Source organism: Sphingomonas limnosediminicola, assembly GCF_039537965.1.
GTDB lineage: Bacteria > Pseudomonadota > Alphaproteobacteria > Sphingomonadales > Sphingomonadaceae > Sphingomicrobium > Sphingomicrobium limnosediminicola.
Genome location: NZ_BAABBM010000001.1, coordinates 2,060,377 through 2,282,800, shown reverse-complemented (window position 1 = coordinate 2,282,800; position 222,424 = coordinate 2,060,377). Strand labels below are relative to the sequence as shown.

Genomic DNA, 222,424 nt, shown 5'->3' with positions numbered 1-222,424 from the left:
GAGCGCTCCCTGAGGTCAAGCATCCAACTACGAGCGAGGTTGCGCACGGCGGCTTTGGTCGCGCTGTAAATGCTGAATGCAGGCGTGCCCTTAATCGAGGTGGTCGAGCCGGTGAGTATCACCGACGCCCCGTCCTTCAGCAGCGGCAGAGCCTTCTGCACGGTGAAGATCGTGCCCTTTACGTTCGTGCCGAATGTACTCTCATACTGATCCTCGGTGATGGACCCGAGAGGCGCGAACGCGCCGCCTCCAGCATTCGCCATCAGCACGTCGATTTGCGCGTGCTTCTGTTGGACCGCATCGTAGAGTGTGTCTATGTCGGCGAGCACCGACATATCGGCGCGGACGCCAACTGCCCCGTGGCCGATAGACCGCACGGCTGCATTGAGCTCCGCCTGCCGCCGGCCGGTGATGAACACGGATGCTCCCTCGGCCGCGAAACGCTGAGCGACTGCAAGTCCGATTCCGGTGGTGCCGCCCGTGATTACGGCAACCTTGTTCACGAGCCGTCCCGTCATTTGTCTGTCTCCTCATATTGACGGGCCATTGCCCGTTCCGCGATGATCTATTGATAGGACGATGAACCAGTAGTCGGTGTCTGTGTGACTGTGCGTTCCGTAAATAGGACGATGCTCATGATGGAACTCGATGACTACGTTCTGTTTGCCGGGGTGGTGGAACACGGCGGCTTTGCTCCGGCGGGCCGAGCAATGCGGATGCAGAAGTCGAAGCTCAGCCGGCGCATCGCGGCACTGGAGGAGCGCCTCGGCGTCAGGTTGATTGAGCGTTCGACCCGCCGCTTCCGCGTGACGGATATTGGCGAGACGCTCTACGAACATTGTCGCACGATTGTGCTCGACCTTGAACGTGCGCGGGCCGTTACGTCGGAGGCGCTTGCGGAGCCGCAGGGGCAGGTTCGGTTCAGCTGCCCAACCGGTCTGGTCGAGCCGCTTGCACCAAGCCTCGCGCCCTTTTTGAAGCGCTATCCCAAGGTGAACCTGCAGATCGTCGCGACGGATCGGGGCGTAGACCTTATCCGCGAGCGCATCGACGTTGCGCTCCGCGTGAGAACGGCTCTTGAGACCGATGCATCGCTGACAATGCGAACACTCGCACGGTCGCGTCGCATTCTTGTCGCCAGCCCAAAGCTGGCGAACACCATCGGGCCGCGCATTCTTGATCTCCAGGAAATCCCAACCCTCAGCTCCACCGAACTTGCCGGACCGATCACCTGGAGTTTGGTTGGGGCCGACGGTGCGGCATTCGATTTCGAACACGACCCGCGCCTACGATGCGAGGAATTCGGCGCGCTTCGCGCCGCCGCCGCCGCAGGCCTTGGAGTTGCGCTGCTTCCGGATCATGTCTGCTGGGGCGACATGGATGCGGGCCGGCTGGTTCGCGTGCTCCCGGAGTGGCACGCGCAAGAAGGCATCGTGCATCTGGTTTTCACGAACCGGCGAGGGCTGCCGCCAGCAGTGCGCGCTTTCATCGATCATCTCGCTGTCACGTTTCAAAGTGGCGTGCTCGCCCCACGAAAATAATCCGACTCGACTCCGCTGCGGCTGCTCCCCTCAGGTTCAAGCTTGGCGGGCCACGTTGATCGGCCTGCACATCGGGATTGCGCGCGCTGCCTCTCCGCCCTTGGCGGCGGCCAAGTCGAAGGCACGTTTATCGAGCAGGCCGGTGCTCTTGATTCGAGCCAACGTCGTGTCCGCAATGATGCGCATTAGCGCGTCCTGATGGACTGCTCGAGCGAGTGTGAGCCGGTCCTCAGCTTCCTCGGCTTCGCTGAACCGCCGCGGACCACCGCTGAGGCTTGCTAGCGCTCCCCACTCTGCCCATTCGATCATCGCATCCTGGTACAAGTCTGCTGCGGACATGGAGATACGCGAGTAGAGGATCGCCCGGTCGTGTGAGACGTGCGTGATGGCTTGGGACGCGACCATCGCACCGTAGGTATCAGTCTGCCAAGGATGAGGAGCCAATTGTGGAATGGGGCCGACGCGGGGTAGCCGTCGAGCGGCGGCGGCTTGATCGATAATCTGGCGCACCTCGGTCGCCCGCGCAGCAACGCATGGAGCGTAAGCGTCGAGCTCGGCTGCGAACATGACGAACCGGGCGAAGTTGTCCCGGAGTGAGTCTTCGCCGCGCACGACCTGCTCACGGTTGGCGATAACCTTGACGATCTCCTGTGCGACAAGGGCGATGAGCACGCCGAGGACGATGATCCCAACCTCGCCGAAGAACTCGCGCCAGCCATGTAACGGTTTTGGCGCGTGGATCTGCATAGGCCTAGGCTGGGATCTCCACCGTGATTGCCAGTTCGCCAGCGTTTCCCGTAGCTGGATGCGCGTTTGCTGCCGCGAGCATCGCGTGAATGGCCGGGGTTACGTTGGCTGCGTCTCCAGCTGCTGCGGCCACACGCTTCGCAGAGCCTGCCCGCGCATCGCCTATCGCGAAAACACCCGGCTGGCTCGTTTGGAGTAGGAAGTGACCTGCCGAACTCTCGGTTTCGGTGATGATGTAGCCACGTCGGTCAAGCATCACACCGGAGCCTTTGAGCCAATCGGTGTTCGGGTCGGCGCCGATGAACAGGAACAGATGCTGGGCAGCGACAGTTCGCGGATGTTCTGCCTTTCTCTGCTGGTAGCCGACCGTTGCGAGCTCGCCGTTATCGCCTTCAAGGCAGAGGAGACGTGCATCTTCGACCACCGTGACGTTTCCAAGCATCGAGATCCGCTCGATCAAATAGTCCGACATGGTCTTGGAGAGGCTTCGGCGAGCGATAAGCGTCACGTGCCGGCAGTGCGCTGCGAGGAATACAGCCGCCTGTCCGGCGGAATTGCCACCACCGACGAGAACTACGTCCTTGCCGTTGCATAGTCGGCCTTCGAGCGGCGACGCCCAGTAATGAACCGACGTGTCCTCGAACTTGTCGATGCCGGGGACGTCGAGGCGCCGATAGCTTGCGCCGGATGCAATGACCACGGCGCGAGCTTCGATAGTCTTGTTGTCTGCGAGCTTCACGAGGTGCTTATCGGCGCGAATGGTCGACAGCCCGATCGCCTCAGAAGGTACTCGTGTCTGAACGCCGAACTTCTGGGCTTGGACCATGGCCCTGCCCATGAGAGCATTACCGGAAATGCCCGTAGGAAAGCCAAGGAAATTCTCGATCCGAGAGGAAGCCCCGGCCTGGCCTCCGATGTTTCGGCAATCCAGCAGGATGACCGATAGCCCCTCGGATGCAGCGTAGACGGAGCAGGCGAGCCCAGCCGGGCCCGCGCCCACCACGACCAAGTCGACCGCCGCCCCGTCTTCGAGAGGTTGAAGCAAGCCGATGCATCGAGCGAGTTCTTCATCGCTGGGCCTGCTCAGCACGAGCTCGCCTGGGCAGATCAGTACGGGCAGGGCAAGGTCCTTCGCCTTTCGCTGGACCAGAATTGCGTCCGCGATGGGGGTCCCGGGTTCAATCTGAGCGAACGGGTGCGCGTTCCGCGTTAGGAAGTTCGAAAGGCGTATGACGTCCGGGTTTGCAGCGCCTCCGATGATGACCGGCCCTCCGACGCCCTTCTCTAGGAGCAGCATCCGGCGGAGAATCAACGCTCGCATGATACGCTCGCCGAGCTCGGCCTCACCTAGGAGCAGACGGTGGAGGTCCGCACCAGAAAGCCTGGTGGCCTCGACATCCTCGACGGCCCTGACCGTCACCAGCGATGGCCGGCCCGAGAGTTGTGCGAGCTCGCCTTGAATCTCACCGGAACCATGCTGATTGACCTCGACTCGTTGGCCAACTTCGTCCGCCTGCGTGACTGCTACTGACCCGCTCAGGATCACTATGACCCCATCGCTCGTCACCCCGGACGCAGCAACAATCTCTCCAGCGGCAAATCGACTTCGGGAACCGAACCGACCGATCCGAGCAAGTTCTTCGGTATCGAAGACGGGGTTGAGCTGAGCTCGGCGCGTCTCCAGCAACGAAGGGGATCGCCCGGTCATCAAACCATCGCCTTCGGACGTCATTGTCCTGGTTGAGCGGCACGCTCGATCATCGCGGCCACCAGATCAGGATGCGAGATCATCACGACGTGCGAGCCACCGGGAACCTCCACCGCCTCGCGTGCATGCGCGCGCTTGGCCATAAAGGCGTGCAGCGCCGGTGGGATGTTGAGGTCACGGGACCCCCACACGAACCAAGACGGGACACTCCGCCACGACAAGGCGGCAGCCGGCTCCTCGAGTGCCGATTTCACGATGGGTCGCTGCGTGGCAGCCATGAGCGCCGCCTCGGCGGTGGGAACGTCGGCGGCGAACTGATCATGATACTTCGCCGGTGAAATGTAGATATCGGCGCTTCCATCGGGCAGCACCACGGGCGGCGCTAGGGCTTGCGCAAGCGTGGCAGTTGGGAAGCGCGCGCCGAGGCTCGCGGCACTTTCACCGACCTCCGGCGCCAGTCCGTCGACGAACACGAGTGCCTTCACGTTGGGATGGCCAGCCCCAGCAACCGAGATGACCTCGCCACCGTACGAGTGACCGACGAGAACCACAGGTCCCGGCTCCGCAGAGACCAGCGCGCCCACGTACGCCGCATCTCCTTTGAGGCTACGAAGCGGGACCGCTGCGGCAATCACGGGATACCCCTTCGCCCGCAGCCTGCTGATCACGCCGTTCCAGCCAGCGGACTCTGCGAAAGCGCCGTGCACCAGGATGACAGTCGGCTTGGCTGGTGCAGGTTGCTGCGCCCAAGCCGGTGCGGCAATCAACATAAGCGCGGCGAGCGCCGTAGCGAGTCTGAGCATGGTCTTGTCCTTGTTCCTGCGGATGGCTGATCGAAGAGACGCCCCTCTCAGGCGACCAATTCAGGCCGGGCCGCCCGCTGTTCGGCGGCCAACTGCTCGTGAACGAAGGCGAGGATGTCGGTATTAATGACATCAGCATGCGTTGTCGGCATCCCGTGCGGCAGGCCCCGATAAGTTTTCAGCGTGCCCCGCTTCAGGAGCTTCACAGCGAGCGGTGCAGAGTCCTCATAAGGTACGATCTGGTCGTCGTCGCTGTGGAGGACCAGCACCGGCACATCGATAGCCTTTAAGTCCTCGGTGAGGTCCGTCTCGGAGAACACCTTGATGCAATCATAATGGGCTTTGATGCCGCCCATCATGCCTTGCCGCCACCAGTTGCGGATCGCACCCTCGATCGGCTTGGCGCCCGGGCGGTTGAAGCCGTAAAAGGGGCCGCTGGCGATCTCGAGATAAGTCTGAGCGCGATTACTCGCGACGGCCGAGCGATATCCGTCGAACACTTCGATCGGCAACCCGCCAGGATTACTCTCCGTGCGGATCATGACCGGCGGAATAGCGCTGATAATGATGGCCATCGAAACCCGTCCGCGTTCTGCGCGCGCCACGTAGCGGGTAACCTCGCCGCCGCCGGTCGAGTGGCCGACATGGATCGCGTTTTTGAGGTCGAGGGCTGAAGTAAGTTCTGCGACGTCCGCGGCATAGGTGTTCATGTCGTTTCCGGTGTCGGTCTGGTCGGAGCGGCCATGCCCTCGACGGTCGTGGGCGATCACTCGAAAACCTTGCCCCAGGAAGAACATCAGCTGGTTGTCCCAGTCGTCTGCGCTCAGCGGCCATCCGTGATGAAACACAACGGCTTGGGCGTCTTTGGGGCCCCAATCCTTATAGAAAATGCGGGTACCGTCAGATGTCTTCAGCATGGACATGTGTTCTTCCTTCAGTCTGCAGTCTTGCGGATCAGCTCAGCGGCCACCCGGCGGAGGTGTTTGATGTTTCGATTGTACGGGGACGACGAAGTGCAGCGCCTGTGCCGCGATCACCCGATGCGTGGGATCAGCGAGCTCAATCAGCACGTTATGCGGTCCTTCACCCAAGCCGACGAGCACGATTGTTCCGCCGCTTGCATCGACGAAATGCCAAGGGGCGTCGTCCACGGTCACATGGAGGTGACCTATCCTAGGGGATACGCCCAGCGCGCCTGCTCCGAAGACCGGCAGCACCCGAAGGTTCTCGGTCCTGTATTGGATGAAGACCCGCCCCTCGGAGAGGGGTTGGGGGAGGGGCGGGTCGACGACGAGCCGGGGAGCAGGCTCGTGGTCAAGAGCGACTAGAGGTGTCGCGCCAATGACGCCACGCGCGCTCTGAGCGGACACATCGCTTGCGATCGCTGTTGCAGCCATGAGTGTGGCCTCCAAGAGATGGTGAGGCGGCACTTACAGGGAGCGTTGGCTATCGGGGCGGAGAGTGCGACCGAGGAAGTCGCGGATGAGCGGGACCATCTCGTCGAGCTTGTCCTCAAGCGCGAAATGGCCGGTGTCGAGCAAGTGTAGCTCGGCGTCCGGAACGTCTCGAAGATACGGTGTCGCGCCAGCAGCCGGGAAAATGTAGTCGTTTTTGCCCCAGACAATGAGCGTCGGGGGTTCGTATTCGCGTAGCCACGACTGCACCCGTGGATAGAGCTCCAGGTTCGTCCGATAATCGTAGAACATGTCGAGCTGGATCTCGTCGTTTCCGGGGCGGTCGAGCAGAGCTTGGTCATGGACCCAATTGTCCGGGGAGATCCGGCTCACGTCCGACATGCCGTCAGTGTATTGGAATTTGGTGGTCTCCAGCGTCAGCAGCTTACGAAGCGCGTTCCGCGCTTCGATCGATCCCTCGGCCCAATATGCTTTGATTGGATCCCAGAACTCCTTGAGGCCCTCGTCGTAAGCGTTGCCGTTTTGGACGATCAACCCAGTGACGCGGCCGGGATCCTTGAGCGCGAGGCGCCAACCGACGGGCGCGCCGTAGTCCATTACATACATGGCAAAGCGGTCGACCCCGATCTGGTCGAGAAGCTGGTCGACGAGCTCAGCAAAACGATCAAAGGAATAGCTGAAGCTGGCCCGATCCGGCGCGTCGCTCTGTCCATAACCCGGATAATCAGGAGCAATGACGCGGTATCGATCAGCAAGCAGCGGGATCAACTGGCGGAACATGTGCGAGGAGGTGGGGAAGCCGTGCAGCAATAAGAGGTTTGGTCCGTCCGCTGGCCCCGCCTCGCGATAGAATATGTTCAGTCCGTCAACTGTCGCGGTTCGATAGCGGGTGACTGGAATACTGGATGCCACGTGGCGCGTCTCGCTGGTCGTGCGTTCTAGGACGTTCGTGCTCATCACCCTCTCCCTCTTCAAGGCGAGCGGCGGTGCCCGGCGTTTGGACCGATCGGCTTCGACAGATCGGCCGGGACGACGCTCCAAACCTGTGTTACGGCTATCGTTGGGACCGCGTGTTACGGTTATCGTCGGGACTCGGACCGACGTGGATTGTTGCATCCGACAAAAATCGAGCCGGAATTGACAAATCCACTACTGACCGCTGGTGTCCCTGGAAGGACGTCTGATGGGGCAAGCGGCGCAGGTGGGGCCACCCGAGGTAGGGCTCGTCCTCTACCCTGGTTGCCAAATGGCGATGGTCCACGGGATGACGGACCTGCTTGGCGTAGCGAGTGACTTCTCGACTAAGAGGGGTGGACGACGCCTGCGAGTTTCTCACTGGAGCATGAATCCGACGGGCCGCATCGATCGCTCTTTTGACACCGATCCCGCGCTCGAGGGTGCCCCTCACGTGATCGTCACGCCGGGTCGACTCACTGGACCGATCCTAGGTGAAGAAGCAGCGCCATTTGCCGAATGGCTGCGGGAGCGCCACGACGCTGGCGCTACCCTCGCCGCCAACTGCGGGGGTGTGTTCCTCCTTGGCGCCACTGGACTACTCGCAGGGCGCCCGGCCACGACGCACTGGCTCTTCGCTGACTTGTTCAGAGAGCATTTTCCGGATGTAGCGATGGAGCCCGGAAAGATCGTCATCGAGGATGGGGACATCATCACGGCCGGCGGGCTGATGGCTTGGACGGATCTTGCGCTGCGGCTTGTCGACCGCCTGCTCGGCCCAACCGTGATGGTCGAGACGGGGCAATTTTTCCTCATCGATCCGGCCGGGCGCGAGCAACGGCACTATAGCAGCTTCTCTCCTCGACTTGAGCACGGCGACGACGCGATCCTTAAGGTGCAGCATTGGCTCCAAACACGTGCGGTGAAGCGGATTCAGGTATCCGAGATGGCGCGCGAAGCCGGTCTTGAGGAACGGACGTTCCTCCGACGGTTCAAGGGGGCGACTGGGCTGAAGCCCACTGAATATGTTCAACAGCTCAGGATCGGAAAGGCGCGCGAATTGCTCCAGTTTACAAGGCGGCCTGTCGACCAAATCGCATGGAGCGTCGGCTATGAAGACCCGGCAGCCTTCCGACGACTGTTTCGCCGGCTGATAGGTATCACACCCGGCGAATATAGGAGGCGCTTTGGAGCCGGCGCCGATCTCGAGGTTGCGGCCTAAAGACCTACAGGAAGGATCGACAGATGTTCAGTCGTTGCCGGATGGGATTGCTGGCGCTCTTGATCTTGGTTGCTTCGGTCTCTCCCCTCGGCAGGGCGGGTGTTGCGTCTGTGCTAGGCCCCTCTGCCTTCCTGCTGGCTTTCGTTGGCGATACCGATGAGGCTGACCAGGATTTCCTCGCAACGCTAGACTTGCGGCGTGGGAGCACCACGCTTGGCAAGGTGATCGCAACGACACCGATCGGCACGAAGGGATCAATGCCGCACCACATGGAATATTGGCTACCGCCGTCCGGCCGCCTGTTGTTTGCGAACTCGCATCATCACGAAGACATTCTACTGCTCGACATTCACGATCCGCTGCACGTCGCCATCGAAAAGCGGATCCGACCGCCCGCACCGCTACGTTTCCCACATGATTTCTATAGATTGCCGAACGGCAATGTACTCGTTGGCTTCCTGAGAAGCGAAGGCCCAAGCCCACGCGCAGGCGATAAAACGTTTCCAGGCGGACCAGGTGGTATCGCGGAGTATGACGCGTCTGGGCGTCTCTTGAGGCGGGCGAGCGCGGCCGCAGACACCAGAGAGCCCGTCCGCGTCTATGCGCTCACGATGCTACCCAAAATCGACCGTATCGTCACGACCAGCGCGGCCATGATGGAGGAAAGTGCCGCCGACGTCGTGCAGGTCTGGCGCTATTCTGACTTCAAGCTGCTGCACACTATTCCCGTGCCGCCGGGCGTAAACCGCGATGGCTCGGTTGCCTTAACCGCCGCGCACGCGCCCTTTGCTCTCAGAGCTCTTGCGAACGGCAACGTGCTCGTTAGCACTTACGGTTGCGGTCTGAATCTTCTCACTGGCGTCACCTCGTCGACACCGCAGATCCGCAATGTCTACACCTTCGATGCCGACGAACCGAAGGGGCCAGGCGAATACCGGGGTGCTTGCGCAGTGCCGCTCATTCTCCGGGACAAACTGTGGCTTATGCCAGTGGGAGGCAGATCCACGCTGGTGACACTTGATATCAGTGACCTGAGCCATCCGCGCGAGCGCTCGCGCTTACTTCTTCCGCATGGCTTCGCACCACATTGGCTGGCACGGGACCCAGCATCGGATCGCCTCGTGCTTTGTGCGCACAACGGCGGCCAACAAGGCTTCTTCATTTTAAAGATCGACGAGCGGACGGGGCACACCTCGTTCGACGACTCGGTGCATGTTGCCGGATCATCCGCTGGTTACATTGATCTGACGTCGCAACGCTGGCCCCATGGACGCACTGGCCCAGGGTGGGCTCATTCGGCACTTTTTCTTCCGGCAGAATACAAACCTGAGACTGCCTCCCTACGGTAACCTGTTGCTATGTCTTCAATGGCCGCGTGGGGCGGTTTCGGCCGACAGAGCGATTTTGATTCAACGGCCAGATTTGCGCAATCCCGCGCCGAAACCGGACGTTCCGCCTTCGGCCAGCACCTGACGGTCGCTGAGCGATATCCGCACCATCAGCGGGGCTAAAACGTTACCAAAGTAATGACGACTGATGCGCCAATTTTCACGGTCGGACATTCGACCCGGTCGATCCCTCAGTTCGTGGAACTGCTGCGAGCCGGGCAAGTATCGCTCGTAGTCGATGTTCGAACGGTTCCACGATCGCGACGCAACCCGCAATATAATGAAGATGTTCTCGGCGCCGAGCTAAGCCAATATCAGCTTGGCTATGCGCGTATCGCGGCCCTCGGAGGACTTCGCGGACGATCTCCGGAAGTCCCTGCGTCGACCAATGCATTCTGGGAAAACAAGAGCTTCCACAATTATGCCGATTACGCTCTATCCGATCAGTTCGCGGCAGGCCTCGCGGAGTTACTCGAACTCGCCCGTGAACGTCGCTGCGCGATCATGTGTGCGGAAGCCGTCTGGTGGCGCTGTCACCGCCGGATCATCGCCGACTATCTGCTCGCTCGCGGAAGAACGGTGCTTCACCTGATGGGTGACGATCGCGTCCAACCGGCCCGACTTACACCAGGAGCGGAGCCGAGGGATGGCAAGGTGCTTTACCCCGCGAGAGGGTGATCGGTCGGCGCCTTCGAGCACCAGGCCTGCGCATCGCCGGATTGAATCCTAAGCTGCCACAAGCGGATGGTCTACAAACGGCCAAAGTTGGACGTAGGGCAGGGGATATCCGCGACGCGCCCTTGTCGGTCATTGCCGGGCAGTGCGGTCCGGCCCGCAAGCGGACGTTTGTTCAGCCCGTAGCTAGCGACAGCTTTCCCAAGCTGACATCGCACTATTGGGCTTCTGAAAAACCGTCGTCGGTGCCGGTTCGCCGTCGAGAAGCTAGTGCAGGTTGAATAGCTTGCATCATCGTCGAATGTGAATGACTCCATCGACCGCATGCCATTCAGCTGGCTTCAACAAGCCCTGGTGCGAAATGCTGATCGAGTGAAGCGCTCCTTCCAGCTCCCGCTGCCAATGCTCGAGGAATTGAAACAGGAGCGGAAAATCCGGTGGAAGATCATAGTCCTGCCAGACGAATTGCTGGAGCAGAGACCGGGCGTCCGGCCTGTAGTAATAGATTTCCGCCGTAGTCAGCCTCGATCCGCCAATCTGCGCGACAAAGGCGCGATCCTTCATGCCGAGCCCGTCCCTCTATGCCGAGCAGTCCCGCGCCCCTTTTGGGACCAGATCAAATTCGGAGCGCCCGAAGTTACCTGACGAACGTCGCGCCACGCTGGACGTTAGGCGAGAAAGAATCGCACGCCGGACCTCGGGCTCGAAGTTGGGCCGCACCTGTGCCTTGAACGGGTGATCGAGAGGGAAGAACCATCGCGACACTGTCATCCTCCTTCCTGACTGCCGCTTTGAGACTTTAGGGCCTCGTGGCCGAAGAAATTTTTGTCTGTCTGGCGCTTCCGTCAAGATGGCAAAGGAATCGTTCGGCGCAGGAAATTGGCACTCTGTGCCAACGAGTGCCAAAAATTTTCGTTCCGGACCTTGAACAGGGGAATTTCAATTCCAAAATCCGGCCCCGCCTGGCGTCCCCGGCGGGACTCCGGCGATGACATTCACGTTTTGCAATTGGAGGGTATGCATGCATTTCCGCCCCTTGCACGACCGAGTGGTCGTACGCCGCCTCGAAGCTGAAGAGAAAACTTCAGGCGGGATCATTATTCCCGACACAGCGAAGGAAAAGCCGCAGGAAGGCGAGGTTGTAGCCGTCGGTCCAGGCGCGCGGGACGAGAACGGCAAGCTCGTCGAGCTGTCGGTTGCACCGGGCGACCGAATCCTTTTCGGCAAATGGTCGGGGACCGAGGTCAAGATCAGCGGCGAAGACCTGCTGATCATGAAGGAAAGCGACATTCTGGGGGTGATCGAGGTTGAGGCTGCGCTGAAGCGCGCAGCGTAGCCGCCGCATCCTCAAAACAAGCCAAATAGAAAGGAGTTTTGGCCAATGGCTGCCAAGGAAGTGAAATTTGCGTCGGACGCGCGCGATCGTATGCTGCGCGGCGTCGATACCCTTGCGAACGCGGTGAAAGTGACGCTCGGGCCGAAGGGCCGCAACGTGGTGATCGACAAGAGCTTCGGTGCACCACGCATTACCAAGGATGGCGTGACTGTCGCGAAGGAGATCGAACTCGCCGACAAGTTCGAGAACATGGGCGCGCAAATGCTGCGTGAGGTCGCCAACAAGCAGAACGACCGAGCGGGTGATGGCACCACCACGGCGACGGTGCTTGCTCAGGCGATCGTCCGCGAGGGCGCGAAAGCGGTCGCCGCGGGGATGAACCCGATGGACGTCAAGCGCGGCATCGACCTTGCCGTTGGCACGGTCGTCAAGGACCTGGAGACCCACGCGCGAACAGTCAGCGCGAACCATGAAATCGCGCAGGTGGCGACGATTTCCGCCAATGGCGACGAAGAGGTCGGCCGAATCCTCGCCGAAGCCATGGAAAAAGTCGGAAACGAGGGCGTGATTACCGTCGAGGAAGCGAAAAGCCTGGAAACGGAGCTGGAGACGGTCGAGGGCATGCAGTTCGACCGCGGCTACCTGTCGCCCTACTTCATCACGAATTCCGAGAAACTCAAGGTGGAGCTGGACGATCCCTACGTCCTGATTCACGAGAAGAAGCTATCCAATCTCCAGGCCCTGATCCCGCTCCTCGAGCAGGTCGTGCAGTCCGGCCGTCCGTTGCTAATCATCGCCGAGGACGTAGAGGGAGAGGCGCTCGCAACGCTTGTGGTCAACAAGCTGCGCGGTGGTCTCAAGGTCGCGGCGGTCAAGGCACCCGGCTTCGGCGATCGGCGCAAGGCCATGCTGGAAGACATCGCCGTCCTGACCGGCGGCAATGTCGTCAGCGAAGAACTCGGTACCAAGCTCGAGAACGTCACGATCGAGATGCTGGGCCGCGCGAAAAAGGTCGCGATCGACAAGGACAATACTACAATCATCGACGGCGCGGGCGCGAAGACGGACATCGAATCCCGAATTGCGCAGATCCGACAGCAGATCGAGACGACGACCAGCGACTATGACCGCGAGAAGCTCCAAGAGCGCCTCGCGAAGCTCGCCGGCGGGGTTGCGGTCATTCGTGTCGGCGGTGCGACCGAAGTCGAGGTCAAGGAGAAGAAGGACCGTGTCGATGATGCGCTTCACGCGACGAGGGCGGCCGTGGAGGAAGGCATCCTTCCCGGCGGCGGCATCCCGCTCCTGAGGGCGATCAAGGCGTTGGATGGTCTGGAAACGGCTAACGACGACCAGCAATCCGGCGTCGACATCGTCCGCCGCGCGTTGCGCGCTCCGGCCCGCCAGATCGCCGAGAATGCTGGCGAAGATGGCGCCTATGTCGTCGGCAAGCTGTTGGAGACCCACGAGTATAACTGGGGCTTCAACGCCGCAACTGGAACCTATGAGGATCTCGTCAAGGCGGGCGTCATCGATCCGGCAAAGGTCGTTCGCACGGCGCTGCAGGACGCATCGTCCGTCGCTTCCCTCCTGATTACGACCGAAGCGCTCGTCGCCGAGGTCCCCAAGGAAGAGAAGTCGCCCGCTGTCCCCGCCATGGACTACTGAGTGAAGAAGGACGAGGGGCGCGGCACCTGCTGCGCTCCTCCGTCCTTCTTGGTGCACAGGGAACCAGCAAAGACGCTGACATCCTTTCGACCGGTTGTTCGTTGCTGCCATGACAGCTTTCCACCGGAAGCTGCCATTAGCTAGTGGCCGGATTGGGTGGAAAGCTGACGGCCCGTCGAACCGCCGGGAACTTCTCAGTAAAACTTCCATCTAATCCTTCGTCGCACCGCATCCGGTGCTGCGTCACGAGGGATTTGTCATGTTGAAAACCACTTTGATTGGCCTTGGGTTATTTGCGTTTTCAGTTCCGGCGGCCGCCGCCGGCGGGCCAACCGATCCGCAGATCGCACACATCGCCTACACGGCTGGAACCATCGACATCGCGGCCGCCCAGCAGGCGCTTGCCCGTTCGCACAACAAAGCGGTGCGTGCCTTCGCACAGGAAATGGTGCGCGACCATAAGGCGGTGAACGACAAGGCGCTCGCGCTCGTGAAGAAGCTGCACGTGACGCCTGAAGCAAACCCAACCAGCGCCGGGCTCAGCAAGAGCGCCGCCGCAACGTTGAAGAGGCTTAGCCATCTCCACGGTCGCGCGTTGGATCGCGCTTATGCGGAGAATGAGGTCGCCTACCACCGCACTGTGAACGGCGCGCTTTCGACCACCTTGATCCCCTCCGCGAACAATGCCGAGCTGAAATCGCTGTTGAGCACCGGGCTGGCGCTGTTCCAGGAGCATCAGGCGCACGCCGAGCATCTCGTGAAGGGCTTGAGATAAGATGCGCTCGAGGCGGCACCCCCTGTACGCCCTGAGCGTCGGGGCGCTGCTGCTGGCGTCCCCAGCGGCAGCGGCCCCACGTACCTGGACGGTGGTGATCGACAAGATGAAGTTCGGGCCCTTGCCTGGCCGGCTGCACAGGGGCGACGCGATCATCTGGGTGAACCGCGACTTCCTCCGGCATACCGCAACTGCAGAAGACCATAGTTTCGACGTAGACCTGCCCGCCGGAACGAAGGCGAAAACTGTCCTCAAATCCGCAGGAGCGATCGCCTTCGCTTGTCGTTATCATCCGGGCATGCGCGGCATGCTGCAAGTTAGATGAGGCAAATGGTGCGATCGGCTCAGACAGCTCTCGACCGCGACCACAGCGAAGATACCGAACTCGCACGGCGCTGCGCAGCGCGGGACCGCGACGCCATCCGGCATGTCATGGCCGCCAACAATCAACGCCTATACCGCGCCGCGTGGAGCGTGCTGAAGAACAAACCCGATGCCGAGGAAGCCGTGCAGGCGGCCTATCTATCCGCGTTCGCGAACATGGGTTCGTACGAGGGCCGCTCGTCGCTAACGACTTGGCTCACCCGGATAGTCTTGAACGAGGCGCTCGGCCGGCACCGCGCGGAGCAGGTGCGGCGCAAGTCTCTCGAGCAAAGAGGGGTGTCCATGCTGGACGACTATCGTGGCGCATTGATGCGTGGATCGGACAGTGACGCGCCCGACGTCGCCGTCGCGCGCGAACAAATTCGGAAGATGATCGAGCAAGCGGTGAGCAGCCTGCCGGAAGGCTTTCGCACCGTGTTCGTGCTTCGAGACATCGAGGGGCTAAGCGGTGAAGAGACGGCTCAGATCCTCGACTTGCCCCTAGCCACCGTGAAGACGCGCCTGTTCCGCGGTCGCAAGCGGCTTCAGGAGTTGCTCGCCCCTGAAGTGAAGGCCGTACTCACCGGCACCTTCCCGTTTGCGGGAGTGCAATGCGCGGAGATGACCGAGCGGGTCCTCAAGGCGCTTTAGCTTCTCAGCCGAGGAAGCTTGGATCCAGTAGGACATCGGTGCCGATCGCGATTAGGCCAAGCCCTCCGTTCCACTCCACCACCTGCCGCAACCTCGCGTCGAGCGCTCGCCCAAGCAGACGCGGCGGGCTTCTGGTCGCGCCTGATCAAGGCAACAGCGTCTAGCGTGTGTCCGCCCAGCATTTCGCGCGAGTCATTAGGACGACCTCGTGCGCGTGTTCATTGGAATACCCCTCGGCGCTGTGGCATGGGCGCTCCGCTCACAGGAGGTGTGTCATGCGCTCCATCGGCATCGTGCGTTCCTTCAATCTGGCGGTTGTGCCGACGTTACTGTTCATGGCTTCGCCCGCAGCCCCAGAGCCCCAAAAGACGAATTGGGACGCCATCGACCAGGCGCTGGGCCGGGCGGGGACGCCACAGGCTGACGGCGTTCGGCGTTACAGTTTCCCGCGAACGGATCTCCATGTCGCGCTTGACGGAGTGACGGTCAAACCGGCGCTTGCCCTTGGCGGCTGGCTTGCGTTCCAGCCGATGGGCGCGAACGCAATCGTGATGGGAGATCTCGTTCTCACTCCCGAAGAAGTTAACCCTGTCATGAGCGAGCTGCTGAAGGGCGGCATCCACGTCACCGCGATCCACAATCACCTACTGCGCGCAGCGCCGCCGACCGTTTACATGCACGTCGAAGGCCGAGGCGACCCAGCACGCCTTGCCGCCGGTCTGCACGCTGGGCTGGCGATATCGCACACGCCGCCGGCGTCTCCGTCCGCTGCGCCGCCGCCACCTCTCGATCTCGATACGGCGGCCGTCGACCGGATTATGGGCAAGGCCGGAAAGGCCAATGGCGGTGTCTACCAGTTCACTTTCCCGCGCGCAGAGACGATCATGGACGAGGGAATGGCGGAGCCCGCTTCGATGGGCACGGGCACCGTGATCAACTTCCAACCGCTCGGCGGAGGTAGAGTTGCAACCACGGGAGATTTCGTCCTGCTTGGCAGCGAAGTCGATCCGGTCATGCGCGAACTACGTGCCCACGAGATCGAAGTGACGGCACTCCACAGCCACATGATCGGCGAGCAACCGACAATCTATTTCATGCACTTCTGGGCCGTCGGTCCCGCGACGCAGCTGGCGGTTGGGCTCAAGGCCGCGGTAGATCGGACGAACGCCCAACGCTGAGACACTAATGGCAGAATGGGTCGAAAGCTACCACAAGAGGACCGTCCGCAAACGGACAGCGCAGCTGGCTTCTGGCTGGCGCTCGGTAGCGAGCTCCCCGGCTTTAGCTTTTCGATTTCGGCTCGCCGACCGGTTGCCGCGCTCGCGCGTCAGCGGTTTGGAAGAGTGAATAAACCACCCCGCCTGCAATCAGGCCGAAAGTAATGCCGAGGCTGAGCACCGGCGGAAACTTTCCGCCGTCTAGCACGAAGTCGGAAACAAAGATCTTGGCGCCGATGAAAATGAGCACCGCTGCGAGCGCATATTTCAGATAGTGGAAGCGGTGAACCATGGCGGCGAGCGCGAAGTAAAGAGCGCGCAGCCCAAGGATCGCCATGATGTTCGATGTGTAAACAATGAACGTGTCGGTGGTGATCGCAAAAATTGCCGGCACGCTGTCTACGGCGAACACCAGGTCAGCAAGGTTTATGACCACCAGAGCGAGGAACAGAGGCGTCGCAGCCGTCACTAGCCGGCCCGTCTTCTCGTCTGGAATACGCACGAAGAAATGCTGAGCGTGCAGCTCCTTCGTGACCCGCATGTGCCGGGAAATGAACTGGACGACTGGATTACCCGCAACATCCACCGGCTTGTTGCCAGCAAAGAACATCTTAATGCCCGTGGCGAATAGGAATGCCGCGAAGACGTACAGCATCCAGTATGCCTCGGCGACTAGCGCGGCTCCGCCCGCGATCATCACCCCGCGAAGCAGGATGACGGCGACAATGCCCCAAAGGAGCGCGCGATACTGATATTTCGGCGGGATCGCGAAGTAGGTAAAAATGACGCTGATAACGAAGACATTGTCGATTGAGAGCGCCTTCTCGATGAAGAAACCCGTGTAATACTGGATGCCTGGTTCAGGACCCTTGGCGAGCCACACCCAAGCCCCAAACAGCAACGCTACGGCGATGTAGAAGGCTGATAGGCCCAGACTCTCGCCGATCCCCATCTCGCGGTTTTTGCGATGCAAGGCTCCGAGATCCAAAGCGGTCAGCAAGGCGACGATCCCGAGGAACGCGAGCCAAAACCAGGCGGGCGTGCCGAGCCAGTCGTGAAAAAGGAAGTCCATCCAAAGCCCCGTAGCAACAGGCGTAGCTGGGACGCAGACGCGCAGCTGAGGCGTACAGGTGACTGCGTTCCAAGGCCGAAAACGGGGCGGCGCGCGGAAGGCGCGCACCGCCCTCAAAAGTTTAGTCGAACAACTCCTCCAAGAACGACTTGCGGCGCTTTTGGCGGAAGTCGTTCCGATCGAAACTCCGGTCCGGCCAGGGCGCTGAAGGCCTTTCCGGACCCGTTTCCCGGGAAGAACGATTGACAATCTTGTCGAGTTCGCCGCGATCTAGCCAGACGCCTCGGCAGGACGGGCAATAGTCGATCTCGATGCCCTGCCGCTCGGACATGACCAGTCCTGCGCCGTCGATCGGACAAATCATTCCATCATTTCTCTCGCGCATCGTCAGTCCCTCCGCTGACCGAGGAAGGTCAGCATAAGCTGAATGAGGTTGATCAGGTTCAGGTAGAGCGATAGCGCGCTCCAGATGGCGAGCTTCTCGGCCTGCGGCGTCCCTGCGAACTGGACATAGTCGCTTTTCGCGCGCTGCGTATCCCAGGCCGTGAGGCCGGTGAACACGAGCACGCCGACAATTGCGACGACGAGCTGCAGGATCGTCGATGCCAGGAATAGGTTCGCGATGCTGGCAAGAACGACGCCAATCAAGCCCATCATCAGGAACGATGAAAAGCGCGTGAGGTCCGCCGAGGTGGTATAGCCCCACAGGCTCATCCCGAGGAACATGGCCCCGGCTGCAAAGAAAGCCATTGCGATGCTTTGGCCGGTGAAAGTCAGGAAGAGGGCGGCGAGCGATACACCCATGACAGCGGCGAAGCCGTAGAATGCGGTGCGCAAGCTTACTGCCGACATCCGCTCCATTCTGACGCTCAAGAAGAACACGAAGCCCAGAGGCGCAAAGATCGCCACCCACTTCAGCGGCGTTCCGAAGATTGCCTCCGCAAGCGCTGGCGTGCTCGCAACGGCGAATGCGACCGCACCGCTAATCGTGAGCCCGGCCGCCATATAATTGTAGATGCGGAGCATGTAGCGGCGAAGTCCCGCATCATAGGTTGCGGCGCCTGCGCCAGCGCCGTGTCGACCAGGATAATAACGGTCCATGGCTAGGCTCTCCCAAGGTTAGGGGTGAGCCGGTAAAGTCTATCCTTAAGGCGCAGTTTCAGCTTCTTGAGCCGACTCACCTCAAAGGTGTCCGGCAGTCGGCGCTTCAGTTCTGTCCGCAGCGCTTGGTCGATCCGCTGGTGCGCTTCGAGCAAGCGGAAAATGCGCGGGTGCATTTGGTCATACTCCTCTTGTCAAACTTCATGTGTTTGATCGGAGGATCCGCGTGTTCTGGTGTGGCGCGAAGCCGGGCCAAGATCGTCGGATCATCCGATGCGATCCGACATCACGCACCTTCGCCGAAGGCTCAGGCGCGCCAGAGGGGCCCGGTTCGCACCTCCAAAACTAGGAACGGCAGCAAAGGTTTCAAGTGCAACGTGTCAGACGGTGCCCTTCGCGAACCGGGCTCCGTCGCCCATCGCGATATGCGCCAGCTTCCAAGCAACCGGCGTTCCTAGAGTCAGTTTTGGGTCGAAACCTGCCACAAGCAGACGATCCGCTAGCGGCCAAAGCTGGACACAGGGCAGCGGGATGTCCGCCAAGCGCCCAAACTTGGCGTGGCAGGTTTCGACACATTGTTGATAGCGCGCCGGTGCTATCCGGCTGCAAGCCAAGCATCGCTGCAAACCAAAATTAGTTCGCGTCTCAGCTGGCTTCCTCAGGTGTTCCTCGACAGCCATTCGATCGTCCTCTGACAAGAGCCGGATGATGGCTGCAACACTGCGGCACTGTCCCGATCGCGCGAGGGTAAACGCACGTTCAACGGCAGAGACCTGGTCATCAATGATGCATAGCCCGCACGAAGGCCGAGGCGAATGTTCTTTTCCACCCAAGCCTGCCGCGGCAACTTTCGACCCATTCCGGACTCTACCGTCGGCTCCCGGCAGCTACCTGAACCAGCAGAGTTGCTCAGTCGTCGCGAGAAGGTTGCCCTGCCTGCTCCAGAGGCGTGATCGAGAACCGACCAGAGAGTGCTCGATGCGGGTGCCCTCCGCTTCGCTGAGGACGTAGTCGTCGCCGACTGCTGCGAGTTCTTCGGGTGCGGCAAGGAAATAGGTCGACATTGTGAGCGTTGACGAAGGACGAGGCCCTTCGCTGACGTGAAACACACGGGGCGCGTAGACGTCTGACAGATAGGCGAGCTGGACTGCGTCGATGTGCCTCCCGGAACTTTCGCGCACCCAAGCAAGTGACCGCAGGTCCGGACGGCTAAAAGGCGGCAGCCCGTATACAACCCGCGTTTCGGTCCGGTGGCCGAAGGCTCCGGGCGGATTGGATGCCGGCAGTTCGTCGGGTTGGCGGGCGACAGGAGCGCGATAATCCATTGCGCTTTGCGAAGGCCGACGCACCGCCAATATGGCCGAGGCGGTTGCAAGGAGATCGTCCCCTTGGCGGCGATGAAGATTTACCCGCCAGTGCGATAGCGAATTGCTCTCACCAAGCTTGGAGGGTCTGACGAGCAGATCTTCTCCGGGAATCACGCGAGCAACGAAATTCACTGTGAGCGCGGAAGCGCTGCCTGTGCTTTCGGGATGATCCAGGACGGCCCTGAGCAACAGTGCCGCAGTCCATCCGCCGAACATCCCGGTGTTCGCCTCATATTTGGGGTCGGCAACAGCAACTCGCGCATCGCCCAACGTTTCCATGGTTAGGGATTGCTCGAGCTGCGACATGACATCCTCAGAACAAATGACGGCGCCGTTGTGAGAGCGACCTGTATCACAGTCGGCGGCTGATCCACTTATGACAGCTTTCGATCCAAGGTGCCCCGCGACAACCACTTGCGCGGGGTAGCGACCTCGCATTTAACGTGCGAAATAGACCAACATAGATTGAGTATGCGGTCGCGGAGAGTAGGTATCGAGCCGCGTACCTGGGCTGCGAGCGTTCTCTCCTGAGGGCGGGGATGCCGAATGGAACGGTTCATCGCAGAAGAGAACATCAGACGGTTCAGGCAGAAGCTGGAAAGCTGCACTGACGATGCCGAGCCGGCTACTTTTCGGAGACTGCTGGCAGATGAGGAAGCACGTCTAAGGGCAATGACAAATCGCGTCTATTCGTGACGGGGATCAGGACGCTCTCTTCATGTGGAGAAAGCGCTCGTCAAAGTCCGCGATCTCCCTAAGACACTCCCAGTCAGGAACCGTGATCATACGGCCAGAGCGGCGAATGGCCCCGTCGGTGGTCAGCTGTCTCAAGACGCGATTGATGTGGATAGGCGTGAGTCCAGTGGCATCGGCCAATTGCTCTTGCGTAAATGGCAACTCAAATACACTCGTCTCTATGTGTTGAGCCTTCGCTCGAACCAATAGCTCGCAGAGGAGATGCGCGACCCGACGCCGGGCATCCCGTCGACCGACATTGACAACCCATTCGCGGGCAACCGACGCATCCGCGAGCAGCGTTCGCTCGATCGCCTGGCCCAGTTCGCGCCGATCATGCAGCAATGACTTGATCGCCTCGGTACGGACGCACGCGATCATGCCAGTTACCGCCATCTGCACACTGAAGTCGGCTTCGTCGAGAAATAGGCATTCGAAATCGAGCGGGTCCCCCGGAAGGCTGAACGCCATGATCTGGCGCGTTCCCTCGCTCGTATGCTTTTGTCGCTGAGCAAACCCTGCGAGCAACACCGAAACTTCGTCTGGCCTGTCGCCTTCGCGCACGACATAGGAGAGCTTCGGGCGCTCAGCCACACGCCAAGGAAGTGCCTGGACAGCCTCAGCGTTTTCGTGGCTCAGACCGCCATGAAAGCGTAGCCGGCGAACGAATGACGATAGTCTTCTGTCTGTCATCGGGTCGGTCACAAAGGCGAAATTCCGGCAAGTTGCACGCAGCTTTCTTACCACGGAAGGCTACGACGAATTGATACGAGGTTATACTTATTGTAGCTGACTGACGTTAAGATCAGGACTCCTCGAAGGCGACCGACGGGCCGGAGTTCATGCCGCTGTACTTTTTCCATCTGAGGGACGGCGAGGACACGCTGATCGACGGCGAGGGGCTGGAGCTTGACGACATCGAAGCTGCGAAGGCCACAGCACTGCTACAAGCACGCGGCATCGTCAGCCACGACGCATTAGAGGGGTTCATCAACCTGGCTCAGCGGGTTGACGTACTCGACGAAACGGGCGCCACGGTTTGTTCGGTCGCCTTTGAAGACGCTGTGCGGGTCAGCCGGTAGCTCCGTGGGGCCGACCCCGCACAATCAACTCGCAGGAACCAGTTTGCCACGCACGCCAATGGCAGCTTTCAACCCAAAGCTGACTCTATGAGAGCGCCGATATTCAAGTCGTCGCACGCGCCTGCCCGCATAATGGTCTGAGGGTTGGTGTGTATTGCTAAGATATAGCACTGCAAACCCTGGCGTTATCTGCATATGAATAGGAAGACACTGACTCTACGACATTTTTCAGTCTGGCACGCTTCTTGAAGTTACTCCCGCGCAGCACTGCCGCTGTCGAAAAGGGAGATTGCACATGATGATGACAACCATTGTAGCCGTCGCGCTGGGATTCGCCCCCGTGACGCAGGACGGATCGGTCCAGCCTGCAAGCGACAACTATTCCAATATCGTCGGCCGCTATTCGCAGACAATCGAACGCGACGGGAAGACGCTCCTGCGCGGGTCCAATCGCGTGACTGGCGCGCACTATGAACTCACTGTCGATCCGGCAGGCCGCGTCGAAGGTACCGTCGGCGACTGGTATGTTACATTCCAAGCGAAGGACGCAGCGTGAGATGAGCCCGGCTTAGCGCCGGGCTCACATCTCCTTTCCGGTTTGAAGCGGACATCAGCGTCCCGCCAGCCGCCGATCCAATCGCTGCTGAACGTTCTCAAGGTCAGCACGGAGTAGTGCCCGCTTCCCATCCGTTCCCGCCGCGGCAGCTTTCGACCCATTCCTGCCATTAGCGCACCAGAGCGCGCAGCCATCGCGTCGAACGTTCAAGAGCTAGCCGACCGGCCGCCGTGTCGAGATCGAATTGATATTCGTGCCCGAGCGGTGGCTTGTAGTCGGCAGGGTAAAAAAGCGTGTCCACGCTAACGCCCTTTGCCTTCAGTGCATCGGCCATTGCCAGAGACTGGGAGGCTAGTGGGTCGGCATTACCGGCGCTGATGAAGCTCGGCGGGAAATTCCGCGAAACATTCGAAGCCACGGAGATTGTCTCGAACCCTGGCGCATCGCGCCAATTTCGTTTTCCGCTGTATGCCCAGGTTGTCGTCTTCATGAACCAGCCGCTGCCCGTCCGAGTAACGTCAAAGACACCGCAGAAGAGCAATGCCCCTATGATTTGCGACGGTCGTGCCCCCGCTGACACCCCGACGCGACGAGCGTAATCGGCATCCGTAACGACGGCAGCGCTTTGCGCGGCAATTTGAGCCCCGGCGCTATCGCCAGCCAGCACCAGCCGATTTGAATCGACGCCAAGCTTCCCACCATTGCGGGTGAGAAATGCGAGTGCCTGGTTCACCTGTCGGATCGGGGTCGGATAGTGTGCTTCGGGAGCGATCGTGTAATCGATGTTGACGACGTTGAACCCCTGTCCGGCGAGGATCTTCGCGTAATTCGTCAGGTCGCTACGCCGGCCGGACACGAAGCCACCGCCGTGAATCCAGACGACAGTGGGGGCACCCGCGATGGATTTGGCCGGGCGGTAAACGTCCAGGAGTGCATCGCTGCTGGACGGGTCATATTGATAAGTCGACGCGGTCACCGATGCGGGGACGTGCTTCTCAAGCTTTGCCGAGGCGTTCGCAGCGCCTTTGTCAAAAATCAGGCGGATGGCGTAAACGCTGGGCCATGGCGAAAGCGTAAATGCCGCGAAAATGAGCGATGCAACAGATGCCAGTCCCAGAAGCACCTTGCGCATGAAGGCCGATCCCCCGCCTTAGTTCATACACCTTAGTTCATGACGGATCGAATGTCCGCTTTCCACCCAATCCTGCCGCTAGGCCGTTGATCAAAGCTCCTAGCTAGGAGCGACCCATGAACCATCCTGCTCAAGTGATCGTGGGAGCGAAGCTGCCACTACGCCCGATGCATGTCTGGGCGATCCGCGTGCGCCTACAAATCGAGGGACGGCTGCGCGATCTGGCGCTGTTCGACATTGCCCTGGATAGCAAGCTGAGGGGCTGCGACGTGGTGGCCTTGCGCCTCGCCGACATCTCAGCGGCCGGCTCGCTGCGGCGGCGCGCTGTGGTCATCCAGCAGAAGACGGGCCGACCCGTGCAGTTCGAGATAACCGAGCAGACTCGCCGATCGCTATCGGAGTGGCTGAAGGTCAGACGTGATAGTGCTGACGGCTGGATCTTCCCGAGCCGAATGCACCAGGACGATCACCTTTCGACGCGCCAGTACTTCCGGCTGGTGAAGAGCTGGGTAGCGCTGATTGGACTGGAAACGGCTGAGTACGGCACGCACAGCCTCAGGCGGACCAAGGTCTCGCTCCTCTATCGAAAGACCGGCAACCTCCGGGCCTGCCAGCTGCTGCTTGGTCACACGAAGCTGGAGAGCACGGTAAGATACCTTGGCGTGGAGCTGGACGATGCGCTCGCACTTTCCGAGGCACTTGAGCTCTAGATGATCCCCGGCCGGATGTGGAAATCGGGGACAGTCCGAAAGATGATGTTCCTGAAATGTTCTTGCGGGCGTATCTCGCGCCAATGCCGCGCCGATTCACGATCGAAGGACAGCAGCTCGCCATCGTGATCGCAGGCTGGCTGCGCATGCTTCCCAAATGGGCGTGGGGTGAAGAACCGGGTCATGCGAAGCCAAAGAAGGAGGGTCGCCGGCGCTCGGGCCTAGATGCGCCAGATCCCAAACGCATGGCCGCAGACCTGATCGCCGAGAAGCTTCGCGAGCTAGGCTGGGAAGTGTCCTACGAGGAACGCGACAACTTCTTTTCCGATCGCACCGGGCCACCTCCGCCTCGGCCTGGTGACGGTGAAGCGTGAACGGGCACCTAGCGGCAGGAATGGGTGGAAAGCTGCCATTAGGGCGGCTCAGTAGTGAGGGCGGTTACTCAGCCCTTGGCGCACATAGGACGTGACGGCCCAAATATCCCGCTGTGATAGGATGCCCTTGAAAGCGGGCATGGCCGAGCCGACCGGCTTGCCACCTTCCGAAACAGTCCAATCGATATATTGGTCGCCTACCATGTGAGAGTGGGCAAGCCACGCTAGGTCGGCTGGTCGTGGCGAGAGCTGCTGCCCCGCAGGACCATCCCCGTAACCCTTAGGTCCATGGCAAGCGGCGCAGTTCTGCGCATACACCTGAGCGCCGCGTTGAAGGGTCGCTGCGGAGGTCGGGAGCGGATTCTGGGCCGAACGGTATGGCTCTGGGATGCCATTCATCATTGCCTGATGGTGCCGCATCATGGAGCCAGTCATCATGCCATGGCCCATCATGCCAGGCTGCCCCATCATTCCGCCCATCGACTGGCACCAAGCGCCACCCGTCGCGGCAAGAGCAAGAGCCAACGCAGTCCAAGGCGCGAGTTTCATGTCGGACCCTCCTCAGGAAGGGCGATGCCTGCATCTACAATATTTGGAGCGGAATGTCTGTTTTGGGTCGAAAGCGGACAATGTGCGCGGGTCGCCCGCAGCGTCGCAGCGGCGCTCGATTAGAATGGTCCGGGCACCGTGATCGATTCAGTGTGGCCCAGCCCCTGACTGTAGTCGAGAAAGGACACATGTTTGCATCTGGCAACCATCGTCGCGACTTCACTCTCCAGTGGAGGCGCCAAGTCAGTCAGGTTTGGGTGTCTTTGAGCCAGCAATTCCCACGCATGAGCCTTTTCGGCCAGATTGGTGATCTCGAAGACCTCGCAACCAGCAAAAACCGCTTTTATCTTCTTCAGCTCAGATGGCTCGTTACCCACCGTGATCGCAACTCGGTTGTCCCGCTGGATGTTCTCGAACTTCTGGCTGTCCCGATAGATGAGAAAGTACAGCGACCAACCCTCGCTGGCATAGCCGACGATCGTCGCCTGGGGCCATCCATCCGGCCGGATAGTGGCGACAGTCATGATCCTGTGACTGGATAGAATCTCAATCGCGGGCTGTTCCATAAGATCGTCCTCGCACGACTTTAGAAGCGCATCGCACGACAAAGGTTTCGCGAGCAACAACCAGCCCCTTCTCCGCCTTCATGCGGTCGCACCGGAATGTCCGCAATCGATGGAAAGCCAACATAGCGCCTTGCCGGCAGGTAAGTCGTTCCTCGCTACTTTCGTGCCTTCCTCGCAGCATATCGCGCATCTCGCGCTGCCTTCATCTCTTCCGGGCTTGCAGGCTTCAATCGAGCTGCCTTCTTAGCAGCGGCGGCCTCCGTTGCCGCTATTTCAGCCGCTTTTAGAGATGCTTTCTCGGCTTTCGCCGCAGCATTGGCTTGGGATCTGGCAGTCCTCTCGACCGACAGAGCTTGCTGTCGCACTTCATGTTCTTGTCGTCGTCGCGCCATCAAGACCTCGTCGACCGGAGGCTTCGCCCTCAATTGGTCCAGAGCCTTTTGCTTGGCTATCGCGGCCGACGCGACGCGATCCTGAAAGGAGGGGTCTTTGAACGAGGCCATGTCGTATTCCTTGAAGGTGTGGGGCGTCGCGATATCCAGCCCATAAGAACTCTTGTGCGAAATGGCTTCGCGATCGCTCACGACAAGCCGAGAAGCCCCCGCGTCTCAGGCACCAGTTTGCTAAGCAGCGCACTGCCGCCGACCGAGGCCAGCATGGCGACATCAACCGGGGTCGTGCCGCTGCGGATTAACTCACCAGAGCGGAGTGGTCGGGCGATGCTTTTCTCTCACCCCTTCAACCCGCATGATTTTGGACCTGGCCTTCTTCCGGACGATCTCTGCGCCAGTCGAACTATTGCAGACCAGTCGAACGCCTCCCCCGGGCAGTGCTTCGATCGTGGAGATACCGACCTTTTGTTTGGCACACAGGTCAGATGCTTCGATTTCGCTCATTGCGAGTTGCATTGCCCTCGTCATTAGGCGCGCCGCCCTTCAGCTGCTTTGCGCGCCGCATCTTCGACCCGATAGGTCTGCGTCCTGCGCACTCGCTCGGCCATGCTGTCCCACGCCGAGGCAGCGGATAGGCACCGATCGCGCACGTTGAGGAGCGGACTGCCATGCGCTTGGGCCCGGCACTCCGCGGCGCGCGCGTTGTAAAACTCTAATGTAGACATCTGAGGATCCTTCTCTTGGAGTAGCCCGCCTCGCAAGAACGCGAGGCGGGATGTCCCTCAATTAGGCGGCCTGCAGGTTCACGGCGCTCGCACGGCCGCGCTTGTCATTCTCAAGCTCGTAGCTGATGCGCTGATCGGGATCCAAGGTGCCCATTCCGGCGGCTTCCACCGCGCTGATGTGGACGAACGCATCGGTGCTTCCGTCCTCCGGCTGAATGAAACCATAGCCCTTATTGCTGTCGAAGAATTTGACGATTCCAGTGATCATTTGATGTTTCCTTCTGCGGTGGACCGCTCATCGGCCCTCCAGTGGCTAGGAGAGGCGAGAAGAAGGAAAAGGAGCCGCAAAGCATCGAGAACCGTCTGATTGCGACTAGTAGCGAATTAGCACCTAGTGCACCTAGCTCCGGATCACAAGGTGACGGCATTTCGTGGAAAGCGGACAGTTGCAAGCGAGCCCACCATTTATCTGCTAAGCGGCCCTCACAATGAGGAGGGCCAGTATGCCGACATTTCAGAACCTCATTCCGAAATCGGTCGAGGGAGCTCCGCCAATTGGTCGCATCGTAAACATTGAGTTTCCGAGTTTTGAAGCGGCGGAGACATTCGAGACGTCGCCCGAGGCGCTTGCCGCCGGAGAGATTCGGCACCGGACTGCGACGAGTAGAATTTTCGTCGTGGAAGGTTGGAAGCCGCACCGCCGAGACCCGTAATGACTTGAGACTGTCGCCTTCAATGGCCGGAATGGGTCGGAACCCGCCGCGGCAAGTTTGGGTGGAAGGCCGCCATTGGCGGAAGTTATCTTTGCGGCCAGTCGAACCCTTGGTGGATAAGCGCGAGCGGCTCGCTCGCGGGGAGGTGATACATCTCCGTGGCTACGCTCTTGGCGAATTTGGCCGCATCCGGACACTCGACGCGGAGATAAGAAACTCCGTTCTCTGACTTCGTCGCGGCAACGAGCCCTTGAGAGCGGGCGAAGGCTTTGAATTTCTCTTGGTCCTCAATGTTTCTGGGAGCCAGGAGAACCCAGTCAAATCCCACCTTTCCACTCTCTGAAGAGACCTGAAGAGCCAACGTATCGTCATCAGACGGACGGTCAGGTGTATTGAACATCAATGCTGCCCATCTCACTGGCGCAGTCCCGCGAGAGAGCGCACCAACCAGGGCGGGAAGATCGCTTGTTGCAATCCCTGTCTCGTTCAGCACTCTGGGCATGCCCGTTTTGCCTCGATCCCACGCGAGGTAAGTGGACTTAAGTGGTCCCATGGCGAGAGCTGCAACGACGCCAAGGTCGACGCTGACAATCGCTGCAAGTAACTGCATCCACCTTTTCCGTTTCGCATTGGCCATGTGAGCGAAGCTATTATGCTTAGCAGCCTCGTCAATGCATCCCGCCTGCGATCTACGAGGATCCTTCAAACGTAAGGCATGGGTCAAAAGCTAGTGGCAGGAATGGGTCGAAAGTTGCCACTGGCATCGTGGGTGAACCTGCGCCTTGACGATGTCCCGAGACGAGCAGGCTAGCTACTCGGGTGCACTTCCCACCAATCCGGCCAATCCACTTTATGCGGAGTTCGCGTTGCTTCGACGACCGTATTCTGCTCGGCGATCGACAGTCGCCGGTCGCCCAGCCTTGATAGGGCGAGCTGCACAATCCACGGCTGTAACTGGTACTTCGCATTCTCAGAATGCCTGTTCAGCTTATGCGCCATGCCAAGCGCATCAAGCGCGCAACCGACGCTGCCGGGACTCACTGACCTCCAGACGATGGTAATATCCGGGAGATCGCATGCATGTCGCCTTGAGCGAGCGTCCTCGATCGCACTAAGCGACGCACGAGCGCTGGCGCTGTCGCCTTCCATTCCGCGCTTCGTGATGTGGAGCAAAAATGCTTCCGCTGCCGTCACACGGCGCTCTCGCCCATCCTCGCGAACGACAACGATTTGCCCGAGCAGATGATCGTATGGGATGTCCTTGCGCGTCCTCATCGGGCGTCCCTTTGGATTACCGCTCTGCCCCTTCTTGAAGCGTGTTTTAGTCGGCGGCTTGCGATAGCCGACTTCCTCCACCGTACTCGACTGCTCAGTCATGACGACGATTCCTCGGCCACTTCAATCGATCAGGATCGAGCGTGCAGCGATTGACTTCGTCGATCTGCGCCTTCTCCAGATGCCGGCGTCCCGGTCGACTGAGGGCCGTCTGGGTAGCCCAAGTTGCGAGCTTAATGCGGGCGGTGTCCCTGGGCTCCTCAATCCACTTGGGATCCGGTACCGCGATGCCAAGGAGCAGCATGGCTTCATCCGCGTTGCGGGGGTCCTCCTCCCAGCGAAAGCTGTAGGGCTTGTGGGCTGGCGGCGGCGCACGTTCGGCGAGAGCAAGCTCTCGCTTCTCGATCATTTTCAGGATGGCCCGTACGGCCATTTTGCTGCCCTTGAGCGCCGCCTGGTACGTCTTCAGCTCAAGGACCTCAGCGACGGTCAACTCGCGCTCCACGCCATTCTGTGTGAAAGTGAGGCTCTTGTCGAAGATGATGTCGAAGGCCGAGACATGCGGGCGACGTTTCTTCGGCCGTCCAGCAGGATTGCCAGTCTGGCCTTTGGCCCACCGGCCCGTCATGCGCGCTCCAGTTTGGGGCTGCCGCCGGTGAGCTGGACCCAGCGATCCACGGCGACATCCACATAGGCGGGATCGATATCGCAACCCCGAAAACTGCGGCCGGTGCGCTCGGCTGCGATGAGCGTTGTTCCCGACCCACTGAACATATCGAAGACGAGATCGCCGCGCCTGGTCACGTCCTGCAACGCATCCGCTACCAGTCCTACCGGTTTCACCGTCGGATGAAGCGCCAGGTCTTCTCGCCGGCTCCCCGCCATCGAATTGACCGAAGCATAGTCCCAGACGTTGGTGCGGTTTCGTCCATGCTTGCCGAGTTCAACGGCATTGAAGTGCGGCGCCGGGCCCACGCGATAGACGAAGACTAGCTCGTGCTTCGATCGATAAAGCGAACCCATGCCGGCATTGCTCTTGTTCCACACGCAAACATTCAGGAGTTCGCCGTAAATCTCTGCAGCAGCCGTGCTGAGCTCATCCATGTGCCGCCAGTCCATGCACACGAAATGGACAGCGCCATCGCGTGAGACTTTGGCCGCGGCGCCGAGCGTGTCGAAAAGGAAGTTTCGAAATTCCGACGTGCTCATCTCGCCCGACGCCATCGCGAACTCGCGGTGTCTGCCCGCAGCATTAGCGTGGCCGTTGATTTTCACGTTGTATGGCGGGTCCATGAATGCAGCGTCGATTGCAGCTCCCTCGCCCACCACATTTCGCAGGAATTCGACGTCGCGCCCGTCACCGCAGCCTAAACGATGCTCACCAAGGACCCAGATGTCACCCAGCTGCGTGCGGGGTTCGGAAGGTACTGCCGGAATTATCTCGTCGTCCGGATCGTTTGCGGCTTTCAGCACAACATCAATTTCACCGGACGAAAAGCCTGTCAGCGCCAAGTCGAAATCAACGTCCAGGCTGCTGAGGTCGCCGAGCTCCAGTTTGAGGATCTCGAGATCCCAGCCGGCATTGAGCGCGATCTTGTTGTCCGCAAGCCGCAGCGCCTTCTTCTGAGCATCACTGAGGTCATCGAGAAGGATCACCGGTACTGTCTCCAGCCCCAGCTCTTTTGCAGCTCGAAGGCGACCATGACCCGCGATCAACGTCCCTGCTTCATCAACAAGGACTGGGTTGGTGAAACCGAACTGCCTGATCGACTCAACGAGCTGCTGGATCTGGCGTTTGGGATGGGTCCGCGCGTTCCGCAGATCCGGCTTAAGCGCGCTGGTCGGCCGATACTCGACCGCCAGCTGGCGCACATAGGGGTTGTCCCTCGCGATGCTCTGGCTCATGTGCGGCGGAACATACTGGCAACCTTCCGCTAAGTCTATGACCCGAGGCTGCAAAGCTGTGGATTGTGGGGACGATTTGGGGCTGTCTGTTCTACCCCTGTTCTGCTGCATCGAGGGCCCTGATGCGCTTATCAAACCGCCTGTTTTGGCGAATTAGAACCCTGTTTTGGCAAGTAACAGGGAACGTGGCCTCGGCGCACTACCAACGGCGGAAAACAGCGGATCTTGCGATCGTCGCGATCCGGCGAGGGCTGCTAGGTCCTGTTTTGAAGGCCGATTTGCGAAAAATTCCCTGTTTCTCGGAAGAGACCGGTTATCGAGTGACTGGGTCGCGCACCACTCTGCTTATTGCAGGCCGGGCGACAGCAGTTCGCTCAGCTTCCGCGCCAGCTTTTCCGCCTTCTTTTCCGACCGGCATGCGATGAAGATCGTGTCGTCGCCGCAAATCGTGCCGACTACTTCCGGCTCTTCGCCGCGGTCGAGGACCACGCCGACCAGATGAGCCGATCCCGGCGGCGTCTTGATCACCACCATGGTCGCGGCAGGTTGGACCGAGCGGACCCAGTCGCGGAACACGGACGCTAGTTGCGGCCCTGCGTCGCTCCGCATTTCGCTCGGAAGCGAATAGCCGAGCTGGCCGCCGCGCCTGACCTTGACCGCGCCGAGTTGGTCGAGGTCGCGTGAGATGGTTGCCTGGGTGACGGCAAAACCCTGCGCGGCGAGCCGGTCGGCCAATTCCTCCTGGCTCGCAAGCGCGTCGGAACGGATCAGCGCCGCGATCGCTCTTTGTCGTCGTTCCTTCAAATCTGCCATCGCATGAATATGCATTAACTTGCATATTTATGCAAATGCGACGATAGGGCCGCCCCTCATGATTCGAACGGCCATCCTTGGAGCCTCAGGCTATGTCGGCGGCGAGCTGCTGCGGCTCATCGCTGCGCACCCCGAGTTGCGCGCGACGCGGCTGTTCGGCGACAGCAAGGCAGGCCAGCCGGTTGGCAAGGTCCACCCGCATCTTGCTGGAGCTCTTCCTGGCGCCGCGATCGAACGGTTCGAAGAAGCCGCGCTCGAGGACGTCGATCTCGTCTTCGCCGCGCTTCCGCACGGCCACAGCCAGCGCCTCGCCGCGACAATCTTGAAGAAGGACATTCCCTTCGTCGATCTCGGCGCGGATTTCCGCCTCGACGACTCCGCCACCTACGAGCGCTGGTACGGTCACGCGCACGAGGCCCCCGCCCTTCTCGGCAGCTTCGTCTACGGCATCCCCGAACTGAACCGGGATGCGATCCGGAGCGCGAAGGCTGTCGCGGCCGCTGGCTGCTACGCCACCGCCGCGATCCTCCCGATGAAACCGCTCCTGGATGCCGACCTGGTCGATCCGACAAGCATCATCGTCAATGCCGCTTCGGGCGTCAGCGGCGCCGGCCGCGAGGCCAAGGAAGCGACCGGGTTCAGCACGGTCGACGGCAGCTTCTCAGCCTACGGATTGCTCAACCATCGTCACACCGCTGAAATGGAAATGGCGTTGGGCGCGACGGTGCTCTTCACTCCGCACCTGGTGCCGATGACGCGGGGCATTCTCGCGACCTGCTACGCAACGGCGGTTGGTCCCTGTGACCCGCTGCAGGCGTTGTCCAATGCCTATGCGGATGAGCCCTTCGTGCATGTCACCGACGCACCGCCCGCAACCAAGTGGGTCAGCGGATCGAACGGCGTGCAGCTTACCGCGCGTTACGACGAGCGGACGGGCCGCCTGCTCGTTATCTCGGCGATCGACAATCTCGGCAAGGGCGCAGCCGGGCAGATGATCCAGTGCGCCAATCTCATGCTCGGCATCGACGAGAGCGCCGGGCTGACCACCATCGGAGTTTATCCATGAGCGTTACCGCGGCCGAAGGCTTCGTCGCGTCGGGCTGTCATGCCGGCATCAAGAAGCGCCGCTTCGACATGGCGATGATCGCGACCGAGGACCACGAGCCGGTTCCCTGCGCGGCCGTCTTCACGCAGAACAAGTTCGCTGCGCCGCCGGTCGAGCTCGATCGCGCGACGCTGCGAGCGAATGGCGGCAAGGCCGCGGCGATCATCATCAACTCCGGCAATGCGAACGCCGGCACCGGCAAGCCCGGCTACAAGGACGCGCAACTGATGGCGGCGGCAACGGGCGAAGCGCTGCAGGTCGCCAACTCGCACGTGCTGGTTTGCTCGACCGGCATCATCGGCACGCCATTGCCGATGGAGCCGATCCTGCACGCGACGCCGCGTCTTGCGAAGAAGCTCTCGGTCGATGGCGCGGACGATGCGGCGCGCGGCATCCTGACTACCGATCACACGCCCAAGACGGTGGTGATCAAGGGTTCGACCTTCACGCTTGGCGGCATGGCCAAGGGCTGCGGAATGATCGCACCGAACATGGCGACGATGCTCGCTTTCCTGACCACCGACGCCGAGGTCCCGCTCGAGCTGATGCAGAAGGCGCTGAAGGCCGCGTCCGATGCGACGTTCAACACGCTCAACGTCGACGGCGCGACATCGACCAACGACACCGCGATGCTATTGGCGTCGGGAAAGCGCGGGAAAGCCAACGCGGACGAGTTCGTGAACGCCGTCCTTGCCGCATGCAGCGACCTCACGATGCAGATGGCGCGCGACGCCGAAGGCATGACGCGGATCGCGCGGCTAACCGTCACCGGCGCTGCGAACGACAATGAGGCCCGGATTGCGGCCAAGAACATCGTCGAGAACAATCTCGTCAAATGCAGCTGGTACGGCGGCGACCCTTATTGGGGCCGCCTCATGGCCGCTGCCGGCTCGGCGGGTGTCGACATGGATGTTGCCAAATCGCGTGTTGCCTACGGCGGCATCACCGTCGCGAGGGGCGGTGCCGGCATTGAGCATGACGGCATTGCGCTTGCCCAGCACATGATGGGTGACGAGGTCGACATCGAAGTCCACCTCGGCGCCGGCAAGGCATCGGCGCGGATGATCGGGATCGACCTCGGCCCCGGATACATCAAAGAAAACAGCAAGACGTCATGAAGATCGTCCTGCTTCCTTCCGAAATCGCGACCGTCCTCGTCGAGGCTTTGCCATACATCCGCGAGTTCGCCGGCAAGTCCGTTGTGGTGAAATTAGGCGGCGCGGCGATCGATCGCGAATCCGACCTCGCGCTTGCGCAGGACGTGCTGTTGCTACGCAGCGTCGGCGTACGCTGCGTACTCGTCCACGGCGGCGGGCCGCAGGTAGACGCGATGCTTCGGCGCGTCGGCAAGGAGCCGGAGTTCCGCGATGGCCTCCGCGTCACCGATGCGGAGACGCTCGAGATCGTCCGCATGGTTCTGGTCGGAAAGATCAACCGCGACCTAGTCGCGACGATCAACAGCCAGGCGGGGAGCGAACCGGTCGCCGTCGGGGTGTCCGGCGAGGACGCAGGGCTGCTGACCGTCACGCCGGCTGACTCCGCATTCGGCTTCGTTGGCAACGTCACCGACGTGCGCGCGGAGCTAATTCATCGCCTGCTGGACGACGGCCTGACCCCGGTGATCTCCACGGTCGGCGCGGACGCGAGCGGGCAGCCGTACAACGTCAATGCAGACGAGGCGGCACGCGCGATCGCCGTCGCGATGCATGCCGAAAAGATCGTCTATCTGACCGCGGTTCCGGGCCTGCTCGAAGAGGCCAATGATGAGCGCACGCTCATTCCGCGCCTGACCTCCGCCGAGCTTCGCGAACGATTGAAATCCGCTTCGGTAGGCAAAGGGATGATCCCGAAGCTCAAGGCCTGCGCCGATGCGGTCGACCAGGGTGTCAATTTCGCGCACATCATCGACGGGCGCGTGCATCATTCGCTGCTTATCGAGCTGCTCACCGATCATGGTGTCGGAACGATGGTCCGCAAGGAGAAGAGCTGGTGAGGCATCTCCTCTCGATCCGCGACCTGACGGCAGCCGATTTGCAAGCGATCCTTGGGCTGTCGGAAAAACCGGCGCCACAGCCGCTCACCGGCAAGGGTGTGGCGCTCTATTTCGAAAAGCCGAGCGCGCGCACGCGCAATTCGATGGAACTGGCGGCTGCGCAGCTTGGCGGCCATCCCGTCTACCTGCAGCCGAACGAGCTGGGGATCGGAATGCGTGAAAGCGTCGCAGACGTGACGCGGACGCTCGCCTGCTATCATTCGATCATCGCGGCGCGGGTATTCGACCATTCGCTGCTGGAGCAGATGGCGGCGGTGAACGCGGCGCCGGTGCTCAACATGCTTTCGGCCACCGACCACCCGCTTCAGGCGCTTGCCGATCTGCTGACCATCAAGCAGCTTCTCGGCCGTATCGAAGGCGCTCGCGTCGCCTTCATTGGCGAAGGCAATAATGTGTCGCGCTCGCTTGCCGAGGCCTGCGTACTTGCCGGCGCTGAGTTCGTCATCGCCAGTCCGCCCGGACATGGCCTCGAAGGCGCGGTCCTCGATCCGGCTGAAGCCGTCGAAGGCGCGGATATCATCTACACCGACGTATGGGTCTCGATGGGCGACGAAGACAGCGACGAGCGCCGGGCTGCGTTCGAACCCTATCAGGTCGACGAGGCGCTGATGGCGCGTGCAAAGGACGCCTGGTTCCTGCACTGCCTCCCGGCGCGCCGCGGCGAGGAAGTGACGGCGCCAGTGATCGACGGGCCGCGATCAGGCGTGTGGAAGCAGGCAGAGAACCGCATGCACACGGCGCGCGGCGCGATGCTCTGGCTTCTGGATAAATAGGAGTTCGCCTGCCACGCTGACAGCGGCTCTTTGACGTGTCGAACAGGGCGGCCTTCCCGTGAGCCTAAAGTGACGGGTTTTGCGCCGCTCTCCGTGACAATAGTGACTTTAAGAACGGAACGATGACAGAGAACAAGAAACTGAAGGTGGTGCTCGCTTATTCCGGCGGGCTCGACACGTCGATTATCCTGAAGTGGCTGCAGACCGAATATGACGCGGAGGTCGTCACGTTCACGGCCGATCTCGGCCAGGGCGAGGAGGTCGAGCCGGCGCGGCGCAAGGCGGAGATGCTCGGCGTGAAGCCCGCGAACATCTTCATCGAGGATTTGCGCGAGGAATTCGTCCGCGACTTCGTCTTTCCGATGTTCCGCGCCAACACGCAATACGAGGGCGATTACCTGCTCGGCACCTCGATTGCGCGCCCGCTGATCGCCAAGCGCCAGATCGAGATTGCACGGCGGGTCGGCGCCGACGCCGTCTGCCACGGCGCCACCGGCAAGGGCAACGACCAGGTCCGCTTCGAGCTCGGCTATTATGCGCTGGAGCCGGACATCAAGGTGATCGCGCCGTGGCGTGAATGGGACTTCGCAAGCCGCGAGGCCTTGCTCGACTTCGCCGAGAAATATCAGATACCGATCGCCAAGGATAAGCGCGGCGAAGCGCCCTTTTCGATCGACGCGAACCTGCTTCACTCGTCGTCCGAGGGCAAGGTGCTCGAAGACCCGAGCGCGGAAGCGCCGGAATATGTGCACCAGCGCACGATCTCGCCCGAGGACGCGCCGGACAAGCCGACCCTCATCACCATCGATTTCGAGAAGGGCGATCCGGTCGCGATCGACGGCGAGAAGCTGTCGCCAGCCTTGCTCCTCGCGACGCTGAACCAGCTCGGTCACGACAATGGCATCGGCCGTCTCGACCTGGTCGAGAACCGCTTCGTCGGTATGAAGTCGCGCGGCGTTTACGAGACGCCCGGCGGCACGATCCTGCTGGCGGCGCACCGCGGCATCGAGAGCATCACGCTCGACGGCGGCGCGATGCACCTCAAGGACGAGCTGATGCCGCGCTACGCAAGCCTCATCTATAACGGCTTCTGGTTCGCGCCGGAGCGGGAGATGCTGCAGGCAGCGATCGACAAGAGCCAGGAGCATGTCAGCGGCCGCGTCACACTGAAGCTCTACAAGGGCAACGCGACGGTGATCGGGCGGACAAGCGATCATTCGCTCTACGACCAGGATCTGGTGACGTTCGAGGAAGGCAGCGGAAGCTACGACCAGCGCGACGCGGCGGGCTTCATCAAGCTCAACGCGCTGCGCCTGCGCACCATCGCGCAGCGGCGCCGGAAGCTAGAGCCCTAGCTCTTCCTTCGCCGCGGCAATCTGCTCGCGGACGCGAACGGGCGCTGTGCCGCCATAGCTCGTGCGGCTGCGCACCGAGGCGTCGACGCTGAGCACGTCGAACACGCGCTGGTCGATGCGGCCGTCGATCTGCTGAAGGATATCGAGCGACAAGTCGGCGAGATCGCAGCCGCGTTCCTCCGCGGACTTCACCGCGCTTCCGGTGATGTGATGCGCTTCGCGGAACGGCACGTCGGCTTCGCGCACTAGCCAGTCGGCGAGGTCGGTCGCGGTGGAGAAGCCTTGCGCCGCAGCCGCCCGTATCCGCTCCGGCACGAACTCGACGGTTTCGACCATTCCCGCGAGCGCCTGCAACGACAGCATCAGCAGGTCGCAGGCCTCGAACACCGGCTCTTTGTCGTCCTGCATGTCCTTCGAGTAAGCGAGCGGCAGGCCCTTCATCGTCACCATCAGCGAGGTGAACGCGCCGATGATCCGCCCGCTATGCCCGCGCACCAGCTCCGCCGCATCTGGGTTGCGCTTTTGCGGCATGATCGACGAACCGGTAGAAAATTGATCGGAGAGCTTCACGAAGCCGAACGGCGCGCTTGCCCAGATGATCAACTCCTCTGCGAGCCGCGACAGATGCAGCGAGCATTGCGCAGCGGCCGATAGGTAATCGAGCGCGAAGTCGCGGTCGGAAACGCTGTCGAGGCTATTCGCCGTCGGCCGCTCGAAGCCGAGCGCGTCAGCGGTGGCATGGCGATCGATCGGAAATCCCGTTCCCGCCAGCGCCGCTGCGCCAAGCGGGCTCTCGTTCATCCGTGCTCGCGCGTCGGCGAGGCGCGACACGTCCCGTCGCAGCATCTCGAAATAGGCCATCAGGTGGTGGCCCAGCGTTACCGGCTGCGCGACCTGCAGATGGGTGAAGCCCGGCATCGCCGCTTCGGCATGTTCCTCGGCCCGTTCGACCAGCGCCCGCTGCAGCCCGCGGATTGCGTCGACCGCTTCGTCGCACGCATTGCGCACCCACAAGCGGAAGTCCGTCGCCACCTGGTCGTTGCGCGACCGCGCCGTGTGCAGCCGACCAGCCGCAGGGCCAATCAGTTCGCCGAGGCGGTTCTCGACGGTCATGTGGATATCTTCAAGTTCCACTCGCTCGGGTACGCCGTCGCGCTCATATTCGGATGCGACCTGGTCAAGGCCCTCAAGGATGGCTGCCGCGTCGGCCTCGCTTAGGACGCCCTGGTCGCGGAGCATCGCCGCATGCGCCTTGGATGCCGCGATGTCCTCGCGCCACAGGCGTTTGTCGAAGCCGATCGACGCGTTGATGCGAGTCATCAGTTCGTCCGGCTTCGTGCCGAAACGGCCACCCCAGGTCCGTTGCGTATCAGGCTTGTCCGACATGGGTCCGCGTTGCCATGCAGGCCAAGGCGGGTCAAACCGCGAGCAAGGAGGACAAGATGGAGAGCGACGAAGACAAGCAGGCAATCGGCGCTGTCGTCGATGAGATGTACGCGATGATCTCCGGCCCGGCGGGTCCGCGGGACTGGTCGCGGCAGGAGAAGTGCTTCCTTCCGGAGGCGCGGCAGGTCCGCACCTGGGTCGACGAGCGGGGCCGGCCGCAGATGAAAAGCATGAGCCTCGACGATTATTCGCGCGACACGACGCCATTCTTCGCCGCCAACCCATTCTACGAGGTCGAGACCAGCCGCCGCATCGATCAGTTCGGCAACATGGCTCACGTGTGGAGCGGCTATGAAGCGCGGCGGGCACCCAACGATGCAGTGCCGGAACGGCGGGGCATAAACTCGATCCAGCTGTTCAATCATCCTGAGCTCGGATGGCGGATCATTCACATGATCTGGGACAACGAGCGCTAGAGCGCGGGAGCAGGCACTACCCGGCCGACGCATTCGCCAAGGCCGATGCGCGGCGCGCCATCGGCCTCGCACCAGGCGCGCAATGTCACCTCGTCGCCGTCCTCGAGGAAGGCGCGCATCTCGCCGTTCGCGAGCTGTATCGGCTGCTTCCCGCCCTGGCTGATCTCCAGCAGCGAACCGAGCCCACTGACGCTGTCGGTCGACAGCGTCCCGGTGCCGATCAGGTCGCCGGCCTGAAGGTTGCAGCCGTTGCTGCTGTGGTGCGCGACGATCTGCGCCGCGCTCCAGTACATCGCCGCGTCCGCAGAACCACGTGAGAGAATGTGCGGGGCAACGCCGCTGCGGCGCATCTGCTCGGTGGTCAGCGTCGCTTCAAGCTGGATGCCGAGCCCGCCCCGCTCGCGATCAGCGGCGTCGTCGAGGTAAGGCAGTGGCTGCGGATCGCCTGAAGGCCGCGGTGGCATCGGTTCGCGATATGGCGCCAGAGCCTCGGCGCTGACGATCCATGGGCTAACAGTAGTCAGGAAATTCTTGGCGAGAAACGGCCCCAGCGGCTGATATTCCCACGCCTGCAGGTCTCGCGCGGACCAGTCGTTGAGCAGGCAATAGCCGGCGATATGCTCGCCCGCTTCGCCGATCGGGATCGGTGAGCCCAACTCATTGCCGCGCCCGATCCAGATGCCGAGTTCCAGCTCATAGTCCAGGCGTCGGCTTGGGCCATATTCAGGCGCGTCAGCGTCAGGCGCCTTGCGCTGGCCGTTCGGCCTGACGACCTCCTCGCCGGAGGCCCGCACCGAGCTTGCCCGGCCGTGGTAGCCGATCGGCACATATTTGTAGTTCGGCAGCAGCGGATTGTCGGGCCGGAACTGCTTTCCGACGTTGGTCGCGTGATGAATGCCGACGTAAAAGTCCGTGTAATCGCCAATCAGGCAAGGCACGTGCATCCGGACCTCGCTCTGGCCGATCAACTGCGCTTCGACATCGTCGCGATAGCGCTCGTCGGTGAGAATTTCGATCAGCCGTTCGCGAAGCTCGCTCGTCGCCCCTTGCCCGCGCGCCAGCCAGCCATTGAGCACCGGCTGCTCCAGGTCCTCGCGCCAGCTTTCGTCGAGCAGATCAGTGATTGCGCAAAGGTCGAGAATATAGTCGCCAATCGCGACACCGGGACGTCGCCGCCCCTTCGCTTCGGAGAAGATGCCGAGCGGCAAATTCTCGATTGGAAAATCGCTGCCTCTGGCGCTGTCGACCCAGCTCATGGCAGCTTCGCTTTCGGAAAGCCGGTCCAGGCATTGTCGTAGTCGGGTTGCGCGCGATCGAGCGCGAATTGCGTCGGAAGGTACGGCCAGCAGGTCTCGACCATGAACGCCATCGTCCCCTCGATCTTCGCAGGCTTCAGCTCAGCCTCGCTCGCCTTGCGCCAGCTTTCGACGTCGGGGCCATGACCGCTCATCAAATTGTGTAGACTGAGGCCGCCCGGCTGGAAGCCCTCCGCCTTCGCATCGTAGGCGCCGTAGATCAGGCCCATCGCCTCGCTCATGACGTTGCGGTGGAACCAGGGCGGGCGGAACGTGTCCTCCGCCACCATCCAGCGCGGCGGGAAAATGACGAAGTCGGCATTGGCGCGGCCCGGCACGTCGCTCGGGCTGGTCAGCAGGGTGAAGATCGAGGGGTCTGGATGGTCGAAGCTGATGCTACCGATCGTGTTGAAGCGAGAGAGGTCGTAGCGATAGGGCGCGAAGTTGCCGTGCCATGCGACAACGTCGAGTGGCGAGTGATCGAGCGTCGTCGTCCACAGGCTGCCGAGCGATTTCTGGATGACCTCGGTCGAATCATCGATGTCCTCAAACCACGCCACCGGCGTTTCGAAGTCGCGCGGGTTGGCAAGGCCGTTGGAGCCGATGGGGCCGAGGTCAGGCAAACGCAGCGGTAGACCGTGGTTCTCCGCGACATAGCCGCGGCTTTCGCCCTCGACCTCCACGCGGAATTTCACGCCGCGGGGAATGAGGGCGACCGATCCGGGCGCGACGTCCAGCCGCCCGAACTCGGTCGCGATCATCAGCATCCCGGACTGCGGCAGGATGAGCAGCTCACCGTCTGCGTCGACAAACACGCGGCGATCCATCGATATGCTTGCGCGGTAGAGATGGACCGCAACCCCTTCGAGATCCTCCGGACGCCGGTTCGCCAGCATCGTCACCATGCCGTCGACGAAGTCGGCATTCGCCGGCAGGTCGCACGGCGGATCCCAGCGCAGGCGGTTCGGCGCCAGCGATTCCTTCGCCGTCCCCGGCGCAAACAGCTTTGCGCCGTCATAGCGCGTGAAGGGCCGATGGTCGGCGGTCGGCCGCATTCGATAGAGCCAGCTGCGCCGGTTCTCGTGTCGCGGCACGGTGAACGGGCTTCCCGATAGTTGCTCGGCGTAGAGGCCGTATGCCGGCCGTTGCGGGGAATTGCGGCCCTTGGGCAGCGCGCCCTCGACCGCCTCGGTTTCGAAGTGCCCGCCGAAGCCGCTCATGTAGCGAAGCGCGTCCGTCATGGGGCGGGCGTTACTGGTTCAGGGCCGGAAACTCAAACGGGCGCGGCCCAAGGACCGCGCCCGTGCACACGGGTAGGGACTCGCAACCCGCCCGTGCTCCTGACCCTCTCCGGTCAGTGTTGGTTGACGTTGACGTCGATCTTGTCGGGGACGTTGACCGTCGTGCTCTTGCCGAGGCCTAACTGGCCGCGGAAAAGGAACAGAAGGACAAGAACAACGATTATCAGCAGGACCACGGCAAGCACACCGCCGCCACCCCCGCCGCCGGTTTCGACTATCGTGGTGCGTTCGCGTTCCACATCGTCGTCGGCCATAACGAAACTCCCTGTTGCCGTTTTGATTGCGAAACGAACGAAGTTTGTCCCGGGCGGTTCCGCAGCGTTCTAGGAGAGCACATGAAGAAGATCGCCACCATCGTCGCATTGCTGTTGCCGTCCTGGGCGTGCACGCCGAGCAACAACCAGCAGCAGAATGAAGCGCCGCCGGCCGCGCCCGCTGCGCCAGTGGCTCCTGCTCCTCCTTCGCCACCGCCCGCGCGGACGGCACCCTCAGCGCCTGCTCCCAAGGAAAGCCTGCCCGAGCCCAAGGGCCCCATCGATCCCAAGAGCACCGAAGCCGCGGGGCAGGTAGTGCAGAGCTATGGTGCGCTCATCGAGCAGAAGCGCTGGAAGGAAGCCAACGCCCTGTGGGGGCATAATGAGATAGCGGCCAGCTTCCAGAAATCGCTCAGTTCATATCGCGAAGTGCATCTGGAGATCGGCAATCTCGGCCAGGCCGAGGGCGCCGCCGGGTCGATCTTCGTCACGATGCCAGTGGTCTTCTACGGCGTTGGCAGGGACGAAAAGCCGTTCCGCCGTCCTGCCGAGGTCGTGTTGCGACGGGTTAACGACGTTGACGGGTCGACCGAGGCTCAGCGCCGCTGGCACATCGATCAGATCAACTGGGGCGCCTAAAAGCTGTTCAGCGCCTGTGACAGGCGCTTGGCGTCGTCACCCGTGATAGGCTGGCCAGTAGCATCCGTTGCCGCTTCCGCATTGGTCGCATTCTCGTCGCCCTGCGGCGCGGAGCCGGCGACGTCATAGGCGAACCAGATGAAACCCGCCGCCCACAGCAGAGCCATCCAGCGGCTCTTGAACACCGTGCTGGTCTTCATCGGGATCATGAAGCCAATGTCGCAGTCCGCTTTTAAGAATTCGTTGCGTCCTCCCGCGTGACCTCCCGGTACGGGAAGCAGTCGCGGATGCGCGTATTGAAATAGATCCCTTTGGAGAAGGCGGCGCGGAACGTCTCGGCGACTTCCTCCGGCACGCCCGAATAGACATATTTCCTGCCGGTGGTGAACTCGACCCACAGATTGCCTTCGGTCTCGTCGTAGAAAAAGCGACGGATGACGGTCGAGGGCATGGAGCCCACAACGCATCAAGCGGCGTCTGGAGCCGGAACCGTCGATCGACTTTTGCTGAGCGCGGCAACCATGCCGCCGAGGGAGAGGATCGCGCCGGCGATCGTCAGCGGCGTCCAGCGATAATTTTCAAGCCAGGTCGAGAAACCCATGGCGATGATCGGGACGATGACGCTGGAATAAGCGGCCTTGGCCGGGCCGATGCGGCGGACGACCGGATAGTAAAGGCTGAAGGTGAGCACCGAAGCCGGAATGGCGAGATAGAGCACGCCGAGCCAATAGGCCGGGCGCGGATCGAAGGTCGGTGGGCCGGTCATTGTAAAGGCGATTGCACCATCGATTGCCGCCCCTGCCGCCATCGACCAGGCAAGTAGGGCGAACAGAGGATAGCGGCGCATCTCCGGCCTCGCCTGCACCACATTGGCAAACGAGGCGCCGAGCATTCCGATCAGCGTCAGGCCGATGCCGGCGAACACCTGGCCCGCCGTCGCGGCATGCTCCTGAAGCTCGTGAAGGAACAGCAGGACGATGCCGGACACGGCGACGAGCGAGCTCCACACGAAGCGCATCGTGGGCCGCTGGCCGAGGAAGGCCCAGCCCATCAGCGTTGCAGGGATGAGCAGCAGCGCGAACACGGTCGCAACGACACCCGAGGTGATGTGCCGCTCGGCAAGGTAGACCGCGTTGAAGTTGATGCAGAATTGCGTGAAGCCGAGGATGGTCGCTGCCACCAGCGCGCGATGGCCGAGGCGCAGGCTTTCCCCGCGCACGATTGCGACCAGCGCCATGGCGATTGCGGCGACGGTGAAGCGATAAGTCACCGACCATTGCGGCGGAACCGTGCCGAGTTGTCCGCGGATCACGATCCAGGTCGATCCCCAGATCGCGGTGAAAATGATGAAGGGGAGCGTGACCGACCGGAAGGTCGATCCGTGCGGTTCGCTCACAGCGTGGCGATGGCGGCGGCGAGCCGTTCCACGGGATCACCCTCTTGGTCCCAACTCGTCACCAGGCGGATCTCTCCCGGCCTCCAGTCATAGAAATCGAAGCCTTGCGAGCGCAGGTGGAGCGCTTCGTCCGGCGTGACGTGCAGGAACACTTCGTTCGCCTCGACCGGGTAGGCGAGGCGGGCTGGTACGGCCTGTGCGAGAAGTTGCGCAGTCTCGTTGGCGCGGCGAGCATTCTGCAGCCAGAGGCCATCCTCAAGCAGCGCGAGGATCTGCGCCGCGAGCATACGGCCCTTGGACGAAAGGTGCCCGGCGCGCTTGCGTCGCACCGCGACCTCGTCGAACAGCTCTGTCCGAAACAGGATCAGTGCCTCCGCATTGAGGCCGCCATTCTTGATGAAGCCAAAGGACATGGCGTCGACCCCTGCCCGCCACGTCACATCGGCGGGCCGCTCGCCGCTCGTGGCCAGCGCATTGGCAAAGCGGGCACCGTCCATGTGCAAAGCGAGGCCTCGCGCCCTTGCCAGCTCTCCTAGGGCCGCGACTTCGTGCGCGCGATAAACGAGACCATATTCCGTGGCGTTGGTGATCGAGATTGCGGCGGGCTGGACCTGATGCACATCCTTGCCGATCAGATCCAATGCAGTGGTGACGTTCGCTGCATCGACCTTCGCGCCCTCGCCCTCCAGCAACATCAGCTTGGCGCCGCCGGTGAAGAAACCTGGTGCGCCAGCCTCGTCCACCTCGATATGCGCGTCGCGGTGGCAAACGATGCTGCGATAGGGCGGGCACAGTGCGGCCAGTGCCAGGCAGTTGGCGGCGGTGCCAGTGGACACCCAGAGCGCTCGAACCTCGCGCTCGAACAGTGTCGAGAAAGCCGCGTCGAGACGCTGGCTCCATTCGTCGCCATCATAAGCCGTACTGCTCTGGTTCGACGCCGATATGGCCTCGATGACCTTCGGGTGCGCGGGCGCCGCATTGTCGGAGAAAAAGCGCATGCTGGCGCTCCAAGCGCAAGCAGCCACGCATGGCAAGTTATTGCGTCCGGCTAGGGCTGGTCGTCGCTCTCCGGCTTGCCGGTCAGCTGACGAGCCTGCGCCTTGCGCTTTCGCAAATTCTCGCGGAGCGCTGCAGCGAGCTTGTCCTGCCGCTCCTTGTCTTTGTCAGTCATGACAAGAACATGCCTCTCGCCAGCGCGGGTCGCAACGGGTTGACAGGGAAAGGCCCCTCCCCTCATAGGCGCCCGACTTCCGGACAACGTGCTGCCGTAGCTCAGTGGTAGAGCGCATCCTTGGTAAGGCTGAGGTCGTGAGTTCAATCCTCACCGGCAGCACCACCGGAAAGGCGATTTCAGTTCTTAGCGAGAATGCCGCTTCGGTTCCCGCTCCCGCAGCGGCTTGTCGCCGAGCGCGCCTTCGATGCCGCCGGCAATGGCATCGCCAATCCAGACGACAGCGCCGAGCAGCAGGACACCAAGGGCGAGTTGAAGTGCAGAAATCACGAGTCGTTCTCCGTGATTTTGCGTTTACCGACAATCGATTAAACCAGCAATTAACTCCGTGTGACGAACCGTCCACGTGTCGCAATATTGGACAGAACGTCGCTCAGCCGTGGGTCAAACGCGATCAACGGGTGCGCAGGCCTGGCTCAGCCAGGCGAGATCGGCGCCCGAAAGATTAGGCCCGATCCGCGCCAGCACATGCGTGTGATAGCAATTGAGCCATGCCAGTTCCTCGAGATCCAGCATCTCCGGGTCGATCAGGCGGCGATCGATCGGCGCGAAGGTCAGCGTCTCGAAGCCGAGCATTTCCTTCTCGGCACCGTCGATCTCCCGCGGGACGACGAGGACGAGGTTTTCGATCCGGATGCCGTATTCGTTCGTCTTGTAATACCCGGGCTCGTTCGAGAGGATCATGCCGACCTGAAGCGGCTCGTCGCCACCGCTCTGCGAGCTTCCGACCGGCGAAATACGCTGTGGGCCCTCGTGGACCGAGAGGAAGCTGCCGACCCCGTGACCGGTACCGTGCGCGTAATCCAGGCCCGCTTCCCACAGCGGGCGGCGCGCGAAGCTGTCGAGCTGGCTGCCGCGCGTGCCTTTTGGGAACACAGCCGTCGCGATCGCAATGTGGCCCTTTAGAACGCGCGTGAAGCGATCGATCATCTCCGCGGTCGGCTCTCCGATCGGAATCGTGCGCGTGATGTCCGTGGTGCCGTCGACATACTGGCCACCTGAATCGATCAGGTAGAGCGTACCCTTCTCAAGCTTGCGGTTGGTCTTCTCGCTCGATCGGTAATGGACGATCGCGCCGTTCGGACCGGCTCCCGAAATGCTGTCGAACGACAGGTCGCGAAGCTCAGGGTTCTCGCGGCGGAGAGCTTCGAGATGGTCCGAAGCCTTGAGCTCGTCGACGTCGCCTTTGGGCGCTTCCTCGTCGACCCAGCGCAGGAATTTGGAGATCACCGCGCCGTCGCGCTCCTGCGCGGCCTTCTGGCCGGCAATTTCGGCCTGATTTTTGATCGCCTTGGGCAGGATCGTGGGGTCGCGCATCGCGACGACCTTTGCGCCGGCCCGCTCGAGCGCTTCGAAAATGGCAGCGACCGCGCGCTCCGGATCGACGACGACGGTCTTCCCCTTGTAGTCCGCAAGCGCGCTCTCGAATTCCGAGCGCTCGTGAAGACGAACACCGTTGCCGAGATGCTGGCGTACTTCTGGACCGATCTTCTCCGACGCAACGAACAGGTCGGACGTCCCGTCTGCGTGAACAAGCGCATAAGCCAGCGCGACGGGCGTGTGGGTGACATCCTGGCCGCGAATGTTGAACGCCCAGGCGATCGAATCCAACGCAGACAGCACCGCAGCGTCGGCATGTTGCTTCGCGAGCCAGTCGCCGATCTCGGTGCGCTTTTCGGCAGCCGACTTGCCGGCATATTGGTCGGGCTGAACGATCAAATGCGCCTTCGACGCTTCCGGCCGGTCCTTCCAGATGTCGTCGATCGGGTTACGAACCACCGGCACCAGCTCGGCGCCGCGGCTGGCGAGAGCCTCCTTCGCCTTGCTCACCCAATCGCGCGTGTGTAGCCAGGGATCGTAACCAATGCGCGCGCCCTCGGCCGCATGTTCCTTCAGCCAATCCGTCGTGCTCGTTTCCGGCACCGACTGATAGCTCCACTCGGTCGGGCTAACCTGCTGACGAACCTGCAAGGTGTAGCGGCCGTCGACAAAGATCGCGGCTTCCTCGGGCAACACGACGGCCGAGCCGGCCGAGCCTTCGAATCCCGTCAGCCACGCCAGCCGCTGCGCATAGCTTCCGACATATTCGCTCATATGCTCATCGGTCAGCGGAACGACGAACCCGTCGAGCCGATCGGCCTTGAGCTGTTCGCGAAGTGCTTTGAGGCGGTCTGCGTAGGTGGACATGGGCGAAGCTCCGTTCGTTTCCACAGCTAGTCCAACGACCGACATTCTTAAAGACCTCGTGCTGGGGTAATGCGAAGAGATCATGACGTTCGACCAAACACTTTTCAGGGCCTTCGTTTTCAGCAGCATTTTTGCAGCATTGTTCTGACTGTCAGCGGCAATTTTCCAGGCCGCCACGCACACCCGCTGCGAAGCCAAGACCCAGAAAATTATTACCTAAGTTAAATACTTAGCGCATTGTCGCGCTGTTAATTGCCAAGATGGTAGCGCTCCCATAGGTAACCTCCGGTCGGTGCGGGCAGCGACGGCAATTGAATACCTGAGGATTGATCGCCGGTGGATAATATGTGGCTTCGCCGCCTGTCGGAATTCATTGTCCCGACGGCAGACGAGCTGGTGGTACTCGAAGAAGCGAAGAGCGACCGCCGCGAATTCAAACGAAATCAGCTTATCAGCGTCGAAGGGGCGCCGGTCCAGGAAGTCTATTTCCTGGTGGACGGCTGGGTCGAAAGCAGCGTCGGCGTCAATTACGGCCGCAAGCAGCTGACCAAAATCTACCTTCCGGGCGATTTTCCGGGGATGCCAAATGTCGCAATGGCACAAACGGCCGAGCAGCTCGTGGCGCTGAACAACGTCACGATGGACGTCATTCCCATCGATCGCCTGTCTCTCTTGTTCGAGAAAGCACCGCGCTTCGGCTGCATGCTGTTCGTTACGGCGCAGCAGGAGCGCGTGATGCTGATGGATCATCTCGCAACCGTCGGCCAGACGCTCGCGATCCAGCGCGTTGCTTCGCTGCTCCTTGAGGTTCATCGGCGCCTGGTCGCTTTGCAACCCGGGATCGGCAACGTTCTCGACTGGCCCTTGTCGCAGGAACGGGTCGCCCAGAGCACCGGGCTGACCAGCGTTCACGTCAATCGATCCTTCGCTGAGCTGACCCGTAGAGGCCTGGTCGCCCGCGCCGGACGCCAGATTACGTTGCTCGATCTCCAACGACTCGCCGAGCTGGCCGGCCTGCCGGAGCGCGATTTCGCCCAGCGCCCGAGCTGGCTCGCCACCTGCTGCCTGCCACGCGAGCGAGCGCTTGCGCGGGCGCCCGACAAGGTGCGTTGATGGGGAACAGGTGCGCACGCTCCAACGTTGGTGGGGCATGGCTATTCTCAGTTCGACACGAAAGCGGAGCGATGAGAAAGACGAGGCCGAGCGTCGTATTTATGACGCGTGCTCGCTGACCCGCCAAAACGGAATCACGCCGGAGCAAGCGCTCTACTTGCTCAAGCGAAGCGCAGCTCAAGGTGCTGCCGGCTGACGCAATTGCACAACAGCAGTCGAAAACTTTGATTCAGTATAGAGGCGATTATTGAAGTCGCTCGTTACTACGCTCGCATGAACGATGAAGTGATCAACGGTATTCGCAGGCGGGTGGAGCAATGTCGCCGCCTTGCAGGTCTCATCAACCACGCGGAAGCTCGCCAGACCCTGCTGCAGATGGCGAAAGAAGGCGAAGCGGACATCAAGCGTCTTCAGGACGAGCGCTCGGACGGAACACCACCGACGGCCTGACAGCCCTTTCCGTCACCGTCCGCCGCGCTAAAGCAGGCGCATGAACAAACCGGTTGAAACTTCCGCGCCGCCGCAAGCCGAGCAGCGCCCGTACAGCTACGAACGCCATGGGGTCACGGTCGAAGATCCGTGGCACTGGATCAGGGACCCGAAATATCCGGAAGTCACCGACCCAGACGTGCTCGCCTATCTGACGGCGGAGAACGACTATTTCGCCATTTGGGCAAAGCAGAACCAGCCGCTGCTGGATCAGCTGTTCGAGGAAATGAAGGGCCGCATCAAGGAGGACGACAGCTCAGTCCCGATGCGTGACGGGCAATTCCTTTATTGGTGGGCGTTCAAGCCGGGGTCGCAGTACCGGACCTGGTACCGCAAGCCGGTCGACGGCGGTGACGATCAGATCATCTTCGACGAGCCGGTTGAGGCAGAAGGCAAGGAATATTTCCGCCTCGGCGCGATCGAGCCGAGCCCGAACGGCAAGCTGCTGGCAACGCTAGTGGACGACAACGGCTCGGAGCGTTTCCAACTGCGCATCCGAGATCTCGCGACAGGCAAGGATATTGAGACCGTCACCGAGGTAGGAATCGGTTCTCCGGTTTGGACCAGCGACAGCGCCGGCGTCGTCTTCACTGAGGTCAACGAACATTGGCGGAGCTATCGCGCGCGCTACCACCGGCTCGGTGCCGCGCCGGATGCGGCCGTAACCTTGTACGAGGAAACGGAGGAACTCGGCTTCAGCGTCGGCGCCTACAAGTCGCACGACAAGAGCCTGATCCTCATTTCGACAGGCGATAACGCGACGAGCGAGGTGCGTTTCGTCTCGGCCGACGATCCATCGCAACCGCTGACGCTGATTTCCCGCCGCAAACCCACGCGCGAGTATCATGTCGATGCTGCGCACGGGAAATTGTGGATCCTCACCAACGACGACCATGTGAACTTCCGTCTGGCGGAGGCCGACCCGGCGAGTCCGGAGAACTGGCGGACGGTCATCGCGGGCTCCGACCGCGTCTACCTGACCGGCGCCACGGCTTATCGAGACCATCTTGCGATCAGCAGCCGGGTCGACGGGCTCGACCAGCTCGTGCTCCGCACCTACGCCGGCGAAGAAACGCGCATCCCGTTCAAGGAAGCTAGCTACACCGCTTTCTTCTTCGGCAATCCCGAGTTCGCGCCGGACAGCTATCGCGTTGGCTATTCGTCGATGGTCACGCCGACGACGACCTATGATTATCATCCGGAGACGGGCGAACTTGAGGTCCGCAAGGTGCAGGAGATTCCGTCGGGTTTCGACGCCTCCCAATATGCGACCGAGCGGCTGATGATCACCGCCCGTGACGGGGCGAAGGTGCCGGTTTCGGTCGTCTATCGACTAGACTTCAAAAAGGACGGCCGGGGAAAGCTCTTTCTCTACGGTTACGGCGCCTACGGGATGGCGGTGCCGCCGAGCTTCAATTCGAACCGAATCAGCCTGCTCGATCGCGGATGGGCCTGCGCGATCGCGCACATCCGCGGCGGCGACGACCTCGGTCACCAGTGGTTCCTCGACGGCAAGCTTGAGAAGCGCACGAACACGTTCAACGACTTCGTCGACGTGGCGATGGGACTGATCGCCGACGGTTTTACCAAGGCCGGCAACATCGCGATCAACGGGCGATCGGCCGGCGGCGAGTTGGTCGGCGCGGTGGTGAACACGAACCCGGAGCTGTTTGGCGTCGTCGTCGGCGACGTGCCCTTCGTCGACGTCGTCAACACGATGCTCGACGACACCTTGCCGCTGACGCCTGGCGAGTGGCCCGAATGGGGCAATCCGATCACCGACAAGGCGGTGTTCGATTACATGCGAACCTACTCGCCCTACGACAATGTGAAGGCGCAGGATTATCCCGCGATGCTGATCACCGGTGGCCTTACCGACCCGCGCGTGACCTATTGGGAGCCGGCGAAGTGGGCAGCGAAACTTCGGGCGACGAAGACCGACCACAATCTGCTTCTGCTGAAGATCAACATGGGCGCGGGTCACGGCGGCAAGTCGGGCCGCTGGGAGGGCCTGCACGAGGTCGCGGAGACCTATGCCTTCATGTTGACCCAGACGGGCAAGGATTGAGCCCCCCGGTCTTCGAAATGGCGCTGACGGCGGGGCCCGAGCACATCGACGAGCTCGGCCACGTCAACAATGCCGTATGGGTGCAGTGGATTCAGACCGTCGCGGTCGCGCATTGGGCTTCGGTCGCGGACGCTGCTCACAAGGACGCATATTTCTGGGTCGTGGTGCGGCATGAGATCGATTACCTCCGCGCCGCGCACCAGGGCGACCGGGTCACCGCGCGAACTTGGGTTGGCGAGGCCCCGAAGGGCGCGCGCTTTGACCGGCACATGGAGTTCTTGGGCGCCGACGGCAAAGTCTGCGTCCGCGCCAAGACGCAGTGGGCGATCATCGACAAGGCGGCGGGGCGGCCGATCCGCGTGCCGCCCGAAGTAGTGGCGCCTTTCATGGGCGCGGAGTAACAGCGGAAGCGATGCCCCGCCCGATCCTCTACGATTACTATCGTTCGTCCGCCGCCTATCGCGTGCGGATCGCCCTCAATCTCAAGGGTGTCGATTACGAAATCCGGCCGGTGAATTTGCTCGAAAGCGAGCAGAAGTCGGCTGAGTACAAGGCGCTGAATCCGCAGGGCTTCGTGCCAATGCTGGAGATCGATGGGCACCGGCTCACGCAGAGCGTTGCCATCATCAACTATCTCGATCTGCGCTATTCGATCCCGCCGCTGCTGCCCGCATCCGCGGCGGAGCGCGCTCACGTCGTGGCAATGGCGATGGCGGTCGCCTGCGACATCCATCCGCTGAACAATCTTCGCGTGATGAAATATCTAAAGAACGAACTCGGTCATTCGCAGGAAGAAGCCGACACATGGTACGCGCATTGGATCAGCGAGGGGCTTCCCGCGCTCGAAGCGATGGCGGCGCCTAAGGCGGGCAAGTTCCTGTTCGGCGATGCACCAACCGGGGCCGACGTCTGCCTCATCCCGCAACTTTACAATGCTCGGCGCTTCAACGTGCCGCTCGATAATTATCCGACATTGCTGCGCGCCGACGAGAATGCGAACAAGCTCGAAGCGTTCGCAGCAGCCCATCCTGACCGGCAGAAGGTGCCAGCATGAACCGTGTCGACAGCATCAATCGCGGCGTCGCCGACGCCAGACCGCTCGATTCAGTGGAAATCCCGTCGCTCGAGGGCAAGGTCAGCAATGAGGAATGGCAGATCCGCCTCGATCTCGCGGCCGCTTACCGGATGGTGGCCTATTACGGCTGGGACGATCTCATCTTCACGCACCTGTCGGCGCGCATTCCAGGGCCGGAGCATCATTTCCTGCTCAACCCGTACAATCTGATGTTCGAGGAGGTGACGGCCTCATCGCTGGTGAAGGTCGACGTGCAGGGCAATCCCGTCGACCCGACGCCGTTCATCACCAACCCGGCGGGCTTCACCATTCATTCCGCGATCCACATGGCGCGCGACGATGCGCATGCGGTGATGCACCTTCACACGCCGGCCGGACAGGCGGTGTCCGCGCACAATGAGGGCCTGTTACCGCTGACGCAGACGGCGATGCTGATCCGCGGTGATGTCAGCTTCCACGATTATGAAGGCGTCGCCGTCGACCTCGGCGAGCGCGAGCGGCTGGTCGCCGACCTCGGCGAAAAAAATGCGATGATCCTGCGCAACCACGGCACGCTCACCGTTGGAAAGAATGTCGGCGAATGCTTCATCCGCCTCTATTATCTGGAGCGGGCGTGCCAGGCGCAGATCATGGCGCTGTCCGCCGGCGAGGCGCTGAATAACCCGCCGCAGGGCTCACCCGAAGTAACGGCGCAGCAAGGCGCGGTCGGCTTGCCGCTCGCCGCCAACTTCCTCGCCTGGCCGGCTCTGAAACGGAAGGCCTATCGCCTCGACCCGAGCTTCGCCTCCTGATTTGAGCAGCAAGGCCGCCAGCGTCGGCGACTATCGCGCGCTCGCCAAGGCGCGGTTGCCACACTTCCTGTTCGAATATCTCGACGGCGGCTCGTACGACGAGGTGACGCTCCGGCGGAACGTTGAGGATCTGCAGTCGATCGCGCTGCGACAGCGCGTGCTGCGTGATGTTTCGTCGATCGATCTGACGACGGAATTGTTCGGGAAGCACTGGAAGCTCCCGGTAGGGCTCGGGCCGGTTGGCCTCTCAGGACTTTATGCGCGGCGAGGCGAGGTGCAGGCGGCACGAGCCGCTGGAGAAGCCGGCGTCCCCTTCTCACTCTCGACACTGAGCGCCTGCTCGATCGACGAGGTAGCGCAGGCGACAGGACCGTTCTGGTTCCAACTCTACATCGTCAAGGACCGCGAGTTCGTCCGTGACATGATCGCGCGGGCGAAGAAGGCTGGCTGCACGGCCTTGCTGCTGACTGTCGATCTCGCCGTCCCCGGCACGCGCTACCGCGATTATCGAACCGGCCTTTCAGGATCGCTCGCGGGCAAGGCGAACCGCATTCGCCAGGTCATGGCACGACCCGACTGGGCGTGGGACGTCGCGGTCAACGGGAGGCCGATGACCTTCGGCAACCTCGAACCTTTGATGGGTGCCGGCGCGGCGCTGGAGGACCTGATGGGTTGGGTTGGCCGCAACTTCGACGCCAGCGTCACCTGGAAAGACGTCGAATGGGTACGCGAGCAATGGGGCGGACCGCTGATCGTTAAAGGCATCCTCGATCCCGATGACGCGCGGGAGGCGGCGGCAAGCGGTGCGGACGGCATCGTTGTCTCAAACCATGGCGGCCGGCAGCTCGACGGTGCCTTGTCGACAGCCCGTGCATTGCCGCGTGTCGCGAACGCTATTGCCGGACGTTTGCAGGTGCTTGTCGATGGCGGGGTGCGTTCCGGCCTCGACGTCGTACGGATGCTGGCGCTGGGTGCGGATTTCGTGCTGCTGGGACGCGCCTGGGCTTATGCACTGGGCGGAGGCGGTCAGGCAGGCGTGGCACATGTCCTCAGCCTGATCGATGCGGAAATGAGGGTGGCGATGGCGCTTACCGGTGTCACCAAGCTTGCGGATATCGACAATCAGCTCCTCGAACGGAGCGGCAATCAGGCGACGCTTTGAGCCTCTGCGCCAGGCACGGCGACTTTGTCGCTATTGAATAATTGATCGACATCCGCCGCCGCCATCGGCTCCGCGAACAGATAGCCCTGCACCGATGAACAGCCGTGCGAGCGAAGCTCCATCAACTGCGCTGTTTCCTCGACGCCTTCGGCAGTTGTCTCGATGTTGAGCGCGTGCGCTAGCTCGGTGATCGCGCGGACGATCGCGCTCGCGCCTTCGCGCGTAAGCAGATTTTGAATGAAGCTGCGGTCGATCTTCAATTTGTCGAACGGAAAGCTCTGCAAGTAGCTGAGCGAGGAATAGCCGGTGCCGAAATCGTCGAGTGCGATGCGAACGCCAAGGCCGCGCAGCGAATGCAGCAGCTTGAGCGTCGTTTCGCCGCCATCGAGGAAAATCGATTCCGTGATCTCGATCTCAAGCCGGGCCGGCGCGAGCCCGGATGCGGCCAAGGCTGCAAGGATCGTCTCGTGCAGTGAACCGCGGTGGAATTGGACAGCTGAAACGTTGACCGCGACGCGCACATGCTCAGGCCAATGCGCGGCCTGCTGGCACGCTTCGCGGATGACCCAAGCGCCAATGGGGACAATAAGGCCGGTGTCTTCGGCGACCGGGACGAAATCTGCGGGCGAAATGAGCCCGCGCGTCGGATGGTTCCAGCGGATGAGGGCTTCAAACGAGCAGATGCGGTTCTGCTCGAGGTCGAACAACGGCTGGTAAAGCAGCTCAAACTCGCCGCGCTCAATGGCGAGGCGAAGGTCGGTTTCGATTTGGCGGCGCAGCTGGGCGCGTTCGTTGAGGCTCTCCTCGAAGAAAGCATAGGTGCCTCGCCCCGCCTCCTTGGCGCGGTAGAGTGCGAGGTCCGCATTGCGCATCAACGTCTCGCTGTCCGCGCCGTCTTCCAGTGCGATCGCGATTCCAATGCTTGTCGAGGGCAGGCATTCGTTGCCGTCGATGACGACCGGACGGCTCATTTCGCGAAGAATATCGCGCGCGAGCCGATCGATCGCGTCGCGGTCTTCGCCGATTGTTTGGAGAACGATGAACTCGTCGCCGCCGAGTCTCGCCACGAATTGGCCGCGCGCAGCCTGGCTAACACGATTGCCCGCCTCGATCAGCAGGGAGTCCCCCGCCGGGTGGCCGAGCGTGTCGTTGATCACCTTGAACTGGTCTAGATCGAGGCAGTGAAGCGCAAACAAGGTGCCGTTGCCCTCCGCCGCGCGGAAGAGATGATCGAGCTGCTGCTGGAACATCGTTCGGTTCGGAAGACCGGTGAGCACGTCGTTGAAAGCGAGCTGTGTAATGCGCTGCTCACGTTCGGCGATCTTGCCGACCATCTCGTTGAAGCTGTTGGCGAGGCGCGCGAGCTCATCCGTGCCGCGGACGGCGACCTGCACATGCTCACCCGAGGCGAGCCGGCCGGCGGCATCGTCGAGGCGGGCCAGCGGTTGCGTAATGCGCGCTGCCGCCTTCCAGGTCGCAAGGCCGACAAGGAACAGGCCGAGCAACGTCATGACGGCAAGTGCCAGCTGCAGCTTGCGGGCGTCGGCAAGCGCTTCGGCCTTGGGATACGCCAGAAGCAGAATGGCGCGCTCGTCGTCGCCAAACGCTGGAAGGGGCTTGGCCAAAGCGATGGAGGTGCGGTCACCGAGGCGCATTTCAAACGCTGAGCCGCTGCCGACACGATCTTGCGCCAGCCGCGCGGAATCCCCCTCGAGCGCCGCCATGCTTCCTGAGGCCTCAGCCCAGCCGCCGTGGCTCTTCGCGACGACGGCGGCCTGCAGTGGAATAGCGGATAGCCGCTCGAGCGCACGCATTTCGCGTTTGTCGAGGTCGGCGGCGAATACCACCCAGCCAAGCAAGGTGGGTGCCATGATCGGCGCAGCGACCAGCTGACGCGGACGGCCGCCGATGACCGAGACCCCGGTCAGGCGTCCGGCGTCGAGCGGGTCCCACAGGGCTTCGGCGCGCTCCTTCGCGATCGAAGGGTCCAGCGTCGATACCTTCCCATCCGCGGTAACGATGAAAGCGGTCCGCACTCGCAACCGGGCTGCGGCGTTACCAAGCGCCGATTGCATCGTCGCTTGGTCGCCGGTCGCAACGGCGGCGCGGAAGCCGAAGTCCCGGGACAGTAACTGTGCCGCATTCTGAAGCTCGTGCGCTCTCGTCTGCCACAGCCGGTCATAGACGGCGCCGCTCGACTGAAGCTGGCTCTCAACCTCGCGGGAGGCGGAGCCGGCGATGAAGGTCCACAGGGCCGCCGACACCCCCAGCATCGCCACCGCGAACAGCAGCGCGAACTGGACGGTGAGCCTGGCGGAGAGAGACCTGAAGGGCGGCATCGATCAATAATCCGCCATCGGCATGGATGGCGGCGGCCGCAGGCGGATCGAGAATGAGGCCGAACGCTGCGAGCCTCCGACCGCCTGTTGCACCACGCCGCCGGGCGCCCGCAGATAAGGGTGCCAGACCGTGATCCGGCTAGGTGCGTTGGGCGCGTCGGCGAAATTGACGAGGCCCTGCGCGTTGGTGCGTGCGGTCCAGGCGCTATCGGTCACGACGATGAATGCGCTCATCCCGTCATGGATGTTGCAGCCCAGCGCCACCACCCCGGGCTTGTCAAAGTGAACTGTCCGCGACTGGTCCTTGGCGAAGAGCTTCAACTCGAAGCGCTTGGCCGCGGAGAAAGAGTAAACGTGATGTTTGGTCGGATCGAAGTTCGGAAAGCTGATGTCGGCGCCGATCGGCACCAAGGTCAAAAAGGGATGAAACTGCAGGTTCTTCTGCGAGACGACGTACCGTCCGCCGGGCCGCCCTGGCCGCGCCCCGCTCGAAGGATAAAGCGTCACCACTGCATCGCGCACAGGCTTCCCGGCCGCATCGACCACGCGCACGCTTAGTGGAACAGCGGCGAGCGGCGCCGCTGCGCCGGCCAGCGCCAGCACAAGAATGATTCTACGCAACATTTGTTAGGATTAAGAGCTCAACGGTAAACGAGGCGGGTGTGAGATTGGTTACCAATGCATTCGCAACTGCGCCTGCAGCTGCGTCTGACGCTGGCACGGCTTGAGCCCGACTGCTTCGATGTCTTCGCGCCTACTCGAGACATGGAGCAGCTCGACGAAGCCGGTGAATGGCCCCAGCTCGTGATGCGCAGCGATCATCCCCGACCAACCCGTCTCGTCATATTCACTGTCGACGAGACTACCGCGATTGCCAGTGTCGAAAGCCTCTGCCCGGAGGGAAATGCGGGCAGAGCCGAATCGCCGCACCAGCATCACGAAAGCCGAGCGAAATCGGTTGTCGACCCAACGCCGTGTCGGCTCCAGATAGCCCATGCGCGTGCGGCCCTCGATCACCTGAGCCTTGAGTTGCGTCCGGCCGCCGAGATCCGACACTAGCGACAGATTGTCGAAAGCGGTCCGCCAACCCCATTCGAGATCGGCATTCACATCCTCGGGATCGGCGCGATTGTCGTAGCGGAAGAATTCCAGCCTGATCGGGATCGGCGGTTGCCAGGCGATCTTTGCGTAATAGCCGGGGCGATGCGCGAACCCACTGTGCACATCGAGCAAGGGGTGCGTGTACGGTGCCTGATATTCCTCCAGCTCGCCGTCGAGCGGAGGCAGCGGCTGGCGGCGGAAGGCCAGCGTCGTGCGGTCGTGAAGCGCCCATCCGCGAAAGGTCAGAAGGGTGCCGGACGTGTCGTTCGCTGCCAACACCGCGGCCGTTGCGCGCAGCTTGTGCTCGCCAAACGTCGCCACGGCTGTCCCCTCGATTGCAACAGGTTTCACTTCCTCACCGATCCAGCTGTTGATCGCTGACGGTGTGATGGAGTCCTTCACGTGCCAATCGGCGCCCTCATGCTCCAGGCTGACCGGCGGCCACATCAGGCCGGCACGGGCGGAGAATGCGAGATCGCTGCTGCCGCGCATCGGCCGGAAGCTGAGGTATGCCTGACTGAGGCCCCCTTCGGATCGGGCGCCGCCCTGAACCGAGCCTACGACGGTTGCCGAGAGCGACCAGCTGAATTGGGGCTGCCAGATCAGATTGAGGTTGCCGATTTCCGGTCGTGCTTGGAAATCGTCGCCCGCGCCGCTGGAGCGAAGCTTGCCATAGCCTCCCTCGAGCCAGCTCCGCTCCCCATCGACCAAGACGACGCGGGCGTCGCCCGTCAGCTCCAGCGTATCGGCGGTGAAGAGCATCGTATCGCCTTCCGCGCACACCGGCGCGCCCCATAGCGCGGCGAGCGCGCAGCCAAATGGGATCGCGCTGCCGATACGCAGGCGTCGAGCGACACAGAACATGGCCTGCTGATTATGCGTTCGTGGTTAAGATTATCCTCAGCACGAAGGCGGGCGGCGTCAGGCCGCGCGCGCCAGAAAAGTGGTCGGGGAGAGAGGATTCGAACCTCCGGCCCCTGCCTCCCGAAGACAGTGCTCTACCAGGCTGAGCTACTCCCCGACCGGAACCCGCACGTTACGACTGAGGGTCGCGGACGGGAGCCAAGGCTGCGGCTAGATAGAGGCGGGCTCCGCAGAGCGCAACCGCAATCAGCGGCCCAGCGTCTGCAGCCAATGTTCGACCCGTACGAACTTCTCGCGAGGGCTGCCGGGACGGGCGTTCGAGGTTTCTGTGTCCTCGATCTTGCGCCAGTCATCATAGTCCGTCGCCATCACGCCTCGGCTCGCGAGAATTGCCTTAAGGCCATTAGCACCTTGTCGATCCTGGGAGCTTCCGGCGGGCATCGCTGCAGCGATCTGGTCGGCGACCTCGTAACCGTCGGGGCGGTTGGTGCCGATCGTGCCGGTGGGGCCCCGCCGGGCCCAGCCGACTGCGTAAAGGCGATCACCGATGCGACCTTGCTCGTTCTGGAACTTGCCGCCGCGCTCGTCGTAGGCGACGCCTTCGATCGGCGGCGTAGAGTAGCCGATGGCGCTGATGATGAGAGACGCGGGCACTTCGTAGGTCTCACCCGTGCCGAGCGCAGCGCCGCTTTCGTCTAGCTGGGTGCGCTCGACGATAATCTTCTCGGCCTTTCCGTAGCCCTCGATGGCGACCGGTTTGGCGAAGAAGTCGAAGACCATGCGCTTTGGCTTCGAACCGTCAGGCGGCGATGCCGCGAAGCCCCGTAGTAGGGTGATCGACTTGCGATGGCCGGGTTCGAGCGCGTCGTCAGCTTCGAGCGGCGGGAAGTCCGCTGGGTCAACATCGGGCGCGGCCTGGGCGAGGTGGCCGAGTTCCCCCAGCTCCTTCGGCGTCATGGCGATCTGGTGAGGTCCGCGGCGCCCGAGGATGGTGATGGTACGGATGCCAGAGCGGTCGAGCGCGTCGAGTGCGTGCCCAACGATGTCCGAACCTTCGAACTCGCCGCGTGTCTTCGACAGGATGCGCGCGCAGTCGAGCGCGACATTGCCATTGCCGATGACGGCGGCATGCGCACCGTTCAGCGGCGGATCGAGGTCGGCGAAATCCGGATGGCCGTTGTACCAGCCGACGAACTCGGCCGAGCCGAAGACGCCAGGCAGTTCCTCGCCAGGAATGCCGAGCTTGCGGTCGTGCGGCGCGCCGGTGGCGAGGATCACCGCGTCATAAAGGTCTAGCAACTCAGCAACGGAGACGTCGCGACCGATGGTCACATTGCCAATGAAGTCGACGCCGGCGCTGTCGACGACCTTGTCGTAGCGCTTCGACACCGCCTTGAGAGATTGGTGGTCGGGCGCGACGCCGAAGCGGATTAGGCCATAGGGAACGGGATAGCGGTCGAGGATGTCGATGCGCGCCTTGTCGCCGTACGCCTTTTCGAGCGCCTCGGCGGTGTAGAAGCCCGCCGGTCCCGACCCGACAATCGCGAAATGCCGCATCCGCTCCTCCTTTATGGAGCGTGCTTAGCGGCAAAGGCGGGGACGCGTCAGCCCTTGGTGTGATCCTCGAGAAGTACGTTGCCCTTCTTCTGCAACGCGCCCGCGATCACGCCCGAGAACATGCCGAGCATGCCGGGAAGCAGCACCTTCACAACCACCTTCGTCTCCTGAACGTCGATGGTCGACTGGATGGAATCGCCCAGCGCCTGAATGCGAAGATTGAGCTGGTCGCCTGTCCAACCGGATTCGACGTGCGCGCCGCCCGGAATATGGTCGGTCAGGCGGTGGACGTTGTTCGCGATCCTGCGGCGCGCCTCGTCCTTGCCGAGGCTGTGCGGAAGGTCGACTTCGATTGGCTGTGACATAGATATAATACAGTGGGCGTCCGTTCAGCGCTTTTCAAGCGCGCCAAGGCGACTATCCTGCTGCTATGCGCCAGTTCGCCCTATTGCTTCTCGCCGCAGCCTCCGTCGCCGGGGCGCAGCCGCCAACCTGGGTGCCGGGTATGCCGTGGGCGCCGACCGAGCCATACATCACAATCGGGCAGGACGAGGCGGGCTATCGCAACTGGTTTCTGGCCTCGCCCGCGCACGCGACCTACGTAAAGGCGTTCAACAATTATCTGGCGACATACGGAGTCTCGGGCATCGTCCCGACCTGGCAGCTCCTGCGCACGGCGAGCGACTGGCAGAAGTGCGGCACCGCGGCGTTCGAGGTCCCGCCCTCCGAAGACTGGCCGAACATCGTCCAGACGCTCCGCTACGTCCGCGACAAAGTCATTCCAGCCGTCGGACCGGTCGAGCCGGTGTCGGTCTATCGCAGCCCGATGCTGAACAAGTGCGCCGGCGGGGCGCAGGAGAGCGCGCATCGCTTCATGCAGGCGGTGGACATGGTCCCGCTCAACCCGATCACGCGCGACATGCTGATCAGCAAGCTGTGCGCGGTCCACGCAACCAATGGCCAGCCCTATGGCGTCGGCCTCGGCTTCTATGTCGGTCTTCGCTTCCACGTGGACTCGCGTAAGTTCCGGACCTGGGGACAGAAGGACGATGGGTCGATAGCTTGCGCACGCAGCTTCGAAATGGTGCACGCCAAGGATCCGGTCACCGCCGCTTTTCCGAACGGCGTGCCGCCACCCGCGGACCCGCTTGCTCCGCCTCCGGCGCCCGCCCTTCAGCAACCACCCAAATCTTGACTTCTGCGGGCCTTGTGTTGCTTTACTGCAACACCATATCGGCCCCAACAGACAAGGGGTAGGCAGAACATGGATTTCGAAAAGCTCACCGATCGCGCGCGCGGATTCCTCCAGGCCGCGCAGACCATTGCCGTTCGGGAGCATCATCAGCGCATTGCGCCCGCGCACCTGCTCAAGGCCTTGCTCGACGACGAGCAGGGAATGGCGGCCGGGCTGATCGACGCGGCGGGTGGCGACGGCAAGGCGGCCAAGCGCGAGGCGGACGCCCTCGTCGCCAAAGTTCCGGCCGTCACTGGTAGCGGCGCGACGCAGGCGCCTGCGCTCGACGGCGACACCATCCGGATACTCGACCAGGCCGAGCAGATCGCGAAGAAGGCCGGCGACAGCTACGTTACGGTTGAGCGCATCCTGCTGGCGATGGCGCTGGCCAAAAATACCGACGTTGGCGGCGCGCTGGCTAAGGCAGGCCTGACACCGCAGAACCTCAACGCCGCGATCGACAAGCTGCGCGGGGGGCGGACAGCGGACACGCAGGGGTCCGAGGATCGCTACGACGCGCTGAAGAAATTTGCCCGAGACCTCACCGAGGCAGCGCGGGCCGGCAAGCTCGACCCCGTCATCGGCCGCGACGAAGAAATCCGCCGCACGATCCAGGTGCTCGCGCGCCGGACCAAGAACAATCCGGTTTTGATCGGCGAGCCGGGCGTCGGCAAAACCGCTATCGCTGAGGGCCTCGCGCTGCGCATCGCCAATGGCGACGTGCCCGACGGCATCAAGGACAAGCGCCTGCTTTCGCTCGACATGGGCGCGCTAATTGCCGGCGCGAAATATCGCGGCGAGTTCGAAGAGCGCCTAAAGGGCGTGCTCGACGAAGTTCGTCAGGCCGAAGGCGACATCATCCTCTTCATCGACGAAATGCACACGCTGGTCGGAGCCGGGAAGGCCGAAGGCGCGATGGACGCGGGCAACCTGCTGAAGCCCGCGCTGGCCCGTGGCGAACTCCACTGTATCGGCGCCACGACGCTCGACGAGTATCGCAAGTATATCGAGAAGGACGCGGCGCTTGAGCGGCGCTTCCAGCCTGTGTTCGTTGGCGAGCCGACGGTGCCCGACACCATCTCGATCCTGCGCGGGCTGAAGGAAAAGTACGAGCTTCACCACGGCGTGCGGATCACCGACGCGGCGATCGTCGCGGCAGCGACTCTGAGCAACCGCTACATCACCGACCGTTTCCTGCCCGACAAGGCAATCGACCTGATGGACGAGGCCGCGAGCCGGATCCGCATGGAGGTGGAATCCAAGCCGGAGGAGATCGAGAATCTCGACCGGCGCATCATCCAGCTCAAGATCGAGCGCGAGGCGCTGAAGAAGGAGCAAGACAAAGCGTCGCAGGACCGGCTCGCCAAGCTCGAGGAGGAGCTTGCGAACCTCGAGCAGCAGTCGTCCGAGCTGACCACGCGCTGGCAGGCGGAAAAGGAAAAGATCGCCGGCGAAGCAAAGATCAAGGAGCAGTTGGATGCCGCGCGGCTTGAGCTAGAGCAGGCGCAGCGCAACGGCGATCTCGCAAAGGCCGGCGAGCTTCAATACGGAAGCATTCCGGCGCTGGAGAAGCAGCTAGCCGATGCGCAGGTCGAGTCGAAGGGTGCCATGCTGCGCGAGGAAGTCACCGACCAGGATATCGCAGGCGTGGTCAGCCGCTGGACCGGAATCCCGGTCGAGCGGATGATTGAGGGAGAGCGCGAGAAGCTGCTCCAGATGGAGTCGCTGATCGGCGCCCGCGTTATCGGTCAGGAAGATGCGGTGAAAGCCGTCTCCGCCGCCGTTCGCCGCGCCCGCGCGGGACTGCAAGACCCCAACCGGCCACTCGGCTCGTTCCTGTTCCTCGGCCCCACCGGCGTCGGCAAGACCGAGCTGACCAAGGCCCTCGCTGAATTCCTGTTCGACGATTCCAGCGCGATGGTCCGCATCGACATGAGCGAATTCATGGAGAAGCACGCGGTCGCGCGGCTGATCGGCGCCCCTCCCGGCTATGTCGGTTATGAAGAAGGTGGCGTGCTGACCGAAGCGGTGCGGCGCCGGCCCTATCAGGTCGTTCTGTTCGACGAGGTCGAGAAGGCGCACGGCGACGTGTTCAATGTGCTGCTGCAGGTGCTCGACGACGGACGGCTGACCGACGGCCAGGGCCGCACGGTCGACTTCACCAACACGATCATCATCCTGACCTCGAACCTCGGCTCGCAATATCTGGCGGCGCTGGGCGAGGACGAGCCGGTCGAAAAGGTCGAGCCGCAAGTGATGGAAGTCGTCCGCGCCCATTTCCGGCCGGAGTTCTTGAACCGCCTCGACGAGGTCATCCTGTTCCACCGCCTGAGCGCGGGACACATGGGCCCGATCGTCGACATCCAGGTCGCGCGGCTGCGCAAGCTGCTTGAGGATCGCAAGATCACGCTGGAGTTGACCGACGCTGCGCGCGCGTGGCTGGGCCGCGTCGGCTACGATCCGGTCTATGGCGCAAGGCCGCTGAAACGCGCGGTGCAAAAGTATCTTCAGGACCCGCTCGCCGATAAAATCTTGGCTGGCGAGATCGCTGACGGTTCGACCGTACGCGCCGACGAGGGCGACGGTGGGCTGGTGCTGACCCCGGTCAGCGAACAGCGGGCAGCCGCCTGAGCCTCGACGTGCGGCGGCATCCCTAGCTAAGGGTGCCGCCATGGCGGAAAGCTGGCAGGACCTGTTGCAGCGCGCATCCCAGCTGCGCCAGGCGGGCCGCGTGGGCGAAGCCATCGACGCGTACAAGCGCGTGCTGGCCATCAACTCGGCGCTGCCGGCGGCGTGGTACAATCTCGGCTGGCTTCAAAAGCAGGCGCGCGCGTTCGACGATGCGTTGGCGTCTTATGATCGGGCGCTCGCGCTGAAGATCGACGGGCCTGAGGAAGTTCACTTGAACCGGGCTGTCATCCTGGCGGATCATCTGCAGCAGCCGGATGCAGCCAAGCGAGAACTCGATGCAGCGCTGGCGGCAAACCCGCGATATGCTCCGGCGCTCCTGAATCTCGGCAACTTGATGGAAGACCTCGGCGACCGGGCAGGAGCGCGGGATACGTATCAGCGCGCGCTGGAAGTCGATCCTCGGGATTCGTTGGCGCTGGCGAGACTGGGCGGCTTGTCGCTTGCATCTGGCCTTGACCATGACTTGGCGCAGCGATTGCGCGAGGCGCTTGCGCACGCGTCGGCGCCCGTGGAGCGGGCCGACCTGGGCTTTGCGCTGGCGGGCATGCTCGACGCCGCCGGCGAGTATGACGAGGCATTCGATGCTGCATCCGCAGCCAATGCGGCGAGCCGCGCTGCCACTGGCGCGCAGTACAATCGCGAGGCCGTGGAGCGCTTCATCGATCGATCCATTGCCGCGTTTCCATCGCCGGTTGCCGCCGATGAATCTCCAGCCCCGGTCTTCATCTGCGGCATGTTCCGATCCGGCTCGACGCTCCTCGAGCAAATCCTCGGCTCGCATCGAAAGGTGGCCGCGGCTGGCGAACTGGACCTGGTTCCGGCGCTCGCGGCGCAGATCCCCGACTATCCCAATGGGGTGGCCAATGCCGGAACAGGAGTGGTTGAACGCTGGAGAGAAACTTATCTCGCCGCCCTCCCGGTGCGGCTGTCAGCTGAGCAGCTCGTCACCGACAAGCGGCCGGACAACTTCCTGCACATCGGTTTGATCAAGACCCTCTTCCCGGCAGCGAAGATCCTGCACACCCGCCGGGCGCCGCTCGACAATCTTCTCTCGCTCTACTTCCTGCACCTCGATCCGGCGATGAGCTACGCGCTCGACCTGGACGATGCGGCACATTGGCTCGGCCAGTACCGGCGGCTGATGGCGCACTGGAAGGCATTATATCCCAGCGACATTCTCGACGTGGATTATGATGTTCTCGTCCGCGCACCCGAGGCGGCGGTCAGATCGGTGCTCGATTTCCTCGGTATTGATTGGGAAGACCAATTGCTCGACTTCCATCAGACAAGCGCGCCGGTGAAGACCGCCAGCGTGTGGCAGGTGCGCCAACCGCTCCACGGCCGTTCATCCGGTCGTTGGCGCAACTACGAAAAGCACCTCTTCCAGATCCGCGCGCTCAAAGCGCTGAACGAGGGTGATTAGCCGGCCGGCGCGCCGGTCGACGTAGCCTGGCGCTGCGTGTCCTCGAGAACACGGCGCTGCACCTCCCGCTCTAGTTGCCACTCCGCGGCGGTTTTGCAGACCTTCTTGCCGCCGAGCCGGCTACCCATTTCTTCCTGCCGCTCGCAGATGACCCTATTCGGATCCTTGGACTTGGCGTTGGTCCCCTGCGCGGGCTGCGTGCTATCGTCAAACGTGATCTGGGCCGCGGCCGGCGTTGCAACGACCGACGCAAGGGCCAAGAAAATTGCTGTTCGAACCATCACTTACTCCTAATCATAAAAACTTCGATCGAGCGTCAGCTCAGGGGCAGCTCTGCCCTTCCTGGCACCCAACGGACGTCCCGAAATGCTGGATCGATTCCACCGTCTCGCGATGCTCGCGCTTCTTCTCCGCCCACTGGGCAACAGTCAGGCATACGTTGCGCGCGCCGAGACGCGTTCCGGTCGTCTCTTGCCGCTCGCAGACAATGCGATCGGGATTGCCGGTCTTTGGCAGCTGATTGGCCGCCTCCAACGATGTCACCTGCGCGGTCGCCGGCGTGGCGACTATAGCGAGCATCATCATAAGCTTGCGGGTCATCCGACGACTCCGTCAGTTCAGGGACATATTCCATCATGGATTGCGGTTTCACGCAATCTCGCGCGATTTCAGGAACCTGGCGCGCGCCCCGCAGCGACGTCAAACGCAACGGTTATGCGCTCGCCTTCATCGAATTTCCGGGTCCCGTGCCACATCCACGAAGGAAAGAGGGCCAAAGTCCCGGGCTTGGGCTCGATGAAGCGGTGGGGCTGAACACCGACACCAAGTTGGGCCTGCGGTTCTCCCAAGGTGAGCCAACCTGCCTTATCTTTCCCGAAATCGTCCGGCAGCACGACGTAAAATGCCGAGCTTAGCCAGCCCATCGGATGAACATGATTTGCATGGTTGCCTCCACCGACCAGCCTGACCGACCATGCACCGTTGAAATCGACCTGCTTCGGTCGCCAACGGAGAAGGGGATGACGGGGATCAACTGCGGGCAGCTGTGCGGCGTGTTCGGCGACGACAGAGCGGACAGCATCGCGGAGAGCAACGATCTCTGGCTCTATCCGCTGGAATAAGTGGCCGTCAGTCTGCGTTCCGCCGCGGACCGACTGGCCGAAGAACTGGCTTTTCGACACATGCAGTCGGCGAAGCGTATCGGCGAGCCGGTCCATTGCCGGGAGCTTGTCCGTAATGTCGTAGACCCCAACGAACCTTTGGTCTCCCTCCAGCCAGTCGGATCGCGAATCGCCGGTCATGCGCCAGGCGGTCGCGGCATACGCCCAGAACAGGTCTTCGTCGGACGATCCCAGCCACCGATCGATCACCGAGCTGGCCTCGTCTGGCCGACCGGCCCGGATGAGATGCCGGACGCGCCACATGTCGATGTTCGAAAAGTTCAGCTCGGCGAGCTGGCTGAAGAGCGGGTCAGCTTCGGCGATATTGCCGCTTTCCGAAAGCGCCGCGACCTCGTGGGAGCTGAAAAGGATATGATCGCCGAACATCCGGCGACCCTCGGCAACGCGAGAGAAAACCTCTTCGAAATGCTCGGCCTCGAGGAGGGCGGCGAGCTGCTCTCGCCTAAGTTCGAGGCTGTTCGGATGTTGGGCAAGTGCTTCCTCGAAGCTGCGCGTGAAGCCTTCGCGCTCACCCTCGGCCCAGCGTAGGTTTGCGAGCAGAACGTGACCCTCTGTCCATAGCGGGGAGCGCCTTAGGACGGTCTCAAGTCCCGCAAGGGCTTCCGCCGACCTGCCGATGGCAGAAAGGGACGCGACAAGACCCCTGGTCACATCCGGATTGTTCGGGGCCAGCTTCAGTGCACGGCCAAATGCGTCAACGCTCGGCAGCCCTGCCTCCAGCAGCGTCCGCGCATAGCCGTGGGCGATTAGCGGCTCGGAGGGCGCCAGCTCGGTCGCACGTTTAAGTGCCGGAATGGCAAGGTCGCGGCGCTCCTGTTCGCGGTGGATAAGGCCTTTGACGTGCCACAGGCGGGCATCGCTTGGCACAAGCTTCAAAGCGCGATCGACATCTTCAAGCGGGAGCGGCGTATCAAGCATCTTCAGCGACTTAATCGCCCGGTCAAGAACCTCTGCTGGATCGACGGTTCTGGCGGTGACGACGGTCATGCGCTACCTGCGAAAGTTGCGCCACTATTGCCGATGACTGCCGCGACAGTGCGGCGATCTCCGCTGCTGAGCGCGGGCGCCCAGAGATCGATGATCAGGACGACGCGAAGCTCGTCACTGTCGTTCCACGCCTCATGCTCGATCGTGTCGTCGAAGACGAACGCCTCGCCAACGTTCCACTCGCGCGTCGTGTCGCCGACCCGGAAACCGCAATTACCCGGCACGATGAGCGGCAGGTGGCAAACGAGGCGCGTGTTTGCAACGCCCGTGTGCGGCGGGATGCGGGTGCGCGGTGCCAGCATAGAAAACATCGCGTTAGGCGACGCGCCAGGCACCTCCGGCTGATCCATGTGAGAGATTGCCTCGAGCGTGCGCGGGCAATGTCTCGCATTCTGCTCAATCCGGCGGCCGTTCTGAAGCAAATGGATCGCCGTCCACTTGGGATTGTGGTTGAGCTCTTTCCATTGCCGCATCGGCACGCGGTCCGGATACTGAATGTAAGGCACCATCTCGGCAGCTTCGGCCGCGATCAGCGCATCGAACTCCGCGCGGATATCGCCCACTGCCTGCTCGAGGATCGGCAGCGCCGGGAACATATCGCGGTCGTAGAACTCTATTTCCGGCAGGCCCGGAAAATGGAAATCGGACGGTTCCTGGTGATGATGGCGCGTGTTGCGCGTGCGGTTGGTGATGAAGCGTTCGGCGCGCACTCGCTCGGCGGGCGACAAGTCGGATGGAAGGCCGCTCGCCAGGCGCCCGCCCAGCTTGAGCCGCCAGTCGTCACGGCGCTTGCGGGCGTGGGCGACGGCCGCCTGCCACGGCCCCGGTATCTCTTCGTCCGGATGGATTTGCGCGAGCGCGTTGCCGTATTCTTCACCGGCATTGGGATCGCCGAGGTTGTCGAGGATGACGGCACGCGCCAGCAAGGCAGAGAAGTCCAGAGGCGCGAGAGCCAAGGCCCGATCGATTGCCCCTAGCGCGGCCTGAAGGTCGCCGGAAATCTTGCACATGGCGGATAGTTTGGTCCACAGCGCGACCGAGCTCGGACCTGCGGCTGCGGCCTGCTCGAGCAACGCTCTGGCAGCATTGAAATCCCCCGCTGACGCGGCCGAGTCGGCCTGCTGCTCAAGTGTCTGCATCTGAACCATTGCTCTCATCATGCCGAGGCGCAGGCGAAATGCAAAGAATGTCTAGCGAACGACTAGGCGGCTGGGAATCGATCGCGGATCCATTGGGAGAAAACCCATTTCTCGCCGGAAAGCGGCGGGCGGCCGGCGTGGAGCGTGCGTGGATCGGGCGCCCCTTCGCGCGTGACGTTAGCAAAGAACAAGGCATCGCCAGTTTCCGCGCGGAAGTTCAGGCCGATTGCAGGGAAGCTGGTTTCGCCGCCCGAATATGCATCGTTCAGGTAGATGAGGAAGGTCGCGATGCGCTGACCGAAACGCGACAACGTGTCCCGATAGGCCTCGTTCGCCGGATCGAGGAAGTCATGGTGCGGCTTGAACCGCTCTCCGACGGCATAGTGCAACAGCTGAGACGGCTCGAATAGGGGCACCGGAAGCTTCGTCGCCACGGAAATGCGGTGTCGGATAACTTCGGTGAGCACGTTCATCTCCCCGATGCGCATCACGAGATAGCTATTGTCGCGCGCCTGGTGATGCGTCTGCTCACCGTCAGCATCGCTGAACACAGTCGCGGGAACCAAACGCTCGCTCGCCAGACCGATAAGGAAACGGCATTCCGGCGCGGTTGCAAACCGTTTGATGGTGCGCACCCGAGGGACCTCGGACAGCGCAACCTTCTCTCCCGGTTGCATCCGAGCATCAATGTCGATGCCGGCACGAAGCGAGACCCAGTCAGTCTCCTCGACCGGATTGGGATCGACTTCATTGTCGTTGAAAAGCAGCAACTGATCCTGCGCGCATCGGGAACCTTGCGAGGCCGCCAGCGCAAGCATGTCAAGCGCGCGCGTCCAGCTTTGCGGTCGAGCCATGCCGAATGCCTCGAACATGGCACAGCGCTCGCTAGCTTCGGAATTACCTTCGGCAGACGCACGCTCGAACAGGCGGCCCGCTTCTTCGATCTCCTCACGGCCAGGCCGGTCGCCCAGCAGCAGTTCCATGGCTTGCGTGAAGGGATCGCTCATCCGGACGACTGTACTGCGACCGGCACAAAAGAAAACGGCGGGCCTCTTTCGAGACCCGCCGCTCCCCTTTTAAAACGAACGATTGACTTAGAAGTCGATCGTCACGCCGGCAAAGATGTACCGACCCAAGGCATCATAGACCTGCGGATAGGTATTGCCGTTCCCGAACGGAGCATTCGCGACTTCGCCACCGACGATCGGCGGGTCCTTGTCGAGGATGTTGTTCGCGCCAAGGCGGAAGTTATAGCGATCCCCGATCCGGGCCGTGAGGGCGAGGTCGAAGTAGCTCTGCGACGGGATCTTGGCGTCTGCGGGCGCAGGCGCCGCACCGCTAAGATCGGCATCGTTGCTCAGCACGTCGTCGTCGACCTTTGAGAAATACCGCCACTGGCCCGAAAGACCCAGACCATTCGGCAACGTGAAGCCGAGACGCAGTTTGTGACGATACTTCGGATTGGGCGTGCCGCACGTGTTTCCGAAGAGACCAGCGCAGTCGAACACGCCATCCTGACCACCGGTCCCAGGATTGATCCCAGTATCGAAGTCAAGCTTCCGCAGAATGGTGCCGACGTAGCTGACGTTCATCGTGCCTAGGCCGCCAAACTTATGGGCATAGGAACCGTTAAGATCGAAGCCCTTGGTGCTCTCGCCACCGACGTTGATAGTCCGCTGGTCAACGTAGCCGTTCGGAGAAAGCCAAAGCGATCCGTTTCCGGGTGCGCGATGGATGAGAGCACAGGTCAGCGCGTTACCCGTCGTCAGACAGTTATTGATAACCGTCTGGTACGGAATCGTGCTGATCAGGTTCTTGATCTTGATGTTGAAGTAATCAACCGTGAACGCCAGGCCGGGGATCCAGCGCGGCTGGATAACGAGACCCGCCGTGTAGCTGTCCGCCTTCTCCGGCGAGAGCTCGGTGTTCCCACCAAACAACGCATTATACTGATTCGCCGGGTTCGCAGTGATTGTGCCGTATTGCGCGGCAGTCACACCAGTGTTGGCGCACTGAGCCGCCGTAGCGGTTGGGGCAGCGCCGGCGCACGGATCGACGGTTCCGCCAAGAGCCACGTTCTGCGTCGCGAACAACTCGACGACATTCGGCGCACGAACCGCCCGGTTGTAGCTCGCGCGGAGGCGAATATCGCGAACCGGAGCGAGTTCTGCCGAGATCTTGTAGGTGTCCGTGCTGAAGTGATTACCCGCGACCTTATAGTCGGAATAACGATAGCCACCGGTGATCGAGAATTCTTCGATGAACGAATGCTCGATGATCGGAACCTGCACTTCGGTGAAGAGCTCACGGACGTCGAACGAACCCGAGACCGGGAGCGTCGCGCCGCCTTGACCAGCAAGATCGCCCGTCTGGAATTCGGTGTCGACCGACGTCGACAGCGATTCCTTACGATACTCGCCACCGACGTTGATGCCGATGCCCCGATCAGACCAAGGCGTCTGAAGCCCGTACTCGCCACCTTCGAACGTGAAGTTGGCGTTAGCAATCTGCTCCTTGACCTGACCGGTCTGGAAGCCGGGGGTCTGCAAGTAAGCAAGCGCGGCCGGGGTCACGCCACCGGTAGCGAAGATGTTGTACGGAACGCAGTTCGGATCTTCACCCGTGGTGACCGAACGACAAACCGCAGTTGCACCAGCCGTACCCGGAGCGACAACCGCGCCCGTCGAGTCGACCGCGACAATATCAAGCGCTCGCCGCAGACGGGTGACCGAGAAGTCGTTCAGGTAAACCTGTTCCAGCTTGGTGGTGCCATACTGATAGTAGGCATCGTAGGACAGGCCACGCAGAAGGTCACCACGTACACCGGCCACGATGCGATACGCGGTGTGATTGAGGTGGTCCTGACGACCGCCACCTTCAACGTTACGGCGACCAATGTAAGCGATACCCTGATTGTAGGTATTGCCATTGAGGTCGGTGAACTGCGTCGCCGGCGCGACGCCGCCAACTACGCCGAAGCCGAGCAATGGACGCTTCAGCGGCCCAGAGCCATCGGGGTCCTTCCCAAAGATGGCACCCTGACCAACGAGATTGCCGAACGTGCTGAGATAATTCCCAGTGAAGTTCGTTGCGTCAGCCGGATTGTAAACAGCCGCGCCGCAAATGACGCTCAGCTGCTGAGCTGACAAAGCGCCATTATCGCAGTTCAGGGTCGTGGTGTTGAAGAAGTCACCCGACGGAGCGATCTGCGCATTGGACGTATCGTCCATGAACATCGCTTCGAGGTAAGGCTTTGCACCCGGGCTGATTTCATACTCAGCGAACGCACCCAGCGTGTAGCGCTCGTCCGGACGCTGATAGAAGTTGTACGGGCCGAAGTTGAACGGGGTAGAACCCGGAACGAACTGGTTACCTTGGGTCTGGAACGTGCCGACGTTCGTGAAGAACGTACCGGTCGCCGAAGTCGCCGAACCGCCGCAGTTGAAGTCACGGGGCGGCGTGCCGCTGCCGAGACCGCCCTGCTTCGCCGTGCGCGCTGCGAGCGAGCAGAACGAATAGTCGCGGGTCGCCTGAAGAACCGGATCCTGGCTGCGATAGGTCGCGTAAGCAAGGATGCTGCCGCGATTGTCGTCGAAGCCGGCGCCGAAGACAGCCGAAACGTCCTGCGCACCGCCGTTGATGTTCATGCCGTGCGGCGGACGATAGCCGCGAGCAACGTCCGCGTTCAGAATCCGATCCGACGCGTCGTTGTTGTGCATGAAGGTCGAAGCCTGGGCGTCGATCTTCAGGCCGCGGTAGTTGGTGTCCATGATGAAGTTGACGACGCCCGAAACGGCGTCCGCGCCGTACACCGACGAAGCACCGCCGGTCAGAACGTCGACACGCTTCACGAGCGAGGACGGGATGAAGTTGATGTCGGCGACCGAACCCTGACGCGGGTCACCCGGCTGCAGACGGCGGCCGTTGACCAGCACGAGGGTGCGGACCGAGCCGAGACCACGAAGGTTGACCGTCGCGGTACCCGTCGAGCCGTTCGAAATGTTCGAACCCTGCGACGCGAACGACTGCGGCAGCGAGTTGATGAGATCCTCGGTACGGGTCGTGCCCTGGAGCTTCACCTCCTGGCTTGACAGCACGGTGACCGGGCTGGCCGAAGTCAGGTTCGGCTGCGGGATGCGCGTGCCGGTGATGACAATGTCTTGCGAACCCTTGACGTTCTCGCCGGTGGCGGACGTCGACGGAACAACCGTCTGACCTTCGACGGGAGTCGTGGTCTCGGGCGCCGTCGGAGTTGCGCTGTTGTCGGGCGGGCTGGGCGTTGCCGGCGGAGCGTCCTGCGCAAAGGCAGGCGACGCGATCATGCTGGCGCCGACCAGAAGCGTGGTCGTGAGCAGCCGCTGACGGAAATCGAGCTTCATAAAAATCTTCCCCTTCACTAGTCGCGCCGCAGCACGACTGCCGTGGAACGGCAAAATCGAGTTTGCCGAACTACCTGCCGTGATAAGTGAACCAACGAGACGCTGGCAACGCCTTGAGGCACCAGCGGCACAAGTTGTCCCGGCTCTGTATCAATTTTGCAACAGCGCTGGATTGCGGCGAAACAGCCCAGCATAATAGCGTGGACGGACGCAGTTACGGGGATGGGACCAATGCGAAATTCACTCATGGTTGTGGGCTTGATCGGTGTTTCATTCGCGGCAGCCGCAGAGGCGCGTCCGATCCCGAACACAGGCACGCCGCAGACCATCCAACAGCTTATCGCCTGCCGCGCGATCGCCGATTCCGCTCAGCGCCTCGCCTGCTTCGACCGTCAGACCGACGTTCTGAACCAAGCGATCGCAAAGAAGGAGGTGGTGGTCATCGACAAGCAGCGCGCGACTGCAGCCAAGCGCAGCCTCTTCGGATTTTCGATCCCCGATTTCGGCGGACTCTTCGGTGGTGGCGGCGACGAGATCAAGGAAATCGCAAGCACCGTGACTCGCGTCCAAAAAGACCCATACGGCGCTTTGATAGTCACGCTCGCAGACGGTTCGACCTGGGCGCAACAGGATGATTCGCAGTTGGGGTTGCCGCCCGAAAAGGGCGACAAGGTCGTCGTGCACCGCGGTTCGTTTGGCGCCTTCTTCCTGCGGGTCGGGAGTCAGCCCGGCATCCGGGTGAAGCGCGTCGGCTAACGCTGCGCGGCGGCTTGCTCGGCCTTCAGGCTTGCTTCTGCATCGAGATATGGCTCCTGCCGCTCGACGCTCCAATATTTGAGCTCGTGCAGCAGGATCCGCTCACCCGTAACGGCGCAGACGACATGATCTCCGTCGGTCAGAAGACGGAAGGTGCCGGGCAGGTAATGGACGCGTGCGGCCTTGCCGCTTCCGCTCATCAGCATTTGTCTCACTCCTCCGGCGTGTCGAAAAGGCCGGGCTGAGGCGCGATGTAGGGGCGCCGCGCCTTTCTCTCAACCTGCACCGGCGCCCTGGGTTCGGCATCGACGGCCGCGTCGACATTCCCATCGCCGAAGTGCAGCGTCAGCCGATTCTCCGTGCGCGCGTCGCTTGCGCGCGTGAGCGTCCGGCCGTCGCGACTGGTGACGCGAACATAACCCTTGGACAACGGCCGTTCGGGATGGACGAGCTCCGCCATCTTCCAGGCGGCCGTCAACTTCTCCGACAGGCGCTCGATGCGCGTATCGATGAGATCGCGGCGAAGCCGGCCGGCGACGAGGTTGAAATCGCCGCGTGCGCTTGCTGCGCGCGCTGCCAGCGATCGCGGCAGGCGATCACCGAGTTCATCGACACGTTGGACCACGGGCGCAAAGATCGTTGCCGGCTCGGGCCAGCGGCAAACCGTAAGTTCGAAGCGCTCGCGGCCACGTTCGACCCGGCGCGACAGGCAGTGCTGCGCGCGGTGCTGGAGTTCGCTTAGCTGGGCGTAAAGCTCGGCGCGGACGGGCACGGCGATCTCCGCCGCCGCCGTCGGCGTCGGCGCGCGGAGGTCAGACGCAAAATCGATCAGGGTGGTGTCCGTCTCATGCCCTACCGCCGAGATGAGCGGGATCGGCGATTCGGAGGCGGCGCGCACGACCTCTTCCTCGTTGAATGCCCACAGGTCCTCGATCGACCCGCCGCCGCGTGCGACGATCAAAAGGTCGGGCCTCGGCTCCAACAGGGGGAAGCCGCGAATCGCCTCTGCGATGCGCGACGCAGCGCCCTCTCCTTGCACGGCAACCGGCCAAAGAATTACGCGGGTCGGACAACGATCTTCAAGCCTGTGGAGGATGTCACGAATGACTGCGCCGGTGGGCGAAGTTACCACACCGATCACCTGCGGCAGGAACGGCAGCTTGCGCTTTCGCTCGGCGGCGAACAGGCCTTCCGCGGCCAGCGCCTTTCGACGGCGGTCGAGCAGGGCAAGCAAAGCGCCCTCTCCCGCAAGCTCCATCCGTTCGATGACGATCTGATATTTCGAGCGGCCCGGATAGGTGGTCAGCTTGCCAGTCGCGATGACCTCCGCACCGTCTTCAGGCCGGAAGGCGAGGCCCTGCGCATTGCCGCGCCAGATCACGGCGTCGATGCAGGCGTTCTCGTCCTTCAGCGTGAAGTAGCAGTGGCCGGACGCGTGGCGCTTGAAGCCGGAGATTTCGCCGCGCACGCGCACTTGCCCGAACGCATTCTCGATCGTCCGCTTGAGCGCGCCCGAAAGCTCACTGACGGACAGCGGCGGCGAATTGTCGCCGGGGGCGACGTTCGCTAACAGGCCAGCGCGCGTTTCGTCAGGGAGATCCATGGACATTCTGCTGTTGGGGTCGGGCGGACGCGAAGATGCGCTCGCGTGGCGGCTTAGGCAATCGCCGAGCTGCGGTCGACTGCTCGCTGCGCCGGGCAATCCGGGCATTGCTCGATGGGCGGAATGCGTCGCGGCAGACCCCTGCGATCGGGCTGCAGTCGTGGAGCTCGCGCAGTCCAACGGGATCGATCTTGTCGTTGTCGGACCGGAGGCGCCGTTGGTGGCCGGCGTGTCCGATGCATTGCGCGACGCCGGCTTCGCCGTCTTCGGGCCGAGCGCCGCTGCGGCGCAGCTCGAGGGGTCGAAGGGCTTCACCAAGGACCTGTGCCGCGAGAACGGCATTCCCACCGCCGGCTACATCCGCGTCGAACGGATGGACGACGGTCTTGCCGCGCTGGAGGGGTTTGGCTTGCCAGTCGTAGTGAAGGCGGACGGTCTCGCGGCGGGCAAGGGCGTCACTGTGGCGATGACTCGCGAGGAAGCCGAGGACGCGATCCGCGCGGCTGACGACGGTCCACTGGTGATCGAAGAATTCCTCGACGGCGAAGAGGCGAGCCTGTTCGCTCTGGTTGACGGCGAAACCGCGGTTCCGCTGGCGTCGGCGCAGGACCACAAGCGCGTCGGCGAGGGCGACACCGGTCCGAACACCGGCGGCATGGGCGCTTACGCGCCGGCACCGGTGCTCACCGCCGCTCTTCAAACCCGTGCGATGGACGAGATCGTGCGGCCGACGGCCCAAGCTCTCGCAATGGCCGGCACACCTTTCAGCGGTGTGCTCTATGCAGGCCTCATGCTGACTTCCGAGGGGCCGAAGCTAATCGAGTATAATGTCCGCTTCGGCGACCCGGAGTGCGAGGCGATCATGCCGCTCATCGAAGGCGACTTCGCCGAGCTACTGAAGGCAGTCGCGACCGGCAAGCTCTCGGAAATCGACTGCCCAACGCTCTCGCCCAAGCATTCAATGACCGTCATTGTCGCCGCGCGCGGTTACCCCGGCACACCCGCAAGCGGAGGTGCGATCCGCGCGATCGAAGCCGCCGAGCAGGTCGAGGGCGTCACCGTCTTCCATGCCGGCACCGCGATCGGCGACGATGGCCTCGTCGCAAAAGGTGGCCGAGTACTTGCCGTCACCGCTGTCGCTGACAGCTTCGCCAACGCTCGTGCCCGTGCCTACCGCGCGGTCGACCAGATCGATTTCAGCGATGGCTTCTATCGCCGCGACATCGGCTGGCGAGAGCTTGAACGCGCCTCGTGAACGCCGCTGGACTTGTCGGCCTGCGTGCTTTGCTGTTGAGGGACGCCATGCAGGATTGCACGAACCGATGAACACCTTCTGGGACTATTTCTGTCCACTACTCGCCGTCGGCCTGGTGATCGGACTGCTCTCAGGCTTGCGCGCTTTCCCGTTCCCGAAGGGGAAATCAAAGGAGGATATGGCCGGCGATCCGACACTTCTCGCCGGATATAAGAGGAAGCGCCTGACTGCTCTCGTCATTGGTGCTGGCGTATCGATCGCGGCCGCCGCAATTTGGCACGGCCCGCTCGGGGCGGCCGACCGCTTTGTGGCGCAGGTCCAAAGCAATATCCGCCTGTCCCTCACCTCGTGGGAAATGCCGCAGGTTAGCGGGCAGCTCCATCACGGACCCCTGACCCGCCATGTTCGCCTCTCCGGCCAAGCCGACGAATTCCAGCGTGGTCAGCTGGTCGGGATCATCAACACCGTTCCGGGCGTTCGCTCGGTTGGTTGGTCGGACGGCGGCGCAGGCCTTCCGCTGATTGCGGAAGCGGCCATCGCGTCCCTCCTGGGCTTCCTTTTCGGGTTGTTGCTCGCCTATCTGGTCGAGCTTCACCGTCGGTACAACGCGCAGTGGAATTGGTGATCGAAGAATGGATCTAATTCGCGAATATTGGTGGGTTCTCGCGGTCCTTGTCGGACTTGCGCTCGTTTTCATCATCCTTCGTCCGCGCCAGCGGGTAAAGCTGACGGACAGCGCACCGGTTCGACCGCATATGACTTATTCTGCTGCGCCACCTGAAGGCCGTGGCGTCGCCGGCGAACATGCCGCTGCCGCAACCGACGTTGCCGGCGAGCTGCTGAAGGCGCCGGTCCATCGCGCGCTCGACGGCGCCGGCAAGGAGGGCGAAGACCTCTGCCGGCTCAAGGGCGTCGGTCCGAAATTTGAGGATGCGCTGCACGCTCTCGGCTTCCATCGCTACGAACAGATCGCGGGCCTCACCCCGACCGAAATCGAGCGTCTCGACGAACAGCTCGGACCATTCCGCGGTCGCCTGACTCGGGACCGGATCGTCGAGCAGGCCCATTATCTCGCCCGCAACGATATCGACGGGTTCGAGCAGAGGTTCGGAAAACTCTAGCCAACTGCCTCGGCTTCTGCAGGCGCTTGGCGCCGGCGCGGACGCGAGGCGATCAGCTTGTCGATCTTGCGGCCGTCCATGTCGACGACTTCGAACGACCAGCCGTCGTGCCGAAAGATTTCGCCTGTCTCCGGCAAATGCTTGAGCACGGACAGCGCGAAGCCCGCGACTGTTGAGTAGTCACGCTCTGCGGGCAGGTTTAGGCCAAGCCGGTCGACGAGCAGGTCGGCGCTTGCCGCACCCGACACCAGCCAGGTTCCGTCATCGCGCTCGATCAGTGGCGGTTCTTCGCCCTGCTCGACGTCGTGAGCAAAGGTCCCCGCCAGCGCGGCCAGGATGCTGCCCGGCGTCACGATGCCATCGAGGTGGCCATATTCGTCGTGAACCAGGGCGAGCGGGACATCGGCTGCGCGCAGCACCGCCAGCGCATCCATCGCATCCATCAAATCCGGAATGACCGGCGCCGTGCGGCACAGGCGCTTGAGATCGAGCGGCTCCCCACGAATGACGGCCTGAAGGACGTCGCGGGTCTGGATGACGCCGACGATATTCTCGATCGATCCATCGGCAACCGGAATCCGGCTGTGCGGATTGTCGAGCAGTTCCTGCCGAATTTCCTCCGCGCTCGCGCCCACGTCGACCCAGTCGATCTCCATGCGCGGCGTCATCACTTCTCGCACGGGGCGGTCGGCGAGCCGAACGATGCCGGAGATCATCGCTCGCTCGTCCTCCTCGAGGACGCCGGCAGTCTGCGCCTCGGCGACGACCAGATGGAGTTCCTCCGCCGTAACCTGGTTCTTCGATTCCCTGTCGAATCCGAACATTCTGAGGATCAGCGAACTCGAATGCTCGAGCAACCAGACGAACGGTGCCGTGATTTTCGACAGCCAGCGCATCGGCCACGACATGACGGCTGCAATCGGCTCGGGTGATCGAAGCGCAATCGTCTTCGGCACAATCTCACCAATCACAAGTGAGACGTAAGTGGTCAGCACGATGACGAGGCCGAATCCCGCCGTATGCGCAGTACTCTCCGGCACCCCCAGAAGCTGCAGCCGCTGCGCCGTCGGCTCGCCGAGCGTCGCCCCCGAGAAGGCGCCGGCAAGCACGCCGATCAACGTGATGCCACTCTGCACGGTGGACAGGAAACGGCCCGGCTCCGACGCGAGGTCGAGTGCGCACTGCGCACCCGTGCTTCCGCTCTTGGCCATCGCCTTCAGGCGCGCCTCGCGGGAGGAAACGATCGCAAGCTCACTCATCGCCAACACGCCGTTCAAGCAGATCAGCGCGAGGATGAGGAGGACGTCGAACCAGGGAATGGGATCTAAAGTGTCGCTCATAGGCGTAAAGATGAGTGTAACCTTGGGCGGCCGTCATTCACAAGCATTCGCTCGGTTCATTCGCGGAACCATCGAGCCTATGCACCGGTTTCATCGGCCATCCAGCCCGCTCGGAGCGATTTACCCATGCACATTCGCCGCATTCTGCCAGCCGTAACATTCGGTTGTTCGATGATGGCTCTCGCGGGCTGCCAATCCGCCCCGCCGCCCATGGCGAGGCCGGCGGCCTTCGTCCCGCTCGGCGTTTCGGCACCCTATTTGTCTGGTGACGTGATCAGCGGTCATCGCGCGCGTGCCGCGAAAATGAAGGCGGCGAAGATTCGTCCTCTCAGCCAGGTCGCGGCATCGGCCTATATGGCCGACCTCGATCGGGAGCTACGCCAGCAGACGGCAGGTATTGGCCTCGACGTCCTGAACCTCGGCAGCAGCATCGTCATCCGCATTCCGGCGACCTTCACCTTCGATGCCGGCAGCGCCGCGGTGAAGGCGCAGACCGACGCCACGCTCCTGGAGATCGCAAGGACGGTGAAGACCCGGAACCAGACTTTCGTCGACGTGCTCGCGCACACCGACACGTCGGGCACGCCGCAAGGCAACCTCGCCCTCTCGCAGAAGCGCGCCGCGGCGGTCGCGACTTATCTTTCGGGCCATGGGGTGTCGAAGGCGCGCATCGCCTCGCATGGTCTTGGCGAGAGCGTCCCGCTCTACAATCCGGAGACGACAGAGGCCGAGAAAGCAGCGAACCGCCGAATCGAAATCCGGCTGGTGCCCTACACAGGCTAGCGTCGCTTGCCGAAGAAACGCCGGAGCTGTTCGGCCGCTTCTTCCTCGCCGATCCCCCCGAGCACGTCGGGTCGGTGGTGACAGGTCGGCTGCGTGAAGATTCGCGGACCGTGGACCACGCCGCCGCCCTTTGGGTCCTCGGCACCGAAACGCAGGAACTTGATTCGGGCAACCGAGATGGCGGCGGCGCACATCGCACAAGGCTCCAGCGTCACCCACAAAGTGCACTCGTCCAGCCGGGAGGTGCCGAGCTTCGCCGCCGCCGCGCGGATCGCTTCCATCTCGGCGTGCGCCGTCGGATCGTGCGACGATCGCATTGCATTGCGTGTCTCTGCGACGACGTCGTCGCCAAGCGTGACCACAGCGCCTACCGGCACCTCGCCGTCCCTTGCCGCTTCGGCAGCGAGGTCGAGCGCGCGGCGCATCGGCAAGGGCAATGGAAAGCTCATCGCCGGCGCCGCTAGCTCAGGCGGTGCCGCAAGTCACATCACTGGGCGTTGGTGGTAGCCGGCGCGGCCTGGTTGCCCGGTGTCTGGATCTGCAGCGAGGGAACTTTCACCGTCGTCTCCTTCGTGCCGACTTTCACCGATCCCGTCTGGACCTTGAAGGCCGGCGCTTCGCCGCCCTTGGCAGTCACGCCATTACCTGAGGCGGAAAGTTCCGGCGCCTTGGCCGGGCGCACCTGGCTGATGTTCACGTAGCCACTGCCAACGGCCGCTAGGACCGCCACCACGGCGATAATCAGGATTAGGACCAGTGCGCGCATGTCGTTTTCGCTTCCCTGTTCAAATAACTGTCGCCGGACTCAACAGCCGTTTCGTCGTCCAATAACGCAAGGAACAGGGACCGGTTGCTGTTGTATCAATCAGGCTCAACGTTGACGAGCAAGTCCCAAGCCGCTAACGGGCGGCGCTCTTCGGGCCTTTCACAGGCTCGTCCAAAATCAGGATTTAGACCATGTCGCGCGTTTGCGAGCTGACCGGCAAGGGCCGGCAGGTGGGTAACAACGTTTCCCACGCCAACAACAAGACCAAGCGCACGTTCCTGCCGAACCTGCAGAACGTGACGCTCATCTCCGACGCCCTTGGGCAGAGCGTAAAGCTGCGTGTTTCGACGCACGGCCTACGTTCCGTCGAGCATGTCGGCGGTCTGGACAATTGGGTCCTCAAGACCAGCGACGAAAAGCTCAGCACGAAGGTGCGCCGCCTGAAGCGCGAGATAGCCAAGAAGGTCGCTGACCAGGCCGCTTGAGGCCTGCTCTAACCCGCTGAACTAACGAGAGTTTTCCTGAACGCAGGCTGCAACCTGCGTTCAGCATCCATTGGCCGCGAATCGGCCATACACCCCCTCATTGAGCGGGTTTCCCCCTTTTCCTGCTCTCGTCCGGAGACGGACCATTTCCCTCGCGTCGCGTAACGAGGGGGGCCCGGCGTGCGTAGTTGCGCCGGGCCCATTTTTTTATGCGGTCTCGAAAAGCTGGGCGAGCTGGTCAACCATCGCACCTGCGAGCTGGTCCGCATCCATGATCGTCACCGCGCGAGAGTAGTACCGCGTAACGTCGTGCCCTATGCCGATGGCAATCAGCTCGACGGGCGACTTCTTCTCGATCCAGTCGATAACCTGCCTCAGGTGGCGCTCAAGATAGCTCCCGCCATTTGCTGACGCCGTGGAATCGTCGACCGGCGCGCCGTCGGAAATCACCATCAGGATGCGCCGCTCTTCTGATCGCGCGATCAAACGATTATGCGCCCACAGCAGCGCCTCGCCGTCGATATTCTCCTTGAGAAGGCCTTCGCGCATCATCAGCCCGAGATGCCGCCGCGCATGTCGATAAGGCTCGTCGGCCCTCTTGTAGAGGATATGGCGAAGGTCATTCAGTCGCCCCGGATTCGGCGGCCTTCCAGCGGAGAGCCACGATTCGCGGCTCTGGCCACCTTTCCAGCCGCGGGTCGTGAAACCGAGTATCTCCGTTGCGACACCGCACCGCTCAAGCGTCCGCGCAAGGATGTCGGCACAAATCGCCGCAATTGCGATCGGCCGCCCGCGCATCGATCCTGAATTGTCGATCAGAAGCGAGACGACGGTGTCGCGAAATTCCGTGTCGCGCTCTACCTTGTAGCTTAGCGAATGAGCCGGACTGACGATGACTCGGGCCAGCCGCGCGGCGTCCAGCAACCCTTCCTCCTGGTCGAAGTCCCAGCTGCGCGTTTGCTGGGCCAGAAGCCGCCGCTGCAGGCGGTTGGCGAGACGGCTTACGACGTTCTGGAGGCCGCCCATCTGCTGGTCGAGATACGCCCGAAGCCGCGCAAGCTCCTCTTCGTCGCACAGGTCCTCGGCTTCCACGATCTCGTCGAACCGGGTCGTGAACGCCTTATAGTCGGTGTCCGGCGAGAGGTCCCAGTTGCGGCGGCTCGGCGAAGCGAAGACGCTCTCGCTCATCTCGTCGCCGGTTGACGCTTCCTCCTCGCCGGCTTCCATTTCCTGCGTGGTGTCGCCTTCGGTCGACTGGTCTTCGGTCTCTTCGCCGCGCATCTCGACGTCGCCGCCGCCCGGCTGCCCCTCTTCGCCTTCGTCCGCGGTCTCGTCATCTCCGCCGTCGTCACCCTCGGCGTCGTCACCCGCTTCGTCCGGCTCGTCCTCAAGCGGCTCCTCGGCCGCCGCGAGACCGAGATCCTCGAGCAGCCGGCGCGAGAGTTTCGCGAACGCCGCTTGGTCGTCGAGCGTCAGCGCCAGGGCGTCGAGCTCGGCAGCGGCTCGCTCTTCGATCCAGTTCGACACGAGCTTGAGACCCGAAGCCGCGGATGCGGGCGGTGGCGCGCCGGTCAGGCGTTCTCGAGCAATCAGGCCGACCGCTGTCGCGAGCGGCACTTCCTCGGCGCTGCGGGCGCGGACGATGGCGTCAGCGCGGACGCGGGCCTCGGTCAGATGGGCGAGGTTATCGCGGACACCTCCCATTGCACAGGCGCCCAGGGCCTCGACACGCGCCGTCTCAAGGGAATCGAAAACCGCCCGCGCGTCTGCGTCCACCGGCGCCGTGCGAGCGTGGATACTGGGATCGTGATAGCGAAGACGAAGCGCGGCAGCATCGGCCGCTCCGCGTGCCTCGGCGACGAGCTTGGGCTCGAGATTTGCGCCGGGGGACGGCACGCGTGCCGTCTTTCCGGCGCTCGGCGCGGCGTCCGACGCGAAGGCGACATCGAGCTCGGCATCGCGGGCGATGGCGCGCGCGGCGCCTGCCAGCGCCCGGCGGAACAGGTCGATGCGCTCAGCCATGAACTTGCTGTAGCGAGAGGCCCAAGGGCCGCAAAGTCCCGATTTGGGATAGGCTCCGGACCGCGTTCAAAAATTTAAATCCCTGATATGGTTAGCGAATCGTTGACTCATGAATTCGGCAGTTGCAGCTTGGTCACTTGGCGCGCCTCGCCCGAGTTGCGTCTGTGTATGGGGATCGCGCCCGTTGCGCGAGTTAAGAACGAGGGGTGACTTATGGCAATTGGAGACCCAAATCGCGGGCTGGATCCGTATGCCGGCGATACATATCGCGGCAAGCTGATCGGCAATCTCAATGTCGTTCGCCAACATATCGATTCCGGCACGATGCTGGCGGTCCCGACCGACGGCGTCATCACGTACGGCTTTTTTACAGGCAATCATGCGGTCAGTCTGAACAACAACCCGCATTTCGGCGAGGGCAAGGGCTATACGCCGTTCAGCGACGCGCAGAAGGCTGCCGCCACGGCGGCCATTGGCCTGTGGGACGACCTCGTTCCGCTCACCTTCGTCAATGTGGGCGACGTCAGCACCAGCGAGTGGGCGCGTAACCAAGCAACCATCCTTCTCGCCAACACCACGACTGGGCCGGCGCAGGCCTGGGCATATTATCCTGGCTACGGTAAACAGTACGCCCGCCTCAGCAGCGACGTGTGGACGGCCACGCCGGATGAAAACGGCAGCAATGGCTGGCTAAAGTTCGGCGGCTATGGCGAAACCACGCTGATCCACGAACTGGGCCATACGCTCGGCCTGTCGCACCCGGGCGCCTACAACTTCGGCCCCGGCTTCGCGGTGACCTACACCAACGGCGCCGAATATGCGCAGGATAGCAAGCAGTACACGATCATGTCCTACTGGTCGGACCGTGAGACGAACGCCCTGGTTACGACCTGGAACGTGTTCCTCGCCGGTCAGCCGCAGACCCCGATGGTACACGACATTTATACTATCCAGCAGAAGTACGGCGCCGATCCGACGACGCGCGCGACGGACACGACATACGGGTTCAATTCGAACGCCGGCAAGGACGTCTTTGACTTCAACAAGAACCCGTATCCGATGCTGTCGGTTTATGACGCGGGCGGCAACGACACGATCGACTTGTCGGGCTTCTCGGCTGGACAGTTCGTCGACCTGCACGCTGGGTCGTTCAGCTCGATCGGCGGAGCTCCTGCAACGCTGACGAAGACCAATGCCGATCGCGCTCAATGGAACGTGGACTCGGGTTCGCACGCCGGCGATCCCTATTACCTCGCTCCACTGACGACGACCGACTACAACAACCTAGTCTCGACTCGCCTGCCGATCATTGAATCGCGCATCACGGCGACGACCGGCGTGAGCGGTATCCAAGCCACCGAGTTCAACAACTTCTCGATTGCCTATGGGACCACGATTGAGAATGCGACGGGTGGCTCGGCGCGCGACCTTCTGTGGGGCAACGACGTCGCCAACGTGCTGAAGGGCATGGGCGGCAATGACGTGCTCAAGGGCTTTGGCGGTAATGACACGCTCTACGGCGGTGACGGCAACGACACCTTCGTGTTCGTGAAGGACGGGTCGACCGACACGATCGCCGACTTCCAGACAGGCGCGGACAAGATCGATCTGACGGGCATCGCTGGCGCAACAGCGGGCTACGCGGTCTACGATGCAGCTACTCACCAGCTGAAGGTCGACGTCGACCACAACGGCATTTACGATGCCAACGACGTTTACATCAGCAGCATGGCCGCGATCGCTACGACCGACATCCTGTTCCACGCCTAAGCGGGAGCTTATCGATCAGGGGCGTCGCTCTGCGGAGCGGCGCCCCTTTTCTTTTGCCTATTTCTTGAAGCCAAACTTCTTCTCGAGCTCTTCGCGGGTGAACGTGCGCTGTTGCTGCCCCTCGCCGTCCAACGGGTGGAAATTGCCGGTCTGCAGTTCGTAAACGCCGGGCCCGATCTCCTTGTACCACGCGTGGTCCGCGGGCGCGCCGTACTGCTGCAGCCAGGCGAGATATTCGTCGAGCGAATGGAAGCGCTGATTGATCGGCAGGTTCTCGTCAGTCACTTTCGCCCCCTCGGTTGCGGCCGCGGTTTTTGTGGCCTCGGAATTCGCTACATTAGTTTGCGTGGCGCTGCATGCGCTCAGCAGGATCGCACCGGCGAACCCTGACGCGGCGTACGTAAGAGTCTGATCCACAACAAATTCTCCGACCGTCTCGATTTGGGACAAGATTTCGGCAGCTCAATTCAAAAAACTTAAAACGCTATGCGAATTAGGTTTGCAAGCATTCGCTAACCATGGTGTCTTCCGACCTCGCGCCTGGGGTGGCGCAGTAAAACAGGGGTCCATTTGCCATGTATTCCAGAGGCTTCGACAGCTTTTTCGCATTCAACGACTCAGGCGCCGCAGCGTCGCCGAATTACGACCTTTCATTCATGACCGGCAGGTCGATCTCGGCGCAGCCGAAGACCACTTGGGACGGACCCGCCGCCGGCTCGGTTGGTGGGTCTCTGGATGGCACTCCCGAAGTCGAGCAATTCTTCGCGGTCCAACTGACCGCGGGCGTTACCTACTCTTTCGCTGAGCGTCCGACCGCCACCGGCGGCATCGAGGATCCCTTCCTCTACCTGCTTAATTCGAGCGGTGGCCTGATTACCTATGACGATGACGGCGGCGCTGGACGCTCCTCGCTGCTCAGCTACACCCCGACGGTCTCGGGCACTTACTACCTTGCGGCCGGTTCATGGGTGAACGACTTCAACGGCGGCGGCGACGCTGGCAGCTTCACGCTCTACCAGTGGGATTCGACCCAATCCGATGCTGGCGGCACGCTCGCCACGGCCATGTCGATCACGACAGGAACGACTTTCGGCAACAGGGCAAGCGGCTCGGACATCGATATATACAAGATCGAGCTGACCGCGGGCCAGTATTACAGCTTCGGCTATTCGGGTGGCTATGACGGCGCGGGCGAGACCGGAACGGTCGCCAGAGTCCAGCTTCTCGATTCTGCCGGCAACATCATCGTCAATCCAACCGTTACGGCTGAAACCGGCCTCGGCTATTTCGCGCAGACAAGCGGCACTTACTACGTGAAGATCACGCCGTACGCGGGTACCGCGAAGGGCGGCTACACGCTCGATGTTACGGGCGTTGACCCGGCGACCAAGGATCCGCTGGACGCGATCCGCTGGAAGAGCGCGAACAACATCCCGACGCACGACGTCGACGGCGTGCCGACGGCCACAGTCTACTTCGGTGCCGCCGGCGAAAACTTCGGGCAGACCGGCGATGACGGCAATCCGATGGTCACGCTGGGCTGGACCCAGACCCAGATCAATTCGGTGATGAACGCGCTGAACACGTCGTACACGCCGATCACTGGCATCCACTACGTCCAAACGACAGATGCGAGCACGGCGACGTTCCGCCTCGCGACCGATCACTCGACTCAGTATGGCGCTTATTTTGATCCGCAGGACCCGGCCTTCGGCGCCTCGCAGGGGGTTGGCGTGTTCAACGTCGACAGCGGCGGCTTCACGATCGACGCGAGCCTTCAGCAGGGCGGCTTCTCCTATGCCGTCGTACTGCATGAGTTCGGCCACGCGCACGGTCTCGCCCACCCGCACGACACCGGCGGCGGATCCGACATCATGCTCGGCGTTAGCGCTTCGCAGGGTTCTTACGGCATCTACGACCTCAACCAGCAGGTCTATACCGTGATGTCGTACAACTACGCCTGGCCGCTGGATCCGGACGGAACGCAGCCGTTCACGCGCGCCACGGTCGGCGCCGGCTGGAACGGGTCGCTGAGCGCGTTCGACATCGCTGCGCTGCAAGATCGCTACGGCGTTCACGCCAACGCGACCGGCAACGACACCTACACGATCGCGGACGATCAGCCGCATGCCTTCTACCAGACAATCTGGGACACCGGCGGAAACGACACCATCGTCTATACCGGCCTGAAGGACGCCCAGATCGATCTGACCGCAGCTACCCTCGATTACTCGCCCACGGGCGGCGGCGTCTTGTCGTTCGCTCACGGCGTATTCGGCGGCTACACGATCGCCAACGGCGTCGTGATCGAGAATGCTACCGGTGGCGGCGGCAATGACGTCCTGCTCGGCAACACTGCCAACAACGTCCTCACCGGCAATGGTGGCAACGACACGTTGATGGGCCGTGACGGCAACGATACGCTGATCGGCGGTGCCGGAAACGACAGCCTGAACGGCGGCACTGGAGTCGACACGGCGAGCTATGCCGGCGCGACGGCTGGCGTGACCGTGAACCTGACCGCCGGGACGGCAACGGGCGGCGCGGGAAGCGATACGCTCGCGTTGATTGAAAACGTGATCGGCTCTGCATCCCAAGACCGCATCATCGGCGACACCAACGTGAACAAGATCGCCAGCGGCGACGGCATCGACGTGGTCACACTCGGTGGCGGCAACGACATCTTTGTGGCCGAACAGGGCACGAAGATAGCGGCCAAGACCGGCACCTTTTCCTGGGACGTCATCACGGACTTCGATCAGGCCGGCGATGATCTCATCGACGTCAGCGGTCTTGGCTCGTTCCACTGGATCGGATCGGCCGCGAACAAGTCGGCGTTCGATCTAAGCTACAAGATGTTCGACAGCGTGAACGGCGCCGAGAAGGCGCTGGGCATCGACATCGACGGCCAGCCGGGTGCGTCGCAGACCGGCCCGGTGACCATCGTTTATGGCAACACGGATGGCGGATCGCCGGACTTCGCGATCGTCCTGCTGAACACCAGCAGTGTCGATGCAAGCGACTTCATTTTCGGGGCGACGAGTGCGAGCGCGATGGCTTCGGCCGCCGTGCAGCTGCACTCTGACTATATGTTCCTCTAAGGAACGACCTGGAAGATGGGCGCCTCGGCTTCGGCCGCGGCGCCCTTTTTTTATGCCTTCGAAGTGATGCTTTCGGGCAGGTCTGTGCCGAAGACGCGCTGGTAATATTCAGCGATCAGCGCCCGCTCGGTCTCGTCGCACTTGTTGAGGAAGCTCACCCGAAAGGCATAGCCGACATCGCCGAAGATATGCGCGTTCTGCGCCCAGCTGATGACCGTGCGCGGGCTCATCACGGTCGAAATGTCGCCGTTCATGAAGCCCTGGCGCGACAGCTCGGCAACCTTGATCATCTTTTCGACGATCTCCTTGCCGCCCGGCTCATCGTATTCGCCCGACTTGGCCAGCACGATCTGTGCTTCCACCTGCGCCGGCAGGTAATTGAGTGTGGTGACAATGTTCCAGCGATCCATCTGGCCCTGATTGATCGCCTGCGTGCCATGGTAGAGGCCCGTCGTGTCGCCAAGGCCAACCGTGTTCGTCGTGGCGAAAAGCCGGAACCAGGGGTTCGGCCGGATGACCCGGTTCTGGTCGAGCAGGGTCAGCTTGCCCTCGGCTTCCAGCACGCGCTGAATGACGAACATCACGTCCGGCCGCCCGGCATCATATTCGTCAAAGACTAGCGCGACCGGGTGCTGCAGCGCCCACGGCAGAAGACCTTCGCGGAATTCGGTGACCTGCTGGCCCTCGCGAAGCACGATCGCATCCCGCCCGACGAGATCGATACGGCTGATATGCGCGTCGAGGTTTACGCGAATCATCGGCCAGTTCAGCCGGGCCGCGATTTGCTCGATATGTGTGGACTTGCCCGTACCATGATAGCCCTGGACCATCACGCGGCGGTTCTTGGCGAAGCCCGCGCAGACCGCCAGCGTCGTATTCGCGTCGAAGACGTAGGTGGGGTCGAGGTCCGGAACCCGCTCGTCCGCCTCGCTGAACGCCGGTACTTCCATGTCCGAATCGACGCCGAACAGGTCGCGTACCTTCACCACCTTGTCGGGCGAGGCGAGCAGGGTCTCGGAGCGGCTTTCGGGCTGGACGTTGGAAATGTCGGTCATGAGCGGGCCTTAGGTGAACGCAGCGCGCGTCTCAACGTTCAAGCGACTTTCTCGGGCAACGGAAAGAGCGTCCGGAAACGCCGGGCGAGTTCCATGTCCCCTTCGATGCGGATCGTTTCGAACGGCGCGCCGCCGTGGATGACCGCGGCGACATCGGTCGGAGATCCGACGAAAGTGACGGCGCAACCCTCCGGGTCGCGGCGGTCGACGTCCAGTCGGCCCTCCTTGATCGTCGCGACATAGGCAGCTTCGCCGAGCCGAAAGCCGACGCAAGCGTCAAAGCCCTTGGCGAGTTCGGGCGACAGCAAGGTCTGGAGCGACATCAGCAGCGAGACGTGGCTCATCGGCAGGGTAGGGTCATGCAGCGGACTGCGCGCGGCCCAGCGGCCCAGCGACGCGATGACCGGCACTGCCTCCAGGCCCCAGCTCGTCGCTTCATAAACCTGCACCGAAGCTGGCGGCGGCAGCTTCACCTTGCGGACGAGTCCCCTGGCCTCGAGTTCCGTCAGCCGCTGCGTCAGCACATTGGCGCTAATCCCCGGCAAGTCGGCTTTTAGCTCAGAAAAACGCCGCGGCCCGTAGGCCAGCTCGCGCAGCACCAACATTGCCCAGCGCTCGCCGAGTAGGTCCAGCGCATGTGCCAGCCCGCACGCGTCGTCATAACGCCTGCCATCCTTTTTCGGCAATTCGGTTAGTTTTTCTAACTGCATGGTTGCAATTTATGACTAGGCGGCTCAAAAAGCAAGCGAATCGAGTCGCAAAGAGGAGAAACAGCGATGTCGCGGATGATTTTTGTGAACCTGCCGGTCACCGACCTTCAGAAGTCCAAGGCCTTCTACGAGGCAATCGGCTTCAGGAACGAGCCCAAGTTCAGCAACGACGCCGCGGCGATGATGGTCCTTTCTGACACCATCTCGGTAATGCTGCTCACTCATCCCTTCTATGCAACGTTCACCCGCAAGCCGATTGCGGACGCCCACAGCAGCAGTCAGGTGCTGCTTTGCATTTCCTGCGACAGTCCCGCGGAAGTCGACAAGATCACCGATGCAGCCGGCGCGGCGGGCGGAAAGATCGACGTTTCGCAGGAAGACCAAACGAAGGGCGGACCGATGTATGGCCGCGATTTCGAGGATCCGGACGGCCACCAATGGTCCCCAATGTGGATGGATCCCGCCTTTGCCGAAAAGGGCGCGCACCCGGTCGATGAGTCCGCCGCAGCGTAACATTGTCTGGTTAGGAGGAAAAAATGCCAGTCGATCAGAACGCGGCGATCGAGATCACCGCATTTCGCTGGGTCCCGGAATTCGCGCAGGGCGTGGTTCGCGACCTGCGCGTCCGCTGGGCACTTGAAGAAGCCGGACTCAGTTATCGCGTCCGCCTTCTCGGCCAGGACCGACCGCCCGAATATCTACTCGAGCAGCCTTTCGACCAAGTCCCCTGCTTCAGCGACGGCAAGGTGCGAATTTTCGAAAGCGGCGCCATCGTCCAATACATCGGCGAGCAATCCGAAACGCTGCTGCCGACCGACGACCAAGGCCGCTTCCGCGCGATCCAGTGGACGTATGGCGCGCTGAACAGCGTCGAGCCCGCGATCCTCAATCTCCTCCTTGTCGATATTTTCTATGCCGGTGAGGAATGGGCCAAGCTCCGCCGCCCGGGGGCGGAAGACTTCGTGAAGCTGAAACTGAAGCGCGTGTCCGAATGGCTAGGCGACAGCGCGTGGCTGGAAGACCGCTTCACCATCGGCGACTTGCTGATGATCACCGTACTCCGCTTCCTTCGCCACACCAAACTCGTCGATGAATTCCCGAACCTGTCAGACTATCTGAAACGCGGCGAGGCGCGTCCGGCTTTCCAGCGCGCGCTTGCCGACCAGCTTGCAACTTACGCCGCCAATCAACCGCAACTGGAAGGAGAAGCAGCATGAGCTACATCGACGGTTTCATTCTCCCGCTGCCGAGGGGCAAGGAAGACGAATATCGCAAGATGGCGGAGATGTTCGCCGGGAAGGCGACCAAGCTCGGCGCGATCGGCAGCGTCGAGGCGCTGGGCGACGGGCTCGAGCATGGCCACACCACTGATTTTTATCGTGCAGTGCAGGCAACTGAAGACGAGAATGTCGTCTTCTCCTTCATCATCTGGCCCGACAAGACGACGCGCGATTCCGCGTGGGAGAAATTGATGGCGGATCCCGAAATGCAGCCGGGCGCGCAGCCCATGCCGTTCGACGGCAAGCGCATGTTCTGGGGCGGCTTCAATCCGCTCATCAACACGCTCGAGAAGGTCGCTCAGCCCGCCTGAGCCACATGGAAGGAGCCGAAAATGACCGACGTCCGAACCGACCCGGCGCCGACGGCGACGCCGCGTGCCCAAAACGATCAAGGCGACTTCATTTGGTACGAGCTGATGACCACCGACCCTGACGGCGCGAAGGCATTTTACGACACCGTTGTCGGCTGGAACGTTGAGAGCGCGTCCCAATTTCCCAACGGCTATCGAATGATCGGCCGCAGCGATGGCGGCTTTGCCGGCGGTGTGCTGCCACTCACGGACGAAATGCAGCAACACGGGGCCCGACCGACATGGCTCGCTTACATCAGCGTCACTGACGTCGATGCGGCCCACGACCAGATCGTAGCAGCGGGCGGCAAGTCGCTGATGGCTCCTTTCGACATTCCTAATATCGGGCGCGTGGCGATGGCGGCCGACCCATTCGGTGCGCCGTTCTACCTGATGAAGCCGACGCCACCGGCGGACAATCCGGACGCGGTTAGCGACGTCTTTTCACCGACGGCCGAACAGCGCGTCGGCTGGAACGAACTCCAAACCGGCGACGTCGACGGCGCGCGCAAGTTTTACGGCGACCAGTTCGGCTGGAACAGCGACGACTTCATGGACATGGGTCCGATGGGGAAATACCGCTTCTGGGATTACAGCGGCACGCGTCTTGGCGCACTTTTCAACGCCGACCCCAACCAGCATCCGCACTGGCGCTTCTACTTCCGCGTCCCTTCCATCTCGGCGGCAAAGCAGCGCGCGGAGGCGGCCGGCGGCTCCATCCACATGGGTCCCCATCAGGTTCCGACCGGCGATTACATCGTCATCGGTTCCGACCCGCAGGGCGCGGAGTTTGCGCTCGTCGGCGGCGAATAAGAGGAGGAAAGCATGAGGAACAAGATGACGACGTGCCTGTGGTTCGATCACGGCGAGGCGAGCAAGGCCGCCGCATTCTACGCAGCGACATTTCCCGACACCAAGGTCGGCAGGGTCAACCGCGCCCCCGGCGACTTTCCCGGCGGTTCGGAGGGCGCTGAGCTGACAGTCGAGTTCACCCTTCTTGGTCGCGAATTCGTGGGCTTGAACGGCGGCCCGAACTTCAAGCCGAACGAATCCGTCAGCTTCATGGTCGTTACCGAGAACCAGGAAGAAACCGACCGCTACTGGAACGCCATCACGCAGAATGGCGGGCAGGAAAGCGCGTGCGGCTGGTGCAAGGACAAGTGGGGTTATTCGTGGCAGATCACGCCACGAGTCCTTCTCGATGCCACCACCAGTTCCGACAAGGCGGCTGCCAAGCGCGCGCTCGAGGCGATGATGACCATGCGGAAGATCGACATCGCCACGATCGAAGCCGCGCTCGCCGGGGCACCGGCCGATGCGTAAGCTCACCGGCGCCGTTTTCCAGTCGCTCGACGGCGTCATGCAGGCGCCGGGTGGGCCGGAGGAAGATCCGACGGGCGGTTTCCGGCTCGGCGGCTGGTCGTTTGACTTCTGGGACGAAAGCCTCGAGCAGCCGTTCGGCAAGGTGATCAACGCCGATTACGATCTGCTGCTGGGCAAGCGGACCTACGACATTTTCTCCGCTTTCTGGCCGCACGACCAGGACGACCCGATCGGCGCGAAGTTTCAGCGCATCAACAAGTACGTACTGACCCATTCGGACGCACCGCTGACCTGGGACAACAGCCACAAGTTGTCCGGTGACGCGGCCAACGCCGTTGCCGAGCTTAAGCGAAGCGAAGGACGGGATTTGCTTATCCAGGGCAGCAGCACGCTCTACGTTCCGCTGCTCGCGGCCGGCCTTATCGATCGCTTGGTCGTGATGGTCTTCCCGGTCGTGCTCGGTAAAGGAAAAGGGATCTTCAACGGCTCGCAAATGCCCGAGGCGCTCAAGCTCGTCGAAAGTTTCGTCTCCAACAAGGGCGTCGCCTTCCTCGCCTACGAGCCGGGCGGCGATGTGCCGATCGGTTCCTTCGCCACCAAAGAGCCCAGCGAAGCCGAATTGAAACGGCGCGAGAAATTCGCACGGGAGGATGCATGAGCGAGTTGCGTGACGCAGCAGCGATGGCGAGGGCGAGCAGCAAGCCCTTTCCCAACGAGAGCGACGAATACCGCGACGCTCGGACCAAGCTTCTCGCCGAGGAAATCGAGCTTCGCCGTCAAAACCTGCGGGTTGCCGAATTGCGCCGCGCGCTTCCTCCCGGCGGTGAGGCCAGCGACAGATACCGCTTCCTCGACGCCGACGGAAAGGAGCATCGGCTTGCCGATCTGTTCGGCCACCACGACACGCTCTTCAGCTATTTCTGGATGTATGGGCCGGAGCGCGAGCGTCCCTGCCCGATGTGCACCTCGTTTGTCGGTTCGCTCGACATCCCGTCGGTTGATATCGAACAGCGCGTCGCGCTCGCCATCATCGGCCGCTCGCCGGTGGCGCGGCAGCTCGAGTTCGCGCGCGAACGCGGCTGGGATCATCTCAAATTCTACCAGTCGGTCGGCGACGATTTCGCGCGCGACTATCGAGGGCTCGGCGACGACGGCAGCGAATGGGCAATGGTCCAGGTATGGAAGCGCGAAGGCGACAAGGTGCGCCTGTTCTGGGCCGCTGAGGGCGGACCGGAAACCGCCGATCCAGGCTTCGATCCGCACATGGCGCCCGACCCGACGCCGCTGTGGAACATCCTCGACCTGACGCCCGGCGGCCGCGGCACGGACTGGTATCCCAAGCTGGAGTACAATTCGTGAGCCTGGAACTCTACGGCCACCCGTTCAGCAGCTACACTTGGAAAGCGCTGATTCCGCTCTACGCCAATGAAACGCCGTTCGACTTCCGGTCGCTCAACCCCGGCGATGAGGAGCAGGGCAAGTTCCTCAAGCGCGTGCATGCCGCAGGCAAATTCCCAGTGCTCGTCGATGGCGACAGGACGGTGATCGAGGCCACCAGCATCATCGAATATCTTGCAGTGCACCACCCCGGCCCGGCACCGCTGATTCCCGCGGATCCTGACGAGGCGATCACCGCCAGGATGCTCGACCGCGTGTTCGACAATTATGTAATGGCGAACATGAACCGGGTCGTGGCCGCCTATTTCCTCGATCGCGACAATCCGATGGCCGGACCGAGGGAAACGCCTGACAGCAAGGAAATCCAGGCGGGCAAACGAGGACTTCGCCAGGCCTACGCCTGGCTGGAGCGCTGGCTGACGGACAACAAGCTGCCGCCGCACGTGTCGATCGTAACAAGCGCAGCGGCGCCGTCGCTGTTCTACGCGGATTGGGTCGAGCGCATTCCCGAGGATTGCCCACGACTGGCGGCGTTGCGCGCCGAGCTGCTGGCGCTTCCGCCAGTCAGCCGATGCGTCGAGGACGCGCGCTACTTCCGGCCCTATTTCCCGCCGGGCGCGCCCGACCGCGATTAAGCGAAGGCGGGCAATTTCCTGAGCAGCTGATAGGCGGCGATCACCTCGGTGAGCTTGCCCTCATGCGATCTGTCCCCGCCATTCTTGTCGGGGTGGTAGCGCCGGACGAGCCCGGAATAGCGCTGGCGGATCGCATGCCGGTCAGCATCCTCGCCGAGCCCGAGCACGTCGAGCGCCCGCCGCTCGTCCTTGCTGAAGCGCGACGGCTTGGCACGCTCGCGGATGTTTCCGAAGCGGCCCGTGATCGCATCGAGCGGATCGGCGAAGTCGCTCCACTTGGGCGGCGGGTCCGCACCGTTTGCGGCGAAGCGGCGGCTTGGCCGTTCCCAGCCGCCAAGCGGCGATTGAGCTTCGTGGATTTCGTCCGGACTCATGCCATCGAAGAAGTTGTACTTCGCATTGTGCTCCCGGATGTGATCGAGGCACAGGAAACGCCACGCCCCCGGTCCGTCGAAATCCGCGGGTTGGAGCGGGGCCTTGAACTCGCCGGGCCCATCGCAGCCAGGGACGGCACAGTTCGCCTGCGCCCCCTCGACCCGCCCGTGCCATCTGGATTGTTTAGTCACCATTGAACACCACTATATAGGTGCAATGAACGCCTCTGAAACCGGACCGGTCGCAGCTGAAATGCTCCGACGCCTCAACTCGGCGATTTCGCCGGCTTCCATCCAGCTTGTTGACGACAGCGAGCAGCATCGCGGGCACGGCGGCTACAATCCGTCGGGGGAAAGCCACTTCAGCTTGCAGATCGAAAGCCCGGCCTTCGCGGGCAAGAATCGTGTGCAGCGGCAACGGATGATCTATGCCGCCATCGGCGACCTGATGGAAAGCCGAGTCCACGCATTGTCGATCCGTGCAACCGCGCCGGGAGAAGAATGATGGCGACAATCGAAAGCCCCGTCCTGCAGACCATCACGCCGGTCACCCACGACCTCGGTGACTTCAAGGTCAACCGGGTGCTTCCTGCACGTGAGCGGACGATGGTCGGCCCCTTCATCTTCGTTGACGAGTTCGGGCCGGCGCGGCTTCCGGCGGGACAGGGCATGGACGTCCGCCCACACCCGCACATCAACCTCGCCACGGTCACCTATTTGTTCGACGGCGCGATCGAGCATCGCGACAGCATCGGTTCGCATCAGGTGATCGAGCCTGGTGCGATAAACCTGATGACGGCGGGCACCGGCATCGTCCATTCCGAGCGCTCTCCGCAGGCCCTACGGCCGGGAGGCCCGAGCCTCTATGGCATGCAGACCTGGCTAGCGCTGCCCGATGGCGGCGAGGAGGTCGCACCAGCGTTCGATCATGTCGCCGCTGATGGCCTTCCGTTCGTGGAAGATGGCGCGGCACGAGCGCGCGTGCTGATGGGCACTTTGTGGGGCGCAACTGCTGCGACGCCGCAGCATTCGCCCACCCTTTATGCGGACATCGAGCTCGCCGCTGGTGGGTCGATCCCAATTGAGGCCGGCGCGGACGAGCGCGCCGTGATGCTAGTCGGCGGCGAGGTGACACTGGACGGCCAGCCGCTCGATCCGTTTGCGCTTTACGTCCTGCGGCCCGGCCATGAAGCGGCGCTCGCCAGCGCAGCCGGCGGCCGTTTGATGCTGATGGGCGGTCAGGCCTTCACCACCCGCCGCTATGTGTTCTGGAACTTCGTCTCCTCGTCGCGCGATCGCATCAACCAGGCCAAGGACGACTGGAAGGCGCTGCGCTTCCCGCTCATTCCCGGCGACGACCAAGAATTCATTCCCATCCCCGAGGTGCCCAAAACGGTCAGCTATCCGTGACGGACTTCCGGCGCCTGAGCCTGAGGACGGGCGCGACCCTCAACGTCGCGCTTGCCGGCGATCCAGCGAAACCCGCCGTCATATTCCTCCACGGTTTTCCGGAATCGCACCGCACCTGGCGCGAGATTGCGCCACTGCTTGAGGACGATTTCTACCTCGTCATGCCGGACCAGCGCGGTTTCGCGGGATCGGATCGGCCGCAGGAGGTCGAGGCTTACAAGTCCGAGACATTGATCGACGAGGTGTTCGCGCTCGCCGACAAGCTTGGGGTCGAGAGCTTCGCGCTGGTCGGCCACGACTGGGGCGGAGCGATCGCCTGGGGCGCGGCGTTGCGCAGCGATCCCCGACTGACCCGGTTGGCGATCATCAATGCGCCCCACCCCGTCGTATTTCAGAAAAGCCTGATCGAGGACGCGGCGCAGCGCGCCGCCTCGCAATACATGACCGCCTTCCGCACGCCCGGCTTCGAGCAGGCCGTCGAGGCGATGGGCTTTCCCGCCTTCTTCGAGAAGACATTCGCCAAGCATGTCGACTTGTCGAAGATGCCCGAAGCCGAGAAGCAGCAATATATCGCCGAATGGTCGCAGCCCGGCGGCCTGACCGCGATGCTCAATTGGTATCGCGGGTCGAAGGTCGTCGTTCCTCCGCCAGGCGTGAGCGTACCCCTGCCCGACTTGCTCCTGCGCGCGTTCCCGAAAGTGAAGGTGCCGACGCTTGTCATCTGGGGAATGAAAGACACCGCGCTTCTCCCGCTGCAGCTCGATCCCTTAGACGCACTGGTGGAAGACCTGACGATCATCCGCCTGCCCGACGCGGGCCATTTCGCGCCGTGGGAAGCCGGCCAAGAGGTCGCCGCGGCGCTGCGCCCCTTCCTTGCCGCGCAGGTGGCGGCTAGGGCCCCCGCTGCATGAGCCAGACTCGTTCCAAGTCACGATCAGCCGCCCGCCTCGCCGCGGTCCAGGCCATCTACCAGCAGGAAATGGAGGGCACGCCGCTGCCCCGCCTGCTCAAGGAGTTTCACGACCATCGCCTTGGCGCGACGATTGAGGATGAAACCTATCACCAGGCCGAGCGCGACTTCTTCGACGATATCGTCGCAGGCGCCGACGCTCGTCGGGAGGAGATCGACAAGTTGATTGGCGACCGGCTTGCCGAAGGCTGGAGCCTCGAGCGTCTTGACCGCCCGATGCGCGCCATTCTCCGCGCCGGCGCCTATGAGTTAATCGCCCGCGCGGACGTACCGGTCGGCTCGGTCATTTCCGAATATGTCGACGTCGCGCACGCTTTCTACGACAAGCGCGAGAGCGGCTTCGTCAACGGTCTCCTCGACGCCATCGCCAAGGAGGCTCGGCCGGCGCGAGCGGAGTAGTGCATGCGCGAAGGTGAAGTGATTGCCAGACTGCGGCGGATTGCGACCTCGCCCGAGGCGCGCGGCCTGCTCGATGACGTCGCCGTTCTTGGCGGGCTGGTCGTCACGCACGACACCATCGCGGAGGGCGTTCACTTCCTCAGTTCCGATCCGGCCGGCAGCGTTGGCTGGAAGCTGGTTGCGGTAAATCTGTCGGATCTCGCCGCGAAGGGCGCGAGCCCGATGGCCGCACTGCTGTCGCTTACCATTACGAGCTCCGGCAAGTGGGAGGTCGATTTCCTCAGCGGGATCGAGGCCGCCTGCGAAAGTTACGGGCTGCCGTTGATCGGCGGCGATACCATCGCGCTGCCTGACGGCGCGCCGCGGGTGCTTGGACTGACCGCCATCGGCAAGGCAGGAAAGCACGTTCCCGATCGCGCCGGCGGCAAGGCCGGGGACCATCTCTGGCTAATCGGCACAATCGGTGAGGCAGCGGCCGGGCTTGCCCAGCTGCGCAAGGACCGTCACGCCAGCGGCCCACTGGTCGAGATCTATCGCCGCCCGGTCCCGCTCCTCACCGCCGGCCACGCGGTTGCGCCGCAAGCCAATGCGATGATGGACGTATCGGACGGATTGTTGCTCGACGCCAAGCGGATGGCCGAGGCAAGCCGCTGCACCTTGCGCATCGACCTGGATACGTTGCCGCTTTCGGCCGCTTTCATCGAAGCGCAGGGGGATGATTTGAAGTCCCGTCTGTTCGCCGCAACCGGCGGCGACGACTATGCATTGCTCGCCGCCCTGCCTCCGCATGCCGACCCGTCAACACTTTCTTTACCAGAAGGCACGACGATCGAACGCATCGGGACCCTCGAGTCCGGCCCGCCAACCGTGCGGCTGATCAGTGAGGGAAAGCCCGTCGCATTGCCGGAAAGGTTGGGCTTTGAGCATTCGCACGATCAGCATCGGGGGTCATCCGCTCCGCCAGTGGCTCATCGGCATTAGCGGCCTGGCTTCGGGCATGATGCTCGCGCTTCTGATCCGCTAAACCACCGTTTAGCCGGCGCGGTTGCAAGCCGCGCAAACGCTTCCTAAAACCGGCGCCGTCCAGGGGGCGGCCGCGATCAGGCCGCAACAGCCTGATTCAAGAAACGGGGAAGCTTGAACTCATGAACCTGCTGCTTATCGCCATTATTTGCGGCGTCATTGCCGTTCTCTACGGGGTTGTGACCACCATGCAGGTGCTGAAGGCGCCTGCCGGTAACGAACGGATGCGCGACATCGCCAGCGCTGTGCAGGAAGGCGCGCAGGCGTACCTCGCCCGCCAGTATCGCACCATCGCCATCGTCGGCGTCGTCGTCGTCGCCCTCGTCTATTATTTTCTCGGCCCGGTCTCCGCGATCGGCTTCCTGATCGGCGCGCTCCTGTCGGGCGTGACGGGCTTCGTCGGCATGAACGTGTCGGTGAGGGCCAATGTCCGCACGGCCGAAGCCGCCCGGACGTCGTTGCAGGGCGGTCTGACCATGGCTTTCCGGTCGGGCGCCATCACCGGCATGTTGGTCGCCGGTCTTGGCCTGCTCGCGATCTCGGTCTTTTTTTATTATCTCACCGCGGTCGCCGGCCACGCGCCCAATGACCGCGTTGTCGTCGACGCGCTCGTTGCGCTCGCGTTCGGCGCCTCGCTGATCTCGATCTTCGCCCGCCTTGGCGGCGGTATCTTCACTAAGGCCGCGGACGTCGGCGCCGACCTGGTCGGCAAGGTCGAGGCCGGAATTCCCGAAGACGATCCACGCAACCCGGCGACCATTGCCGACAACGTCGGCGATAATGTCGGCGACTGCGCAGGCATGGCTGCCGATCTGTTCGAGACCTACGTCGTGACGCTTGGCGTTACGATGGTGTCGATCGCGCTGACCGTAACCGGCGGCGATGGCGAGATGCTGATGAAGCTGATGAGCCTGCCGCTGATCATCGGCGGCCTTTGCATCGTGACGTCGGTCATCGGCACCTACATGGTCCGGCTCGGCAAGGGCTCGATCATGGGCGCGCTCTACAAGGGTTTCTGGACGTCGGCCGTGCTCGGAGCGGTCCTCGCTTACCCGGTCACGCAATATGTGCTGGGGGACATGAACGCCGTTGTGGCGTCGATCCCGGGTGTCGGCGATGCCGAAATCCAGCTGACCGGCATGAAGCTTTTCTACTGCATGCTGATCGGACTGGGTCTCACCGGTCTTCTGGTGTGGATCACCGAATATTACACCGGCACCAATTACCGCCCGGTGCAGAGCATCGCGAAGGCGTCGCAGACGGGCCACGGCACCAACGTCATCCAGGGCCTCGCGATCAGTCTTGAATCGACGGCGCTGCCGACGGTCGCAATCGTCATCGCGGTGATCGCTGCCTACCAGCTCGCGGGCGTGATCGGCGTCGCCTTTGGTGCAACGTCGATGCTGGCCATGGCCGGCATGGTCGTTGCGCTCGACGCTTATGGCCCGGTCACCGACAACGCCGGCGGCATCGCCGAAATGGCTGGGCTCGAAGAGGACGTGCGGACGCGCACCGACGCTCTCGATGCAGTCGGCAACACCACCAAGGCTGTGACCAAGGGCTATGCCATCGGCTCGGCAGCGCTTGCTGCGTTAGTGCTGTTCGGGGCCTACACGACGGACCTTCGGGAATTCTTCCCGGACGTTGCCGTCGATTTCTCTCTGTCCAACCCGTACGTGATCGTCGGCCTGCTGCTCGGCGCATTGTTGCCCTACAGCTTTGGCGCATTCGGCATGACCGCGGTCGGCCGCGCCGCCGGCTCGGTGGTTGAGGATGTCCGCCAGCAGTTCCGCGACAATCCGGGGATCATGGAAGGCACCGTTCGGCCCAACTACGGCCGCACCGTCGACCTCGTCACCAAGGCCGCGATCAGGGAAATGATCCTGCCCTCGCTGCTTCCGGTGTTGACGCCAATCGCTGTCTACTTCCTGATCACGTTGGTTGCAGGTCAGGCGTCGGGCTTCGCGGCGCTCGGCGCCCTGCTTCTCGGCGTCATCGTTTCCGGCCTGTTCGTCGCCATTTCGATGACCAGCGGCGGCGGCGCCTGGGACAATGCCAAGAAGTACATCGAAGACGGCAACTACGGCGGCAAAGGCTCGGAGGCTCACAAGGCTGCCGTGACCGGCGACACCGTCGGCGATCCTTACAAGGACACCGCCGGACCAGCCGTCAATCCGATGATCAAGATCACAAACATCGTCGCGCTGCTTCTGCTCGCGGCGCTGGCGGCGGCGCACTAGGCCGCCGACCTTCGAAAAGATAGGCCCCGCCGCGGAGATCCTGCGGCGGGGCTTTTCTTTTGCGCTCGACGGGCGTTGAAGCACGGTCATGCCTCACGCAATCCGAGTCCATCAGACGGGCGGCCCCGAAGTTCTCAAGTGGGAAGAGATAGAAGTGGGCAAGCCCGGTCCCGGCCAAGTTCGCCTGCGCCAGGAAGCCGCGGGCCTCAACTTCATCGACGTTTATCACCGCACGGGACTGTACCCGCAGCCCCTCCCGTTCACGCCAGGCGTTGAAGGCGCGGGCGTGGTCGTTGCCGTCGGCGACGGGGTCAAGGGTCTGAAGGAAGACGACCGCGTTGCCTACGGCGGCCCGATCGGCGGCTATGCAGAAGACCGGCTGATCGACGCCGACCGGCTTGTAAAGCTGCCGGACACCATCTCGTCCGAGCAAGCCGCAGCGATGATGCTCCAGGGTATGACCGCGCAAATGCTTCTCCGCTCGGTCCATCGCGTCCAGGCTGGCGAGACCATCCTCGTCCAGGCGGCGGCAGGCGGCGTCGGCCTGATCCTCTGCCAGTGGGCGAAGGAGCTCGGCGCAACGGTCATCGGCACGGTCGGCAGCGACGAGAAGGCCGAGCTCGCCCGCGCTCACGGATGCGACTATCCAATCGTCTACACCCGGCAAGACTTCGTCGCCGAGGTCGCACGCATCACCGACGGCAACAAGGTGCCCGTCGTCTACGACGGCGTCGGCAAGGACACCTTCATGAAGTCACTCGACTGCCTTGCTCGCCGCGGAATGATGGTCAGCTACGGCAATGCTTCCGGGCCAGTGGAGCCGTTCCCGACGACCATCCTCGCGCAGAAAGGCTCGCTCTTCCTGACCCGCCCGACGCTTTACGACTATGCCATTACGCGCGCGGAGCTTGAGACCTCAGCCAACGAACTCTTCGATATAGTCGCGAGCGGCAAGGTGAAGGTCGAGATCAAGCAACGCTTCGCGCTCAAGGACGCTGCCGAAGCCCACCGCGCGCTGGAGGCGCGCAAGACCAGCGGATCGACCGTCCTCACGATCTGAGCTTCGTCGTTCCAGCCTTTTCTTTTGATTGACGAATGTTAGCATCGCCCCGCCGAGTCAGGGGGAGGCGTTCGTGCGTAAATCTGTGCTGATTAGTGGGCTGGCGCTGTTCGCCAGTGCACGCGGACTGGCGGGCCCATTGCCGGATGCGGTGCCCATCGAGGCTTTCGCGGAGCTGCCGACGATTGAATCGCCAGATCTGTCGCCAGACGGGACCAAGATTGTTGCAAAGATCGCGGTCCGCGGAAAACAGGTTCTCCTGGTCAAATCTTTGTTCGGCGGTGCGCCAGTCTCGATGGCGCAGAGCGACATCGACATCAATTGGTGGCGGTGGGTCAATAACGACTGGATCGTCGTCGGCGTCGGCGACGAGGTAAACCTGTACGGCGAAGACCTCTACGCGACGAGCATCGTTGGGGTGAGCGCCGACATGAAAAAGATGCTGGCCGTCGACCCTCAGCGGACCGGCCTCGTTGCCGACGATGTCATATGGATTGCGCAGGACGGATCGCCTCGCCTCCTCCTGTCGAAGGAGACTGGGATTAAAACCGAATCGGAATGGTACCCCAGCGTGTTCGACGTCGACATTTCGACGGGGAAAGCGAAACAGGTCGTCTACTCCCACGATGGTGTTTGGAACTGGAGCGCCGATTCAAACGGGGTCGTCCGCTACGGAGTCATCTGGGACGAAGGCAAGAAGCGCGGCGGCATCTACCGAGCGTCCGCTAGCGACGACTTCCACAAGATAAAGCTGGCGGGACGTGAGGCGGACTCCATCCCGGAGCCCGTTGTCTTCAGGACCGACGGAACGGCACTTGCCTTCGACGATGGCGAGGGTCGGGACGCGCTTTACGAAATGGAGCTGCCGACCTTCAAGCTCGGGAAAAAGGTCTTCGGGGACGATCGTTACGACGTCGATACTCTCGTCGCCACAGCGGCAGGAAACGACGTTGCGGCGGTGGGGATCGCCCGCAACCGCAAGTTCTATGAATGGTTCGACCCTTATCTGAAGGAAATTCAGGGCGACTTGGACAAGTCGCTGGGGCCGGGCAATGCGCGCATCGTCTCATGGAATTGTGATCGCAAAAAGCTGCTGGTCGAGGTGGGAGATCCTTCGCAGGCCGGCGCGATTTACTACTGGGACACGGACTTCGCAGAGATGCAGCGCATCTCGTGGAACAGCGAAATCCTTACAAACCGAAAGCTCTCTCAGGTGTCGACGGTTCGCTACAAGGCGCGCGACGGGACGAATATCGAGGCCGTACTGACCATGCCGCGGGGCCGGTCGGCGAAGAACCTGCCGCTCATCGTGATGCCTCATGGCGGCCCCGGCGCTCGTGACTCTGAGGAATATGACTGGTGGTCGCAATTCCTTGCCGAGCAGGGTTATGTAGTGATCAAACCGAACTATCGCGGTTCAACCGGCTACGGGACGGCCTTCCATGACCTCGGCAATGGTCAGTGGGGTCTGAAGATGCAGGACGACCTGATCGACGCGATCACCCATCTGGCCGATCAGGGGGTGATCGACCCCAAGCGAGTCTGCATCGTTGGCGGCTCCTATGGCGGATATGCGGCAATGCGCGCGGCGCAGCGTGACTTTCCGCACTATCGCTGTGCCGTTTCCTACGCCGGAATCTCCGATCTTGGCGCGATGCTCCGCTACGATAGGAACCTGCTCGGCAAAGGAGTTGAGAGCTATTGGAAAAAGCAGGCGTCAGACTTTTCGGCCGTCTCTCCCAGGTTTCATGCTGCGGAGTTTGGCGCCCCAATCCTCATCGCACACGGGATCAAGGACAAGCGCGTCCCAGTGAAGCAGTCGCGGATGCTGGTGAGCGAGTTGCAAAAAGCTGGCAAACCATATGAATATCTTGAGCAGAAGCTTGGTGATCACCATTTCAGTCGCAGCGAAGACAGGCTTGAGTTCCTGAAGAAGCTCAAAGCCTTCCTCGACAAGTACAACCCGGCCTAACCGTCCGCCTTCCCTTTTCGGCGGGTCGCGGCTAAGGCTCCGCGACTTTTCGCGCACAACAAAAGGAAATCGCTTGGCCAAGGAAGAATTGCTCGAGATGCGGGGCCGGGTGGTCGAACTGCTGCCCAATGCCATGTTCCGCGTCGAGCTTGAGAACGGCCATGAGATCCTCGGTCACACGGCCGGCAAGATGCGCAAGAACCGCATCCGCGTCCTCACCGGCGACGAAGTGCTCGTCGAACTGACGCCGTACGACCTCACCAAGGGCCGGATCACCTACCGCTTCATGCCCGGCCGCGGAGGGCCGCCCGGCTACACGGGCTAATCATTCATGCGGCTGATCCTCGCCTCGGCGAGCCCGCGCCGTATCGACCTTCTTGCTCGCATCGGCGTCACCCCTGACGCCGTGATGCCCGCCGAAATCGACGAAAGCGTGCCCAAGGGCGAGCTTCCGCGTGTGCATGCATCGCGGCTGGCGCGCGAAAAGGCGGCGGCGATTGCGGCGCGTGAACCTGACGCGTTTGTTCTGGCAGCCGACACCGTGGTCGCCGTCGGCCGCCGGATTCTCCCCAAAGTCGAGGATGAAGAGACGCTGCGTGAGTGTATGCGACTACTCTCCGGACGCCGCCACCGCGTGATGACCGGCGTCGCACTCGCAATTCCCGGCGGCCAAATCCGCCAGCGGCTGGTCGTGACGATGATTGGGATGAAGGGTCTCTCAAAACAGGAGATCGACTTCTACGCAGCGCATGGCGAATGGCAGGGCAAGGCCGGCGGCTATGCGCTGCAGGGCTATGGCGAAGTCTATGTCCGCCACATCGCCGGCAGCTATTCGAACGTCGTCGGCTTGCCCGTCGCCGAGACGCGCATGCTGCTGAAAAGCGCGGGATATCCGCTTGCCTGAATGGCTGATCGAGCGCGGGATCGGCGAGATCCGATCGGTGCTTGTACAGGATGGCGAGATCGTCGAGGCGCGGATCGAGCTGGATGGATCGCCGCGAGCCGGAAGCGTTCTGGCCGGACGGTTGGCAAGCGTCGGAACCGGCGGCCGGAATGCCGTCGCGCGTGATGCAGAAAATCGCGAATATCTCCTACCCCGCGGCGCTGGCGGCGCGACGGAGGGCTCTGCCTTGAACATCGAGGTGACACGTGAGGCCATTCCCGGCGCCGAGCCATGGAAGCGACCGCTGGCACGCATCACCGACGAGCAGCCCCGGCCCGCAATTGCGCCAGCGGGCAACCAACTACCTTTCCCTTCGCCCCGCGATGAGCTGGCGGCGCTTGGCTGGAATGACCTGCTGGAAGAAGCGCGAAGTGGGATCGTTCGCTTTGCAGGCGGCGAGCTTCGCATCTCGCCGACGCCCGCGATGACCCTGATCGACGTCGATGGCCTTATGCCGCCTGACGAGCTCGCCGAGCGCGGCGCCTCCGCAGCCGCCGAGGCGACCCGCCGGCTCGACATCGGCGGATCGATCGGGATCGATTTGCCGACAGCTGGGAGCAAAGCGGCGCGTCAATCCGCTGGAGCAAGGATCGATGACGCGCTCCCGCAGCCGTTCGAACGAACGGTGGTGAACGGCTTCGGCTTCGTCCAGATCGTCCGCCCGCGCCATCGCGCGTCGCTCGTCGAGCTGGCGCAGGACCGCGCGAATTTTGAAGCGCGCGCCTTGCTCAGACATGCAGCGATGGACGCGCCGGGCGCCAAGCGCCTGGTCGCTCACCCGGCACTGATTGCCGCGCTGGAGGCATGTTCGGGTTGGCTGGACGAGCTGTCGCGCCAAATTGGTGGCGCGGTCGAGTTGCGTGCCGACCCATCCCTCCCCATTGCAGGCGGATATGCCGAAAAGCTCTAAACGAACGGACACCTGCCCGCTCTGCCGCTCGCCTCAGTCCCCTGAGTACGCGCCCTTTTGCAGCCGCGGCTGTAAGGACCGCGACCTGCTCAAGTGGCTTGGCGGCGGATATAGCATCCCCGGCCCGCCGGCGGAGGAGCGAGACCTCATGCCGAGGGTGGACAGCGAGGATGGCGACGGTTAGTGAGCCGGTCGCTTGAGCGGGCGTCCCGTCCGGTTCGAGAGCCCAGGTAGCTCAGTTGGTAGAGCACGTGACTGAAAATCACGGTGTCGGTGGTTCGATCCCGCCCCTGGGCACCATTCGTGACCTCTGTGTAACGACCACCTAATTCTGGTCCGATGCCCCCGTAAGGCTGGAGGTGGCAGTTCTGTGGTCCTTTCTAAAGTCGTAGGCTTTCGGCTCTACGTAAGGGAATGGCCGTAAGCGAACGTTCCGCTTAGCGGCAGCTTTGGACCCATTCCTGCCATTACCTCTCCTATGCGCGACCGAGATAAGGGCGCGCACCACGTGCCACGACTTCTCGCAACGTGACTTCGGTTCGCTCCATTCGGGCATTGAGCGCCTCAAGGTCCCTGCGAAACTTGCGTTCACGGCTGGCAATCGCGGCGTCGATGGCTTCGCGCGCGAGCGTGGTCGTCAGCGCCTGCCCGATTGCCGGAAGGATAGAGCGGAGGGCCGCTGTGTCTTCCCGCCGGTAGAAAGTACCGTCGGGTCGAGGACCGAGAAGAAGCCAAGCCGCGTTGCCGGAGGGAGTGGTTCCTAGTCGCAGGCGGACCGGGAACAGGGGGTCGCACCACATGCCGCCGGATGATGCGGAGACTTCGGACTTCTGACTTCGCGCCCATAGTCGTGCAGCGGAGAGGGTAATTCCGTCGGCGGAGACAATCTGATCGTCGACCAACATTGCGCATCTCGTCGCATGTACGGCTGCGCCGATGAGCGGAAGGACTTCTGCGCCCAATCCGCGCGTGGATCCTTTCGCGGCCTCGCGTGAGGCGACGTGGGGTAGCTCCATTTTTAAAGTGGCCAGGTCGGGCTGAAAGCGCTGCTCGGCCCAGTCGGTGATGCGCCCGTGGAGCGGGTTTAGAAGCACTGCCGCGACTGCCGCGGCCATCGCGCCCGAAATGCTACCGACGCCACTTCCCAGGTACAATTGTCCAAGGTTCTCGATCAGCGCTTCGGCGCCGCCGAAAGTCGCAACCAATGCGATTGTCAGGAGCGCATAACCCGCCGAGCGGCTGATCGCGGCTTCAGCATCGAACAGCCGATAGCTGGTGAGCGACGCCACAAAACCGAGTGCGATCGCCATGATGCCTAGCTGGAACAATGCTTCCCACAGGAAAGCCATGGCCTTCGAACCCGACCACGCCAAACCCGCCCGAGCCGCGAGGATCATGCTGACGCCGGCCAAGAGCCCGAGCGCGACCCACTTGAGCCGCTGCCGCAAAGCGAATGTGCGGGCATTCCGAAAACGCGTCACGAGCGATCCGATCCCGGCAAAGACGCACGCGATCGCGAGTGGGAGAAAGACGCGCGTGTGCAGCAGGCCCGCCGCTTCGCAAATACCGATCAAGAATACCGCGACGCTGCAGCCTGCCACCGGCCGTGTCCAACCTGGCTGCCAAAGACCGTCCGGGAAGAGCAGCAATGTCAGCGCAAACAACAGAAAGCGTCCATGATCGAGAGTCTGAAGGAGGACGGTTTCAGTCCCAAAGTCGAAGCTGCTGGTGATTGTCCAGCTGAGCAGGGTGATTGCTAACAGCGCAGCGACCGGGTCACGCGGCCGGCGAAAGGCGAGGATGCCGGCGATCGTGATGAGCACAACCGCCTTGGACAAGCGCAGGCCGTAAACCGCAGCTTCTAAGGGGCTGCGGATTGGCAACAGGATCGCAATGACGACGGCGGCGATGGCGAACGCGCAAAGCAGCGCACGACATAATAAGAGGAGCCTCCCGTTCAGTTGCGGGAGGCTCCCCTGAAGAGCGTCCCGAGTTCTTGCGGTCATTGCATTCCGGCGGCAGCCGCAAGTCGCTCAAGATGCACTTCGGCATCGCCGAACGTTCCGTCGACGCATTTCGAGCTGCGGCCGTTGCGGTTCACGTAAGCGAACATGGCGAGCAGGTCGCGGCGCAGAAGCGGACCGGAAATGTCGCGACAAGTGTGGTTGGACTTCATGGCTGTTTCCTTGCGGCTGAGGCGATCGAGGCGGCGACTTCGGTCGCCATCTTGATCTGTGCATCGCGATCGCGGAGATGGTAGCGGCCGGCGACGAATGAGAAGTCGGTCCAACTTACCCAAACGGTTCCGTCGTCGTCCTGCGTGACGAGCATGCGCACTGGCCAATCGAGACCGGCAATGGGATTCGACTGGAGGAACTGGACGCCCAACGGCGGATTGCCGAACAACAGCAACGTCGAACGATTAATCGTTAGGTTTGCGCGTGCGCCGAGTTTGGTGTGGTCGATTTCGTCGAAGAAGCGAATGCCCTTCGCCGCGATGTCGCCTTTCAGGCGCACGATGGTCTCATCGAAGCCGTAGTCGCTGCGCAGCTTGATCACACCTTCGCCAGGCGCTGATGCCACGGGAACTGCGGAATGAGCCGGCGCCAGGATCGGCGAGACGATCGACGCGGGGCCTGCAAGCAGCAGCAGGGCGAGGAACTGGAGGTCCACTTTCTTCAGTTTTCGGCGCATCGCCGGTCTCCTTCTTCGAGTACCGGAGAATTCTCGCTCTTTGGTCGGCCTCAGTGAAATTGCGATTGCGCATGATGTTCATGCGCGGCGCCTATGGCGCTCAGTATGGCGTGCCTTGGGCGCGACCGGCGGCAAGTGCTCCGGCGTACCAAATGAACTCGTCGAGGAAGCGGTTCATCGATTGCGCGGTGATCGACTCGACCGGGACACCGTCGTCGTCGAGAGACTGACCGATGCGCGGAATCGGGAGCAGGCTCGGAATGCTCGGCATGCCGAGCTCAGCAAGCGTCATGCGCAGTTGCATCGCGGCGCGAACGCCACCGAAGATTCCGGCGGAGTAGCAGACGATTCCCGAGGGCCGCCAGAAATACTCCTCCAGGAAATGATCGAGGAGGTTCTTCAGCGCCGGCGGAATGCCGTGGTTATATTCGCCGCTGACGACCAGGAAGCCGTCGACGCTTCGGTAGAGCTTGGCCAGCCGCTCGAGTGCCTCGGGTGCCTCGCCCGCTGGATGCTCCTTGTACATGCGATCGAGCAAAGGGAGCTGAAGTTCGGCCGGGTCGACGAAATGGACGCTATGCCCCCGGCGTTCGAGCTCGCGGACGACAAGCCTGGCGGCGCGAATGCCCATGCGGTCACGGCGAACCGAGCCGAGCAGGACGGCGACTGACAGGGGGGAGGACGGCGGCTGCATCGTAATCTCGTCAGCGCGCGGCCGCGGGGGTTTTTATCATGTTCCCGCCGCTCGCCTCGTGCAGGATGAAGCCCTCGATGTCATCGACCGGCTCGCGCCAGGGCGCCCGTTCGAGCGTCTTCATCGTGTCGGAGTAGCCGGCCTCACGGCGACGGCGAATGCCGTGCGCGCTGAAGTCGATATCCTTGCTGTGATCCTCGTGATCGATGGCCGGCGCAAGAAGGCGCACGACATGCATCCGCGTCAGGCACCCGTACTCCGCCATCTCGGCGTAGCGATTGTCTAGCTTCCGTTCCGCCGGCACATATTTGCACAGTTCGGCGATGACGTGCCGCATGCGATGGAGCTGGCGCTGTCGCTTGATCTGCGCTGCGGCGCGGCTCGAATATTGAACATCTTTCTGGCGGTTCATCACTTCCCAGATGGTCTCTGGCTCCGGACCGTGCGGGTTCCAAATGTGCACCGCGAAGATTAGGCCGTCGCGGCGGGGATTATCGTCGAACACCACCTCGACCGGCGTATTCGAAAGGATGCCACCGTCCCAATAGAGCTCGCCGTCGATGCGTACGGGTGGGAAGCCGGGTGGAAGCGCGCCTGATGCCATGATGTGATCGATCGTCAGCGGCATGTCGCGTGAATCGAAGTAACGCATCTCGGCGGTGCGGACGCTCGAAGCGCCGACCGTGATGCGGGTCGTGTCGCTATTGAGCTGGTCGAGGTCGATGAGCTTCTCGAGCGTGCGGCGCAGCGGCGAAACCGAGTAATAACCGGCGGATTCCGCGCCCAGCCGATAGTGCGGGCTGGAGAAAGCGAGCGGGTTTGGGTTGAAGAAAGAAGGAACGCCGCTGCTAACCGCCATCATGTTGCGAGTCGCCGTTGCAAGCCACGCGGGCAGGCCGCCGGGCACGAACATGTCGTTTTGAACCAGCGACCAGAACTCGCACAATTTCTCGATCCGTTCGTCCGGCTTGCTGCCGGCAATCAGGGCGGCGTTGATGGCGCCAATCGAGGTCCCGATGACCCACTGCGGGCCGATCCCGGCCTCGTGTAGCGCCTCATAGACGCCGACTTGATAAGCGCCGAGCGCACCGCCGCCCTGGAGGACCATCACGGTCTGCCCGAGCTTCGCGACCTCTTCGGCGAGTGATTGCGCGGCCATTTCAGTGTGCCGTCCAGCCGCCGTCGACCGGCAGCGCCGTGCCGGTAATCGACCGGCCTCCGGGGCCGCAAAGAAACACCGTGAGCGCGCCGAGCTCATCGGCCTCGGCAAAGAGCTTGTTTGGCTGTGCCGCAAGGAGGACGTCGCGGATGACCTCCTCGCGCGTGATGCCGCGGGCCTTCGCGGTGTCCGCAATCTGGTTTTCGACCAGCGGCGTCCAGACATAGCCCGGGCAAATTGCATTGCAGGTGACGTTGTGCTCGGCGCCTTCGAGCGCGACGGTCTTCGTCAGACCGACAATGCCATGCTTGGCGGCAACATAGGCGCTCTTGAACGGCGACGCGACGAGCCCGTGCGCCGACGCGACATTGATGATCCGGCCGAAGCCGGTCTGCTTCATCGACGCGAATGCAGCGCGGGTCGTGTACCAGGCCGCCGACAGGTTGAGCGCGATGATCGCCTCATACTTCTCGGGCGGGAAGGTCTCGATCGGGCTGACGTGCTGGATGCCGGCATTGTTGACGAGGATGTCGATGCGGCCGAAGCCGATCAGCGTCTCTTCGATCAGGCCGGCGGCCTCGTCACCCTTCATCAGGTTGGCACCGTTGTAGACCACGCGGCTTTGGTGACGTTCTGTTTCGAGGCTGGCACGCACGTGCTCGATCTCCGCAGGCGCGCCAAGGCCATTGATCACAACGTCCGCGCCGGCGCGCATCAGCGCCCGCGCAATGGCAAGGCCGATGCCGCTGGTTGATCCCGTGACGACGGCAACGCGACCGGCAAACGGCTGCGTCGTGTCGACCTGTTCCTGGACCTGCATGTCCATGCTTCACGCTCCTTGGTCGTTGTTCGCGAAGGATGCGGGTCCGGGTCCAATGAGTGAAATGCGTTTCGTGCATGGACTTCATGCGACCTTGCGATTTCCGCGAAGGGCGGTCCTCCGCCATTTTGAAAGGGCGTCGCGATGGCCGGCTCCTCAGCCGATGTCGCACGGGAAGACAAAGGATCCCTCGCATCCTGCAGTCCGGCCTGTCGCGGCGCCCAGATTCAAGAATGCAAGGAGACGGAAATGTTCAACATCAAGATCAAGTTCGCGACGGCGGCCATTGCCATCGCAGCGGCAGCCGGCTTCGCCAGCCCCGCAATCGCAGGCCAGTGCCCGGCGGCGGGATCGAGCGACCTCGCCAATGCGCCGACCATGCCGAAGGGAGTAACCGACACGGTGATCTCGTCGGTCGATCTCGGTCCGGAAATCGGCGTCGACGGCCGGCAGCTCCGCACGCGCCGGCTGGTCGTTCAGCCGGGTGGTGTTGTCCCGCTGCACAGCCACAAGGATCGTCCTGCGCTCATCTACACGCTGAGCGGATCAATCACCGAATACAGCACTGCCTGCGCCAAGCCGATCGAACATGAAGTCGGCGACATCAGCCGCGAGGCTGATGGACTGAGCCACTATTGGATCAACAACGGCAAGGTACCGGCCGTATTGCTATCGTCGGACGTGTTCCAGGGCAAATAGGAACCCCGCGCCGGCGTACAGCTCCCCTCCGCCGGCCACACCCAGGCGTCCTGCCCTCGCCCCGGGGCGGGACGCCTCCACCTTCGAGTGACGCCAGATGCCGGATATCGCCCACCCGCCCCCGATGACCCGCCCCGCCGGTCTTTCGGTTCAGAGCTCGCTCCTGATTGCGGTGATTGGGTTCCTGACCCTCGTCGACCTGTTCGCAACGCAGGCGATTCTCCCGAGCCTGGCAGAGCACTACGGCGTTTCTCCATCGCAGATCGGCCTCGCCGCAAACGCGAGCACCCTCGGCATGGCGATTTCGGGCCTGCTCGTCGGCGTCATCAGCGGCGCGGTGGAGCGCAAGCGCGCGATCACGATCAGCCTGGCGTTGCTGGCAGTCCCGACCGCACTTCTGAGCTTTGCACCGGATCTAACGATATTTGCCCTCCTGCGCGTGACGCAGGGGTTGTTCATGGCTGCCGCTTTCACCCTGACCCTAGCTCACCTCGCCGAGCGATGCGCGGCGCGCACGGCTGGCGCGCTTGCGGCTTATGTTACCGGCGTCGTCGCCAGCAATCTCGTCGGGCGCCTGACAGCCGCCTATGTCGCAAGCCTGGTCGGCGCCGAGCAAAGCTTCCTGTTTTTCGCGTTGCTGAACCTGTGCGGTGCCGGCCTTGTTGCGGTGGCGCTCGATCGGAACGCGCCGCAGCCGATGGCCCGGAAAGGCAGCTTCTGGACCGGTTGGGCAGAGCAGTTGAGCGATGGGCCTCTCCGCCGGACGTTCGCCATCGGCTTCCTGATCCTTTTCGGGTTCATCGGCGTCTTCACTTATGTCGGGTTCGTCCTGATGAGGCCACCGCACGCGCTTTCCATGACTGCGCTTGGCCTGGTCTTCCTTGTCTTCCTGCCGTCGATGTTCACGACACCGCTGGCCGGCACGATGACCGGACGCGTTGGTCCCGGGATTGCCGCATCATCCAGTTTGGCGCTGGCGCTCCTCGGCCTCGCCTTGCTGCTCGTGCCCAACCTGCTTTCAATCATCACTGGCTTGGCGCTTGTGGGCGTCGGCACGTTCTTCGCCCAGGCCGTTGCGACGGGCCACGTCGGCCGCATCGCACGCGGCGACAAGGTTGCGGCCAGCGGGCTCTACCTCTCGTCTTATTATTGCGGCGGCCTCGCCGGCGCTGCGGCGATCGGCTTCCTGTTCGACGGTTTCGGTTGGACGGCTGCGATCGGCGGAGTGTTCGTCGCCCTCGGCCTCGCCGCCATACTCGCCTTAAGCCTGCGTCCAAGGAAGTTCGATGAGTGACCGTTATCGCCGTGGCATAGACATCGCCGAGCAGCTCGCCACGGACAAGATCGCCCACTTCGTGAAAAGCGGTGTCGCCGAGGTGGCGCCCGACTTTGCACGCATGGTCATCGAGTTTGCATTCGGCGACATCTACTCGCGCGACGGAATCGACCTTCGCACGCGCGAGCTGATTGCGATCGCCGCGCTTGCCGCCAGCGGGAGGGCCGGACCGCAGCTGCGCGTTCACGTGGAGTCCGCGGCAATGAGCGGCATCAGCAAGCAAGAGGTCGTCGAAGTGCTGATGCAGATCGCGCTCTACGCCGGCTTTCCTGCGGCGCTTAACGCGCTATCCGACTGCCATGACCTGTTGACCGACGACAATTGTTTGACCGCTGCTTGCGGGTAGGCGGCTCCCCGGCCACGGATAGCGCCGTGCCTCCTGCACGAAGGCGCCCACCGCGGGCGAATGTGGCCGGCCGCGAACAGTCGCGAGATAGACGGTGCGCGAGAAGCTTGGGTTGACCAGCGGCCGGACGACGAGGTCCGGATCTGTCACGCTGAACTCGGGAAAGAAGCCGAGGCCTAGTCCTGCCTTGATCATGCCTTGCACCCAGTCATCCCGGGGGGAGCTGAAGACCTGCCGCAGAAACACGCCCCGACCGTTAAGCTCGGCGCGCACGGGCTGAAACACTTCGCAGTTTGAGCGGCTGACGTATGGCTCCTTGTCCAGCTCCGCCGCCGGGATCTCATCCAGCATTACCAGCCGATGATTGGGCGGAAGCAGGATGACGAACCGTTCCTGGAAGATCGGCAGCTGGTGGAGCGTATCCGGAAGCTCGCCGGGAACGCCGACCACGGCGACCTCGAGATCGCCCTTCTCGAGCATCTCGATCATCTGCGGCGCGCCGGCGTCGATCACCTGGACTTCCACATCGGGATGCTGGGCCCGGAAGCGGATGAGAAGTTCGGACACCAGCTGCGGGCCGATGGTGCACATCGTGCCGATTGTCAGCGTGGCGCGCTCTAGCTTCTTCACTGCCTTGGCTTGATCGCGCGCCGCGCGGCAGTTTTCCTCGACCGTCTGCAGATAAGGCAGCATCATCCGGCCGAGCTCGGACAAGTGCGTGTTGCCCCGCTCGCGGTGGAATAACGGTCCGCCAAGCTCGTGCTCGAGCTGCTGGATCGCGCGGGTTAGTGCCGGTTGGCTGACGTTGCAGTGCTCCGCGGCCCGGGTGAAATTCAACTCACGCGCGAGCGCAACGAAATAGCGGACCTGCTGCATTTCCATAGGCGGCCCATCCCCGGCGGCTGATGGAGCCGACCCATTACACGTTCGCAACGACGCGGGCCAGCATTGGCACCATGCGAATGACGCATTGAACCGATGCGCTCTCGGTCTGCGACTTGCCGCACCGCCTCTCCGATAATCCGCGTCGGCCAACAAAGGCCGCAAATTATCGACCCAAGGAGCATTCTTCCTATGAACATCAAGAACTTCGCACTCGCCGGCGCCGCCGCCGCAGTGGTCTCGACCTCTGCAATCGCCGGACCGGTCAAGCCGCAGCCGGGCAAGGACAAGTGCTTCGGCATTTCGCTTGCCGGCAAGAACGATTGTGCGGCGGGCGCGGGCACGACCTGCGCTGGGACGTCCAAGCACGACTATGCCGGCAATGCCTGGAAATATGTCGCCAAAGGCACCTGCACGGCGATCAAGACGCCCAAGGGCGTCGGTTCGCTCACCATGATCAAAGGTCGCTGACCCATGGAACCCGCTGCCGGCGTCGGCTTCAAAGCCGAGCATTTCGCGGAGGCCCTGGCCGCGTCGGCGGCGGGGCTCTGGTTCGAGGTCCATGCCGAAAACTACATGCTGGAGGGCGGCCCGCGCCTCGCCATGCTCGAGGCGGTCCGGCGCGAGCGGCCGCTGTCGCTTCACGGCGTGGGCATGTCGCTTGCCGGGATGGCCGATCCCGACCCCGATCACCTTGCCGCCCTGAAGCGCCTGGTCGATCGCTTCGAGCCCTCGCTTGTCTCGGAGCATCTTGCCTGGTCCCGGCTCGATGGACGGTGCTTTCCCGACCTCCTACCTGTTCCCCGCACCAACGCGGTGCTCGCGCGATGCATAGCTAACGTCAGCCGTATGCAGGACGTTCTCGGGCGTCAGATCCTGATTGAGAATCCGACGCATTACCTCCCCCTGGCCGACCACAGCTGGAGCGAAACGAGCTTCCTGTCCGAGCTTGCACGGAGAAGCGGCTGCGGGCTTCTTATCGACGTCAACAACGTCGCCGTCGGCGCGCACAACCTGGGCTACGACGCCGGCGCCTGGCTCGATTCTGTGCCCGCGGAGCGGGTCGGCGAGGTGCACCTTGCGGGCCACAGCCTCGACGCCGAGGGCTCGCTGCTGATCGACAGCCATGATGAGCCGATCAGCGATGCCGTCTGGGATCTTTACGACGCCTTCATCGCGCGCGTTGGCCCGAAGCCGACGCTGATCGAGCGTGACGGCAATCTGCCGCCGTTCGTCGATCTGATGAAGGAGCGCGAACGCGCACAGATATCGTTGGTCGGGGAGCTTGCACTTGCAGCCTGACCTCGTCGCCTTTCAGCGCGAGTTTGTGTTGGCGCTCGATCGTCCCGCGACGGGCGGAATGGCCGTGTACCGCAACACGGTTCTCCATGGTGCGATTGAGGCACTCCGCGCGAACTATCGGATCGTCGAGGAGATCGTCGGCAGCGAGATGTTCGAGCGCGTCGCCGTCGACTTCGCCACCGAATGTCCGCCCCGGCGCCCGGTAATGGCGCTCTATGGCGAACGCTTTGCCGATTGGCTCGACATGCAGCCATGGGTCATCGACTTGCCCTACCTGTCGGACGTAGCGCGGGTCGAGCGGCTCTATATCGAATGCCTCATGGCGGCCGACGCCGAGAGCCTAGCCGCCGAAGACGTGCGCAAGCGCGAGTTTTCGGAGCTGAGGCTGATGCTGCATCCGGCGCTTCGCTTCACCTGGCTGTCGACGCCGGGCATGAGCATCTGGCTCGCGCATCAGCGGCCTATTGCCGCCGAAATCAAGCTGGACTGGAAAGCCGAGGGGGCGCTGTTCGCGCGCCCGCAGGTCGATGTCGTTCATTCTCCGCGCATCGGCCCGGCTGCCCATCGGATTCTGCACGGCATCCGGCTTGGAGAAACCGTCGGCGAAGCGATGGCCGGCGCCGCACGGCTCTACCCGGACACGGATTGCGAGCCGCCCCTCGCTTCCCTCCTCAACCTCGGCGCCTTCCTGCGCCTACCAGCTGAAAGGACCTGAACTCATGGCCACTGAGTCTGCCCCGCCGACGTGGCGAGCGCCTCTCGACCTCTACGCGTCTTCCGTCCGAAAGCTGCTCCCGACGTCGTTGCTGCTGCTTGTCCAGCGGCTAGGCATCTCCGCCGTGTTCTTCATGTCGGGACGGACCAAGGTCGATGGCCTGCTGACGGTCAACGACACGGCGTTCGAGCTTTTCCGCTCGGACTATGCGCTGCCGTTTGTGAAGCCCGAGATCGCCGCCTATGCCGCAACCTACAGTGAGCACCTGTTCCCGCTGCTTCTTGTCCTCGGCCTCGTCACCCGCGTCTCGGCCACCGCGCTTCTGATCATGACGTCAGTCATAGAGATCTTCGTCTATCCCGACGCATGGCCGACGCACCTCAGCTGGGCGGGCCTCCTGCTCCCGCTGATCGCGCTAGGAGGCGGAAAGCTCTCGCTGGATCGCGTGCTGGGATTGCCGTGAACGCGGCGCCCAATGCCCCGTACGTGAAAGCAGTCCGCTGAAATGATTTCGCTGTTGGCAGCCTGACCGAAGTGTCCAGGAGCTCAAGTCGCGATGAACTCACTTCGGGCATCGCTAGCGGCAGGTTTCCACCCATTCCTGCCGCGGCGGCTTGCGACAAAACCAGGTCATTCCGAAACTGCTTGGCGCTAAAAGATCTTGGTTCGGCCGACGCGCAACATTTTTTAGTGTCTAGGTCGGTGTCAATCCTTGCGACACTGGCGCTGTAGGCGCCCCGAAGCTCCAGCGTAACGCATCGCTCAGACAAGCTGTTAGCCCGGCTCGCGCGTCGGGCGCACTCCTCGCGCGACTAGGATCAGGATGAGTGCGGCGGCGAGCGCGAAAGACGACAACAAAAGGAACAAGGTCGAAAAGCCGAATTCCGGAACGATGGCGACGGTCAGCCAGGGCATGATGAGCGAAGGCGCCGTGTTGGTCAGGTTGAAGATGCCAAGGTCGCGGCCGCGGCGGCTAGCGCTGCGCAGGACGCGCAGGGTTTGTGCCGAATGGAGCGACAAGAAGATCGTCGTCGCGAAGCCGAAAAGGACGTAGGCGGCGATGGCCTGCCTCGCGCCGGATGACGAGGCCATGAGGACTAGCGCCGTTGCGATGATCAACGCGGTGCAGACCAGGGGAAGTATCGGCCTGCCGCGAAGGTCGGACCAGCGACCGACGATGAGCGCGGCAGGCACCGCAGCGCAAAGGACGAAGCCGAACAAGCGCGCGATCGATCCGGCGTCCTGCGTCGAATCGATCGAGCGGAAATAGTAATAGAGGTAAGCGAACAGGGTCGCTTCGGAGACTTGAACAAGGAACCGCGCGATCCACATCGCGACAGCATTCGCGCGCGACCTGCCGACATCTGCTTGGGGCGGCTCTCCGCCTGCGGGGTCGAGAAGCGGCCGCCCAAAGACGAGCGCCGGGAGCACGCAGACGGCGACCAGGCACGCGACAAGTGCCAGCCGCTCGTCCGGTCCAGCGAGCCCCGGAATGGTCACGAGCGCGCCGGCGGCCGAGCCAAGCGCAGGCGACAGTGCGAGGAGTCCCCCGAGGTATCCGAGCTGTCCAGGCGGGACGAGGTCGGCCGCCCACGCGCAAAGCGGCGCGAGCATCATGTTCAGCGCCAGCTGCCACGCTACGATGAGCAGAAGCAGCTGCAGAGGGGTCTGGGTAAGCGGCACGCACATCATTAGGATCAGGGTCCCGATAAGCCCGGCGATGATCCATGGCGGTCGCGACCTGGTCACGTCGCTCAGCCAGCCAAAGGCAATTCCCCCCGCGCTTGCCGCGATGGCGCCAAAGAAGGTCATGTACGCGATCCAGTGCACGCGCTGGTCGCCGGCCATCTCTGCCACGCGCACGGGCAGGAGAATGGTGAGGAAAGGCACGTAGGCTATCGCCCCGCCGGCCCAAGCGACTGCGTAAAGCCATAGGAAGATCGAGGACTGGCGCTTCACGGGCGCCTGATTAGGCTGCACGTGGCGGCGCGGTCGATGAACGTTTGACGAGACCGGCTTCTACGATAAGCGGCTGGTGCGGAATTTCCTGCTTGCGCAACACGCGGATGATCATTTCCACCGCAAGCGCGGCAAGATCGGCAACCGGCTGGTCCACGGCGGTCAAGGGTGGGCCGGTAAACCGGACGACGGGCGTGTTATCGAAGCTCAGAAGCGAAAGGTTGGAAGGAATTTCCAGGCCGCGCTCGTGCGCCACGGCGAGAGCACCAAGGGCCATGCGGTCGTTGCTGGCGATAATCGCCGTCACCGGCTCCTTGAGGTCGAGCAGGGCTTTGGTGGCGGACACGCCGGATTCGAAACTGAAATCGCCTTTCGCCAACATGCCTTTGACGGCCAGCCCGCGGCGCTTCATCTCGCCTTGCCAGCCGCTGACGCGCCGGTTGCTTAGCGAATATTCGGGCGCCCCTGAAATGAAGCCGATCCTTTTGTGTCCGAGATCCGCGAGATGGCGGGTCGCCATAGCGGCGGCCTCCTCCTCGTCCATCGACAAAGCGACGCCCGCACCGGGCTGAACCGACCCAATGCGCGCAAAGGCGATGCCGACTTCCTGCAGCAGGCTGGTGATCTGGACATTTTCCGAGTGCGGCGGAGTCAGGATCACACCGTCCGGCTGGAGCGCAGCGAGCGTCGCCCGAAGCTCACGTTCCACATGGTCATCGTGCGTGTCGACCAGCTCGAACATTAGACGGTAGCCATATTCCGCGACCTTCAGCATGCCGCCGAGCAGCATCTGGTCGACCCAGTCGGCGCCCTGCCGTTCGCGCCAGTCGGCGATGGTGCGGTCGCGGTCGTTAAGCGCCAGGATGAGGTAGGAGCGCGACCCGCTCAGTCGCTGCGCAGCGATCGACGGCACGTAGCCGAGCTTGTCGATCGAGGACTGCACGCGCTGCTTGACCTCGGGCCGTACGTTGGGCGCGTTGTTGATTACGCGGCTGACGGTTTGCAGACTGACGCCCGCGTCTGCCGCGACATGCCGGATCGTCACCTGCTGGCGGCGTCGACCGGCCAGTGTACTTGTCTGCCCCCCCTTGGGCGTCATGCGGTCGACTGGCCGGCAGCGGCGGGAATGCGCTCGCCGCAATATTGAGCAACATAGACGCCGTGGGGCGGAAGCGTCGCGACGGTGCGCAAGATTCCGTCCCGGATGCCCGAGAGGAAACGGTTAAGTTCTTCGTCGGTGAGCTTAGCGGCGATCGGATGATAAGCCCGCGGCATGATGCCTTGGCCCATCATCACCTGAACCCAACTATTCTCCTGGAACAGCTCTTCATTGCGGCGGAAGACGCGGCCGGTCTCGCGGAAAAGCTCGATCTTCTGCGTGAGTGATTCCGGGATCTCCATCCCGCTCACATATTGCCAGAACGGGCCGTCGCGCCGCTCGGTCGCTTTGTAGTGGAGGATCAGGAAGTCTCGGACCTGCAGCATGTCCTGCATGTGCTGGTCATTGAACTCGGCAATATCGCGGTCGCTGACCTCCGCCATTGGAAGCATTCGAATCAGGCGCAAGACCGCGCGCTGGATCAGGTGAATGCTGGTCGATTCAAGCGGCTCCATGAAGCCACCCGAAAGCCCGACCGCAACGCAATTGCCGACCCATTGCTGCGTCCGGACGCCGGCCTTGAACCTGAGGAAGTTTGGATTAGTCCGCGTCGGTCCTTCAAGGCTGCCGAGTAGTCGCAGCAGTGCCGCATCGTCGTCGAGATATTTGCCGCAATAGACGATGCCGTTGCCGGTCCGATGCTGGAGTGGAATGCGCCAACGCCAGCCCGCGTCATGCGCAATGGCGCGCGTGTACGGGACTGGCGGGCCGACGGATTCAGTCTGGACGGCGATCGCGCGGTCGCACGGCAGCCAATGCGACCAATCCTCGAACTCTGCGCCGAGCGCGCCAACCAGCAAGGCGCGGAACCCGGTGCAGTCGAGGAACAGGTCGCCCTCGATCCGCTGACCGCTCTCCAGCGTCAGCGAGACGATCCGCGAACCGTCGTTGTTCTTGTCGACGGATGCGATTTTGCCTTCCTGGCGGACGGCGCCTTCGCGTTCCGCGAGCCGCCGCAGGAACCGCGCGTAGAGCGTAGAGTCGAGCTGATAGGCATAGTTCAGACCGTTGTCGGGCAAATGCGCGAACTTGCCGGCGTAGGCCGTCTTTAATTCGATGCAGTAGTCGTCGTAGGGTTGCTCGTGCCCGCGCTCGCGGCCGTTCAACCAGAAGTGCTGGAAGCCGGCCGACCAATGGTCCTTTCCGGTGGTTCCAAAGCTGTGGAAGTAGCGATCGCCCTCGTGGGCCCAATTGTCGAACTCGATGCCGAGTTTGAACGTGGCCTGGGTCTCGCGCATGAATTCGGCTTCATCGATGCCGAGGACGCTGTTGAAAGTACGGATCGGCGGGATAGTGCTTTCGCCGACGCCGATGGTCCCAATTGCGTCGGATTCGACCAGGGTGATGTCGGCGAACCGGCCAAGCGTCTTGGCAAACGCCGCAGCGGCCATCCAGCCGGCAGTGCCGCCGCCCGCTATTACGATCCGTCTGAGTGGCCAGCCGCTCATTGCGACAGTGCCCGCAGCAGGAAGGCACGCAGGCGCCCGGCGCTATCCGCGTCCAGAGGGTCGAGGATGCCGCGCTTACCTTCCGGCAAATGCGCGGCAGCCGATGCGCCGCCCGAAAAGACATAATGGTCGAACAGCGCCTTCCACCTTTCGCGTGCTTCGGGCGAGAGGTCGCGGATCGCGAGGATCGCATGGAGCAGCGCCTGCTCCGGATCGCCCAAGAAGCGCGGTGTCTCCCGCCACCAGTGATTGATGAGAACATTGAACGGATCGAGCGCCTCCACGTGGTGGTACCACAGCGAAGGGATGAACAAGGCGTCGCCGGGCTCGAGCTCCGCGACCTGCGCTGATTCCAGCGCCTCTGTGAAGCGGGGGTATTTCGCGAAATCTGGGTCGGCCAGATCGACCATGCTGACGGCCCGTCCGGCCGGCGTATTTTCCAGTGGCCCGAGGTAGAGATCGACGAAGGCTTCAGGTGCGAAAAGCGTGAAGCGGCGTCGACCGACGGCGCACACGGCAAGATTGTCGGGAATATCGTTGTGCGGCGCGATGCGGGTGCGTGTGCCGATCCAGATGCTGTCGCGGGTCTCGCGGCCCGGCAAGTCCGCGTGATTCGCTTCGTAGAGGCCGTCGAAATAGGCCCGCATTTCGATCGACGAGAGGTAGACGGCTGGTGCGTCCGGTTTGTCGAGATTTGCCTCGATCCCCGAGAAGATGTCCGACAGCGCGGCGCGACCCATCTGGAAGTTCATCCCCATCTCGCGGTCGTAGAACAGGCGCGCGCCTTCGCCCGGCGTGCCGATATTGACCTCGAAACGCCGATCACGTGCGTGCTGCAGCAAGTAGGCGCGGGCATCGGCGCCGCCGCCGTCCAATCCAGCCTTCACGAGTGGCCAGCTTTTTGCCAGGCCGCGTGCCACGAATGGTGTCGACGATGCCTTCAGCCGCGCGTCCAGATGCGTAGGATCGAGATCGAACTCTTCTACCGAGCGAAGCGCCGGGGGTTTTACTGCGGCTTCAGCCATCGCCATTCCGGCGGTTCTTTCGCTCGATGAGCACCGACAAGTTCGACAGCGACGCCAGCGCCATGAAAATCGGCATCAAATGCCCCTCGGTATGGAGCTCGGCGACGGCACCGGGTTCGAGGGCCCGCAATTTGTCCTCGTTGATCATGTGATACCCGACCATCCGGTGCTTGCTGCCATTTCGCAGCTCGACATCGAGGAAGAAGGGTTCGAGCAGTTCGTAGCGCTCAAGCGCCGCGAAGAAGCTCTCACTGGTGCGATGACCTTCGTCCAGCTCGGCGAGCATATCGCCGATCCGCTCGACGTAAGGCGTTGGGCGGCCGGCCGCGTCGAACAGGAGGATGCCTTCGCCGTTCGTCGCAATGCGCGGATGATCGAGGTCGATATGAATCTGGCTTGGCGCTTGGTCGTCATCGGCGCGGCCGACCAGAAAAGGCTGGATCGCGAGCGAAAGCGGCTTGTAGTCCGCCTCCCAGCGGTCGCCTTCGAGGAAAAGGTTCTCGCCGCTCTCGAAACCCAGCAATGCGAGCGCCGAGAAGCGTCCGGTCTGGTTGTCGCGGCGGAACACAATTGGGAAGTCGTGCTGGATACGGCGGAACTCCAGCGGGACTGTGAACGCAGCCATGACGGCATCGCCAAGTGCCGCGCCGGCCTCGGTCCGCACGCGAAGCTGTGCGTGCTCGTCGTGAGTCAGAATTGCATGCCTGCTCACGCCTGCTCCTCTACGGTTCGTTGGGAGGCCACCTTCGTCGCATCGAGATAGGCGCGATTGGTCGGCAGTGCGGAGAGCAATGATCGCGTGCGCTGCGCTACCTGATCGAGCTGCGCCGTCATCGCTGCCGAGGGCTCCGGAAGTACGTCAGGAAGCTTCCCGCCCATTCCGTAATAGACATATTGATAGCTGGCGGCAGGGAAGATCTCCTCAACGGAAGGCAGGTCGTAGGTCGATGGGGGCTGATCGCGCCATAGTTCCAGTAACCCGGCGAGTCTGCTGGGGAAGCTGGCCGGGTTGCGATGCGCCCGCCAATAGGGCTCATCGCGTTCGCTGAGAACGTAATGCAGTTTGAGGAACTCGACGATCCTATCCCAACGCTCGAGGAAGAGGAGGTTGAAGCGCTCCGCGAGCAGAGGCATCGTTGCGCGGCTTGCCGGGAAATTGTCGATCAGGGCTCTTAGCGACAGCTCGATGAGCACGATCGCCGATGCCTCGAGCGGTTCGACGAAGCCCGCAGAAAGCCCCACTGCCACGCAATTGCTCTTCCAGAACTCCGTCCTGTGACCGGTTGGAAACACGAGGCGTCGCGGCTGAACCGGGTCGGCGTCGGGAAGGGCCGAGGCGATATAGTCATCGAGGATCTGTTCAGCTTCGGAATCAACTAGGAACTTGGATGAATAGACGCAGCCAATGCCCCTGCGTCCGGGGAGCGCAATGTCCCAGATCCAACCCGAACGGTGGGCGGTCGAAACGGTTTGAGAAGCGATTGGCGATTGCGGACTAACGGGTACCTGCGCCGCGAGTGCGCGATCGTTGAAAAGGATGTCCGACCGGTCGGCCCAACCCGACTGGCAATGCCCCTGTATCAACAGTGCCGAGTGTCCTGTGCAATCAATGAAGAGGTCGCCTTCAATGCGTTTGCCGGAAGTCGTGAGCAATGCTTTGATCCCGCCGTCATCGTCGCCTTCCACGACATCGATGCGATCGCTGAGGTGCGTTACCCCAAGGCGTTGGACGGCATGGCGGCGGAGAAGGTCGACGAACTTCCCTGCGTCGAGGTGGTAGGCGTAATTGAGCGCGCCGGCATAGGCCGGCATCGTGCGTTGGCGCGGTGCGAGATTGGCCTCCGCGACTGCGTTCTGCGAAGTCATCAAACCTGCAAACGAGGACCCCGGCGCCTGCTTCCAGCAGGCTAGCAGCTGCCGCGGATCGCGTGTTCCCGTGGGCGCCGTGAACGGGTGGAAATACCGGTCTTCAGCGCTTCCATCACGCCACCCATCGAAGCGCGAGCCCTGCTTGAACGACGCGTCGGCCGCGGACAGAAAATCCACTTCGTCGATGCCGATCTCGGCGAGCGTTTCGCGCATCGTCGGCCATGTCCCTTCGCCGACCCCCACCGTCGGGATGTCCGGTGACTCAACAAGCGTGATCTCGATCGGTCTGGCTTCGGCCATCGCCCAGGCAGCAATCCGGCATGCAGCTAGCCAGCCCGCGGTTCCACCGCCGGCGATAACGATGCGCTGTATCGACCTGACCATGACGATCGGACTTCCCGAACCAAGGCGTTGCTCTTGCCAGCTGCCCCGTCGAGGAGCGAGGACCAGTCTGGCACGCCGCACGAGCGACGCAAGCCGCGCCTGGTCCTAGAAGCCGACTCGCAAGCCAAGGGCGTAACGTGCGTAACCCGGAGCGGCGAAGAACACCGTCTTATTGTTCCGCATGTGCCCGCGGCGATCCGCGTTGGTGATGTTGATGCCTTCGGCGAAGACGGTGAAGCCCTTCCGGAACTCCCAACTCGCGCTCGCGTCCACCTGACCGTACGGATCGACGTAGAACGGGTCGAGGCCGTAGCCCGACAGGTAGCCGCCGCGCCAATTGTAGGCGACGCGGCCCTGAATGCCGTTCTTGTCATAGTAGAACACCGCATTGGCGCTGTCGCTGACACCTGTCACGGCGAACTGCGTCACCGTGTAGCGGAGCGCGTTGTTGTAGTGCGTGTCGCTCTTCACGATCGTGTAGTTAAGAATGGTGCCGAAGCCGGTATTCCAGAAACTGTGCTGGAGCGCGAACTCGAAGCCATGCAAGTGCGCGACTTGGTCGCTGTTAGTGGGTGCGCCAACCGTAAAGACGAGCTGCGGATCGCCCGGTGCTCCCAGGATCGCCGGATCGCTCCCGACGGTGGTGTACAGTTGGGGGTAATTAGCCTGGATGTAAGCGCCGATCTGCGCAGCAGTCGCGCTTGCACCGAGGGCCGCAATCGCAGCATTGTAAGCTGCGCCATGAGCCGGATTGGTCAAGTCGAACAGCGGCACCTGCGACGTCGTGGTGCCGATGAAGTTGCTAACCGTCTTGTGGAAGTAGCCGGCCGAAATGTAGCTCGACGGTCCGTAATACCATTCGGCGGACAGATCGATATTCTTTGACTTGTAGGGGAGCAAGCCGGGGTTGCCGCTGCTGCCCGTTCCACCGCCGTCCGGACGTGCTGGTGAGTTAACCGTCAGGCCGCCCTGCAAGCTCGCATAATCCGCGCGCGTGATCGTGTGGCTGTAAGATGCGCGAAGCTTGAAGTTGCGAATCGGCGTGACGTCGAAGTCCACCGCAGGCAGCCAGTTGTGATATTCGCCTTTGAGCGTCGTGAACGTGCTGGCGTCCCCGTACCCGATGCCAATTTCGTTGCCGCCAATTCGCCAGGTCGTCGAAATCGGAACCGGGACAAGTGCCGAGGAGTCGACCTTGGTCTTCTCGTAGCGAAGGCCTAACCGCAGGTGCGACGGGTTATTAAAGAAATTGAAGATGTGAAGGGTCTGCAAATAGGGCGCAAACGTCTTCTCCTGGATCCGGCGATCGACCTGGAACTTGGCAAGACAAGTGCCCGGCAGCGAGTGACCCGACGCCGGCGCGCTGCAAATTCCCAGCCGATCTTCAAGAACCCCAATCAGGCCCGTCGTATCGATCTGGAAATAGTTAGGGATGAGGGCGGGATCGTGTGAACCCGACATCCCCGACAGATCGGGCGACGTGGGCGTGATATGAAACAGGTCGTCCGGCGTATCCGCGGCGGAAAGCGTACCGCCCCACGTATCGTTTTGGATGAAGCCGTAAGCCGACCGCACCTTATTGTCGGTAAGCGTAACACCGAAGTCGATGCTGTTGATGAACGAGGTGTCGAAATCGTAGCCGCCCCTGAACGCCACCTCGTTGATGCGGTCGCGCATGTAGGCGTTGCGGAACGCGTTGCCCGCGGGCCGGATGTTGCTCGCTGTGATTTCCGACCCCGGATACATGTTGACCGAGATGACCGGCATGTCGTGCGTGAAATCGACCGTCTGAGATTGCACGCCATAGATTGCGGTGCCAACGGCGATGTTGCTGCCGTAAGGCGACGTTGGCTTGCTCTCCGCCGTGGAGTGATGAGCGTCCAGCTCGAGGCGGAGACCGCCCAGGCCGTGCCACGACAGGTTCCCGCCCAGCGAATGGTTGATTGACCGGTTCTTGGCAACGGCGCCGGTAATCGCGAGGTCCTTGTTTTCGCTTTGGGCAAAGTGCTCCGAATAGAACAGCGGGCCCGCAGCGGGGCCGTCGGTCCAGGAACTGCTGGTGTCGTTGTGATTAAACCAGACGCCGATGCTGTTGGTCCGCGCGTCAATCGTGTTCTGCGAGTAGGTGTAATCAACCGTGGCTGTCAGCGAATCAAACGGGCGAGCCTGCAGGACGGCCTGACCGTTGATGCGCTCGCGATCGATGTTGGTGAAGTCGTAGCCAGCGTTCTGCGTCACCTGGTAGACATCGTCAGGCCCGGGACGATTGATGATGTTGGCGGCGCGTGGGTCCGGCGGCACTGCGAGCGAGCCCCAGTTGGACTCATTTCCGAGGTAACCTTCACGCCACCCGGCAGTGAACTGCGCGAGGCTGGCCTTGCGACGCTGGTACGAACCAGTGACCAGGATGCCGATACGGTTGTCAGCAAAGGTATCACTGAAGATGCCGGAGACTTCGGGCGCAATCTTGTGGCCGTCAAACGTATGGTCGGCGACTGCTTTCGCCGAGATGCTTCCGCGCATTCCGGGACGGTCGAGTGGCCGAGGAGTCTTGATGTTGATCGTCGCGCCGATGCCGCCGGTTGGCAGGCTTGCGCGACCCGACTTGTAAACCTCGACCGAGGCGATGCCTTCGGATGCGATGTTTGCAAAGTCGAAGCTCCGCGATGCCGGTGCGCTGCAGCAATCGCCAAGACCGGTCGCGGGCATTTGACGGCCGTTGAGGAGCACGAGATTGAACTCGGGGCCGAAGCCGCGAACGGTGACCTTCGAGCCTTCACCGTTCTGACGGTCGATCGACACGCCGGTGATGCGTTGAAGCGATTCTGCAAGGTTGGTGTCGGGGAACTTGCCCATCTCCTCCGCGGAGATGGCATCGACAACGCCGATGGCATTCTTCTTGATGTCCATCGACTGGCGCAGCGAGGCGCGGATGCCGGTAATGACAATGCTATCTTTCGGGTCGCTCGTCACCGGCGCGGTATTGGGCGCAGGCGAATTCGCGGCGGCCGTCGTATCATCCTGTGCAGGGGTGGATTGCGCGGCAGCGGCTTGCGGCGCCGCTAGAGCAATGACCGATGCCCCCACAAGAAGGCTAAGCGACGCGCGCGCCGGACCGAATGACATTGATAATTCCCCCTCAGAATCGAAACTCACGATTCACCTGACTGAATGATTGTGAACGTTCACTTTGTCAATTGGACAAGCGCATGGATGCCGCCGCCCGATCAAATATCGTCGGGCGCCACGGCGGTTGCGACCGTAGTTCGCGGCCACGGACCGCTTCGTAGTATCTCAACTGCGAGCGGTTGAATCGCCGCTTCACCCGTGAGTTTCGCTCCTACGGCCGAGATGCCGGGCCAACAGGAAAAGAGTTCCTATGTTTGAAACTGCTTCTTCTGACGACGCCGAAATCTTTCCGACCTTCTTTATTGCCAGCTTCGGATGTTCGACCGTCATCTGGAAGGATGGCCAGCGAAAGGACGACGTCGTCGCAACGGGCCACAACCGCCACTTGAAGTGGGCATCGCGGCGGCGATGGACTCTGCCTCTCGCCGCTAGCGGCAGGAATGGGCTGAAACCCGCCACGGCAGGTCTACGGATCGCAGGTCGACCTGCTCCGCGCCCTTGGTGGCGGCTGGAGCAGCTAGCGGTTATTCGGCCGCAATCGCTGCGCTCCAGGACGCCTCGGGCAGTGTCACATCGGTGCTCTGAAGATCGCCGTCGGACGACTGCCCGAGCATGACGCGATATGTGCCCGCCTTGATGCGCCAGTTGTTTCCCGCTGCCTCGTAGGTCGCGAGCAAGCGCGGATCGATGATGACATCGACGCGCTTGGTCTGGCCGGGCTTCAGATCGACCTTGGCGAACGCCCCGAGCCGCTTCGGCGCTTCCCAACCGGCGTCCTTGCCGGTCGGCGCCACATAGATTTGGGCGACGCCCTTACCTTCGCGCTTGCCCATATTCCGCATGGAGAAGCTTGCGTGGATCGCGCGGCCATCCTGTTGTGCCGTCAACGTGGACAGGCCGAAGCGGGTGTAACTGAGCCCATAGCCGAACGAGAACAGCGGGCGATAACCCTTCGCTTCGTACCATTTGTACCCGATCGTCGCGCCTTCATCATAGGTTACGTGAACCGGTGTCTCGTTCGGCTGGCCGAGCCCGGGCAGGATCGGGTGCGCCAGCTGGTCGGCGCTCGCCGGGAAAGTGATCGGCAAATGACCCGACGGATTGACCTTGCCCGTCAGGACCCGCGCGATTGCTGCGCCCCCGCGAATGCCGGGGAAAAACGCCTCAAGGATAACCGGGACCTGCGGTGCCCACGGCATGAACACCGCACCGCCGCTCTCGACCACTACGATCGTTCTTGGGTTCGCCCTCGCGACAGCGGCGACGAGCGCGTCCTGGTTGCCTGATAGCTCCAGCTTGCCGTCATACCCTTCGCTGTCGTGCTGGGTGACGAATACAATTGCCACATCAGATGATGCCGCGGCGGATGCTGCTGTGGCGGGATCGGCGCCGGCATCGAAATCAATGCGTGCACGCGGCAGTTCGCGCTTGATCTCGGCGAGGGGCGCGGAGGGGAGAAAGGTGTGTTCGTCGATCATGATCGCTCCGCCGATCGGTGTGACATCGGACGACCCGCCGCCGGCGATCACGCCCTTGTCCGAATTGCCGCCGATGATCGCGATCGACTTCACGCCGCGTAGTGGAAGCAGGTCACCGTCGTTCTTCAGCAGGACCAGCGATTCCTCCGCCGCCTTCTGAGAAACCACCGCGTGCGCCGCATAGTCGATTGGCGTCACCTTGATCGGATTGTCGACCGCCCCCTTCGCGAACAGCGCCCAGAGGATGCGTTCCACCATGTCGTCGAGCCTGGCTTGCGAGATCTGCCCCGTCTGTAGCGCGGCCTTGATCTGCGGCGGCGCGAACCACGGCTTGTCGGCCACGCAGCAAAAGCCGGTAAACTGGTCGAGCCCGTTGTTTGCCGCAGGCGCAGTCGAATGCACCGCGCCCCAATCGCTCATCACGAAACCTTTGAAATCCCAGTCGCCCTTCAAGACGGTGTTCAGGAGATAATCGTTCTCGCAGCCCCATCGACCATTGATGAGATTGTACGAGCACATGACAGAACCCGGCTTGCCGCGCTCGATCGCCAACTCGAACGCCAGGAGATCAGACTGCCGCATACCTTCAGCGGAAATGGTGACGTCGAGCGAGGTGCGCTGCGTTTCCTGATCGTTCACGGCGTAGTGCTTGATCGTCGAGATGATGTTGTTCGACTGGATTCCCTCGATAAGCGCGCCGGCCATTGTCCCAGCCAGCAGCGGGTCCTCGCCGGTATACTCGAAGTTGCGCCCGTTCCGCGGCTCGCGCGCAAGGTTCACGCCGCCGGACAACATCGTGTTGTGCCCGGTCGCGCGAGCTTCAGCGCCGATCATCGCGCCGCCTGCGCGGGACACTTCTGGATCAAAACTTGCGGCCGTCGCAAGCGAGGACGGCAATGCCGTGCTCGGGATCAAGCTGTTACGAACGCCGATCGAAGCGTCGGTCTGCGTCTGGTCCGGGATCCCGAGACGCGGAACGCCGGGGACGAAGCCCGCCGAGCCCTTGACGGCGCGGGACTGCACATAGGCCTTTAGCTCGGGCGACACGATGTCGTCCGGAACCTTTGAAACCTCCGTCACTGCCTGGTCGGAATAGCCGAAGATCAGCCGAAGCTTCTCGTCGAGCGTCATAGCGGCAACGGCCGCTCGGGCACGCGCTTCGGGTGTCAGACTGCGGTCGAGCCATGGACTCACAGCCGGCTGGCCGATGGCCTCGGCAGACAAACACAATGCCATCGCGGCCGATGCCACCAACGCTAGCTTACTGACCATTCCATGCCCCCTCATTTCATTCCCGACATTCAAAGCACGACTCTCGATCAGCCTCGCTCACCCGGCGGAACGTTCCAGACCCGCACATAATCGACCTCCATCGACTGCGGCATGGCGGCATCGTCGATGCCCTTCGCGCCAGCCCAGTCGCCGCCGACGGCGAGGTTGAGGATCATCTTGAAGGGCGTGTCGAACGGCCACGCGCCCTTCCCGCCAGGCTGATCGTTGCGAACGCGCAGGATGCCCTGGCCGTCGACGCCGAGCGTGATGACGTCCGGTCGCCAGTCGAGCTGGTAAACGTGGAAGTCACTGCAGCTGGTCGGTACCGGTTTCTGCGCGCTCCGTTGCGTTTTCAGCACGTGATTGAACAGCCCGGTGTGCAATGTCGCGTAGATCAGGTTCGGCTCTGCGCCCACTTGCTCCATGATGTCGATCTCGCCGTCGTCGGGCCATTTCGTCATAGTGACGGGGAGCATCCAGATTGCCGGCCACGTCCCTCGCGCACACGGCAGCTTCGCGCGGATCTCGTAGAAGCCATAGGTCCACCCCGGGCCCTTCGAATAGATCCTGCCTGAAGTGTAATCCTGCCCGCCCCAATCGGAGAATTTCGCGGGATCGAGCCTCTCGTGCCGCGCTGTGATGACCAGGTGCCCCTTCGCGAACCGGAAGTTCTCGGGCCGGCCGGCCGAATAATATTGGCGTTCCTTGTTGAACCACCCCTGCTTGTTGAAAGCCGTGTCATATTGCCACTTGCTCAGGTCGAGCGTGGTCCCGTTGAACTCGTCCTGCCACACCAGCTTCGCGTTTGCCGGACGGTCGACTGGACCGCTGAAGGTGGCATTGGTCACCGTGAATGCCGATTGCGCAGCCATGAGCACTAGGGAAACGCCGGTAATCATCAGAACCATCCCCTGTTACGGTATCGGCGAGGCGCTCGGCGGCGCGTCCGTCGTTAGTTTTTGTGCCGCATCCGTCTTACGTGCAGCAACGGCAAAGAAGGCGATGAACGAGTATGCGGCAAGCGGCACGACAAAGGACATGCTGAGGCCGTAGCTGTCGGCAATCGTGCCAACTGCCATCGGCAGCACCGCGCCCCCGAATATCGCCAGGCAAAGCAGGCCGGAGGTCGAACTCTGCGAAACCCTCGACCGGTCTAGCGTAATGGTGAAGATCGTCGGAAACATGATCGAATTGAAGAAACCGATCGCCAACGCCGCATAGCCCGCGATGGGCCCGCTTACCGCGACAACGGTCAGGCAAAGCAACCCGGCAACAGTTGCACATAGGGCGAGCAATCGCGTCGCGCGGATGCGTGTGAGGAGCGCAGTTCCAACCAATCGTCCGACGAGCGCACCGCCCCAGTAGAAATTCGCGAGATAGGAGCCCGCGCTATCCAGCGGCAGCGACAATATGCGCGACTGGTTCAGAAAGTTGATCATGATACTTCCGACCGACACCTCGGCGCCGACGTAGAAGCCAATAGCGACCGCACCGAAAACTGCCCACGGCGACTTCAGCGCCTCGAACATTCCCGATGGCACGGCGCCGCCATTCGCGGGCGCGACATGGGTCAGAAACCTTCGGAGGACAGCGAAGAAGAATAGCAGGCTGCCCAGCAGTGCCGCCATGATGAGATAAGCCCGGTCGACCGCGCCAAGCAACTCGCTCCGGTGCGCTGGGGCGATCGCTACGCTCGTGGCTGCCCGCAGCGACGGATCGTCAAGCATTACCAGCGAACCGAAGTGCACGCCGATAACCACGCCTAGCGAATTGAATGCCTGCGCAAAGTTCAGGCGGAAGTGACTACGGCGCGGATCTCCAAGCTCCGCCGCGAGCGGATTTGCGGCGACCTGCAACGCCGTAAATCCTCCGGCAAGAACGAACAGCGCCGCGAGGATTGGCAGAAAATGGTCGGCATTGGTGCTGACGACCACCAGCAGGCAGCCGCAAGTCATCATCGCCAACGCGCCGAGGATCGTATCCACCGCCCCGATACGGCTCGTCAGCCACGCCGCTGGAAGCGACAGTAGTCCATAAGCAAGGAAGAAGACGATCTGCGTGAGCAGCGCTTCAGCATAGTCAAGGCTGAAAGCCGCGCGCAGAGCGACGATCAGCGGGTCGTTGTTGGAAGTGATGAACCCCCAAGCAAAGAAGAGGGTCGTGACCGCCGCAAAGGCGAGAAGGGTGCGCTGCTTGTCTTCTACGATCGCCGTCACTTTGATTGGCTTCGCGCGCTCCAGCGCAAGGTGGCGACCGATCCGATCGGAAGAGCAACGGCATAGCGCCGGCCGTCAAGCGCGAACGTCACCTGTCCCTTTCCGGACTTGCGATGCGCAATAACGACGCGGCTTCCGTCGGGGTTGAGAAATGCCGCCGCTTCCACGTCGCCGCCATGCTTGACCGCGGCAACGTGATAGGCGCCCGGTAGAATGAACCGGCTCGCATGCCCGAGGATATAATATTCGACGTTCCGCGTGACCGCGCCGGTGGCCGGGTCGATCGTGACCACGCCGCGGCAATCGCCGCAGCCGCCGTTATGCGGACCATGCGCCGGGTCGAGTGCCAAATTCCACAGGAGCGAACCGCGCGACCAGTGATTGGATGCACCGATAATCAGCTTGTCGGTCATCCAGCCGAGCACTTCGCTGAACTTCGGCGACCACTCGCCGCCCGAGCATTCAGTCTCCCAAGCATCCTTGTCGGGATGCGCGTCGTGAACGGGCGACTGCGCCGGAACATCGCCTTCGTAGCAATGCCAGGCGACGCCCGCGACGTAGCGCCGAGCGACCGGATCGGAGAGCACCGTCATCGGCATCTCCGGATTATCCCAATTATGGTCATAATCGAGGATCTGCGTCTTCAGACCGCGCGTCTCAAACGTAGGTCCGACATGCTGGCCGATGATGATCGCGCGATCAGGCGAGTTTACTCGCATCCCTGGATAATTATCGGGCTCGAAATCAGGCTCGTTCTGGATCGTGAGCATCGACACGGGCACACCTGCGCGACCGAACTCCTCGACGGTACGAGCGAGATAGGTCGCGAACGCTGGATAATATTGCGGGACAAGCTGGCCCTTGATGAGGCTGCGCGTGGTCTTCATCCACGCCGGCGCGCTCCACGGACTGATCATCACGCGCAGATCGGGATTGATGGCCAGAGCTTCGCGAACGCGCGGCAGCACATATTTGCGCGCCGGTTCGATCGAGAAGTATCGCAACTCGGGATCAGGCGCGTTGTTCGGCGTATCGTCGTAGCTGTAATGTGTCGGCGAGAAGTCCGAAGCGCCGACCGTCAGCCGAGTGAACGAGAGGCCGAGGCCATTGCGGCTACGCCCGAACAGTTCCGCCATGATCGCCTTGCGCTTGCCGGCGGGAAGACCGCTCAGAAGCTGCGCGGAGGCATCGGTCATCGCCGCGCCAAAGCCATGCATCTTCTGGAATCGCTTGGACGTATCGATCGCGACCGTTTCCTTGCCGTTCACTCGTCCGACAGGGGCCCTCGCCGCCCCCGGCGCAAGCTTGAGAGTTCCGTCGGCCGTGGTCACCCAAATCTGAGCGAGTGGAGGGCGCGGCGCGGCCTCTGCCGACCCCGCGAACAGCAAAGTGAGAGCAACGGCTGCGAGCCGCCTCACGCGACCGGCTCCGCCGGACAGAATTTCGCTACGAACTCATCGTGCGTGGGCATCACTTGGACGCAGCGGTCGATCGTCGCGGCGATATTCCCGAGGAATTGCTCGATCTGCGGATCGCTCTTGATCTCGACGAGCGGGTCATAGCTTCGCGGCACGATGCCTTGCCCGAGAAATACCTGAATCCAGCTCTCCTCGCTGAACAGTTCCTCGTCCTCCCTGAAAATACGACCGTTGGAGCGCCATAGATCGATCTTGCGCTGGAGTGTCGCCGGCAGTTCCATCGTTCGGCAATATTCCCAGAAGGCGCCGGGCCGCTCGTTGGCCCAATAGTGAAGCACGATGAAGTCCCGCACGCGCTCCCACTCGAAGTCGCACTGCCGGTTGAACTCATCGATCGTCGCCTGGTCGGTCGCGCTATCCGGAAACAGCCGCACGAAACGGATGGCGGCCGATTGCACTAGGTGGATGCTGGTGGACTCCAGCGGCTCCAGGAAGCCTGCTGCAAGCCCCAGCGCGACGCAATTCCGGTTCCACATCTTCCGCCGCTTGCCGCTTGTAAAACGGAGTCGGTTGGGATTACCGAGCTGCTCACCATCGAGGTTGGACAGCAGCAGCTTTTCAGCAGCGCCATCGTCGATATGCTTGCTGGAGTAGACGAGACCGTTGCCCGTTCGGTGCTGAAGCGGAATGCGCCACTGCCAGCCCGGCTCGTGCGCCGTGGAGCGCGTATAGGGCGTCAGCGGGCGGGTCCGCGCGCACGGCACCGCCATCGCACGGTCGCATGGGAGCCAATGGCTCCAGTCCTCATAGCCCGTTTTCATCGTCTGCTCGATCAGCAGCCCGCGAAATCCCGAACAGTCGATGAAGAAGTCGGCATCGATCGTGCGGCCGTCCTCGAGCGTGACCGAAGCGATGTCGCCGCTGTCGTGCATACCGACGTCGACGATCTTGCCCTCGGTGCGCTTGACGCCGTGCTGCTCAGCAAAGCTGCGCAGATATTTTGCGTAAAGCGACGCGTCGAAGTGGAATGCGTGAGCGATATGACCGATGGGCGATTCCGCCATGTCGGCGCGCGCGCGCACAAACTTGTTCTCGAGCGCAGCCGCTGTGTTGATCGAATATTTAGCGAAGTCCTCAGCGCGCCCGCGCTGATGCGTGCGCAACCAATAATGATGGCAACGCAGCCATTCCCAGTCCTGGCCGATCACCCCGAAGCCATGCATGTAGCTTTGCCCCGGTCGAAGCCAGTCCACGAACTGGATACCTAGTTTGAACGTGCCCTGCGTGCGGCGCATGAAATCGGCTTCGTCGAGCTGGATGAGCTCGTTGTATTTCTTGATTGCCGGAATGGTCGCTTCACCCACTCCGACTGTTCCGATCGCTTCGCTTTCGACGACTTCGATGTCGTATAGCCCGCGAAACAGTTTCCCGAACAGCGCCGCGGTCATCCAGCCCGCGGTGCCGCCGCCAACGATGAGGATTTTCCGCATGGTTTGGGAATTAACGGCTTTCGGCTGGGCAGGCCATCACGAGCACCTTCTCAGGCAGCTTGCCAAGGTGCTTGTGGCTGGTGAGCGATAGCCCGTAACCGCGGCGGAATTGCACGCCGCCGGTGCGCGGCAGGCAATCGCCAGCGGGCCAGTCGAACGACAAGCGGCCGGTGAAATCATAAGCGCGCTTCCCATTAGTCCCCGCGAGCAACATGTCTGCAATCCCGAGCCCTTCGGTGCCCGGCAGCCACGCCGCCACGAATGCGTCCGAGCGGTTGATCAGGTCGTTCGCTGAGACCGGGCGTCCCGAATAGAGCACCGTTACGACGGGAACGCCCTTGCCGCTCACGCGATTGAGCGCCTTGAGGTCATTTGGATAACGCGCCGAATGGCGCATTGTCGCCGGAAAAGTGATGTCGCCCTTTCCTTCCGCATACGGCTGCTCGGCCGCGACCATCACGACGGCGCTATACCGCCTTACGTCGACGCCCACGCCGTCCGCGCTGTAGTCGACACGATTTGCACCGAGCGACTTCTTCATCGCTGAGAGCAACGTGTCGGCGTTGGGATAATCCGACGTCTTGGTCTGATCGCCCTGCCAGGTGAGCGACCAGCCGCCTGCCTGCATGGGCAGGCTGTCGGCGCCCTTGCCGACGACCAGCACCTTGCCCTGCGGCCTCAACGGCAAAACGTTGCGATCGTTCTTCAAGAGCACGAGCGACTTGCGGACTGCCTCCCGCGCAAGCTCCCGCACTTCGGCCGAATGAAGGACCTCTGCACCGGGATGCTGCCCCGTCGCAGGCGACGCGTCGAACAGACCCGATTTAAGTTTCACTCGAATGATGCGTGTGACGGCGTCGTCGATCCGGCTCATCGGAATGCGGCCCGCTCGCACGTCCTGGACGGTTGCCGGAATAAACTGCTTCCAGTCGTCCGGCACCATCACCATGTCGATGCCGGCGTTGATCGCCTGCGGGCAGTGCCATTTGGTGCAGCCCGGAACCTGCTCCACGCCGTTCCAATCGCTGACGACGAGACCATCAAAGCCGAGCCGACGCTTGAGCACGTCGCCAACCAGATGCGCGTTGCCGTGCATCTTGCCCCACTTCTTGCCGGTCGCCGTATCAGTGAAGCTCGAATAGCTGACCATCACGGTCTGCACATTCGCCTTCAGCGCGCCGTAATATCCGGCGGCATGAGTACGATAGAGGTTTGTCTCGCTGGTCCGCGCATCACCCTGGTCGATGCCATGGAAGGTGCCGCCGTCACCGAGCCAATGCTTCGCGGTAGCGAGTACGGAAGTTGGCGAGCCGAGCTGGCCCTGGAGCCCTTTGACCATCGCTTCGCCGTAGCTGCGCACGAGCGCAGGGTCGGAACTGTAGCTTTCGTACGAACGTCCCCAACGCGGGTTCTGCACGACGGCCAGCGTCGGCGCGAACGCCCAAGTGATACCGGTAGCTCGGACCTGCTTCGCCGTCGCATGACCGATACGCGTCATGAGCGCCGGGTCATGCGCCGCGCCGAGGCCGACGTTATGGGGAAAGAGCGTCGCGCCGTAGATGTTGTTGTGCCCGTGGACCGCGTCGGTGCCCCAGATCACGGGGACCTTCACTTTCATGTCTGTGGACATGCTGGCGCGGTAAAAAGCGTCCGACAGCTTGAGCCAGTCGTCCACGCTCGAGTGCATGTTCATCGCCGGCCAGGCGCCGCCCCCGTTGAGGATCGAGCCGATATAATAGCGACGCACCTCGTCCGGCTTGATCGAGCGAATGTCGGGCTGGGCCATCTGCCCAACCTTTTGCTCCAGCGTCATGCCGGCAACGATCGCCTTCACCCGCGCTTCAATTGCCGGATCGAGCGGCTGCTGGCCAGTTGCCTTGGGCCACGTTTGGGCGGTCGCCACGCTCGAAGCGAGCAGACCAGCCGCAAGGCACAACATCGCCTTCGGCCGAGTAAGACCGCCCCAAACCTTCATCATGAAACCGCCCTAAAGCTAGAAGTGATAACTCGCGCCAAGCAGCCACGAACGCCCATACTTGTTGACCTCTTCGAGCGTCTGAGTCCCGTTGACGTCATAGTAAGTGCGGTAGGGCGAATTCAGCACGTTGCTGACCTGAAGAAGGATGCCGAGGTTCTCGAACCGTGACCCCTTCTGGAAGGTGTAGCCGACCTGGGCATCGAGTTGGCTGTCCGGCTGAATCAGCGGGAAGCCAAGGTTCGTGAACAGCGAAACCACCTCGCCCTTGAAGGCCGACCGGTGACGATAGGCCGCACGCACCTGGATGCCGTTCTTCTCATAATAACCGGTGACGTCGTACACCCACTTTGAGAAGCCGGGCAGCACGCCGCCAATCTCGTTCAGAGCGACAGGCTTGAGCTTATAATCGGTGTACGAAAGGCTCGCGGTAGCGCCGAAGCCGTCCAGGAAACTTGCCAGACGTCCGAACTCGAACGAACCGCTGGCTTCTATGCCACGGACCCAGCCGCCCTTGCCGTTTGCCGGCGCTGTGAGCTGACCGATCGGGCTGACAATGACGCCCGGCGGGATCTGCGAAATCTGATCGGGCGGGGGCGTGAAGTCGGAGAAGTCCGCAACGAGCGCCTGGTTATAGATGTAGTTATCGAGCCACATGTAGAAGCCGTGCAGGGCGAAATAGCTGGCATTTCCGCCATACCATTCGTAGCCAATGTCGACTTCCTTGGCGCGCCAGGGCTCAAGCTTGGGATTGCCGCCGGACGCAGACCACGGGTGCACTACCGTGCCCGGCGCGCATGCCGGTATTGCGCCGACGCACACGGACCCGTTGAAGCCTGGCACCAGGTTAGCGCGCAGATCGTCCATGCGTGGACGCGCCATGACCTTGGCCGCGGCAAAGCGAATACGGTTGTGCTGATCGAGGTCGTAGAACAGGTTCAGGCTCGGCAGGACGTCGGTGTACGTGGCACCTTCGTCCGTGTTGATCAGCTGGATCGGCGTAACGGCGGTATTGATCCGCAGGCCTGACGAGCTTTGCTTTTGCCTGACGATCTGAACGCCGACATTGCCGTGCAGGTCGCCGGAATCAATGACCGCCTTGGCCTTCAGGGTCAGGATGTCTTCCTTGATGTCCCAGGACTTGTCGAAGTGATTGGCATCCTGGAGCTGGACGACATCGTAATAATTATCGAGCGCCTTCGCGATATCGACACCGAGGACGCTTCCGAAGCCAGCGAAGCCCAGCGAAACCGGATCTTCCAGGTAGCGCGGATCAACGAGGATCTGCTGGCGGTCGTTCTTCAGGAATAGGTCGAGCTCGTCGACCGTCTTGTCCTTGTGGCGATGGGTGAAGTCGACGCCCGCCTCGAGGCTGCTGATGAAGCCGGTGTTAAGCTCCTGCCGGGCGGAAAGATCGGCCGAGGCCAACGTTTCCTTGATGTGCGGCGACTTCTTGAGACCGTCATGGCCCCAGCCGCCCCACGGCGCGCGATCGCCCAGGGATACCTGGTTCGCATCCGCATAATTCAGACCGAAGCCTGAAAAGCTTGGGAATCCGTCGTCCGAAATCTTGAAGTCGTAATCGTCGAAGGTCCGAGTCTGGAACGGACCCGCGCCATAGCCGCCGTAGGCTTCGATATAGGTCTCATCGCGCTTGTTTGACGAGTAGGAAAGATCGGCGAGAATGTGCGTGTGCTCGGCGACCTTGAAATCGTTGTTCAGGCCGGCGGCGAACAGATGATCGGTCCGCTTGTTGTCCTGATACATCAGGATCGGCGCGACGTTGGTCACGTGACCGGCGACCGCGAAGTCATTGCCGTTCTTGTTGACGACGGTGGTCGGGTCGTAGGTTACGCCATCGGCCCATGCGTCAGAGAACCATTCCGCGCCTCGGTTGACCGTGTGCTGTTTGAAACGGGAGTAATAAAGGTCGAGCACCGAGTGGACTGCGTCGCTCGGCTTCCATTCAACTGTGCCCGTAACGCCGTCACGCAAGTCGCGGGAGTTCGTTGCGATCGCCTCTTGTCCTGACAGGAAATAGGGCGACCCTTCCGGAAGCAGCCCGGCGTAATTGTCGTAGAACCAGTTCTTCGTGTGATCGGTATGGCCCGGGGCATCCAAGTGCGCGTAGCCGATCATCCAGCCGAGCGTGCCGCTCGCGTTCTGGTCGATGTAGCTGGCGCTTCCGCGCCAACCATATTTCGAGAAATCCGAATTGCGGCCGCCGCCCTGATCCAATTGCCCGCGAATGTTCAGCGCAATCGCGCGCTTGCCATATTCGAGCGGGCGAATGGTCCGCAGATCCACCGTTCCGGCAAGCCCCATGCCGACGATGCTGGCATCAGGCGTCTTGTAGACGACGACCGAGCCGAGCAACTCCGACGGATATTGGTCGAATTCGACTGCGCGGTTGTAGCCGGAACTCGCCTGCTGGCGGCCGTTCAAAAGAACCGTGGAGAAGTCGGGCGAGAAGCCGCGGATGGAAACGATTTCCGCGCGGCCGGCGACGCGCTGCGCGGCGATGCCCGGCAGGCGCGCGATCGATTCAGCAATGGATACGTCAGGCAACTTGCCGATCTCTTCGGCCGAAACCGCTTCGACGACGCTCGCTTCGCGACGCTTGATCGCGATCGAGTTTTGAAGGCTGCGGCGGATGCCGGTGATGACGATCGAATCGCCGCTGCTGGCAGCTTCCGGCTGCGGCGCCTTCGGCTGCCCCGGACCCGTTTGCGCGGCGGGGTCAACTGGCTGCGTCTGAGTCGTGGTGTCCTGCTGCGCCGGAACATTCTGCGCATAGGCCGCACTCGGCGCGGAAATCATGAAAAGCGATGAACAACAGCCACCAGCGAGCAACATGGCGCGGCGGCACCGTAGCGACGTATTCGGCACTCTTGTCTCCCCTCACGAAGGCCCCGCAGCGCGAATCCCTTCTGCTTCCACTCTCCCTATGGAAGCGCTTCCATGTCGTGCTTCAAACCTGCGGGCCTGTCAAGCGGCTGGGGGCGCGGTCGAATCCCGGACGACGAGCGCGAACGGAAGTCCGTCGAAGTGCGGCCCATCATCAGACATATTCTGCACGAGCAGGTGTACTGCGCGTTCAGTCAATTCCTTGATCGGCTGGCGAATCGTGGTCAGCGGCGGCCACACGATTTCCGACATCGGCGTGTCGTCGAAACCTGTCACCGAAATGTGCTGAGGGATTTCGAGTCGCGCGCGGTGGAGGGCGAGCATCGCGCCGGCGGCCATATCATCGTTTGCGCAAGCGATTGCCGTGTAACGCACCGGCTCGCGGAGCATCAGCTCCGCCGCCTCAACGCCGGACTTGAAGGTGAAGTCGCCGATAGCCGTCCACGGCGTGTTCGTTATGCCGGACTGGCGGAGCGCCTCGACGAAACCATCATAGCGCTGCGCCGCGGCACGATGCTCAAGCGGTCCGCGAATGAATGCAAAACTCGTATGGCCGAGCGACGTAAGATGCCGGCCGAGGGCATGACCGCCCGCGCGCTCGTCAATCCCGACGGACGATACCACTTCTTGCGCTTCCTCGCCGGCAGAGACGGCAACTATTTTCACACCCGCACGCCGCGCCGCATCGATAAACTCGAGATCGTCTGACAGCGGCGGCGACAGGATTAGACCTGCCGGTCGCTCGCGCTCGATGATCGACGACATCATCTGCGCGCGGTTCACGTCCTGCGGATCGACTGATCGCGAGACGAGATCGAAGCCAAGCGACGAGCAACCCCGCAATGCGCCTAGCTCCAGAGCGGCGTTATAATAGCTGTTCGGCTCTCGCTCCGGACTATGCGCATGGATCAGCATGATCAGCCGGCCCATGCCGCTGGCGAGCGCCCGTGCCTGATGATTGACTGAGTAGCCAAGCTCCTCGACCGCCCGGAGCACCTTCTCCCGCGTTTCGGAACGAACGTTCTGGACGTTGTTCAGAACGCGCGACACCGTGACCCGGGCGACACCTGCCGCCTCGGCAACATCATCGATCGTGGAGTTGCGCTTGCTCACGCGCGCACATTGGCAACGGTTGTTACGAACGACAACTTTGCGCTTCCGGCAGCGTCGATCAGCAACGTATCACATGCGCGAATCGCGCCACGCCGATGCGCGAGCCAACCCAACTCATGGTGAGGAATGAAACTGATCCATCTGAGCATTCTGCTCCTGTCCGCGTTGATTTCGGTCGCACCAGCAATTGGCGCGCCCGCCCTTATTCCACTGCCCCGGTCGATGACCCCGCATGCCGGCGAATTCCACGTTTCGGCTACCACGGTTGTTGCCGGAAAGCGCGATGCCGGTCCGACAGCCCGCTACCTGGCGGAAGTTTTGAAGCTCCAGCGGGGTGCAGGACAATCGGCAATTCGCCTGAGGCTCGTAAGCAAGAAAGCGATTTCGGGGCCCGAAGCCTATCACCTTAGCGTCGCGCCGGACGGGATTCGCATCGAGGCATCCGATCCTCGCGGACTCTTCTATGGCGCGCAGACCTTGCGCCAGTTGATCAAGACCGATGCCGCTGGGACGCGCACTGTCGCCAGCGTCGACATCGTGGACAAGCCGCGTTTCCGCTGGCGTGGCCTTTTGATCGACGAGGGCAGGCACTTCTTCGGCAAGTCGACACTGCTGAAGATCATCGACGAAATGGCCGCCTACAAGCTCAATGTCCTGAAGCTGCATCTGACCGACTATGAAGGGTGGCGCCTGGAAATTCCTGCCTATCCGAAATTGACGCAGGTTGGCGCGCTTGTCGACGGCAAGCCTCAATTCTTCACCGAAGCCGAAATGCGCGACATCGTTCACTACGCCGCCGACCGGCACATCATGGTCGTTCCGGAAATAGAGATGCCCGGGCACGCTGGCGCTGCCGCGCGCTCCTACCCGGAATTCTTCAACACTGCCGGCGGGGCTTTCAATCCGGCAAGTCCCAAGACTTACGATTTCATCCGTGGCGTCCTGACCGAGGTCGCTCGCATATTCCCAGCGCCATATCTGCATTTCGGCGGCGACGAGGTCGGCGAGGACACGTGGGATGGCATGGCCGACGTCGACCGGCTTAAGGCCGAGCAAAGGCTGAAGACGACAAACGACGTGGAAGCCTATTTCGGACGCAAGGTCGTCGCCATCATCCAGGGCTTGGGAAAGCGGCCCATGGCTTGGGACGAGCAGGTTGATGCACAGGCGCCGAAGAGCGTCGTCATCCAGTGGTGGCGCCGCGACAAACCCGATGTTCTCGGCGCGGCGGCGCGGACCGGATACGAGCTCGTGATGTCGCCCGCCGACAAACTCTACTTCGACTATCACCAGGGTGAAGGAGAGCCAGGTGCCCCGTGGGAAGGCAATAAGGGCGGGCCCCAGTCGATCGCCAAGATCCTGGCGTGGGAGCCGGTGCCGGACGACTTCACGCTCGAGCAGTCGGGCAAGGTCCTCGGCATCGAGGCGGCGGTGTGGACCGAATTCATCGAAACCGAGCGCTACCTTGAATTCATGACCTTCCCGCGTCTCCTAGCCCTAGCGGAAGTCGCGTGGCGGCCCCGCGGCCCGCGCGACGACAAGGAATTCGAAGTCAGGCTACAGCCGCACGTCGACGCGTTGCGGGCAAAGGGCATCAACGCGCGCCGCGGCGAAGGCGACGCCTACGAATTCATCAGGAATTGAGCGGCCCCATGAAGTTGCGTTCTCTTGTTGCGCTTGCGCTGTTGCTGACTCCATCGGTTGCGATGAGCCGGTCGATCCTGTTCGTCGGCAACAGCTTCACCTTCGGCGCACTTTCGCCTGTGATGGAATGGCGCGCGAGCAGTGTCACTGACCTAAACCGCGACGGCGTCGGCGGCGTCCCCGCGCTCTTCAAGCGCTTCGCCGACGAGTCCGGGCTCTCGTTCGACGTATCCTTGGAGACGGCTGCCGGTCAGAGCCTGCAATGGCATTGGGCCAACCGACGGTCGCTGCTCGACCGCCGCTGGGACGATGTCGTGCTTCAGGAATACAGCACTCTCGACCCTGATCGGCCGGGCGACCCCACGAACCTGGTGGCTGCCTCCGCAAAGTTCGCGAGCATGTTCCACGCCCGCAATCCAAAGGTCCGCATCGGCCTTGTCTCGACCTGGTCGCGCCCCGACCAAACTTTTCCGGCGCAGGGCCATTGGTACGGCAAGCCGATAGAGCGGATGGCGCTCGACATTCGCCGCGCGAACGAACGCGCACGGGAGTCGAGCGGAAAGATCAATTGGGTGGCGCCCGTCGGCCAAGCCTTCAATTGCGCCATCAAAAGCGACATTGCGGACGGCAACCCGTACGACGGGATCGCCCCGGGGCAGATCGATCTGTGGGCCCCCGATCACTATCATGCGAGCACGGCTGGCTATTATCTCGAAGCGCTCACGATCTTCGCGAGAGTGACCGGCAAGGATCCCCGCCGTCTGGGCCCTAGCGAAACTGCGGCGAAGGAACTGAACTTGCCGCCCGCTCTCGCACAGCGCCTTCAGCGCATTGCTTATTCTGTCGCGCTACACGACAGCTGCGTGCCGCGTCCGGCATCCCACCAATAATTGACCAGCATATTGAACGGCTCCAGCGCCTCGACGTGATGGAACCAGTCCTTGGGAATGAAGATGGCGTCGCCGGGAGCAAGCTCAGCCTCCTCTCCCGCTTCCAGCGCGGAAGCAAAGCGCGGGTAAAGTTTAAGATCGGGAGCGGTCATGTGGACCATGCTCACGGGCGTACCCGCCGGCGTCGGATGAGACGGCCCGAGGTAGAGGTCTTGCTCGCTCTCGGGCGGAAAGAGCGTGAAGCGACGCCGTCCGGCGACCACGACCGCGATATTGTCGACGGGATCGTTATGGGTAGCGACCTTGGACGCATTGCCAATCCAGATTCTCGGCTCCGTTCCAACAGGCACGAGCGGCATGGGGTGTCGTGCACGAAACCCGGGCAAGTGCTGATCGGCGCGCAAGCCCTGCACGGCCAACGCATGCGGCTGTCCGGATTTTGCATGCTCGCGGAGCGCGCCGAGGAACAGCGCCAGGTTCGCCTGGCCCCGGACGAAGTTCAACGATTGGCCATCGGGGCTATAATGGAACCGCCCCTCCTCGGATGGCTCGGCGCGGATAACATCCACGGGAAGATTGCTCGCGTGGATGATGAGGGTGCCGAGCCAGCAGTCGTCGCTTTCCCGTGCTGCAACCACCAGCGGCCATTCGAGCGCTAACCCGCGCAACACCGCTGGCTGACTGCGCGGCAAAATCCTCGTCTGGAATTCGTCGGGCTTTACGTCGGGCCATTCCGGGATTTGGCGCATCATATCGTCATAGCCGCTAGCAATACTTTCGGTCGATGCCGGACTGGCTTAGGTCGCGAAGCTACACCGGTCGGGAGAGGCCATGCCACCGTTACGAATTGCCATTATCTGTTCGCTCTTATTTGCAGCTAGCAGCAACGCCGCCGAGCCGTCACGACAGCTGCTTCCAACGGGCCAAGCCTTGACCCCTTTGGCTGTGCCCGGTGCGCGCTTCAGCCCTCTCATCGTGAACGTTGGGCCTCATCCGTCTTACGTCGCCGACGGAGCCGCTGCGATCGCGGTCAGCCCGGACAAGCGCGAAATGCTGGTGCTCACCAGCGGCTTCAATCTCTATAACGGTCCCGACGCCAAGGTCGTGAAGGCGCAGTCGACGCAATACGTATTCCGCTATGCGATCGGCGCTCCCGGCGCGCGGCGTCTGCAGACGCTGCAAGTCCCCAACAGCTTTGGCGGCATCGCCTGGAGACCCGACGGAAGCGGCTTCATCGTCGGCGGCGGCGTGGACGATGCACTCTATCTCTTCGCCCGTCGCGGAACGCGGTTCACCCCGGCGGGGAAAATCGCGCTCGGCCACAAAGCAGGACTGGGGGTGGATGTTCTGCCGCAGACGGCCGGCGTTGCGATTAGTCCAGACGGCCGGCGCGTGCTTGTCGCCAACTATTACAACGACTCCGCCAGCCTCGTGGACCTCGGCAAGGGCGTCGTGGTCACGGAGCAGGACCTCAGGCCCGGCAAAATCGATGCTTCCAAGTCAGGCGTCCCCGGCGGCGAATTCCCATTCTCCATCGCTTGGGTCGATGAAACCCACGCTTGGCTTTCGTCGCCCCGGGACCGCCAATTGATTGCGCTGTCGATCGGCACCAGGCGGATAAGCGTCACGGCCCGTGTATCCACGATCGGTGAGCCCACCGCCCTTCTTATCGATCGCAAGTCGAAACGGTTGATCGCGGCGGAGGACAATGCCGACCGTCTTGCGTTCATCGACCTTCGCAGCGGTCGCCTCGTGGCCGAGCCTCGGCTGAGCTTGCCGCCGTCCCTCGCGGCCCCACCGCTTGGCAAAGGCCTGAACCCCAACGGCCTCGCGATGATGCCCAACGGACGGCTGCTCGTGACATTGGGCGGCATCAATGCACTGGCCGTCCTGAGCCCCGAGATAGGCGAAAGCCCGGTCGAGGCGCTGATCCCCACCGGGTGGTATCCGAGCGCGGTTGCCACTAGTGCCGATGCGTCGCGCGTATTCGTCGTCAACCGCAAGAGTCTGCCCGGTCCCAACCTCAAGGGCTGCACGCCGGAGCTCGCCATCTACCGCGGTCAGCCCAACGCCTGTGACGCATCCAACCAATATATCCTGCAACTCGAAAAAGCTGGGTTGCTCGATTTCCCGATGCCCGACGGCCCGGCGCTCACGGCAACGACGGTGCAGGTCGCGGAGAATATCGGTCTTCCCGGAGCTGCCACCCGGGCGGCAGCGGAAGCGCGGATGGCGGAGATCCGCAAGCGCGTGAAGCACGTCGTCTTCATCATCAAGGAGAACCGGACCTACGACCAGGTGCTCGGAGATCTCGAAACCGGCAACGGCGACCCGCATCTGGCAATCCTCGGCGGCGCGCTGTCACCCAACCATCACCAACTCGCGCGCAAGTTCGTGACGCTCGATAATTTCCATGTATCGGGTGAAGTGTCCTCCACTGGCTGGGCCTGGTCGACCGCCGCGCGCGCCACCGACCTTCTGGAGAAGACCTCACCGGTCAATTATGCCGGTCGCGGCCTCGCGTACGAATCCGAGGAGGCCGACCGCTTCATCTACACCCAACAGACGACCGCTGAGCGACGTGCCACCAATCCGAAGCTACCCGACGACCCCGACCTGCTGGCCGGTCCCGCGCTGCTGACCGCGGCCGACCCGGATGAGGACGATTTACCGAACCAAGGCTTCCTTTGGAACGCCGCGATCCGTGCCGGGCTATCCGTCCGCAACTACGGCTTCGCCGACGCAAGCGTTTACGATGCGGGCGCACCCGGTGAGGTCCCGGTCGTACGCGAACCCTTCAAGGAAAAGCACAGGATCTACACGCCGGGCGACCGCCTCCTGGCAACTCGCAGCGACCCATATTTCCGAGGTTTCGACCAGAAGCTTGCCGATTATTGGCGCTTCCTCGAATGGCAGCGCGAATATGACGAGCAGGAAGCGGCAGGCACGCTGCCTCAGCTCACCCTCCTCCGCCTCGCGCACGACCACTTCGGCGACTTTGACAAGGCGGTCGACGGCGTGAACACCGTCGAGACGCAGATGGCCGACAATGATTATTCCCTGGGTCGAATCGTCGAACGGATCGCTCATGGAAAAGCATCCGACACCACATTGATTTTCGTGATCGAAGACGATGCGCAAAATGGTGCCGACCACGTCGATGCGCGTCGAAGCCCAGCGTTCATCGTCGGACCTTACGTCCGGCAAGGCGCATTGGTCTCGACGCGCTACACGACCATCAACATCCTACGGACGATCGAAGCGGTCCTTGGACTGAAGCCACTCGGCCTGAACGACTCGCTTGCGGTGCCGATGGCCGACGTCTTCGACCCTGCGGCGGTGCAGTGGAACTACCGGGCTGAAGCAGCCGAAATTCTGCGATCGACCCAGCTTCCGATCCCCGCCGATCGATATGTCGCTACCGGCAAGAACGCTGCAGCAACCTGCGGGGGTCGCGATGCCGCCTTCTGGAGCGCCGCCATGGAGGGCCAGCATTTCGGCACGGAGGACCGGCTCAATCCCGAAGCTTTCAACGCCGCGCTTTGGCAGGGTCTCGGCGAAGGCCCGGAGCCAAAGCTTCGCGAGGGCAGCGACCTGCGCACCGATCTGGCAGCACGGAAACAGCGCAATCCAGCGCCATGCGCCTCCGCCCAATGAAAATTCGTCGCTTACTCTCGTTCGTTGCCCTTTGGCTCAGCGTCTGCGTCCAGGCGGCCGCTTCGCATCTCGTCACTGGGAATGGCTTTGGGTTCGCGGTCGTTGCGCCCGAAGTTGGCACAGCGACGAAATTCTATCCTCATCCCCACAACTACCTCCGGGCCGATGCGACGAACGGGCTCGGCGAGGGCATTGAGACAGCGAACTTCATCAAGTCGCTCGCCTGGGGAATGCCGGGCCGCGCTGCCAGCACCGGCTATGTCGATGACTCGCACGTCATCCGAATGCGCCGCGGCACCCGCAGCGCCTATTTCTTCATGTCGTTCGGAATGGATCGGCCGGCCTTGATAGTCGCGGCGGATGCGGCGGCGCCCGGCTGGCAAGCTAAATGGACCAGGCCCATCCAATCGATGCGGACCGTTCGCGAGGCCGGCCTCGAAGCAAAGCTGATGCGGTTCAAGGGAATTGACGAAGTATTGCTGCTGATCCCCCTCGAGCCCGCTCGATCGACCGGTGCGGGACCGCTGGCAGGCATTTCAGCCTGGGCGCTTGTTGCGCTTGAAGACGAACGCGAAGCCGAAGCTGCTATTCGCGACGTCACTGCCTGGCGGGCCGGGCTTTCCCCCCAACAACTGGTCAAACGCGAGGTTGCTGATCTCGAACGTTGGCGTGCTCCACCGCTCGCGCATTTCGCCAGCGAGAAGGAACGACACCTGTGGCGGCAAAGCGAGACCATGCTGCGTATCGCCCAAAGCCGCGAGCCCAATCGCGCGGATCGCCACGGCAACGGGCTCATCGTCGCCGCCCTTCCGGATGTCTACTCGACCCCCTGGGTCCGCGACATGGCCTGGGCCACAGCTGCCCTCATCCGTATGGGCCATCGCGCCGAGGCCCGCGCTGCCATCCTGGCTTATTTCAATGCGCGTCCGACGGGTTTGATGCGCTCCCAAGTGAACGGGGCTGACTATCAAGTCTCCGTCGTCCGCTACTTCGGCAATGGCGCCGAGGAGCCATTCTTTACGCAGGAGGGCAGCACCAACATCGAGTTCGACAATTGGGGCGAGGTCCTATGGGTGCTCGGCGAATATCTACGCAAGTACGACGATCCCGATCTTCTGAAAGCCGTTACTTACCGCGGCCCGCTATACGAAAGCGCACGCGACTTCATCGTCAAGCCGCTGATGGCGAACACAGAACCGTTCGGCGGCGGCCGCATCGTCGCCGCCGACACGTCTATCTGGGAAGAGCGGCAGAAGGACAAGAAGCATTTCGCTTTCTCGACCGCCATGGCGATCGTCGGCATGCGCGAGTTTGCCGAGATCGCGCAGCACGCTGGCGATGCTCGTGCTAGCTCGCTAGCGCTTAACGACGAGAGCCTGCTTCGAATGGGCTTCGACGCCGCCTTCGTTCGTGACGGCAAGCTGCGCGGCACACTCGAGGACGGCATCAAGAACGACATCGACGGCGCGCTTATTCCGATCATCAATTTCGGTGTCGTCCGGGACTCGAGGGTGATCCGGAACGCGCTCGACAGGATGGATGCCCTAAAGGTCGCATCCGGCGGGTACCGGCGTGTCCGCAGCACTTACACCGACCCAGCGATCTTCGAATATTGGTACGAGCGGCAGGAATTCCTGTTCGTCGATCTCAATCTCGCAGAGCTCGACCGCCGGCTAGGCAACAAGGCTAGTGGCAACGAGATGCTCGCGCGCATCGTCGACAAGGCCGCCGCCGATCACAACATCATCCCGGAGATGTACGTCGCGGTGCCTTGCAAGCTCTTCCCCGGAAGGATCGGCGACCCGACGGGCGCGATCCCGATGGTCGGCTACGGCGCCGGCGCCTTCATCCTCCACCTCCTCGAGCGCGAGGGCGCGGGCGAAAAAGACTAGGCGCTGGCTGGGGCGGGCCGCGGCCGCAATGGGCGAAAGCGGCCGCTAGGAGAGTTGCGTTGCGTGACGTCGGGCGCCAGCGCTCCAACCATCGCGAAGTATCGCCGCGAGGGGGCGGCTTAGACCCCAGATAGCCCAAGCGCCGAGCGCTCCTGCCAGACCGTCCGTTGCGTAATGCCACCCGAGCTGAACCGAGCCGACCCATATCACGAGGCTGTATAAGGCCGCATATTTGGCCGCGCTGGGCGCAAGGACTCGCGCGGCAAACACGAACCAAATGCTGATTGCCACGTGGATCGAAGGGACAGCCGAAATCCCGGCTACGATTCCCGGCCGGGCAGAAGCAAAGGACGTCCACATCCTGTCGGATTCGGCGAGAACCATCGAGGCACCTCGACTTCGTAGAGTTGCTACCAGCGCGGCGAATGAATCGCCTCCGAAGACACGATCATGGAAGATAGGACCGGCCGAAGAGAAGGCCGTCGCAGCGACTACGCCGAGCACGAACCACGTGAGTACGTAGGCAATGAGCGCACGAGTTTTTGCGGCCGACGGCGGCTGAAGCATGACTGTGAACATGACGAGAGCCTGGGTGGGCAGCCAGAGACCGTAGAGTTTGTCCATGGGGACAGCGGCCCATCCGAACAAATGGTCAAGGAGCATCCATGGGTCGGTTCCGAAGACGGATCTTTCCGCCCCGACGAGCGACGCATCCAGCCAGAATGGCAGGATATGCGGAATTGCGTATTTAAGCGGAAGGAACACACTCGCGCCCACGCCCACGCAGATCGTAGCAGGTATGACGGTCAACCAATTCGGACGTGGTGGTCGGCGATGAAGCACCCAACGTAATAGAAGAGCGCTGCCAAGGGCGGCGAATGCCAATGCGACGTAAGTGAGCACGAAGGGTGTTGGCGCAATCCTGGCACCCCAAGCGAACGTCCAACATGCCAACTCGACGGCAGTCACGAAGACCATCACCGTGAGCCAGCTGCGATCCTCGCGTGAATCCTGGTCGAGTTTCACACCAGCGCTCAAGCTTTAGGCGCTCGCGACCAATGAGACCGCATCTTGAGACCGCCGGTGGGTGTCCCCTTCGTCCGGCCATGTGCGAACTCGCGCGAGGCCGGGCCGCAGAAAAAGTAAAGGCAGCTTGAGGAACAGCAGTTCGCTGTGGATCAAGTGATCGATCGCGCGTTCCCACCAGCTGGCCTGCCTTCCGCCATGCTCGCGAAGCCAGTCGTCATAAGGCGCCCAATGGCTCGGCTCATCTTGCTCGATGATGCGGAAGATCTTGGTCAGGGTTGTATCGGCCCTCACGATCGGGTGGCGCAACAGGATCTCGACTTGGCGATGACCGCGCTTCTCGGTCAGCGAGATCACTCGACACATGCGCTCGAACAAGTCGTCACGGCCGATGATTTGCTGCGGATCCAAGTCGTCAATTTTTGATCGGAACATGATCCCGACAAACCGATCGATGTGGCCGCATGTTCGATCGACCGCAAGCGGCCGAACCCCGCGCCGCTCGAACCACCGACGGAACATCATATAGTGCTTCCGCTCATCGGCTCGATGCTTCTCGATCCTGGCAATGAGCGCAGCATCTTCGGGCCACCGCATTCTTACGGCATCAAGAATACGATCGATCGCAGTGTAACCGCGGTGCTCGTTGTAGATGTAAATTGAACCGAGAAGGTCGAGATAGCGGCGGCGATACCAGCTGTTCATACGCTTTTGTTGACCACGCATTCCCCGACCGAGAAGCACATCGTTCGTACAGGCCGCGGTCGGAAAGGCGGCGCGCCAACTCAACCGCCGCAATCCGGGAACGGTTCCTTGGCCTTGGCGGCCATACGTAGATGGGCCTCTAAGACCCACTCTCTCCGCGGCCTTCGAGTCGGCAGGCGTTAGCGCTGCAGACTGTTACAGCCCTCGATGATCTCACGTATCCGATGAGCGAGATGTTCCATTTGGAACGGCTTCGTCAGTACAAACATGCCGCGCTCCAAGCGGCTTCGCCCAATCACTGCGTTTTCGGCGTAGCCCGTGATGAACAACACCTTCAGGTGCGGCCTGCTGACACGGGCCGCGTCTGCTACCTGCCTGCCATTCAGTCCGCCCGGTAACCCGACGTCAGTGATCAGCAGGTCAATTCGAGCGTTAGATTTCAGTATTTCCAATCCAGCTGGTCCGTCCGGGGCTTCGACCACCGTGTACCCGGCTTCCGCCAATACCTCCGCGATCAGCATCCGGATCGTTGGGTCATCATCGATGACAAGTACGACCTCGCCCGTCGCGGTCGCATCGGCATTTCCTGAATCAGTGGGCCGCTCCTCGACTTCAGCATCTTCGCCATGGCGCGGTAGGTAGAGGCAGATTGTCGTGCCTTGCCCGATCTCTGAATAGATCCGAACCTGGCCACCGGATTGTCGCGCGAAGCCATAAATCATCGAAAGCCCAAGCCCGGTGCCCTCGCCCATTGGTTTGGTGGTGAAGAACGGGTCGAATGCCTTGGCGATCACTTCGGGCGTCATCCCCGTTCCCGTGTCCGTGACGCACACAGAGACATATTGACCAACAGGCAGATCATGCTTTCGGGCTGCCCGCTCGTCTAACCATTTGTTCGCCGTTTCGATGGTGAGGGCGCCACCGTTCGGCATCGCATCGCGCGCGTTGATGCAGAGGTTCAGAACAGCGTTTTCAAGCTGGTTGGGATCGACCAGAGTAGGCCACAGGCCGCTCGTCTCAACCACTTCGACCCGAACGCCAGGGCCTACGGTGCGCCTTACGAGTTCTTCGATGCCCCGCATCAGGCGATTGGCGTCGGTGGGTTTCGGGTCAAGAGTCTGACGTCTTGAGAACGCGAGCAAGCGGTGCGTCAGCGAAGCGGCGCGCCTGACGGCCCCTTGAGCGGCGATTAGGTATCGGTCGAATTCGGCTGTGCGACCCTGCGCGATCCGCATCTTCATCATTTCCAGGCTGCCGCTGATCCCGGTCAGAAGATTATTGAAATCGTGCGCAAGGCCGCCGGTCAATTGGCCGACCGCCTCCATCTTCTGTGATTGGCGAAGTTGCTCTTCGATCGCCCGCTTTTCGCTTAGGTCACGAGTGACCTTGGCAAAGCCGATAAGTTCGCCATCGTCGTTCCGAATGGGATCGATAATGACGCTCGCCCAAAACTTTGAGCCGTCCTTCTTCACTCGCCAGCCTTCGGCTTCGAACCGCCCGTCGCGGCTGGCAGTCTCAAGTGCGATTTGCGGAATGCCCGCCTTGAGGTCCTCGTCGGTGTAGAACCGGGAAAAGTGCTGCCCCATGATCTCGTCAGCAGAATATCCTTTGAAGCGCTCGGCGCCGGCATTCCAGCTACTCACCCGGCCTTCAGGATCGAGCATGTAGATGGCATAGTCGGTGACGCTTTGGACGAGCATGCGGAACCGCTCTTCGCTAGCGCGCAGCTCTTCTTCCGCAGCCCTTCGATCGGTTAAGTCGCGAGTGACTTTGGCGAAGCCCACAAGATTACCTGCCGGGTCACGGATTGGGTCGATGACCACGTTTGCCCAAAATCGACTGTTGTCCTTGCGGACGCGCCAACCTTCGATTTCGAAGCGCCCCTCCCGTTCGGCGGTCTCTAACGCGATCCTCGGGATCTGCTGCTCTTGCTCTTCAGGCGTATAGAAGCGGGAGAAATGCTGGCCGATAATTTCATCAGCCTCGTAGCCTTTGAAGCGACGCGCGCCAGCATTCCAGCTGGTGACCCGTCCTTCGGTATCCAGCATGTAAATCGCATAGTCGGTAACGCTCTGGACCAGCAGCTCGAACCTGCTGGCCGTACTCGACGGATGTTCTGAATCTGTCATGGGGTCCCACGCCCTCGCTGGGCTTCAAAAGAACGAGCCGTCTTGCTGCGTGTTCCGTTTCTGTTTTCGACGCCAACCATTGATGCGCCCTTGGTTATGCCCATATTGTGCAGTGCAGCAAAGTCCGACGCTGTCATCGTTCTTCCGGAGTTTGCCCTGTGCGTAGTTTGTCTGACACCCTGGTCCGCCTGCGGCGCCTGCCCCAACATTCACCTAGCAGCAAACGCCTGAGAGCCTTCGGTGATTTCGGATCGACCCCGGACAACTCAACGCTTGGCTATACGTGCCCGAAACTGCCGGGCCGGGAGCCCCACTTGTCGTTGTTCTCCACGGATGCACGCAGAACGCGGCGGGCTATGATGAAAGCTCGGGCTGGTCGAGGCTCGCAGATCAGCATGGGTTTCTGCTGCTCTATCCGGAGCAGCAACGCATCAATAATCCGAACCTGTGCTTCAATTGGTTTTCACCGGACGATGCAGCCCGCGGAAAAGGCGAGGCCTTGTCCATCCGACAGATGGTCGAGAGCGCGAAGGTGCGGCATGTATCCAACCGTCGGCGCGTCTTTATCACCGGCTTGTCGGCCGGGGGCGCGATGGCTGCGGCCATGCTCGCAACATATCCCGAGGTATTCGCTGGCGGTGCAGTGATTGCAGGCTTGCCGTTCGGCGTGGCGAGTTCCGTTCCGGAGGCGTTTGACCGAATGCGCGGACATGGGGGCCCGCGTCCGGAGGCACTGGCGGAACTGGTTAGCGCCGCATCGCCTCATGACGGCAAGTGGCCTACCCTGTCCGTCTGGCATGGAACCGCTGATCAGACCGTGGATCAATCCAATGCCTCGGCAATCATAGAGCAATGGAGATCGCTACACGGTGCACCGAAGAATCCTGCCAGGTCTGATCTGGTACACGGACACGCCCATCGCGTGTGGGTCGACTCAAGTGGCCGCGAAGTGATCGAGGAATACAGCATCGCCGGTCTTGGCCATGGAACGCCCTTGGACACCCATAGCACTCGCCATGGCGAGCAAGCCGCACCATTCATGCTCGAGGCAGGCATTTCCTCCACCCGCCTGATTTGTCGCTTCTGGGGCATTGTCACGGATGAAGCTGTCGAGAGTGACTCTATCACCCGACTGGTTCATGATGGACATGCGGAGCTGCGAGCACAGCCCGATACACACACGTCGGCTAGTCAACCGGCAATTCAGACAGTCATTGAAGACGCTCTACGGCGCGCCGGTCTCATGAAGTGATCGGTCTGGCCAAGGTTCATCGGGCCGGAGGCGGACCTGCGGCCACGGGCGGCGAGGTCTAGGTCGAGGGCGACTTGTGGTCACTTCGGGCTGCGAAACGCCACGAAGCCCAAACCTAGCGTGAGAGCAGGGAAGAGGACGAGGGCGACGCCGTATTCGACATAGTCTCCCGGAACCGGAAGCAGTGAGCCGCTCGCCGCGAATAGAAAGTTGAGATACCAGGACGAGAGCAGGCCTAACCCGATTACTCCAACAAGCGCAGCTTTTTGCTCGAAACCTGGCGCCCTGTTTGAGCCGCGATCTTCGAAAAGAAGACGAGTGAAGTTGAGCGGCAACAAGCCTGTGAGGATCGTTTCGCCAAGCATCAGAAATAAGGGAAGCGGTCCCGCCGCATCATCTCCCAGCGTCAAAATTATCACCCAGGCCGCAAGAACTAACAGCAGGTTGATGATGAACGTTCGCGGTGGTCCGCCCCGGCTGAACGGGCCGTCGCGGATCTTATCGGATAGCCAAGCCGCGCCGAGCAAACCGACCCCCGAAACGATCACCAATGTTGTTCCGACGACGCCCATACGACATATGCTGATGGATGATTTCGGCGTCCGCAATGGGTCGAAAGCTGCCAGCCGAAAGCTGATGTCGAACAACTTCGGACGTGCTCCTAAATCACCAAGCGAAGAAGTGCTGCTGGAGTGCACCCATTGAGGTTCCCGCCCGTTCAGTTCTCGAAACAACCGAGGACGAAATTGAAATGGAATATGTTGACCCCATCGTCGTGAGCAGCATCGGTGCATTGATTGTCGGTGTGCTACTTGTCGTCGGTGGGCTTTGGGGGAAATCACAAAGCAAGCGAAATACGCGTCGGAGCGCCGAAGTTCTGACAGGCTTAGCGGCTGTATTGGGTATGGTTACCATAGGTGCCGGCGCCCTCTTTCTCGTACAGGCCGTTTGATCAGACTAAGGGCCGACCGGCGAAACTTCCAAAGTCACGACCGGATTGTTAGCGGCAGCAAGGGTCGAAAGCACATGCTAGCCGCCGGCAGGCCGGGCGTGGAACGGGAAGTCTAACCGTCGCCATCCCTTGGGTTGAGACCGTCTACTGAGAGATCCACCCAGCAATTGCCAAGAATGCAGCCACTCCGCCGATGCCGAATGCAAAGACCAGCAATTTGGAGGCGAGCTCGGTTGGACGGGAATTTGACAATCGCTTGCCGTCAAGCCGTTGCATCAATGGGCCTCGAAGCACGCTCGCCCAAATGATGATCGACGCCACCAATAAGAGTGACGACAGAAGCGCAATGATTCGCGCAAGTTCAAGCATCTGAGCGCCCCTTACGCCCGGGCGCGCAGACAACTGGCGGCGCCGCATCAGCAAGGTCGATCAACTGCGTTTCCGCCGAATGCGCTTTCAGACTGTAGCGACCAGCAAGATCGTAATGAATTAGCCGCGCCTCGGCGCTTCCAGCGTTTTCGGCTAGCTTGAGGGAAGCCCTCTTGCGTTTGAGCCAATAACCCTTTTCCATAGTTCATCTCCCGCGAGCGAGAGCACCAAGATGTCTCTCTGTCACAGGGCGCTCGATTGCGATCTCAGGTGATGATTTCTTGTAGCACTGCGTCATGAATGCGGCGTGACGGGGCAATAGGCCATCGGATCACTGGCGAGTTAGGCGGCTGCGGTCGCCGTGCACAAACTGATTGCTGCCGCGAGATCACGCCTTCGGAATGGCTTCGTCAGTCGAGGCAAATTGGGATCCATCCCGGCCGTCTCTGCGTAACCGGAAACGATAAGCACTGGTTTGCCTGGCCATTTCTCCCTCATGGCAAAGGCGAGGTCAGTCCCGCTCATGCCCGGCATCAGGTGGTCAGTGACTACAAGATCCGGTTGAAGGCCCTCGCTGATTAGCTTCATCGCGCATTCGGCAGAGCGGGCTTGGATTACGTTAAAGCCCATGTCGGAAAGCATATCAGCAGTACTTTCGCGGACGAGTTCCTCGTCATCCACCAGCAGAACAGTTCCCACTTGAAGATCATCATCCGCACCATGCGTCCGGGAGAGAGATGGAGCAGCCGCCGATGGTGCCGCGCGCAACCATAACTCCGCTGTGGTGCCGACGCCGCTCCGGCTGGCCAGCGTCAATGCGCCGCCGAGCTGCAGAGCAAGTCCATGGACCATGGACAAGCCCAACCCAGTGCCTTGACCGATACCCTTTGTGCTGAAGAAGGGCTCTATGGCGCGCACGAGAGTTTCCTCATCCATCCCAACCCCCGTATCACTCACGGCAAGCCGCACATATTCACCGGTTGCCAGCTTTGAACGATGACCAGCTCCAATCACAACTTTGTTTACAGCGATGGTGAGCAGGCCGCCGTCGGGCATCGCATCGCGCGCGTTTACCGCCAGATTAAGTAGAGCCATTTCAAGTTGGTTTGCGTCCGCGAATGCCGCGGAGGAATCGTTAGCAAGATCGAGTTCGACCTTGATTTTTGGACCAGAGGTGCTGGCGATCAAGTCGGCGATCTCACCGACGAGCCGTACGATATCAACGCCGGCAAGTTGCAGGGGCTGGCGACGAGCAAAAGCTAGCAAACGCTGTACAAGGACCTTCGCCCGTTCGGCCGATGCAAGGGCGCCGGCTATCTGCCGCTGCGTGCGTTCGTCGCCAAAGTTGCGCCGTTGGAGGAGGTCGAGCGTACCCGTGATGGGGGTCAGAAGGTTGTTGAAGTCGTGAGCGACTCCGCCCGTGAGCTGCCCCATGGCTTCGAGCTTCTGCGATTGGCGAAGCGCTTCCTGTGCTTGTTCGAGCTCTGACGTTCGCTCGGCAACGCGATGTTCAAGAGTTTCCGCAAGTTCGCGCAATTCGGTCTCGGCAGCCATTCGCTCCGTGACATCGTGACCCTCACAGAAAATGCCGGTTACCTGACCCTGCTCATCGACGACCGGCTCATAGATGAAGTCGAGAAAGCGTTGTACCGGAGGCGCGTCGGGCTCAAGCTGAAGCATAGCTGGGGCGGTCTGCGCAACGAAGCGCTCACCTGTCGCATAAACGCCATCGAGCCACTCGAAATAGCCTTGTCCTTCCAGCTCTGGAAAAACTTCACGGACAGTTCGTCCCAGGAATTGGCGCTGCCCAAACAGGCGAGCATAGGCTTCGTTGACGAAATCGAATCGGTGATCGGGTCCCGTGAGAACGGTGATAAATCCGGGTGCTCGTTCGAATAGTCGTCGTTGCCGCTCAGCCTCATCGGCAAGGCGCCGCTGGGCAACGATCTTGTCGGTGGTCTCAGCCACAGCACAAAACATGCCCGCGATCTGGCCAGCATCATCGCGAACAGGGGAGTATGAGAAGGTGAACCAGGTTTGCTCGTCGAAACCCTTGCGGTTCATGACCAGCGGAAGGTCCTCCAGCCAAGTCGCCTCGCCGTTTAGCGCGCGGTGAGCAAGCGGCCCCACGTCTTCCCAGATTTCGCTCCAGACGTCCTTAAAGCGAGCCCCCATCGCCTCTGGGTGCTTTGCGCCTAGGATGACGGCGTATGCATCGTTGTAGAGAAAGCCGAGTTCGGGTCCCCAAGCCACGAACATAGGAAACTTGGACCCGAGCATCAGGCTGACGACAGAGCGCAGGGGTTGCGGCCAATCTGCCGGCTGGCCGAGCGGCGAGTGCGACCAATCGAGCGAGCGCATTAATGCCCCGGCCTCGCCCCCGTCCCACAGGACAGGGCGTGGATCGCCCATCTCAACTGAACCTTGGTCGATCAACGTCTAATTCCTGCCTTCAGGCATGGCCTGCTAGCGTTAAGCGCGTCAGTCGACTCGCATCACGCTCCCGCAAACTATAAGCTCCTATGCGAAATGGAGCGATTGAAGATGAACGGCGTGTGGGCTTCAATAACAGTCGATCGAAGGCCGTAGGCGGCGCTTAGCTACTTGCTTCGACGGGACGAACTAAGGAAGTCGCGGATGTCTTGGCGGCTGATACTTGGAGTACGAAGAGGATCAGTCCCTTGTCGTCAGTGACGTTCATCTCCCATTCCTCGTCAACCCAGATTCGCCCCGCGTGATCTTTCAGGAGGTCGCCGACACGGCATGCCGCTTCGATCCTCGCCTGATCGACGCCGCTCAGCTCCGCGCCCTCGGTCAAGAGGACATGAGTTTCCGTGCGAACTTGGAAGTTGAAGTAGGGCACCGAATGAGAACGAGTCCTTAGGCGGCCCGGTTCCCGCAGTTACGCACTGGCCCAGTCAGGTCCGCGTCGGGCTGGGGACCTGACCGTCGCCACATTGGCAACGGGTTAGCAAGCGGACTTTGCCCGATGCTCCATCAGTAGCCCGTCGAGCTCTTCTATGCGGAGCCGCTGGGGTGTGCCCTTGGCGAGGCCCTTCAGCCGACATTCGGCCCACAGTTTCCTGCGTTCCGCTTCCAAACTCTTGAGGTACAGATCAGCCACTCAGGATTTCCTCCTGACTTTCCTCTGCCGACCGCGGCTGAGCATCGCGTTATCAGAGTTCACCTCGTCCTCCGCGGCCAATTTTTGCCACCTTGCGAAGCGGTCATGTTCGAGCGTCCCTTGCGCAATTGCGGCCCGGATGGCGCAATCTGGCTCTCCTGCATGCGTGCAGTTCGAGAAGCGGCATTCGAGTGATAGCGCGACTATGTCGTCAAAGAGTTCGGCAACGCCGGCGGACACTTCGGACATCTTTAGCTCACGCATGCCAGGTGTGTCGACAAGCCAGCCGCCCCCCTGTGGGCCGATGCTAATGCGGTGCATCTGGCGAACTGTTGTCGTGTGCAGCCCTTTCCCGTCGCTCTCCCGGACGGGCTGCGTTGCGATGTCATCGGTTCCCTTCAGGGTGTTGACGAGAGTTGATTTCCCGACCCCGGATGACCCCACGAGAGCAATCGTTTCGCCAAACTTGCAGAAGGCACTGAGGTCCGAGACGCTCTCAGGATCGCGTGCGTTGACCAACTGGACTTGCAGTCCGGCCTGGAGCGCCTGCGCCGCTTCAAGGAATAATCCGGATGTCGTTGAAAGGTCGGCCTTGGTGAGAACCACGATTGGCCGCACCCCAACCTCACGTGCGAGAACCAGATAGCGTTCGATGCGCGCCACGTTGAAGTCCTGGTTGCATGATGTGACGACAAAGAGCGTATCGACGTTTGCAGCGATGAGCTGGAGCCGACGGTCATCGCCTGGAGCTAAACGCTTGAACAAGCTGGTTCGATCAAGAATGCGCACAAGGTTCCGGCTGCTCGCGTCAACAAGGAGCCAGTCACCCACCGTTGGTCGGTCTTCGGGTCCTTTTGGCGCCGAGATGACAGAGGAGATTGAGTCTTCGAACCCTTCGCCCGCGACAGTCACCATTCCGCGATGGACGGACATTACTCGAACAGGCCGGCACCCCCGAGCCTCGTCGGCAGATAGCTGCCCGCTAAAGAACGGCTGCCATCCAAGCTGGGGCAGCGTTGAGTTCAGGGCTTCCATAGGATTTCAAAAAGCTTCCGTCAGTTCCCCCGTCCACTTCGCAGGGGCATCTAGGCGTTGCTCGGGAGTAAGCCTGCGGTGTCCTACTGGCACCACCGAAGCGCGTTCCCGGCGTTGCCTCGAAGAGAGGTCATAGGCTCTTGTAAGGGCGCTGTCGCTTGTTTCGACCTGCCAACTGATCACACGCCTTTGGATGGACAAAATTGCCTGCTAAGGCGCCGCCATGCTGAAAATCAACGGGCTGACGGTTCGCCTCGGCGGACGCACGATACTTGATCGCGCTTCTGCGGCCATCCCACCCGGGACCCATGTTGGCCTGATCGGTCGCAATGGTGCGGGCAAGTCGACCTTGATGAAGGCGATCATTGGCTTGATCGACCCCGACGAGGGATCCATCGAAATGCCTCGCCGGACACGTCTGGGCTATATCGCCCAAGAGGCTCCCGCCGGCGTCGCAACTCCGTTCGAGACGGTGCTTGCAGCAGACAGCGAACGGGCATGTCTCATGGCTGAGGCTGAAAGTTGCAGCGATCCGCATCGGCTTGGAGACATCCACGATCGCCTGTTAGCAATCGATGCTTACACGGCTCCGGCACGAGCCGCGCGTATTCTCCTTGGGCTCGGCTTCGACGAAGAGATGCAAGGCCGTCCCCTGGACAGCTATTCGGGCGGCTGGCGGATGCGCGTGGCGCTAGCCGCGCTGTTGTTTTCGAAGCCGGACCTGTTGCTGCTCGATGAGCCGTCGAACCACCTCGACCTGGAAGCCACGCTGTGGCTCGAAAACTTCCTCAAGAGCTATGCCGGAACACTTGTCGTCATCAGCCACGAGCGGGATCTACTCAACAATGTCGTGGACACGATCCTGCACTTGGAGCGGGGCAAGATCACGCTTTACTCGGGAGGCTATGACAGCTTCGAGCGGCAGCGCGCAGAGCGCGCCGCCCAGATCGCAGCCGCACAGGCGACTCAGGACGCGCAGCGCGCACGTTTGCAGGACTACATCGCTCGGAACAGCGCTCGTGCGTCAACTGCGAAACAGGCCCAGTCCCGCGCGAAGATGCTCGCCAAGATGCAGCCGATCGCAGCTTTGGCGGACGATCCCAGTCTCAGCTTCGACTTCCCGAGCCCGTCGAAACTCAGGCCTCCGCTAATCACGCTCGACATGGCGAGCGTTGGCTACGACGAGACACCCGTCCTGCGTCGTTTAAACCTGCGGGTCGATCCTGATGACCGCATCGCTCTTCTCGGTCGAAACGGAAACGGCAAGACCACCCTGGCACGTCTTCTCGCAGCGCAGCTCCTGCCGATGGACGGCGGAATCACGAAGTCGGGGAAGATGCGCGTCGGCTATTTCACCCAGTATCAGGTCGAGGAACTGCATGGCGACGATACGCCGCTGCAGCACATGACGCGTGCCATGAGCGATAACACTCCAGGTGCCGTCCGCGCCCAGCTCGGCCGATTCGGCTTCTCAGGCGACAAGGCGACGACGCTTGTAGGCAAACTGTCCGGTGGGGAGCGGGCCCGGCTGGCACTGGCTTTGATCACGCGAGACGCCCCGCACCTGCTCATTCTGGACGAGCCGACTAACCACCTCGACGTGGATTCTCGCGAGGCGCTGGTACAGGCGCTGAATGGCTATGAGGGCGCCGTGATCATCGTAAGCCACGACCGACATATGATCGAGCTAACTGCTGACCGCTTGGTGCTGGTCGAGAATGGCGGAGCGACGGAATACGCCGGCAGTGTACACGATTACATTGACTTCATTCTCGGGCGCGGAACTCTTCCGGCCGAGAAGCCGAAGCAGCAACGCCATGATCGCAAGGCTGCGGCCAAAGCGCGCGAAGATGCACGTGCTCTCAAGAGGGCCGCCGCGGAGGCCGAAGCCGCAAGCGCGAGATTGGCGGCCCAATGCGCCGCACTCGATCGTGCATTGGTCGACCCGACCAATGCTGCAGCTGAGTTTGCGAACGTGCCGATGAGCGAATTAAGCAAGCGTCGCGCCCAAGCCGCGTCCGAGTTGCAAGCGGCCGAAGCACGATGGTTAGAAGTGAACGAACAACTCGACAGGCTCGCCGCCTGACCGAGGACCTTCTGGTTCGCGGCGCTTGGCCGCACAAGATCCGGACGATTGCCTCAATCTCGCTAACCGGAGCGTGTTTCGCGACCCATCAAGTGGGGGTGGAAGCGGGTCCGATAATGACAGCTTTGGGCGCAAAGCAGACAGTCCGGTGGGGAACTGTTATCGGAAAGCTATGGGAAGATGCAGGGACTTCGCACTTTTCCGCCTTTGGATAAGTGCATGAAACATCAGGATAGAACCGGTCCGCCCCAGGGCACCATTTTCGACATCCCGACACCCTCGCTGACGCTCGACTTGCCGCGCCTGGAACGCAATGCGGCGGCGATGCGCGAGAAGGTGCGGCAGCTCGGCGTGACGCTTCGACCGCACGTGAAGACTTCCAAATCGATCGACGTCCTGCGCGTGCTTACCGGCGGCGATGCCATACCCATCACCGTCTCGACGCTGGCCGAAGCGCATTACTTCTTCGAGCATGGCGTGACCGATATTCTCTACGCTGTCGGCATCGCGCCGGCTAAGCTACCTGAAGTCGCCGCGCTTATCCGCGCTGGCTGCCGCCTGAAGATTATCCTCGACACGCCGGAGGCGGCGGCGGCGGTCGCGGCCTTTTCCGACGCAAATGATTTGCCCATCCCCACGCTGATCGAAATCGACACCGACGGTCACCGTGCTGGTGTCGCTGCAGACGATCCGCTGCTGATCGAAATCGGCCGCGCGCTCGGCGGGAACCGTGCGGGGGTCATGACCCACGCGGGGGCATCCTACGACTGCCGCTCCGACGACGAGACCGTCGCGATGGCCGAACAGGAACGGTCTCTTACGGTCGAGGCTGCGGAACGCCTCCGGGCTGCCGGGCTGGCTTGCGAGATTGTCAGCGTCGGCTCGACTCCGACGGTCCACTTCGGCCGCAATCTCGACGGCGTGACCGAGGCGCGCGCCGGCGTCTATGCGTTCGGCGACCTCGTCCAGGCCGAGCTTGGCACCTGTGCCATCGACGATATCGCGATCGGCGTGATCGCGAGCGTCATTGGACACAATCGCCATCATGGGCGCGTGCTGATCGACGCGGGCTTCCTCGCGCTCAGCCGCGATCGCGGGACGGCTGGTATGCCGCTCGACTGGGGCTATGGCGCCGTATGCGACGCGGCGACCGGCGAGCTGCTGGATGACGTGTTCGTCTCATCGACCAATCAGGAACACGGCATCATCACCAGCCGCTCGGGCGAGATCGACTTCGACCGCTTCCCGATCGGCTCCCGCGTGAAGATCCTGCCCAATCATGCCTGCGCGACAGCTGCCGCTTACGGCCGCTACTTCGTCACCGACGGTAGCGAACGGGTCGCGGCAACCTGGGATCGCGTCAACGGCTGGTAGTGCTTGCGCCCAGTCGACTAGGCGGACTAGCGACGCACGTCGTTCGCCGCGTGGAGAGCCTTGATGTCGCGTTACCTGCTGTTCGTCGTTCCCCTTGCTCTTTCGTCCGCATCCACCGCCGCACCGCGCGACAATCTCAACGCCGCCGCGCGCGATTTCGTCCGGCTTGAACTGGCGATCGGCGAGAAGGAAGACGGCTACATCGACGCCTATTACGGCCCAGCCGATCTGAAGGCGGAAGGCCAAGCCCTAGCCAAGACGTCCGACCTTCCCGCACTGCAAGATCGCGCTCAAGATTTACGTAGCCGCATCGCAAAGCTGGCTGCCGAGAACCCGCGCCGGAGCAGGTTCCTTCAGGCGCAGCTGACCGCTGCCGTTACCCGCCTGCGGATGATGCGCGGCGAGAAGCTTAGCTTCGATGACGAGGCGCTCGGCCTGTTCGGACTCCGTCCCAAACTGAAGCCGCTCAGCGCTTACGATCCCATCCTGGCGCGCATCGACAAGCTAATCCCCGGCAAGGGCACGCTGGCCGAGCGAGTCGACGCATTCCAGGACGGCTTCTTGATCAAGACCGAGCGGCTGAAGCCGGTGTTCGACGCCGCCATCGCCGGCTGCAAGGCGCGGACCGTTCGCCACATCAAGCTGCCGCCCAAAGAGCGCTTCGACCTCGCCTTCGTCACCGGCAAGAGCTGGTCGGGCTACAATTACTATCAGGGCAAATATCACAGCAAAATCGAGGTCAACACGGACTTGCCGATCCGCATCAGCCGCGCCGTCGATCTCGGCTGCCACGAGGGCTACCCGGGCCACCACGTCCTCAACTCGCTGCTCGAGCAACGGCTGGAACGCGGCCGCGGCTGGGCCGAATTCAGCGTCTACCCGCTTTTCTCGCCGCAGTCGGTGATTGCGGAAGGCTCAGCCAACTACGGCATCGACCTCGCCTTCCCCGGTCCGCAGAAGCTCGCGTTCGAAACTTCGACGCTATATCCGCGCGCCGGCCTCCCGACGCGCGACGCGGCGCGTTACGATGCGTTGCTCAGGGCGATGAAGGATCTCGCCGGGTCGCGCATGACGATTGCCCGCGCATTTCTCGACGGCCGCATCAGCGAAGCGCAGGCCGTCGAACTGCAGCGCAAATACGGCCTCACCAGCGAAGCGCGCGCGAAGCAGTCGATTTCCTTCACCAAGCAGTACCGGACCTACGTCATCAACTACGGCCTCGGCGAGCAGATGGTGAAGCTAGACGTGGAGAGCCGGCGCGGGACCGCCGCCCGCTGGAAGCGCTTCGAACAGATCATCAGCGAACCGACGTTGCCGTCGGACCTGAAGAGCCGCTAGTGCGCGATCTTGAAACGGACGCGAACGGTATAATAGCTGGCGACCTTGGTTCCGTCGGCTAACTCCGCCGGTGAGAATATGGCGCGCTGCGTAATCTTGTCGCACGTCACTTTGTTGAATTCTTTCTGTTCGTATCGGCTGAGGCTGGTGCACTTCGTCACGTGACCGCCCGCGTCCACCAGGACTCGCGCATTGACCTCGCTCTCGTGGCCGCCCCGAAGCATCTCGCCAGGATAGTCGTTCGGGCTGATCCATCTGTTGGAGTCCACGGCCCAGACCGGCCTTACGATTCGGTCTTCCATGTCCGGGTCGACGCCCCAATCGCGCAGGGACACCCGGGCGCAATCATCCAGTGATTCGATTGCTTCGCCAAGCGAACCGGTTTCCAAAATGACCGGTCGGCGGCTGTCGATCCGGATTTCGGTCGTGGCGGTCGCGAACGCGTGCCGCGCCGCCTTCTCTTCGTCTTGCTGCGCTTTGGGTATGGGTGCTGGGCGCGTGCGCGGAGCGGCATTTGCGGACTTGTCACGAGCTTCGACCCGGTCGTCGAGCGACTTTGGAAGCAAGCGCGCGCCACCCCACAGGATGGCTGTTCGCGAATCGTTGGCGGCTACTGCCGGGCGGCCGTGATCGAGCACCGTCCCAGATGGAAGAAATCTGGCGCTGACCTCATCCTTCATCGTGTCGAGCCCACGGCCGATGACGAGCATGTCCATGGAGCCGGGACCCTCGCTCTCGAACGACAACACAATCAGATGCGCGCCTTCACCGAAGCCACGGCTCAGCTTGCAGCTGTTCTCCGCAAAATCGAGGATCCACTTTGTGGAGGGCGGCACCCGCACCGGTTCCGCAGCAGCAATCAGACTGGGTGCCAACGCGCTTAACGCAACAAGGGACCTGGACCGCATACTACCTCCGCCCGAGCCCGGCAGGCTAAGCGACGAACCGCAGCGGCGTCCAGATTAAAGCTTCTCGGTCAGCTCCGGGACGATTTTGAAGAGGTCGCCGACGAGGCCGATGTCCGCGACCTGGAAGATCGGGGCTTCTTCGTCCTTGTTGATGGCGATGATCGTCTTCGAATCCTTCATGCCGGCGAGGTGCTGGATCGCGCCCGAAATGCCGATCGCGACATAGACTTCCGGCGCGACGATCTTGCCGGTCTGACCGACCTGATAGTCGTTCGGCGCATAGCCGGCGTCTACTGCGGCGCGGCTAGCGCCGACGGCGGCGCCGAGCTTGTCGGCGAGCGGATCGATGAGCGCGTGGAACTGATCGGATGAGCCGAGCGCGCGGCCGCCGGAAACGATGACCTTCGCGCTGGTGAGCTCCGGCCGCTCGCTCTTCGACGCTTCGAGGGAAACGAACCTGCTGCTGCCCGGATCGCCGCCGGCGTCAGCCTGCTCGACGGTGCCCGAGCCGCCTTCCGCCGATGCCTTCTCGAACGCCGTCGTGCGAACAGTAAGGACCTTCTTGGCGTCCTTCGACTTGACCGTCGCGATGGCGTTGCCGGCGTAGATCGGCCGGGTGAACGTGTCGGCGCCTTCGACCGATAGGACGTCGCTGATCTGCATGACGTCGAGCAAGGCAGCCACGCGCGGAGCGATGTTCTTGCCGGTCGTCGTTGCCGGCGCGACGAACGCGTCGTGGCTTTCCATCAGCTTGGCCGCGATAGGTGCAACGGCTTCGGCGAGCTGATGCTCGAGCGCCGGCGCATTTGCGACATAGACCTTCGACACGCCAGCAATTTTCGAGACAGCCTGCGCGACGCCATCGGCATTGTTGCCGACAACCAGCGCATTCACGTCGCCCAGTTGGGACGCGGCCGTGACCGTCGCGAGCGTGGCATCCTTGATATGGCTGCCATCATGTTCGACCAGGACCAGAACGCTCATTTCGCAATCCCCAAACCCTTGAGGCGTTCGACCAACTCGTCGACGCTGCCCACCTTGATGCCCGCCTGGCGCTTGGCCGGCTCGACGACCTTCAGCGTCTCCAGCCGGCGCGCGACGTCGACGCCGAAATCGCCCGGCGACTTGGTCGCGAGCGGCTTTGACTTCGCCTTCATGATGTTGGGCAGCGAGGCGTAGCGCGGCTCGTTGAGGCGAAGGTCGGTGGTGACCACGGCGGGAAGGGTGAGCTTCACCGTCTCGAGCCCGCCATCGACCTCGCGCGTGACCGTCGCGCCGTCACCGAGTTCGACCTTCGAGGCGAACGTGCCCTGCGGCCAGCCGAGAAGCGCGGCAAGCATCTGGCCCGTCGCATTATTGTCGTCGTCGATCGCCTGCTTGCCGAGGATGACGAGTTGCGGCTGTTCTTCCTCGGCGATCTTGGCGAGGATCTTGGCGACCGCGAGCGGCTCCACTTCCTCATCGGTCTGCACAAGGATCGCGCGATCGGCGCCCATCGCGAGAGCGGTGCGCAGCGTTTCCTGCGCCTTGGCCGGTCCGACCGAGACGGCGACGATTTCGGTCGCCGCGCCCTTTTCCTTGAGCCGGATCGCTTCTTCGACCGCGATCTCGTCGAACGGGTTCATGCTCATCTTGACGTTGGCGAGATCGACGCCGGAGCCGTCCATCTTCACCCGCGGTTTGACGTTGTAGTCGATGACGCGTTTGACCGCGACCAGAACCTTCATCTTCGTCTCCAGTCCTTAAGCCGCAACCGGCGCTTTCACCTCTGCCACAATCTTGCGTGCGGCGTCGCCCAGGTCGTTGGCCGGTATGATCGGCAGGCCGCTGCTGGCGAGGATGTCCTTGCCTTGCTGCACGTTGGTGCCTTCGAGGCGAACGACGAGCGGCACGTGCAGGTTCACTTCGCGCGCCGCCGCGACGACGCCCTCGGCGATGATGTCGCAGCGCATGATGCCGCCGAAGATGTTGACCAGGATGCCCTGCACCGACGGGTCGCTAAGAATGATCTTGAACGCCGCGGTGACCTTTTCCTTGGTGGCGCCGCCGCCGACGTCGAGGAAGTTCGCGGGTTCGCCACCTTCCAGCTTAATGATGTCCATCGTCGCCATGGCGAGGCCGGCGCCGTTGACCATGCAGCCGATGTTGCCGTCGAGCTTGATGTAGGCGAGGTCATATTTCGATGCCTCAATCTCCATCGGATCTTCCTCGGTGAGATCGCGCAGCTGCTCGAGGTCCGGGTGCCGGAACTCGGCATTGTTGTCGAAGCCGACCTTGGCATCGAGCACCATGAGCTGTCCTTTGTCGGTGACCGCCAGCGGATTGATCTCGATCTGCGAGGCATCGGTGCCGAGGAACGCCTTGTAGAGGCTGGCGAGCACCTTGCTCGCCTGCTTGGCGAGGTCGCCCGACAGGCCGAGCGCCGCCGCGACGGCGCGGCCGTGGTGCGGCATCAGGCCCGTTGCTGGATCGACCGTGATGGTACGAATCTTCTCAGGGCTTTCGTGCGCGACATCCTCGATGTTCATGCCGCCTTCGGTCGATGCGACGATCGCCGGGCGGCCGGTCTCGCGGTCGACGAGGATCGCGAGATAATATTCCTTTTCGATGTCGACGCCGTCGGTGATGTAGAGGCGCTGCACCTGCTTGCCGGCCGGCCCGGTCTGCACCGTTGCCAGCGTCTTGCCGAGCATCTCCGCCGCATGCTCGCGGACTTCGTCGACCGAGTGCGCGAGGCGGACGCCGCCCTTTGCATCCGGGCCGAGCTCCTTGAACTTGCCCTTGCCGCGGCCGCCGGCGTGGATCTGCGCCTTGACGACCCACAGGGGCCCGGGGAGTTGCTGCGCTGCCTCGACCGCTTCGTCGACGCTCATCGCCGGATAGCCTGCGGGGACCGGCACGCCGTACTTCGCAAGCAGCTCTTTCGCCTGATATTCGTGGATATTCATGATGCCGCGCCCTTAAGCAGATTGGCCGCGCCAAGGGAAGGCAGCCCTAAAGTCACTAAAGTCACGCTGAGCGGCAGCTTTCGTGTGACTTTAAGCGGTTCGCTCAAATGAATGGGCCAGTCGCAAAGCGCGGCGAAAGCACGGCCGAAAAGCCTAGACCTGCGGGGGCCGTGTAGGACAGAAAAAGGGCGCCGTGGCCGACTCGGAACGCCTCCAGCGAAAGATCATCCATGTCGACATGGACGCCTTCTACGCGTCCGTGGAGCAGCGCGACGATCCATCGATCCGGGGCAAGCCGGTCGCGGTCGGCGGCGGCCATCGCGGAGTCGTCGCCGCGGCCAGCTACGAAGCACGCAAGTTCGGCGTCCGGTCCGCCATGCCATCGGTGACGGCCAAGCGTCGCTGCCCGGACCTCGTTTTCGTGAAGCCGCGCTTCGACGTCTATCGCGCCGTCAGTCATCAGATCCGTGCGATCTTTGCCGACTATACCGACCTCATCGAGCCGCTCAGCCTCGACGAGGCCTATCTTGACGTCACCGAGGACCGCGTCGGTCTCGGAAGTGCGCGCGCCATCGCGGAAGACATCAGGCGGCGCATCCGGGAAGAATGCCAGCTCACAGCCTCGGCGGGCGTCAGCTATTGCAAGTTCATCGCCAAGCTTGCCTCCGACCATCGCAAGCCAGACGGACTTTGCGTCATCACGCCCGACAAGGGTCCCGACTTCGTTGCGTCATTGCCGGTCAAGCGCTTCCACGGCGTCGGGCCGGTGACCGCGCAGAAGATGGAGCGGCTCGGCATCGTCACCGGCGCCGACCTGCGCGAATGGTCGCTGCCCGCGCTCGAAGCGCAGTTCGGCAGCTCTGGCTCCTGGTACTGGCGTATCTGCCGCGGCATCGACGAGCGCGAGGTGAAGCCCGACCGTCCGTACAAATCGGTCAGCGCCGAACGCACCTTCGACGAGGATCTGATCGAGGCCGAGCGGCTGGCCGCGGAGCTCGATCGCATCGCCGGCTATGCGTGGGATCGCGTGAAGCGCGCCGACGTCGCGGGGCGCACCGTGACACTGAAGGTCAAGTTCGGCGACTTCACGATGATCACGCGGTCGAAGAGCTTCACTGCGAACGTTCCGGATTTCGAGGCTTTTACCGCCGCGGGACAGGCGCTTCTCGCCGCGCTTCACCCGCTTCCAAGGGGCATTCGACTGCTCGGCCTGGGGCTGCATAATTTGTGCGAAAAGGCCGAGGCGGAACCCCTGCAACTCGGACTCGCAATCTGAGACCTTTTGTGATATAAAATTGTCACATGGGGCCGCGTGCGATTCAGCTGCGGCCTTATTCTAAGGGAAGCACAAGTAACTGGCTGGGGAGCCACGACCATCGGTCGCTTTGGGGGGCGGCACTGCGGTGCTGGCTCTACTGCCGTAATTTTGAAAGGTGTGCGAATGGCTACAAAGGCGCTTAGCTTCGATGTCGGTGATTATGTCGTGTACCCCAAGCATGGCGTAGGCCGCGTCGTCGAGCTGCAAAGCACCGAGATCGCCGGATGCTCGCTGGAGCTCTACGTGCTCCGGTTCGAGAAGGAGAAGATGACTCTCCGCGTTCCGGTGAACAAGGCGGACTCTGTCGGCATGCGCAAGCTGTCATCCGACAAGACCATGAAGGACGCTCTCGAGACCCTGAAGGGCAAGCCCAAGGTAAAGCGCACCATGTGGTCGCGCCGCGCCCAGGAATATGAAGCGAAGATCAACTCGGGCGACCTGACGTCGATCGCCGAAGTGACCCGCGACCTGTTCCGTCCGGACGATGCGCCGGAGCAGAGCTATTCCGAACGGCAGATCTTCGAAGCGGCATCCTCGCGCCTGGCGCGTGAGCTTGGCGCGATGGAGCAGACCGACGAGAAGGCCGCGCTCGCGAAGATCCTCGACATCCTCAACAAGTCCTGGCCGATCCACAACAAGGCCAAGGAAGTCGCATAAATCCGGCACGAAAGTGCGGATGAAGCGAGGGCGTCCCTAACGGGACGCCCTTTCTTTTTGCGCTAGCTGCGGACGTGGAGTGGCCGGAATGGCTGGAAAGCCGACTTTCGCCGATGCACAACCCGTTGCCCTTTCTTCAGCGTCTGGCTTACGCTCCCCCTCATGGGATTATTGACGTTTAGCATAAACGTGACGCTGGACGGCTGCGTCGACCATCAAGAAGGAATCGCCGACGACGAGACGCACGCGTACTTCACCCGCCTGATGGACGAAAGCGGAGCAATGCTGTGGGGCCGCACCACATATGAGATGATGGAGAGCTATTGGCCGGCGGTTGCTCGCGGCGACGTGGAGGCGCCGCCGGCGATGCACGAGTGGGCGGTGAAGCTGGAGGCCAAGCCGAAGTACGTGGTGTCATCGACACGAAAAGACTTCCCATGGACCAACAGCCATCACATCGCCGACGACCTGCGGACAGGCGTGCAAAGGATCAAGGACGCGAATCCCGCAGGCGTGCTTCTCGGTAGTGGCAAACTCGCAACCGAGCTGGACCGGTTAGGTCTGATCGACGAGTACAAGTTCCTCGTTCACCCTAGGATCGCCGGACATGGCCCGACCCTGTACCAAGGCGGGCTGCCCAGTACGCGAAGACTCGAACTGGTCTCGGCGAGGCCGCTCCACAGCGGCGCGGTCGCCATGCATTACCGGCGACAAGGCTGACTCAGAGGAGCATCATCGCGGCCCGTCGCTCTAAAGTCCAGAATGGGTGGCTTACAGGCCCCAGTTTTGAGGCACCGGCCCGGAAGCGGGATCCGAGATCCAGAACAAGTTTGCTCTGCTTGCTGAACTTCATTGCGTTCAACATTTACGGCTCTGCTGCGGACGCTCAACATCGCGCGATAGGTTCGCAGCCTTCAATCGCTACGCCATCAGCCGAATGTCCGGCAACCCAGCGCTTCAACCCCCGTATGGGAATTTGCATGCCAAATGCCAAAATCCCCCGAGCGACCTCTCCGTCCGAAAAGGCAGCGTCACCAAATTCCAGTCCCGCCGAGCCCCCTTCAAAGAAATCCAAGACTACGGCCAATCCCGATCAATCGGCCATGAGCATGCCGATGTCAGAGGGCGCTAAATCGGACAACGGTGTGATGGTGCGCCTCAATCAGTTCATGCTTTATTCGCGCACCTCCGGTCCACGCGGACAGTCACGCTTGACCGGGCCCGGAATGTGGATGCTGATGTACGATGAGGACCTATCGTCCCGAAATCATCTTAGCATCGATGTGATGGGTACTCCCGAGCATTTGACGGTCGGGGACAAGGGAACACCCCAGCTGCTGCAAACCGAAAACATCGATGCTATGCATCCTCACGACTACATCATGGCACTCGAGTTCCGGGACAGCCTGACCCTTAATGCTGACAAGAAGGAGCGATTGACGTTCCTGTTCGCGCCTCGCGGTGAAGCCGCATTCGGTCCGGTCCCCTTCATGCATCGAATTTCTGCAGAAGGTAATCCTGATGCGCCGCTCGGCCATTCCCTCCAGGACGGATTTCACGATGTCTCGACCGTCCTGGGCATCGGCTATCAACTTGCTGGAACAACGATCGAAACGACGGTCTTCAGCGGCAAGGACATCGTCTGGCCCTTACCCATGCACAGTCCTGATTCTTATGCTGTTCGCGTGAACCAGAAGGTCGATAACCACCTCAGTTTTGGTGCATCCTATGCCGACGCATTGTTGCCCGAAGATGCTGGACGGGCAGAACACAGCCAATTCGTCGCGGCTTGGTTGACTGCCTCCTATTCCGTTGGAACGGGGACACTGAAGTCTTCCCTTATCTGGGGCCAAGGCCGCCCGACCCATGGCGCAGCCCAGAATAGTTTTCTCGAAGAGGCGCTGTACCAACTTGGGCCCAACAAATTTTATGGCCGGGCGGAGCTCCTGCAGATCCTCCCCGATAACCTGGACCTAGCGGTACCCAACGGTGGGGCAGTTCTGAAATGGGCTGGAGCGTTGACCCTTGGGTACGAGCGAACCCTATTCGAAAAGAGCGGGCTCTCGCTCTTTGTTGGATCATCATACACCAAGGATTTCATTCCGGCGGAGTTCACGCACGCCTATGGAAATGATCCTGCTGGCGCCAAAGTCTACGCGCGAGTGGCATTTGTTGGCAGATCTCACTGAAGACGCAATCGCCACATCCGTGATCTAGCGCCAGACCACCGACGAATTGACGAGGCCAAAACTGTCCTCAGCTCCCTAACGTTTTAAATCGACGTGATACTAATGGCAGGAATGCGGTCGAAAGCTGCCATTGGCTTGGGAGCCAGGAGATGGGGTGTTTGCGCAATATGCTGATGCTCCAAACCCTCCCCGTCGCGCGATCTGCTACCCCTTCGGGAGAGCCGGCGCGCAGTCCGTCCGGCCCAGCGGCGGAGGCGCGTCGGCGCGCAGTTTCAGGCGCGGCGTCAGCTCAACCAGTCGGCGGACATAAGCGTCGGTAAAGACGGCTGCGCACTTGCGGCTGAGGTGGGATAATTCCGGAAGCACGAGCTTCTGCGCTTGCGGCAAATCGTCAGCGTGGATGCCCTTCGCATTGGCCCCCACCAGCAGGCGATCCCAGCCGACGCTGCGCGGAAGGCTCTTTTCCTCGTTGACGCGCAGCGCGGGCGCCGAGGGCGGGCGGACGAAGATCACGTCGCCACCGCGCGCGCGGATTCGCCGCACGGCTTCAGCGCTCCGTTCGATGACCTTGTCTGCGACGGCACGAGGGAGCGGAGGCCGCTTGAAACCATGCCAGGCGTAACGCGCATGGCCTTGCAGGTAGGGATCGGTTTCGATCCGATCCCACATGAAATACTGCCGGCCGGGGAACGTCTCAGAGATCTTCCAGACGTCGTCGTAAGGGCTGTCCGTTCCCTTGCGCCAGCCATTGTCGAAGCGCGGTGCCCACCGGCTCAGGCGATAATCCGAGTCCATGAAGGCCAGGTAGTTCTGCAGCCAGCGGTCCAGCCACAGGCCGGTCAGTTGCGACGGCTTGTCATTCTTGTTGAAGCTTTTGAGATAGGGCCCGCCGATGCCGACACCCTGAGGGCGGAAGTAGCTCGTGTCGGCCATCCCGACGATCAGCAGTCCCTTGAACTTCGCGTCATTGGCGAAATTTTCCAGCAGCGCCCTGCCGTTCGTGCCGACGATCGCCGCCTGGACGGGACGAACGCCTGTCATCTTCTCGAAGCGGTCGAGGTCGGTGTCGAACAGGATGCGGCTGTCGCCGACGATGGCGACCTCGGCGGAACTGGCGGCCCGTCGCGCCTCGGCCCATGCCTGCGGGCTGTCGTCGATATCGCCGGCGCGAAGTCCGATGTTGGTCCGCGCATTCCATTCCCACGCCGCGGTCATCAGGGTCGTCGCAGCGAACGCGAACACGCCCATTTTCACCCACGGGCGAAGCGGGATGTCGCGCGTCGGCACCGGCTGCGCCTGGCCCGGACGGTGGGATGCCGTCTGCCTGAGCCCGGCAGGAAGCGCGCCTTCGCGTACACCCCGGACTTCGGCGTCGCGCGCCTTAGAATGCGAAATAGATGAAGGCACTGCCTTGCCCCTGCTCCACGATCACTGCGAAAAGAAGCACCGACCAAATGCCGGCGATTGCGACCGACGGAGTTCGTTCGATCACCGCCTCAAGCGTCGTGTTACGCATCGCGAGATGGGTGCCGAAGATGGCCGACACGATCAGGATTGCGAGGATCATCGGCCCTGCTGCGATCAGCGGGTCGGGCTTGGCCTGCATGCCCGCTATGCCTTTCAGCACCACGCCGGCGTCGGTGAAGGTTTTCGCACGGAAGAAGACCCAGGTGATGTTGATGAGTGCGAAGGTCAGCAGCGCGAGGCCCAGCGTTGCCGCCCGCCCGGGCGTGAAGCCCTTGAACCGGGATCGAAGCCAACGCTCACAGGACAGGTAAAGCCCATGCAGGCCGCCCCAAACGACGAACGTCCAGTTGGCGCCGTGCCACAGGCCGCCGAGGAGCATCGTCCCCATGAGCGCCGCATAGGTCCGCGCCTGTCCGTGCCGGTTCCCGCCCAGCGGTATGTAAAGATAATCGCGCAGCCAGCTCGACAGGGTGATGTGCCATCGGCGCCAGAAATCGGAGAAGCCTACCGCGCCATAGGGGAAGCGGAAGTTGTCGGGCATGGCGAAACCGAGGCAGAGCGCCACCCCGATCGCCGACGTCGAATAGCCGGCGAAGTCGCAGAAAATCTGTCCGGCGAAAGCAAGGGTCGCGACCCAGCTGTCAAGCATGCCGGGCATCTTGCCGGGCGCGTCATAGACCGCCTCCACCACCGGCGCGAGGAAACCATCGGCCAGAACCACTTTCTGGAACAGCCCGAGCGTCAGCAAGGCCAGGCCGAAGAAGATCTGGTTGAGCCTTGCCTGCCGCGGCTGCTCGAACTGCGGCACCAGTTCGGTCGGCCGCATGATCGGGCCGGCAACGAGGTGCGGGAAGAAAGTCACGAACAAGGCGTAGTTGAGGAAGCTGCCCGCCGGCTTCGACCGCCGAAGATAGACGTCGAGCGTGTAGGACAAAGTGGCGAAGGTGTAGAAGCTGATCCCGACGGGAAGGATGATGTCCCATCCGGGCGGGTGGTAGACGACGCCGACGGCCGCAGCGAGGTCGACGAAATTGTCGAGCAGGAACCCGCCATATTTGAAATAGCCGAGCATCCCGAGATTCACGACGACGCTGATCAGCATCCATAGCTTGCGCGTGTGCTCGCGCTTGGCGCGAACCATCCATTGCGCCGCCCACCAATCGACCACGGTCGAGATCCACAGCAGGATCACGAATGGCGGGTTCCAGGCCGCGTAGAAGAGATACGACGCCAGCAGGAGATTGATCTTCTTCTGATGCCACGAGAAGAATGGCGCATAGTGCAGCGCCATGACTGCCGCGAAGAAGACCAGGAACGTCAGCGAATTGAAAATCACCGGGCGCGCGCCCGGGCAGATCCAGCCCCGTTGATCATGCGACAGCCTTCCCCGAGAGGCGTACGCGCTAGCCCCGCGAGACTGCTGCGGCGCGGCGGTGCGACACTCTCACGCTTACGCTGTTCCGGCAAGTGGAGCGAAAGCGTTGGCCAGGAGATTGCGCTTGCAGCCGCGACGCGCCAAGTGTATTGTGCACGTAACACAGCGTTATGGAGAATCGCATGCGCAAGACCATTACCGCCGCCGTGATCGCCGCTTCCGCCGCGACGTCCGCATGTGGCCGGACCCATGGCGATAGCGACGACGCCGGTCCCGACACTTCGCGCAACTACCAGGTCGCGAATTTCCAGCAGATCGAGGTCGCTGGGCCTTATGACGTCGAGGTCCGCACCGGTTCGAACCCCAGCGTCTCCGCGCGCGGCTCGCAGAAGCTCCTCGAGAAGACGATCGTCGAGGTGAAGGGCGACAAGCTCGTCATCCATCCCGAAAAGGAAAAGGGCTGGTTCCACATGGGGTGGAGCTCGAACGGCAAGGCGCACTTCGTCGTCACCGTGCCGAAGCTCAATGGCGCGACGATCGCCGGATCCGGCGACATCAGGGTCGACAAGGTCCAGGGCGATCGTTTCGAAGGAACCGTCGCGGGATCGGGCGGGCTCAACGTTGGCGCGCTTGACGTGCAGACGGCGAAGCTCGCCATCGCGGGATCGGGCGGAATCAAGGCCAGCGCGGGCAAGGCGCAGAGTGCCGACTATGACATCGCCGGGTCGGGCGACATCGACGCCGGCGCCGTCCAGTCGCAGCAGGCGAAGGTTTCGATCGCCGGTTCCGGCAGCGTTCGCGCCCATTCGAGCGGAACGGCCGACGTCAGCATCATGGGATCTGGCGACGTCGACATCGCTGGCGGCGCGAAGTGCAGCATTCACAAGGCCGGATCGGGCAACGTCCGCTGCTCTTAAAGACCGCTTAACCATGATGGTGGAAGGTGCGTCCATGCGCACCTTTCTCATCCTCGCTTCGCTCGCCGCCGCGGCTTCGCCCGCCGGCGCCGCGACCCGCAACTTCGGCGTCAGCAGCTTCGACAAGATCCGCGTCGAAGGCCCTTATCGCATCAAGCTGACCGTCGGCGTTCCCGTCTCAGCGAAGGCAACCGGCAGCAGCACCGCCGCGCTCGACCGCGTCTCCATCGAAACCCAGGGCAGCACGCTCATCGTGCATCCCAACCGTTCAACATGGGGCGGTTATCCGGGCGGCGACCCCGGACCGATCGCGATCGAGATCGGCACGCACGACCTGGTCTCCGCCTGGCTGAACGGGTCGGGCGCGCTCGACATCAACAAGGTCAAGGGGCTGACCTTCGACCTGTCCGTCCAAGGATCGGGATCGACGACGATCGCGCAGGTCGACGTCGATCAGCTCAACGTGTCGATCGGCGGCACCGCCAATGCGTCGCTTGCCGGCCGCGCTGCGAAAATCACGGCGGTCATTCGTGGGATGTCCTCGCTCGATGCGACCGCGCTTACTTCGAAGGATGCGACGTTCGGCGCTGAGGGCGCGGCGACGATCAAGGCCGTCGTCACCAATTCGGCGAAGATCGACGGTTCCGGGCCGGGCACCATCGTGCTGACAGGCCGCCCCGCCTGCACCGTTCGGGTGAGCGGATCGACCAGCGTCAGCGGATGCAAATCATCTCAGTGAACTGAGACGCGGGCCTCCACGCCCGACAGGAAGTTCCACAGCGCACCGGCCAGCTCTTCGGCAGCCGCGACGGCTTCCTCACGCTCGTCCTCGCCGAAGCGATCGAGCAGCTCGCGGCACACCGCACTGTGCTCGACATCGGCGCTCTCGTGGACGCGGAAGAAGCGGAGCGTCTCCTCATCGACGATGCCGTAGCGGTCCATGAGGCCCTCGATCTTCGCGCTGGCGACGCCTGGAAACTGGCTTTCATAGGCGTAGAGCGCGCCGAGGCCCGACGCATAGGAACGGCGCGACAGGTTGCGGAACGTGTCGATCAGGTCCTGTGTCTCGGCGTTCAGTTGCTGGTCGCGCACGGCGCCGGCGTCTTCGCCAAGGCCGCAAGCGAACATCAGCCACAAGGTCGCGTGGTCCTGCTTGCCCCTTTCGATGCCCTCTTCTTCGGCGAGATTTTCGGCAAGCATGCGGCGGCCCTCGCGGTCGGGGCAGGCGCTGTGCACGGCGCTGACGGCCTGCGGGAAGGCTTCGACATGGTGGAAATACTGGCGGGCGTAGGCGCGGAGATCTTCGAGGCTGAGGCGGCCTTCGGTCCATGCCTGGTAGAAGGGATGCTTGAGCATCGCGCGCTCAGCGACTTTGATATCGATACGTGTCGAAGTGCTCATCATGACCTCCCTGTCCGGTTGCTGATGGCCGGATAGCGTCGGCTTGGCGACTATACCAGAGCGAGTGCGGCGAGCCGTCCATATAGGCGCGGGGGAAGCATTCCGAGGCCGCTGCCGTCGTCGTCCGACGAGGGCGCGTCACCTTCCTCGAGGTATCGCCAGCCTTGGTGCGCGCGGCGCGGCATTGGCGCGACGGTGACCAGTTCGTCGGTACAGACGATATCGATTCGCCCGTCGCTGCGATCGTCGAATCGCAGGATCTCCTGGCATGCGATCAGCCGGTGCTTGACGATCCAGTAGAGTGAGCCGCCGACCAATTCCGCGGCGCGCTTCGGGCGCATTCGGGTGACGACGCGCACCTCGCCGCCGATCGCGCGGCCGGCGATCCGCTGCTGCAGCATTTCGAGGTCGCGGCAAGCGAACGCGACCTTGGTCATGTGGAGCTTGGGCACGCTCGCGATCTGGTCGCAAACAACAGGTGTTTCAAGCGCTTAGCGCGTCAGGATCAGGGCCGCCAAACCGAGGAAGCTGAAGAAGCCCATGACGTCGGTCATGGTCGTGACGAAAACTGCCGACGACACCGCTGGGTCGATTCGCGCCTTGTCGAGCGTCAGCGGGACAAGCACGCCGACGAGGCCTGCGACCAGGCTGTTGATCACCAGCGCCATTGCGAACACGAGCGAAAGCTTGAGGTCGTGAAGCACCATGAAGCTGCCGAGCGCGCCGACGATGCCGAGCGCGATGCCGTTGGCGATGGCGATCCGGAATTCGCGGAACAGCATCCACGCCGTGTTGGCGCTCGTTAGCTGGTTGGTGGCCAGCGCCCGAACGACGACGGCAAGCGTCTGCGTGCCCGCATTGCCGCCGAGCGCCGAGACGATCGGCATCAGCGCGGCGAGAATCGCATAGCGCCGGATTTCGCCCTGAAAGGCCCCGACCACCGATGCGGAGCAAATCGTCGCGCCGAGGTTGATCACCAGCCACACGACGCGCGTGCGCACGGTCATCTGGATGGGTTCGTTGATGTCGCCTTCGCCCGCGCCCGAAAGCAGGGTGATGTCCTCGCCCGCTTCCTGCTGGATGATGTGGACGATGTCGTCGACCGTGATCATGCCGACAATGCGGCCATTCTCGTCGACCACGGCGGCCGACACGAGCGCATATTTCTGGAAGCGAAGACCGACGTCTTCCTGGTCCATGTCGACCGGGATCAAGGTCTGCTCGCGCTGCATAATGTCGCTGACGAGCGTCTTGCGCGGCATGCGCAGGATCAGCGACAGCTTGCAGGTGCCGACCGGGTGATGGCTGGGATTGACGACGAACACTTCCCAGAAGTCGTCGGGCAAATCCTTGGTCGAGCGTAGATAGTCGATGACCTGGCCGACGTTCCAATGTTCCGGCACCGCGCACAGGTCGCGCTGCATGAGGCGGCCGGCGGATTCCTCCGGATAGCTGAGCGCCTCTTCGACCGCGGCGCGATCGTCCGGCTCCATCCGCTCGAGCACCGCCTGCTGCTCGTCGCGACCGAGGTCCTCGATCAGCGCGACGGCGTCGTCGGTATCGAGCTGCCCGGCGATGTCCGCGACCTGCTGCGGCTCCAGCTCGTCGAGCAGGTCTTCGCGGACGTAGTCGTTCAATTCCGCGAGCACGTCCGGGCTGACGATGCCGGCGAGCGCCTTCACCAGCCCTTCGCGCTCGTCAGCGCGGGCAAGCTCGATCAGGTCGGCGACGTCTGCGGGGTGGAGCGGCTGGACGAGCTGCCGCGCAGTCTCGTCATCGCCTGCCTCGACCGCGTCCAGCACCTTGTTGACGAATTCGGGACGCAGCCGGGTCTCTTCGTCCATCACCTCATTGGGTGTGGAATCCTGCGGGGGCGCAGCAGGGGGCGCGGCGGCGATGTGATCGCTCTCGCTCACGATGTGCTCCCTCGATTAAACCCCGTGCGGCCCTCCTATGGGCGCTGCCGCTCTGGCGCAACCACCCGACGGCTCCTAAATCGCCGTCTTTCGTACCTTTCACTTGGAGTTCATTGTCATGGCCGACGGCGACCGTCTTACGCTCAACCTCTCCTCCGGCGGCGATGTCGTCATCAAGCTTCGCCCGGACCTGGCGCCTGGCCACGTCGAGCGGATTACCGAGCTGGCGAACAAGGGTTTCTACGACGGCGTCGTGTTTCACCGCGTCATCCCCGGCTTCATGGCGCAGGGCGGCGACCCGACCGGCACCGGCTATCACGGGTCGGACCTGCCAAACCTCAAGGCGGAATTCTCGGCCGAGTCGCACAAGCGCGGCGTCGCCTCGATGGCGCGCTCGCAGAACCCGGACAGCGCCAACAGCCAGTTCTTCATCGTGACCGAGGATTCGCCCTTCCTCGACCGGCAGTACACGGTGTGGGGCGAGGTCGAGAGCGGCATGGAATATGTCGACGCGCTGCCGGTCGGCGAGCCGCCGCGCGAGCCCGGCAAGATCGTCAAGGCGACCGTTTCGAAAGCCGGTGCGTGAAGAAAGTCGCGCTGATCACTGGCGCGTCGGCGGGTCTGGGCGTCGAGTTCGCCCGCCAGCTTTCCAAGCGCGGGCACCGGCTGGTGCTCGTGGCGCGCCGGAAGGATCGGCTCGATGAGCTTGCGAAGGAGCTCGGCAATGCGCGCGCGGTCGCGATCGACCTGTCGAAGGCGAACGCAGCGGCAAAGCTGATGGCCGACGTCGAGGCGGCGGGCGAGCAGGTCGACCTGCTCGTCAACAACGCGGGCTTCGGCCTCATCGGCGCGTTTGCGGAGCTCGACGCCAAGCGTGAGCGGCAGATGATCGACCTCAATGTCGGCGCGCTCGCCGACCTCTGCCGCGCGGTCGCGCCGGGCATGATCAAGCGCAAGTCAGGTGGCATCATCAATGTCGCCTCGACCGCCGCCTTTCAGCCAGGGCCGAAGATGGCCGTCTATTTCGCGACCAAGTCCTTCGTACTGTCGCTGAGCGAAGCGCTGCACGAGGAGCTGAAGCCCCACGGCATCAGCGTCACTTGCCTTTGCCCCGGACCGACGCGCACCGAATTCGGCGATGTCGCCGGTTTTGGCGGCAACGGCGTGTTCGATCGCGTCGCAATGGAAGCCGGCCCGGTCGTCAAAGCGGGCCTCAACGGGCTCGACAAGAACAAGGCCGTGGTCGTCACCGGCCTCGTCAACAAGGTCGGCGCGGCGAGCACGCGTTTTGTCCCACGCTCGGTCGTTCGCAAAATTGCCGGAGCAATCAAATATTGATCGGGATATTGAACCGCCGCACGCGCATCGCCGTTAGGTGCGCGCATGCAGCGGGGTAGGAGCAAGAATGCCTGACACCGACACGATCGATCGCGTGACGTCGCGCAAGGTCCAGGTCGCGAGCCTCCCGCCGGCCGACAGCGGCCGCGGCTTTGCGCGCCTGCCCGATAATTTGATGGACGAGTTTGGGCTAAGCGAAGGCGACGTCATCGAGATTATCGGCCGCCGCACGACCGTCGCGCGGGCCATCCGACCGTACGGCGAAGATGAAGGCATCGACATTATCCGGCTCGACGGCCTTCAGCGAGCCAATGCCGGCGTCGGTTCGGGCGACTTCGTCGAAGTGCGCAAATCGGAATCGAAGGTCGCGACGCGCGTCGTCTTCGCGCCCGCGCAGCCGAACGTGCGGCTGCAAGGTTCGTCCGACGCGTTGAAGCGCACCTTTTCCGGTCGTCCCCTCGTCGAGGGCGATACGGTCGCCACCACCGGCCACCAGCGGATCAATGCCGACATGCCGGACAACATTCGGCAGATGCTGAATGCACCCGCCTTCGCACTGCAGGAATTGCGGCTCGTCGTCGCGCAGACCGTGCCGAAGGGCATCGTTCACATTGACGCCAAGACGACCGTCGAGCTGCTGCCGGAATATGACGCCAGCGGCGGCGAGCGGCGCGCGGACGTCACTTACGACGACCTCGGCGGCATGCGCGACACGATCGATGCATTGCGCGAAATGGTCGAGCTTCCGCTCCGCCATCCAGAGCTGTTCCAGCGCCTCGGCGTCGACCCGCCCAAGGGCGTGCTGCTCCACGGCCCGCCCGGCACCGGCAAGACCTTGCTGGCGCGCGCGGTGGCCAACGAGAGCGCTGCGAAGTTCTTCCACATCGCCGGCCCGGAGATCATGGGATCGGCCTATGGCGAGAGCGAACGGCGCCTCCGTGAGGTGTTCGAACAGGCGCACGAATCCGCGCCGTCGATCATCTTCATCGACGAGATCGATTCGATCGCGCCCAAGCGCAGCCAGGTCACCGGCGAAGCCGAGAAGAGGCTGGTCGCACAGCTGCTGACGCTACTCGACGGCATGGAGCCGCGCCAGAACACGGTCGTCATCGCGGCCACCAATCGCCCCGAAGCTATCGACGAAGCGCTTCGCCGCCCCGGCCGCTTCGACCGCGAAATCGTCGTCGGCGTTCCCGACGAGCCCGGCCGCCGCGAGGTCCTCGGCATTCACACGCGCGGCATGCCGCTCGGTTCGGACGTCAATCTCGACGACCTCGCGCGGCGGACCTACGGCTTTGTCGGCGCCGACCTTGCCGCACTGACCCGCGAGGCGGCGCTTGAAGCCGTGCGCCGCATCATGCCGCAGCTCAACCTTGCCGAGGACACGATCCCGACCGAGGTGCTCGATGCGCTGTCGGTCGAGCTTCGCGATTTCGAAAATGCGCTGAAGCGCGTGCAGCCCTCGGCGATGCGTGAAGTGATGGTTGAAGCGCCGACGATCCGCTGGGACGACATCGGCGGGCTCGACGAAGCCAGCGGCCGCTTGCGCGAAGGCGTCGAGCTTCCGCTCAAGCATCCCGAAGCGTTCCGCCGGCTCGGCATCCGCCCGGCAAAGGGCTTCCTGCTCTATGGCCCGCCGGGCACTGGCAAGACGCTTCTGGCCAAGGCGGCCGCGCGCGAGAGCCAAGCCAATTTCATCGCCACCAAGTCGTCGGACCTGCTCAGCAAATGGTATGGCGAGAGCGAGCAGCAGATCGCCCGACTGTTCAGCCGCGCGCGCCAGGTCGCGCCGACGATCATCTTCATCGACGAACTCGACAGCCTCGTGCCCGCGCGTGGCGGCGGTCTCGGCGAGCCGCAGGTCACCGAGCGAGTCGTCAATACGATCCTGTCCGAGATGGATGGCCTCGAGGAGTTGCAGAACGTCGTCGTCATCGGCGCGACCAACCGGCCGACGCTGATCGACCCGGCGCTGCTCCGTCCGGGCCGCTTCGACGAACTGATCTATGTCGGCACGCCGGACACTGCGGGGCGCCGTCGCATCCTTGCGATCCACACCCGCAAGATGCCGCTCGCGGACGACGTCGATCTCGAAAAGCTGGCGCAGCGCACCGACCGGTTCACCGGCGCGGACCTTGAAGACCTTGTGCGCCGCGCGGGCCTGACGGCGCTTCGTCGTGGGCTCGACACGGGCAAGGTGTCGATGGCCGACTTCGAAACCGCTCTCGGCGAGACGCGTGCGTCGGTGACGCTGGATATGCTCGAGGAATATCAGCGAATCCAGGAGACGCTGAAGAGCGAGGCGACGCGGCCGCTAGGTGGCATTGGCTTCGTGCTGCCCGGCATGTTGCGCCCGAAAGCGGGCGGCAAGGAAGACTAGCCGAGCCGCCTTCGCCCGAACACGGTGAGCGCCGCGAGGACCAGCGCAAAGGCTGCGAACGGCAGTTCGTGCTGCACGCCATAGAGACTGATGCCGAGCGTCGGCGCCAGCACGTAGCTGATGCCGTTGGCGGACGTGATCACGCCGGCCACCGCGCCCTGCTCCGCCAGCGGTACGGCAAGCGACGCGCCCGCCGTGAACCCCGGTCGCGTGAAGCCGAAGCCGAGCGACGCCAGCGCGAACCCGATCGTGATTCCGTAAAGATCGTGCGACACCGTGGTCCAGATGAGGCCCGTCGCCGCAATCAGCGCGCCCCACAGGATCAGCCGCCGCGGGCTGAGCCCAAGCCGTGGGATAAGCCCCCATTGCGCGCCCAATGTCGCCACCGCGCCCGCCATCATCACGATCGAGATCGGCCCTTCCGATCCCGACGGCGTCAGGTTCAGCCGGTCGATGATGAAGAAACCGAGGCAGGTCAGCGTCGCAGCCTGAGCATGGCCTGCAGTGATGCCGGCGACGATCCACGGCTTAATTCGCGGGTCGTTCCACTTGAGCCGCCTGGCCCGATGCGGCGCGGTGGCGGCGACCACGCTGGCGCCCGTCGGTGTCGTTGCAAGCGACGGATAGCTCATCGCCGCGCCGTGCCCCGCGCGTCGTCCGGCGCGGTCGTTGGGTAGCCAAAGCGCGATCGACGTCACCACCCCGATCGCGATTAGCGCGAAGGCGAATAGCGGTCCCGCGAGGCCAAGCACAGGCACCACGAACAAGGGTGCGACCGCCGGGCCGATGATCGTACCGAGCCCGAACGACGACGACAGCGCCGAAAGCGCCGCGACTCGTCCGCTCCGCCGCGTCTTCGACGCCAGATAGGCCTGCGTCGCCGAGGGGGTCGCGCATCCCAACCCGCCGTAGATCGATCGGAAGATCGCGAAGAGCCCAAAAGTGATAGCGCCGCCGATCCACCCGTAGAGCCCGGCGAACAACGCCAGCCCGCACAGCAGCATCGAGGCGATGAATCCGCTGACGCCCATCACCGCCAGCGTCTTGCGCCCGTGATGGTCGCTCTTCTCAGCCCAGTAAGGCGCGAGCGCAACCCACAGCACCGCCGACCAGGTGTAGGCGATGGCGACCCAGAAATCGGCGATCCCGATCTCGCGCCCGATTGCCGGCATCACGGATTGCAGCGCCGTATTGCCCGCCGCGGCGACGAGCATCGCCGCGTAGAGCAACAGGAAATGGGTCGTCGTCAGCGCAGTGGAGCCGACGCTGCGGTTGCTTGCAAGAGAAGCCACGATGGATGGCTTAGGACGCGTGCAATCCGAACGAAACCTCTTCGTCGCAATATTCGCGCAGTTCGCGGACACGGCCGCGCCGGACGTCAACAATCGTCGTTGGAATCTTGCCAATTGGCGCGGCAACTGCCAACGCTCGCGGCCTTGTCCGCCCCAGACGGAGTTCCAATGCCTCCCTCATCCGCGCGTACCATGAAAAGTCCGCGCCGCCTTCAGCACCGTCACGACCGCCGTTCGGCAAGCCCGCGCTGGCAGTTCCTGCGCGGCTTCATCAAGAATCCGGTGATGGTCGGCTCCATCATTCCGTCGAGCCGCGTATTGATCGACAAGATGCTTGGCCCCGTCGACTGGGAGACGACGAAGCTGTTCGTCGAATATGGTCCGGGCGTCGGCACCTTCACGCGGCCGATCCTCGAACGGCTCGGGCCCGACGCGAAGCTGGTGACCATCGATACCAACCCGGACTTCACCGGCTATCTCAAGGAATCGATCGACGATCCGCGCCTGATTCCGGTCACGGGTTCGGCGGCCGACGTCGAGAAGATCCTTGCCGACCGCAGCCTCGGCGCGGCGGATTACGTCCTTTCGGGCCTGCCCTTCTCGACCCTTCCGCCGGGCATTGGCGACGCGATCGCCGAGGCCACCTCGACGGTCATTCGTCCGGGCGGGGCGTTCCTAGTCTACCAGTTCAGCCCGAAGGTGCGCGATTTCATCGAGCCGCATTTCGAGCCGATCAAGCGCGGCTTCGAATGGATCAACGTGCCGCCGGCGACGCTGTTCTGGGCCTACAAGGGCGAACCCGAAGGCTAAGCTTCCGGCCGGAAATTGAGCCGGCGCGTCACCGTATAGTCCATGATGTTGACCAGATAGTGAGAGGCTGCCCACTTCAGCCGGCGCCACAGGCTCGCGCGCTGCTTGTGGACGTAGGGTGAGATCCAGCGGCTGTCCTCGAGCTCGCCCTCGAAATATTTCCGCATCTGGTCGGCGAAGCCCGCATCCTTGATGCGAAGCATGATCTCGCAATTGATGTAGAGACTGCGGTAGTCGAAGTTCGACGAGCCGATGTGCACCACGTCGTCGACGATCGCGAGCTTGGTGTGCAGCTTGGCGACCTGATATTCGTACATCTGCACATGCCGTCGGAGCAGCCGGCTGTAGCTGTGCCGCGCCGCCGCGATCGTCGCATTATTGTCCGACTTGGCCGCCGTGATGATCCGCGCTTTACCGCGCCGGCCGAGCCGGCCGATTCGCCGCAACATCGCGCCCGGCGGCGCGAAATAGGCGAAGATCATGTCGAGCTGCTTGCCGCGCCGAATGTCGCGCCCGATCGTCCGCCACCAGCTGTTGCGCATGCTCAACGGCCCGGTGAACTTCCACTGTAGCAGGCCGCGCCACTCGCTATATTCGGCGACCATCCGACGCAGCGAACGCGTCTTCGAATGCTTGCGCATCGACCAGCGGAACAGCGAATCGAAATAGCGGCTGGCGGGCTTCACCTCCGGCCCTTCGATCTTCAGCCACAGGTCGCGCCAGCGCTTCGATCCCTGGTCGGTCAGGTAGGTCTCGTCGATATTCGCGCCGCCGATCAGCGCCACCTTGTCGTCGGCGATCGCAAGCTTTTGGTGATTGCGCAGCAGGTACGAGCGGCCGTAGCTCGCGTTGAACACGCAATGCTCCCCACCAAATTCGTTGAGCGATGCGAAGAAGTCGGGCGGCGCGGCCGATCCGAAGCCGTCGATCAGCAGCTTTACCTCGACACCGCGCTGCGCCGCCGTCACCAGCGCGTCACGGACCCGCTCACCCACCGGGTCCGGGTTGAACATGTAGAAGAGAATCTTGAGGCTTTCCTCGGCTCTGGCAATGAGATCGAGGATCGCGCAAAGCCGCGCTTCGCCGCTTTCGATCAGCTCCAGCCGATTGCCCTCGATTTCCGCGGTGATCGCGGGCGTCGTCACCTCTGCAGCGTGATCCGGCATCGCTGCGGGTGTGGCGCGATGCGAAGCGGGCTGCAAGGCGGCGTCCCGCGCTGGAACTTCAGGGGCGGCGACGTCCCGTGCCAAGCTCAGGCGTCCGCTTTTTCCGGGGCCTCGCGGCCCACCATCGCCATCTGGGCCGGTGCGTAACGATCGCCTTCCGGCTCGATTTGCGACGCGCCTTCATTGATTTCCCGCAGGTCCGCATCGGAAAGCTGCACGTTCGCCGCGCCGATATTCTCCTCGAGCCGGTGAAGTTTGGTCGTGCCCGGGATCGGCACGACGTAGGGCCGCTGGGCAAGCAGCCAGGCAAGGGCGATCTGCGCGGGTGTCGACTGCTTTTCGCTGGCGACGCGCCTCAACAGGTCCACGAACGCCTGGTTCTTCGCCATCGCTTCGGGCTGGAAGCGCGGGACGCTCGCACGGAAGTCGCCATCCGGCACCTTCGTGTCCTTGTTCATCGCGCCCGTCAGAAAGCCCTTTCCGAGCGGGCTGTAAGGCACAAAGCCAATACCGAGTTCGTCGCACGCGTCGAGAATGCCGTTCGTTTCTGGCGCCCGCCACCAAAGGGAATATTCGTTTTGGACGGCAGTGACGGGCTGAACGGCATGGGCGCGGCGAAGGGTCTGCACGCCAGGCTCGGACAGGCCGAAATGCTTGACCTTCCCCTGTGAAATGAGGTCGCGGACTGCGCCCGCGACATCCTCGATCGGTACGCTGGGATCGACGCGATGCTGGTAGAGCAAGTCGATACTCTCCACCCCCAAGCGCACGAGCGAGCCTTCGACCGCCTGCCGGATGCGGTCCGGGCGGCTAGTCATGCCGCCGCGGTTTTCGCCGGTCGAGGGATCGATGTCGAAGCCGAACTTGGTCGCGATCAGGACCCGGTCGCGGAACGGGGCAAGCGCCTCGCCAACCACCTTTTCATTCTCGAACGGACCATAAACTTCAGCCGTGTCGAAGAATGTGACGCCGCGGTCGAAGGCGGCACGGATCAAGGCGACACCGTCTTCCTTCGATAGCATGTCAGCATAGCCGAAGCTGATACCCATGCAGCCAAGCCCGATGGCCGAGACTTGAAGGCCGCTCCGTCCGAGTTCGCGCTTTTGCATCATGTTCCTCCGCTGGACCCGTAACGAACGGCCGGGGCTATCGCTCCGCTTCCTGAAAATGTTGACTTTCAAAGGCCCGCCAAGCTATTGGCGCCGTCTTCCTGAAATCCCATATTCCTGCTTTGGAATAGCTTTGCGGAGCGACTGATGGCGCGCGTTACGGTTGAAGATTGCGTAGACAAGGTTCCGAACAGGTTCGATCTCGTCCTGGTCGCGGCCCAGCGCGCGCGCCAGATTTCGGGCGGCGCCGACCTCACCATTGATCGCGATCGCGACAAGAACCCGGTCGTCGCGCTGCGCGAGATCGCGGAAGAAACCGTGCGTCCCAAGGAGCTCGAGGAGAATATCGTCACCAACCTGCAGAAGGTTCGCGTCGACGAAGAGGACGAGACGGAAGAGCTGGCGTCGATCAGCGAAGCCGCCGAGGCGCTCCGCCTGACGGCCGCTGCGCCGCCGCGTCCGACACCATCGGGCGGCGACTACGAATAACCTCTAGATTGAACCTCGGCCGGCAGTTAGACCGGCCGCATGGTTCCCTTTTCGTTCGCAGGCGAAACATTCTTCGCGACCACTGGCGGCGCGCTCTTCTGGCCTGCCCAGCAAGCGCTGCTGGTCGCCGACCTGCACCTTGAAAAGGCGAGCTGGTTCGCGCGCTTCGGACAATTCCTTCCGCCTTATGATTCGCACGCGACTCTAGTTGCGTTGAACGCTGCGGTCGAAGAAACCGGCGCGACCCGGCTCTATTGCCTCGGCGACAGCTTCCACGACCGATTCGGTTGCGACCGCTTGCCGCAATCCGCGCGAGAGCTGCTGCAATCGCTGACGTCGCGTCTCGATTGGACGTGGATCGTCGGCAACCACGACCCGGGGTTTGCGGACCATTGCGGTGGCAGTCTCGCCGACGAGGTCGAAATCGCCGGCATCGTCCTTCGCCACGAGGCCGTCCGCGACGACCCGCGCCCGGAAATGTCCGGGCACTATCACCCCAAGCTGAGGCTGCAGGTCAAAGGCCGCCGCGTCTCGCGCCGTTGCTTCGTCGTGTCCGCCTCGAAAATCATCTTTCCAGCGTTCGGGTCGCTAACGGGCGGCCTCGACGCCCATCACCCCGAAATCCTCGGCAGCGTCGGCGCCAACGCCGCGGCGCTCGTACCGGTTTCCGACCGCCTGCTGCGCTTTCCGCTCGCGGCTTAGTCTTCCGCCCTTACCTCGATCGCCATCGCGCCGGTCGGCGAAAGCAACAACCGAGCGATTGCCGGCCGGCGCTTGCCGAACGTGGCGGCCTGCAGCTCATTGCGCGCCGCATGGCGGTCAAACTTGAAGCCGCCCTCGTCAGCGGCTTTCTTGAGCCGGTCGAGATGGTCATCGAGATTGGCGATCCCTTCTTCAGGATCGAACCGCATCGTCTCTTCAAGGTCGCGCATCGCTCTTTCTTCGTCGGCTCCGAGACAGAGCACAAGTCCCCTCGCGATTGCGCAGCCATGCCGCTGTTCCTAAGCACGGACCATGATAACCAAAGCCGCCCTCCTGCTCGCCGCCACCACCCTGGCTTATTCGACCACTGCTGCTGCCCAGCAGATCGACCCGAAGGTCAAGGCGCGCATCGACCGGATCCTCAAGGCGACGCCGCTGATCGACGGGCACAATGACATCGCCGAGCAGCTCGCCGAGAATTACAAGCGCAACACCGACAGCCTCGCAAGCGGCACCGATCAGCGCCAGCCACATCCTTTGATGACCGACATGGCGCGCCTCCATGAGGGCCGCGTCGGCGGGCAATTCTGGTCGGTCTATATCGACGGGACGATCACCGGCGACGCCGCGATCCGCGAAACGATCGAGCAGATCGACATCGTCGACCGCATGATCCGCGCCTATCCGAACGACCTCGAACGCGCGTCGACTGCCGACGACATCGTCCGCATCCACAAGAGCGGCAAGATCGCTTCGTTGATCGGCATCGAGGGCGGCCGGCAGATCGGCGGATCGCTCGCCGCGCTGCGCCAATTCTACCGGCTTGGCGCGCGCTACATGACGCTGACCCACAACCAGACGACCGAGTGGGCCGACAGCGCCACTGACGAACCGAAATATGGCGGGCTCAGCCCATTCGGCGAGCAGGTGGTTCACGAGATGAACCGGCTCGGCATGCTGGTCGATCTCAGCCACGTATCGGCCGACACGATGAAGGATGCGATCGCCGCAAGCCGCGCGCCGGTGATCTTCTCTCACTCCTCCACGCGCGGCCTGGTCGGCCACCCGCGCAACGTGCCCGACGACGTCCTCGCCCTCCTGCCGGCAAACGGCGGCGTGGTGATGGTCAATTTCGTGCCCGGCTTCATCTCCGACGACAATTGGAAATGGAGCGCGGAACGGAGCGGCGAGGAGGCGCGGCTGAAGGCGATCCATCGCGCGAGCAAGGCCGATGTCGAAGCCGACCTGAAAGTCTGGGATGCCGCGCATCCCGCGCCGCCGGTCACGGTAAAGACGGTGGCCGACCATATCGAGCATGTGGTCAAGATCGCGGGCTACGATCATGTCGGCATTGGCGGCGACATGGACGGCATTGATGCGACGCCGACCGATCTCACCGGCGTCGAAGACTATCCAATGCTGTTCGCCGAGCTGATCCGCCGCGGCTGGAGCGATCAGAATCTCGCCAAGCTCGCCGGCGGGAATGTCCTGCGCGTCCTGCGTCGCGCCGAAGCCGTGTCGGCTTCGATGAAGAACGAGCCGCCGATCCTGTCGAACGTCGATACCGCCAAATGAGCGAGGCGCCCCTCCGCGCGGCGATCCTTCCCGTCACCCCGCTGCAGCAGAATTGTACCCTGCTGTGGTGCACCGCGACGATGCGGGGCGCTTTTTGCGATCCCGGCGGCGATCTCCCTCGGTTGAAGGCAGCGGCAGAGCAGGCGGGCGTCACGATCGAGAAGATCCTGCTGACCCACGGCCATATCGACCATTGCGGCAGCGCGGGCATCTTCGCCGAGGAGCTTGGGGTCCCGATTGAAGGGCCGCACGAGGAAGACCGTTTCTGGATAGACCGGCTCGGCAGCGACGGGGCGAAGTACGGCATCACCGGCCGCCCGTTCGAGCCGAGCCGCTGGCTCAAGGACGGCGACCAGGTGACGCTCGGCGAGCTGACTTTCGATGTCCGCCATTGCCCCGGCCACACGCCAGGCCACGTCGTCTTTCATCATCCCGAATCGAACCTCGCGCTAGTCGGCGACGTGCTGTTCAAGGGCTCGGTCGGGCGTTGGGACTTCGAGCGCGGCGATCAGCAGCAGCTGATTCGCTCGATCACTGAGCGGCTGTGGCCGATGGGCGATGAAACCGCCTTCGTGCCCGGTCACGGCCCGATGTCGACCTTCGGCCACGAGCGCGCGACCAATCCCTTCGTCGGCGATGCGGCCGTCTCCGCCGCCTGATCAATAACCCGCGATCAGGGCGATCGCCCAACCGGCGAGCGCCACCGTGACCAAGGCGCTACCCATCATGCCGACCATCCGCCAGCGCCGGAACTGGGGTCCGTCCATCCCGATCGGATGCGCAATCCGCGCCATGATGAAGATCGCCGCGATCGCCTGGAGCGCTAGCCGGTTGCCGCCCCACAGCTCGATCCCGGCAAGCAGGATGAGGACGAACGGCGCATTCTCGATGAAATTGGCCTGCGCGCGCATCCGCCGCAAAAGCAGGTCATTGCCGCCATCGCCGACGCTGACCTTGAACTGGCCGCGAAGACGCGAGATGCGGGACCCGAGCCAAATGTTGAGCAAAGCGCAGGCCGCTGCGCTGGACAGCGTAACCGGTAATTGTGTCATCGATGGCCTCCCCGCCCCCTCCTCGCACCGGCGCCACGCCCTTGCAACGCGGCCCTTATTCGCTATAGGAGCCGCGGTTCGCGACGATCCAGCCGCCGCCGCGGGGTTAAACCCGCCAGGATAGGGCGGAGATCGTCGCAATTTTTATTGAACTCAAACATTTGCTTTCAAAGGTGCCGCAATGGCTGTCCCCAAGAGAAAAACGTCGCCCTCCAAGCGGAATATGCGCCGCAGCCATCATGCGCTGAAGCCCACCGCGTTCCAGGAATGCCCGAACTGCGGCGAACTGAAGCTTCCGCACAATCTGTGCGCGGCTTGCGGCCACTATAACGGCCGCGAAATCACCTCGCCCGAGGCCTAAGTTCAGACGAGGCCCAGATGAGCTCAGGGCCAAGAATCGCGATCGACGCCATGGGCGGCGACAGCGGGCCCGCGGCCATGGTCGCGGGCGCCGCGCGAGCGTTCCGGCGGGACAGCACGCTCCAGTTCCTCTTCTATGGCGACGAGCAGATCGTCGGCGCCGAGGTTGCGCGTCACCAGAACCTCAAAGGTGCGGTGACGATCGTACATTCACCCGAATCGATCGACGCCAGCGAGAAGCCGAGCCAGGCGATTCGCCGCGCCCGCACCACGTCGATGGGCATGGCGATCAACGCGGTGAAGGAAGAGAAAGCCGACGCGGCCGTTTCCGGCGGTAACACCGGCGCGCTGATGGCCATGGCGAAACTCGCGCTGCGGACCATGCCTGGCATCGACCGTCCCGCCCTTGCCGCCCTGCTGCCGACGCTAGGCGAGCAGGATTGCGTCATGCTCGACCTCGGCGCCAACACCGAGTGTGACGCGCAGAACCTCGTCCAGTTCGCTGTCATGGGCGCCGCCTACGCCCGCACCGTGCTCTCGATCTCCAAGCCGCGCGTGAAGCTGCTCAACATCGGCACCGAGGAACTGAAGGGCACCGACGAGCTGAAGGAAGCCGCCGCGCTGCTACGCGAGGCGACCGACTATCTGCCGTTCCGCTTCAACGGCTTCACCGAAGGCGACCAGCTGTCGCGCGGCGAACTTGACGTCGTGGTCACAGATGGATTCTCCGGCAACATCGCGTTGAAGACTGCCGAAGGCACAGCGCGCTTCGTCACGGACTTGCTGCGCCGCGCGTTCAAAAGCTCGCTTCGGTCGAAGGCGGGCTTCGCGCTGTCAAAGCCGGCGCTCAACCTTCTGAAGCATCACCTCGACCCGAACAACCATAATGGCGCAGTCTTCCTCGGCCTCAACGGCCTGGTGGTGAAGAGCCACGGCGGCGCCAATCCCAAGGGTGTCGCCAACGCGATCGGCGTCGCCTGCGGCATGGTCCGCAACGACATTCTCAGGAAGATCGGAGACGACCTCGACGATTTCCGCGCCCACGCTTTCGCCAATGAGGCCGCCCAGTGAGTTTGCATTCCGTTGTGGTCGGCGTTGGCAGTGCGCTGCCGAAGAAGAGGGTGACGAACGATGAGCTGGCACAGCGCGTCGACACCTCCGACCAGTGGATTGTGGAGCGCACCGGAATTCGCAGCCGCTACGTTGCCGGCGAGGGCGAGACGACCGCGACACTTGCAACCGCGGCGGCGCGCAAGGCGCTCGAGCATGCCGGCGTCGACGCCACCGACATCGAGCTGATCGTTCTTGCTACCGCGACCCCCGACCAGACCTTTCCGTCGTCGGCGACGAAGGTACAGGCCGCGCTCGGCATCAACGATTGCATCGCTTTCGACGTGCACGCCGTGTGCACCGGCTTCCTCTACGCGCTGTCCGTCGCCGATTCGATGCTTCGCTCGGGCAATGCCAAGAAGGCGCTGGTGATCGGCGCGGAAACGTTCAGCCGCATCCTCGACTGGGAAGACCGTACGACTTGCGTGCTGTTCGGCGATGGCGCCGGCGCGCTCGTGCTTAGCGCCGAGGAAACCGAGGGCGGCATCCTCGCCACGAAACTCCACGCCGACGGCCGCCACAACGATTTGTTGTTTGTCGACGGCGGTCCCTCGACCACCGGCACGGTCGGCAAGCTGCGCATGAAGGGCCGCGAGGTGTTTCGCCACGCCGTGGTCAATCTCGCCGACGTGCTCAACGAAGTTCTTGCCGCCGCGGGTCTCAGCTCGGCCGACGTCGACTGGGTCGTTCCGCACCAAGCGAATGCTCGGATCCTGGACGCGACTGCGCGCAAGCTCGGGCTTCCGGCGGAGAAGGTCGTCGTCACCGTCGACGAGCATGCAAATACGTCGGCGGCATCGGTTCCGCTTGCATTCGACACGGCGGTTCGCGACGGGCGAATCCAGCGCGGGGACCTTGTCGTCCTTGAAGCGATGGGTGGTGGCTTTACTTGGGGCGCTGCAGCGCTCAGATATTGAAAAAGTTCAAGAATTCGCAGATTGTCGAATTGCCGACGCTTTGCAATTTTGTTACGATAGTGAATCGACGTGGGGGCGCGTCGCATCAAAGGGCGGGAGAGAAATCATGGCCGATCTCGGGATCGCGCGGATCAATAACGAAGCAGATTCGGGGAGCACTCTGACGCGCGCCGATCTGGCCGACGTCGTTCATCGCAAGCTGGGACTGTCACGCGCCGAAAGCGCGAGCCTGGTGGAGCGCGTTCTCCATCACATGTGCCATTCGCTCGCTGACGGCGCAAACGTAAAGATCTCCGGATTCGGTACCTTCATCCTGCGCGACAAGGGTGAGCGCGTGGGCCGCAACCCGAAGACCGGCATTGAAGTGCCGATCGCGCCGCGCCGCGTGATGACCTTCCGCGCCAGCCAGATCATGCGCGACCGGATCGCCCGGTAACAACAGTCGTGGCGACGGTCGAAAAGGCACCGGGCGCCCTCAAGACCATCGGCGAATTGTCGCATGAGCTGGGCGTCGCCCAGCACATCCTGCGCTATTGGGAAACCAAGTTTCCGCAGCTGAAACCGATGCAGCGCGCGGGCAACCGCCGATATTACCGCCCCGCCGACGTCGATCTGGCGCGGCGCATTAACCGCTTGCTCAATGAGGAAGGCTACACCGTCCGCGGCGTCCAGAAGTTGTTGCGGGAGCGTGGTGGCATGCCCAGTGAATTGCCCGTGAGTGGTGGAATTCCGATTCCGCCGCGCGAACCCGACGAGCAGCCGGAAGCGCGCGAGCCGGTGATGGCGCCGGTCACCAAGAGCGTGGAGGCGGTCGGCGTCGACGTCTTCCGCCTGATCGCCCTGCGCAACCGCCTCGCCGAGGCGCTCGACGACTAATCGAGCTCGCGGGGCAGGATCAGCTCCTCGACCGTCCCGTCACCCGGTCCGACTTCGATCCATTGATCGACGGGCAGCTCAATTTCGACCAACGCCGCCGTCGGCAGTCCCTCTTCGACTTTGTGGCGCAAATCGTCGTCATCCGCTGTGAGCGTGATCGCGAGCCGTTCGAGCCCTGGATTGTGGCCGACAATCAAGGCGCGCTCCGCGTCCGCCGGAAGTGCGCGAACGATTCTAAGCAATTCATCGCTGCTCGCCAAATACACGCGCTGGTCGAAATGGACCGGAAACAGAAAATCCCCATATGTCTCTTCGAGTCCGTCCAGCGTCTCGCGCACCCGGGCCGCCGTGCTCGCAATCGCGACATCGAAATGGATCTTGCGGTGCTTGAGCGCTTTCCCCATCCGCCGCGCGGCCTTCCAGCCGCGATCGTTGAGCGGGCGGTCGAAGTCGTCGGCGTCGGGCTCATCCCAGCTCGACTTGGCGTGGCGCAGCAGCGTCAGTCGCTTCATTCGACGATCTCTTCGATCGGCCGGCGGAGCATCTCGCCGCTGAGCCTTAGCTGCACGCGCGCGATCGCCACATCCAGCGACATGCGGTTGACCGCGACACCCGGCGGGAACGCAGTCAGCAGTCGCGACGGCACTGCCGCCGACAGGACTACGAACAGCCCGCAATCACCCTGACGCCGAATCAGGCGCCCGAAGGCCTGCGCCAGACGCGCGCGGACGGCCCGATCGTCATAAGCACTTCCGCCGCCGGCCATTCGCCGCGCTGCGTGGAGCACGGTCGGCCGCGGCCAGGGCACGCGCTCCATCACCACCAGCCGCAGCGATTCGCCCGGCACGTCGACGCCGTCGCGCAGCGCATCCGTGCCGAGCAATGAGGCACGCGGATCGTCGCGGAAGATGTCGACCAACGTTCCCGCGTCGATCGGATCCACATGCTGGGCGAGCAACGGCAACCCCTCGCGCGCCAACCGATCGGCGATCCGCGCGTGCACGGCTTTCAGACGCTGGATCGCCGTGAACAGCCCGAGCGTCCCGCCACCCGACGCTTCGATCAAACGCGCATAGGCGCCCGACAGCGCGGCGATGTCGCCCTGCTTCACATCGGTGACGATCAGCACTTCCGAACAGGCCGCATAATCGAACGGGCTTTTCGCCTCGAAATGCGTCGCCGCCGCGGGCAAGTGAAGCGCACCTGTTCGTGCTTCGGCGGCTGGCCAACCCTCGCCACCCCGCAGCGTCGCCGACGTCACCAGCACCCCGTCAGCCGGCGCCAGCACCGCACGCGCGAGCGGCTTGGTCGGGTCGAGCCAACGGCGATGAATGGCGATGTCATATTCGCGCCCGTCGACACGATCGACCGCCAGCCAGTCGACGAATTCCGGATCGGCCTCACCGCCGATGCGCGCCAGCAATGCAATCCAAGCCGACAGCAATTCACGCCGCCATGACAGGCCGTTGATCGCGCCTTCGACCCGCGCACGCGCCTGGGAATCGAGCCAGTCCGGCGCATCTTCGATCACGGCTTCCAATCGACGGGACAAAGCGGCGAGCGGCTTGTTCAAGCTTTCGAGCACCTCGGCCGCGCCCGCCGCCGCCGACACCAGGGCCCCGTCGGGCTCGGCCAGCTCGGTCTCGAGACCGTAGCCCGCCTCCTGCGCCTTGGCCCGGGCGTAGACCATGCCGCGAACCTCGGCGAGCAGCGCTTCGATCTGGCCGAACGGCGCGCCCTCGGCCAGCCGCTGCAGCCAACCGTCGGACGCCAGCGCCTTCGCCGCCTCCACCGCCGCATCGAGCGCCAACGCACCTTCTTCGTCGTACGAAGCGACGTCCATCAGCCGCGCCGCCAGCCCGCGCCGCCGCCCGCGCGACCGGCTTTCCGGGCCGACGATCCAGCGCCGAAGCTCGATCGCCTCCTGCCCGCCGAACGTCACCGCGAAGGTCGAATCCGCAGCGTCGAACAGGTGATGTCCCTCATCGAACAGGATGCGTCCCGGCGCGCCCTCGCGAGCGCGGGCAGCATTGACCATCACCAGCGCGTGATTGGCGATGACGATGTCCGCCTCGCGACTCGCCCGTTCCGCCTTCTCGATGAAACAGCGGCGATAATGCGGGCATCCGGCATAGACGCACTCGCCGCGCCGGTCGGTCAGCGCGGCCGCGCCCGCCCGCCGGAACAGGCTCGGCAGCCAGCCCGGCAGGTCGCCACCGACCATGTCGCCGTCCTTGCTATAAGCCGCCCAGCGCCCGACGAGCTGCGCGAGCACCGCCGCGCGCCCGGCGAACGCGCCCTGAAGCGCATCTTCCAGATTGAGCAGGCAAAGGTAGTTCTCTCGCCCCTTGCGGACGACGATTCGCCGCGCGCGCTCCGCCGGATCGGCGATGATCTTCGGCCCCTCGGCGTCGAGCTGCCGCTGCAGCGCCTTGGTGAACGTCGAAACCCAGGCCGTGCCGCCCGACTGTTCCGCCCACAATGACGCGGGCGCCAGGTAGGCGAGCGTCTTGCCGATCCCCGTCCCCGCCTCGGCGAGCAGGAGGTTAGGCGCGTCCTTCATCCGCTTGGGCGCGAACACGCCCGCCACCGCCTCGGTCATTGCCCGCTGCCCTTCGCGAGACTCCGCGCGGCCGGTCAGCCGGTCGAGCTTCTCGCGGGCTTCGCCCGGCCGAAGCGTCACATGCCGGGGCGGCGGACGCTCGGCGGCTTCCTCCCATTGCTTGAGCCGGGCGAACAGCATTCGCTCACCGCGTTCAGGCCGTTCGAGCCGGGCGCCGATCAGCGGCGCCCAGCCCCAGCCGAGCCGGTGCAGAGTCGCGTTCGACGTCCAGGCGCCCTCGCGCTGCTCCCACGTCGGATCGGCGAGCGTTTCGAACAGGCATTCTGCAATTTCCGAGAGCTTCGCAGCCGCATCCGTTTCGCTTTTCGGCGGCTCCAGCCCCAGCGTCCGGCTCAGTCCCGACGCCGTCGGAACCGCAAACCGCGCCGGGTGAATGAACGCAAACAGCTCCAGCAGGTCGAGACCGGATAGCTCCGGATAGCCGAGCCGCTGACCCACCAGCGGCGCGTTGAGGATGATGTGCGGCGTCTCCGCCGCTCGCGCGATCGCCTCGCCCCGGCTCGCCTCGCGCACCTCGCCGCTGCCGTCCGCCAGCCAGATGCCGGCATGGGTCGCGTGAAGTGCGGGAAGGAGGCGCGTCATGGACAATGCTTGTACACCTTACGTTCCGTCAGACCACGAAGAATCCCCGCACTCGCATGGCCGATTTGGCGGCGACGCCAAGACTCCCTAGAGCCCAGCCAGAAGGAGAAATCGGATATGCCGGACCGCTATCACGGCTACAATGCGTCCGTCGGCTACACCGCCCATTTCTTTCCGGAGATGGCGCCGGACCTGCTGGACTTCTGCATTCGCGAGCAGAGATTCGAGCCCCAGCGGAGTAGTGAACGGTCCTATCGCTATCTGGACCTGGGTTGTGGCCAGGGATTCCACCTTTGTTTACTCGCCGCCGCCAATCCTGAAGCCGAATTCGTCGGCGTTGATTTCCAGGACGATCACATCGCGCACGGCCGGGAGCTAGCGAACGCTGGCGGCCTTGCGAACGTCCGCTTCCTCCAAGCCGATTTCCTCGATCTCGCGGCGGCTTGGCCGGCAGAGCTCGGCACCTTCGACTATGTCGCCTTGCAGGGTATTCTCAGCTGGATCTCGCCCCAGCTTCGTGACGCAGTGTTCCAGTGTGTAGCGCATGCCAGCGGGCCGGGCACGCTTTCGGTTTTCGGATACAACTCGCAGCCCGGATGGCTGAGCGTTACCCCATTCCAACATATCGCTAATCAGTTCGGCAAGACCGCCAATCCGGAAACCGCGCTTCGTGGCGCGATCACGATGTTCCAGCGGCTAAGGCAGCTCAAGGCGCCTCTTCTTGAGCAACTCCCGCGCTTCAAGGGGCATCTCGACACGATCACGACAAAGTCGACCAGCTATTTGGCGCACGAATATCTGACCGACAATTGGACGGCGCTTTGGCATTCGAGCGTGGCACGGGACCTGGAGAGCGTGAGCCTCACCTATTTGGGAACCGCTTCGATCGCCGAGACCATGCTCCCCTATTCCCTTGCCCCGGAGCTGCGCGACATCATCCTCCAGCAACCGCCCGGCCCACTCCGGCAGGATGTGCAGGACATCGTGATCGATCAGTCGTTCCGGCGCGATATTTTCTGCCGCGACCCGCGGCCCTCGGATTCTGCCAGCGCAAGGGTCGGAGCAACTCCGATCTATCTGTTCTCACCACCGGTCGACGGCGAGCTTGTCCGCTTCACGACCAAGTTCGGTGAGCTGACCATCAGTTATGCCGGGATCGCCGACATCCTGGCCGCCGTTGCTGACGGCCCGAAGTCATTTGCCGAGCTTGTGGCTCTCGAGAATCCTGTCCGGCCGCACACACGAAGCATCCTGCTTTCGATGCTTCATTCGGGCATCCTCGTTGTCGGGAAGGACGCCTCAGCATCTGCAAAGACTGCTCAGCGTTTCAATGGCGCAATCGCGCGTTCGGCGGCCGCGGGAATAACCTACGAGTACGTTGCCGCGGCGGCTCTTGGGTCTGGCATCCCAGTTTCCGAACTGGAACTGTTGTTGCTTGACACTTGGCTCTCGTCAGACGGCGAAATCGATCAGGCCGCCCTTGTCCACGGCGTTGCGAACCGGCTGAGAGCTCTGGGGAGGCAGCTTCATTTCCGCGGGAACACGATTGCGGACGACCAGCTAGAATCACAGATTGCGCATTTGGGCCAAATGTTCTTCGAGCGGGCACTTCCGCTGTGGCGACGCCTCGGTGTGCTCGAATAATCGACGTATGCATGGCGCGTCAGCGGAGGCGACGGTTACCGGCTGAGCACGTCGATCAGCAGCTTTTTCACTCGGGCCACCAGCTCCGGCGTGCGCCGGCCCAAGATGCCCTTGCCTGCTTCCGGCAAATGCGCAACCGGATCGCCGTTCGCGCCGAAGATGTAGTGGTCGAACAACACGCGCCACGCCGCCAGCTCCTTCGGCCCCAGGTTCTTCATCGTGATCACCGAATGATAGAGCGCGTTGAGCGGCGTCAGCAGCGGCGGCTCCGCGTCGCGCCACCAGAAATTGATCATTGCCGCAAGGTCGTCGAGCGACGCCACGGCGTGCCACCAGAGGCTGGGGATATAGAGCGCGTCCCCCGGGCCGAGCTCCGCCGTCATCGCGGCCTCCATCGCCCTCGCGAACTTCGGGTGCCGACCTAAGTCGGGGTTGTCGACATCGACCAGGCTGATCGGCTGCCCTGCCAGTGTGAAGTCGAGTGGCCCGACGTAAAGGTTCGCCACCTGCTCGGTCGGGAACAGCGTGAAGCGCCGCCGTCCGGCGACCACGCAGGCGAGGTTCTGCGGCAGGTCCCAATGCGCCGCCGTCCGCGTCCGGTTGCCCAACCACAGCGAGATCAAGGTCGCCCGCTCCATGTCGAGCATCGGCACTGCGATCCCCGGCAGCAGGTCCGGCAAATGCTTTCGGATCGGAATTCCACCGGCGTACATCGAATATGGCTGCTCGCTTCCGCGCTGTCGCAGCAGTAGCTCGAGAAGCTGATCCACCGTGGCCAGGCGCCGCTCATGATTGAAGCCCGCAAAATCGTCGGTGTAGCCGAACTGCCCTTCGATCTCCGGCGCGCCGAACCAGGCTTCGAAGGGTTCTTTGGTGGCTGCGCCGCGCAACGCCTCCGCGACCTCGCCCTTCTTCGCGGCCCGGACGATCGGCCAACCCGTCACCAGACCGCGAATGACGGCAGGCTCGCCCTTCGCGACGATTTCCCGTTCGAAGCGTTCGCGCTCCATCGGCTCATGTTCGGCGATCGGCCGCATGCCCTTCGGCTAGCAGTCCACCCGCCCCTTCGCTAGGACGCGCGCCCATGACCGCATCCGAAGAAATCCGCGCCGCCGCCCAAACGTCCAAGGCCTGGCCCTATGAGGAGGCGCGCAAGCTTCTCAAGCGCTGGCCGGACGGCAAGGCCGCCGGCGACCCGGTCATTTTCGAGACCGGCTACGGTCCGTCGGGCCTGCCGCACATCGGCACCTTCAACGAAGTCGCCCGCACGACCTTCGTGCGCCGGGCTTACGAGGAATTGACGAGCAATCCGACGCGGCTGATCGCCTTTAGCGACGACATGGACGGGCTGCGAAAGGTCCCTGACAACGTGCCGGAGCAGGAGATGCTGGCCAAGCATCTCGGCAAGCCGCTGACGAAGATCCCCGATCCGTTCGGCACGCACGAAAGCTTTGCGCACCATAACAATGCGATGCTGCGGTCATTCCTCGACCGCTTCGGCTTCGACTATGAATTCCTGTCGGCGACCGACTGCTACACCTCGGGCCAATTCGACGACGTGATCCGCAAGGTGCTGCGCGGCTGGGACGGCATCATGGGCGTCATGCTGCCGACGCTGCGCGAGGATCGCCGCAAGACCTATTCGCCGATCCTTCCGATCTCGCCGAGCACCGGCCGCGTACTCCAAGTGCCGGTCGACGTCATCGACGCCGAAGCCGGGCTGATCGCATTCGACGATGAAGACGGCGCCCGCATCCAGCAATCCGCGTTCGGCGGCGCTGCGAAGCTACAGTGGAAGGTCGACTGGGCTGCGCGCTGGGTCGCGCTCGGTGTCGACTATGAAATGGCCGGCAAGGATTTGATCGACAGCGTCGTCCAGTCCGGCAAGATCGCGCGCATCCTCGGCGGCCGCCCGCCCGAAGGCTTCAACTATGAGATGTTCCTCGACGAAAAGGGCGAGAAGATCTCCAAGTCCAAGGGCAACGGCCTCAGCCTGGAGGAATGGCTGCGCTACGGCAGCGAGCCTAGCCTCGCCTTTTACATCTATCGCGAACCGCGGAAGGCGAAGAGCCTGCACATCGGTCTCATCCCGCGCGCGGTCGACGAATATTTGCAGTTCCGGGGCAATTACCCGAACCAGCCGATCGAGCAGAAGCTCGGCAATCCGGTCCACCACGTCCACGGCGGCAAGGTGCCGACGGCGACGCTTCCGCTGACCTACGGGCTGCTGCTCAACCTCGTCAGCCTGCCGGGCGTCGCCGACAAGGAAACGGCGTGGAAGTTCGTCCAGCGCTATGCGCCCGGCACCTCGCCCACGAGCGAGCCCGAACTCGACGAGCTTATCGGCCTAGCCGTCAATTACGCCCGCGACTTTGTGGTGCCGACCCTGAAGCGGCGGCCCCCAAGCGCGGTGGAAGCCGAAGCCTTGCGCGACCTCGACAATGAGCTCGCCGGGCTCCCGGCCGAGGCCGACGGCGAGGTGATCCAGAACGCCGTGTTCGAGGTCGGTAAGCGCCATCCGTTCGAAAGCCTGCGCGGCTGGTTCGGAGCGCTTTACGAAACCCTGCTCGGGTCCACCCAAGGACCGCGCATGGGCAGCTTCATCGCACTCTATGGTATCGACAACAGCCGCCGCCTGATTGCGGAAGCGCTGGAGAGCGTCCCCGCCTAGGGCGAAAAGGCCGACGCGTGCCCGAAGATGGACGCGGACCCGTCCGGCACCTTGATGATCACGGCTCTCGCCTGCCGCTGAACCGGCTTGGCCTTCGCCGAGCGCTCCTGCGGGCAATCCTTGTCGGCATGCTGGCCGCCCGCGACAGCGCCTTGCCGGGCAGTCGCCGGCGGAACCCAGAAGAGCGCCGCGAGGACGAGCAGGTTGCGCATCAGCTTCAACATCTGGCTTCTCCTCGCGCCGAATATACACCCGGCGCGCGTCCCATTTTCCGCAATTCACCTCTTTCCATTGCCAGAATTTGGCACGCCTAACGGGCGCGCAGCTTGTCCGAATGGACGGGCTCTGCCGGCACCTCCGTCGCGTCGAGGCGCACCGCTTCGTCGTGGCTCAGCCCCGCCTTCTCGAGTGCGACGACCAAGGCCTGCTTCGGATCGGCCTGGATGTCGGGTGCGACGCCATCGCCTTCCCAGTCCTTCCCGGTCTTGATGTCGAACGTCCGGCCGACCGGCATCCACACCGCGAAATGATCGTTGAGCGGCGCCGGTCCGCCGAAATGGTTGGCGCCTGCCGTCGCTTCACCGATCAGGGTCGCGCGCCCGCTCGACTTCATCGCCAGCGAAAAATGTTCGCCGGCCGACGCCGTCTTATTCGACACCAGCAGAAGGACGGTGGACTTGCGCAGCGGCGTGTCCGCCCCCGGCGATGCGTAATGCGTTGCCGTGATGTGTTCGGCATCCTTCACGAACTCGAGCGACGGCGCTTCGCCAAAAGGCGACCCGAACTTGTCGTAGATCGATCGCGCCATCTGCATCCGCACCAGCGGCGTCTTCTTCGCGAATAGGTAGGGGAAGATGACGTCCATCTCGCCCAGACGCCCGCCATGATGGTTGCGCAGGTCGAAGATGATCGTCTTCGCGCTGCTGTGCTCGCTCATGAACTTCTGGACGTCGGCGATTTCCTCGTCGGTCGACATGAAGGCGGTCGGGCGGATGTAGGCGATGCCCGGCGCAATCCATTTTGCCGACTGGATGAGGGGCGGGAAATCCTTCGGCAGGCCACCGTTGCCGCCGCCTTGCTCCTCTGGCTCGGCGACCATGACATGCAGGTGGCCGTCCTTGTGCACCGCCAGCAAATCGTCGGTCATGCGCTTGGCGACGTCGCTGCGCGTGCCGCTGTCGTAGCGCCCGGCGGCGGCATTCTTGCGAAGCATGGCCGCATAGGCGTCGGCCTGCTGGCGAAACACGAACGTGGCGACCAGCTCATCCGCCAGCTTGAGGGCAACGGCGCGTCCCTCGCCCGCGGTAACCGGCGCCGCTGCCGGGGTGGCCGGGGAGACAGCACCAGCAGCGGGCGCCGGCGCGGCAGCCTGCGCGATCAGAGGGAAAGCCGACACGCTGGCCGCCAGGATTGCGATAAGTGAAACACGCACAGGTTGCACTCCACTGTATGGTTTATGTAACACACTAACAGTAATCACCGCCTGTTGCGCGCAAAGTTGATGCGCTCCGTGCCAGAATTTGGCACGTTGGCGCGGATGCTCGACCGTTTCGACCTCGCCTTGCTCAATCTCGTCCAGCGCGACGATTCCCGCACGGCCGATTCACTGGCCGAGGACGTGCCGCTGTCGCCCTCCGCTATTGCCCGCCGCTTGCGGCGCCTGCGCAGCCAGGGCTGGATCGCCCGCACCCTCGCCCTGCTTGGTCCGCGCCTCACCCAGAACCGGTTGCGCGCGATCGTCCTCGTCCAGCTTAGCGAACATGCCGACCGCCAGGGAAAGGCGGCGCTGGAAAAGCGTCTGCACGCCGCGGACGAAGTGCAATTCTGCTACGAAATCGCCGGCCCACACGACTTCGTCCTGCTGTTCGATTGCGCCAGCATGGACGACTTCAACAGCTGCGCTGAAGACCTGCTGGCGTCGACTCCAACCGTCCGCCGCTACGAAACCCACTTCGTGAAGCGGGAGGTTAAATTCGACCCTTTCGTCGAGTTACAAACATAAGCTGCCGGACGCTCGTCTTCGGGCATTGGTCGCCCGTCGCCTGGCTGCACTCAGCTCTATTGGAAGTCGTTACGCAAGCGTCGCAAGTTCAGCTACGCGGCAGGCTCTTATCCATGATAGGAACGACATAGGCCCGGTTTTCAAAACCGCGGCGCAGGAAAGGAAGTGGCCAAATGGTCGCCGTGGCGGCGTCGAACGCGGAGTTCACGCAGAGCGATAAGCCGCTGCCGCACCGGGAACGCGCCAAACGCATTCTCGCGACCCATCCCGACGTGCGCCGGCTTTTCGGACGCGACCGCTGGTCGGCACTGTGGACCGTGCTGCTGGTCGCCTTGCAGGTCGGTATCGGCATCGGGCTGGCGCTTCTCAAGGCGCCGTGGTGGGCGATCGTCGCCGCCGCCTATGCCTTCGGCGCATTCCCCAATCATGCGCTCTTCGTGCTGATCCACGACTACACGCACAACATGGTGTTCAAGACGGCGAGAGCGAACCGGCTGGGCTCGATCCTCGCCAATGTCCCGATCGTTTTTCCGGCGGCGATGGGCTTTCGCAGCCATCACCTTCTGCATCACAAATATCTTGGCATCCCGGGCCTTGACGCCGACGTACCGGCACCGAACGAAGCACGCTGGGTGGGTAATAGCCCGTACCGCAAGACACTGTGGCTAAGCATGTACTGGGCGGTTCAGGCTGTCCTCCGGCCACGCACCGTGAAGGCCATCAGCACCATCGACAAATGGGTGATGTTCAATGCCGTCGCGATGGTCGCGGCGATGGCGCCTATCGTCTGGTTCTTCGGCTGGTGGCCGGTCGCTTACCTGTTCCTGTCGACGATGTTCTCGCTGGGCGTGCACCCGGTCGGCGCCAGATCGATCCAGGAGCATTACGTCTTCAGCGAGGGGCAGGAGACCTATTCATACTACGGGCCGCTGAACAAACTGTCGTTCAACATGGGGTACCACAACGAGCACCATGACTTCCCCCATGTGCCATGGTCCCGTCTTCCCGCCGTGCGCGCGGCTGCGCCGGAATTCTACAATGATCTATATTACCATCGGTCATGGAGCAGGCTGCTCCTCCACATCCTCTTCAGCCGCAAGTTCAGGCTGCACAACCGGATCGTGCGGCCGATGCCGGAGCGCATGAAGGGCGTCATCGAAGCCTGATTCCTCGCGCATATTAATCGTCGCTCCGGTTCGATATTCAGCACGCAATCATGGCGGTGAGACAGATCGCCAATAGTTGTGAGCAGACGATTCAACGGCTCGGAAGAAACGTGAAAAGCCCTTGCAAATAAAGAATGTCGTAGGGAATCAGGGCCTGGTGTGGTATACAAGCGCATCGCTCGGATGGTTACCGTTGTAGGCCTGCGCGACTGAGAGACCGACTGTGCTCCCGCTTACGAGACGGGAGCGTATATGGATCTCAATTACCTCTACCATCGTCATCAGATTTCGTTGTTCATGGCGGACCACGCCAAGTGCGACCAATCGCGCCGCGCTCACCGCGGCCTGGCCGATGGCTATGCCCTGCGAATTTCCCAGCGCCGCCTGACGGCTGGCTTGGCAGGCGCCGCGTGATGGAATCGCCGACGCGCAATGAAACTGCGAACGAGCTTCGCGAGCAGGCTTCCTCCTTCCGAAGACTGGCCCGACGGGCGCGCACCGATGGCGGCTCGATCGCCCTGAAGGCTGCGGCGGATCAGTTCGATCACGACGCACGCCGCATCGATCCATCGAGCCAGAGGCGCTGGAACCTTGGAGAGCAAAAATGACGGCCGGCGCTTCTAACGAAATCGATCAGGCGGAGCTCGATCGCTACGAGATCGTCCGTGTCCCCGCCGAAGTCTTCCTGTGGGGAGGTTATCGCTATTCGAACGCGCGGGATGCGCTCGCGGCAGCCAGGCGGAACGCGAAATGACGGGCCGGTCCATCCACCTGTCGATGAAGCAGGACGAGGTCGTCGCTCGGTGCCTGAAGGAAAAGATCAACGTTTCCACGATCGAGCGGCTTTCGAGCGGCGGCGTCCGGCTCGTCTGCAGCAGCAGCAGTGGTGCTGACCGCATCCGGCAATTGCTCAAGTCCAAGATCATCAGCGGCGAGGTCGTGCGTGAGAGGCATCGTCCGAAAGGGCCGATCTGGTGATCGCCAAGAATTCCGCTGCGCCGACGCGCAAGCCCGTTGTGAGGAACGCTCATGAAGATTGAAGGCAGCGTGCGATCCAATCTGCTTGCGGCAATCGCCAGCTCACGCCGCTTGCGCGGTCAACGCGTGCATCGCGACACTCTCAAGCATTGGCAGCAGATCGCCGAGCACGCGGGTCGTGTCTCGATGCATGGCGAGGCGGTCACGGACCTCGTCGCCGAGCTCAACGCGGAACTTGCTCATGCCGTCGCGGCCTGACCCTTCTGCGCCGTGAGCTTCGTCCGGATTAAGCGTGAGGCATTGGAGATCGCGTGAACGTCAAGATCGTGGTGCGTGGCCCCGATTGGCGCCAGGTTGAGCATCTCGCCGAAATCGACGCCGAGCAAGATGTCGTCCGCGTCGTGGCTGAAGCCATGGCGATGTTCTGGGATTTCTATCCGGACGCGCCGCCTCTCCAGAAAACCATTTTGATCGACCACGCCTGAGGAGAGCGCGTTGACGTATTTCAGCAAGGGCGTGGAGAAGACGCAGCTAAAACGCGATCAGAAGGCGGCGCAACTCGCGTCAATCCGCGATGGAAGCTGTGAGCCCACGCAGGGCATGACCAAGGAAGAGGCGACCACGATGTTGCTTCAGGACATCGCAGACTATGACGCGATCCTCGCCGGCTTGCGGCGGTAGGGACGCTCGAGCTGCGGCGCGGACAGCGGAGACGATAATGAGCTCGGAGACTTGGCATGAGGAGCGGGACCGGCTGGTGCAATTGCTCAAGGCGATCGAGTCTGGAACGATTTCCCACGTCGACGAGGATGGCGAGCGGCAGCTTCAGGCCACGAGCCCGGGTAACGTCGAAATCCTGAAAAAGCGGCTTGCCGAGTTGAACGTCCGTCTCGGCGCTGACTAGGACTCACTGCTCGCACCGAGATTGCGCACAATTTCAATTCGGACTTCGCCAGGGCTTTGCGATAATCCGCTGCGATGCGAATTGCACTTTTCGAACCGGAAATCGCCGGGAATGTCGGCGCCGTTCTGCGGCTCGCAGCCTGTATGGGCACGGCCGTCGATCTCATTGAGCCCATGGGTTTCGAGTGGGACGATCGGCGAGTCCGGCGGACGGCCATGGACTATATCGATCACGTCGACGTCACGCGGCATGCGGACTTCGACGCATTCAAAACCACGATCGGATCGCGAAGGCTGGTGCTGTTCACGACGAAGAGCCGCCAATCGGCTTACGATTTCAGCTTCGGGCCCGACGACGTCCTCCTGTTCGGGAAGGAAAGCGCGGGCGTTCCAATCTCCGTTGCTGAAGCCTGCGGTGCGCGTGTGCGCATTCCCCTTCGGGCCGAGGTCAGATCATTGAATGTGGCGACCTCCGCGGCACTCGCGCTTGGCGAGGCCTTGCGTCAAACCGCGACGCTTCCGTCCTAGGCGTGTTTCGGTCTGCGCGCCGTCAGTCTCCGGCGGGACGATCGTAAAGATCGGAAAGCGAACCTCCCGGCACCGGCGTGTTGCGTTTGATGAAGGCTTCGGCCTCCCGCATCGTCGCAAAGCCGTGCTCGGTCGGGTCGCGATCATGGTGGTTGAGAATGGCAAGATAAGGCAATTCGCTGCCATGGACGTGCGTGACGCGACCGGCGGTCGAGCTCATGTGCCCGCCTTCCTTTCCTCGCGCCGGTTTCTCTGGTTCGGCCTCGTCAGTCACGCGCTTGCCGACTTCTTCGGCCGCGGACCGAAACGCGGAAAAGCTCTTGCCTTTCGACTTTCCGGGATCCTGCATCGCATCTCTCCTCGAGGCGCGGCGAAGTCAGGCGCCGTGCAGCCTGATACTTTTCTGAACCGCTGCGTCCAGCGCCTCGGATTCGACGGACCTGTCACGCTGTTTATCCCGCGCGTCCTGCTCCAGGCGGTCGCTGCGTTGCTGCTGGCTCTCGGGTTCGCGCTTCTTTCGCATTGCTCAGGCTTTCAGTGAATGTTGCTGGAGCCAAGCCTGGACGCGCTCCAGGCCCAGGTCGCTCTCGATCGCGAGACGGAGCGGTTGTCCCTCGAGGCCTTCGTGACGGCTGTTGAGGAAAGCGATGACCGGACCGGGCTCGCCGAAGTGATGCCAAGCCGATTGAACGACGTCGGCCTGCCGCCGCGATTGCTCGGGAGTCGGCAGCGGAGTCTTGCTCCGCCTGGAAAATGCCATGCTTCGGGGACGTCGTGGACTTGGCGTGGGCTGGTCGATGTCCATGAAAGTGCTCCCAATCCGTAAGCGGGAGCACTTCATGTCTCTCAGCCGCTGGCGCCTACAAGCATCGTGCCCGCGATGCTCTCAATATGGTGACATCCTGCGGGATTACCAGCGTCCGTGAGCTTACCCCCGTTCGCCTTTGCCCGTCGGCGTCGGCTGTGACGTCGGCGTCAGGACCGGCTGCGGCTGCGGGGCCGGACCGCCGTTCTGGCGAGCAGCGATCCAGCGGTCGATCTTCTGTTCGAGGATCGGCAGAGGCAGCGCGCCCGTGTCGAGCACCTGCGCATGGAATTCCCGGATGTCGAACTTGGGGCCCAGCGCCGCCTGCGCCTTGTCGCGCAGGCGCAGGATGGTCAGCTGACCGATCTTGTACGCAAGCGCCTGGCTCGGAATGGCGATGTAGCGTTCGACCTCGGCGGTGGCGTCGGTCTTCGACATGCCGGAGTGGCCGAGCATGTAGGCGATCGCCTGCTCGCGCGTCCAACCCTTGGCGTGGATTCCGGTGTCGACGACCAGCCTCATGGCGCGCAGCATCTCGTCGTTGAGGTTGCCGAACCTTTGGTACGGGTCCGTGTACATTCCCATCGGGTAGCCGAGCGACTCCGCGTAGAGCGCCCAGCCCTCGACATAGGCCGTGTTGCCGCCGAAGCGCATGAAGCTCGGCAGCGCCTCATTCTCCTGCGCCAGGCTGATCTGGAAGTGATGGCCCGGCTCGCCCTCGTGCATGAAGAGCGTCGTCTCTTCCCATTTACTGCGCGAGGGCAGGTCGTAAGCGTTGTAGTAGAAGGTGCCCGGGCGCTTGGCGTCGGGCGTGCCCGGCTCATACGAGCCGCCGGCCTCGAACTTCTCGCGGAACGGCTCGTAGGCGCGGATCTCGAGCGGCGCCTTGGGCGTGCGCGAGAAAAATTCAGGCACCCGCGCCTCGACCTTCGTCTGCACCGTGCGGAAACCGTCGCGAAGCTCGTCGCGCGTCTTCGGCTGGAACTGCTTCGCCGTGCGCATGTAATCGAAGAACTGCTGCAGATTGCCCTTGAAGCCAACTTCCTGCCGGATCTTCTCGAAACCCTTGGTAATCCGCGCGACTTCGCTGAGGCCGAGCTGGTGCACAGCTTCCGGATCGAGCGCTTCAGTCGTCGTCGACTGGATGAGGTAGCGGTAAAGCTCCGGGCCGCCCTTCATGTACATGAGGCCGGCGCCGTCGCGCGCCCTGGGCAGATATTCGTTCTTCAGGAAATCGCGGAGCCGCGTGAGCGCGGGGTAGATTTCGTCAGTGATCGAAGCGCGATATTCCTGCGTCAGGCGCGCCTTGTCGGCATCGCTGAAGCTTGCCGGGAATTGCTTTGCCGGCCCGAAATAAGGTGAGTCTTCCGGCTTCATCTTGAGCTGGTTGTCGAGCTGCTCAATCATGTTGCGGACGGTCAGTTTGGTGTCGACGACGCCCGACTGCTCGCCCTGGCGGAAGCGCCCGATCGCGCGGTCGAGATAGGTCACGAACTCGTGGTGGCGCTTCAGGTTGTTGTCGTAATCCTCGATCGTCTTGAACGGCGCCGCGCCCTTCCCGCTCGCGAAGGTCGGGTAGAAAGTGTGGAAGCCGAAGAAGTGATTCATCGGCCGCACCTCGGTCAGCTGGAGCAGATCCGGCTGAAGTCCCCGCAGCGTATCCTTGGTCGTAAACTCGAACGTATCGTAGGCGAGCTGGTCGGTTTCGTTCAGCTGGTCGCGCGGGATCGCGTGAAGCGCCGCAAGGTCGTGCTCGGCCGCCGCCCGCTCGCCGGCATAATAAGCGTCGGAGATGTTGTCGCCGAGATGCTCGGCATAGCGCATGTCGCCGCGGAAGATCGCGTTGAGCGGATTGCGCTTCAGGCTGGCTTCGTCGCTGTCCTTGAAAACCTTGAATAGCCGGTCATGCGCGCTGGCGACGGGCGCTGCCGGTGCCGGCGCTTCGGCGACAACCGGCGGTGGCGGCGGCGCGGCCGGAGCGGTTGCGCAGGCGCTGAGCGCCATCATGGAAGACGAGAGGACGAGCAGGCCAGCGAGCTTAGACATTGGGATAGCGCCTTCCACGGATGGGGTGTATTAGGCCACTAATGCGCAAAGGGCGCCGCGGCAATGGCAGCCGCGACGCCCCTTCGATCAAATGCGGTCAGACTTCTACCAGAAGAAGCTGTAGATCACGTCCACGACCTGACCGGTGTACATGTCGACCAGCAGCGCATCGTTGTAATAACGGACCCACTGCGTGCCGGGGGGTGGGTAGGGCAGTCGATACTGCCAAGGATCGTTGATCCAGTAATTTCTGCTGTAATAGTTCGGCCACAGGCGCCAGCCGATCGAGAATGGCTGATAACCCCAGCCGAACGGATCGTTGTAGAAGCCGAAGTGGAAGCGCCAACGATTGTGATCGCGATAGCGCCGCCAATCGTAGCGATTGTCGTGGCGCCAGTTACCGTTCCAATTGTGGTTGTCGGTCCAGCGCCGGCCGTCGGTGCGTAGCCGCGGCTGCGTTCCCGGGCGCGGCACGTCGCTTACCACCGGTGTGCGGTTGCGGTCGCGCCGGAAAACGTTCGGTTCCCGGCGCTCGGACTGGACGATGCCGCCCTGATCCTGGCCGCCGAAGCGAGCGCGGTCGTTGTCGAACCGCTGGCGACGATCCTGCGCGTTGCCCTGGAAGTTGGCGCCGCCGCGGCCGGCAAGGTTCGCACGCTCGGTCGCAAACTGTTGCTGGCGTTCGACGTTGACCTGCTGGCGCTCGACATTGACCTGCTGGCGCTGTGCATTGATCTGCTGGCGCTCGGCCCGGCGCTCGGCGCGCTGCGCCTGACGTTCGCTGCGGTCGTTTTGCGACTGTTCGCTCTTCGCACCTGTCCCGCGGTCGTCGTTGGGATCGGCAAACGCCGGTGCAGTGATGGCGCTTGCAAGGAGGATGGAAAGAATCAGCTTACGCATGACAGTGACCTTTCAAGTTCAGGACACGTCACTGCGACTCGCTGGCTGAGCGCCGGCTTAACCGTTTCGCACCCGTTTATTCATCTTTGTAAGTTGACCGGCGGCGCGGGTGCCTGCGCAGCGGGCGAAGGCGGAACAGGTCTCACGGGCGCGCTCGCGCTCGCCGCCCGCGCAATCGCCTTGCGAATGCGCGGATAGGCGCCGCAGCGGCAGATGTTCGGCAGCGCCGCAATCTGGTCGTCGCTCGGGTTTGGGCTCGCCTGGAGCAGCGCCGCGATCGCCATGATGAACCCCGGCTCGCAATAGCCGCACATCGTTACCTGCTCGGCCAGCCACGCCTGCTGCACCGGGTGCGTGCCGTTCGCCGCCAGCCCCTCGATCGTCGTCACAGTCGCGCCTTCCAGCGACCCGATTGATACGCTGCAACTTAGCGCCGCCTTGCCGTCGATCATCACCGTGCATGCGCCGCAGTCCGCGCTGTCGCAGCCATATTTGGTGCCGGTCAGGTTGGACGCATCGCGAAGCGCGAACAGCAACGGCGTCTCGGGGTCGAGCTTGTAGAGGATGGGCTCGCCGTTCACGATCATTCGGGTCATCGGCAGAGGCCTAGCGCGCCAGCCATGGCGGTGCCAAGATGCCGCCATGCCCCGCGTCAAAACCGCCAATGGCCTGACCGTCGGCTATCTCGACAGCGGCGTCGGCGATTCGACTCCGATCGTCTTCCTGCACGGCGTCGGCTCGGACAAGAGCGTGTGGGAGCCGCAACTCATGCACTTCGCCAAGGACCGCCGTTCGGTCGCCTTCGACTATCCCGGTTACGGCGATAGCGACACGGCGCCCGAAGGCACCAGCCGCGACGATTATGCGAACACCGTCTTCGCCGCGATGAGCGAGCTTGGCGTCCGGTCTGCGCACATCTGCGGGCTGTCGCTTGGCGGCGTCGTCGCCATCGCCATGCACGCGCTGTGGCCGAAGCGAGTGAAGTCGCTGATCCTCGCCGACACCTTCGCCGACCACCCCGAAGGCCGCGCCATCTACGATCGCTCTATTGCGGCGAGCGGCGATCTACGCGGCATGGCCGAGGCCCGCGTCGACGTGCTGCTTGCGCAGCCCGCCGCGCCCGCCGTCCGTCGCGAGGTGGTGGAGACGATGGCCCGCATCGACCCCGACGCATACCGCACCGGCGCCGCCGCCGTCTGGCTCGCCGACCAGCGCGAGCGCGCCATGGCCATCCGGGTGCCCACGCTCATCCTTTGCGGCGCCGAAGATCGCGTTACCCCGCCGGCATTGTCAACGGTTCTGAACAAGCTGATCCCCGGCTCTCAGTATGAGACGATCCCGAACGCCGGGCACCTCCTCAATCTCGAGCGCCCGAACGAATTCAACACCCTCGTCGGCGCCTTCATCCGAGGCGTGGATTCACGCACTTAGCCGGACGCCCGGGCCGACGTGTATGGCCTGGCGAAGACGGCCGCACTCGAACTTGGCCCGTCGAATATCCGCGTCAACGCTGTCGGCAGTCAATGATCCACCCGCTAGTGGGAGCTTTCGACCCATTCCGGCCATTAGCTATCTAACCGCTTCATCAATCCATTGTCCGTATGCGGCACTTACTGGCTTTGCGCTGACCATGGCTTCGAACACGAGCAGCATTAAGAGGAGATCAGCTCCCCGTCGTTTCGGCGCGCTTCACGGGCACCAAATGACCTAACATTCCCGGCTCTTGCGAACGCAGTTGCGCCAGTTCCGCCCGACAAGCATCCCCGAACTTCGAGAACAGATCGACTGATCCGCTGTTGAGCAAATCCCTGATTTCCTCTCGGCTCCTGTTGTCGTCCTGATGGGTTTCGAGGATCGCGCGCACAATGGCATATGCCTCGCTTACGACTCTCTGGGTTGAGTAGACCCGCATTTGGCCGATCTCTCCGTAAAGGTTCGCAAGACGGCCTGCGTCCGGCTCGTTCTCCTGTAGCGCATCGGCGAAGCAATTCGCGGCCGCCTTGACGAACTCGCCGTAAAGCTGCTGCCGCTGCTTGATCTCCTGCACGAGCCATTGCGACTTCGACTGCACGCGCTGCGCAATCCAGGAGGCGACGACCGACAGTATCCCACCGATGGTCGCGCCGAGGAGGGCTGCTAAGGCGGAATCCATTAGCGGTCGTCCGTTGTCACACGCGCAACGACCGACATGCCGGGCCGCAAGCGCTCCGCCAGCGGTTGGCCGGGGTCGACCCGGATTTTGACGGCCATGCGTTGCGACACCTTGACGAAGTTGCCCGTCGCATTGTCCGGCCGGAGGACCGCAAATTCGGAACCCGTCGCGGGTGCGATATTTTCAATGTGGCCACGGATCCGATTGCCGCCCAAAGCATCGACAGTAAACGAAGCACGCTGCCCCACGCGCATGTTGCGGGTCTGGGCTTCCTTAAAATTGGCAGTCACCCAGTATCTTTGCGGTACGAGATACATGAGCTGAGTTCCGGCCGTAACGTATTGGCCTCGGCGTACGGCCACTTCGCTCAGCTGCCCGGCCAGCGGCGCCCGGATAACCGTGTGGCCAAGGTCAACTTCTGCCAGGCGGACCTGGGCCCTGGCCGCATCGACATTGGCGGTTAGGCCCGAGCGCCCCACGATCACGCTCTGTACGTCCTGACGTCCAACTTCGCGCGCGGCCTGTGCCTGCCGCAGCTGGGCCTCGGCGGCCCGAAGTGCAGCCACCTGCTGATCGCGTTGCGCCGGCGTGACCCAACCGTGTGCAATGAGAGATTCGGTTCTCAACGTGTCAGCCTTTGCACGCAGCAGCTGCGCCTGCGCATTGGCGATCGCAGCGTCTTGTGAAAGCTCGCTCGCCTGCTTGGAGCGCTGCGTCTGGTCGGAATTTTTGAGATTTGAGACTTGAGTGAGCACGTTGGCGCGAGCTTGCGCGGCTCTCGCGGCATAGATGCTGTCTTCGATGCGGACGAGAACGTCCCCAGCTTTCACAAATTGAAAGTCCTTTACCGGCACCGCGGAGACATAACCGGACACCTGCGGGCTTATTACGGTGGTCTGGCCGCGCACGAAGGCATCGTCCGTTTGCTCGAACCGCCCTGCGAACGGGGGAAGCCGCCAGGCGTAGAGAATCGCGAATATCGCTGAGCCCAATAAAATGATGATCAAGCCCATCCCCGCCCACCCCGGACGAGGAGGTTGCCATCGATCGTGTGCGCGACTTTCGGTCGATTCAACGACGCTGATTTCGTTCACGAACGCGGTCCTCCGTTCTGCGCTGAAGTGATTTTCGCGGCCATTGCCTGCGCTAAGCGGACGATCGGTGAGATTTCCCCGCGCTTGCGCATGTTGATCTCGATCACGATCCCCCACAGGAACAAGACAAAGGCGAGGACGGCGATGATCAGGAAGACGTCGTTGTAAGCGAGGACGTTGGCTTCGCGGGTCACCTTCTGCCCTACTAGCACCGATCCCTCCGCACTGCGGAGGGCAGGATCGGTGATTACTCCAGCGACCTGCTGGGCGCTCGCTGCGAGCCGATTTGCGTCGATCGGATTATCGAGGCGGATTTGCTGTGTGAGGATGTTGGAGTGGAACTTCTCACGCGCCGTCTCGACCGTTCCGAATAATGCGGTTCCGACCAGCCCGCCGAGGTTCTGAGAGGCCAAGAATACGACCAGCAGGCTGATGAAATATTGCGGTCCACCGAGCAGCGCTCGGGACATCCCGATCACGAACGCCGGTCCAATGAACATCAGGCCCGCAAAGCCGACGAGCGCTTGACTGAGATAAAGGTCGGCCGGGTGGGTTAGGCTGGTGGCCCCCGAGTCTAGCCAGGCCGCGACCGCGATCAAAAGGCATGCGAGCTGAATTGGCCGCGCCGGCGATTGGGGGCGCATTGCCGCCAGAGTCACCAGCAGCCCCGCGATCGATGCCAAAGTGACGATGATGAATAGTGTCCGGATCTGTTCCGTTCCGTAGCCCAGGGACGACAGTAACCCCACCGCGCCGAATGTCTGCTCTGCCAGTACGACCCGGATGCAGAACGCGACCAGCGCGACGCGAACAATTGGCCACTGGCCGATGAAGCGGGTCATCAATAGTGGGTTCGACCGGCGGTGCTCGATCCAGAATGCCGAGGAGATGAGCAGAATTGCGCCAATCATCGCCCAGCCGATCCATTCCCGCTCCAACCACCAGACAGTCCTGCCAAGGGCGAGTACGCTGCACAGCAGCCCGACCCCTGGCAGCAGCAGCGCGATGGTCACGAAGTCGGTCCGTTCGAAAACCTTGCTGCGCTCGCTCGGCGGAAGCGGCAGGATCAGGACTGCCGCCAGCGTAAGCAGCGCCAGCCCGAGCTCGAACACATAGGCGACGCGCCAGTCGCCCCATTCCAGCAAGGAGGGTGCCAAGACGCGTGCCAGCGGCGTCGCGAGTTGCGGGACGCTGACGCCGATCATGAGCCCGTAGAGCCTCTTCGGCGCGGGCATCGCCTGGAACCACGTAAGGACGCCCAAGGTCGACAGGCCTGCCGCCGCAATCCCACTCATCGCGCGAACGACGATGGCAGACCAGAAATCTTGGATGACGAGGTGTGCGGCTGTCAGCACGATGTACCCGACCAGCATTAACCGCAGGAACAACTGAAGGCCGAACTGTTGGCGGAATTTCACGAGCACCAGGTTGGCGCAAATGTAAGTCGTCGCGTAAGCAGCCGGGCTCCACTGAACTTGCTCCGCGGTCAGGCCCAAGGTGCCTTGGAAATAGATCAGGTTCGATGTCACCAGAGCATTGCCAAGGCCGCCGGTGAGCCCGGCAAGGACACCGATGAAGCCATAGGCGAACATGCGTTCGGTCGGATGATCGGGATTGAAGGGCGAGCCGGGTATCACCGGTCGCTCATGCGGCTTGAACTGGTAGGCCAGGGTCATCGGAAATGCCTGTTCACGGGGCGCAAGCTACGCGTGACAGGCCATTCGGCGCCGGCGCATTATCACTGATAATCGCGCGGTGCCAATCGGTACTTAGGTCATACCGGCTTGGCTGACGGTAATGGATGCCCACTCGCAAATTGCGCCTTCGCGCCGCTCACCCGGCAGCTTCGATTGGAACTCCCATTCCGGCCGCGGCAGCTTTCGACCCAGAGCTGATTCTAGCGATTGGTTTCGATTGGCATCTCAGCTGGAGCGGTGAACAAGTCCGCCACCTTGCCTTCCTTGAATGTGATGAGAGACAAGAACTCAAGCTTGCCGTTCCACATCCACTCAATCCGAACTCGCCCATCCGCGAGGCCATAAGGACGGTTCGGAACGAACTCTTTCCCCAGCGGCCAACGTTGCAGAGGCTTGCGCGACAAGCAGCCGTTCGAGAACTTTTCGCAGAACTCTCCAGTGGCGCGGCTCGCGAGCAACTTCCGGTCGATGGGCAGACCCATCCGCTGGTTCCTCAAAAGGGCATATACGGTCGTAGAAACCTGCGGTGAGATTGGAGCACCCGTTCCATTAGCAGGCAGCAGCTCGATAACCTCGAAGTCTCCATATTTTGCCACGACGGGCCCCGGACACATGCCGGCGGCTGGACCCCCGTTAAACGGAAGGCAGCTGAGGCTCGCGCTGGCAGTCGCGACTTGCATGAGGAGCAGCATGAGCACCATTGTGTTGGCTAAGCGAGCTAATGGCAGCTCAGTCGTGAGGGCGGCTACTCAATCCTTGGCGCACATAGGACGTGACGGCCCAAATATCCCGCTGTGATAGGATGCCCTTGAAAGCGGGCATGGCGGAGCCGACTGGCTTACCGCCCTCCGAGATGGTCCAATCGATATATTGGTCGCCTACCATGTGAGAGTGGGCAAGCCACGCTAGGTCGGCTGGTCGTGGCGAGAGTTGCTGCCCCGCAGGACCATCCCCGTAACCCTTAGGTCCATGGCAAGCGGCGCAGTTCTGCGCATACACCTGAGCGCCGCGTTGAAGGGTCGCTGGCGAGTTCGGGAGCGGGTTTCGGGCCGAACGGTATGGCTCGGGGATGCCATTCATCATTGCCTGATGATGCCGCATCTTGGAGCCGGTCATCATGCCATGGCCCATCATGCCAGGCTGCCCCATCATCCCACCCATCGACTGGCACCACGCGGCACCCGTCGCGGCAACAGTAAGAGCCAGCGCAGTCCAAGGCGCGAGTTTCATGTCGAACCCTCCTCAGGAAGGTCGGGGTGTCTTCATTTACAATGTTCGAGGCAGAATGTCTGCTTTGGGTCGAAGCTGCTGCGGCAGGTTTGGGTGGAAAGCCGACATTCGCGAAACGGCTAAAGCCAGCGTCCAACGCGTTCTTTGTAGGCGAGATACTCGTGGCCGAACGCCCGCTCGAGATACGCCTCTTCCTTTGCAATGACCTGCTTCTGGACGATCGCGAGAACCAGCGGAAGCAATATGAGCGCCGCCAAGCTGTTCAGAATGACTGCGAGCCCAACGTAGAAAATCGCCATCCCAAGATACATCGGATTGCGGGTCCAGCGGAGGATGCCGGAGGTCACGAGGGAACTGGCCGGTTTGAACGGCAGAATTGCGGTGCGCCGGCGCAGAAATAGTCCCGCACCCGCGAACATGACGAGGAAGCCCGTCACGTCCAGCGAGCCGCCGACAATGCTGCGGATCATGATCGGCAATCCCAAGGTCGGTAAATTCAGGAGGCGATCGGCGCCGATGCCGACGGCCAAGCCACCCACATAAATGAGCGGGGGCGGGAAGCGCACGTTCGCTCCATCCGTTGCGTTCGTCACTCAGTGTCCTTTCGGTGAAGGTGGAACGCGACTGTCGGGACAATGCAGCTAGGAGTCCTGTACTGGCCGCGCCAATTAAACGAGCCCCGGTCGGCCCTAGCCAGATTTATGAGCGCGGGCCGCAGGCGAACGGCCGGGGTTCGCTTATGACAGGAATGGGTGGAAATCGGACATTAAGGCATCTCGGCCAGAAAGCTCCTGAGAAGGAGATGTAATGCGTAATCCGATAGTCATCGCCGTTTTGGTCACTGCGGCTGGCTGCAACAATGCCAGGGCTGCAAGTCCTGACAGCAGCAATCCCGCGCACTGTATCGCGGCAATGAACTTCGAGGCCTATTGGCTTAGTAAGAACCCCAAGCATGCCGACTCCCTTGCGGAGGTCCGTGCGCGGTCACTCTTCGAGGCACAAAAGATCAAGGCTTCCGGTGCGTCCTTGAAGGCGGCTGCTGCCGAGGGTGCAGCACTCACAAAAGCTTACGCCAACGATGCCGATAAGATGAATGCCTTAGCACTTGCTTGCTTGAGGGCGGAGGACAGCGATGCGCGGTTCCAGCAGGAGAAGCAAACGCTGATCGAGACGGTTCGCAACAACTGGCGAGAATAGCGCGGAGAGCATTCGTGGCCGCCAGCGGACCGTCCGCTAGCGGCAGCTTTCGACCCAAAGCTGCCATTGGAACTGTTAAGCCGGGCACAATACGAGCTTGCCTTCAAGGCCACCGCTTTCCAGTCGGCGGTGGGCATTCGGCACATCCGCGAACGATATTCGCTCGGCGACCTTGGGTTTGATGCGGCGCTGACTCAGTAATTGGAAAAGGCAGGCGAGGTCGCTCTTGAACCAGTCGGAATGCCGCGCCCGCATGACGTTGATCGAGTAGAAGCGGGTCCGCTTCCCGCCGGGCAGCCAACCCCACAGATACATCCGCGCAATCATCGCAAGAATCGCAAGCATGCGCAGCTTTGCCTGGACGCTCGCGGAAAAGCCGATTGCGACAAGGAGGCCGCCGCGCCTGAGCGACTGGAATGAACGCCGGTATCCATCCTCACCGATGCCGTCGAACACGACGTCGAACCCGTCCGGCAGGACCTTCGCGAAGTCTTCGTGCTCGTAGTCGATCGGCGTCGCTCCGAGTTCCCGGATCAGCCCCGAGTGCTTGCTGTTCGCAGCTCCCCAGGTCTCAATGCCGGCGATCCGAGCGAGCGAGAGCAGCGCCTGGCCAACCGCCCCGCCGGCACCGTGGACGAGAATGCGCTGACCCGGCTTCACCTTCGCCGAGCGGTGCAGCATTTGATACGCCGTAGTCCAGCTTAAGATCAGTGTCGCTGCTTCGGCTGGATCGATCCCCTGTGGGACGATTGTGAGGTCCTTCGCCTTGAGCAGGCGATAGGTCGCGTCTGAGCCGACGACCGTCATGTCGGCAACGCGGTCACCGACTTTGAACTGGACGACGTCGGGATGGACCTCGTCAATCTCACCGACGACGTCGTAGCCCATGACGAACGGTAGCTTGTAAGCTGCGGTTTGCGGATAGAGGTGCTGCCTGATGAGGGTCTCAGTATAATTCACCGAAGAAGCGAGCACTCGGACCCGCACCTCGCCGGGACCTGGAGTCGGGATTGGAAGGTCTACGACGCGGAGGCATTCCGGTCCGCCATATTCGAAAAGCTGCACGGCATGGTTGACTGCCGACATGTGTTCGAACCTCTTGGTACAAGAGTGCGGCTAATCAGCGCTCCTGCATCCGCAAATGCGTAGTCTTACGTAAAGGCGGACCTCGGCTAGTGGCAGCTTTCCACCCAAAGCTGCCACTAGCGCAGTTCCGCCGCATTTGCGCGGAGCCGGGGTCAGCGATCGCGCAAGCTTGCGGCGTCAGGAACAGTGACGCCGGCGCGCGCTCCTACTTGCGCGAATAATAGAGCAGGAAGGCAAGCTTGTCGGGTTTGCCCTTCCCCGACGTGAAGGTTGCCGCTTCCATCTTCAGCCCGAGTTTGGCCAAATCGTCGGGGAGCGGCGGGACCTGCAAGTCCTTTACGGTCCGATTGATCTGAGAATTCTGATCGTCGAGCTCCGCCTTGTCTTTTGGGCCGATAAGCGTGCCGGCGATTTCACAGAGAGAGCTTCCGCAAGTCACGCGAAGCACGTTGCCATCCTTACCGACCAGCGGGATTTGCATGACCCTTGCGCGGATTGCGGACTCCAACGGTCCCGCCCAGGTCTGATCGCGCGCTTCGGAGCGGACGCGCTCGTGCAACGTCGCCAGATCCGGACCATTCACCAGGGGTGTGCCGATCAACGGATCATCAACATTCGTCGTGACCGGCGAAGTCTGGGTCATGAGCGTGACTGCTCCGGCGGCCGCAACAACAAATATTCCAAGCATGGCAAGTACTCCCGTCTGCGGACGCCATGGTTGGACGTCCCGATCCGGAAACGGTGCCCTGCGGGATGGACCCCTGCCCACCCCGATTTGCTCGTGACGAATTTCCTGTGCCTTGAGCAGCCGTGCGAGTTCCCGGCTGCTGCCCACCCCGGTTTTTCGCCGGGCTTCGCGCAAGCGCTCGTTGACGGCGGCGGGCGTGGTCTCGATCGCATGCGCAATGCTCTTTGCGGTGTGGCCTTCAGCGAGCAACCGAAGCACGCCACGCTCGGACTCGCTAAGCCGCGATAGATCGACGGGCCGCTTGGCCCGGAACTCTTCTTCAGCGCTCATGACGGAAGCCATGCGGGTTTGCTTCTTCCTCCAACACTGGAATCGCTACCCCTATTTTCTTGGAGTCGGGCCCAACTGGGCCTTAGCGTCTCCCTTTATGCACAGCTGCGCTCGCGCGGACACAGTCATGGCGCCTTCGTCCCTGTTGCGAACATTGGCGGTTCCGGGTCACAACGGGTCGATGAGGAACTTGCTGTTGCCCGGCTGGGCGGCTTTCTTTTTGCCTGCGAGGTTATTGGCAGCCGAAACGACGCCGGGCTCTAGTTGATCAAGGACCGCGCAAGGCGCTGGTACGTGGCCGCCGGCACCATGTCGCTCGCGATGACGGCGCCGGCGAACGCCTCGCCTGCCAGCTGGGATCGGGCGAGCTCCATTGCGCGCACGGGCATCGTCTCCTTCTCGCTTGGCCTTCCCGCAGCCAAGGGCGACTGGTCGGGACTCAAGCAGGACACCTTGGCCCTGGGCGCGACTGCCGTGATCACCGAAGGACTGAAGCTTGTATCTCACGAGCAGCGGCCGGACGGGAGTGATGACCATAGCTTTCCTTCCGGCCACACGTCGATCAGCTTCGCCGCAGCAGCAGGCATCGAGCAGCGCTATGGATGGAAGCTGGGCCTTCCCGCCCACCTCGCCGCCGCCTTCGTCGGCCTCGCTCGAGTGGAGGCCAATAAGCACCATCTGCACGACGTTGTGATTGGCGCCGCAATCGGCGAGGCGGCAGGGCTACTGCTGGCGCACAAGCGCCGCCACGCACACAATGCACCCCTCGGCGCCGGCTTTTCGATTGTCTTCTAGCAACGTTCAAATCGTGGCGTAGCGCGGTTCGGCAAGACACAGATTGTCGGCTTTCCACCCAATCATGCAATCAGCGCCGCTCCTGCCTTCGACCCGAAGCGAGATAGCCTGAGCGACAAGGACGTGGTAATGTACTCATATCACCTGATCTTCCTCAAGCATCCCGTGACAGAGAGACATTCCAGTGCTCCCGCTTGAGGTTGCACGCTTCTTGTATGACGTCGTGCCACGCTCTTGCGGAGGAGGTCCGCTGCCATGACCCAGTCAGTATTACTCGTAGCAGTTACGGCGCTTCTCACCTGGCTCGTCATGAAGTGGTTTCGCTCCGCGCCGGACCGCCCCAAACCCTTGTCGGCCCAGGAGAGCGAAGCCGAGCGCGCCAAGGACGTCGGCACGCGGCTCGACGGCGCGCGGGATCGGGCCAGTGACGTTGAAGTGGAGCGAAACA

At 62.6% G+C, this 222,424-nt stretch carries 233 protein-coding genes and 3 tRNA genes (2 of these 236 running past the window's edge); 113 read left to right on the top strand and 123 right to left on the bottom strand.

Annotated elements, in window-relative coordinates:
* A protein-coding gene (locus ABD704_RS11610; protein WP_344699848.1) for an SDR family NAD(P)-dependent oxidoreductase crosses the window boundary here: on the bottom strand, positions 1-518 show its 5' portion. The gene continues 235 nt to the left of window position 1, outside the view; only the first 518 of its 753 coding nucleotides appear in the window; the start codon lies at positions 516-518; the stop codon falls past the left edge of the window.
* Between the two features lie 117 nt (positions 519-635).
* On the opposite strand from ABD704_RS11610, the gene ABD704_RS11605 reads away from it, so the two are divergent.
* Positions 636-1,541: a LysR substrate-binding domain-containing protein gene (locus tag ABD704_RS11605; RefSeq protein WP_344699847.1), complete on the top strand. Its 906-nt coding sequence runs from the start codon at positions 636-638 to the stop codon at positions 1,539-1,541.
* A 36-nt stretch (positions 1,542-1,577) separates the two neighbouring features.
* Here ABD704_RS11605 and ABD704_RS11600 read toward each other — a convergent pair whose 3' ends face one another.
* From ABD704_RS11600 to ABD704_RS11575, 6 genes are read right to left on the bottom strand one after another with little or no spacing between them, the layout of a single operon-like run.
* The gene (locus tag ABD704_RS11600) at positions 1,578-2,288 is read right to left on the bottom strand and encodes a hypothetical protein (protein ID WP_344699846.1); all 711 of its coding nucleotides are present in this window, start codon (positions 2,286-2,288) and stop codon (positions 1,578-1,580) included.
* A gap of 4 nt (positions 2,289-2,292) precedes the next feature.
* Complete coding sequence (locus ABD704_RS11595) at positions 2,293-3,996, bottom strand: FAD-dependent oxidoreductase (protein WP_344699845.1); 1,704 nt, start codon at positions 3,994-3,996, stop codon at positions 2,293-2,295.
* A 20-nt stretch (positions 3,997-4,016) separates the two neighbouring features.
* Positions 4,017-4,799, bottom strand: coding sequence for an alpha/beta fold hydrolase (locus tag ABD704_RS11590; protein WP_344699844.1), 783 nt, complete (start codon positions 4,797-4,799; stop codon positions 4,017-4,019).
* A gap of 47 nt (positions 4,800-4,846) precedes the next feature.
* On the bottom strand, positions 4,847-5,722 hold the full coding sequence (locus tag ABD704_RS11585; RefSeq protein WP_344699843.1) for an alpha/beta fold hydrolase: 876 nt from the start codon (positions 5,720-5,722) through the stop codon (positions 4,847-4,849).
* 36 nt (positions 5,723-5,758) lie between these two features.
* Positions 5,759-6,196 (bottom strand): DUF6130 family protein, encoded by a 438-nt coding sequence (locus ABD704_RS11580; RefSeq protein WP_344699842.1) that lies wholly within the window; start codon positions 6,194-6,196, stop codon positions 5,759-5,761.
* 33 nt (positions 6,197-6,229) lie between these two features.
* Positions 6,230-7,171 (bottom strand): alpha/beta fold hydrolase, encoded by a 942-nt coding sequence (locus ABD704_RS11575; protein WP_344699841.1) that lies wholly within the window; start codon positions 7,169-7,171, stop codon positions 6,230-6,232.
* Between the two features lie 385 nt (positions 7,172-7,556).
* Here ABD704_RS11575 and ABD704_RS11570 point away from each other — a divergent pair, with 385 nt between their 5' ends.
* Positions 7,557-8,390 (top strand): GlxA family transcriptional regulator, encoded by an 834-nt coding sequence (locus ABD704_RS11570; RefSeq protein ID WP_344699840.1) that lies wholly within the window; start codon positions 7,557-7,559, stop codon positions 8,388-8,390.
* 221 nt (positions 8,391-8,611) lie between these two features.
* The gene (locus tag ABD704_RS11565; RefSeq protein WP_344699839.1) at positions 8,612-9,739 is read left to right on the top strand and encodes a hypothetical protein; all 1,128 of its coding nucleotides are present in this window, start codon (positions 8,612-8,614) and stop codon (positions 9,737-9,739) included.
* A 60-nt stretch (positions 9,740-9,799) separates the two neighbouring features.
* Here ABD704_RS11565 and ABD704_RS11560 read toward each other — a convergent pair whose 3' ends face one another.
* Positions 9,800-9,952, bottom strand: coding sequence for a hypothetical protein (locus tag ABD704_RS11560; protein ID WP_344699838.1), 153 nt, complete (start codon positions 9,950-9,952; stop codon positions 9,800-9,802).
* A gap of 24 nt (positions 9,953-9,976) precedes the next feature.
* On the opposite strand from ABD704_RS11560, the gene ABD704_RS11555 reads away from it, so the two are divergent.
* Complete coding sequence (locus tag ABD704_RS11555) at positions 9,977-10,456, top strand: DUF488 domain-containing protein (protein ID WP_344699837.1); 480 nt, start codon at positions 9,977-9,979, stop codon at positions 10,454-10,456.
* 288 nt (positions 10,457-10,744) lie between these two features.
* Here the strand turns inward: ABD704_RS11555 and ABD704_RS11550 are convergent, their stop codons facing one another.
* Positions 10,745-11,017 (bottom strand): usg protein, encoded by a 273-nt coding sequence (locus ABD704_RS11550; protein ID WP_344699836.1) that lies wholly within the window; start codon positions 11,015-11,017, stop codon positions 10,745-10,747.
* Between the two features lie 457 nt (positions 11,018-11,474).
* Between ABD704_RS11550 and groES the strand changes: the two genes are divergently transcribed.
* From groES to ABD704_RS11520, 6 genes are all read left to right on the top strand, one after another.
* The gene (gene groES / locus ABD704_RS11545; RefSeq protein WP_344699835.1) at positions 11,475-11,789 is read left to right on the top strand and encodes a co-chaperone GroES; all 315 of its coding nucleotides are present in this window, start codon (positions 11,475-11,477) and stop codon (positions 11,787-11,789) included.
* 45 nt (positions 11,790-11,834) lie between these two features.
* The gene (gene groL / locus ABD704_RS11540; protein ID WP_344699834.1) at positions 11,835-13,454 is read left to right on the top strand and encodes a chaperonin GroEL; all 1,620 of its coding nucleotides are present in this window, start codon (positions 11,835-11,837) and stop codon (positions 13,452-13,454) included.
* 259 nt (positions 13,455-13,713) lie between these two features.
* On the top strand, positions 13,714-14,229 hold the full coding sequence (locus tag ABD704_RS11535) for a DUF4142 domain-containing protein (protein ID WP_344699833.1): 516 nt from the start codon (positions 13,714-13,716) through the stop codon (positions 14,227-14,229).
* A 1-nt stretch (position 14,230) separates the two neighbouring features.
* The gene (locus tag ABD704_RS11530) at positions 14,231-14,554 is read left to right on the top strand and encodes a cupredoxin domain-containing protein (protein WP_344699832.1); all 324 of its coding nucleotides are present in this window, start codon (positions 14,231-14,233) and stop codon (positions 14,552-14,554) included.
* 5 nt (positions 14,555-14,559) lie between these two features.
* Positions 14,560-15,243, top strand: coding sequence for an RNA polymerase sigma factor (locus tag ABD704_RS11525; protein ID WP_344699831.1), 684 nt, complete (start codon positions 14,560-14,562; stop codon positions 15,241-15,243).
* Between the two features lie 275 nt (positions 15,244-15,518).
* On the top strand, positions 15,519-16,421 hold the full coding sequence (locus ABD704_RS11520) for a DUF1259 domain-containing protein (RefSeq protein ID WP_344699830.1): 903 nt from the start codon (positions 15,519-15,521) through the stop codon (positions 16,419-16,421).
* 103 nt (positions 16,422-16,524) lie between these two features.
* Here ABD704_RS11520 and ABD704_RS11515 read toward each other — a convergent pair whose 3' ends face one another.
* The 6 genes from ABD704_RS11515 to ABD704_RS11490 all read right to left on the bottom strand — a co-directional run bounded on the left by ABD704_RS11515 (position 16,525) and on the right by ABD704_RS11490 (position 21,299).
* Positions 16,525-17,532, bottom strand: coding sequence for a TerC family protein (locus tag ABD704_RS11515; RefSeq protein ID WP_344699829.1), 1,008 nt, complete (start codon positions 17,530-17,532; stop codon positions 16,525-16,527).
* Positions 17,533-17,653: 121 nt separating this feature from the next.
* Complete coding sequence (locus ABD704_RS11510; RefSeq protein ID WP_344699828.1) at positions 17,654-17,917, bottom strand: TFIIB-type zinc ribbon-containing protein; 264 nt, start codon at positions 17,915-17,917, stop codon at positions 17,654-17,656.
* 2 nt (positions 17,918-17,919) lie between these two features.
* A complete protein-coding gene (locus ABD704_RS11505; RefSeq protein ID WP_344699827.1) occupies positions 17,920-18,633 on the bottom strand; it encodes a Bax inhibitor-1/YccA family protein in 714 nt (237 codons plus the stop codon).
* A 2-nt stretch (positions 18,634-18,635) separates the two neighbouring features.
* Positions 18,636-18,809 carry a DUF465 domain-containing protein gene (locus ABD704_RS11500; protein WP_344699826.1) on the bottom strand — a complete coding sequence of 58 codons (174 nt, stop codon included), beginning with the start codon at positions 18,807-18,809 and terminating at the stop codon, positions 18,636-18,638.
* A 711-nt stretch (positions 18,810-19,520) separates the two neighbouring features.
* Complete coding sequence (locus ABD704_RS11495) at positions 19,521-20,306, bottom strand: acyl-CoA thioesterase (protein WP_344699825.1); 786 nt, start codon at positions 20,304-20,306, stop codon at positions 19,521-19,523.
* Between the two features lie 396 nt (positions 20,307-20,702).
* A complete protein-coding gene (locus ABD704_RS11490; RefSeq protein WP_344699824.1) occupies positions 20,703-21,299 on the bottom strand; it encodes a Crp/Fnr family transcriptional regulator in 597 nt (198 codons plus the stop codon).
* Between the two features lie 278 nt (positions 21,300-21,577).
* Here ABD704_RS11490 and ABD704_RS11485 point away from each other — a divergent pair, with 278 nt between their 5' ends.
* A complete protein-coding gene (locus ABD704_RS11485; protein ID WP_344699823.1) occupies positions 21,578-21,817 on the top strand; it encodes a DUF6894 family protein in 240 nt (79 codons plus the stop codon).
* A 295-nt stretch (positions 21,818-22,112) separates the two neighbouring features.
* A complete protein-coding gene (locus ABD704_RS11480) occupies positions 22,113-22,373 on the top strand; it encodes a hypothetical protein (protein ID WP_344699822.1) in 261 nt (86 codons plus the stop codon).
* Positions 22,374-22,542: 169 nt separating this feature from the next.
* On the opposite strand, the gene ABD704_RS11475 is transcribed toward ABD704_RS11480, so the two are convergent.
* Positions 22,543-23,505: an alpha/beta hydrolase gene (locus tag ABD704_RS11475; protein ID WP_344699821.1), complete on the bottom strand. Its 963-nt coding sequence runs from the start codon at positions 23,503-23,505 to the stop codon at positions 22,543-22,545.
* Between the two features lie 116 nt (positions 23,506-23,621).
* Here ABD704_RS11475 and ABD704_RS11470 point away from each other — a divergent pair, with 116 nt between their 5' ends.
* Together ABD704_RS11470 and ABD704_RS11465 are read left to right on the top strand one after the other, a co-directional pair.
* The gene (locus tag ABD704_RS11470) at positions 23,622-24,215 is read left to right on the top strand and encodes a tyrosine-type recombinase/integrase (RefSeq protein ID WP_344699820.1); all 594 of its coding nucleotides are present in this window, start codon (positions 23,622-23,624) and stop codon (positions 24,213-24,215) included.
* A 56-nt stretch (positions 24,216-24,271) separates the two neighbouring features.
* Positions 24,272-24,589: a hypothetical protein gene (locus ABD704_RS11465; protein WP_344699819.1), complete on the top strand. Its 318-nt coding sequence runs from the start codon at positions 24,272-24,274 to the stop codon at positions 24,587-24,589.
* A gap of 48 nt (positions 24,590-24,637) precedes the next feature.
* Here the strand turns inward: ABD704_RS11465 and ABD704_RS11460 are convergent, their stop codons facing one another.
* From ABD704_RS11460 to ABD704_RS11440, 5 genes are all read right to left on the bottom strand, one after another.
* Positions 24,638-25,138 carry a c-type cytochrome gene (locus ABD704_RS11460; RefSeq protein ID WP_344699818.1) on the bottom strand — a complete coding sequence of 167 codons (501 nt, stop codon included), beginning with the start codon at positions 25,136-25,138 and terminating at the stop codon, positions 24,638-24,640.
* A 119-nt stretch (positions 25,139-25,257) separates the two neighbouring features.
* Positions 25,258-25,704, bottom strand: a complete 447-nt coding sequence (locus ABD704_RS11455) for a pyridoxamine 5'-phosphate oxidase family protein (RefSeq protein ID WP_344699817.1) — start codon at positions 25,702-25,704, stop codon at positions 25,258-25,260.
* Positions 25,705-25,859: 155 nt separating this feature from the next.
* On the bottom strand, positions 25,860-26,288 hold the full coding sequence (locus ABD704_RS11450) for a DUF6481 family protein (RefSeq protein WP_344699816.1): 429 nt from the start codon (positions 26,286-26,288) through the stop codon (positions 25,860-25,862).
* Between the two features lie 335 nt (positions 26,289-26,623).
* On the bottom strand, positions 26,624-26,821 hold the full coding sequence (locus ABD704_RS11445) for a hypothetical protein (protein WP_344699815.1): 198 nt from the start codon (positions 26,819-26,821) through the stop codon (positions 26,624-26,626).
* A 61-nt stretch (positions 26,822-26,882) separates the two neighbouring features.
* Positions 26,883-27,089 (bottom strand): cold-shock protein, encoded by a 207-nt coding sequence (locus tag ABD704_RS11440; RefSeq protein WP_344699814.1) that lies wholly within the window; start codon positions 27,087-27,089, stop codon positions 26,883-26,885.
* Positions 27,090-27,309: 220 nt separating this feature from the next.
* On the opposite strand from ABD704_RS11440, the gene ABD704_RS14695 reads away from it, so the two are divergent.
* Complete coding sequence (locus ABD704_RS14695; protein ID WP_425565430.1) at positions 27,310-27,534, top strand: DUF1330 domain-containing protein; 225 nt, start codon at positions 27,310-27,312, stop codon at positions 27,532-27,534.
* 85 nt (positions 27,535-27,619) lie between these two features.
* Here ABD704_RS14695 and ABD704_RS11435 read toward each other — a convergent pair whose 3' ends face one another.
* The 5 genes from ABD704_RS11435 to argR all read right to left on the bottom strand — a co-directional run bounded on the left by ABD704_RS11435 (position 27,620) and on the right by argR (position 31,527).
* Positions 27,620-28,171, bottom strand: coding sequence for a hypothetical protein (locus ABD704_RS11435; RefSeq protein WP_344699813.1), 552 nt, complete (start codon positions 28,169-28,171; stop codon positions 27,620-27,622).
* A 170-nt stretch (positions 28,172-28,341) separates the two neighbouring features.
* A complete protein-coding gene (locus ABD704_RS11430) occupies positions 28,342-28,911 on the bottom strand; it encodes a DUF5681 domain-containing protein (protein WP_344699812.1) in 570 nt (189 codons plus the stop codon).
* Positions 28,904-29,437 carry a DUF5681 domain-containing protein gene (locus ABD704_RS11425; protein WP_344699811.1) on the bottom strand — a complete coding sequence of 178 codons (534 nt, stop codon included), beginning with the start codon at positions 29,435-29,437 and terminating at the stop codon, positions 28,904-28,906. The genes ABD704_RS11430 and ABD704_RS11425 overlap by 8 nt, the downstream gene beginning before the upstream one ends.
* Positions 29,434-30,714: a site-specific DNA-methyltransferase gene (locus tag ABD704_RS11420; protein ID WP_344699810.1), complete on the bottom strand. Its 1,281-nt coding sequence runs from the start codon at positions 30,712-30,714 to the stop codon at positions 29,434-29,436. The genes ABD704_RS11425 and ABD704_RS11420 overlap by 4 nt, the downstream gene beginning before the upstream one ends.
* Before the next feature lie 345 nt (positions 30,715-31,059).
* Entirely contained in the window at positions 31,060-31,527 is a 468-nt protein-coding gene (gene argR, locus ABD704_RS11415) for an arginine repressor (protein WP_344699809.1), read from the bottom strand.
* 58 nt (positions 31,528-31,585) lie between these two features.
* Between argR and argC the strand changes: the two genes are divergently transcribed.
* The 5 genes from argC to ABD704_RS11390 all read left to right on the top strand — a co-directional run bounded on the left by argC (position 31,586) and on the right by ABD704_RS11390 (position 36,813).
* Positions 31,586-32,593 carry an N-acetyl-gamma-glutamyl-phosphate reductase gene (gene argC, locus ABD704_RS11410; RefSeq protein WP_344699808.1) on the top strand — a complete coding sequence of 336 codons (1,008 nt, stop codon included), beginning with the start codon at positions 31,586-31,588 and terminating at the stop codon, positions 32,591-32,593.
* The gene (gene argJ, locus ABD704_RS11405) at positions 32,590-33,750 is read left to right on the top strand and encodes a bifunctional glutamate N-acetyltransferase/amino-acid acetyltransferase ArgJ (protein WP_344699807.1); all 1,161 of its coding nucleotides are present in this window, start codon (positions 32,590-32,592) and stop codon (positions 33,748-33,750) included. The genes argC and argJ overlap by 4 nt, the downstream gene beginning before the upstream one ends.
* Positions 33,747-34,625 carry an acetylglutamate kinase gene (gene argB / locus ABD704_RS11400; protein ID WP_344699806.1) on the top strand — a complete coding sequence of 293 codons (879 nt, stop codon included), beginning with the start codon at positions 33,747-33,749 and terminating at the stop codon, positions 34,623-34,625. The genes argJ and argB overlap by 4 nt, the downstream gene beginning before the upstream one ends.
* A complete protein-coding gene (locus ABD704_RS11395) occupies positions 34,622-35,458 on the top strand; it encodes an ornithine carbamoyltransferase (protein WP_344699805.1) in 837 nt (278 codons plus the stop codon). The genes argB and ABD704_RS11395 overlap by 4 nt, the downstream gene beginning before the upstream one ends.
* 122 nt (positions 35,459-35,580) lie before the next feature.
* Positions 35,581-36,813, top strand: a complete 1,233-nt coding sequence (locus ABD704_RS11390) for an argininosuccinate synthase (RefSeq protein WP_344699804.1) — start codon at positions 35,581-35,583, stop codon at positions 36,811-36,813.
* Here ABD704_RS11390 and argH read toward each other — a convergent pair.
* Positions 36,802-38,199: an argininosuccinate lyase gene (argH, locus tag ABD704_RS11385; protein WP_344699803.1), complete on the bottom strand. Its 1,398-nt coding sequence runs from the start codon at positions 38,197-38,199 to the stop codon at positions 36,802-36,804. The genes ABD704_RS11390 and argH overlap by 12 nt on opposite strands.
* A gap of 14 nt (positions 38,200-38,213) precedes the next feature.
* On the opposite strand from argH, the gene ABD704_RS11380 reads away from it, so the two are divergent.
* Complete coding sequence (locus ABD704_RS11380) at positions 38,214-38,675, top strand: hypothetical protein (protein ID WP_344699802.1); 462 nt, start codon at positions 38,214-38,216, stop codon at positions 38,673-38,675.
* On the opposite strand, the gene fahA is transcribed toward ABD704_RS11380, so the two are convergent.
* The 3 genes from fahA to ABD704_RS11365 all read right to left on the bottom strand — a co-directional run bounded on the left by fahA (position 38,672) and on the right by ABD704_RS11365 (position 41,525).
* A complete protein-coding gene (gene fahA, locus ABD704_RS11375; protein ID WP_344699801.1) occupies positions 38,672-39,931 on the bottom strand; it encodes a fumarylacetoacetase in 1,260 nt (419 codons plus the stop codon). The genes ABD704_RS11380 and fahA overlap by 4 nt on opposite strands.
* Complete coding sequence (gene hmgA, locus ABD704_RS11370) at positions 39,928-41,211, bottom strand: homogentisate 1,2-dioxygenase (protein WP_344699800.1); 1,284 nt, start codon at positions 41,209-41,211, stop codon at positions 39,928-39,930. The genes fahA and hmgA overlap by 4 nt, the downstream gene beginning before the upstream one ends.
* 113 nt (positions 41,212-41,324) lie before the next feature.
* A complete protein-coding gene (locus ABD704_RS11365; protein WP_344699799.1) occupies positions 41,325-41,525 on the bottom strand; it encodes a hypothetical protein in 201 nt (66 codons plus the stop codon).
* Positions 41,526-41,606: 81 nt separating this feature from the next.
* Between ABD704_RS11365 and ABD704_RS11360 the strand changes: the two genes are divergently transcribed.
* The gene (locus tag ABD704_RS11360; RefSeq protein WP_344699798.1) at positions 41,607-42,164 is read left to right on the top strand and encodes a hypothetical protein; all 558 of its coding nucleotides are present in this window, start codon (positions 41,607-41,609) and stop codon (positions 42,162-42,164) included.
* Here ABD704_RS11360 and ABD704_RS11355 read toward each other — a convergent pair.
* The 5 genes from ABD704_RS11355 to ABD704_RS11335 are packed head-to-tail and all read right to left on the bottom strand — an operon-like array spanning position 42,161 to position 44,731.
* Positions 42,161-42,364 carry a hypothetical protein gene (locus ABD704_RS11355; RefSeq protein ID WP_344699797.1) on the bottom strand — a complete coding sequence of 68 codons (204 nt, stop codon included), beginning with the start codon at positions 42,362-42,364 and terminating at the stop codon, positions 42,161-42,163. The genes ABD704_RS11360 and ABD704_RS11355 overlap by 4 nt on opposite strands.
* Positions 42,365-42,396: 32 nt before the next feature.
* Positions 42,397-42,615 carry a KTSC domain-containing protein gene (locus ABD704_RS11350; protein ID WP_344699796.1) on the bottom strand — a complete coding sequence of 73 codons (219 nt, stop codon included), beginning with the start codon at positions 42,613-42,615 and terminating at the stop codon, positions 42,397-42,399.
* Between the two features lie 15 nt (positions 42,616-42,630).
* A complete protein-coding gene (locus tag ABD704_RS11345) occupies positions 42,631-43,560 on the bottom strand; it encodes a DMT family transporter (protein WP_344699795.1) in 930 nt (309 codons plus the stop codon).
* Positions 43,557-44,558, bottom strand: coding sequence for a threonine aldolase family protein (locus tag ABD704_RS11340; RefSeq protein ID WP_344699794.1), 1,002 nt, complete (start codon positions 44,556-44,558; stop codon positions 43,557-43,559). Before ABD704_RS11340 ends, ABD704_RS11345 begins: the two co-directional genes overlap by 4 nt.
* Positions 44,559-44,608: 50 nt before the next feature.
* Positions 44,609-44,731 (bottom strand): hypothetical protein, encoded by a 123-nt coding sequence (locus ABD704_RS11335; RefSeq protein ID WP_344699793.1) that lies wholly within the window; start codon positions 44,729-44,731, stop codon positions 44,609-44,611.
* Between the two features lie 90 nt (positions 44,732-44,821).
* On the opposite strand from ABD704_RS11335, the gene ABD704_RS11330 reads away from it, so the two are divergent.
* Positions 44,822-44,896, top strand: a tRNA-Thr gene (locus tag ABD704_RS11330).
* 21 nt (positions 44,897-44,917) lie between these two features.
* Here ABD704_RS11330 and ABD704_RS11325 read toward each other — a convergent pair.
* Both ABD704_RS11325 and ABD704_RS11320 read right to left on the bottom strand, forming a co-directional pair.
* Entirely contained in the window at positions 44,918-45,061 is a 144-nt protein-coding gene (locus ABD704_RS11325; protein WP_344699792.1) for a hypothetical protein, read from the bottom strand.
* A 114-nt stretch (positions 45,062-45,175) separates the two neighbouring features.
* On the bottom strand, positions 45,176-46,978 hold the full coding sequence (locus ABD704_RS11320; RefSeq protein WP_344699791.1) for an aminopeptidase P family protein: 1,803 nt from the start codon (positions 46,976-46,978) through the stop codon (positions 45,176-45,178).
* A gap of 345 nt (positions 46,979-47,323) precedes the next feature.
* On the opposite strand from ABD704_RS11320, the gene ABD704_RS11315 reads away from it, so the two are divergent.
* The 7 genes from ABD704_RS11315 to ABD704_RS11285 all read left to right on the top strand — a co-directional run bounded on the left by ABD704_RS11315 (position 47,324) and on the right by ABD704_RS11285 (position 53,676).
* On the top strand, positions 47,324-48,091 hold the full coding sequence (locus ABD704_RS11315; RefSeq protein WP_344700540.1) for a Crp/Fnr family transcriptional regulator: 768 nt from the start codon (positions 47,324-47,326) through the stop codon (positions 48,089-48,091).
* A 273-nt stretch (positions 48,092-48,364) separates the two neighbouring features.
* Positions 48,365-48,541 carry a hypothetical protein gene (locus ABD704_RS11310; protein WP_344699790.1) on the top strand — a complete coding sequence of 59 codons (177 nt, stop codon included), beginning with the start codon at positions 48,365-48,367 and terminating at the stop codon, positions 48,539-48,541.
* 40 nt (positions 48,542-48,581) lie between these two features.
* Positions 48,582-50,648, top strand: coding sequence for a S9 family peptidase (locus tag ABD704_RS11305; protein ID WP_344699789.1), 2,067 nt, complete (start codon positions 48,582-48,584; stop codon positions 50,646-50,648).
* 17 nt (positions 50,649-50,665) lie between these two features.
* Positions 50,666-51,049 carry an acyl-CoA thioesterase gene (locus ABD704_RS11300; protein WP_344700539.1) on the top strand — a complete coding sequence of 128 codons (384 nt, stop codon included), beginning with the start codon at positions 50,666-50,668 and terminating at the stop codon, positions 51,047-51,049.
* Between the two features lie 11 nt (positions 51,050-51,060).
* Positions 51,061-51,702 (top strand): maleylacetoacetate isomerase, encoded by a 642-nt coding sequence (gene maiA, locus ABD704_RS11295; protein ID WP_344699788.1) that lies wholly within the window; start codon positions 51,061-51,063, stop codon positions 51,700-51,702.
* Positions 51,699-52,514: a class II aldolase/adducin family protein gene (locus ABD704_RS11290; protein WP_344699787.1), complete on the top strand. Its 816-nt coding sequence runs from the start codon at positions 51,699-51,701 to the stop codon at positions 52,512-52,514. The genes maiA and ABD704_RS11290 overlap by 4 nt, the downstream gene beginning before the upstream one ends.
* 1 nt (position 52,515) lies before the next feature.
* Positions 52,516-53,676 (top strand): L-lactate dehydrogenase, encoded by a 1,161-nt coding sequence (locus ABD704_RS11285; RefSeq protein ID WP_344699786.1) that lies wholly within the window; start codon positions 52,516-52,518, stop codon positions 53,674-53,676.
* Here the strand turns inward: ABD704_RS11285 and ABD704_RS11280 are convergent.
* The 6 genes from ABD704_RS11280 to ABD704_RS11255 form a co-directional block, all read right to left on the bottom strand.
* Positions 53,661-56,015: a putative bifunctional diguanylate cyclase/phosphodiesterase gene (locus tag ABD704_RS11280; protein WP_344699785.1), complete on the bottom strand. Its 2,355-nt coding sequence runs from the start codon at positions 56,013-56,015 to the stop codon at positions 53,661-53,663. The genes ABD704_RS11285 and ABD704_RS11280 overlap by 16 nt on opposite strands.
* A 3-nt stretch (positions 56,016-56,018) precedes the next feature.
* The gene (locus ABD704_RS11275; RefSeq protein ID WP_344699784.1) at positions 56,019-56,618 is read right to left on the bottom strand and encodes a cupredoxin domain-containing protein; all 600 of its coding nucleotides are present in this window, start codon (positions 56,616-56,618) and stop codon (positions 56,019-56,021) included.
* 69 nt (positions 56,619-56,687) lie between these two features.
* Positions 56,688-57,980 carry a hypothetical protein gene (locus ABD704_RS11270; RefSeq protein WP_344699783.1) on the bottom strand — a complete coding sequence of 431 codons (1,293 nt, stop codon included), beginning with the start codon at positions 57,978-57,980 and terminating at the stop codon, positions 56,688-56,690.
* A gap of 80 nt (positions 57,981-58,060) precedes the next feature.
* Positions 58,061-58,137, bottom strand: a tRNA-Pro gene (locus ABD704_RS11265).
* Between the two features lie 89 nt (positions 58,138-58,226).
* Positions 58,227-59,537, bottom strand: a complete 1,311-nt coding sequence (locus ABD704_RS11260) for an FAD-dependent oxidoreductase (RefSeq protein ID WP_344699782.1) — start codon at positions 59,535-59,537, stop codon at positions 58,227-58,229.
* 47 nt (positions 59,538-59,584) lie between these two features.
* Entirely contained in the window at positions 59,585-59,902 is a 318-nt protein-coding gene (locus ABD704_RS11255; RefSeq protein ID WP_344699781.1) for a polyhydroxyalkanoic acid system family protein, read from the bottom strand.
* 65 nt (positions 59,903-59,967) lie between these two features.
* On the opposite strand from ABD704_RS11255, the gene ABD704_RS11250 reads away from it, so the two are divergent.
* The 3 genes from ABD704_RS11250 to ABD704_RS11240 all read left to right on the top strand — a co-directional run bounded on the left by ABD704_RS11250 (position 59,968) and on the right by ABD704_RS11240 (position 64,885).
* Positions 59,968-60,732: a D-Ala-D-Ala carboxypeptidase family metallohydrolase gene (locus tag ABD704_RS11250; RefSeq protein ID WP_344699780.1), complete on the top strand. Its 765-nt coding sequence runs from the start codon at positions 59,968-59,970 to the stop codon at positions 60,730-60,732.
* A gap of 69 nt (positions 60,733-60,801) precedes the next feature.
* Positions 60,802-63,402 carry an ATP-dependent chaperone ClpB gene (gene clpB, locus ABD704_RS11245; protein WP_344699779.1) on the top strand — a complete coding sequence of 867 codons (2,601 nt, stop codon included), beginning with the start codon at positions 60,802-60,804 and terminating at the stop codon, positions 63,400-63,402.
* 40 nt (positions 63,403-63,442) lie between these two features.
* Entirely contained in the window at positions 63,443-64,885 is a 1,443-nt protein-coding gene (locus ABD704_RS11240) for a tetratricopeptide repeat-containing sulfotransferase family protein (protein WP_344699778.1), read from the top strand.
* Here the strand turns inward: ABD704_RS11240 and ABD704_RS11235 are convergent.
* The 6 genes from ABD704_RS11235 to ABD704_RS11210 form a co-directional block, all read right to left on the bottom strand.
* On the bottom strand, positions 64,882-65,166 hold the full coding sequence (locus tag ABD704_RS11235) for a hypothetical protein (protein WP_344699777.1): 285 nt from the start codon (positions 65,164-65,166) through the stop codon (positions 64,882-64,884). The two genes, ABD704_RS11240 and ABD704_RS11235, sit on opposite strands and share 4 nt — an antisense overlap.
* A 40-nt stretch (positions 65,167-65,206) precedes the next feature.
* The gene (locus ABD704_RS11230) at positions 65,207-65,485 is read right to left on the bottom strand and encodes a hypothetical protein (RefSeq protein ID WP_344699776.1); all 279 of its coding nucleotides are present in this window, start codon (positions 65,483-65,485) and stop codon (positions 65,207-65,209) included.
* A gap of 68 nt (positions 65,486-65,553) precedes the next feature.
* Complete coding sequence (locus ABD704_RS11225) at positions 65,554-67,053, bottom strand: 2OG-Fe(II) oxygenase family protein (RefSeq protein WP_344699775.1); 1,500 nt, start codon at positions 67,051-67,053, stop codon at positions 65,554-65,556.
* Positions 67,050-68,201 (bottom strand): aspartyl/asparaginyl beta-hydroxylase domain-containing protein, encoded by a 1,152-nt coding sequence (locus ABD704_RS11220; RefSeq protein WP_344699774.1) that lies wholly within the window; start codon positions 68,199-68,201, stop codon positions 67,050-67,052. Before ABD704_RS11220 ends, ABD704_RS11225 begins: the two co-directional genes overlap by 4 nt.
* A gap of 53 nt (positions 68,202-68,254) precedes the next feature.
* The gene (locus tag ABD704_RS11215) at positions 68,255-69,199 is read right to left on the bottom strand and encodes a 2OG-Fe(II) oxygenase (protein ID WP_344699773.1); all 945 of its coding nucleotides are present in this window, start codon (positions 69,197-69,199) and stop codon (positions 68,255-68,257) included.
* An 87-nt stretch (positions 69,200-69,286) separates the two neighbouring features.
* Positions 69,287-72,571 (bottom strand): TonB-dependent receptor domain-containing protein, encoded by a 3,285-nt coding sequence (locus ABD704_RS11210; RefSeq protein WP_344699772.1) that lies wholly within the window; start codon positions 72,569-72,571, stop codon positions 69,287-69,289.
* A gap of 231 nt (positions 72,572-72,802) precedes the next feature.
* Between ABD704_RS11210 and ABD704_RS11205 the strand changes: the two genes are divergently transcribed.
* Positions 72,803-73,327, top strand: coding sequence for a hypothetical protein (locus tag ABD704_RS11205; RefSeq protein ID WP_344699771.1), 525 nt, complete (start codon positions 72,803-72,805; stop codon positions 73,325-73,327).
* On the opposite strand, the gene ABD704_RS11200 is transcribed toward ABD704_RS11205, so the two are convergent.
* Positions 73,324-73,533, bottom strand: coding sequence for a DUF2093 domain-containing protein (locus ABD704_RS11200; protein WP_344699770.1), 210 nt, complete (start codon positions 73,531-73,533; stop codon positions 73,324-73,326). The genes ABD704_RS11205 and ABD704_RS11200 overlap by 4 nt on opposite strands.
* 5 nt (positions 73,534-73,538) lie before the next feature.
* Positions 73,539-74,936, bottom strand: coding sequence for an exodeoxyribonuclease VII large subunit (gene xseA, locus ABD704_RS11195; protein WP_344699769.1), 1,398 nt, complete (start codon positions 74,934-74,936; stop codon positions 73,539-73,541).
* On the opposite strand from xseA, the gene purD reads away from it, so the two are divergent.
* From purD to ABD704_RS11180, 3 genes are all read left to right on the top strand, one after another.
* Positions 74,929-76,185 carry a phosphoribosylamine--glycine ligase gene (purD, locus tag ABD704_RS11190; RefSeq protein WP_344699768.1) on the top strand — a complete coding sequence of 419 codons (1,257 nt, stop codon included), beginning with the start codon at positions 74,929-74,931 and terminating at the stop codon, positions 76,183-76,185. The genes xseA and purD overlap by 8 nt on opposite strands.
* Before the next feature lie 67 nt (positions 76,186-76,252).
* Complete coding sequence (locus ABD704_RS11185; protein ID WP_344699767.1) at positions 76,253-76,810, top strand: hypothetical protein; 558 nt, start codon at positions 76,253-76,255, stop codon at positions 76,808-76,810.
* A gap of 7 nt (positions 76,811-76,817) precedes the next feature.
* On the top strand, positions 76,818-77,306 hold the full coding sequence (locus ABD704_RS11180) for a hypothetical protein (RefSeq protein WP_344699766.1): 489 nt from the start codon (positions 76,818-76,820) through the stop codon (positions 77,304-77,306).
* Here ABD704_RS11180 and ABD704_RS11175 read toward each other — a convergent pair.
* Positions 77,303-78,646, bottom strand: a complete 1,344-nt coding sequence (locus ABD704_RS11175) for a hemolysin family protein (protein ID WP_344699765.1) — start codon at positions 78,644-78,646, stop codon at positions 77,303-77,305. The genes ABD704_RS11180 and ABD704_RS11175 overlap by 4 nt on opposite strands.
* Positions 78,647-78,856: 210 nt before the next feature.
* Between ABD704_RS11175 and ABD704_RS11170 the strand changes: the two genes are divergently transcribed.
* The gene (locus tag ABD704_RS11170) at positions 78,857-79,429 is read left to right on the top strand and encodes an OmpA family protein (protein ID WP_344699764.1); all 573 of its coding nucleotides are present in this window, start codon (positions 78,857-78,859) and stop codon (positions 79,427-79,429) included.
* Here ABD704_RS11170 and ABD704_RS11165 read toward each other — a convergent pair.
* Entirely contained in the window at positions 79,426-79,878 is a 453-nt protein-coding gene (locus ABD704_RS11165) for a nucleoside deaminase (RefSeq protein WP_344699763.1), read from the bottom strand. The two genes, ABD704_RS11170 and ABD704_RS11165, sit on opposite strands and share 4 nt — an antisense overlap.
* A gap of 38 nt (positions 79,879-79,916) precedes the next feature.
* A complete protein-coding gene (locus ABD704_RS11160; protein WP_344699762.1) occupies positions 79,917-80,195 on the bottom strand; it encodes a hypothetical protein in 279 nt (92 codons plus the stop codon).
* A 191-nt stretch (positions 80,196-80,386) separates the two neighbouring features.
* Between ABD704_RS11160 and rpmB the strand changes: the two genes are divergently transcribed.
* Positions 80,387-80,680: a 50S ribosomal protein L28 gene (gene rpmB / locus ABD704_RS11155; RefSeq protein ID WP_344699761.1), complete on the top strand. Its 294-nt coding sequence runs from the start codon at positions 80,387-80,389 to the stop codon at positions 80,678-80,680.
* Positions 80,681-80,887: 207 nt separating this feature from the next.
* Here rpmB and cobT read toward each other — a convergent pair whose 3' ends face one another.
* Positions 80,888-82,702 carry a cobaltochelatase subunit CobT gene (cobT, locus tag ABD704_RS11150; RefSeq protein ID WP_344699760.1) on the bottom strand — a complete coding sequence of 605 codons (1,815 nt, stop codon included), beginning with the start codon at positions 82,700-82,702 and terminating at the stop codon, positions 80,888-80,890.
* 213 nt (positions 82,703-82,915) lie between these two features.
* Here cobT and ABD704_RS11145 point away from each other — a divergent pair, with 213 nt between their 5' ends.
* Positions 82,916-84,472, top strand: a complete 1,557-nt coding sequence (locus tag ABD704_RS11145; RefSeq protein WP_344699759.1) for a M10 family metallopeptidase C-terminal domain-containing protein — start codon at positions 82,916-82,918, stop codon at positions 84,470-84,472.
* A gap of 57 nt (positions 84,473-84,529) precedes the next feature.
* Here the strand turns inward: ABD704_RS11145 and ABD704_RS11140 are convergent, their stop codons facing one another.
* Positions 84,530-84,757 (bottom strand): hypothetical protein, encoded by a 228-nt coding sequence (locus ABD704_RS11140; RefSeq protein ID WP_344699758.1) that lies wholly within the window; start codon positions 84,755-84,757, stop codon positions 84,530-84,532.
* A 290-nt stretch (positions 84,758-85,047) separates the two neighbouring features.
* Between ABD704_RS11140 and ABD704_RS11135 the strand changes: the two genes are divergently transcribed.
* Positions 85,048-87,573, top strand: coding sequence for a M10 family metallopeptidase C-terminal domain-containing protein (locus tag ABD704_RS11135; RefSeq protein WP_344699757.1), 2,526 nt, complete (start codon positions 85,048-85,050; stop codon positions 87,571-87,573).
* Between the two features lie 50 nt (positions 87,574-87,623).
* Here the strand turns inward: ABD704_RS11135 and cobS are convergent, their stop codons facing one another.
* Both cobS and ABD704_RS11125 read right to left on the bottom strand, forming a co-directional pair.
* Positions 87,624-88,628, bottom strand: coding sequence for a cobaltochelatase subunit CobS (gene cobS, locus ABD704_RS11130; RefSeq protein ID WP_344699756.1), 1,005 nt, complete (start codon positions 88,626-88,628; stop codon positions 87,624-87,626).
* A gap of 38 nt (positions 88,629-88,666) precedes the next feature.
* Positions 88,667-89,338 (bottom strand): winged helix-turn-helix transcriptional regulator, encoded by a 672-nt coding sequence (locus ABD704_RS11125; RefSeq protein ID WP_344699755.1) that lies wholly within the window; start codon positions 89,336-89,338, stop codon positions 88,667-88,669.
* A gap of 66 nt (positions 89,339-89,404) precedes the next feature.
* On the opposite strand from ABD704_RS11125, the gene ABD704_RS11120 reads away from it, so the two are divergent.
* From ABD704_RS11120 to ABD704_RS11085, 8 genes are read left to right on the top strand one after another with little or no spacing between them, the layout of a single operon-like run.
* Complete coding sequence (locus tag ABD704_RS11120; RefSeq protein WP_344699754.1) at positions 89,405-89,851, top strand: VOC family protein; 447 nt, start codon at positions 89,405-89,407, stop codon at positions 89,849-89,851.
* Between the two features lie 23 nt (positions 89,852-89,874).
* Entirely contained in the window at positions 89,875-90,555 is a 681-nt protein-coding gene (locus tag ABD704_RS11115) for a glutathione S-transferase family protein (protein WP_344699753.1), read from the top strand.
* Complete coding sequence (locus ABD704_RS11110; RefSeq protein ID WP_344699752.1) at positions 90,552-90,929, top strand: DUF1428 domain-containing protein; 378 nt, start codon at positions 90,552-90,554, stop codon at positions 90,927-90,929. The genes ABD704_RS11115 and ABD704_RS11110 overlap by 4 nt, the downstream gene beginning before the upstream one ends.
* Before the next feature lie 21 nt (positions 90,930-90,950).
* Positions 90,951-91,781 (top strand): VOC family protein, encoded by an 831-nt coding sequence (locus ABD704_RS11105; RefSeq protein WP_344699751.1) that lies wholly within the window; start codon positions 90,951-90,953, stop codon positions 91,779-91,781.
* Between the two features lie 12 nt (positions 91,782-91,793).
* A complete protein-coding gene (locus ABD704_RS11100) occupies positions 91,794-92,291 on the top strand; it encodes a VOC family protein (RefSeq protein ID WP_344699750.1) in 498 nt (165 codons plus the stop codon).
* Positions 92,284-92,949, top strand: a complete 666-nt coding sequence (locus tag ABD704_RS11095) for a dihydrofolate reductase family protein (protein ID WP_344699749.1) — start codon at positions 92,284-92,286, stop codon at positions 92,947-92,949. The genes ABD704_RS11100 and ABD704_RS11095 overlap by 8 nt, the downstream gene beginning before the upstream one ends.
* Positions 92,946-93,650 (top strand): DUF899 family protein, encoded by a 705-nt coding sequence (locus ABD704_RS11090; protein ID WP_344699748.1) that lies wholly within the window; start codon positions 92,946-92,948, stop codon positions 93,648-93,650. Before ABD704_RS11095 ends, ABD704_RS11090 begins: the two co-directional genes overlap by 4 nt.
* A complete protein-coding gene (locus ABD704_RS11085; RefSeq protein ID WP_344699747.1) occupies positions 93,647-94,324 on the top strand; it encodes a glutathione S-transferase family protein in 678 nt (225 codons plus the stop codon). The genes ABD704_RS11090 and ABD704_RS11085 overlap by 4 nt, the downstream gene beginning before the upstream one ends.
* On the opposite strand, the gene ABD704_RS11080 is transcribed toward ABD704_RS11085, so the two are convergent.
* Positions 94,321-94,890 (bottom strand): DnaJ domain-containing protein, encoded by a 570-nt coding sequence (locus ABD704_RS11080; RefSeq protein ID WP_425565429.1) that lies wholly within the window; start codon positions 94,888-94,890, stop codon positions 94,321-94,323. The two genes, ABD704_RS11085 and ABD704_RS11080, sit on opposite strands and share 4 nt — an antisense overlap.
* Positions 94,891-94,951: 61 nt before the next feature.
* Here ABD704_RS11080 and ABD704_RS11075 point away from each other — a divergent pair, with 61 nt between their 5' ends.
* From ABD704_RS11075 to ABD704_RS11015, 13 genes are all read left to right on the top strand, one after another.
* Complete coding sequence (locus ABD704_RS11075; protein ID WP_344699745.1) at positions 94,952-95,203, top strand: BolA family protein; 252 nt, start codon at positions 94,952-94,954, stop codon at positions 95,201-95,203.
* Positions 95,203-96,108, top strand: coding sequence for a pirin family protein (locus tag ABD704_RS11070; RefSeq protein ID WP_344699744.1), 906 nt, complete (start codon positions 95,203-95,205; stop codon positions 96,106-96,108). Before ABD704_RS11075 ends, ABD704_RS11070 begins: the two co-directional genes overlap by 1 nt.
* On the top strand, positions 96,105-97,019 hold the full coding sequence (locus ABD704_RS11065) for an alpha/beta fold hydrolase (protein WP_344699743.1): 915 nt from the start codon (positions 96,105-96,107) through the stop codon (positions 97,017-97,019). The genes ABD704_RS11070 and ABD704_RS11065 overlap by 4 nt, the downstream gene beginning before the upstream one ends.
* On the top strand, positions 97,016-97,477 hold the full coding sequence (nusB, locus tag ABD704_RS11060; protein ID WP_344699742.1) for a transcription antitermination factor NusB: 462 nt from the start codon (positions 97,016-97,018) through the stop codon (positions 97,475-97,477). The genes ABD704_RS11065 and nusB overlap by 4 nt, the downstream gene beginning before the upstream one ends.
* Positions 97,478-97,480: 3 nt before the next feature.
* Complete coding sequence (gene thiL, locus ABD704_RS11055; protein ID WP_344699741.1) at positions 97,481-98,458, top strand: thiamine-phosphate kinase; 978 nt, start codon at positions 97,481-97,483, stop codon at positions 98,456-98,458.
* 164 nt (positions 98,459-98,622) lie between these two features.
* Positions 98,623-100,740, top strand: a complete 2,118-nt coding sequence (locus tag ABD704_RS11050; RefSeq protein WP_344699740.1) for a sodium-translocating pyrophosphatase — start codon at positions 98,623-98,625, stop codon at positions 100,738-100,740.
* Positions 100,741-100,828: 88 nt separating this feature from the next.
* Positions 100,829-101,800, top strand: a complete 972-nt coding sequence (locus tag ABD704_RS11045) for a quinone oxidoreductase family protein (RefSeq protein ID WP_344699739.1) — start codon at positions 100,829-100,831, stop codon at positions 101,798-101,800.
* Between the two features lie 73 nt (positions 101,801-101,873).
* A complete protein-coding gene (locus ABD704_RS11040; protein ID WP_344699738.1) occupies positions 101,874-103,772 on the top strand; it encodes an alpha/beta hydrolase family protein in 1,899 nt (632 codons plus the stop codon).
* A 73-nt stretch (positions 103,773-103,845) separates the two neighbouring features.
* Positions 103,846-104,097, top strand: coding sequence for a translation initiation factor IF-1 (gene infA / locus ABD704_RS11035; protein WP_168067748.1), 252 nt, complete (start codon positions 103,846-103,848; stop codon positions 104,095-104,097).
* Between the two features lie 6 nt (positions 104,098-104,103).
* A complete protein-coding gene (locus ABD704_RS11030; protein ID WP_344699737.1) occupies positions 104,104-104,676 on the top strand; it encodes a Maf family protein in 573 nt (190 codons plus the stop codon).
* Positions 104,669-105,625, top strand: a complete 957-nt coding sequence (locus tag ABD704_RS11025) for an Rne/Rng family ribonuclease (protein WP_344699736.1) — start codon at positions 104,669-104,671, stop codon at positions 105,623-105,625. The genes ABD704_RS11030 and ABD704_RS11025 overlap by 8 nt, the downstream gene beginning before the upstream one ends.
* Complete coding sequence (locus ABD704_RS11020) at positions 105,609-105,809, top strand: DNA gyrase inhibitor YacG (protein WP_344699735.1); 201 nt, start codon at positions 105,609-105,611, stop codon at positions 105,807-105,809. The genes ABD704_RS11025 and ABD704_RS11020 overlap by 17 nt, the downstream gene beginning before the upstream one ends.
* Positions 105,810-105,849: 40 nt before the next feature.
* A tRNA-Phe gene (locus ABD704_RS11015) sits at positions 105,850-105,925 on the top strand.
* Between the two features lie 176 nt (positions 105,926-106,101).
* Here the strand turns inward: ABD704_RS11015 and ABD704_RS11010 are convergent.
* The 6 genes from ABD704_RS11010 to ABD704_RS10985 form a co-directional block, all read right to left on the bottom strand.
* A complete protein-coding gene (locus ABD704_RS11010) occupies positions 106,102-107,631 on the bottom strand; it encodes a hypothetical protein (RefSeq protein WP_344699734.1) in 1,530 nt (509 codons plus the stop codon).
* Positions 107,628-107,801 carry a hypothetical protein gene (locus tag ABD704_RS11005; RefSeq protein ID WP_344699733.1) on the bottom strand — a complete coding sequence of 58 codons (174 nt, stop codon included), beginning with the start codon at positions 107,799-107,801 and terminating at the stop codon, positions 107,628-107,630. The genes ABD704_RS11010 and ABD704_RS11005 overlap by 4 nt, the downstream gene beginning before the upstream one ends.
* The gene (locus ABD704_RS11000; RefSeq protein ID WP_344699732.1) at positions 107,798-108,319 is read right to left on the bottom strand and encodes a DUF302 domain-containing protein; all 522 of its coding nucleotides are present in this window, start codon (positions 108,317-108,319) and stop codon (positions 107,798-107,800) included. Before ABD704_RS11000 ends, ABD704_RS11005 begins: the two co-directional genes overlap by 4 nt.
* Before the next feature lie 100 nt (positions 108,320-108,419).
* The gene (locus ABD704_RS10995; RefSeq protein ID WP_344699731.1) at positions 108,420-109,013 is read right to left on the bottom strand and encodes an NADPH-dependent FMN reductase; all 594 of its coding nucleotides are present in this window, start codon (positions 109,011-109,013) and stop codon (positions 108,420-108,422) included.
* Positions 109,014-109,023: 10 nt separating this feature from the next.
* Positions 109,024-110,172, bottom strand: a complete 1,149-nt coding sequence (locus tag ABD704_RS10990; protein ID WP_344699730.1) for a patatin-like phospholipase family protein — start codon at positions 110,170-110,172, stop codon at positions 109,024-109,026.
* 1 nt (position 110,173) lies between these two features.
* The gene (locus tag ABD704_RS10985; protein ID WP_344699729.1) at positions 110,174-110,998 is read right to left on the bottom strand and encodes a 3-hydroxybutyrate dehydrogenase; all 825 of its coding nucleotides are present in this window, start codon (positions 110,996-110,998) and stop codon (positions 110,174-110,176) included.
* Positions 110,999-111,241: 243 nt separating this feature from the next.
* Between ABD704_RS10985 and ABD704_RS10980 the strand changes: the two genes are divergently transcribed.
* The 3 genes from ABD704_RS10980 (at position 111,242) to ABD704_RS10970 (ending at position 113,373) form a co-directional block, all read left to right on the top strand.
* Complete coding sequence (locus ABD704_RS10980) at positions 111,242-111,691, top strand: cupin domain-containing protein (protein ID WP_344699728.1); 450 nt, start codon at positions 111,242-111,244, stop codon at positions 111,689-111,691.
* 124 nt (positions 111,692-111,815) lie between these two features.
* Positions 111,816-112,985: an MFS transporter gene (locus ABD704_RS10975; protein WP_344699727.1), complete on the top strand. Its 1,170-nt coding sequence runs from the start codon at positions 111,816-111,818 to the stop codon at positions 112,983-112,985.
* On the top strand, positions 112,978-113,373 hold the full coding sequence (locus ABD704_RS10970) for a carboxymuconolactone decarboxylase family protein (RefSeq protein WP_344699726.1): 396 nt from the start codon (positions 112,978-112,980) through the stop codon (positions 113,371-113,373). The genes ABD704_RS10975 and ABD704_RS10970 overlap by 8 nt, the downstream gene beginning before the upstream one ends.
* Here the strand turns inward: ABD704_RS10970 and ABD704_RS10965 are convergent.
* Complete coding sequence (locus ABD704_RS10965) at positions 113,314-114,255, bottom strand: LysR family transcriptional regulator (protein ID WP_344699725.1); 942 nt, start codon at positions 114,253-114,255, stop codon at positions 113,314-113,316. The two genes, ABD704_RS10970 and ABD704_RS10965, sit on opposite strands and share 60 nt — an antisense overlap.
* Positions 114,256-114,447: 192 nt before the next feature.
* Between ABD704_RS10965 and ABD704_RS10960 the strand changes: the two genes are divergently transcribed.
* From ABD704_RS10960 to ABD704_RS10945, 4 genes are read left to right on the top strand one after another with little or no spacing between them, the layout of a single operon-like run.
* Positions 114,448-114,726, top strand: a complete 279-nt coding sequence (locus ABD704_RS10960) for a BufA1 family periplasmic bufferin-type metallophore (protein WP_344699724.1) — start codon at positions 114,448-114,450, stop codon at positions 114,724-114,726.
* A 3-nt stretch (positions 114,727-114,729) separates the two neighbouring features.
* Positions 114,730-115,557, top strand: a complete 828-nt coding sequence (bufB, locus tag ABD704_RS10955; protein ID WP_344699723.1) for an MNIO family bufferin maturase — start codon at positions 114,730-114,732, stop codon at positions 115,555-115,557.
* Positions 115,547-116,272: an HvfC/BufC family peptide modification chaperone gene (locus tag ABD704_RS10950; RefSeq protein ID WP_344699722.1), complete on the top strand. Its 726-nt coding sequence runs from the start codon at positions 115,547-115,549 to the stop codon at positions 116,270-116,272. Before bufB ends, ABD704_RS10950 begins: the two co-directional genes overlap by 11 nt.
* A gap of 4 nt (positions 116,273-116,276) precedes the next feature.
* Positions 116,277-116,735 (top strand): DoxX family protein, encoded by a 459-nt coding sequence (locus ABD704_RS10945; protein WP_344699721.1) that lies wholly within the window; start codon positions 116,277-116,279, stop codon positions 116,733-116,735.
* Between the two features lie 311 nt (positions 116,736-117,046).
* On the opposite strand, the gene ABD704_RS10940 is transcribed toward ABD704_RS10945, so the two are convergent.
* The 15 genes from ABD704_RS10940 to ABD704_RS10870 form a co-directional block, all read right to left on the bottom strand.
* Positions 117,047-118,231, bottom strand: coding sequence for an MFS transporter (locus ABD704_RS10940; protein WP_344699720.1), 1,185 nt, complete (start codon positions 118,229-118,231; stop codon positions 117,047-117,049).
* A gap of 10 nt (positions 118,232-118,241) precedes the next feature.
* Positions 118,242-119,330, bottom strand: coding sequence for a LacI family DNA-binding transcriptional regulator (locus tag ABD704_RS10935; RefSeq protein WP_344699719.1), 1,089 nt, complete (start codon positions 119,328-119,330; stop codon positions 118,242-118,244).
* Positions 119,327-120,838, bottom strand: coding sequence for a tryptophan halogenase family protein (locus ABD704_RS10930; protein ID WP_344699718.1), 1,512 nt, complete (start codon positions 120,836-120,838; stop codon positions 119,327-119,329). Before ABD704_RS10930 ends, ABD704_RS10935 begins: the two co-directional genes overlap by 4 nt.
* Positions 120,835-121,863 carry a cupin-like domain-containing protein gene (locus ABD704_RS10925; protein WP_344699717.1) on the bottom strand — a complete coding sequence of 343 codons (1,029 nt, stop codon included), beginning with the start codon at positions 121,861-121,863 and terminating at the stop codon, positions 120,835-120,837. The genes ABD704_RS10930 and ABD704_RS10925 overlap by 4 nt, the downstream gene beginning before the upstream one ends.
* The gene (locus ABD704_RS10920; RefSeq protein WP_344699716.1) at positions 121,856-122,575 is read right to left on the bottom strand and encodes a SapC family protein; all 720 of its coding nucleotides are present in this window, start codon (positions 122,573-122,575) and stop codon (positions 121,856-121,858) included. The genes ABD704_RS10925 and ABD704_RS10920 overlap by 8 nt, the downstream gene beginning before the upstream one ends.
* Positions 122,572-124,116 carry a tryptophan halogenase family protein gene (locus ABD704_RS10915; RefSeq protein WP_344699715.1) on the bottom strand — a complete coding sequence of 515 codons (1,545 nt, stop codon included), beginning with the start codon at positions 124,114-124,116 and terminating at the stop codon, positions 122,572-122,574. Before ABD704_RS10915 ends, ABD704_RS10920 begins: the two co-directional genes overlap by 4 nt.
* A gap of 105 nt (positions 124,117-124,221) precedes the next feature.
* A complete protein-coding gene (locus ABD704_RS10910) occupies positions 124,222-127,242 on the bottom strand; it encodes a TonB-dependent receptor (protein WP_344699714.1) in 3,021 nt (1,006 codons plus the stop codon).
* Positions 127,243-127,769: 527 nt separating this feature from the next.
* Positions 127,770-129,995, bottom strand: coding sequence for a beta-glucosidase (locus ABD704_RS10905; protein ID WP_344699713.1), 2,226 nt, complete (start codon positions 129,993-129,995; stop codon positions 127,770-127,772).
* A gap of 47 nt (positions 129,996-130,042) precedes the next feature.
* A complete protein-coding gene (locus ABD704_RS10900) occupies positions 130,043-130,903 on the bottom strand; it encodes a glycoside hydrolase family 16 protein (protein WP_344699712.1) in 861 nt (286 codons plus the stop codon).
* 6 nt (positions 130,904-130,909) lie between these two features.
* The gene (locus tag ABD704_RS10895) at positions 130,910-132,211 is read right to left on the bottom strand and encodes a sugar MFS transporter (protein ID WP_344699711.1); all 1,302 of its coding nucleotides are present in this window, start codon (positions 132,209-132,211) and stop codon (positions 130,910-130,912) included.
* Positions 132,208-133,629, bottom strand: coding sequence for a glycoside hydrolase family 30 protein (locus ABD704_RS10890; RefSeq protein WP_344699709.1), 1,422 nt, complete (start codon positions 133,627-133,629; stop codon positions 132,208-132,210). Before ABD704_RS10890 ends, ABD704_RS10895 begins: the two co-directional genes overlap by 4 nt.
* The gene (locus ABD704_RS10885) at positions 133,626-135,119 is read right to left on the bottom strand and encodes a tryptophan halogenase family protein (RefSeq protein ID WP_344699707.1); all 1,494 of its coding nucleotides are present in this window, start codon (positions 135,117-135,119) and stop codon (positions 133,626-133,628) included. The genes ABD704_RS10890 and ABD704_RS10885 overlap by 4 nt, the downstream gene beginning before the upstream one ends.
* Positions 135,120-135,129: 10 nt before the next feature.
* A complete protein-coding gene (locus ABD704_RS10880; protein ID WP_344699706.1) occupies positions 135,130-137,097 on the bottom strand; it encodes a glycoside hydrolase family 3 protein in 1,968 nt (655 codons plus the stop codon).
* A gap of 15 nt (positions 137,098-137,112) precedes the next feature.
* Positions 137,113-139,914, bottom strand: a complete 2,802-nt coding sequence (locus tag ABD704_RS10875) for a TonB-dependent receptor (RefSeq protein ID WP_344699705.1) — start codon at positions 139,912-139,914, stop codon at positions 137,113-137,115.
* 168 nt (positions 139,915-140,082) lie between these two features.
* On the bottom strand, positions 140,083-141,114 hold the full coding sequence (locus ABD704_RS10870; RefSeq protein ID WP_344699704.1) for a LacI family DNA-binding transcriptional regulator: 1,032 nt from the start codon (positions 141,112-141,114) through the stop codon (positions 140,083-140,085).
* 126 nt (positions 141,115-141,240) lie between these two features.
* Between ABD704_RS10870 and ABD704_RS10865 the strand changes: the two genes are divergently transcribed.
* Together ABD704_RS10865 and ABD704_RS10860 are read left to right on the top strand one after the other, a co-directional pair.
* Positions 141,241-142,758: a beta-N-acetylhexosaminidase gene (locus tag ABD704_RS10865; protein ID WP_344699703.1), complete on the top strand. Its 1,518-nt coding sequence runs from the start codon at positions 141,241-141,243 to the stop codon at positions 142,756-142,758.
* A gap of 8 nt (positions 142,759-142,766) precedes the next feature.
* Positions 142,767-143,648, top strand: a complete 882-nt coding sequence (locus ABD704_RS10860) for an SGNH/GDSL hydrolase family protein (RefSeq protein ID WP_344699702.1) — start codon at positions 142,767-142,769, stop codon at positions 143,646-143,648.
* Here ABD704_RS10860 and ABD704_RS10855 read toward each other — a convergent pair.
* Complete coding sequence (locus ABD704_RS10855; RefSeq protein WP_344699701.1) at positions 143,594-144,400, bottom strand: cupin-like domain-containing protein; 807 nt, start codon at positions 144,398-144,400, stop codon at positions 143,594-143,596. The genes ABD704_RS10860 and ABD704_RS10855 overlap by 55 nt on opposite strands.
* Positions 144,401-144,623: 223 nt before the next feature.
* Here ABD704_RS10855 and ABD704_RS10850 point away from each other — a divergent pair, with 223 nt between their 5' ends.
* Positions 144,624-147,305 (top strand): bifunctional YncE family protein/alkaline phosphatase family protein, encoded by a 2,682-nt coding sequence (locus ABD704_RS10850; RefSeq protein ID WP_344699700.1) that lies wholly within the window; start codon positions 144,624-144,626, stop codon positions 147,303-147,305.
* Positions 147,302-149,197, top strand: a complete 1,896-nt coding sequence (locus ABD704_RS10845) for a glycoside hydrolase family 15 protein (RefSeq protein WP_344699699.1) — start codon at positions 147,302-147,304, stop codon at positions 149,195-149,197. Before ABD704_RS10850 ends, ABD704_RS10845 begins: the two co-directional genes overlap by 4 nt.
* 45 nt (positions 149,198-149,242) lie before the next feature.
* Here the strand turns inward: ABD704_RS10845 and ABD704_RS10840 are convergent, their stop codons facing one another.
* The 3 genes from ABD704_RS10840 to ABD704_RS10830 form a co-directional block, all read right to left on the bottom strand.
* Positions 149,243-150,235 (bottom strand): phosphatase PAP2 family protein, encoded by a 993-nt coding sequence (locus tag ABD704_RS10840; RefSeq protein WP_344699698.1) that lies wholly within the window; start codon positions 150,233-150,235, stop codon positions 149,243-149,245.
* A gap of 3 nt (positions 150,236-150,238) precedes the next feature.
* A complete protein-coding gene (locus ABD704_RS10835) occupies positions 150,239-150,928 on the bottom strand; it encodes a ferritin-like domain-containing protein (protein WP_344699697.1) in 690 nt (229 codons plus the stop codon).
* Positions 150,929-151,107: 179 nt separating this feature from the next.
* On the bottom strand, positions 151,108-153,057 hold the full coding sequence (locus ABD704_RS10830; protein ID WP_344699696.1) for a hybrid sensor histidine kinase/response regulator: 1,950 nt from the start codon (positions 153,055-153,057) through the stop codon (positions 151,108-151,110).
* 283 nt (positions 153,058-153,340) lie between these two features.
* Between ABD704_RS10830 and ABD704_RS10825 the strand changes: the two genes are divergently transcribed.
* Positions 153,341-154,309 carry an extracellular catalytic domain type 1 short-chain-length polyhydroxyalkanoate depolymerase gene (locus ABD704_RS10825; protein WP_344699695.1) on the top strand — a complete coding sequence of 323 codons (969 nt, stop codon included), beginning with the start codon at positions 153,341-153,343 and terminating at the stop codon, positions 154,307-154,309.
* Positions 154,310-154,389: 80 nt separating this feature from the next.
* Here ABD704_RS10825 and ABD704_RS10820 read toward each other — a convergent pair whose 3' ends face one another.
* The 6 genes from ABD704_RS10820 to rsgA form a co-directional block, all read right to left on the bottom strand.
* Positions 154,390-154,881 carry a hypothetical protein gene (locus ABD704_RS10820; protein ID WP_344699694.1) on the bottom strand — a complete coding sequence of 164 codons (492 nt, stop codon included), beginning with the start codon at positions 154,879-154,881 and terminating at the stop codon, positions 154,390-154,392.
* A gap of 524 nt (positions 154,882-155,405) precedes the next feature.
* Positions 155,406-155,630: a hypothetical protein gene (locus ABD704_RS10815; protein ID WP_344699693.1), complete on the bottom strand. Its 225-nt coding sequence runs from the start codon at positions 155,628-155,630 to the stop codon at positions 155,406-155,408.
* Between the two features lie 342 nt (positions 155,631-155,972).
* On the bottom strand, positions 155,973-158,066 hold the full coding sequence (locus tag ABD704_RS10810) for a hybrid sensor histidine kinase/response regulator (protein ID WP_344699692.1): 2,094 nt from the start codon (positions 158,064-158,066) through the stop codon (positions 155,973-155,975).
* A 160-nt stretch (positions 158,067-158,226) separates the two neighbouring features.
* Entirely contained in the window at positions 158,227-158,493 is a 267-nt protein-coding gene (locus tag ABD704_RS10805) for a DUF6894 family protein (RefSeq protein ID WP_344699691.1), read from the bottom strand.
* Between the two features lie 105 nt (positions 158,494-158,598).
* Positions 158,599-158,754, bottom strand: coding sequence for a hypothetical protein (locus ABD704_RS10800; RefSeq protein ID WP_344699690.1), 156 nt, complete (start codon positions 158,752-158,754; stop codon positions 158,599-158,601).
* On the bottom strand, positions 158,755-159,543 hold the full coding sequence (gene rsgA, locus ABD704_RS10795; protein WP_344700538.1) for a ribosome small subunit-dependent GTPase A: 789 nt from the start codon (positions 159,541-159,543) through the stop codon (positions 158,755-158,757).
* A gap of 469 nt (positions 159,544-160,012) precedes the next feature.
* Here rsgA and ABD704_RS10790 point away from each other — a divergent pair, with 469 nt between their 5' ends.
* The 3 genes from ABD704_RS10790 (at position 160,013) to ABD704_RS10780 (ending at position 164,587) form a co-directional block, all read left to right on the top strand.
* Positions 160,013-161,875, top strand: a complete 1,863-nt coding sequence (locus tag ABD704_RS10790; RefSeq protein WP_344699689.1) for an ABC-F family ATP-binding cassette domain-containing protein — start codon at positions 160,013-160,015, stop codon at positions 161,873-161,875.
* A 219-nt stretch (positions 161,876-162,094) separates the two neighbouring features.
* Positions 162,095-163,249 (top strand): alanine racemase, encoded by a 1,155-nt coding sequence (locus ABD704_RS10785; RefSeq protein ID WP_344699688.1) that lies wholly within the window; start codon positions 162,095-162,097, stop codon positions 163,247-163,249.
* Positions 163,250-163,312: 63 nt separating this feature from the next.
* Positions 163,313-164,587 carry a hypothetical protein gene (locus ABD704_RS10780; protein WP_344699687.1) on the top strand — a complete coding sequence of 425 codons (1,275 nt, stop codon included), beginning with the start codon at positions 163,313-163,315 and terminating at the stop codon, positions 164,585-164,587.
* Here ABD704_RS10780 and ABD704_RS10775 read toward each other — a convergent pair.
* From ABD704_RS10775 to sucC, 4 genes are all read right to left on the bottom strand, one after another.
* Positions 164,584-165,462: an energy transducer TonB gene (locus ABD704_RS10775; protein ID WP_344699686.1), complete on the bottom strand. Its 879-nt coding sequence runs from the start codon at positions 165,460-165,462 to the stop codon at positions 164,584-164,586. The two genes, ABD704_RS10780 and ABD704_RS10775, sit on opposite strands and share 4 nt — an antisense overlap.
* A gap of 87 nt (positions 165,463-165,549) precedes the next feature.
* Positions 165,550-166,479, bottom strand: coding sequence for an electron transfer flavoprotein subunit alpha/FixB family protein (locus ABD704_RS10770; RefSeq protein ID WP_344699685.1), 930 nt, complete (start codon positions 166,477-166,479; stop codon positions 165,550-165,552).
* The gene (locus ABD704_RS10765) at positions 166,476-167,222 is read right to left on the bottom strand and encodes an electron transfer flavoprotein subunit beta/FixA family protein (protein WP_344699683.1); all 747 of its coding nucleotides are present in this window, start codon (positions 167,220-167,222) and stop codon (positions 166,476-166,478) included. The genes ABD704_RS10770 and ABD704_RS10765 overlap by 4 nt, the downstream gene beginning before the upstream one ends.
* Positions 167,223-167,237: 15 nt before the next feature.
* Positions 167,238-168,443, bottom strand: a complete 1,206-nt coding sequence (gene sucC, locus ABD704_RS10760; protein WP_344699681.1) for an ADP-forming succinate--CoA ligase subunit beta — start codon at positions 168,441-168,443, stop codon at positions 167,238-167,240.
* A 193-nt stretch (positions 168,444-168,636) separates the two neighbouring features.
* On the opposite strand from sucC, the gene dinB reads away from it, so the two are divergent.
* From dinB to ABD704_RS10740, 4 genes are all read left to right on the top strand, one after another.
* Entirely contained in the window at positions 168,637-169,719 is a 1,083-nt protein-coding gene (gene dinB / locus ABD704_RS10755) for a DNA polymerase IV (RefSeq protein ID WP_344699680.1), read from the top strand.
* A 165-nt stretch (positions 169,720-169,884) separates the two neighbouring features.
* Positions 169,885-170,418, top strand: a complete 534-nt coding sequence (locus tag ABD704_RS10750; RefSeq protein WP_344699679.1) for a CarD family transcriptional regulator — start codon at positions 169,885-169,887, stop codon at positions 170,416-170,418.
* Between the two features lie 162 nt (positions 170,419-170,580).
* Positions 170,581-171,138 carry a dihydrofolate reductase family protein gene (locus ABD704_RS10745; RefSeq protein ID WP_344699678.1) on the top strand — a complete coding sequence of 186 codons (558 nt, stop codon included), beginning with the start codon at positions 170,581-170,583 and terminating at the stop codon, positions 171,136-171,138.
* A gap of 119 nt (positions 171,139-171,257) precedes the next feature.
* Positions 171,258-172,607, top strand: a complete 1,350-nt coding sequence (locus ABD704_RS10740; protein WP_344699676.1) for a hypothetical protein — start codon at positions 171,258-171,260, stop codon at positions 172,605-172,607.
* A gap of 204 nt (positions 172,608-172,811) precedes the next feature.
* On the opposite strand, the gene ABD704_RS10735 is transcribed toward ABD704_RS10740, so the two are convergent.
* Together ABD704_RS10735 and ABD704_RS10730 are read right to left on the bottom strand one after the other, a co-directional pair.
* Positions 172,812-174,014 (bottom strand): hypothetical protein, encoded by a 1,203-nt coding sequence (locus ABD704_RS10735; RefSeq protein ID WP_344699675.1) that lies wholly within the window; start codon positions 174,012-174,014, stop codon positions 172,812-172,814.
* Positions 173,989-175,410 (bottom strand): MBOAT family O-acyltransferase, encoded by a 1,422-nt coding sequence (locus ABD704_RS10730; protein ID WP_344699674.1) that lies wholly within the window; start codon positions 175,408-175,410, stop codon positions 173,989-173,991. Before ABD704_RS10730 ends, ABD704_RS10735 begins: the two co-directional genes overlap by 26 nt.
* A gap of 221 nt (positions 175,411-175,631) precedes the next feature.
* Here ABD704_RS10730 and ABD704_RS10725 point away from each other — a divergent pair, with 221 nt between their 5' ends.
* Together ABD704_RS10725 and ABD704_RS10720 are read left to right on the top strand one after the other, a co-directional pair.
* Positions 175,632-176,366 carry a head GIN domain-containing protein gene (locus tag ABD704_RS10725; RefSeq protein WP_344699673.1) on the top strand — a complete coding sequence of 245 codons (735 nt, stop codon included), beginning with the start codon at positions 175,632-175,634 and terminating at the stop codon, positions 176,364-176,366.
* A gap of 34 nt (positions 176,367-176,400) precedes the next feature.
* A complete protein-coding gene (locus ABD704_RS10720; protein WP_344699672.1) occupies positions 176,401-177,105 on the top strand; it encodes a GIN domain-containing protein in 705 nt (234 codons plus the stop codon).
* On the opposite strand, the gene ABD704_RS10715 is transcribed toward ABD704_RS10720, so the two are convergent.
* The 3 genes from ABD704_RS10715 to mgtE are packed head-to-tail and all read right to left on the bottom strand — an operon-like array spanning position 177,099 to position 179,611.
* Positions 177,099-177,767 carry a CADD family putative folate metabolism protein gene (locus ABD704_RS10715; RefSeq protein WP_344699671.1) on the bottom strand — a complete coding sequence of 223 codons (669 nt, stop codon included), beginning with the start codon at positions 177,765-177,767 and terminating at the stop codon, positions 177,099-177,101. The two genes, ABD704_RS10720 and ABD704_RS10715, sit on opposite strands and share 7 nt — an antisense overlap.
* A gap of 50 nt (positions 177,768-177,817) precedes the next feature.
* Positions 177,818-178,219: a DUF1489 family protein gene (locus ABD704_RS10710; RefSeq protein WP_344699670.1), complete on the bottom strand. Its 402-nt coding sequence runs from the start codon at positions 178,217-178,219 to the stop codon at positions 177,818-177,820.
* Between the two features lie 39 nt (positions 178,220-178,258).
* A complete protein-coding gene (mgtE, locus tag ABD704_RS10705; protein WP_344700537.1) occupies positions 178,259-179,611 on the bottom strand; it encodes a magnesium transporter in 1,353 nt (450 codons plus the stop codon).
* A gap of 190 nt (positions 179,612-179,801) precedes the next feature.
* On the opposite strand from mgtE, the gene ABD704_RS10700 reads away from it, so the two are divergent.
* The 3 genes from ABD704_RS10700 (at position 179,802) to ABD704_RS10690 (ending at position 183,401) form a co-directional block, all read left to right on the top strand.
* Positions 179,802-180,269 (top strand): peptidylprolyl isomerase, encoded by a 468-nt coding sequence (locus ABD704_RS10700; protein WP_344699669.1) that lies wholly within the window; start codon positions 179,802-179,804, stop codon positions 180,267-180,269.
* Positions 180,266-181,021, top strand: coding sequence for an SDR family NAD(P)-dependent oxidoreductase (locus tag ABD704_RS10695; RefSeq protein ID WP_344699668.1), 756 nt, complete (start codon positions 180,266-180,268; stop codon positions 181,019-181,021). The genes ABD704_RS10700 and ABD704_RS10695 overlap by 4 nt, the downstream gene beginning before the upstream one ends.
* Positions 181,022-181,088: 67 nt before the next feature.
* Positions 181,089-183,401, top strand: a complete 2,313-nt coding sequence (locus ABD704_RS10690) for a CDC48 family AAA ATPase (protein WP_344699667.1) — start codon at positions 181,089-181,091, stop codon at positions 183,399-183,401.
* Here the strand turns inward: ABD704_RS10690 and ABD704_RS10685 are convergent.
* The gene (locus ABD704_RS10685) at positions 183,398-184,693 is read right to left on the bottom strand and encodes an MFS transporter (RefSeq protein WP_344699666.1); all 1,296 of its coding nucleotides are present in this window, start codon (positions 184,691-184,693) and stop codon (positions 183,398-183,400) included. The two genes, ABD704_RS10690 and ABD704_RS10685, sit on opposite strands and share 4 nt — an antisense overlap.
* Positions 184,694-184,861: 168 nt before the next feature.
* Here ABD704_RS10685 and ABD704_RS10680 point away from each other — a divergent pair, with 168 nt between their 5' ends.
* Entirely contained in the window at positions 184,862-185,503 is a 642-nt protein-coding gene (locus ABD704_RS10680) for a class I SAM-dependent methyltransferase (RefSeq protein WP_344699665.1), read from the top strand.
* Here the strand turns inward: ABD704_RS10680 and ABD704_RS10675 are convergent.
* Together ABD704_RS10675 and ABD704_RS10670 are read right to left on the bottom strand one after the other, a co-directional pair.
* Positions 185,500-186,669, bottom strand: coding sequence for a phospholipase D-like domain-containing protein (locus tag ABD704_RS10675; protein ID WP_344699664.1), 1,170 nt, complete (start codon positions 186,667-186,669; stop codon positions 185,500-185,502). The genes ABD704_RS10680 and ABD704_RS10675 overlap by 4 nt on opposite strands.
* An 86-nt stretch (positions 186,670-186,755) precedes the next feature.
* A complete protein-coding gene (locus ABD704_RS10670; protein WP_344699663.1) occupies positions 186,756-187,778 on the bottom strand; it encodes an aldo/keto reductase in 1,023 nt (340 codons plus the stop codon).
* Between the two features lie 147 nt (positions 187,779-187,925).
* On the opposite strand from ABD704_RS10670, the gene rpoZ reads away from it, so the two are divergent.
* Positions 187,926-188,267 (top strand): DNA-directed RNA polymerase subunit omega, encoded by a 342-nt coding sequence (gene rpoZ, locus ABD704_RS10665; protein WP_344699662.1) that lies wholly within the window; start codon positions 187,926-187,928, stop codon positions 188,265-188,267.
* Positions 188,268-188,306: 39 nt separating this feature from the next.
* Positions 188,307-188,969 (top strand): ligase-associated DNA damage response endonuclease PdeM, encoded by a 663-nt coding sequence (gene pdeM, locus ABD704_RS10660; protein WP_344699661.1) that lies wholly within the window; start codon positions 188,307-188,309, stop codon positions 188,967-188,969.
* On the opposite strand, the gene ABD704_RS10655 is transcribed toward pdeM, so the two are convergent.
* Positions 188,966-189,199, bottom strand: coding sequence for an aminotransferase class IV (locus tag ABD704_RS10655; protein WP_344699660.1), 234 nt, complete (start codon positions 189,197-189,199; stop codon positions 188,966-188,968). The two genes, pdeM and ABD704_RS10655, sit on opposite strands and share 4 nt — an antisense overlap.
* An 82-nt stretch (positions 189,200-189,281) precedes the next feature.
* Between ABD704_RS10655 and ABD704_RS10650 the strand changes: the two genes are divergently transcribed.
* Positions 189,282-190,544, top strand: a complete 1,263-nt coding sequence (locus tag ABD704_RS10650) for a dipeptidase (RefSeq protein WP_344699659.1) — start codon at positions 189,282-189,284, stop codon at positions 190,542-190,544.
* Positions 190,541-191,203 (top strand): MBL fold metallo-hydrolase, encoded by a 663-nt coding sequence (locus ABD704_RS10645; RefSeq protein ID WP_344699658.1) that lies wholly within the window; start codon positions 190,541-190,543, stop codon positions 191,201-191,203. The genes ABD704_RS10650 and ABD704_RS10645 overlap by 4 nt, the downstream gene beginning before the upstream one ends.
* Here the strand turns inward: ABD704_RS10645 and ABD704_RS10640 are convergent, their stop codons facing one another.
* A complete protein-coding gene (locus ABD704_RS10640) occupies positions 191,204-191,596 on the bottom strand; it encodes an MAPEG family protein (RefSeq protein WP_344699657.1) in 393 nt (130 codons plus the stop codon).
* Positions 191,597-191,777: 181 nt separating this feature from the next.
* Between ABD704_RS10640 and rpmF the strand changes: the two genes are divergently transcribed.
* From rpmF to ABD704_RS10615, 5 genes are all read left to right on the top strand, one after another.
* A complete protein-coding gene (gene rpmF / locus ABD704_RS10635) occupies positions 191,778-191,957 on the top strand; it encodes a 50S ribosomal protein L32 (protein ID WP_344699656.1) in 180 nt (59 codons plus the stop codon).
* 17 nt (positions 191,958-191,974) lie between these two features.
* Positions 191,975-193,027, top strand: a complete 1,053-nt coding sequence (plsX, locus tag ABD704_RS10630; protein ID WP_344699655.1) for a phosphate acyltransferase PlsX — start codon at positions 191,975-191,977, stop codon at positions 193,025-193,027.
* The gene (locus ABD704_RS10625) at positions 193,024-193,983 is read left to right on the top strand and encodes a beta-ketoacyl-ACP synthase III (protein WP_344699654.1); all 960 of its coding nucleotides are present in this window, start codon (positions 193,024-193,026) and stop codon (positions 193,981-193,983) included. Before plsX ends, ABD704_RS10625 begins: the two co-directional genes overlap by 4 nt.
* 106 nt (positions 193,984-194,089) lie before the next feature.
* Positions 194,090-194,419, top strand: coding sequence for an integration host factor subunit alpha (locus tag ABD704_RS10620; protein ID WP_344699653.1), 330 nt, complete (start codon positions 194,090-194,092; stop codon positions 194,417-194,419).
* Positions 194,420-194,427: 8 nt separating this feature from the next.
* Positions 194,428-194,859 carry a MerR family transcriptional regulator gene (locus ABD704_RS10615; protein ID WP_344699652.1) on the top strand — a complete coding sequence of 144 codons (432 nt, stop codon included), beginning with the start codon at positions 194,428-194,430 and terminating at the stop codon, positions 194,857-194,859.
* Here the strand turns inward: ABD704_RS10615 and ABD704_RS10610 are convergent.
* A complete protein-coding gene (locus tag ABD704_RS10610; RefSeq protein ID WP_344699651.1) occupies positions 194,856-195,371 on the bottom strand; it encodes a SixA phosphatase family protein in 516 nt (171 codons plus the stop codon). The genes ABD704_RS10615 and ABD704_RS10610 overlap by 4 nt on opposite strands.
* Positions 195,368-198,064 carry an ATP-dependent DNA helicase gene (locus ABD704_RS10605; protein WP_344699650.1) on the bottom strand — a complete coding sequence of 899 codons (2,697 nt, stop codon included), beginning with the start codon at positions 198,062-198,064 and terminating at the stop codon, positions 195,368-195,370. The genes ABD704_RS10610 and ABD704_RS10605 overlap by 4 nt, the downstream gene beginning before the upstream one ends.
* A gap of 117 nt (positions 198,065-198,181) precedes the next feature.
* On the opposite strand from ABD704_RS10605, the gene ABD704_RS10600 reads away from it, so the two are divergent.
* A complete protein-coding gene (locus ABD704_RS10600; RefSeq protein WP_344699649.1) occupies positions 198,182-199,708 on the top strand; it encodes a methyltransferase regulatory domain-containing protein in 1,527 nt (508 codons plus the stop codon).
* A 35-nt stretch (positions 199,709-199,743) separates the two neighbouring features.
* Here ABD704_RS10600 and ABD704_RS10595 read toward each other — a convergent pair whose 3' ends face one another.
* Entirely contained in the window at positions 199,744-200,745 is a 1,002-nt protein-coding gene (locus ABD704_RS10595) for a cupin-like domain-containing protein (protein ID WP_344699648.1), read from the bottom strand.
* 47 nt (positions 200,746-200,792) lie between these two features.
* Between ABD704_RS10595 and ABD704_RS10590 the strand changes: the two genes are divergently transcribed.
* The gene (locus tag ABD704_RS10590; RefSeq protein WP_344699647.1) at positions 200,793-202,379 is read left to right on the top strand and encodes a lysine--tRNA ligase; all 1,587 of its coding nucleotides are present in this window, start codon (positions 200,793-200,795) and stop codon (positions 202,377-202,379) included.
* Here the strand turns inward: ABD704_RS10590 and ABD704_RS10585 are convergent.
* Together ABD704_RS10585 and ABD704_RS10580 are read right to left on the bottom strand one after the other, a co-directional pair.
* Positions 202,376-202,603 (bottom strand): hypothetical protein, encoded by a 228-nt coding sequence (locus ABD704_RS10585; protein ID WP_344699646.1) that lies wholly within the window; start codon positions 202,601-202,603, stop codon positions 202,376-202,378. The genes ABD704_RS10590 and ABD704_RS10585 overlap by 4 nt on opposite strands.
* A gap of 86 nt (positions 202,604-202,689) precedes the next feature.
* The gene (locus ABD704_RS10580; protein ID WP_344699645.1) at positions 202,690-203,811 is read right to left on the bottom strand and encodes a S41 family peptidase; all 1,122 of its coding nucleotides are present in this window, start codon (positions 203,809-203,811) and stop codon (positions 202,690-202,692) included.
* 69 nt (positions 203,812-203,880) lie between these two features.
* Between ABD704_RS10580 and ABD704_RS10575 the strand changes: the two genes are divergently transcribed.
* From ABD704_RS10575 to ABD704_RS10525, 11 genes are all read left to right on the top strand, one after another.
* A complete protein-coding gene (locus ABD704_RS10575; RefSeq protein WP_344699644.1) occupies positions 203,881-204,381 on the top strand; it encodes an Lrp/AsnC family transcriptional regulator in 501 nt (166 codons plus the stop codon).
* A 173-nt stretch (positions 204,382-204,554) separates the two neighbouring features.
* Positions 204,555-205,547: a fatty acid desaturase gene (locus ABD704_RS10570; protein ID WP_344699643.1), complete on the top strand. Its 993-nt coding sequence runs from the start codon at positions 204,555-204,557 to the stop codon at positions 205,545-205,547.
* 252 nt (positions 205,548-205,799) lie between these two features.
* Positions 205,800-205,961 carry a hypothetical protein gene (locus ABD704_RS10565; protein ID WP_344699642.1) on the top strand — a complete coding sequence of 54 codons (162 nt, stop codon included), beginning with the start codon at positions 205,800-205,802 and terminating at the stop codon, positions 205,959-205,961.
* On the top strand, positions 205,961-206,155 hold the full coding sequence (locus ABD704_RS10560; protein ID WP_344699641.1) for a hypothetical protein: 195 nt from the start codon (positions 205,961-205,963) through the stop codon (positions 206,153-206,155). The genes ABD704_RS10565 and ABD704_RS10560 overlap by 1 nt, the downstream gene beginning before the upstream one ends.
* Entirely contained in the window at positions 206,152-206,301 is a 150-nt protein-coding gene (locus tag ABD704_RS10555; protein ID WP_344699640.1) for a hypothetical protein, read from the top strand. The genes ABD704_RS10560 and ABD704_RS10555 overlap by 4 nt, the downstream gene beginning before the upstream one ends.
* Positions 206,298-206,525 (top strand): hypothetical protein, encoded by a 228-nt coding sequence (locus tag ABD704_RS10550; protein WP_344699639.1) that lies wholly within the window; start codon positions 206,298-206,300, stop codon positions 206,523-206,525. The genes ABD704_RS10555 and ABD704_RS10550 overlap by 4 nt, the downstream gene beginning before the upstream one ends.
* A 51-nt stretch (positions 206,526-206,576) precedes the next feature.
* Positions 206,577-206,783 (top strand): hypothetical protein, encoded by a 207-nt coding sequence (locus tag ABD704_RS10545; protein WP_344699638.1) that lies wholly within the window; start codon positions 206,577-206,579, stop codon positions 206,781-206,783.
* Between the two features lie 53 nt (positions 206,784-206,836).
* The gene (locus ABD704_RS10540) at positions 206,837-207,010 is read left to right on the top strand and encodes a hypothetical protein (RefSeq protein WP_344699637.1); all 174 of its coding nucleotides are present in this window, start codon (positions 206,837-206,839) and stop codon (positions 207,008-207,010) included.
* 10 nt (positions 207,011-207,020) lie between these two features.
* Positions 207,021-207,206 (top strand): hypothetical protein, encoded by a 186-nt coding sequence (locus ABD704_RS10535; protein ID WP_344699636.1) that lies wholly within the window; start codon positions 207,021-207,023, stop codon positions 207,204-207,206.
* 37 nt (positions 207,207-207,243) lie between these two features.
* A complete protein-coding gene (locus ABD704_RS10530) occupies positions 207,244-207,429 on the top strand; it encodes a hypothetical protein (RefSeq protein WP_344699635.1) in 186 nt (61 codons plus the stop codon).
* A gap of 74 nt (positions 207,430-207,503) precedes the next feature.
* Entirely contained in the window at positions 207,504-207,956 is a 453-nt protein-coding gene (locus tag ABD704_RS10525) for a tRNA (cytidine(34)-2'-O)-methyltransferase (protein WP_344699634.1), read from the top strand.
* A gap of 22 nt (positions 207,957-207,978) precedes the next feature.
* Here ABD704_RS10525 and ABD704_RS10520 read toward each other — a convergent pair whose 3' ends face one another.
* The 5 genes from ABD704_RS10520 to ABD704_RS10500 form a co-directional block, all read right to left on the bottom strand.
* Positions 207,979-208,305 (bottom strand): hypothetical protein, encoded by a 327-nt coding sequence (locus tag ABD704_RS10520; RefSeq protein WP_344699633.1) that lies wholly within the window; start codon positions 208,303-208,305, stop codon positions 207,979-207,981.
* Positions 208,306-208,482: 177 nt separating this feature from the next.
* Positions 208,483-208,716: a hypothetical protein gene (locus ABD704_RS10515; RefSeq protein ID WP_344699632.1), complete on the bottom strand. Its 234-nt coding sequence runs from the start codon at positions 208,714-208,716 to the stop codon at positions 208,483-208,485.
* Between the two features lie 168 nt (positions 208,717-208,884).
* Positions 208,885-210,807 (bottom strand): DUF885 domain-containing protein, encoded by a 1,923-nt coding sequence (locus ABD704_RS10510; RefSeq protein ID WP_344699631.1) that lies wholly within the window; start codon positions 210,805-210,807, stop codon positions 208,885-208,887.
* A gap of 105 nt (positions 210,808-210,912) precedes the next feature.
* On the bottom strand, positions 210,913-211,707 hold the full coding sequence (locus ABD704_RS10505) for an RcnB family protein (RefSeq protein ID WP_344699630.1): 795 nt from the start codon (positions 211,705-211,707) through the stop codon (positions 210,913-210,915).
* Between the two features lie 80 nt (positions 211,708-211,787).
* Positions 211,788-212,303 (bottom strand): (2Fe-2S)-binding protein, encoded by a 516-nt coding sequence (locus tag ABD704_RS10500; RefSeq protein WP_344699629.1) that lies wholly within the window; start codon positions 212,301-212,303, stop codon positions 211,788-211,790.
* Positions 212,304-212,349: 46 nt separating this feature from the next.
* Between ABD704_RS10500 and ABD704_RS10495 the strand changes: the two genes are divergently transcribed.
* A complete protein-coding gene (locus tag ABD704_RS10495; RefSeq protein ID WP_344699628.1) occupies positions 212,350-213,138 on the top strand; it encodes an alpha/beta fold hydrolase in 789 nt (262 codons plus the stop codon).
* Positions 213,139-213,370: 232 nt separating this feature from the next.
* Here the strand turns inward: ABD704_RS10495 and ABD704_RS10490 are convergent, their stop codons facing one another.
* From ABD704_RS10490 to ABD704_RS10465, 6 genes are all read right to left on the bottom strand, one after another.
* Positions 213,371-213,859 (bottom strand): hypothetical protein, encoded by a 489-nt coding sequence (locus tag ABD704_RS10490; RefSeq protein ID WP_344699627.1) that lies wholly within the window; start codon positions 213,857-213,859, stop codon positions 213,371-213,373.
* A complete protein-coding gene (locus tag ABD704_RS10485) occupies positions 213,859-214,872 on the bottom strand; it encodes an HlyD family secretion protein (RefSeq protein ID WP_425565428.1) in 1,014 nt (337 codons plus the stop codon). Before ABD704_RS10485 ends, ABD704_RS10490 begins: the two co-directional genes overlap by 1 nt.
* Positions 214,873-214,949: 77 nt before the next feature.
* A complete protein-coding gene (locus tag ABD704_RS10480) occupies positions 214,950-216,629 on the bottom strand; it encodes an MFS transporter (RefSeq protein WP_344699625.1) in 1,680 nt (559 codons plus the stop codon).
* Positions 216,630-216,850: 221 nt separating this feature from the next.
* Positions 216,851-217,246 (bottom strand): hypothetical protein, encoded by a 396-nt coding sequence (locus tag ABD704_RS10475; protein WP_344699624.1) that lies wholly within the window; start codon positions 217,244-217,246, stop codon positions 216,851-216,853.
* Between the two features lie 133 nt (positions 217,247-217,379).
* A complete protein-coding gene (locus ABD704_RS10470) occupies positions 217,380-217,880 on the bottom strand; it encodes a c-type cytochrome (protein WP_344699623.1) in 501 nt (166 codons plus the stop codon).
* 119 nt (positions 217,881-217,999) lie between these two features.
* On the bottom strand, positions 218,000-218,473 hold the full coding sequence (locus ABD704_RS10465; RefSeq protein ID WP_344699622.1) for a methyltransferase family protein: 474 nt from the start codon (positions 218,471-218,473) through the stop codon (positions 218,000-218,002).
* A gap of 214 nt (positions 218,474-218,687) precedes the next feature.
* Between ABD704_RS10465 and ABD704_RS10460 the strand changes: the two genes are divergently transcribed.
* The gene (locus ABD704_RS10460; protein ID WP_344699621.1) at positions 218,688-219,077 is read left to right on the top strand and encodes a hypothetical protein; all 390 of its coding nucleotides are present in this window, start codon (positions 218,688-218,690) and stop codon (positions 219,075-219,077) included.
* 75 nt (positions 219,078-219,152) lie between these two features.
* On the opposite strand, the gene ABD704_RS10455 is transcribed toward ABD704_RS10460, so the two are convergent.
* Together ABD704_RS10455 and ABD704_RS10450 are read right to left on the bottom strand one after the other, a co-directional pair.
* Positions 219,153-220,163 carry a medium chain dehydrogenase/reductase family protein gene (locus ABD704_RS10455; RefSeq protein WP_344699620.1) on the bottom strand — a complete coding sequence of 337 codons (1,011 nt, stop codon included), beginning with the start codon at positions 220,161-220,163 and terminating at the stop codon, positions 219,153-219,155.
* A gap of 205 nt (positions 220,164-220,368) precedes the next feature.
* Positions 220,369-221,181 (bottom strand): helix-turn-helix transcriptional regulator, encoded by an 813-nt coding sequence (locus ABD704_RS10450; protein WP_344699619.1) that lies wholly within the window; start codon positions 221,179-221,181, stop codon positions 220,369-220,371.
* Between the two features lie 294 nt (positions 221,182-221,475).
* Here ABD704_RS10450 and ABD704_RS10445 point away from each other — a divergent pair, with 294 nt between their 5' ends.
* Positions 221,476-221,976 (top strand): phosphatase PAP2 family protein, encoded by a 501-nt coding sequence (locus ABD704_RS10445; RefSeq protein ID WP_344699618.1) that lies wholly within the window; start codon positions 221,476-221,478, stop codon positions 221,974-221,976.
* A gap of 255 nt (positions 221,977-222,231) precedes the next feature.
* Positions 222,232-222,424: the 5' portion of a hypothetical protein gene (locus ABD704_RS10440; RefSeq protein ID WP_344699617.1), read on the top strand. The gene runs 494 nt beyond the window's last position; only the first 193 of its 687 coding nucleotides appear in the window; the start codon lies at positions 222,232-222,234; its stop codon lies beyond the right edge, outside the window.

What these genes read in the sequence shown, in the direction of transcription:
- ABD704_RS11605 (WP_344699847.1), top strand. Translation starts at nt 636, where the DNA reads ATGATGGAACTCGATGACTACGTTCTGTTTGCCGGGGTGGTGGAACAC.
- ABD704_RS11600 (WP_344699846.1), bottom strand. Translation starts at nt 2,288, where the DNA reads ATGCAGATCCACGCGCCAAAACCGTTACATGGCTGGCGCGAGTTCTTC.
- ABD704_RS11595 (WP_344699845.1), bottom strand. Translation starts at nt 3,996, where the DNA reads ATGACCGGGCGATCCCCTTCGTTGCTGGAGACGCGCCGAGCTCAGCTC.
- ABD704_RS11590 (WP_344699844.1), bottom strand. Translation starts at nt 4,799, where the DNA reads ATGCTCAGACTCGCTACGGCGCTCGCCGCGCTTATGTTGATTGCCGCA.
- ABD704_RS11585 (WP_344699843.1), bottom strand. Translation starts at nt 5,722, where the DNA reads ATGTCCATGCTGAAGACATCTGACGGTACCCGCATTTTCTATAAGGAT.
- ABD704_RS11580 (WP_344699842.1), bottom strand. Translation starts at nt 6,196, where the DNA reads ATGGCTGCAACAGCGATCGCAAGCGATGTGTCCGCTCAGAGCGCGCGT.
- ABD704_RS11575 (WP_344699841.1), bottom strand. Translation starts at nt 7,171, where the DNA reads ATGAGCACGAACGTCCTAGAACGCACGACCAGCGAGACGCGCCACGTG.
- ABD704_RS11570 (WP_344699840.1), top strand. Translation starts at nt 7,557, where the DNA reads ATGAATCCGACGGGCCGCATCGATCGCTCTTTTGACACCGATCCCGCG.
- ABD704_RS11560 (WP_344699838.1), bottom strand. Translation starts at nt 9,952, where the DNA reads ATGTCCGACCGTGAAAATTGGCGCATCAGTCGTCATTACTTTGGTAAC.
- ABD704_RS11550 (WP_344699836.1), bottom strand. Translation starts at nt 11,017, where the DNA reads ATGAAGGATCGCGCCTTTGTCGCGCAGATTGGCGGATCGAGGCTGACT.
- groES (WP_344699835.1), top strand. Translation starts at nt 11,475, where the DNA reads ATGCATTTCCGCCCCTTGCACGACCGAGTGGTCGTACGCCGCCTCGAA.
- groL (WP_344699834.1), top strand. Translation starts at nt 11,835, where the DNA reads ATGGCTGCCAAGGAAGTGAAATTTGCGTCGGACGCGCGCGATCGTATG.
- ABD704_RS11535 (WP_344699833.1), top strand. Translation starts at nt 13,714, where the DNA reads ATGTTGAAAACCACTTTGATTGGCCTTGGGTTATTTGCGTTTTCAGTT.
- ABD704_RS11530 (WP_344699832.1), top strand. Translation starts at nt 14,231, where the DNA reads ATGCGCTCGAGGCGGCACCCCCTGTACGCCCTGAGCGTCGGGGCGCTG.
- ABD704_RS11525 (WP_344699831.1), top strand. Translation starts at nt 14,560, where the DNA reads ATGGTGCGATCGGCTCAGACAGCTCTCGACCGCGACCACAGCGAAGAT.
- ABD704_RS11520 (WP_344699830.1), top strand. Translation starts at nt 15,519, where the DNA reads ATGCGCTCCATCGGCATCGTGCGTTCCTTCAATCTGGCGGTTGTGCCG.
- ABD704_RS11515 (WP_344699829.1), bottom strand. Translation starts at nt 17,532, where the DNA reads ATGGACTTCCTTTTTCACGACTGGCTCGGCACGCCCGCCTGGTTTTGG.
- ABD704_RS11510 (WP_344699828.1), bottom strand. Translation starts at nt 17,917, where the DNA reads ATGCGCGAGAGAAATGATGGAATGATTTGTCCGATCGACGGCGCAGGA.
- ABD704_RS11505 (WP_344699827.1), bottom strand. Translation starts at nt 18,633, where the DNA reads ATGGACCGTTATTATCCTGGTCGACACGGCGCTGGCGCAGGCGCCGCA.
- ABD704_RS11500 (WP_344699826.1), bottom strand. Translation starts at nt 18,809, where the DNA reads ATGCACCCGCGCATTTTCCGCTTGCTCGAAGCGCACCAGCGGATCGAC.
- ABD704_RS11495 (WP_344699825.1), bottom strand. Translation starts at nt 20,306, where the DNA reads ATGTCGCAGCTCGAGCAATCCCTAACCATGGAAACGTTGGGCGATGCG.
- ABD704_RS11485 (WP_344699823.1), top strand. Translation starts at nt 21,578, where the DNA reads ATGCCGCTGTACTTTTTCCATCTGAGGGACGGCGAGGACACGCTGATC.
- ABD704_RS11480 (WP_344699822.1), top strand. Translation starts at nt 22,113, where the DNA reads ATGATGATGACAACCATTGTAGCCGTCGCGCTGGGATTCGCCCCCGTG.
- ABD704_RS11475 (WP_344699821.1), bottom strand. Translation starts at nt 23,505, where the DNA reads ATGCGCAAGGTGCTTCTGGGACTGGCATCTGTTGCATCGCTCATTTTC.
- ABD704_RS11470 (WP_344699820.1), top strand. Translation starts at nt 23,622, where the DNA reads ATGAACCATCCTGCTCAAGTGATCGTGGGAGCGAAGCTGCCACTACGC.
- ABD704_RS11465 (WP_344699819.1), top strand. Translation starts at nt 24,272, where the DNA reads ATGTTCTTGCGGGCGTATCTCGCGCCAATGCCGCGCCGATTCACGATC.
- ABD704_RS11460 (WP_344699818.1), bottom strand. Translation starts at nt 25,138, where the DNA reads ATGAAACTCGCGCCTTGGACTGCGTTGGCTCTTGCTCTTGCCGCGACG.
- ABD704_RS11455 (WP_344699817.1), bottom strand. Translation starts at nt 25,704, where the DNA reads ATGGAACAGCCCGCGATTGAGATTCTATCCAGTCACAGGATCATGACT.
- ABD704_RS11445 (WP_344699815.1), bottom strand. Translation starts at nt 26,821, where the DNA reads ATGTCTACATTAGAGTTTTACAACGCGCGCGCCGCGGAGTGCCGGGCC.
- ABD704_RS11440 (WP_344699814.1), bottom strand. Translation starts at nt 27,089, where the DNA reads ATGATCACTGGAATCGTCAAATTCTTCGACAGCAATAAGGGCTATGGT.
- ABD704_RS14695 (WP_425565430.1), top strand. Translation starts at nt 27,310, where the DNA reads ATGAGGAGGGCCAGTATGCCGACATTTCAGAACCTCATTCCGAAATCG.
- ABD704_RS11435 (WP_344699813.1), bottom strand. Translation starts at nt 28,171, where the DNA reads ATGGCCAATGCGAAACGGAAAAGGTGGATGCAGTTACTTGCAGCGATT.
- ABD704_RS11430 (WP_344699812.1), bottom strand. Translation starts at nt 28,911, where the DNA reads ATGACTGAGCAGTCGAGTACGGTGGAGGAAGTCGGCTATCGCAAGCCG.
- ABD704_RS11425 (WP_344699811.1), bottom strand. Translation starts at nt 29,437, where the DNA reads ATGACGGGCCGGTGGGCCAAAGGCCAGACTGGCAATCCTGCTGGACGG.
- ABD704_RS11420 (WP_344699810.1), bottom strand. Translation starts at nt 30,714, where the DNA reads ATGAGCCAGAGCATCGCGAGGGACAACCCCTATGTGCGCCAGCTGGCG.
- argR (WP_344699809.1), bottom strand. Translation starts at nt 31,527, where the DNA reads ATGGCAGATTTGAAGGAACGACGACAAAGAGCGATCGCGGCGCTGATC.
- argC (WP_344699808.1), top strand. Translation starts at nt 31,586, where the DNA reads ATGATTCGAACGGCCATCCTTGGAGCCTCAGGCTATGTCGGCGGCGAG.
- argJ (WP_344699807.1), top strand. Translation starts at nt 32,590, where the DNA reads ATGAGCGTTACCGCGGCCGAAGGCTTCGTCGCGTCGGGCTGTCATGCC.
- argB (WP_344699806.1), top strand. Translation starts at nt 33,747, where the DNA reads ATGAAGATCGTCCTGCTTCCTTCCGAAATCGCGACCGTCCTCGTCGAG.
- ABD704_RS11390 (WP_344699804.1), top strand. Translation starts at nt 35,581, where the DNA reads ATGACAGAGAACAAGAAACTGAAGGTGGTGCTCGCTTATTCCGGCGGG.
- argH (WP_344699803.1), bottom strand. Translation starts at nt 38,199, where the DNA reads ATGTCGGACAAGCCTGATACGCAACGGACCTGGGGTGGCCGTTTCGGC.
- ABD704_RS11380 (WP_344699802.1), top strand. Translation starts at nt 38,214, where the DNA reads ATGCAGGCCAAGGCGGGTCAAACCGCGAGCAAGGAGGACAAGATGGAG.
- fahA (WP_344699801.1), bottom strand. Translation starts at nt 39,931, where the DNA reads ATGAGCTGGGTCGACAGCGCCAGAGGCAGCGATTTTCCAATCGAGAAT.
- hmgA (WP_344699800.1), bottom strand. Translation starts at nt 41,211, where the DNA reads ATGACGGACGCGCTTCGCTACATGAGCGGCTTCGGCGGGCACTTCGAA.
- ABD704_RS11365 (WP_344699799.1), bottom strand. Translation starts at nt 41,525, where the DNA reads ATGGCCGACGACGATGTGGAACGCGAACGCACCACGATAGTCGAAACC.
- ABD704_RS11360 (WP_344699798.1), top strand. Translation starts at nt 41,607, where the DNA reads ATGAAGAAGATCGCCACCATCGTCGCATTGCTGTTGCCGTCCTGGGCG.
- ABD704_RS11355 (WP_344699797.1), bottom strand. Translation starts at nt 42,364, where the DNA reads ATGAAGACCAGCACGGTGTTCAAGAGCCGCTGGATGGCTCTGCTGTGG.
- ABD704_RS11350 (WP_344699796.1), bottom strand. Translation starts at nt 42,615, where the DNA reads ATGCCCTCGACCGTCATCCGTCGCTTTTTCTACGACGAGACCGAAGGC.
- ABD704_RS11340 (WP_344699794.1), bottom strand. Translation starts at nt 44,558, where the DNA reads ATGCGCTTTTTCTCCGACAATGCGGCGCCCGCGCACCCGAAGGTCATC.
- ABD704_RS11335 (WP_344699793.1), bottom strand. Translation starts at nt 44,731, where the DNA reads ATGACTGACAAAGACAAGGAGCGGCAGGACAAGCTCGCTGCAGCGCTC.
- ABD704_RS11320 (WP_344699791.1), bottom strand. Translation starts at nt 46,978, where the DNA reads ATGTCCACCTACGCAGACCGCCTCAAAGCACTTCGCGAACAGCTCAAG.
- ABD704_RS11315 (WP_344700540.1), top strand. Translation starts at nt 47,324, where the DNA reads ATGTGGCTTCGCCGCCTGTCGGAATTCATTGTCCCGACGGCAGACGAG.
- ABD704_RS11310 (WP_344699790.1), top strand. Translation starts at nt 48,365, where the DNA reads ATGAACGATGAAGTGATCAACGGTATTCGCAGGCGGGTGGAGCAATGT.
- ABD704_RS11305 (WP_344699789.1), top strand. Translation starts at nt 48,582, where the DNA reads ATGAACAAACCGGTTGAAACTTCCGCGCCGCCGCAAGCCGAGCAGCGC.
- ABD704_RS11300 (WP_344700539.1), top strand. Translation starts at nt 50,666, where the DNA reads ATGGCGCTGACGGCGGGGCCCGAGCACATCGACGAGCTCGGCCACGTC.
- maiA (WP_344699788.1), top strand. Translation starts at nt 51,061, where the DNA reads ATGCCCCGCCCGATCCTCTACGATTACTATCGTTCGTCCGCCGCCTAT.
- ABD704_RS11290 (WP_344699787.1), top strand. Translation starts at nt 51,699, where the DNA reads ATGAACCGTGTCGACAGCATCAATCGCGGCGTCGCCGACGCCAGACCG.
- ABD704_RS11280 (WP_344699785.1), bottom strand. Translation starts at nt 56,015, where the DNA reads ATGCCGCCCTTCAGGTCTCTCTCCGCCAGGCTCACCGTCCAGTTCGCG.
- ABD704_RS11270 (WP_344699783.1), bottom strand. Translation starts at nt 57,980, where the DNA reads ATGTTCTGTGTCGCTCGACGCCTGCGTATCGGCAGCGCGATCCCATTT.
- ABD704_RS11260 (WP_344699782.1), bottom strand. Translation starts at nt 59,537, where the DNA reads ATGCGGCATTTCGCGATTGTCGGGTCGGGACCGGCGGGCTTCTACACC.
- ABD704_RS11255 (WP_344699781.1), bottom strand. Translation starts at nt 59,902, where the DNA reads ATGTCACAGCCAATCGAAGTCGACCTTCCGCACAGCCTCGGCAAGGAC.
- ABD704_RS11250 (WP_344699780.1), top strand. Translation starts at nt 59,968, where the DNA reads ATGCGCCAGTTCGCCCTATTGCTTCTCGCCGCAGCCTCCGTCGCCGGG.
- clpB (WP_344699779.1), top strand. Translation starts at nt 60,802, where the DNA reads ATGGATTTCGAAAAGCTCACCGATCGCGCGCGCGGATTCCTCCAGGCC.
- ABD704_RS11240 (WP_344699778.1), top strand. Translation starts at nt 63,443, where the DNA reads ATGGCGGAAAGCTGGCAGGACCTGTTGCAGCGCGCATCCCAGCTGCGC.
- ABD704_RS11235 (WP_344699777.1), bottom strand. Translation starts at nt 65,166, where the DNA reads ATGGTTCGAACAGCAATTTTCTTGGCCCTTGCGTCGGTCGTTGCAACG.
- ABD704_RS11230 (WP_344699776.1), bottom strand. Translation starts at nt 65,485, where the DNA reads ATGACCCGCAAGCTTATGATGATGCTCGCTATAGTCGCCACGCCGGCG.
- ABD704_RS11225 (WP_344699775.1), bottom strand. Translation starts at nt 67,053, where the DNA reads ATGACCGTCGTCACCGCCAGAACCGTCGATCCAGCAGAGGTTCTTGAC.
- ABD704_RS11220 (WP_344699774.1), bottom strand. Translation starts at nt 68,201, where the DNA reads ATGGTTCAGATGCAGACACTTGAGCAGCAGGCCGACTCGGCCGCGTCA.
- ABD704_RS11215 (WP_344699773.1), bottom strand. Translation starts at nt 69,199, where the DNA reads ATGAGCGATCCCTTCACGCAAGCCATGGAACTGCTGCTGGGCGACCGG.
- ABD704_RS11210 (WP_344699772.1), bottom strand. Translation starts at nt 72,571, where the DNA reads ATGAAGCTCGATTTCCGTCAGCGGCTGCTCACGACCACGCTTCTGGTC.
- ABD704_RS11205 (WP_344699771.1), top strand. Translation starts at nt 72,803, where the DNA reads ATGCGAAATTCACTCATGGTTGTGGGCTTGATCGGTGTTTCATTCGCG.
- ABD704_RS11200 (WP_344699770.1), bottom strand. Translation starts at nt 73,533, where the DNA reads ATGCTGATGAGCGGAAGCGGCAAGGCCGCACGCGTCCATTACCTGCCC.
- purD (WP_344699768.1), top strand. Translation starts at nt 74,929, where the DNA reads ATGGACATTCTGCTGTTGGGGTCGGGCGGACGCGAAGATGCGCTCGCG.
- xseA (WP_344699769.1), bottom strand. Translation starts at nt 74,936, where the DNA reads ATGTCCATGGATCTCCCTGACGAAACGCGCGCTGGCCTGTTAGCGAAC.
- ABD704_RS11185 (WP_344699767.1), top strand. Translation starts at nt 76,253, where the DNA reads ATGAACACCTTCTGGGACTATTTCTGTCCACTACTCGCCGTCGGCCTG.
- ABD704_RS11180 (WP_344699766.1), top strand. Translation starts at nt 76,818, where the DNA reads ATGGATCTAATTCGCGAATATTGGTGGGTTCTCGCGGTCCTTGTCGGA.
- ABD704_RS11175 (WP_344699765.1), bottom strand. Translation starts at nt 78,646, where the DNA reads ATGAGCGACACTTTAGATCCCATTCCCTGGTTCGACGTCCTCCTCATC.
- ABD704_RS11170 (WP_344699764.1), top strand. Translation starts at nt 78,857, where the DNA reads ATGGCGAGGCCGGCGGCCTTCGTCCCGCTCGGCGTTTCGGCACCCTAT.
- ABD704_RS11165 (WP_344699763.1), bottom strand. Translation starts at nt 79,878, where the DNA reads ATGAGCTTTCCATTGCCCTTGCCGATGCGCCGCGCGCTCGACCTCGCT.
- ABD704_RS11160 (WP_344699762.1), bottom strand. Translation starts at nt 80,195, where the DNA reads ATGCGCGCACTGGTCCTAATCCTGATTATCGCCGTGGTGGCGGTCCTA.
- rpmB (WP_344699761.1), top strand. Translation starts at nt 80,387, where the DNA reads ATGTCGCGCGTTTGCGAGCTGACCGGCAAGGGCCGGCAGGTGGGTAAC.
- cobT (WP_344699760.1), bottom strand. Translation starts at nt 82,702, where the DNA reads ATGGCTGAGCGCATCGACCTGTTCCGCCGGGCGCTGGCAGGCGCCGCG.
- ABD704_RS11145 (WP_344699759.1), top strand. Translation starts at nt 82,916, where the DNA reads ATGGCAATTGGAGACCCAAATCGCGGGCTGGATCCGTATGCCGGCGAT.
- ABD704_RS11135 (WP_344699757.1), top strand. Translation starts at nt 85,048, where the DNA reads ATGTATTCCAGAGGCTTCGACAGCTTTTTCGCATTCAACGACTCAGGC.
- cobS (WP_344699756.1), bottom strand. Translation starts at nt 88,628, where the DNA reads ATGACCGACATTTCCAACGTCCAGCCCGAAAGCCGCTCCGAGACCCTG.
- ABD704_RS11125 (WP_344699755.1), bottom strand. Translation starts at nt 89,338, where the DNA reads ATGCAGTTAGAAAAACTAACCGAATTGCCGAAAAAGGATGGCAGGCGT.
- ABD704_RS11120 (WP_344699754.1), top strand. Translation starts at nt 89,405, where the DNA reads ATGTCGCGGATGATTTTTGTGAACCTGCCGGTCACCGACCTTCAGAAG.
- ABD704_RS11115 (WP_344699753.1), top strand. Translation starts at nt 89,875, where the DNA reads ATGCCAGTCGATCAGAACGCGGCGATCGAGATCACCGCATTTCGCTGG.
- ABD704_RS11110 (WP_344699752.1), top strand. Translation starts at nt 90,552, where the DNA reads ATGAGCTACATCGACGGTTTCATTCTCCCGCTGCCGAGGGGCAAGGAA.
- ABD704_RS11105 (WP_344699751.1), top strand. Translation starts at nt 90,951, where the DNA reads ATGACCGACGTCCGAACCGACCCGGCGCCGACGGCGACGCCGCGTGCC.
- ABD704_RS11100 (WP_344699750.1), top strand. Translation starts at nt 91,794, where the DNA reads ATGAGGAACAAGATGACGACGTGCCTGTGGTTCGATCACGGCGAGGCG.
- ABD704_RS11095 (WP_344699749.1), top strand. Translation starts at nt 92,284, where the DNA reads ATGCGTAAGCTCACCGGCGCCGTTTTCCAGTCGCTCGACGGCGTCATG.
- ABD704_RS11090 (WP_344699748.1), top strand. Translation starts at nt 92,946, where the DNA reads ATGAGCGAGTTGCGTGACGCAGCAGCGATGGCGAGGGCGAGCAGCAAG.
- ABD704_RS11075 (WP_344699745.1), top strand. Translation starts at nt 94,952, where the DNA reads ATGCTCCGACGCCTCAACTCGGCGATTTCGCCGGCTTCCATCCAGCTT.
- ABD704_RS11070 (WP_344699744.1), top strand. Translation starts at nt 95,203, where the DNA reads ATGGCGACAATCGAAAGCCCCGTCCTGCAGACCATCACGCCGGTCACC.
- nusB (WP_344699742.1), top strand. Translation starts at nt 97,016, where the DNA reads ATGAGCCAGACTCGTTCCAAGTCACGATCAGCCGCCCGCCTCGCCGCG.
- thiL (WP_344699741.1), top strand. Translation starts at nt 97,481, where the DNA reads ATGCGCGAAGGTGAAGTGATTGCCAGACTGCGGCGGATTGCGACCTCG.
- ABD704_RS11050 (WP_344699740.1), top strand. Translation starts at nt 98,623, where the DNA reads ATGAACCTGCTGCTTATCGCCATTATTTGCGGCGTCATTGCCGTTCTC.
- ABD704_RS11045 (WP_344699739.1), top strand. Translation starts at nt 100,829, where the DNA reads ATGCCTCACGCAATCCGAGTCCATCAGACGGGCGGCCCCGAAGTTCTC.
- ABD704_RS11030 (WP_344699737.1), top strand. Translation starts at nt 104,104, where the DNA reads ATGCGGCTGATCCTCGCCTCGGCGAGCCCGCGCCGTATCGACCTTCTT.
- ABD704_RS11020 (WP_344699735.1), top strand. Translation starts at nt 105,609, where the DNA reads ATGCCGAAAAGCTCTAAACGAACGGACACCTGCCCGCTCTGCCGCTCG.
- ABD704_RS11010 (WP_344699734.1), bottom strand. Translation starts at nt 107,631, where the DNA reads ATGACCGCAAGAACTCGGGACGCTCTTCAGGGGAGCCTCCCGCAACTG.
- ABD704_RS11005 (WP_344699733.1), bottom strand. Translation starts at nt 107,801, where the DNA reads ATGAAGTCCAACCACACTTGTCGCGACATTTCCGGTCCGCTTCTGCGC.
- ABD704_RS11000 (WP_344699732.1), bottom strand. Translation starts at nt 108,319, where the DNA reads ATGCGCCGAAAACTGAAGAAAGTGGACCTCCAGTTCCTCGCCCTGCTG.
- ABD704_RS10995 (WP_344699731.1), bottom strand. Translation starts at nt 109,013, where the DNA reads ATGCAGCCGCCGTCCTCCCCCCTGTCAGTCGCCGTCCTGCTCGGCTCG.
- ABD704_RS10990 (WP_344699730.1), bottom strand. Translation starts at nt 110,172, where the DNA reads ATGGCCGCGCAATCACTCGCCGAAGAGGTCGCGAAGCTCGGGCAGACC.
- ABD704_RS10985 (WP_344699729.1), bottom strand. Translation starts at nt 110,998, where the DNA reads ATGGACATGCAGGTCCAGGAACAGGTCGACACGACGCAGCCGTTTGCC.
- ABD704_RS10980 (WP_344699728.1), top strand. Translation starts at nt 111,242, where the DNA reads ATGTTCAACATCAAGATCAAGTTCGCGACGGCGGCCATTGCCATCGCA.
- ABD704_RS10975 (WP_344699727.1), top strand. Translation starts at nt 111,816, where the DNA reads ATGACCCGCCCCGCCGGTCTTTCGGTTCAGAGCTCGCTCCTGATTGCG.
- ABD704_RS10970 (WP_344699726.1), top strand. Translation starts at nt 112,978, where the DNA reads ATGAGTGACCGTTATCGCCGTGGCATAGACATCGCCGAGCAGCTCGCC.
- ABD704_RS10965 (WP_344699725.1), bottom strand. Translation starts at nt 114,255, where the DNA reads ATGGAAATGCAGCAGGTCCGCTATTTCGTTGCGCTCGCGCGTGAGTTG.
- ABD704_RS10960 (WP_344699724.1), top strand. Translation starts at nt 114,448, where the DNA reads ATGAACATCAAGAACTTCGCACTCGCCGGCGCCGCCGCCGCAGTGGTC.
- bufB (WP_344699723.1), top strand. Translation starts at nt 114,730, where the DNA reads ATGGAACCCGCTGCCGGCGTCGGCTTCAAAGCCGAGCATTTCGCGGAG.
- ABD704_RS10945 (WP_344699721.1), top strand. Translation starts at nt 116,277, where the DNA reads ATGGCCACTGAGTCTGCCCCGCCGACGTGGCGAGCGCCTCTCGACCTC.
- ABD704_RS10935 (WP_344699719.1), bottom strand. Translation starts at nt 119,330, where the DNA reads ATGACGCCCAAGGGGGGGCAGACAAGTACACTGGCCGGTCGACGCCGC.
- ABD704_RS10930 (WP_344699718.1), bottom strand. Translation starts at nt 120,838, where the DNA reads ATGAGCGGCTGGCCACTCAGACGGATCGTAATAGCGGGCGGCGGCACT.
- ABD704_RS10925 (WP_344699717.1), bottom strand. Translation starts at nt 121,863, where the DNA reads ATGGCTGAAGCCGCAGTAAAACCCCCGGCGCTTCGCTCGGTAGAAGAG.
- ABD704_RS10915 (WP_344699715.1), bottom strand. Translation starts at nt 124,116, where the DNA reads ATGGTCAGGTCGATACAGCGCATCGTTATCGCCGGCGGTGGAACCGCG.
- ABD704_RS10910 (WP_344699714.1), bottom strand. Translation starts at nt 127,242, where the DNA reads ATGTCATTCGGTCCGGCGCGCGCGTCGCTTAGCCTTCTTGTGGGGGCA.
- ABD704_RS10905 (WP_344699713.1), bottom strand. Translation starts at nt 129,995, where the DNA reads ATGGTCAGTAAGCTAGCGTTGGTGGCATCGGCCGCGATGGCATTGTGT.
- ABD704_RS10900 (WP_344699712.1), bottom strand. Translation starts at nt 130,903, where the DNA reads ATGGTTCTGATGATTACCGGCGTTTCCCTAGTGCTCATGGCTGCGCAA.
- ABD704_RS10885 (WP_344699707.1), bottom strand. Translation starts at nt 135,119, where the DNA reads ATGCGGAAAATCCTCATCGTTGGCGGCGGCACCGCGGGCTGGATGACC.
- ABD704_RS10880 (WP_344699706.1), bottom strand. Translation starts at nt 137,097, where the DNA reads ATGATGAAGGTTTGGGGCGGTCTTACTCGGCCGAAGGCGATGTTGTGC.
- ABD704_RS10875 (WP_344699705.1), bottom strand. Translation starts at nt 139,914, where the DNA reads ATGATTTCCGCGCCGAGTGCGGCCTATGCGCAGAATGTTCCGGCGCAG.
- ABD704_RS10865 (WP_344699703.1), top strand. Translation starts at nt 141,241, where the DNA reads ATGAAACTGATCCATCTGAGCATTCTGCTCCTGTCCGCGTTGATTTCG.
- ABD704_RS10860 (WP_344699702.1), top strand. Translation starts at nt 142,767, where the DNA reads ATGAAGTTGCGTTCTCTTGTTGCGCTTGCGCTGTTGCTGACTCCATCG.
- ABD704_RS10855 (WP_344699701.1), bottom strand. Translation starts at nt 144,400, where the DNA reads ATGATGCGCCAAATCCCGGAATGGCCCGACGTAAAGCCCGACGAATTC.
- ABD704_RS10845 (WP_344699699.1), top strand. Translation starts at nt 147,302, where the DNA reads ATGAAAATTCGTCGCTTACTCTCGTTCGTTGCCCTTTGGCTCAGCGTC.
- ABD704_RS10835 (WP_344699697.1), bottom strand. Translation starts at nt 150,928, where the DNA reads ATGAACAGCTGGTATCGCCGCCGCTATCTCGACCTTCTCGGTTCAATT.
- ABD704_RS10830 (WP_344699696.1), bottom strand. Translation starts at nt 153,057, where the DNA reads ATGACAGATTCAGAACATCCGTCGAGTACGGCCAGCAGGTTCGAGCTG.
- ABD704_RS10820 (WP_344699694.1), bottom strand. Translation starts at nt 154,881, where the DNA reads ATGGGCGTCGTCGGAACAACATTGGTGATCGTTTCGGGGGTCGGTTTG.
- ABD704_RS10815 (WP_344699693.1), bottom strand. Translation starts at nt 155,630, where the DNA reads ATGCTTGAACTTGCGCGAATCATTGCGCTTCTGTCGTCACTCTTATTG.
- ABD704_RS10790 (WP_344699689.1), top strand. Translation starts at nt 160,013, where the DNA reads ATGCTGAAAATCAACGGGCTGACGGTTCGCCTCGGCGGACGCACGATA.
- ABD704_RS10785 (WP_344699688.1), top strand. Translation starts at nt 162,095, where the DNA reads ATGAAACATCAGGATAGAACCGGTCCGCCCCAGGGCACCATTTTCGAC.
- ABD704_RS10780 (WP_344699687.1), top strand. Translation starts at nt 163,313, where the DNA reads ATGTCGCGTTACCTGCTGTTCGTCGTTCCCCTTGCTCTTTCGTCCGCA.
- ABD704_RS10770 (WP_344699685.1), bottom strand. Translation starts at nt 166,479, where the DNA reads ATGAGCGTTCTGGTCCTGGTCGAACATGATGGCAGCCATATCAAGGAT.
- ABD704_RS10765 (WP_344699683.1), bottom strand. Translation starts at nt 167,222, where the DNA reads ATGAAGGTTCTGGTCGCGGTCAAACGCGTCATCGACTACAACGTCAAA.
- sucC (WP_344699681.1), bottom strand. Translation starts at nt 168,443, where the DNA reads ATGAATATCCACGAATATCAGGCGAAAGAGCTGCTTGCGAAGTACGGC.
- ABD704_RS10750 (WP_344699679.1), top strand. Translation starts at nt 169,885, where the DNA reads ATGGCTACAAAGGCGCTTAGCTTCGATGTCGGTGATTATGTCGTGTAC.
- ABD704_RS10745 (WP_344699678.1), top strand. Translation starts at nt 170,581, where the DNA reads ATGGGATTATTGACGTTTAGCATAAACGTGACGCTGGACGGCTGCGTC.
- ABD704_RS10725 (WP_344699673.1), top strand. Translation starts at nt 175,632, where the DNA reads ATGCGCAAGACCATTACCGCCGCCGTGATCGCCGCTTCCGCCGCGACG.
- ABD704_RS10720 (WP_344699672.1), top strand. Translation starts at nt 176,401, where the DNA reads ATGCGCACCTTTCTCATCCTCGCTTCGCTCGCCGCCGCGGCTTCGCCC.
- ABD704_RS10715 (WP_344699671.1), bottom strand. Translation starts at nt 177,767, where the DNA reads ATGAGCACTTCGACACGTATCGATATCAAAGTCGCTGAGCGCGCGATG.
- mgtE (WP_344700537.1), bottom strand. Translation starts at nt 179,611, where the DNA reads ATGGACGAAGAGACCCGGCTGCGTCCCGAATTCGTCAACAAGGTGCTG.
- ABD704_RS10700 (WP_344699669.1), top strand. Translation starts at nt 179,802, where the DNA reads ATGGCCGACGGCGACCGTCTTACGCTCAACCTCTCCTCCGGCGGCGAT.
- ABD704_RS10690 (WP_344699667.1), top strand. Translation starts at nt 181,089, where the DNA reads ATGCCTGACACCGACACGATCGATCGCGTGACGTCGCGCAAGGTCCAG.
- ABD704_RS10680 (WP_344699665.1), top strand. Translation starts at nt 184,862, where the DNA reads ATGCCTCCCTCATCCGCGCGTACCATGAAAAGTCCGCGCCGCCTTCAG.
- ABD704_RS10675 (WP_344699664.1), bottom strand. Translation starts at nt 186,669, where the DNA reads ATGCCGGATCACGCTGCAGAGGTGACGACGCCCGCGATCACCGCGGAA.
- ABD704_RS10670 (WP_344699663.1), bottom strand. Translation starts at nt 187,778, where the DNA reads ATGCAAAAGCGCGAACTCGGACGGAGCGGCCTTCAAGTCTCGGCCATC.
- rpoZ (WP_344699662.1), top strand. Translation starts at nt 187,926, where the DNA reads ATGGCGCGCGTTACGGTTGAAGATTGCGTAGACAAGGTTCCGAACAGG.
- pdeM (WP_344699661.1), top strand. Translation starts at nt 188,307, where the DNA reads ATGGTTCCCTTTTCGTTCGCAGGCGAAACATTCTTCGCGACCACTGGC.
- ABD704_RS10655 (WP_344699660.1), bottom strand. Translation starts at nt 189,199, where the DNA reads ATGCGCGACCTTGAAGAGACGATGCGGTTCGATCCTGAAGAAGGGATC.
- ABD704_RS10650 (WP_344699659.1), top strand. Translation starts at nt 189,282, where the DNA reads ATGATAACCAAAGCCGCCCTCCTGCTCGCCGCCACCACCCTGGCTTAT.
- ABD704_RS10645 (WP_344699658.1), top strand. Translation starts at nt 190,541, where the DNA reads ATGAGCGAGGCGCCCCTCCGCGCGGCGATCCTTCCCGTCACCCCGCTG.
- ABD704_RS10640 (WP_344699657.1), bottom strand. Translation starts at nt 191,596, where the DNA reads ATGACACAATTACCGGTTACGCTGTCCAGCGCAGCGGCCTGCGCTTTG.
- rpmF (WP_344699656.1), top strand. Translation starts at nt 191,778, where the DNA reads ATGGCTGTCCCCAAGAGAAAAACGTCGCCCTCCAAGCGGAATATGCGC.
- plsX (WP_344699655.1), top strand. Translation starts at nt 191,975, where the DNA reads ATGAGCTCAGGGCCAAGAATCGCGATCGACGCCATGGGCGGCGACAGC.
- ABD704_RS10620 (WP_344699653.1), top strand. Translation starts at nt 194,090, where the DNA reads ATGGCCGATCTCGGGATCGCGCGGATCAATAACGAAGCAGATTCGGGG.
- ABD704_RS10610 (WP_344699651.1), bottom strand. Translation starts at nt 195,371, where the DNA reads ATGAAGCGACTGACGCTGCTGCGCCACGCCAAGTCGAGCTGGGATGAG.
- ABD704_RS10605 (WP_344699650.1), bottom strand. Translation starts at nt 198,064, where the DNA reads ATGACGCGCCTCCTTCCCGCACTTCACGCGACCCATGCCGGCATCTGG.
- ABD704_RS10600 (WP_344699649.1), top strand. Translation starts at nt 198,182, where the DNA reads ATGCCGGACCGCTATCACGGCTACAATGCGTCCGTCGGCTACACCGCC.
- ABD704_RS10595 (WP_344699648.1), bottom strand. Translation starts at nt 200,745, where the DNA reads ATGCGGCCGATCGCCGAACATGAGCCGATGGAGCGCGAACGCTTCGAA.
- ABD704_RS10590 (WP_344699647.1), top strand. Translation starts at nt 200,793, where the DNA reads ATGACCGCATCCGAAGAAATCCGCGCCGCCGCCCAAACGTCCAAGGCC.
- ABD704_RS10585 (WP_344699646.1), bottom strand. Translation starts at nt 202,603, where the DNA reads ATGTTGAAGCTGATGCGCAACCTGCTCGTCCTCGCGGCGCTCTTCTGG.
- ABD704_RS10575 (WP_344699644.1), top strand. Translation starts at nt 203,881, where the DNA reads ATGCGCTCCGTGCCAGAATTTGGCACGTTGGCGCGGATGCTCGACCGT.
- ABD704_RS10570 (WP_344699643.1), top strand. Translation starts at nt 204,555, where the DNA reads ATGGTCGCCGTGGCGGCGTCGAACGCGGAGTTCACGCAGAGCGATAAG.
- ABD704_RS10565 (WP_344699642.1), top strand. Translation starts at nt 205,800, where the DNA reads ATGGATCTCAATTACCTCTACCATCGTCATCAGATTTCGTTGTTCATG.
- ABD704_RS10560 (WP_344699641.1), top strand. Translation starts at nt 205,961, where the DNA reads ATGGAATCGCCGACGCGCAATGAAACTGCGAACGAGCTTCGCGAGCAG.
- ABD704_RS10555 (WP_344699640.1), top strand. Translation starts at nt 206,152, where the DNA reads ATGACGGCCGGCGCTTCTAACGAAATCGATCAGGCGGAGCTCGATCGC.
- ABD704_RS10550 (WP_344699639.1), top strand. Translation starts at nt 206,298, where the DNA reads ATGACGGGCCGGTCCATCCACCTGTCGATGAAGCAGGACGAGGTCGTC.
- ABD704_RS10545 (WP_344699638.1), top strand. Translation starts at nt 206,577, where the DNA reads ATGAAGATTGAAGGCAGCGTGCGATCCAATCTGCTTGCGGCAATCGCC.
- ABD704_RS10530 (WP_344699635.1), top strand. Translation starts at nt 207,244, where the DNA reads ATGAGCTCGGAGACTTGGCATGAGGAGCGGGACCGGCTGGTGCAATTG.
- ABD704_RS10525 (WP_344699634.1), top strand. Translation starts at nt 207,504, where the DNA reads ATGCGAATTGCACTTTTCGAACCGGAAATCGCCGGGAATGTCGGCGCC.
- ABD704_RS10520 (WP_344699633.1), bottom strand. Translation starts at nt 208,305, where the DNA reads ATGCAGGATCCCGGAAAGTCGAAAGGCAAGAGCTTTTCCGCGTTTCGG.
- ABD704_RS10515 (WP_344699632.1), bottom strand. Translation starts at nt 208,716, where the DNA reads ATGGCATTTTCCAGGCGGAGCAAGACTCCGCTGCCGACTCCCGAGCAA.
- ABD704_RS10510 (WP_344699631.1), bottom strand. Translation starts at nt 210,807, where the DNA reads ATGTCTAAGCTCGCTGGCCTGCTCGTCCTCTCGTCTTCCATGATGGCG.
- ABD704_RS10505 (WP_344699630.1), bottom strand. Translation starts at nt 211,707, where the DNA reads ATGCGTAAGCTGATTCTTTCCATCCTCCTTGCAAGCGCCATCACTGCA.
- ABD704_RS10500 (WP_344699629.1), bottom strand. Translation starts at nt 212,303, where the DNA reads ATGACCCGAATGATCGTGAACGGCGAGCCCATCCTCTACAAGCTCGAC.
- ABD704_RS10495 (WP_344699628.1), top strand. Translation starts at nt 212,350, where the DNA reads ATGCCCCGCGTCAAAACCGCCAATGGCCTGACCGTCGGCTATCTCGAC.
- ABD704_RS10490 (WP_344699627.1), bottom strand. Translation starts at nt 213,859, where the DNA reads ATGGATTCCGCCTTAGCAGCCCTCCTCGGCGCGACCATCGGTGGGATA.
- ABD704_RS10485 (WP_425565428.1), bottom strand. Translation starts at nt 214,872, where the DNA reads ATGGGCTTGATCATCATTTTATTGGGCTCAGCGATATTCGCGATTCTC.
- ABD704_RS10480 (WP_344699625.1), bottom strand. Translation starts at nt 216,629, where the DNA reads ATGACCCTGGCCTACCAGTTCAAGCCGCATGAGCGACCGGTGATACCC.
- ABD704_RS10470 (WP_344699623.1), bottom strand. Translation starts at nt 217,880, where the DNA reads ATGAAACTCGCGCCTTGGACTGCGCTGGCTCTTACTGTTGCCGCGACG.
- ABD704_RS10460 (WP_344699621.1), top strand. Translation starts at nt 218,688, where the DNA reads ATGCGTAATCCGATAGTCATCGCCGTTTTGGTCACTGCGGCTGGCTGC.
- ABD704_RS10455 (WP_344699620.1), bottom strand. Translation starts at nt 220,163, where the DNA reads ATGTCGGCAGTCAACCATGCCGTGCAGCTTTTCGAATATGGCGGACCG.
- ABD704_RS10450 (WP_344699619.1), bottom strand. Translation starts at nt 221,181, where the DNA reads ATGAGCGCTGAAGAAGAGTTCCGGGCCAAGCGGCCCGTCGATCTATCG.